We start from the raw sequence: 221,507 nt of genomic DNA, 5'->3' as shown, positions 1-221,507 counted from the left end.
GCCCGGGCGCGGCCCGTACGTCGAAGGCCTGCATGCGCAGCGTGAGTTCGCCGACGTCGCGGTGGCGGAAGGTCTTCACCTCGGCTCGTTTGCCGCGGGCGTCGTTCCGCTGCCAAAGGGCGGCGAACTCCGGACTGCGTTCCAGCATCGAACCGAGCACCTCTCGTACGCGTGGATGGTGCGGGTCCTGCCCATGCAGCAGCCGGAAGCCGGCCACCGTGTTGACCGCGGCGGCCTCCCAGTCCGCGTAGAACGATCGCGCCTCCGGGTCGAGGAACACCTTGACCAGCAGGTTCGCCCCGCCACGGAACCCTTCGAAGAGCGCATACCCGAGCCGGTTGCCGGCCAAGACGTCGTAAGCTCTGCCGAGCACGAGCGCCGGGTTGTCCGGCCAGCCGTCCAGGAGTTGCAGCAGCTCGGGGTCCACCCGCTCAGGGGCGGATAGGGCGGGCCGTGGGGTCAGGCCGGCGAGCCGGAAGAGGTGCGAGCGGGCGTCGTCGTCGAGGCGCAGTGCGCTCCCCAGCGCGTCGAGTACCTGCGGTGACGGATTCCGCTCCCGCCCCTGCTCCAGTCGCACGTAGTAGTCCACGCTGACATCTGCCAGTAGGGCAACCTCTTCACGCCGCAGGCCCGTCACCCGCCGGCGTGGTCCGGCGGCCAGGTCGACGTCTTCGGGGCGCACGCGCGCCCGTCTGCTGCGCAGGAAGTCTCCCAAGGGCCGCTCGGTCATGCTCCCAGGGTAGGCCGGAACGAGCGGCCAAGGGTGGGTGCGGGACTCCTAGGCACACGGCGGCCTGTCGGGACGCAAGCGTACGCCCGAGTCTCGAAACATGACACAGACGCTGGAACGGAAAGTCGTATTGGTGACCGGCGCCAGCAGCGGCATCGGGGCGGCCACTGCCCGCACGCTCGCGACCGCCGGTCACCACGTGATCCTCACCGCCCGCCGCACCGACCGGATCAAGGCGCTCGCCGCGGACCTGACCACGGACGGCCACTCCGCAGAGGCCCGCCCGCTCGACGTCACCGACGCCGGCCAATTCCACGAAGTGGCCGAGGAGGTGGTGAACTCCCACGGGCGGCTGGACGTGCTGGTCGGCAACGCGGGGGTCATGCTCCTGTCCCGGCTGGACGCGCTCCTGGTCGAGGAGTGGGATCGGATGCTGGATGTCAACGTCCGCGGCCTGTTCAACGGAATCGCCGCCACTCTGCCGATCTTCCGCCGCCAAGGCGGCGGCCACTTCGTCACGGTCGCCTCGATCGGCGCCCACCAGGTCGTGGAGACCTCGGCGATCTACTCCGCGACGAAGTACGCCGCCTGGGCTCTCACCGAGGGGCTGCGCCTGGAATCGGAGCCAAGCATCCGGGTCACCACGATTTCACCGGGCGTCGTCGACACCGAGCTGGCCGACCACATCACCGACCCGTTCGCCGCCGAATCCATGCGCGAGTACCGATCCGCCTTGATCCGCCCCGAGGACATCGGGAACGCCATCGCCTACGCCCTCAACCAGCCCGCTGACGTCGACGTCAACGAGATCATCCTCCGCCCGTCCGCCCAACGCTGACGGACTCTGTGAAGGGCGGTAAATGGGCAAGACGTGGTTCATCACCGGCGCGTCCCGCGGCTTCGGACGCGCGTTCACCGCCGCCGCCCTGCTTCGCCCCTCCCGCCTCACCCCCAAGGACTGCCCACGACCGCTTGTACCTGCAAAGAACGTCCTGAGGGGCGGGCGGGCAGCGACCGCCGGTCGGGGCCCGCATGACGGCGACCGGCCGGGCCGCGGGCTGATCCACTACATATTGCTGTCGGGAAGCCGGGCTCAGTTGCCTACGCCGAGGTTGGACATGAACGCGGACGGGTAGCGGTCGCCGCGTGCCGCGCCGGGCGGCACGGCCTTGTCGATGTCGGTGAGGTCGTCCGTGGTGAGGTTCAGGTCCATCGCGGGCAGCGCCTCGGCCAGCCGTTCGCGGGTGCGAGCGCCGATCAGCGGCACGATGTGCTCGTCCTGTGTGGCCACCCAGGCGATGGCCAGCTGGGCGACGGTGCAGCCTTTCGCCTCGGCGACCCGGCGCAGGGCGTCCACGAGGGCGAGGTTGTGTTCCACGTTCTCGCTGGAGAACCGGGGGCTGAAGCCGCGGCTGTCGCCGGGGCCGGCGGTGTGGCCGGCGGTCCAGTGTCCGGAGATGAGGCCGCGGCTGAGGACGCCGTACGCGGTCAGGCCGATGCCGAGCTCCCGCAGTGTGGGCAGAATGTCGGCCTCCACGGCGCGGGAGATGAGCGAGTATTCGATCTGCAGGTCGGTGATCGGGTGCACGGCGTGCGCGCGGCGGATCGTCGCCGCGTCGACCTCCGAGAGCCCGATGTGGCGCACATGTCCAGCGTCGACCATCTCTTTGATCGCGCCCACCGTCTCCTCGATCGGTACCGCGGGGTCCAGCCGGGCGGGACGGTAGATGTCGATGTGGTCGGTGCCCAGCCGGGTCAGTGAGTAGGCCAAGAAGTTCTTCACCGCCTCGGGACGGCCGTCTTGCCCCCCGAACTCGTGGCCCGGCCCCCGCAGCATGCCGAACTTGACGCTCAGCTGGTAGCTGTCGCGGTCCCGGCCGCGCAGTGCCTGGGCGAGCAGCAACTCGTTGTGGCCCATGGCGTAGAAGTCGCCGGTGTCGATCAGTGTGACGCCTGCGTCCAGGGCGGCGTGCACGGTGGCGATGCTCTCCGCGCGGTCGGCCGCGCCGTAAGCGCCCGACATGCCCATGGCACCCAGGCCCAGCGCGGAAACGGCCGGTCCGGTGCGGCCCAGGGTTCGTGTCTGCATCACGTTCTCCCTCGTGATCGATGTCGTTGTCGATGTCCTTGCCGATGTCGCTCCCCCAACTCTTGGCCCGGGCCGGGACGGGCGGAAGCGGAGCGTTCATCATGGGAGAGCCGCTCCCTGGCTCGGCTCGCCGCCGCGATGCAGGATGAAGCCATGGAACGTGAGCAGCTCGCCGACTTTCTGCGCCGCCGCCGGGAGGCGATCCGCCCGGCCGAGGTGGGCCTCGCCGACAGCCCCCGCCGCCGCACCATCGGCCTGCGCCGGGAAGAGGTGGCGATGCTCGCCGGCATGTCGGTGGACTATGTCGTACGCCTTGAGCAGGGCCGCAGCAGTCAGCCCTCGACCCAGCTGCTCGGCGCGCTCGCCCGGGCGTTGCGTCTGTCCGATGACGAGCGCGACCACCTGTTCCACCTGGCCGGGCACCGGCCCCCGCCGGCCGACGGGGTGGCGCGCTTGGCCCGTGCCGGCCTGATGCGCATGCTCGACCTGCTCGGCGACACCCCGGCCTTGGTGCTGTCCGACCTGGGCGAGATCCTTGCCAAGAACCGGATGGCCGTCCTGCTGACGGGCGAGCACACCGGCTTGTCCGGCGACCGGCGCTACATCGTCTACCGCTGGTTCACCGAGCCCGCCGCCCGCGCCGCCTGCCCGCCCGAGGAGCAGGAGCATCAGGCCCGTCAGTTCGTGGCCGACCTGCGCGCGGCCGCCGGCCGCCGGTCCGGCGACCCTACGGTCACCGGGCTCGTCGACCGTTTGCAGGCCGCCAGCGCCGACTTCCGCCGGCTCTGGGCCGAGCACGAGGTGGCGGTCCGGCGCGCCGACCGCAAGACCATCCTGCACCCGCGGGTGGGCCGCCTGCTGATGGACTGCGAGACCCTGGTCACCCCCGATCAGGGTCAGCAGCTGCTCGTGCTCACCCCGGCGGACGCCGAGACCCGCGAGCGGCTGGAGCTGCTGCGGGTGCTCGGCATCGAGGAGTTCCCCACGGGGGGCCATGGGCACGCCCAGGCCACCGTCTGACGCCCCTGGGAAACTCCTCCGCCGACGCCAGTTGACACCCGGCCACTGTCCGAGACCGCGAGACAACGGGTGCTTTTTGGCCAGGAACTGGATAGCGAATGGCCTGGCAACTGGTCAGGCGAAGAGCCGACACTCAGCAGGCTGGTCCTGCGACGGCGAACACCGTGCCGCTGGCGGCGCCGTCTCCGTGCCACTGAGGAAGGCTGATCGATCGTGACTGAACGCGTGCGCGTGGCTGTGCTGGCGGGTGGGCCGTCCGCCGAGCATGAGGTGTCGCTGCAGTCGGCGCAGGCCGTGCTCGATGCTCTGCCGAGGGATCTGTACGAGCCCGTCGCCGTCATCATCGACCGGCAGGGCAGGTGGCCGGTGGAGCTGCGGCGGGATCTGGTGGATGTGGTCTTTCCCGTGCTGCACGGGCCGTTCGGTGAGGACGGCGTGGTTCAGGGTCACCTGCAGACGCTGGGCATCCCGTACGTGGGCTGCGGCGTGCTGGCCTCGGCCGTGGCCATGGACAAGGTCGCGATGCGGCGCACGTTCCTGGCGGAGGACATTCCCGTCACCCCGTATGTGTGGTTCACCGAGCAGGAGTGGCGCGCCACCACCGACCACTGGCATCTGGTGAAGTCGCTCGAGTGGCCGATGTACGTCAAGCCGGCCAACATGGGCTCCTCCATCGGCATCTCGCGTGTCTGCTCCCTGGAGGAGCTGCGCGCGGGCGTGGATCTGGCGCTGGCCTACGACCGGGTGGTCGTCGTGGAGCAGGGCGTGAGGGCGCGCGAGCTCATTTGCGGCGTGCTCGGCGGCTATGACACGCCGGATGCGTCGGTGCCCGGCGAGCTCATCGTGCCCGGCGACTGGCTGGACTATGAGGCCAAGTACCTCAGCCAGGCCGAGATCGCCGCCATCCCTGCCGTGCTGCCGCAACGGGTGGCCGAGGACGTGCGTGAGCTGGCGCTGCGCGCCTTCCGGGCGGTCGGCGGCTACGGCCTGTCCCGGGTCGACTTCCTGTATGAGGAGGACACGGGACGCCTGTATGTGCTGGAGATCAACACGATGCCCGGCTTCACCGCCCGTTCCGTCTATGCCAGGGCCTGGGCCGCAACCGGTGTCGCCTACCCGGATCTGCTGCGCCGCCTCATCGACCTCGCCTTCGCCAGGAGCGGCTCGTGATCCCGATGACGCTGGAGGAGATCGCGCGGGTCGTCGGCGCGAGCCTGCACGACGTGCGCGATGCGCGGGCGCTGGTGACGGCGCCCGCGGCGGTCGATTCGCGTGAGGTGGTGCCTGGCGGGCTGTTCGCCGCGACGGCCGGCGCCCGCGTCGATGGTCACGACTATGCGGCCGCTGCCGTCGCGGGCGGCGCCGTCGCCGTGCTGGCCGCAAGGCCCGTCGGCGTGCCCGCCCTCGTGGTCGGGGACGTTCAGATCGCGCTCGGCCTGCTGGCCAGGCATGTGCTCGGGCACATCAGCCCGGTCGTGATCGGCGTGACCGGCTCGGTGGGCAAGACCACGACCAAGGACCTGCTGGCCCAGGTGCTGGAGCGGCAGGCGGCGACCATCGCCACCGACCGGTCGTTCAACAACGAGCTGGGGCTGCCGCTCACGGTGCTCCGTGCCGATGCCGCCACCCGATATCTGGTGCTGGAGATGGGTGCGGGCCGCAAGGGCGACCTGAGGTATCTGACCGGGCTCGCCCCGCCTCAGGTCGGGCTGGTGCTCAATGTCGGCACCGCGCACGTGGAGCGGATGGGAGGCGGGCTGGCCGACGTGGCCGAGGCCAAGGGCGAGCTGGTCGAGGCGGTTGCGGCGGACGGGTTCGCGCTGCTCAACGCCGACGATCCGTACGTGATGGGCATGGCCGGCCGTACCAGGGCCCGGATCCTGTTGTACGGCAGGTCAGGCAAGGCGGCGGTGCGGGCTGAAGACGTGCGGATGGACGGGCGCGCGCGAGCGGCGTTCGAGCTGGTGACGCCGTCGGGCCGCGCCCCGGTCGAGCTCGACCTCATCGGCGAGCACCAGGTGAGCAACGCCCTGGCCGCTGCCGCTGTGGCCACCGCACTCGGGCTGGGCGTCGCCGAGATCGCCGATGGGCTGAACGCCGCACGGCGGCGCTCCACGGGCCGGCTGGAGATCGTCGAACGTTCTGACGGCATCACCATCGTCAACGACGCCTACAACGCCAACCCCGAATCCATGCGGGCCGGGTTGCGGGCGGCCAAGGCCCTGGCCGGCGCCCGTCGTACCGTCGCCGTGCTCGGCGCGATGGGGCAGCAGGCGGAGGCCTCCCGCGCCCGGCACGCGGAGATCGGCCGGCTCGTCGCCGACCTCCGCTTCGACGTGCTGATCGCGGTCGGAGCAGGGGATCCCCTCGCGATGGCGCAGGCGGCGCAGTCCTCGGACCAGGGCGTGGCCGTCCACACCGTCGAGGACGTGACCGGGGCCATCAGGCTGGCCACAGCGCTTCTCGAACCGGGAGACGTGGTGCTCGTCAAGGCCTCCAGCGAGATCGGGCTCAGTGCCTGCGCCCGTGCACTGGCCGGCGCCTGACCGGCAGAGCGCCGGTTCGGCTGTCTGCACGTGAGGTCCGGCAGGCTGATCAGGGGCCTTGCGCCACAGCGGCGAACGGTGGTCAGCCTGATGCCGTGGGCGGTGGAAGCGGTCCAGGACTACCTCAACCATGTCCGGCCTCGGTACCGCGGCAACCACCAGCACGCGCTCTGGCTGACCGAGCGGGGCAGCCGCATGGGAACCAGGGAGATCGAGGATCGGTTCGCGGTCTACCGGGACGCGCTCGGCCTGGACAAGGCGTTGACGCCGCACTGCATGCGCAGCGCGTACATGGCTCATCTCCTTCAGGACGGCGCCGATCTGGCGTTCGTGCAGGAGCAGGTCGGGCATCGCTTCGCCGCGACGACCGCGACCTGCGTCCGTGCGGCGGAGGGAACGTCGTGACGCGAGGTTCGACTACCGCTGGCATCTGCGCGCCGTGATGGCCAGCCGCGGCATGTACGCCACTACCGACCTGCGACCGCTCCTGGCCGAACGGGGTTTCCAGCTGTCGCAGAGCCAGGTCTACCGGCTGGTCGCCCAGCGGCCGGAACGGCTGCGGGCCGACCCGCGCGCGTCCTGCCCGAATGAGTGGAGCCGCCTCGGCGAGGCCGGCTCGTGAGGTCCGCTGACGATCAGAGCAACTTGTCCTGGGTGAAGGGGACGTCTCGGAGGCGGCGGCCGATGGCGTGGTAGATCGCGTTGCCGATGGCCGCGGGTACTCCGGTTCCGGGTGTCTCGCCGAAGCCGCGGACCCCGAGCAGCTTGCTGTCCGGGTCCGACCGGTCCACGAACAACGCCTCCACCGACGGCGTGTCGGCGCAGACCGGGACCAGGTAGGTGGACAGGTTGGGGTTGACGACCCGCGCCGTGGTCGGGTCCACCATCGTGTGCTCCATCAGTGCGAAGCCGATGCCCCAGGTCACGCCGCCGATGACCTGCCCGCGCGCGGTCCGCTGGTTGAGCACGCGTCCCAGGTCGTGCGCGGTCACGACCCGGGTCACGCGCAGCCTGCCCAGCCTCGGCTGGATCCTGACCTCCACGAACACCGCGCCGAATGAGTGCCCGGGCGCGTTGTCCCCGTGTCCGCGGACCTCGACGGGGCGGCCGTGGCGGGCCATGACGTCGCGGTAGCTGTCCCTGCGGCCGCGGTCGCCGCGGGCGAACAGGCGGCCGTCCTCGGCCATGACGTCCTTGGCGGGCACACCGTGCAGCGGGGAGCGCGGGTCGGCGACGGCGAGCGCGATCACGGCGTCCCGCGCACTCTGCGCCGCCTGGGACACCGGCCCGACCACGCTGGGCATCGTGGACGACCCCGCCGACAGGGACGCGGGCGGGTACGTGGTGTCGCCGAGCAGCGTCGTGACGTGGCCGAGCGGCATGCCGAGCCCGTCCGCGGCGACCTGGGTGAGCACGGTGTAGGTGCCGGTGCCGATCTCCTGGGTGGCGGCCCGCAGGGTCGCCCGCCCGTCCAGCCCGATGGTGAGGCCGGCCTCGGACCGGATCCAGCCGTAGGTGTGGGTCTCGGTGGCCATGCCCCAGCCGACGTACTCGTCGCCGTCCCTGCTCGTCCCCGGTCTGGGGTTGCGACGGGCCCAGCCGAACGCCTCGGCCGCGGCCCGGTAGCACTCCAGCAGGTGCTTGTCGGCGTAGGGGCTGCCGGTCCGCGGGTTGACCGGGTTGTGGTTGCGTATCCGCAGCTCCACCGGGTCGATGCCGAGCTCGTAGCTCAGCTCGTCCATGGCGGTCTCCAGGCCGAAGTGCGCGGTCGTCTCCGGTGAGCGCATGTAGCTCGACGTCGGCAGGTCCAGCCGCACGCCCATCTGCCGTACGTGGACGTTCGGGCAGGCGTACAGGTGGAGCGTGGAGTCGCTGCCGTTGTAGACGTTCTCGTCGATGCGCGTCACCTGTGCCGTCGAGGTGTCGGCGATCGCGGTCAGAACGCCCTGCCGGGTGGCGCCGAGCCGGATGTGGTGACGGTACTCGGCGCGGTGACCGTTGGAGGTGTACATCTGCGCGCGCGACAGCACGAGCTTCACCGGCCGGCCGGCGAGCTGCGCCGCCGCCGCGGTGAGCAGCGTGTGCGGGTAGGTGGGGCCCTTGGCGCCAAAACCACCGCCCAGGTAGGGCGAGATGATCCTGACCTGGTCCGGCCTCATACGGAACGCGTCGGACACGGCTTTACGGGACAAGATCACGCCCTGGGTGCTCTCGTACAGGGTCAGCGTGCCGCCCTCCCAGACGGCGGTGGTGGTGTGCGGTTCGATCGGGTTGTGGTGCTGCATCGGGCTGCTGTAGGTCTGGTCGATGCGCACCTCGGCCTGTTCGAGCGCCGCGGCGGCGTCTCCGCGGGCGGTCTCGTTGAGCCTGTTGCGGAACGCGTCCGGCAGGAACGCCTCGTGGAGCGCGTCCGCCAGCCGCGTGACGGGATCCTCCGCCCGGTAGCGGACCTTCACCAGGTTGGCGGCCTCCTGCGCCTGCTCCAGGGTCTGGGCCAGGACGTACGCGACCGGCTGCCCGTTGTGGTGCACCCGCGTGTCCTGCATGGGAATGAAAGGCCTGTTGTACGGGAAGTCCGGCACCGTCAGCTTCGGCATGTCGGCATGGGTGTACACCGCGACGACCCCGGGATGCGCCAGCGCCGCCCTGGTGTCGATCTCCGTGACCTCGCCGCGGGCGATGGTGCTCATCACCAGGAAGCCGTGCAGCACGCCGGTCACCTCGTTGTCCGCGGCGTAGCGGGCGGCGCCGGTGACCTTCGCCCTGCCTTCCACGCGCGGCACACCCTGCCCGACCAGCCCGGTCATCGTACGCCTCCCAAATCGCTGAGGATGCTCACCAGCGCCCGCTGGACGAGCTCGACCTTGAACCTGTTCTCTTCGCGCGGCTCGGCGTCCCGGACCAGGATGCGACCCGCCTCGGCGATCGCCTGTCCGGTCAGCGGCCGGCCGCGCAACGCCGTCTCGACGCGGGTGTCCCGCCACGGGCGGGTGCCCACGCCGCCGAATGCCAGCCGCACGTCCTGCACCACGCGGCCCCTGGTCCGCAGCGCGGCCGCCACCGACACCACCGCGAACTCGAAGGTGGCCCGGTCGCGCAGCTTCAGGTATCGCGAATGCGCGGCCAGGGATGTGCGCGGCACGTCCACCCAGGTGATCAGCTCGCCTGGGCGCATCGCGGTCTCCTGGTCCGGTGTGGACCCGGGAAGGAGGTAGAAGTCGGCGATGGGGACGGCTCGGTCGCCGCCGGGACCGAGCAGGTGCGCGGTCGCGTCCAAGGCGATCAGCGCCACCGCCAGGTCCGAGGGATGGGTGGCGATGCAGTGGTCGCTGCCGCCCAGGATCGCGTGTCCCCGGTTGTGCCCGGTGATCGCCGGGCAACCGCTGCCAGGGACCCGCTTGTTGCATGCCGAGCCCGAGTCACGGAAATACCCGCACCTGGTGCGCTGCAACAGGTTCCCGCCGATCGAGGCCATGTTGCGGACCTGCGGTGACGCCGAGGCCAGCAACGCCTCCGACAGCACCGGGAACTCCCGCCGCACCCTGAAGTGCTCGGCGACCTGCCGCATTCTGGCCGACGCTCCGACGCGGAGCCTCCTGGAGTCGAAGGCGACACCGTCGATGCCGAGGTGGTTGACGTCAACGAGGTGGTCGTGGGTCTCCGCGCCGTCCCGCATCAGGTTCAGCAGGTCGGTGCCGCCCGCCACGAACGTCGAATCGGGTGTTCCGGCGGCGATCCGTACTGCCTCGGCCGGGCTGCCCGCGACCGTGTAACCGAAGGCCCTCACCGCCGCACCTCCTTCGCGGCGTCGGCGACCGCGGCGACGATGTTCTGGTAGGCCGCGCATCGGCACAGGTTCCCGCTCATCCACTCACGGATCTCCGCCTCCGAACCCGTATGCCCCTCGTCGATACAGGCCACCGCCGACATGATCTGACCGGGAGTGCACGCGCCGCACTGGAACGCGTCGTGCCGGATGAACGCCTCCTGCACCGGGTGCAGCTCCTCGCCCCGCGCCAGCCCCTCCACCGTGGTGACCTCGGCACCCTGCCGCATCACCGCCAGAGTCAGGCAGGACTTGACCCGCTCGCCATCGACCAGCACCGTGCACGCCCCGCACTCACCCCGGTCGCAGCCCTTCTTGGTGCCGGTCAGGCCCAACCGCTCACGCAACGCGTCCAGCAGCGTCACCCTCGGCTCCAGGACGACCTTGCGCGGTTGCCCGTTGACCGACAAGGCGACCTCCACCGACGACCCGGCGGCGACGGCGTACGCCTGAGCGGCGGCGACCTGGGGGGCCGCGGCGGCGGGAGCGGCGGCGATGCCCGTCCCGGCCGCGGCCGTTCCCGCCGCGGTCACCGCAATGGCCTTGAGCACCGTGCGGCGCGTGTGCGCGGCTCTCTCAGGTAGGGGGTCGTGTTCCACCGACGCCTCCAGCAGGCGCTGACGCAATTCGGCGATCTTCACGCCCGTCTCTGGATCTGGGTCGTCGGTCACGTCGAACGACACGGACTCTTCGACCAGGGGCAGTCCGATCTGGTCGGCGCGGCGGCGCGCAGGATGCATCAGATATTCGCGGTAGCCATCCAGATCTTCGATCACGAAGATGGCCCCCCACTCGTACTCGCCGCTGTAGTCACGGCCGACGGCGAAGGATTTCACCGACGGGACGACCCGACCCTGCTCGCGCAGGCTTTCGAGGGCCTCCGTCCGCTGTTCCGGTGTGACCTCGGGCTTGAAGGTGAATCGGCTGCCGTGGTAGATCATCGTGCTCCTTTCTCCGTACGGGCGGTCACGCGACATGCGAGCTCGCATCGAACACCGTCTCCTCCATCGCCCGGCTGCTCGGGGCCGGCCGCGCCACGATCTCCAAGTACGGTCAGCGCTGCTTCACCTCGACGCGGAGGATCCGGTCGTCGCCCGGGCGCGGGTCGGTGCCGCCCCAGGTGGCGCGGTCGGTGTTCGACGTGACGAGCCACAGGGCTCCGTCGGGGGCCACCTCGACCGTGCGGATCCGGCCGTGGTCGCCGACGAGGTGGTCGATCGGGTCGGCCACCGCGGTGCCGCCCTCGACGGGAAGCTGCCAGAGCCTCCGGCCGCCCAGGGCACCGATCCACAGCGACCCCTCGGCGTACGCGACGCCGGAAGGGCTTGCCTCGTCGGGGTGGATCGTGGCGATCGGAGCCTCGCCCGTGGACCCGGCGATCCCCTCGGTCTCCGGCCACCCGTAGTCCGCGCCCGCACGGAGGACGTTGACCTCGTCCCACGTGCGGTGACCGAGCTCCGACGCGTAGGGGGTGCCGTCGGGTCCGAACGCGATGCCCTGGACGTTGCGGTGGCCGCTGGAGTAGATCGGCGATGAACCCGGGTTGTCCTCGGGGACGGAACCGTCGACTGCGATGCGGAGGATCTTGCCGTTGAGCGAGTCGTCGGTGGCAGCGTTCTCGGGCTCGAAGGCGTCACCCGTGCCGATCCACAGGTGCCCGTCCGGCCCGACGACGATGCGGCCGCCGTGGTGTCGGTCAGCGGTTTGGATGCCGTCGAGCAGCACGCGGTCAACGGTGAGGGAGCGGTAGTCGCCGGCGATCGTGAGCGCGACGATGCGGTTCTGGTCCTCCCCGGAGACGGAGGCGAAGACGGTTCGGTCGGTCGCGAACTCGGGGGAGGCGGCGATGCCGAGCAGCCCACCTTCCGAGCTCACGTGCATGTCGGGGACGACGCCGACCGTCCGCGGGTCACCGCCCTCTGCGGGGATGCGCACGATCTCGCCGGAGATCCGCTCGGAGACGAGCGCCGACCCGTCGGGCAGGAAGGTGAGCCCCCAGGGCGCCTCCAGTCCCGTCGTCAGCTCGACCGGCTCACCGAGGGACGCGACCGCGCCGGCCTGTGCGGTGCTCAGAGGCGCGGATCGTGAGGGTGTTGTCGCCGGCTCGTCCGACGGGCCTGAGCACCCGCTCAGCGCGACGGCGATCGATGCCGCGATCACTGCTGCGCGCGATCGTGAGCGCCTGGTCACTGTACGCTTCGTTCGCCGGCCGCTCATCGCTTGAGCTCCAGCGTCTCGGCGATGTCCTCCGGGGTGCCGAGCCGTCCCATCGGGTTCATCGAGGCGATCTGGTCGACCGCCTCCTGGCTCTTGCCCTCCAAGAACGGGGGCGTCGCGGTGGGGCCGGGCGCGACGGCGTTGACCGTGATGTGCCGGCCGCGCGGCCCCCCGGCGCGGGGCACCGCGACACGCTCAGCCTTGTCCAGCATGTCAGCGCCTCCGATAGGATATGAACGAGTCGTTCACATATGACGGTACACGGAAATGGACGGATAGTCCATAAATGAGGTGACGATGTCCGAGAGCATTGCCGACCGACGCGGCCGAGGTCGCCGGCCGGCCGCAGAGGTGCGCGCTGCGGTACTCACGGCGGCCGGGCGCATCCTGCTCCGAGACGGCATGCAAGCGGTCACGTTCGACCGCGTGGCGATGGAAGCGGGATCGAGCAAGACGACCCTCTACAAGTGGTGGCCGTCGCCGGGTGCGCTCGCGGCCGAGGCGTACTTCGCCCACAGCCGACGGGTGCTGGACTTTCCCGATACCGGTGACGTGCGTGCCGATCTGATCACTCAGCTCGGCGCGTTCGTCCGCTGGCTGAAGGACGAAGGCGCGGAGAAGCCCGTGTCCGAGCTCGTCGGCGCGGCCCAGATGGACGAGAGCCTCGCTCACGCTTGGTCGGAAAGTTACGCGCTCCCCCGGCGCGAGCTCGCCCGGCAACGTCTGCGCATCGCTCAGCGGCAGGGTCAGCTGCGCGAGGACGCGGACCTCGACGTCATCGTGGACCAGCTATGGGGCGCCTGCTACCACCGGCTGCTCGTACTCAGGGTGCCCTTCGACGAATCGATCGTCGAGCGCCTGGTCGACCATGCGCTCTACGGGTCGGCACCGCGCGGAGCGGAAGAGCGCTAGCCCAGACGACTGAACAGCTTTTGGTCTCGGAAATGAGCAGGCACTCCGTCTAGCCTGCCCGCACAAGCTGGCGAAACGGAGTTCCATGCGTACTATCGGTCTCATCGGCGGGTTGAGCTGGGAATCGACGGTGATCTACTACCAGATCATCAACCAGCGGGTACGCGAGCGACTCGGCGGCAGCCATTCCGCCGACAGTCTCATCTGGTCGGTCGACTACACGACCGTCGAGGACCTCATCTTCGCCGACCGCTGGGACGAGGTCAGTACGCTGCTGGCCGGTGCGGGCAGGAAACTGGAGGAGCTCGGCGCCGAGGTCCTGCTCATCTGCAGCAACACCTTCAGCCGGGTGAGCGACGACGTGGCCCGGGCCGCCAGCGTGCCCGTGCTGCACATCGCCGACGCCGTGGGCGCCGAGGCCCGCGCCAGGGGAATGCGCAAGGTCGGTCTGCTGGGCACTTGCTTCACCATGGAGCAGGCCTTCTACCGGGATCGGCTGGCCGCCCACGGCTTCGACGTGGTCGTCCCGCGGCCCGAGCAGCGGGAACTGGTCCATCGCGTGATCTTCGACGAGCTGGTGCGCGGGGTGATCCGGGAATCGTCCAGAGACGCGTACGCCCAGATCATCGCCGATCTCGCGGACGACGGCGCCGAAGGCGTCATCCTCGGCTGCACCGAGATCGAGCTCCTGATCAGTGAGAAGGACACCGCCATCCCGGTGCTGCCGAGCGCCCGGCTGCACGCGGAGGCGGCGGCCGGCTTCGCGCTGGCCGACTGACGCACCCTCGGTCGCGGCACGAAGTGGCGGCTCAGGCGGATAGGCAGGCCGGTGCGTTGGTGCCATACAGCTCCCGCAACGGGACCTTCACGCTGTACCGAATCAACACCTCGCTGCTTGAGGATCCCGGTGATGAAGGCGACCTTCGTTGGTGGGAATGGTGTTGTGCATGACAGCGAGCCTGCACCAGTCCGCGGAGCTCATCCAGGCACCAGTCCCATGCTGAGATCGGCGAAGCCGACCGCGAGAGCCCCGTCATCCGGCGGTCGGTCGTTTGTGCATGACGAACCCGGCGTGGTGGAGCACTCCGTCGGTCAGCTCGCCAAAGGCCCAGAACCCGGTGTCGTCGAGGTAGGTGATGCGGTCGTCGTGGACCCAGTATCTGCCCGTGTAGGCATCGGTCCGGCCGTGGCGTGTCTCGGTGTACCGGCCGTCGGGGAGCAGGTGCTGTTCCAACTCCCGCGAGTAGTCGACCCAGACTCCGTGCCATCTCTGGAGCTCCTCACCTGGGGTGGGGGTCCCAGCGGGACGGGTGGGTTCGCCCTGCCATGCCTCGACATGTCCTGACACGACGACGGCGAGCAGGTCGTGCGGCTGGAGGACCAGCATCTGCCTGATCCGTGACTCGCTCACGCGCTCTCGTGTGACGGCGAAGGTGGCCGGGTTGCCGGGGGTCAGGTCGTAGACGCCGCGCTGGCCCTCAGGACGTGCGTGCACCGCGGTGTCCACAAGCAGCGGAACGACGAACGCGCCGTCCGCCTCGATCACCCGGGCCCGGGACGGAGGGGACTCCTTCCCGCGTGGACCGACGTGCGTGATCCTTCCGTCCTCGGCCCACAGGTCTCCGCGTACGGTCTGTGACGGTGTGACGTGGACAGTGGCGTCGATGACCACCACGGCATCGGAGGCATCGCTTCTTGTCATCTGCTGTGCTCCTCGTGAGACCGTGCCGGCTGCGGGCTCGCCGGTCGGGAGCGGGCGTACCGAATGGATCGCGAGGCCGACGGCCAACGCGGCCGGCAGCAGAATCCACCAGCCGCGGCCGGACTTCGATACGGAGGTGAACACGGTGGGCGCGTCTCTCATGCGCCCTACCCTCCGCGAGGGCGGGATGCGGGAGAAGGCTGCGGTCGTCCTGGGAGCGCTGCACCCAGGCTCGCGTCGGCCGGCCCGCACAGCCTTGCCGCGCCCGACAACAGGCACGTCGAAGGCCCGAGGTCAATATCACATTCAGCAGTTGTCTCCGCTGTAGGCAGCCGCCTGAATGCGGAAAAGCTGGGCGTACGGGCCGTTTCGGGCCATCAGTTCCTCGTGGGAGCCCTGCTCGGCGATGGTGCCGTCGGCCACGACGATGATGTGGTCGGCCATGCGCACGGTGGAGAAACGGTGCGAGACCAGGACGGTGATCCCTTCACCGACCGTCCCGGTCGTCGTGGTGAAGCGCTCGTAGAGGTCGTGTTCGGCGGCCGGGTCAAGGGCGGCGGTGGGCTCGTCGAGGATCAGAACCTCGGGCTTGTCCCGCATGAGAGCGCGGGCGAGAGCCAGGCGCTGCCACTGGCCCTGGGACAGGTCCACGCCGTCGAAGAGGGATCCCAGCTGGGTGTCCACGCCGTTGGGCAGCCGCTCCACGAAGTCGGCTCCCGCCGCGTGGATCGCCTCCTCGACGTGATCCATCCGGGGCAGGCTGCCGATGCCGACCGCATGCCGTACCGGAAGCTGGAACTTGACGAAGTCCTGGAACGCGGCGGTGGTGCGCTGCCGCCAGGCGGCCAGGTCCGTCGCGGCCAGGTCCTGGCCATCCACCTTGATCGTGCCTGATGCCGGCTCATACATGCCGGTGAGGAGCTTGACCAGTGTGGTCTTGCCCGCGCCGTTCACGCCGACCAGAGCGACGACACTGCCCCGACGCAGGTGGAAGCTCACGTCGCGGAGGACCGGGGCCTTCGAACCGGGATAGGCGAAGGTCACGTTCTCGAAAGTGATGCCGCCGCTTACGGGCTGCTTGTCGCCTTTCGGGCCATGTGCGGCGGCGTAGTCGTGGAGCCACGTGTAGTGCTCGGTGACCTGCCCGGTGTGGATGACCCGGCCGATCTGCTCGACCACCTCCTGGATCTGCCCGCGCAGCCGTGCGCCCAGGACCAGAACCAGGACCGCGTCACCGAGGGTCGCCAGGCCGCGGGCGGCCAGATCCGCAGTGAGGGCCAGGACCAGGAGATACCCGGCGCTGAAACAGATCCAGCCGAGGGCGTTCCAGCTACTGGCCCGCACCCGCGCCCGGGAGATCAGCGTGGCGTACCGGTCCCAGGCCTTGGCGGCCTCCTCGTCGATCGCCGCGTGCGCACCACTGACGCGCAGTTCCTTCGCGGTGCCCGCGTCGGTGCACATCCGGTGCAGCATCTCTTCCAGGCGGCCGTGCCGGGCTGCCTCCTTCTCCGCGTCACGCAACCCGCGCAGCGTCCGAGAGTTGATCCACAGCGGCAGCAGAGCCAGCGGCGCGAGCAGGGCCAGCCGGGGATCGACCGCGACGAGCAGCCAGACCGACAGTGCGATGCTGATGACCCCGGCCACGGTCGCCGACAGGCCGAACGCCAGCTGGGCCAGGGTCCGGGAGCCGCGGCGGAGCAGGAAGATGCGGTCCAGATGCTCGGGATGTTCGAGGTGCTCGACGCCGGGCAGGCCCGCGACCAGACCGAGGATCTCGTCGTTGACCAGGATGTCGACCCGAAGGACCAGTTCGAGGGCGAGGCTGTGCAGAACCGTCCGGCCCGCGGTGGAGGCGGTGTAGGCCACCGCGCCGAGAGCGGCCGCCGCCAGCAGACCACCGACGGTGCCCAGGCCGGCCGCGTCGACCAGCCAGCGTTGACTCTGCGCGAGGAGGGCAACGGCCACCGATTGGAACGCCACGAGCGCGGCGACCAGCAGGGTGATCCACGGGCTTGCCTGCCACGTGAGCCGGAGGGTGCGCCTGAGAACTTTCATCCGTTCTCCACGAATCGGGACGCCTGGAGCTCGAACATGCGGGCGTAGTGGCCGTTCGCCGCCATCAAGGCATCGTGGTCGCCCTCTTCGAGAATCGAACCGCCACGCATGACGACGATCCGGTCTGCCTGCCGTACCGTCGAGAGCCGGTGCGAAATCAGCACGATGGTGGCGCCCTCCACTCCGGAGACGACATCCCGGTTGAAGTCGGCCTCCGCACGGACGTCCAGGTGCGCGGTGGGCTCGTCCAGGATGATCAGGTTGCGGCCGTGGCCCACGGCGAAGAAGATGCGGGCCAGCGCGAGACGCTGCCACTGGCCGCCGGACAGGTCCACGCCGTCGTGCACCTCGCGGCTGACCACGGTCTCGATCCCGTGCGGCAGGCTGCCGGCGTTCCATCCCGCCCGTTGCAGGGCCCTTTCGATTCCCTCCCGGTCGTCGCGGCGTTCGGGGGCGCCCATGGCGACGTTGTCGGCCACGGTCAGCGGGTATCGGTTGAAGTCCTGAAACATCACGGCCATCCGGCTCGGGTCGGAAATGACGCGGCCCTCGTCCGGCTCGTACAGGCCGGCCATCAGTTTGATCATCGTGGTCTTGCCCGCGCCGTTGTCGCCGACGATGGCCAGGACCTCACCGGGCTCGATCCGCAGATTCAAACCGTCCAGGATCTTGCCGGTGGTCGGGTAGGCGAAGGACACGTTCTCGAGCCGAACTCCCGCACCGGGTTCCGGGGGGACCGGCTGCGGGGGTGTGCGGGCGGCGAGGGAATCCATCGCCCGGACAGCGCCGAGTCCGGTCTCGATCTCGTACTCCTCCATACCGATCGCGGTGATGCCGAGCACGGCGAAGGAGGCCACCAGGCAGGTGACCAGGTCGCCCTGCGTCATGCGACCCTGCTGGACGGCGAGGCCGAGAAGGAGGAAGGCGAGCAGGACCGCGCCGAACGACAGCAGGAACGCCATCCGCTGGTGGATGAGGATCTCACGGCGGGTCTGCCAGATCACCGACGCCAGGTGCCTGGCCTGGGCGGTACGCCGCCTCACCGCCCAGGCCGCGAGGCCGAAGACGCGGACCTCCTTGCCTGCCTCGCCGCCCGCGCTCACCTCCGACCAATAGTCGGTCTGCCGCCAGGGCCGCGCCTGGATGTACACCACCTCATGGAGGCGGAGAAGCTGGCGCCGAACGATGGAGCGAACGGTCAGCGCCGCGGCCAGCAGAGCGACCGCCGTGAGGGGCGAATAGAGGGCCAGCACCCCGGCCGCGAGGACGGCCCCGGTCGTCCTGGACATGAGCACCACCTGGGCCACCGCAGCGGCACCTGCGGAGAGGTGCTGCCATCCGCCCAAGTTCGAGGCACGGGACAGATCGTCCGCATAGGCGGGATCCTCCAGATGCGCGATCCCTCTGGAAGCGGCCGCCGTGGCGCGGAGCCGGCGGCGTATCGCGCCGTCCACTCGCGTGGCGGCCACCTGACGGAAGGCCTCCATCGCCGCGACCGCGATCCCTTCCACGACCAGGAGTGCGGCGAGTGCCCCCAGGGCCGCCCTCGCCTCGCCCGCGGCCATCCGCGTGATCAGCCAGCCGCTGACCACCGCGAGAAGCGTCGGCAGCGCGGCGAGGCAGACGCTGATCGTCCCAAGTACCGCGGCGTGCGAGGCCGACAGTAGCTGGAGCAGCCGTAATCGGTCCTGCACGACTCGGACCAGCATTCCCACATGGGCTCCTTCCGGACCCATGAACGGTAAGCGCTTTCCCTCAAGGCAGGCAAGGTCTTTCCCCGTTCGGTCATCATCTCGGCGGGCCAGTGCGCACACGTGGGCAGCAGCGAACCACGTCCTCGCGAACAGGGTCCCCTGGCTGCCTTGTACCGGCCATCAGCGACCGTTAACGATCCGACCTTGGGGGCAACGTTGGGAACTCGTCCCGGCCCCGCCAGACGCGCCCCATGCCGCCGGCCCCGATCCCCTCGACCAGCCGGTAACGCTCACTCAGCAGCCCCCCGCCCATCTCGGTCACGATCGGCACAATAACGATCACAGATCCCGAAAGCAGCCCATCTCCCAAAGAGCGCTCGCTCAGGACCTTGTGGAGCAGCCACCCCCGGGCCGGTCACCTTGACCTGTGGGATCGGCTCCTTTCTCTTCGACGAGTCAGGCGCGGGCGCCCGTCGAGGCTCCCTCGCGCAGCGGCTTGAGCGCCCGCGACCAGGCGATGACCTCGTCGAGCAACTCCATCAACGTCAACTCCTGGTGCGGCCCCGGAGCGATGACGCCGGGCTCCGTCGGGTCAGTGATCTCGAAGTCGGTGAACGCCGACAGCACGACCTGCGTGCGCACGTTGGCGACCTGCAGTTCGGTCATGGTGAGCCTGAGGTGCTCCACGGCACGGGTGCCGCCGTGCACGCCGTGGCTCACGAAGCCGGCCGCCCTGTTGTTCCACTCGGCGTACAGGAAGTCGATCGCGTTCTTCAGCGCGGCGGGGGCAGAGTGGTTGTACTCCGGGGTGACGAAGACGAATCCGTCGAACGAGCCGACGGTGCCTGCCCATCGGGCGGTGTGCTCGTTGCGGTAGTCGCCGAACAGCGCGGGCGCGGGCTCGTCGAGCATCGGCAGCTCGTAGTCGGCCAGGTCCACGAGCTCGAAGGCGGCCTGGCCGGACGTGGTGGCCGGGTGCCGGGCGGCGACCTCGGCAACCCAGCGGGCGGCGACCTCGGTCCTGCGGCTGGGACGGGTGCTGCCGACGACGATGGCGACCTTGATCATGCGGTTGTCTCCTCTGCTGGGTTCGATGTGCGACAGGAGGTAAAGTACAACGTGCATGGCAATGCGTAAAACGATAACTGCAACATATCTCCAAGGCGTCACCATGGCCTCACGGATTCTCAGGTGATCCCGTACGTGTCAGAGTTGTTCCATGGCAGACGATCTCGACCACACGCGTGGCCTCGGTCCCCCGCATCGCCCGAGGTCACTTCCCGTCTGGATCAACGTGGTCGTGATCGGCTTCGGCCTGATCGTCATCGTCGGCCATACACGCAGGCTGATCGAGGGAAGGCACACCACCGACTTCGAGTGGTTGTTCGGCTGGAACCTGGGCTCGTGGTGGTGGGTGGGGCAACTCGTCGTCATCCTGGGCTGGTGCCTCATCGTCTTCATGCGCGTTCAAGACCTGATGCGCAGGCGCAAGGGAATCCACACCAAGTGAGGGAATGAGATCCTGCGCGTTCAGCGGATCATGATGGTGTGGCGATTGCGGGGGATCAGCTCTCCGATCACAGGGGCGCCCGGGATCTCTCCGGCGATCAGCAGGCCGCCGGAGGTCTGCGCGTCCGCGAGCAGGAGCAGCGTCTCCTCATCCGTCGTCCCGATGTCGGTGTGCGGGGCCACCCACTCCAGGTTGCGGCGGGAGCCTCCCGGCACGTAGCCGTCGCGCACGGCCTCTCGGGCTCCTTCCATCAGGGGTACGACCCTCGCGTCGAGCACCGCGGTGACATCCGAGCTCCGGGCCAGCTTGTACAGGTGACCCAGGAGGCCGAAGCCGGTGACGTCGGTGGCGCACCGCACACCGGCCTCGAGAGCCGCCCGGCCGGCGTCGGCGTTGAGCCGGGTCATGATGTCGATCGCTTGCGGGAACACCTCTCCGGTGGCCTTGTGCCGGTTGTTCAGCACGCCGGAGCCGATGGGCTTGGTCAGCGACAGCGGCAGCCCGGGGCGGCCTGCGTTGTTGCGCATCAGCCGCGCGGGATCGGCCAGGCCGGTGACGGCCATGCCGTACATGGGCTCCGCACCGTTCACACTGTGGCCGCCGGCCAGGTGGCACCCGGCCTGTCGCGCGACGTCCGCACCGCCCCTCAGGACCTCTCTGGCGATCTCGTACGGCAGGTTCTCCCGAGGCCAGCACAGCAAGTTGAGCGCGACGAGAGGCCGGCCTCCCATGGCGTAGACGTCGGAGAGCGCGTTGGCGGCGGCGATCCGGCCCCAGTCGTAGGCATCGTCGACGACCGGTGTGAAGAAGTCGGCAGTGCTCACGATCGCGGTGTCGCCCTCGATACGGACGACTGCCGCGTCGTCACCGGTCTCCGTTCCGACCAGGAGCTCCCCCAGCGGATCCTTGGGCGGCGTCAGGCCGAAGCCGGCGAGCACGTTCTCGAGCTCGCCGGCCGGGATCTTGCAGGCGCAGCCGCCGCCCTGGGCATAGCGCGTCAATCGCAGCACGACTCGTAATGTAGCCCGATTCCGGGCAATCAGGTGATCATCCTGTACGCCCGACAGGGTCAAGGCCAGTCGTCAACGACGCGCGGCGCCGAGTCCGGGCTCTCAAGGTGAGAGGAGGCGCAGTACGAGGCAGCCGATGGCCAGCAGGAGGAACGCGGCTGGAAAAGGCAGGTGCGAATACCAGCGAGCGCGGGCGACCGTGACGACGGCGCCGATGAAGTACAGCACGAGGCCGGCTGCCGCCGCGACCCCGATCGCGGGGACGGCAAGGCCCGCCAGCACACCGAGCGCCCCCACCGCCTTGGCGATGCCCAAGGGGTAGAGCCATGAGTGCGGCACCCCGTTCTTGGACATGTTGCCGAGAATCCATGGGACGCGAACAAAGTCGGCGATCGCCGCCGCGATATTGCTCACGACGGTCGCGACGACCACGACGACATAGGCGGTGAACACCCCGGGTCTTCCTTCCTGCTGGGCTCGTCTCAAGCCTGGCCGGAGGACCGGAGGAGCGTCCAATACCTGCATCTATAACCGGATGGAATGGAAGCGCGGGCCCCTACTCCAAGGGCAGCAGGCCGCGTTGGAAGGCGACGGCGACCGCTGCCGCGCGGTCGTTGACGCCGAGCTTGGCGTAGATGTGCAGCACATGCGTCTTGACCGTGGCCTCGCTGATGAACAGGCGCGCGGCCGCCTCGCGGTTGGTGGTGCCCTGAGCGATCAGGTTGAGGATCTCCAGCTCCCGCGCGCTCAGCGGGTCGACGGGGGTGCGCACCTGGCCGAGCAGACGGGTGGCGACCGACGGGGCGAGCGCGGCCTCACCGCGCGCCGCCGCGGCCACCGCGCGCACGAGTTCGTCGCGGAGGACGTCCTTGAGCAGGTAGCCCGTGGCGCCGGCCTCGATCGCGGGCAGCACGTCGCTGTCGGTGTCGTACGTGGTCAAGACGAGCACGCGTGCCCTGAGGCCCAGCCTGGCCAGCTCCCTGATGGCGCTCACCCCGTCCATCCTCGGCATACGCAGGTCCATGAGGATCACGTCGGGGTCCAGCGCCCGCGCGAGCTCGACTGCTTGGGCGCCGTCGCCGGCCTCGGCCAGCACCTCGAAGCCGGGATCGCCGGCGAACATGCCGCGCAGGCCGTCACGGACAATGGGGTGATCGTCGGCGATCAGCAGCCGGATGGGGGCCTCAGGCACTCGGGGTCTCCTTGAATGTCTCCTTCGAGCGCTCCTCGGAGGGCTCCTTGAGTATGGCGGGGATGGCAGCGGAGATCGCCGTGCCCGCGCCCGGCTCGGATTCGATCTCGAATCGTCCGGCAAGGCGGGTGACCCGCTTACGCATCGACGCCAGGCCGAAGCCGCCGCCGTCCAGAGCCCGCGCCGGATCGAAGCCGGCTCCGTCGTCGCGTACGTCCAGGGTGATCACATCTTCCATGTACGACAGCGTGACCCCGACGCGCGACGCCCCTGCGTGCTTGGCGATGTTGGCGAGGGCCTCCTGCGCGATGCGGAGCAGGCTGGCCTCCACCTCCGGATGGAGGGCGCGGACGGTGCCGGTAGTGGTGACTTCCACACGTACGCCGTTCAACTCCGACCACCCAGTGGCGATCTCCGCGAGCGCGTCGGGCAGCGGGGCGGCCTCCAGCGGCCCGGGTCCCACGGCGTGCACGGACCTGCGGGCCTCGGCGAGGCTCTCGCGGGCCAGTTGCACGGCGTTGTCGATGTGCCGCCGCCAGGCAGAGGGATCGGCCTCGGCTCGCACGGCTGCCTGGAGCTGGGTGATGATGCCGGTCAGGCCCTGGGCGAGAGTGTCGTGGATCTCCCCCGCCATGCGCTGGCGCTCGTCCAGCACGCCTGCCTCGCGGGCCTGGACGAGGAGCTGCGCGTGCAGGCCGGCGTTCTCCCGCATCGCCTCCTCCAGCCGCGCCACCATTTTCTTACGCTCGGTGCTGCGCTCGGCCGTGACCTCGCCGAAGAAGCTGAACAGGCTGACCACGGCCACGATCGCGGCCGTGAACAGCACGTGGGTGAGGATCCCGGCCGGGGTGGGCTCGGGCAGCCCGCCGTTGTAGGTCGTGATGCTGATGGCCGCCGTGGCCGCCACCCCGGCGAACCTCCACTTCCCGTTCAGCAGCTGCCACGAGTGGAGGTAGCCGGTGAAGGAGAAGAAGCCGGCGAACCATATCCCCCGCGTGCACAACACCGCGATCAGGATCACCAGGCCGGCGACGTAGACGGCCGGGTGGCGGGGGATCATCACCCGGATCCAGGCCGCGGCCAGCGCGGCCAGGCCGAGCGTGACCAGATGGTACGTCCACGGGCGGTCGTCGGTGAGCCAGGAGAGCGCCGTGGAGATCGCCAGCAGCAAGTACGGGACAGCGGCCATGAGGCGCTCGAGGAGCGGCTCCCATCGGTCCAGGCGCGTGTCCGCCACCGTCGGCACCCTTCACTCCCAGCGGAAGAACTTGGCTGCGGCGAGGCTGATGAGCACCGCGTACGCGGCCATGACACCCAGCAGCAGGAGGTCAGGCGACACACCCGCCCAGACGTCCTGAAGAGTCCGCCGAAAAGCGCCCAAGGGGGTGAATTCACCGATACGCGCCAGGATAACGGGCATCTGATCGACGGGCTGGATCAAACCGGCCAGGTACGCCATCGGGAAGTACAACATCACGCCCACCCCGTTGGCCGTGCGCCCGTTCGCCGCCAGAGCAGCGATCAACAGGCCGATGGCGAACATCGCGGCCGTGCCCATGAGGAAAACGGCGGCGAACGGCGCCACCTGAGTGGGCACGTGCGCGCTCAGGACGGTGCCAGCGACGGCGAGCAGCAGGGCACAGGCGGTCAACGCGAGGACGAGTTGGAGGATGAGCTGCACCACCAGCATGCTCCCCGGGCGTACCGGAGTGGTGGAGAGGCGACGCAGAATACCCCGTTCCCGGTACGTGGCCAGAGTGGTCGGCAACTGGTAGAGGCCCACGAGGCCCACGGCGATCGCCAGCGTCATCGGCAGGAGCACCGTGTCTCCCGGAGAGATCGAGCTGCCGAAGACGACCAGGATGAACAGCGGGATGAGGATCGTGAAGATCGAGCCGGGCTCGCGTGCCAGCAGCTTGAGCTCGACAGTGGTGAGCTTGGCGATGACGGTCATGCCGGGATCTCCTCAGAGGTGGAACGAGCGGCCGGTCAGGGCGAGGAACGCGTCGTCGAGCGTGCGCTTGTCGATGCGCAGGTCGGCGACCGGGATGAGGTTGCGGGCCAGGGCCGAGGTGACGGCGGTGGCGAAGTCGCCCCGGCCGGTGACGGTCACCTGGTTGCCGTCGCGGGTCACGCTCGACACGCCGGGCAGGTCTCGCAGCAGGGCGGCCGGGTCGCTGGTGTCCCCGGCCATCAGCGTGAACCGCATCCGGTGCTCGGCGTCGATCGCGTCGATCAGCTCCTGCGGGGTGCCGGTCGCCGCGATGCGGCCCCGGTCGAAGACCGCGACGCGGTCGCAGAGCTCCTCCACCTCGTCCATGAAGTGGCTGACCAGGACCACGGTCACGCCGGACGCCCGTACCTTCTTGATCAGCTCCCAGGTGGCACGGCGGGCCTGCGGGTCGAGCCCGGTGGTGAGCTCGTCGAGGAACGCCACCCGCGGGCTGCCCACCAGGGCGAGCGCGATGAACAGCCGCTGCTTCTGGCCGCCCGACAGCTTGCCGAAGCGGGCGTTGCGTTTGTCGGCCAGGCCCCACTCCTCCAGCAGCTCGCGCCAGTCCCGCGGCTTGGCGTAGAACGAGGCGTACAGGTCGAGGGCCTCCCAGACCTTGATGTTCTCGGGCAGCTGGGTGTGCTGGAGCTGCACCCCGATGCGCTCGCGCAGCTGGCGGCCGTCCCTGACCGGGTCGAGGCCGAGCACCCGGATCGAACCGCTGTCGGCGCGCCGCAAGCCCTCCACACATTCCACGGTGGTGGTCTTGCCGGTGCCGTTAGGGCCGAGGAGGCCGAAGATCTCGCCTTCCTCGACGGAGAACGAGATGCCGTTCAGTACGGTGTGGCCCGCGTACCTCTTGGTGAGGTCGGTGACGTCGATGACTGCCATGGATCAATCATGATTTTCCAGCTCACGATGGGGATCGCCCGCTCGGCCGGGATTCGCGGCGGATGTGGTTGATCGGAAAATCCACCGAATGGTGGATGGCAGACCTTTCTGATAGGTGAGCCGCGTGCGGGGCGGCACGCGTCAGCGGGGCAAAGGACAGTGGAAAAGCATCAACTGCCAGTCGCCGTCGGACAGGTCGCCGTGCCGTCCTCCCAGGCGATCACCGGTCGTTCCCGTCATGACCGTCCCGCGGACCTCCGCCCAGACCGCGCCGACCAGCTCGGTCCGCCCGTTGACCACCATCCATGGTCCGCATGCCGTGAATGTCCCAGAGCGCACTCGACGCCGTCCCGGCTCATGACAGAACGGCTATCCCTCGTCGTTGAAAGTTTCAGCCGTCGTCGCAGATCACCGAATCACGCAAGGCACGATGATTGAGTTCGGGCCATCCGCGTGCCTACGGTGCTGACATCCGCACACGGCGATCCGGTCAAGGAGTCCGTCATGCGTGCCCGTGTCGTTCCGGCCCTGATCTTGGCGCTGCTCGCGCTGTTCATCAACGTTCCCGAGGCACGCGCCCAGGTGGTGGGCGGCTTCGACTTCTCCCGGGCGGAGGTCTCGGTCACGGGCCTGCAGATTCCGTGGGGGCTCGCCTTCCTGCCGGACGGCAGCGCGCTGGTCTCCGAGCGGAACACCGGCCGGATCCTCCAGGTACGGCCCGGCCAGACGCCCACCCCGGTCGCCACGATCAACGGGGTGAGCGCCTCCGGTGAGAGCGGCCTGCTCGGCATCGCCGTGTCGCCCTCCTACGCCCAGGACGGCTGGGTGTACGCGTACTTCACCAGCACCAGCGGCGACAACCGCCTGGTCAGGCTCCAGCTGAGCGCCCCGCAGACGCAGACCGTGATCCTCTCCGGGGTCCCGAGCGCCGCCATCCACGACGGCGGCCGCATCGCCTTCGGCCCGGACGGCATGCTGTACGTGGCGACCGGCGACGCCGGCAACACCGCCAACGCCCAAAACCTCAACAGCCCCGCGGGGAAGATCCTGCGCATGACGCCCACCGGCGGGATCCCGTCGGGCAACCCGTTCTCCGGCTCCCGCGTCTGGAGCTACGGCCACCGCAACGTGCAAGGGCTGGCCTGGGACTCCCAAGGCAGGATGTACGCCACCGAGTTCGGCCAGAACACCTGGGACGAGATCAACCAGATCGTCGCCGGCGGCAACTACGGCTGGCCCACGTGCGAGGGCTCCTGCGGCAACTCGTCCTTCCGCAACCCGATCGTCACCTGGACGACGGCCGAGGCGTCGCCGAGCGGGCTGGCGTACGCCAACAACACGCTCTTCGCGGCGGCGCTGCGTGGCCAGCGGCTGTGGACGGTGCCGCTGACCAGCAGCGGCGGGGCGGGCACCCCGCTGGCCGAGCTCCAGTCCGCCTACGGGCGGCTGCGCGCGGTCGCGGTCGGACCGGACGGCTGGCTCTGGGTGGCGACCAGCAACCGCGACGGCCGCGGCACTCCGGTGGCCCAGGACGACCGCATCATCCGCATCCCGCCGGCCACGAGCGGAACCGACACCACCGCGCCGACCATCCCGGGCAACCTCGCCGCGTCCGGGACGACCGCCACCGGCACCACCCTGGCGTGGACCGCCTCGACCGACAACGTCGGCGTGACCGGCTACGACATCCTGCGCGCGACCGGCGCGACCGGCGGCACGTTCGCCCAGACCGGCACGTCGGCGACCACGTCGTTCACCGACACGGGGCTGGCCGCGAACACCACCTACCGCTACCAGGTCCGTGCCCGCGACGCGGCAGGCAACCTCTCCCCCGTCTCCAACACGGTCACGGTCACCACCACGGGCGGCACCACCACCGGCGGATGCACGGCGACGCCGGCCACCCAGTCCCAATGGGGCACGGGCTACGTGATCCAGCCCGTCACGGTCACCAACACCGGGACCTCCACGATCAACGGCTGGACGGTGACGTTCACCCTGCCTGCCGGCCACACCATCACCGGCTCGTGGAACGCCACGTTGTCCGTGAGCGGGCAGACCGTCACGGCCAGGAACGCCGGGCACAACGGCACGATCGCGGCGAGCCAGAGCACCACGTTCGGCTTCCAGGCCACTCGCCCCAACGGGAACACACAGGTGCCCTCCGGCTACCAGTGCACGAGTCCCTGACCGGGTCCCAGGAGTCATCGGGACCCGGGGCCCATGGCCAGGGCGCCGGATTTGTCCAAATATGTGCGGGTGACTCATCAGTGGCGGGTGCCCGCCGCCAGTAGGGCGTCACGCCGCACCGAAGATCAGCTGCTGGCGGCGCCGGTGCCCGCGGCCCAGCAGGGTGAGCAAGAGCGCCAGCGCGGGCCCCGCCGCCCTGCGGAGCTCGGCCAGCTCGTCGGGGCGGGCGTACTGGCCGATCCGCGGCAGGTCGAAGCCGAGGTCGCCGCCCTTGCTTACTTCGTTCTCGACCGTGTTCCAGTCCGGCTCGGACACGTAGGTGGCGATGATCGGGAAGAGCAGCCGTTCCTCCTGCTCGATGTGCTCGTCCAGCAGGTCGGCGAGGGTGCCGAGGGCCACGGCCATACGTTTGGCGGCCACCGGGAGCTTGCCGAGCCGGGTCGCGTACCAGGTGATCTCCTCAAGGAGCGGGTCGAGCTTGGCGTGGTCGTCGCTCAGGTCGCTCAGGTCCACCTCGGCGCCCGCCGAGCGCACGATGACCGGCCACAGCACGTAGTCCTCGGCCTGGTGATGGTGGTGGATGCCGTCGCACAGCTTGGTGGCGAACGCGGCGATCGCATTGAGCCGGGCCGCGTCGGCCCGCTCGTCACCGCCCGCGAGCTGGTCCATCAACCTGGCCAGGCGGCGCGTGTCACCGCGCATGGCGCGATGCGTGAGGCGGAGTCCGAGCAGGTTGGGCGCCATTGTGATGCTCCTCTTCTTCGTCAGGGAACCCAGCGTGCGCCCCCGCACTTGGTCCTCTCTTGGCACCCACTTGGGTTGCGATGGGAGTCGACATATGCCGCCCGCGCCCGGGGCCGGCGCCTGAGCCGCGGAAAACGCGGTGCGGACGCCGCCATCACTGAAGTACCGTCCGGCCTCATGACCATCCCACGCGTACGCCCTCCTCTCGTAGCCGACGAGCGGACCCAGCTCATCGGCTGGCTCGACGTGCAACGCGCCATCATCCAGTGGAAATGCGAAGGCCTGTCGGAGGAGGACGCCCACCGCCCGGTCCTGCCCGACTCGCCGCTCATGACGATGGCGGGCCTGGTCTCCCACATGCGCTGGACCGAGCACTGCTGGTTCGAGGTCCTGTTCCTGGGCCGCGGCCAGTCCGACAACCCGCAGTTCGACGAGACCGTCGAGGACGCCGACATGAAGGTCGAGGGTGTCCCGCTGGCCCGGCTCCTCGACGAGTACGAGCGCCAGTGCACCGTCTCCAACGAGATCGTCGCCACGCACTCGCTGGACGACGTGGGCAAACACCCCGACTTCACCTCGGCGGGCGCCACCCTGCGCTGGATGATCATCCACATGGTCGAGGAGACCGCCAGGCACGCCGGCCACGCCGACATCATCAGGGAGCTGCTGGACGGCGGGAAGGGTTACTACTGAGCAGGCACCACAGAAGAGCTGCTGAAACGCTCACGTGACGCTCCCCTGGGCCGTCTCTGGGCCGTCGGCCCGGGTCTTGGCGATCCAGTTGTCCAGCGACATGGGCGACGCCCGCCGGCCGCATCTCCGCCGACCGGCATTCACCGCGGCGGCTGGGATGTCCTCCTCCCGGACGATCCCCCCTTCGCACAGCTTCTTCTCCCAGTGCTCGTGGGAGACGGGGGAGGCCTTCGTCGCGCCGGGGTCCTAGAACGACACCCCCGCCCGGTAAACCCTCCAGATTCCGGGCGGAGGTCTTGAGCTCACCCGTCAGCTGTCACTCGGCATGAACCTGCGTCCAGTGCGACGGCGTCCCCTCGTACATCACGTCATTGCAGTCGCAATTACCGCAACCGGGAATCATTCGCTGCGTCCTCCTCGCCCAGCGTGATTAGGCCTTCCACTCACAGTGACATGCTCAGACGGTGACTTGCATGTCAGAGTTTCGGATCCCCGCAGCGGATCTACGTCTCGGCGATGAAGTCGAGATGTACGAAGATGACCCCATTAATCCGCTGTACCGAGAACCAGGCGACCCGGGCGTGTGGTGGCAGGTCGCCGAGCTGTTCGACAAGGGCATGCAGCCCTACCTCGACGAGAACGACGAACCGGTCGAGTTCCGGACGGTCGGTGCCGTCCTGGTGCGGAAGCTCACCAAGGAGACTCTGGGCCTCAATGACGTCGCGTGGCGGGCCATGCTGATCCAGATGGGTCTCTCCCTCGACTCCAAGCACCTAACCATGACGAAGCGGGCCTGCTTCTTCGGGCACCACATTGTCAGGGTGCGTCGGCCGGATCCGACGCCAGAGTCCGAGGCGCTCCGCAAGCAACTGGCCGACTGAGCCACACTCGCGTGGCACCCTCGTGGCGCCCGGGCGGGGGTTGGGGGAGGGTGTTACAGGTCAGGAAGCGAGCACACCCGCCGGCGGTTCCCACCGGGTCCTCTTTCGGCGCTGGTGCGGGCCGGCCACGGTGCGGCGCAGGCCGTCGGGGAGCGTGTCGGCGTCGAGCAGGTCGAGCAGTTCGGCGAGCGCTTCGGTGGCCGGGTCGGCGATCGTCTGCCAGTGCTCGGGCTCGGGCTGATGGGCGTGGTCGGCCTCGCACCACGCCCATCTGGCAGTCGGCGGGATGGGCAGGCGGTACGGTGTTGGACATGATTCGTCCTCCAGTTAAGGGCAGAGAGGATGGATCGAGGCCCCGGCCCGGTGGTGGAATCACCGGGCCGGGGCCGTTCTGCTATCGGGATCCGCCCGAGGCGCGGGCGGCCATGGCCTTGTTGATGAGCCCGTAGGCGACCTGCAGGGCTTCCTCCGGGTGCACGGCGGACTCGTGCTCGACGTCCATCGGGTAGCTGTGGGCGTGCTCCTGGCACCACGCCGGGCAGCCCGCGGCCATCGCGGTGAGGGTGGCGGCCGGGGTGGTGGCCGGGCGGGCCAGGGTGCTCATAGGGTTAACCGGGCCGCGCACCTGCTCGCCCTCATCCGGGCCGACATCGAGCAGCACGGCGACGAACAAGACCTGCGCGCGCTCGCCCAGGGGGACGCCGAGCTCGCCGAGCGGCGCTCGCGGAAGGGCGGTCGGCCCCCGAAACCGTCATGATGCCGCGTGGGCCGTCTGTGGGCCGTCGCACGGTCGACCATGGCGAACGTGACCCAACGCCAGTGAGCGCTGTTTTCCCGGGTCAGAGCAACGATAAAGACATCGTTGCAGGTCACAAGAGCATGGGAATGAGAAGGGTTGCTACTGAGCCAGCGCCTTCTGGTAGCAGCGGGTCAGCGGCGCGTCCACATACTTGCCGTACGGCTCGGTGAGCGTGTACGCGCACCGCTCGTACAGCGCGATGGCCTCGGGTTGCCGAACACCGGTGGCCAGGCGCAACCGCCGGTAACCCAGCTCGCAGGCCAGGTCCTCCAACGCCGACAGCAGCGCCTTGGCGATGCCCTGGCCACGGCTGCCGGGGACCACATACATCCGCTTGACCTCCCCGGTGCGGGCGTCCACGGGCTGGACGGCGCCGCACCCGACGGCCCGGCCGTCCACGGACGCCACCAGATACCTGGCGCCGGCCTGCACCTGTGAGCGGCCCTCGCGGCCGTAGCGGACCACCAACTCCTCGAACGCGGCGTCCAGCAACGCGGCAAGCTCGTCGTCCTCGGCGGTGCGCTCCTCGATGACCAGCATGGCGACATGCTAGAGGCCGAGCACCTCGGCAGGGTCGGCGAGGATGCGCTGGATGATCAGCCCGGCCGCCCCCAGCACCGCCGCGTCCGCGCCGGTTCCCGAGACCATCAGGGCGGGCGGCGTGCCGCGCATCTGTCCGAGGCGGGTCTCGAGCCCGTCCGCCACCGGGCCTTCGAGCCAGGGGAAGAGCCGTGCGAAGATCCCGCCGAGCACGATACGGCCCGGGTCCAGCAGGTGCACCGCCGAGGTGAGCGCCACGCCGAGCGCGTGCCCGGCACGCTCGCAGGCCTCCAGCGCCCGCGCGTCGCCCGACTCCAGCCGAGCCACCAGCGCAGCCACCGACTCCAGCGGGCCGAGCAGGGCGTCCTGGCCGGCGTACACCTCCAGGCAGCCCCGCCCGCCGCAGCGGCACGCGGGGCCGTCGGGCACGACGACGACGTGGCCGAGCTCGCCGGCCAGCCCGAACGTGCCGCGGAACACCGTGCCGCCGACGACGACGCCGGCGCCGATGCCGATCTCGCCGGACACGTAGAGGAAGTCCGGGGTGCGGGAGCCGAACCACAACTCGCCCAGCGCCGCCAGGTTGGCCTCGTTGTCGATCGCCAGCGGCAGGTCGATCACGTCCTCCACACGCACGTCCCGCCACCCGAGATGCGGCGCGCTGCGCAACACCCCGCCCTCCACGGTTCCCGGCACGGCCAGGGCGGCGCCGATGGTCCGCAGCCCGGCCGCCTCGGCCTCGGCTGTGGTCTCCTTCACGAGGTCCCGGAGGCGCGAGAGGATGTCGGCCGGGTTGGAGTTGCGGTTGTCGGCCGGCCGGGTGCGGCGCAGCCGTACCGTGCGGGTGAGGTCGACGACGCAGGCGGCCAGATAGTCGATGTTGATCTCCAGCCCCAGCGTGGCCACCCGGTGGCCGCTCAGGCTCACCGCCACGCCGGGCCGGCCGCGCTCGCCGCCGCGGACCGCGCCGCTCTCGGTCACCACCCCCGCCTCCAGCAGGTCGGCGACCAGGCTCGACACGGTGGTCTTGGTCAACCCGGTCAGCTCGGCCAGCGCGGCCCGGGTGTGAGGTCCTGTCCGGTGAATGGCGTCGAGTACTACGGCCAGATTACGGGCACGCATGGAATCATGCCGGACACCTCTTGACGACACCCCGTCCACCTCCTCAGGATTAATACAGATTATGGACTAATATTCAGGAGCGCAGGAAAATGACCGCATTCGCCCCGACCCCCGACGACCGCTTCACGTTCGGCCTGTGGACCGTGGGCTGGCAGGCCCGCGACCCGTTCGGCGACGCCTCCCGCCCCGCCCTCGACCCGGTGGAGACCGTGCACCGCCTGGCCGAGCTGGGCGCCCACGGCGTCAGCTTCCACGACGACGACCTGCTCGCCGTCGAGCCCGACAGGGACAAGGCCATCGCCGCCTTCAGGAAGGCCCTGGACGAGACTGGCATGAAGGTCCCCGCGGCCACCACGAACCTGTTCACCCACCCGGTGTTCAAGGACGGCGCCTTCACCAGCAATGACCGCGACGTGCGCCGCTACGCCCTGCGCAAGGTCATGCGCAACCTCGACCTGGCCGCCTCGCTGGGCGCGAAGACGTACGTGTGCTGGGGCGGGCGCGAGGGCGCCGAGTCCGACGCCGCCAAGGACGTCAAGGCCGCGATGGACCGCTACAAGGAGGCCCTGGACCTCCTGTGCCAGTACGTCATCGACAAGGGCTACGACATCCGCTTCGCCGTCGAGCCCAAGCCGAACGAGCCCCGCGGCGACATCCTCCTGCCCACGATCGGCCACGCCCTGGCCCTGATCAACGAGCTGGAGCACCCCGAGATGGTCGGCGTCAACCCCGAGGTCGGCCACGAGCAGATGGCCGGGCTCAACTTCGTGCACGGCATCGCGCAGGCCCTGTGGCGCGGCAAGCTCTTCCACATCGACCTCAACGGCCAGCACGGCCCGAAGTACGACCAGGACCTGATCTTCGGACACGGCGATCTGAAGAGCGCGTTCTTCCTGGTGGACCTGCTGGAGACCCACGGTTACGACGGCCCGCTCGTCTTCGACTACAAGCCGCTGCGTACCGATGACCCCGAGGACGTGTGGGTCTCGGCCGCGGCGAACATGCGCACCTACCTGATCCTCAAGGACAAGGCCGCCAAGTTCCGCCGGGACCCCGAGGTCCAGGAGGCCATCCGCGCCTCGCGCGTGGACGAGCTGGCCCAGCCGACCTTGGCCGCGGGCGAGACCTGGCAGGACCTGGCCAAGGACGACTTCGACGTCGAGGCGGCGGCCGCGCGCGGCTTCCACTTCACCCGGCTCAACCAGCTCGCGCTCGAGCACCTCATGGGGGTACGCGGATGAGCAAACCCATCAGCGTTCAGCTCTACACGGTCAGGGACGCGATGGCCGCCGACCGCGACGCCGTGTTACGGCGCATCGCGGAGATCGGCTACCGGGCCGTGGAGCCCTACGACCCGATGGCCGACCCCAAGGGCTTCCGTCAGGTGGCCGACGACCTGGGGCTCAGCGTGTCGAGCACGCACGCGTACGCGCTGCTCAGCGAGGAGCCCGCGGCGGTCTTCGACGCGATCGCCACGATCGGCACCGACCTGGTGATCCTCCCCGGCGGCATCGCGGAGGAGGAGTTCACCACGCGCGACGGCCTCCAGCGCACCGCCGACCTGCTGAACGGCCTGGCCGAGCAGGCGGCGGGACACGGGATGCGGATCGGCTACCACAACCACTGGTGGGAGATCGAGCCGCGGGTCGAGGGCCGGCGTGCCATCGAGGTGCTGGCCGATCTGCTCGCCCCCGAGGTCTTCTTGGAGATCGACACCTACTGGGCGGCCGTGGGCGGCGCGGACGTGCCCGCACTGCTCGGCCGCCTCGCCGACCGCACGCTCGCGCTGCACGTCAAGGACGGGCCGGTGGTCAAGGGCGAGCCGCACGTCGCGGTGGGCCAGGGCGTCATGCCCGTGCCCGGCATCCTCGCCGCCGCCCCCGACGCCTGGCGCATCGTCGAGCTCGACGAGTGCGCGACCGACCTCTTCACCGCTCTCGCGGACAGCCACGCCTACCTCACCTCTTTGGAGAGCTCTTGAGTCATGGCCCCGTCGGCGTCGCCCTGGTCGGCGCCGGAAACATCAGTGGCCAGTACCTCCGCAACCTCACTGCCTTCCCCGACGTGCGCGTGCTCGGCGTCGCGGACATCGACGCCGAGCGTGCCGCCGAGGTCGCGCGGGAGTACGACGTCCCCGTGTCGGGCCACCTCGGGACGGTGCTCGCCGTGCCCGAGGTCGAGATCGTCGTCAACCTCACCATCCCGTCCGCGCACGCGGCCGTCGCGCTGGAGTCGCTGGCCGCCGGCAAGCACGTGTACGGCGAGAAGCCCTTCGCCATGAACACCGACGACGGGACGAAGATCACGGCCGAGGCCGCCAACCTCGGCCTGCGGGTCGGCGGCGCCCCCGACACGTTCCTCGGCGCCGGGCTCCAGTCCACCCTGCACGCCCTGCGCTCGGGCCTCATCGGCGAGCCGGTCGCCGTCACGGCGGCCACGCAGAGCCTCGGGCCGGAATCCTGGCATCCCAACCCCGAGTTCTTCTACCAGCCGGGCGGCGGCCCGCTCTTCGACCTCGGCCCCTACTACCTGACCGCCCTGGTGTCCCTGCTCGGCCCCGTCGCCCGGGTGGCGGCGGACAGCCGCAGGGCCCATGACCAGCGGGTCGTGGGCTCCGGGCCGAAGGCCGGGAAGATCTTCCCGGTGGACGTGCCGACCCACGTCAACGCCCTGCTCGACTTCCCGGGCACGGCCACGGCGGCGGCCACGTTCAGCTTCGACTCGGCCGTCAATCGCAGAGTGATCGAGATCATCGGCACCGAGGGCGCGCTGTCGCTCCCCGACCCGAACACCTTCGAAGGTCCGCTGCTGGCCCGCGGCCTGCACGACACGGACTGGCGCGAGCTGCCGTTGTCCGGCACGACGGCGGGGCGCGGCATCGGCGTCCTGGACATGGCCAGGTCGATCCGCGCCGGCACGCCCCATCGTGCGTCCGGCGACCTCGCCTATCACGTGCTGGAGCTCATGGTCGCCATCGCGGACTCCGGCGAGCGCTCGGAGTTCCGGCCGATCAACTCGACGCTGACCACACCGGAGCCGCTCCCGGCCGGATGGGACCCGTACGCGGCCACACTGTCCTGATCCGCGGGTTTCGTTGGCCTGAGCCGCCGGGACCCGCGACAATGGCCCGATGGCTACGAGTGGCGAGAACGATTGGGTGTCCAGGTTCGCGGACCAGGTGATCTCCGAGGCGGAGAAACGCGCGCCTGGCGCCCCCATCGTCTGCGCCTCGGGCCTGAGCCCGTCCGGCCCGATCCATCTCGGCAACCTGCGTGAGATCATGACGCCGCACCTTGTCGCCGACGAGATCAGGCGGCGCGGGGTGGCATGCACGCACCTGCTGTCCTGGGACGACTACGACCGGTTCCGCCGGGTGCCCGCGGGCATCGACCCGTCGTGGGCCGAGCACATCGGCAAGCCGCTGACCTCGGTGCCCGCCCCGCCGGGCAGCACGCACGCCAACTGGGCCGAGCACTTCAAGGCGCCCATGATCGAGGCCATGGCCGAGCTGGGCGTGCGGTGCCGGATGATCAGCCAGACCGAGCAATACACCTCCGGGGTCTACCGGGAGCAGATCCTGCTGGCGGTGCGCGAGCGGGCCGCGATCGACGCCGTGTTGTCGCGGCACCGGTCGAAGCAGGTGGAGGACTACTTCCCGTACAAGCCGTACTGCGACCTGTGCGGGCGCGACCTCACGACCGTCACGGCGTACGACGACGCGACCACCGAGCTGGCCTACACCTGCGAGTGCGGCTTCGGCGAGACCGTGCGGCTGGCCGAGCACGACCGCGGCAAGCTGGTATGGAAGGTCGACTGGCCGATGCGGTGGGCGTACGAGGGCGTGATCTTCGAGCCGTCCGGCGTCGACCATCACTCCCCGGGCTCGGCGTGGACCGTCGGCGGCAAGATCGTGTCCGACGTGTTCGGCGGGCAGCAACCGATCGGCCCCATGTACGCGTTCGTCGGGATCACCGGCATGGCCAAGATGAGCAGTTCCAAGGGCGACGTGCCGACCCCTGCCGACGCCCTGGAGATCATGGAGGCGCCCGTGCTGCGCTGGTTGTACGCCCGCCGCAAGCCGGCCCAGTCCTTCAAGATCGCCTTCGACCAGGAGATCCACCGGCTCTACGACGAGTGGGACGCCCTGGGCCGCAAGGTGGCCGCGGGCCAGGCCCAGCCCGCCGAACTGGCCGCGTACGACCGCGCGGTGCACACGGCCGAGGGCCCGCTGCCCGTCACCCCCCGCCCCGTCCCGTACCGGACGCTGGCCTCCATCGTGGACATCACGACCGGCCACACGGAGCAGACCCTGCGCATCCTGCGCGACCTCGATGGCATCGGCGACCTCGACGCGGCCCGCCCCCGCCTGGACCGGGCACAGCGGTGGGTCGACGCCCACCTGGCCGCCGACCAGCGCACCCGCGTGCGGGAGACGCCGGACGAGGAGCTGCTCGACTCGCTCGGCGCGAGCGAGCGGGAGTCACTGCGGCTGCTGGCCGACGGCCTCGACGACTGGTCGCTCGACGGGCTGACCACGCTCGTGTACGGCGTGCCGAAGCTCCAGGTGGGCCTGCCTGCCGACGCCGAGCCGACCCCCGAGCTCAAGACCGCGCAACGGGCCTTCTTCGCCCTGCTCTACAGGCTGCTGGTCGGCCGCGACACAGGCCCGCGGCTCCCCACGCTCCTGCTCGCCGTGGGGGCCGACCGGGTCAGGAAACTCGTCGGCGCGTGAACGGCGCCGTGCTCATCACCGGGATCTCGGCCGCGGGCAAGTCCACCGTGGCCGAGGCCTTGGCCGAGCGGCTGCCCCGCGCCGCCCACGTGCGCGGCGACACCTTCCGGCGCATGGTCGTCTCCGGCCGCGCCGACATGACGCCCGAGCCCACCGACGAGGCGGTGCGCCAGCTCCAGCTCCGTTACCGGATCGCGGCGACCACTGCGGATCTGTACTTCGAAGCCGGGTTCACGCCGATCGTCCAGGACGTCATTCTTGGGGCGGATTTGGAGCGCTTCACGAAGCTCATCCGAACCCGCCCGTTGCACGTGGTCGTGCTCGCCCCGGACCCGGCGTCGGTGGAGGCTCGGGAGCGGGCCCGGACCAAGGACGGCTACGGCGGCGGCTGGACGGTGACCCTGCTCGACCAGGTGCTTCGCCGCGAAACCCCGCGCATGGGCCTGTGGCTGGACACCTCACGGCAGAGGCCGGAGGAGACCGTGGAGGAGATCCTTTCAAGGATCGGCGAAGCGCGAGTCGACGACGATCTTCAATAGAAAGGACCAATGCAAGACAGTGTCAAGTCGGCTGCATGTGTGCAGGAGCACCTTGGTTCCATGAACAACCAGCTTTCCGCCGCCAGCGTCAGTGTCATCGTTCCCGCGATGAACGAAGCCGAGAACCTTCCCCATGTCTTCGCCACGCTGCCCGACTGGATCGACGAGGTGATCCTGGTCGACGGCAACTCGACCGACGACACCATCGCCGTGGCGCGGAGGCTCCGCCCCGACCTGCGAGTGGTCGTGCAGACCCGGCGCGGCAAGGGCAACGCCCTCATCGAGGGCTTCCAGGCCGCCCGGGGCGACATCATCGTGATGATCGACGCCGACGGCTCGACCGACGGCCGCGAGATCCGCTCCTTCGTCGACACGCTGCTCGCCGGCGCCGACTTCGCCAAGGGCTCCAGGTACGCGCCCGGCGGCGGCTCCGACGACCTCAGCCCGTGGCGCTCGCTCGGCAACAAGGTCCTCACCGGGGTGACCAACCTGCTCTACGGCACCCGCTACACCGACCTCTGCTACGGCTACAACGCCTTCTGGGCGCGCCACCTGGAGACCCTTGACCTCGATTGCGACGGTTTCGAAATCGAGACGCTGATGAACGTCCGCGCCGCCCAGGCCGGGCTCGTCATCTGCGAGGTCCCCAGCCACGAGCGCTCCCGCATCCACGGCGTGAGCAACCTGAACGCCGTGCGCGATGGCTGGCGCGTGCTCAAGACGATCCTGCGGGAACGCGCGCGCGGCACCGCCGTGACGACGCAGACCCAAGTGGCGCTGGCGAAATGAGGGATGCCATCCTCTGACAATGCGCTACATAGTGATCGGAGCAGGAGCCGTTGGCGGAACCATAGGTGCCCGCCTGCACCAAGGCGGGCACGACGTTCTCCTCATCGCGAGAGGCGCGCACTACGAGGCGCTGAAGAGCGACGGCCTGCGCCTGATCACCCCTGAGACCACCGAGACCCTCGACATCCCCGCCGCCGACGGCCCCGTGCCCGCCCGTGACGATGACGTGCTGATCCTGGCCACCAAGTCCCAGGACACGATCGCCGCGCTGGCCGACTGGCCGACCGACCTGCCCGTGGTGTGCGCCCAGAACGGCGTCGACAACGAGCGCATGGTCCTGCGGCGGTTTTCGCGCGTTTACGGCATGTGCGTGTGGCTGCCCGCCCAGCACCTCGAGCCCGGCGTGGTGGCCGCCCACGCCTATCCCTACTCGGGCATGCTGCACGTCGGACACTATCCACACGGTGTGGACGACCTCGCCACGCGGATCGTCACCGACCTCGGCAAGCGAGGCCTCGTGGCCCGCACTGTTCCCGACGTGATGCGCTGGAAGCACGGAAAGCTGCTCGGCAACCTCGCCAACGCCGTGGAGGCCCTCGTCGGCCACCCCGACGGCCCCGTAGATGGTAGGGCTGCGGTCGTGGACCGGGCCCGGGCCGAGGCCATGGATGTGCTGGACAAGGCCGGCATCGCGTACTCCACCCCAGAGGAGGAACGCGAGGTACGCGGCCACCAGGTGGACGTGCGCCCCATCGAGGGTGTCGACCGTGGCGGCGGCTCGTCCTGGCAGAGCCTGGCCAGGGCCAGCGGCTCCATCGAGGCCGACTACCTCAACGGTGAGATCGTCCTGCAGGGCCGCCTGCACGGCGTCCCCACCCCGGTCAACGAAGTGCTGCGGCGCGAGGCGAACCGGCACGCCCGCGAGAAGCTCCCGCCCGCCTCGATGCCGCTGGAGACACTGGTCGGGCTCATCGACGAGCGTTGCGCAGCCGAATCCCGCTGAACTCCAGCGTGCTCTCGGTCACCTCGTGCCAGAACGGCCACAGCTTGGGCAGCACCCGCAACTGGATCCCCGCCTCCTCGTGCAACGCGAACAGGTCGCCGACCCGCTCGGGCGGAGCCAGCGGCTCGACAGGCACCTTCGAGACCATCGCGTGCGGCGGGTCGCCGATGGGCGCGAAGTCGTCGGCAGGCAGGCGGTAGGCGTACAGCTCGACGTCCCTGAGGGCGTCGAGCCAGCCGTATTCGATCGCGTGCACCCGCTCACCGCAGCCCGGCCCGATGATCCGCACCTTGTCCTCCTCGGTGGTGCGCGGCCCCACCCAGGCCATCGCCCGCGGGCAGGCACGCGGAAACCAGTAGTCGGGGCAGCGGTCGTGGCCGACCGCCCACACGTACGGCTCGCTCTGCGTGCTCGTCGGCGCCACGTGCGGCAGGAACCGCTCGATCGTCGGGTCCTCGGAGAAGTGCAGCACTTGGCCGGGCGCGGGTCTCATGAACATCATCATCGCCCAAAAACCCCGTCGCCATCGGGGATCGCGCATACCCCGGCGCCATAGGGGAAGGTGAACCGCGCTCTGACGACAAGGGGTGAGTTGGATGATTCTGCTGGGTCTGCTCCTGGTTCTGCTCGCCGGCGCCGCCGTGGCCCTGGTCCTCACCGAGGAGAGTTCCAGGTACATCCTGTTCGGATACACCTTCGAGCTCAACCACCTGGAGATGTTCCTGGCGGGGGCGGTCACCATGGCCGTGCTGGCGCTGGGCCTCTGGATGCTGGGCACGGGCTCACGCCGGACGGCCAGGCAGCGCCGCCGGCTGCGCAGCGCAAGAGCCGAGGCCACCGACCGGGTGGCCCGGCTGGAGGACGAGAAGCGCGATCTGGAACGGAAGCTGGAGCGCGAGCACACGACCGGCGACCGTCTCGTGGCGCGAAGCCCCGAGAATCCCTGATCACGCTGTCTGGCGCGAGGGCAACAGCTTGCCCTCGCGCCAGAGCGCGAACCCGGTGATCACCGCCCCAAGCCCCTCCCAGAGCCCGACGCCGAAGAAGCCGGACGGCGCCGTCCCGGTCACCACCAGGGTGGTGAAGACGGTGAACGTCACGAGCCTGAACGGCACGGTCCATCGGAAGAACGGCGTGTAGTCCGCCGACGCCGCGAACATGTAGTAGACGCCCATGTTCACCGCCGCCATCGACGCGGCGGCCATGAAGACCGCCGTGTAGTCACCGGCCGGACGCACGTCGAGCACCTCGAAACCCATCATGGCCAGCTGCGTGCCGGGCGAGATCAGCCCCAGCAGGCCGAGGGCGAAGGCGAGGAAGCCGAAGACCGCGATGGTCCAGCCGGAGAAAGAACGCGGAAGACGCACAGAAATCCTTCCAAAGGGGGGTGTAATCTGCGAGGCGATCTCATCATGCACCCGGAGGTCGCATGCCCCCCAAGCGTGGCCGCCCCATTGCTGTGAAGCTCCTCGTCCTGCTGCTCGTCCCGCTGCTGTCCCTCGTCGGGTTGTGGGCGTTCGCGGCAGGTCTGACCGGCGGCGACGGCATCCGCCTGCTCTCGATCAACGATTTGGCCACGAACCTGGCCAAGCCGTCCGAGCAGATCAACATCGCGCTGCAGGACGAGCGGCTGGCCTCGGTGGAGTTCCTGGTCAGCGGGCGGGGCGCGGACGTGCTCGCCAAGCGGCGCGGCCACACCGACCGGACGGTGGCGACGTTCCGCGATCGGGTCAAGAACGTACGCGACCTGTCGCCCGAGATGACCGCGCAGCTCAACGCGCTGAACGGCAAGCTCGACCACCTCACGCAGATCCGCAAGGACGTGGACGGCACGGCCGTCGCGCCGCTCGACGTGATCGACGGCTACAGCCAGGTCGTGGACGCGTCCTTCCGCATGTACGACGCCATGGTGCTGGTGCCCGACATGGCGCTCTACCGGCAGGCGAAGGCCATCACCACGCTGGGCGAAGCCAAAGAGCTGCTGTCCAGGGAACGGGCGATGATCGCCGTGGTCCTGGCCAAAGGCCGGGTGGAGCGCAGGGATCGGGAGGCGTTCACGGGGATGGTCGCGACGAGGCGGCTGCTGTTCTCGCAAGGGCTCTCGTACCTGGACACCGGCCTGCGCGGGCCGTACGAGACGCTGGCCGCCTCGCCCGTCTACCAGGAGTTCCTGAAGGCTGAGGACGCCATCCGAGGCCAGGCGGCCGCGAACGGCCTGCCCGCGACGGCCGCCACCTGGCCCGTGGACGGCGAGAACCTGTGGCGGGAGGTCGAGCGCGACCAGGCGGCGGCCGTGACCGGCATCACGCAGCGCGTCACACCGACGGCCATCGGCATGCTGGTCAAGATCGGCGTGGCGGGCGGCGTGGGTCTCGTCGCCGTCATCGCCTCGATCATGCTCTCGCTGCGCTTCCGCAAGCGCCTGGTGCGTGAGCTGGCCGGGCTCCGCGACGCCGCCACCGAGCTGGCCGAGGTACGGCTGCCCGGACTGGTCAAGCGGCTGCGGACGAACACGGCCGCGCCCACGCCCGCCGAGATCGCGCCGCTGGAGGTCAAAACGCACAGCGCCGAGGTGGACGACATCGTCGAGGCCTTCAACCGCGTGCAGTCCACGGCCGTGGAGGCCGCGGTCGACCAGGCCAGGCTGCGGCACGGCGTCAGCCAGGTCTTCGTCAACCTGGCCAAGCGCAACCAGTCGCTGCTGCACCGGCAGCTGCTCCAGCTCGACAGCATGGAGCGGGCGACTGAGCAGCCGGAGCTGCTGGCGGACCTGTTCAAGCTGGACCACCTCACGACCCGCATGCGCCGGCACGCCGAGAGCCTCATCATCCTGTCCGACCAGGCCCCGGGGCGCGGCTGGCGCAATCCGGTGCCGGTCCACGACGTCCTGCGCGCCGCGGTGGCCGAGGTGGAGGAGTACGAGCGGGTCGAGGTGCTCCAGACGCCGCCGGTCGCGCTCCTGGGTTCGGCGGTCACCGACGTGGCCCACCTGATGGCCGAGCTGATCGAGAACGCCACGCTGTTCTCGCCGCCCCAGACCAAGGTGGACGTGCACAGCACGGGGACCCCGCACGGACTGGTCGTCGAGGTCGAGGACCGGGGGCTCGGCCTGCCGCGCGTCGAGCTCGACGAACTGAACGACCGGCTGACGACGACGCCGGAGTTCGACCTGGCGCAGAGCGACCGGCTCGGCTTGTTCGTCGTCAGCAGGCTGGCGGCCAGACACGGCATCAAGGTCACCCTGACGCCCTCGCCGTACGGTGGCCTGACCGCGATGGTGGCCCTGCCCGCCTCGCTACTGGCCGACCAGCCCGTCCTGAGCGGTCGTTAGGTAGCTCATCCCACCGGACTCCCGGGCGGCCGCCGCGGCCATCAGCCGTTGGTAGGCGTGGCCGGCCAGCAGCCGCTCGGCCTCCTCGACCGTGAAGAACCCGTAGTCGTCCAGTTCCTCGGCCTGCAGCGTGATGGGCGTGTCAGAGGCGATCTCGCCGCAGTCGAACAGGAAGTTGACCAGCGGATACGGGATGTGCGGCAGCTCCCCCCAGTGCACGGTCAGCAGCCTGCCGACCTCCACCTCGAGCCCGACCTCCTCGGCCACTTCCCTGGCGCACGCCTGCGCGGGATGCTCGCCGGCGTCGACGATGCCGCCGGGGAAGTTCCAGTGCTCGCGGTAGTTCGGGTCGACCAGCAGGACCCGCCCTTTCTCGTCGGTGATGTACGCCGCCGCCCCTGCGATCACCCGGTTGACCGTGGCCCAGAAATCGTTCACACCAAGCACTATGGCAGACCTGGACGTGCTCAAAGGCGCAGGAAGGGCTCGCTGAAGTGGGCGGTGGCGAGAATCGCCCGCTCGGCCCTGAGGGCGTCGAGCACCTCGGCGCGGGTACGCGCGGCCGCCTCCTGGTCGTCGTCGTAGAGGTAACGCACGCTGGGATCGTCGAGCTGAACGGGATGGAGGACGAGGTCGCCCGTCATGGCCACGTCCCCGACCCGGGCGATCTGATGGCCTGGCGTGTGCCCGGGCGCAAGATGCACATGAACCCCCGGCATGACCTCGGCCTGGCCCTCGACGACGTGCAGCTGCCCCTTGATCGGGGTGAGCAGCCGGTCGAGCACGGGCCCCGCCGCGGCGTCCAGCTCGGCCTGCTGGACCACGTGGCGCGCGTTCTCGAACGCCGGCCTGCCGTCGTCGGTCACCACGCCGCTGGCGTGGTCGCTGTGCAGGTGGGTGAGGACGACGGTGTCGATGTCAGCGGGCGCGACGCCGGCCGCGGCCAGCTCGCCGGCCAGCGTTCCAGGGACCGGCGCCCAGCTGGAGGCCGGGGAGTTCGCGCCGCCGATGCCGGTGTCGACCAGGGTGAGGCGGCCCGCCGCCGAACGCAGCAGATAGCAGTGGAAGTGCAGGACCCACGGCTCGTCCGGGAGCCCCGAACCGGGGAACATCTCGGCGAGCGGGCGGCGGATCGCCGCCCCCATCGGGCCCACGGCGTCGCAGAGCGGTGTCACTTCGACGCCGGACACGGTTATCGGTTGATGCGGCACGCGCCCAAGACTAGGCGGCGACGGGCTGGCGCGGAACGTACTCGTTCTCGAGGTCGGCGGCGTAGACGGCGCGGCGGCAGTTCGCGCACCGGTACACGATCGGGCCCTCGTCGAGCTCGTGGTGGCACTGCGGGCAGTGGTTGACGGTCTTCATGATGCGCTCCCCCAGGAGTTTCTGTCGTTCCTATGGAACCCTCACCGAGTTGCAGGGGTCCTGCATGTCACTTGACACGATGACGCTGCGCTGATGAGGACTCTGTGCCCTTCGATACACCGGCCGCGGTAATTTTCCTCGCAGTAGGGCGTCGAGAAGAACATTGTCACGCGGCGTGTCCTGCGCTCGTGCCTCAAGACTCGAGAATCGCCCGGGAATAGCCCAAGAGGGCTAGGCGTTCCATGGGTCGGAACGTGTGGTATGTTCCAACCAGCGTTGAGCTTCAGCTCCGCTGATCTTCAATCTCAGCCCCGCCCCGGTTGTCGAGGGGCACGGCTTTCTTTCATCACTCGCCGGCCTTCGCGGTCCGGCGCATTCTCCCCCAAGGGGTTCACCATGTCTGTACACATTCCTGAACAGCGCACCGACGTGCCCATGCGGCAGGTGAGCGGTCTCCTGGACATACGCGACAATTCCGCGTTCATCCGGGCCGAGCACCTGCCTGCGCCGGGTGACGTGCGCGTGCCCCCCGACAAGATCAAGCAGTTCGACCTGCGGCCGGGCGACCACGTCGTCGCCTCGTTCGCCGGCAACAAGCTGGCCCGCGTCGAGTCCGTCAACGGCTCCACCCGGTGGCGCGAACGGCGCACGTTCGCCGACCTGACGCCCGTACACCCGACCGAGCGGCTCACCATCGAGACCGAGTCGCTCAGCACGCGCGTCATCGATTTGTTCGCACCCATCGGCAAGGGACAGCGCGGCCTCATCGTCGCGCCGCCCAAGGCCGGCAAGACCATGGTCCTGCAGGCGCTGGCCGCCGGGATCACCCGCAACCACCCCGAGGTGCACCTCATGGTCGTGCTCGTGGGCGAGCGGCCCGAGGAGGTCACCGAGATGCGGGCCACCATCCCGGGCGAGGTCTACTCCTCGACCTTCGACCACCCCGACCGTGACCACACCGCCGTCGCCGAGCTGGCCATCGAACGCGCCAAGCGGCTCGTCGAGGCCGGACGGGACGTGGTGGTGCTGCTCGACTCGCTGACGCGGCTGGGGCGGGCGTACAACAACCTGGCACCCGCCGGTGGGCGCGTACTCACCGGCGGCATCGACGCCCGTGCGCTCTACCCGCCCAAGCGTTTCTTCGGCGCCGCACGCAACGTCGAGGACGGCGGCTCGCTCACCATCCTCGCCACCGCGCTCGTGGACACGGGGTCGCGGATGGACAACAACCTGTACGAGGAGTTCAAGGGAACGGGGAACATGGAGCTGCACCTCACCCGCGAACTGGCCGAGCGGCGGCTGTTCCCGGCCGTGGACCTGGAGAGCTCGGGGACGCGGCGGGAGGAGATCCTGCTGCACGCGGAGGAGCGGCAGGTGGTGTGGAGATTGCGGCGGATGCTCACCGGGCTCGAGAAGCAGCAAGGACTCCAGGTCCTCGTCGACAAGCTCCGCTCCACATCCTCCAACGCCGCCTTCCTCCTCGAGGCCGCAACCGCCGCCTGACCCGCCTCCCATCCCCCACTACACCGCAACCCGCCTGCCCGCCCTCTCGACGGTCCATGCCGCTCCACACCCCACCCCATCGGACCGCACCCGGCCATCAAGGCCCCGCGCCATGGGGCCCCTGTCCCATCGGGCCCTCCCATCGGGCCCTCCCATCGGTCCCGCGCCACCGCGCCCGGCGCCATCGGGCCCGCGCCCGGCACGATCGGGCGCCACGCCATCGGCCCCGCACGATCATCGGCCACCGCGCCATCTGCGCCATTGCCTTGAGTCCGTATCCCGCGCCGTACGTGCGGACCCGGGTTTCTGTACCTTTAGGGGAGCGGAGCCTGACGTGAAGTTCTCCTGCGCTGTACGGCTATCGCCGCCCCGAGGGCGAGGGCGGCGTACCCGCAGGCCACGGTCAAACCCGCCCATGGCGGGAGCGGGTAATAGCCCCCGAGCAGTGACTGGTCCACGTCCACATGCGCGAACGTGGGGATGCTCTGCGTGATCGCGAACCCGGCGGCAGGAGTGATCATCAGCAGCCATGGCACCAGACCCGCGGTCGCCAGCAGGTGAGGCACGACGACCAGCGCGATGGCCAGCCCGATGGCGACGACGGCCCGCTTGACCAGCGCGGCGAGCCCCAGAGCCAGCACGGCGGCGACCGCGGTCAGCGCCGCGTAGCCGACGATCACCCGGAGCTCGGTTCCCAGGGTGATCGGCTGAATCGGGTTCTGGTTGGCACGCAACATCGCCAGGCCGACAGGGACCACGACTCCCGAGGTCACCAGCCCCGCCACGAACGCGACCGCGCCGACCACCACGGCCTTGGCCGCCAGCAGCCGCGCTGGATGCGGCGCGGCCGGCAGGCCGGTCCTATTCAGCTCGCGCCGGTGTTCCGCCGTGAAGAACGTGACCGCCGCCACGAGCACCGGGATCAGCCCCAGAGCCCCGCCGATCAGCATGAGGTCAGCGCGCAGACCGCCCTCCACCGTGGCGGGCCCGATGTCACCGACCCCGGTCACGATGAACTTGTCGCCGGACTCGACGACCCCGCCCGGGTGATGCGGGGTCTTGCCGTCGGACTCCATGACGACGCCGACGTCGTCGCGGCGCCACGAACCGTTCGCGCCCTGCAGCGTGATCTGGTCGAAGGTTGCGGTGGCCTGGGCGAAGGCTTTCGCCATGTCCCACAAGGCACCTGGCGAGGTGGCGAACAGCCCGATCTCGACCGTCTCCGGCAGCCCGGTCAACTTGACCGTGCCGACCTCGGTCCACGTCTTGCCGTCGTCTGACTCGTAGCCGGTGATGGTGTCGCCCGACCTGGTCAGCCGCAGCCACTGCGGGCCATTGTGAGGACCGCCGGCCACGTCGTGGATGTAGTTGTACTGCATCCGCACGCCGTGAGCTCCGGTGAGCATGACGGCGGCATACGGTGTGCCCTGCGTGAGGCTCTGCCTGACGAGCAGCCCGGCCTTCGCCCACGGCACCACCCCCTCCTTGACGTTGCGCACCCCGGGTACGGCGTCCGGCAGCCGGATCTGCCCGGTCATGTCCGACACGCGCGCGGTGATGCTGCCGTTCCCCTTGAGCGGCTGGTGCACGAAGTAGTACTTGTCGCTCACCGCCGTGCCATCGGGACCCACCAAAGGCGCGGGGCAGGAGCCCTCTCCCTTCCCGGTCACGCAAGCGCTGCGGGCGCCCCCGGCGACCAGCAGTCCGAGCGACACGGTGACCAGCACGGAGGCCGCCATGGCGAGCGCCCAGCCGCGCGCGGTACGGAACTTGGTCCACTCCCCGCGCAGCATCTGGGAGAAGCCGTCCTGCCCGGCCCGCTGGCTGGATCGGTAAGGCGTGAATGAACTCATGCCGACGGTTGTACGCGGCACCCGGTTCCAGCCCGGTCGCAACGGCTGCGACCCGGCTGCGACCGGGGATCTGGCATCGTGGACCCATGGCACCCCGACCCGGCGGCCGGTTCGGCCGCCCCGCCCGCACGACGGCCGGCGCTGAGTGGCGGTGAGGGTCCTCGTCGTCGAGGACTTCGAGGTCCTCGCCCGCTCCATCGGAACCGGGCTGCGCCGCGAGGGCATGGCCGTCGACGTCGTCCTGGATGGAACCGCCGCCCTCGACCGCCTGGCCGCCACCCGCTACGACGTGGTGATCCTCGACCGCGACCTGCCCGGCGTCCACGGGGACGAGATCTGCCGGCGACTCGCCCACGGCCGCTGTGAGACCCGCGTACTGATGCTCACCGCCTCCGGCACGATCGAGGACCGCGTCGACGGGCTCAGCCTCGGCGCCGACGACTACCTGCCCAAGCCGTTCGCGTTCGCCGAACTCATCGCCCGCGTCCGTGCCCTGGCCCGCCGCGCCACCCCGCCGCTGCCGCCCACCCTGGCATGCGGGGACATCACCCTCGATCCGGCCCGCCGTATCGCGTTCCGGGCCGGCCGGCGCCTTGAGCTGAGCCCCAGGGAGTTCGGCCTGCTCGAATGCCTACTCGCCGTACCCGGCCTGGTCATCTCCGCCGAGGACCTGCTGGAGCGCGTCTGGGACGAGGCCGCCGACCCCTTCAGCAGCGCCGTCAAGCACACCATGCACCGGCTACGGGCCAAGCTCGGCGACCCGCCCGTGATCGAGACCATCCGCGAAGGCGGCTACCGCATCGGACCGTCATGACCACCCAGACGCTCACCAGAAGGTCCCTGCAGACGCGACTCGCGCTCGCATACGCCGCGGGCATCTACGCCGCCGGGGTGTTCGTGCTCGTCATGATCGCCGTCCCGCTCGCCAGCTTCCATGCGGCCATCCCCAAGGGCCGGCCCTCATCGAGCACGATCACCGAAACCGGACCCGGGATCAGCCTGCCCCAACTCCTCACCGGATCCGCCGTCGCCCTGGTCATCCTGATCCCCGTCGCCCTGGGTCTCGGCTGGTTCGTCGCCGGCCGGTTCCTGCACCCGCTGCGCGCCATCACCGCCACCGCCAAAATCATCTCCGCCGGAAACCTCCACCAGCGCCTCGACCTCGGCGATCCCACGGACGAGCTGAGCGAACTCGGCCACACCATCGACGACCTGTTCGCCCGCCTTCAAGCCTCCTTCGACGCCCAACGCCACTTCGTCGCCAACGCCTCCCACGAGCTGCGCACCCCGCTCGCCGGCCTGCGCACCCTCCTCGAAGTCGCCCTCGCCGACCCCGACGCCGACGCCGAGGCCCTGCGCTCGGTCTGCCGGGAAGCCCTCGCTCTGGGCGAACACCAGGAGCGACTCGTCCAAGCGCTGCTCGCTCTGGCCACCAGCGAGCGCGGCGTCACCCGCTGGGACACCCTCGACCTCACCAAGATCGTCGCAGGAGTGCTCGCCTCCCGCCGCGATCAAGCCACGGAGACAGGCATTGACCTCGCCGAACACCTCACGCCCGCAGTGACGGCTGGGGACCCGAGACTGATCGAAAGCCTCGTCGCCAACCTCATCGACAACGCCATCCGCCACAACCACCCGGACGGGCACGTAAAGATCGCCACTCAGACCTCCGGCACGGAGGTGGCCCTTACGGTCGCCAACACCGGGCCCGTCATCCCCGACGACCAGATCCAGCGGCTCTTCCAACCCTTCCAGAAACTGGCGCCCAATCGTCACGGCCACCGCGACGGCTACGGCCTCGGCCTCGCCATCGTCAACGCCGTCACCCAAGCCCACCACGCCACCCTCACCACCAGCGCACGCCCGGAAGGCGGCCTGTCCATCACCGTGCGGTTCGCCCACGGAGCTCATCCGAACCATTCCTGACGGAAACCCCTCTCCAGCCGGGAAGCCATGAACGACCCGATCGCAGTCCGGAAGGCCAAGGTGGTTACTGGAAGGCATGCCCTACTTGAAATCGCTACGCGCTGAACCCGATAGGTAACCCGGTGGCGATGTCGCGCGCTCGGGGTGAGCGTTGGTGCAGGTCTGCAGGGCCGGGGCGGTGGACCAGAATGGGGCACATGCTGGCTGACATCGTCGAATATCTCATCTGCCCCGTATGCCGCGCCGGCGTGCGGCTGGAGGAGCAGGCGGTGCGATGTGCGAACGGGCACGCGTTCGACGTGGCCAAGCAGGGATACGTCAGCCTCCTCGTCGGCTCCAGACCGCCGGGCACCGCGGACAACGCGGCAATGGTGGCCGCCCGGGCCGATTTCCTCGACGCCGGCCACTACGCCCCGCTGGCCGCCGCCATCGCCGAGACCGTGCGGGCGCACATATCAGGGCAGAACGTTCCACTAGAACGCGAGTCGTTCACCGAAACGAATGACGGCAGCGAGCCGAGGGCGTACCGTGGGGCGGGAATGGAGGCCGGTTACGGCGTGGGACCAGCAAAAGGGCCTGTGCCTGATCGGGACTACGTCGAGGGTCGCCGCGCGGAGGGCAGGACCGCACCGGTGATCGTCGACGCCGGCGCGGGAACCGGGCACTACCTGGCGACCGCGCTCAATGCCGTGAGCGATGGCATCGGGATGGCGTTCGATGTGTCGAAGCACGCTGTACGCCGGGCAGCGCGGGTTCATCCGAGGGCGGGCGCCTTCGTGGCCGACGTGTGGCGGCCGCTCCCCATTCGGGATGAGGTGGCCGACGTGGTGATCGACGTTTTCGCGCCCAGGAACGGGCCCGAGTTCAGGAGGATCCTGCGGCCGGACGGCGTCGTGGTGGTCGTCACGCCCGCGCGGACGCACCTGAGCCCCCTGGTCGAAGAGCTGGGGCTGCTCTCCGTGGACGAGGAGAAGGAGCGCAGGGTCGCGCGCAGCATGGAGGGCTTCGCGGAGACCGGGCGGCGCTCGATCGAGTTCGACATGGAGCTGGATCCCGGCGACATCGCCCAGGTGGTCCGGATGGGCCCGAGCGCCTGGCACACCGATGCGGCCGACCTTGAGAAGCGCATATCGAGATACGTCTCCCGAAATGTCTCGAAAAGGCCGCCAAAAGCGGTAACGCACGCGGCGTTTCATCTGTCTATCTTCGAGCCTGCACTCCGATCAAGACCTGTTCCTTGACGGACATGTGCGACTGGTGTTACTGATGGGGCATTTAGTCCGAAATTCCCCCACATTCCGTGAGTATTTCCCCGGCGCAAGCGCAATACTGGACGGCATCCCGGGCTGGGAACGCGGGACATCAACGGGAGGGGGCGCGCCGGATGAAGGCTGAGGAACGCTGGCAGGCCAGGTTCCGGGCCTCGCGCATGACGCTGCCCTCCTGGGCGCGTCAGGCTCCGAACCGCTCCATCTACCGCTCCAACGCCACGGGAAAGTGGGAGGTCTACGCCTGGGATCGCGTGGCCGGCACCACCCGTCAGGTCACCGACCGGCCCAAGGGCACCGCGTACTCCGCCATCGACCCCACCGGCCAGTGGATCTACTGGTTCGCCGACACCGACGGTGACGAGTTCGGGATGTGGTGGCGCCAGCCGTTCACCGGCGGCCCGGACGAGCCGGTGGCCCCCGGCCTGCCACCGGGCCAGCCCGGCGGCATCGCGCTGTCCACGACCGGCGTCGCGGCGATCAGCCTCGCCGGCGAGGGCACGTTCCGCATCCATCTGGTACGCGAAGGCGAGCCGTACCGGCTGCTCTACGAGCACACCGAGGCCGCCTGGGTGTGCGACATGTCCCTCGACGGCTCTCTTATCGCAATAAATCATGGTGAGTACGGCGATTTCCGTCACCCTGCGCTGCGCGTCGTCCGCCCCAGCGGCGAGACGATCAGCGAGATCTACGACGGCCCCGGCAAGGGCGTGATCGGGCTCACCTTCGCCCCGGTCCTGGGCGACCGCCGCCTGCTCGCCCTGCACGAGCGCCGGCAGCGCCACGAGCCCCTGGTCTGGGACCCGGTGACCGGCGAGCAGCGCGAGATCTGGCTGAGGGACCCCGGAGAGCTGGACGCCGAATGGTACGACGACGGCCGCGGCCTGCTGATCCTGCGCGAAGACCGAGCCCGCAGCTACCTGCACCGCTACGACCTCGCCGGGGGCGGCCTGACCCCCATCGACACCCCGCACGGCGTGATCGACGCGGCGGCTCCCCGGCCGGGCGGCCACGTCGAGTACTCCTGGTCCAGCGCCTCACACCCGCCGGTCATCCGCTCCAGCAACGGCCAGGTCGTCGTGGTCAACCCCGGCGGCCCCCCCGCGCCGCCGAGCGTGCCCGTCGAGGACCTTGACGTCGAGGGCGAGGGCGGCCGCATCCATGCGCTGGTCTCCAAACCGGAGACCGGCACCGCGCCGTACCCCGCGGTCTTCCTGCTGCACCACGGGCCGGCGGAGCACGACCGCGACGCCTTCTCACCCGAGGTCGCGGCCTGGGTGGACGCGGGCTTCGCCGTGGTGCGGATCAACTACCGCGGCTCCACCGGTTATGGCTCGGCCTGGCGCGACGCGCTGCACGGCGACGTGGGGCGCATCGAGCTCGCGGACGTGGCCGCCGTACGCAGCCACGTGGTCGAGCGCGGCATCGCCGACCCGGGCCGGCTGGTGCTGGCCGGCTCGGCATGGGGCGGCTATCTCACGTTGCTCGGCCTCGGCACCCAGCCCGACCTGTGGGCGGCCGGCATCGCCGCGGTGCCGATCGCCTGCCACCAGACCTCTTACGAGGACGAGGCCGAGAGCCTGCGCGCCTACCACCGCGCACTGCTCGGCGGCTCGCCGGAAGAGCAGCCCGAACGGTACGCGGCCAGCTCCCCGATCACGTACGTCGACCAGGTGAAGGCCCCGCTGCTGATCCTGGCCGGCGAGAACGACACGCGCTGCCCGCTACGCCAGATCGAGAAGTACGTCGCCAAGCTCGCCGAGCTCGGGCGTGAGCACGAGGTCTACACCTACGACGCCATTCGCGGGTCGCTCGTGGTGTCCGAGCGGATCGCGCAGATCGCGGCGCAGCTCGAATTCGCGCGCAAGCACGTGACACACTGACATTGACAGTCTGTAAAGAGTTGCTGACCAGGGGCTCTTGACCGTCGGGCCTGACCGCTGTCACGATCGCGCGCACCGCCGTACACCGGGAGGTCCCCATCGAGCACCACGCCGCCCATGCGTCAGCGGGCGCGCAACACCACGATGGCGAGGTCGTCGGCGCTCGGCTCGGAGGCGAACTCGGCCGCGCCCCTGCGGATGCGCTCGGCCACCGCCCTGGCCGACAGCCCTGCGCATTCGGCGAGCAGCTTGGCCAGGCCCCCGTCGTCGTCGAGCAGGCGCCCGCCGGAGCGCCGCTCGGTCACCCCGTCCGTGACGGCGAGCAGCACGTCACCGTGGTCGAGATGAACGGTGTCGGCCTCGAACACCACCTCGTGGAAGACCCCGAGCAGCGACTGGGGCGTGGTGACGGCCTCGACCTTGCCGCTCGGCTTGAGCCGCAGCGCCTCGGGGTGGCCGGCCGACACCAGCCGGATCTCCAGACCGCTCGCCACGGGCGTGATGTCGCCGTGCAACAACGTGAGGAACCTGGCCCGCTCCCCCTCCTCCAGGATCGCCTGGTTGAGCCGGCCGAGCACGGCGGCCACGCCATATCCCTCCCGCGCCAGCAACCGCAGCGTGTGCCGCGCGAGGCCGGTCACGGCCGCCGCCTCCGGCCCGGTGCCGCAGACGTCGCCGATCGCGAACCGCCACGAGTCGTCCCCCGCCTTGAACAGGTCGTAGAAGTCGCCACCGACCTCATTGGCCTCGCCCGCGGGCTCGTAGATGACGCCGTAGTCGAGCCCGGGCACCTCGGGCTCGTTGGGCGGGAGCAGGCTGCGCTGGAGCGCCCGGTTGGCGGCGGCCTGCTGGGCGTAGAGCCTGGCGTTGTCCATGGCCAGCGCGGCGCGCCTGCCGATGTCGTCGGCGAACTGGATGACCTCGTCGGGGAAGCGGTCGGGCCGGCCCAGGCACATCATGCCGAGGCTGCGGCCGCGCGCCGTCAGCGGCACCGCCAGCACCTGCGAGTCGGCCAGGTGGATGGTGGAGGTCACGCTGGTGTCGGCGGCGGAGACGTCCATGTCCGCCAGTTGCTCACGCAGCCCGTCGATCCTGGCCTCGTCGGCGTGCCAGAGATAGACGAGCCGCAGCGGTCCGGCAGCGCCGTCGGAGGTGTAGACCGCGCACCAGTGGGACAACCTCGGCACCACAATCTGGGCGATGATCGCCGGCACCATGTCGGGGTCGAGAGTGCCTGCGAGCAAGTCGCTCGCGTCCGCCAGGAACCCCAACCAGTGAGGCCCGGTGGACCTCTCCTCCAGCCATTCGGCTGCCACCCTGTCCACGGAGCCAGGTAGCGTGAGCCTAGCCCAGTGGACACGGGAATCGCCCGCGAAGGTGACTCCCCACTCTTCGACGTTAGCGGAAGGAGCTTTTGGATCACTCTGGGAAACGCTTCGCTGTCGGAATTCGACCTGTACGGCATCCCCGAAATGCTTCCAAATGACCTCAAATGGCTCGTCAGCAACTTGCTCGGCCAAGTCTCCCGCGACCTGCTCGGCTGTATGGAGCACGCCACCGGTGGCCCACGCGGTCATCACTTCGCGCGTGAACCTCATCGCAGCCGTCACAGCGGTCTCGCCGGGCGCGAACGTCGCAGCCAGCACCGCATGGGGAGAAGGAGTCATCCCAACGTGCCTACCACACTTCTCACTGACTTGGGGTAAATCCAAGGACAGGACTACGAGCTACTCATCGTGACAGACTTGAATCACTCGCCGAGGCAGGCAGCGAGTGAAGGAGGCCCCATGACCACGGCCAAGGCCGCGCCAAGCCCGGAGGAGAGGACCTACACCGAATCGGATCTCGTCCCCATTCTGGAGACCCTTTTCTCTTGGCGCGACGGCGACTTCCGGCGCCGGGTGCCTCATGCACCCCCCGGCATACTGAGCGAGGTGCGGCTGCTGCTCAACGAGGTGGCCGACCGCCGCGAACATCTGGCTAACGAGCTGGTACGCGTCCGTAAGGAAGTGGTCAAGGAGGGCCGGTTCAGCGAGCGTCTGACACCCGGGCCCGGCGTCGGCGCATGGGCGGAGAGCGTCGAGTCGGTCAACCAGTTGATCGAAGCCCTGGTGAGCCCGGTGAGCGGCGCGGCCGACGTCATCGACGCGGTCGCCAAGGGTGATCTGTCGCGGCGCATCGACCTCGACCGGTCGGCCCGCGGCGAGGTGCGCCGCCTGGGCAAGGCCATCAACGGCATGGTGGACCAGCTGGCGTTGTTCAACTCCGAGGTGACCAGGGTGGCCCGCGAGGCCGGCACCGAGGGGCGGCTGGGCGGCAGCGCCAATCTGCGCGGCATGTCCGGGAGCTGGCGCGACCTCACCGAGGCCGTCAACACCATGTCCTCGCGAGTGGCCGCGCAGGTGCGTGACATCGCGGTCGTGACCACGGCGGTGGCCAAGGGCGACCTGAGCCGCAAGGTGACGGTCGACGCCGTGGGCGAGATGTTCGAGCTGAAGAACACCGTCAACACGATGGTGGACCAGCTGTCCGGCTTCGCCGAGGAGGTCACCCGAGTCGCCCGCGAGGTCGGCACCGAGGGCCAGCTCGGCGGCCAGGCACAGGTCACCGGCGTGTCCGGGGTCTGGAAAGACCTCACCGACAACGTCAACTTCATGGCCAACAACCTGACGTCCCAGGTGCGCAGCATCGCGACCGTGGCGACGGCGGTGGCCCAGGGCAACCTGTCCAAGAAGATCACTGTCGATGCCCAGGGCGAGATCCTCCAGCTCAAGGACACCCTCAACACGATGGTGGACCAGCTGTCCTCCTTCGCCGACGAGGTCACCCGCGTCGCCCGCGAGGTGGGCACGGAGGGCAAGCTGGGCGGCCGTGCCGAGGTGAAGGGCGTGTCGGGCGTCTGGAAGGACCTCACCGACAACGTCAACTCCATGGCCAACAACCTCACCTACCAGGTGCGGAACATCGCCCAGGTGACCACGGCCGTGGCCAACGGCGACCTCACCCGCAAGATCGACGTGGACGCCCAGGGCGAGATCCTGGAGCTCAAGTCGACCATGAACACGATGGTCGAGCAGCTGTCGTCGTTCGCCTCCGAGGTCACCCGGGTCGCCCGCGAGGTGGGCACCGAGGGACAGCTGGGCGGCCAGGCGCAGGTGCGCGGCGTGTCCGGGGTCTGGAAGGACCTGACGGACAACGTCAACTCGATGGCCAACAACCTGACCTCTCAGGTGCGCCAGATCGCGGCCGTCTCGTCCGCTGTGGCGCAGGGCAACCTGTCGAAGAAGATCACCGTCGATGCCCAGGGCGAGATGTTGCAGCTCAAGGACACCCTCAACACGATGGTGGACCAGCTGTCGTCGTTCGCCTCCGAGGTCACCCGAGTCGCCCGCGAGGTGGGCACGGAAGGCCAGCTCGGCGGCCAGGCCCGGGTGCAGGGCGTGTCGGGTGTGTGGAAGGACCTCACCGACAACGTCAACTTCATGGCCAACAACCTGACGTACCAGGTGCGGAACATCGCCGAGGTCACCACAGCGGTCGCCATGGGCGATCTCACCCGCAAGATCGACGTGGACGCCCAGGGCGAGATCCTCGCGCTGAAGACCACCATCAACCGGATGGTGGACCAGCTGTCGTCGTTCGCCTCCGAGGTCACCCGAGTCGCCCGCGAGGTGGGCTCGGAAGGCCAGCTGGGCGGCCAGGCCCGGGTCGAGGGCGTCGAGGGCACGTGGAAGCGGCTCACCGAGAGCGTCAACGAGCTGGCCGGCAACCTCACCACGCAGGTACGCGCCATCGCGACCGTGACCAGCGCGGTGGCGCGCGGCGACCTGACCCGCTCGATCGCCGTCGAGGCCCAGGGCGAGCTGGCGGAGCTGAAGGACAACATCAACTCGATGGTGGCCAACCTCCGCGAGACCACCCAGGCCAACCAGGAGCAGGACTGGCTCAAGTCCAACCTGGCCCGCATCTCCCGGCTCATGCAGGGCCACCGCGATCTCTACGAGGTGGCCAAGCTCACGATGAGCGAGCTGACGCCGCTGGTGTCGGCCCGCTACGGCGCCTTCTACGGCATCGATCCCGAGGGCGACCACGAGCTGGTGCTGATCGGCGGCTACGGCGTACGCCCCGACCGGGCGCCGCGTCAGCGCTTCGCGATCGGTGAGGGCATCGTCGGCCAGGCGGCGGCCGAGGGCCGGCCCATTGTGCTGGACGACGTGCCGCCGCAGTTCATCACCATCGACAGCGGGCTCAGCCAGTCCACGCCCGCGCAGATCGTGGTGCTGCCGATCCTGTTCGAGAACCGCGTGCTCGGCACGCTGGAGCTGGCCTCGTTCACCCCGTTCGGCGAGGTGCATCTGGACTTCCTGCGGCAGCTCGTCGAGACCATCGGTGTCACGATGAACACGATCATCGCCAACTCCCGCACCGAAGACCTGCTGACCGAGTCCCAGCGGCTCACCCGTGAGCTGCAGGAGCGCTCCGACGAGCTGCAGCGCCAGCAGGAGGAGCTGCGCAGGTCCAACGCCGAGCTGGAGGACAAGGCGGCGCTGCTCGCCAAGCAGAACCGCGCCATCGAGATCCAGAACTTCCAGATCGAGCAGGCGCGCCGCACGCTGGAGGAGCGCGCGGAGCAGCTCGCGGTGTCCTCGCGCTACAAGTCCGAGTTCCTCGCGAACATGTCGCACGAGCTCCGCACGCCGCTCAACAGCCTGCTGGTGCTGGCCAAGCTGCTGACGGAGAACGCCGAAGGCAACCTGACCTCGCAGCAGGTCGAGTTCGCCCGGACGATCCACAGCGCCGGCTCGGCGCTGCTGCAGCTGATCAACGACATGCTCGACCTGTCGAAGGTCGAGGCGGGCCGGATGGACATCCACCCGATCCAGGTGTCGCTGCCGAAGATGGTCGATCTGCTGGAGGCCGCGTTCGCGCCGCTCGCCCAGGACAAGGGCCTGGCGTTCAGCGTGGAGGTCGAGTCCGACGTGCCCAGCGAGCTGCGCGCCGACGAGCAGCGGCTGCAGCAGGTGCTGCGTAACCTGCTGTCCAACGCGGTGAAGTTCACGCCGCGGGGCGAGGTGAAGCTGCGTGTCTCGATGGCGCCGCCCGGAGTCGACTTCGACGACGACACGCTGCACGAAGCCAGGGACCTGCTGGCGTTCCAGGTGATCGACACGGGCATCGGCATCGCGCCCGACAAGCGTGACGTGATCTTCGAGGCGTTCCGGCAGGCTGACGGCACCACGAGCAGGAAGTACGGCGGCACGGGCCTGGGCCTGGCGATCTGCCGGGACATCGCCAGGCTGCTGGGCGGCGAGATCCACGTGGACAGCGAGCTCGGCAAGGGGAGCACGTTCACGCTCTATCTGCCGGCGTCGTACATCGGGCCGCTGGCCGCCACCGACGGCGGCACCGGGCGCCGGCAGCTGATGGCCACGCCGGCGGACGAGCCCGCCACCGTCACGGTGCCCGAGCCGCCGGTGCCGCTGGACCTGCCGATGCCGGAGCTGGTCGAGCCGCCGATCGAGACGCCCACGCAGTGGCAGGGGGACGACCCGCTCAACGGCGCCAAGATCCTCATCGTGGACGACGACATCCGCAACGTGTTCGCGCTGACCAGCGTCCTGGAGCGGCACGGCTCCACGGTCGTCTACGCTGAGAACGGCCGGGAGGGGATCGAGCAGCTCGAACGGAACGAGGACGTCGCGCTCGTGCTGATGGACATCATGATGCCGGAGATGGACGGCTGGGCCACGACCTCGGCGATCCGGCGCATGCCGCAGTTCGCCGACCTGCCGATCATCGCGCTGACGGCCAAGGTCATGCGCGGCGATCGGGAGAAGAGCATCGCCTCTGGCGCGTCCGACTACGTGCCCAAGCCGGTCGATGTGGACCGCCTGCTCGAACGCCTGCGTGGCTGGTTGAGCCGCGGCCGGGGAGCCACATCCGACTCATCAGCCGAAGGGTCGTGATCGATGCCGGAGCGAGCGAAGATCCTCCTGGTCGACGACCGAGAGGAAAACCTCATCGCGCTGGAAGCCATCCTCAGCTCACTCGACCTGGTGCCGGTGCGCGCCCGGTCGGGTGAGGAGGCTCTCAAAGCGCTGCTCAACACCGAGTTCGCGCTCATCCTGCTCGACGTGCGGATGCCGGGCATGGACGGGTTCGAGACGGCTGCGCACATCAAGCGACGCGAGCGGACCAGGAACATCCCGATCATCTTCCTGACCGTGGTGGACAGCGCTCCCGACTACGCCTTCCGCGGGTACGCGGCGGGCGCCGTGGACTACCTGACCAAGCCGTTCGACCCGTGGGTGCTGCGGGCCAAGGTGTCGGTGTTCACCGAGCTCTACAACATGAACAAGCGCCTGGCCGAGCAGGCGTCCCTGCTGCGGGAGCGGCTCACCGGCGAGCTGCCGGCGGGGGCCGGCGATCACGCGTCGGTGCTGCCGGAGTTGTCGCGGCGGCTGACGGCGGTGGAGGACGAGCTGGCCCGGATCCGGGAGCTGGCCCGCAAGTCCCAGGACCCGGCCCTGGCCGCGCCGCTGTCGGACCTCACCGACCGGGTGACCCATTTGCGGGCCGGCTTCGACGCCCTGTCCTGACCCGGCACGACCGCACCATCTCGCTGTACACCGGCCCCACCCCGGGGGCCGGTCCCCCAACCCGCCACCCCACAAAACCGGCCCATGGCACGGCCAGGCCTGGCTGTGCCGGCACCGCTGCGCCCCGGTCCCGGGGCCAGCACAGTGCGGCAGCGCTGCGCCCCGGCCCTGAGGCACAGTGCGGCAGCGCAGCGCGTGGCGGCACGTGGGCGGCGCCGGAGCGTCCCTACGAGCCGGGCGGGCGGCTGGAGCCCACAGGTTGCGGAAGAGACGAGAGCGAGGATGTGGCCGGAGAAGGGCGGCCGAGAAGGCAGGGGCCCGGGGAGGTGGTGCCGGGGGAAGTAGAGGGGATGAGTGGGTCAGTGGCGGGCGCGTTCGAGTGCGTCCCAGAAGCCGCGCCGCAACGCGTGCCGCACCTCATCGTGCAGCAGGAAATCGATCGGCAACGACGACCCCTGGAGCAGTCGAGCCTCCAGGTCGGACGGCATGCGGGGCTTTCGGGCCAGCACCGCCTCCAGCCACAACGCCGGCGCGTCCCGCGCGACGGACTCGCCGAAGTCGTGCCCTTCCCGGTGGGCGGCCTTGACGGCGTCGGAGAGCGTGGTGGCGCCCGCGGTAGCGGCGGATGGCGGCGTGACGGGCGCGGGCTGCGGTCCCGTGTACGGCCCGAGCTGCGACGGCTGGTACGTGCCCCCGCTCGACGGCACGGCGAACTGCCCAGTGCTGGGCGACTGCGACTGGGCCGACGACTGGGGCGACGACTGGGCCTGCATGGGCCCGGTCATCGGGGCCGAGGACGACGGCTGCTCCGCCTGCTGGTAACTGGCATAGGTGGGTAGCGCGGGCGGCGAGGACGACGAATGCCCGCGTCCCGACGACGACGCCGGCCCGTTGGAGGACGGCTGGCTGCTCGACGTCGAAGAGGAGGAAGAGCCGGCGGCGTGGCTGCCGGTGGACGACGGCGTGGCCGGGGGCAACGACGGGGGCGGCGAGGCCGGCAGCGAGTGCGTGCCCTGCCCGTTGCTGAGCGGCTGGTGGTGCCCGTTGGAGGCGGCCTCGGTGACGCCGGTCACCAGGGAGACGTACGGCCGCAGGTGGGCGGCGCCCAGCTCGACCAGGTCGTCGCACTCCTGCCGGAGCGAGCGGGAGACGGCCCAGCCGCCGTCGGCCGCGATGTGGATGACGCTCACCCGGATCCCGAGGTCCTGCGCGTCGCACACGACCTGTGCCAGGTCCTCGTCCCCGCTCACGACCACCGCGTCGCAGATGGCGTTGTTGCGGGCGAGCGTCATCAGGTCGCGGTGGACCTGGGCGTCGACGCCTTCGCGCCGGCCCGGCCTGATCCGCGACAACCTCAGCTTGAGGCCCGGTATGTCGGCCAGCGCGTCGTGCTCAGGCGTGCGGCGGCCTTCGACCGTCGCCTCGTACCAGTAGCAACGCAGCAGCGGCAGGCCGGTGCGCTCGCGTGACAGGCTGGTCATCAGCTGGAGCAGCCCGGGATAGTCCCAGGCAACCGCTTCGCGATGACGCGTGCCGTGCACGGCCATCGCTCCGTCGGCCAGCAGATAGCCAGCGTCTACGAACAGCGCACAGCGATCCACTGACACCGCCCCTTTCCTGGTGGTCCGACCTTGCTGGCTCTGCACCGTCAGAGACCGGACTCGGCGGCCCTCTCTCAGGGTAATGAAAGCAGGTGATCGTGCGAGGGTTAATCCCGACGATTCGACGCCCGCCAGCCGATGCGCCAGACCAGATAGGCAGACCGTACCAGTTTGTCCCGTTCCAGGTCACGATCGGGCACGCACGCTCAATGCGGCCACCCCGAACAGGACGACATCTTTTTCCGTGGCGATCGTCAGTCCCGGATCCACTCCGAGCTCGGCGCCGACCGTGTCGACGTCGACGCCGAACGTCATCTCCGCCGCACCGCTCGACGAGCCGTCGAAGACGTTCGCCCGATCGCGGTCGCCGGCCGTGGGGGTGAGGGCACCGGAGCCGAGCGAGACCTTGTCGCCCGTGAGGTCGGCGTCGCCCTCCCACGTCACCAGTTCGAGCCTGGCGGGGGCGGCCGCGGGGGTGAGGCCGCCGAGCGGCACGCGCACCCGCCGGGACCGGCCGCCGATCACGGTGGCCGCGTCCAGCACCACGGCCTGGCTGTACGGCTCCGACGGGTCGGTGACGATCAGCACCAGGCTCCAGCCGGCGTGCCGTGCCGCCCCCTCCTCCAGCGGCGCGTCGGCTGCCCACCACGTGCCGTTCCTGCGTGCCCCGGCGACCAGCTCGCTGACGTCGGCGAACGCTTGGTAGACGGGTCCCGTGGGCAGTTCGCGGACGGCCACGTGGGCAGGCGGGACCGGCACGTACGTCCGCCGCCCGGGCGGGCGGAACTTGATGGGCCCGGCGCGGTCGCCGCTCGCCGACCAGTAGAGCCCGGCCCACACGACCCTGCTGCCCTTCGGCAGGGACAACTCGGCCGCGCTGGAGGCGGCGGTGTCGGCCGCGTCGTCACTGTCGAGCGCGATCATCGGCCACAGGTCGTTGTCGCGCTGGTCGCCCTCGCGTCGCCGGACGGGTACGCAGCCGGCCTGCTCCTCGGGACAGCTCAGCAGCGAGTTGCCGATCGCCCTGACGGTCACCTTGCCCTCGGTGGCGAACCTGGCCGGCGCCCCGGACGTGCGCACGCCCTCCTCGGCCCGCGCGGTCGCCCGCACCGAGCCCGCCTCGACACGCACGGCGGGCCCCGTGCCCGCGGGCGCCGCCTCGGCCACCATCACCCGCAGGAACACCGCCGTGCTCTGCCCGGCCTCGAGCGGCTGCCTCGTGCACCGTGCGCCGCCGGCGGCCGGGCGGCAGGCCCAGCCGTCCACTGTGCCCGCGGGCCCGACGAGGGCGGCAGCCTGGTGACGGCGTGCCGTGGGAATGAGCGTCACGCCCCGCGGCAGGTCCACGAAGGCCGCGAGCTCCTCGCTGGACGCGTCGCCGTGGTTGCGCAGGCGGATGGCGACGATGCCGGGCTGGGCGCGTACGAGCGCGCCGAGCGGGTCGATCGTGGCCCGCAGCCGCGCCTTGCCCGGTGGCTTCTCCGCCCTGGCCGGCGGAGGGACCGGTGCGGGCGCCTCGCTCGGCGAAGGGTGCGCGGGCAACGCCGAGGGCGGGGGCTGGGCGATCGGCGCGGGCATGGGCTGGTCCATCGGCCGCGCCTCCGAGACCAGCAGGAGCGCGGCGGCCGCGGCCATCACGACGGCCATGCTGCCGGCCACCGCGGCCTGCTGGTGCTTGGGGACCTGCCGCAGCCACACTGCCCCCCGCAGCAGCCTGCCCACACCATCGGCGACCGACGACTTGGCGAGGGCGGCCGCGTAGCCGCCGAAGACCGGCCCCGCGATCAGCGGCCCGACAATGACGCGCAGGCCCCGGTTGACGTCGGCCAACTCCAGCAGGACCCCGTGACATTCCTCGCAACCGGTCACGTGCTCGTCGACCGCCTTGGTGTCCCGCCTGGTCAGCCCTCCCCTGACGTAGGCGCTCATCTTTCCGAGCACGGGACGGCACTCGCGCTGCGGCTGCGTGCTCGCATGCAGCTGCAGGTACGCCTGCCGCAGCCCCTCCCTGGCCCGGTACGCCAGCGCCGCCACGCCGTTGGGCGACAACCCGAGCAGCGCCGCCACCTCGCCCGGCTTGATCCGCTCCACCTCGGTGTGCCAGAGCACCGCCCGCCACCGCTCGGGCAACGACAGGTACGCCTTGGCGATCAGCGACTTCTCCAGCCCGACGAGCGCGGGGTCCACGAACGGCAGCCCCGGGTCGTAGTCCTCGATCCCGTCCGTGCTCAACCGGCCGCCCGCGATCCTGGAACGGTCGTGGACCGTACGCCGCACCACGGTCAGCAGATAGGTGCGGAACCCGGACTCGGGACCCCCGCCCCTGCCGACCAGATCGAGGATCTTGGTGAACGCCTCGGCCACGACGTCCTCCACCTCGGAGCCCTTGACGAGCTGCCGGGCCAGCGCGCGGGCCGCGGCGACGTGACGCTCGTAGAGCTGCCCAAGGGCGTCGGCTTTGCCCTCTCTGACGGCCTGAAGGAGCTGTGCGTCGCTATGCGGCGATTCGACACTCATAGTGACCTCACGGTGACGCGGGGTTGCCTGCGCAATCATTCCGCATTCCCCGTCATGACTAAACCGAGATGCCGCCTTTGCCGAGGCGACGGCCGGCCTGGTGCACCAGGGCGCCGACGCCCGTGCTGGTCAGGACCCTAAGCTTGGGGGCATGACAGATCGCGACAACTTGCTGGCCGAGATCAAGAAGAAGGCCGTCGTGCACGGCAAGGTCATCCTCTCCTCCGGCATTGAGGCCGATTACTATCTCGACCTGCGGCGGATCACGCTCGATGGCGTGGCCGCGCCCCTCGTCGGCAAGGTGATGCTCGACCTGACCGAGGACCTGGACTACGACGCGGTGGGCGGGCTCACGCTGGGCGCCGATCCCATTGCGGCCGCGATGCTGCACGCCGCGGCGGCGCGCGGGCGCGTGCTGGACGCGTTCGTGGTGCGCAAGGCGCTGAAGGAGCACGGCCTGCAGCGCAGGATCGAGGGGCCCGAGGTGAAGGGGCGGCGGGTGCTCGCGCTCGAGGACACCTCCACGACCGGCGCGTCGGTGCTGACCGCCGTGGAGGCGTTGCGGGAGGCCGGGGCCGAGGTGGTGGCCGTGGCCACGATCGTGGACCGCGGGGCTCGGGAGCGGATCGCCCGCGAGGGCCTCGAATACCGCACCGCCTACACCCCCGAGGAGCTCGGGCTCTAGGCGGACGCTAGCCGGGGGCGCGGGCGGTGAACGCCTTCTTGGCGCCCAGCTCCCCCTGCTCGCGTTGCTTGCCGTTCTCGGTGACGCGGACCGTGCCGGAGTCACTGAGCACCACGTCCAGCTCGGGCTCGAAGAAGCTGACCTCCTCGCCCTTGCTCATCTCACGATGCTGCAGCACGTCGCCGCCCGGCACGCGCACCGTGACGGTGGGGCAGGTTTCGGCCAGGCACTCGATGTGCAGCGTCGGCACCTTCACGGTGATCTCCTCCGTGGCGGTGCCCGTGGTGGGGAGAGCGGTGGCGCGCTCGCGCTCGCGTTCGGCCTGGGTCGGCGTGCTGAGCGAGGCGAGCAGCGCACGACCGCCTATGAACAGGAGTGTCACCACGACTCCTACCGCCAGGGCGGCGAGCGCCAGGCGGGCGAGGCCCATCGGATCTGACCTGTGGCGTCCCACAGGGGGCAGCGTACCGTGACGTAGGCCACTCTTTCCGGTGGTCGCTTACGCCGTCAGTACGGATCGCCCACGCGGTGGTGCTTGCCGTTGGGCGTGGGGAGCCGCTTGGCCTCCCGGCGCTTCTTGACGACCTCGACGATGATCGGGATCAGCGAGATGAGCACGATGAGGAAGACGCCCGGCAGGATGTACTTGTCGATCTGCTTGGGGTCGACCTGCCCGCCGAGGAAGTGGCCGACCAGGAGCAGGCTCTCGACCCAGAAGACGCCGCCGACGACGTTCCACAGGAAGAAACGTTTGGGCGGCATCTCCAGCACGCCGGCGACGGGATTCATGAACGTGCGGACGATCGGCACGAACCTGGCCAGAATCACCGCCTTGGCCGGGCCGAACTTCTCGAAGAACTCCTCGGCCCTGAGCACGTGCTCCCTCTTGAACAACCGCGAATCCGGCTTCTCAAAGAGTTTGCGGCCGAATCGCGCGCCCAGGAAATGCCCGAGCTGGGCGCCGGCGATCGCGCACAGCGGGGTGCCGATCAGCAGGACGGGCAGCGAGAGCGGCTCGATGCCCATTCCCGCGGCCACCGACGCCGAGCTGAAAATCCCCGCGGCCACCAGCAGCGAGTCGCCGGGCAGGAAGAAGCCCAGCAGCAGACCCGTTTCAGCGAAGATGATGGCCAGGACGCCGACCGTGGCGAAAGCGCCGAGAATCGTGAGCCACCACGTCGGGTCGAGGAGATTCAAAAGCCAGTCCACGCCGAGAGCCTACCCGTAGCGGCCATGTCTGGCGTGACCATCGAGCGCGTGCCTTCAACACCGCGTTGTATCTACCACACGGGGTAGTGAGCCGGGATACTGGGCCCTGGCGCGAAGCCGTAACTTCTCAGGGAGATGAATCATGCCTATTGCGACTCCAGAGGTCTACGCTGAGATGCTCGACCGGGCCAAGGCCGGTGGATTCGCCTACCCGGCGATCAATGTGACCTCGTCTCAGACGTTGAACGCCGCCCTGCGCGGCTTCGCCGAGGCCGAGAGCGATGGCATCGTTCAGGTCTCCACCGGCGGCGCCGAGTTCCTCTCGGGCACGACGGTCAAGGACATGGTCACGGGGGCGACGGCGCTGGCCGAGTACGCCCGGATCGTGGCCGCGAAATACCCGGTCACGGTGGCACTGCACACCGACCACTGCCCCAAGGACAAGCTCGACGGCTACATGCGGCCGCTGATCGACATCTCGCTCGAGCGGGTCTCCAAGGGCCTTGACCCGCTCTTCCAGTCGCACATGTGGGACGGCTCCGCCGTGCCGCTGGAGGAGAACCTGGAGATCGCCAAGGAGCTCCTGGAGAAGTGCGCGCGGGCCCGGATCATCATGGAGATGGAGATCGGCGTCGTCGGCGGCGAGGAGGACGGCGTCGTCGGCGAGATCAACGAGAAGCTCTACACGACCGCCGAGGACGCCCTGGCCACCGCCGAGGCCGTGGGCGTCGGGGAGCAGGGCCGCTACATGCTGGCCGCCACGTTCGGCAACGTGCACGGCGTCTACAAGCCGGGGCACGTCAAGCTGCGGCCGAGCGTGCTGAAGGAGATCCAGGACGCGGTCGGCGCCAAGTACGGCAAGGAGAAGCCGTTCGACCTGGTCTTCCACGGCGGCTCCGGCTCGCTGCTGGAGGAGATCCACGAGGCGATCTCGTACGGCGTCGTCAAGATGAACGTCGACACCGACACTCAGTACGCCTTCACCAGGCCGATCGCGGACCACATGTTCCGTAACTACGACGGCGTGCTCAAGGTGGACGGCGACGTCGGCAACAAGAAGACCTACGACCCGCGTTCGTACGGCAAGGCGGCGGAGGCCGGGATGGCCGCGCGCGTCGTGGAGGCGTGCGAGAGCCTGAAGAGCGCTGGGACGAAGATCTCCTAGCCACTAAGGCGGCCCGGCGGGTATGACTTGTCCTATGGATAACCTTCTCGCCGGGCCTCCCCCGACTCACCTGCCGGACCAGCCCGAGGCCAGAGAGGCGCTGGAGTCCGGTGCCAAGGCCGCCGACGTGGCCGCCCGTTTCCCCGCCCATCCGGCGGCGTGGGCCGCGCTCGCGGAGGAGTATTTCGCCCAGGGACATGCCGTCACGTCCTACGCCTTCGCGCGCACGGGCTACCACCGCGGCCTGGACCAGCTCCGCCGCAGCGGCTGGAAGGGACACGGGCCCATTCCGTGGGAGCATGAGCCCAACCGCGGCTTCCTGCGTTGCCTGTACGCGCTGGCGCGCGCCGCGCAGTCGATCGGCGAGAAGGACGAGGCCGAGCGGTGCCTGCAGTTCCTCAGGGACAGCACGGAAACGGGGTACGACGCGCTGACCAAGGGTTAGCCCTTGGGGTGTTTAGCCAGGTTCGGGTAGTCTCACTACGCAAGAGCCCCTGTCGCGCTTGCGCCAGGGGTTTCGTTTTGTGCTCAGGAGACTGAACCATGCCGGCTGCCGTTCTCGTTGGTGCCCAGTGGGGCGATGAGGGCAAGGGCAAGGCCACCGACCTGCTCGGTGGCGACGTCGACTACGTCGTCCGCTATCAGGGTGGCAACAACGCGGGGCACACGGTCGTCATCGGCGACCAGAAATACGCCCTCCACCTGCTTCCCACCGGAATTCTCTCGCCGGACGTGGTGCCGGTCATCGGCAACGGCGTGGTGATCGACCCCGGCGTACTGCTGAGCGAGATCGACGGTCTTGCCGCGCGGGGCATCTCCGCCGAGCGGCTGTTGATCTCTTCGAACGCGCACCTGATCATGCCGCACCACAAGGCGCTGGACAAGGTCACCGAGCGCTACCTCGGCAAGGCCAAGATCGGCACCACCGGGCGCGGGATCGGGCCCGCGTACGGCGACAAGATCGCCCGCATGGGCGTGCGCGTGCAGGACCTGCTCGACCCCGGCATCCTGGCGAAGAAGATCGAGGTCGCGCTGACCGAGAAGAACCAGGTGCTGACCAAGGTCTACAACCGGCGCGGGATCGACCCCGAGGCGGTGCTGCAGGAATACCTCGACTACGCCGAGCGGCTCAAGCCGCACATCGCCGACACGTCGCTGGTGCTCTCTAAGGCGCTGGACGAGGGCAAGTTCGTGCTGCTGGAGGGCGGGCAGGGGACGCTGCTCGACATCGACCACGGCACGTACCCCTTCGTCACGTCGTCGTCTCCCACGTCGGGCGGCGCGTGCGCCGGGGCCGGGATCCCGCCGAACCGCCTCACCAAGATCATCGGCATCCTGAAGGCGTACACGACCCGTGTCGGCTCCGGACCCTTCCCGACCGAACTGACGGACGAGATGGGCGACTGGCTGCGCCAGACCGGCGGCGAGTACGGCGTCACCACCGGCCGCAACCGCCGCTGCGGCTGGTTCGACGCGGTGATCGCCCGCTACGCGACCCGCATCAACGGGATCACCGACTACTTCCTCACCAAGCTGGACGTGCTGTCCGGGCTGGAGCGGATCCCGGTGTGCGTGGCGTACGACGTCGACGGGGTGCGGCACGACGAGATCCCGATGACGCAGACCGACTTCCACCACGCGAAGCCCATCTACGAGGAGTTCCCGGGGTGGCAGGAGGACATCACGAGCGCGAAGTCGTTCGATGATCTGCCCCCGAACGCGCAGGCTTACGTGCGGGTGCTGGAGGAGATGGCCGGAGCACCGGTCTCCGCCATCGGCGTCGGCCCGGGCCGCGACCAGACCGTGGTGGTCCGCTCGCTGGTCTGACCGGCTCTGGCGTGGCCGGTGCGACGCCGGCCACGCCGCTTCAGGTCAACACCACGGCCGTCATCGGGGTGTGCAGGGTCCAGCCCAGCGTTTCGTACAGGGCCTGGCCGTCCGCCGTGGCCACCAGGATGCCGGTTCGCGCCCCGAGCGACGCCGCCGTCGACGACAGCGTGCGCATGATGACCGTGCCCAGGCCCCGGCGGCGGTGGTTGGCGGCCGTTTCCACCTGGTCGACCACGGCGGCCGAGCCCGCCACGGCGAACTGGCCGCGGGCCGCCACCTCGCCGGCCGCCGTCAGGAGCCGGGCCGCGGTGACGCCGGCCCGGGTGGTGACCGCCAGGGTGTAGCCGGGCGGGGCCTGTGGTGTTCGGGTGCGGGCCAAGGGGACGGTCATCATGAACTCCCGGTCCATGACCGTCCAGGGCGCAGGCAGCAAGGACGCCACGTGATCGGCGGGGGCGCAGAGCTTGAGCCAGGTGCCCGGCGTCGTCAGCGTCGTGGTCAGGTGGTGGAGGATCTCCGGGGTGGGGGCGGGGATGATGTGGCGGGCCACGTGACCGGGGAGTCCGACGTCCACGCGCAAGCCCCAGGGTTCGCGTACGGGCCTGGGCGCGTTACGGGAGATGACCCAGCCGTCAACCCACGCCCGAACTGTTGGGGAATGGGCTTGTTTGAGAACCTCCGTCATAGAGAACAGCCTATTGTCCGGCCAAAAACGCCCGACTGGGCGTACCAGGATAAAAAGGACACGGCGTGGCACCTCCTAGCCGTGACCCCAGGCAGGTAGGGTCCCGGTTGTGCGCGTTGAGATTCATGGTCACCGAGGTGCGCGGGGTCTCTGGCCGGAGAACACCCTGCCGGGTATGAGCCGCACGATGGAGCTCGGCGTTCACGCGCTCGAGCTCGACGTGGCGCTCACCGCCGATCGCCGCCTCGTGCTCACGCACGATCTCACGGTGTCCGCGGTCACCAGCGCCGACACGCGTCCGCTGCGTGCCGGCGATCCGCTCTACCCGTACGTCGGCAAGCCGATCAACGCGCTCACGCTGGCGCAGCTGCGCATGCTCGACGTGGGCGTACGGTGGCCGCGGCATCTCGACGACCCCTTCGCGCTGACGCAGGTCGCCCTGCCGGAGACCAGGATGCCGACGCTGGGCGCGGTGCTGGGGCTGGTGAACGCCTACGAGGCGGAGGGCGTACGGCTGCACGTCGAGCTCAAGTCCGACCCCACCAGGCCGGAGCTGACGGCGGATCCCGAGATGTTCACCGAGCTCGTCGTCGACGAGCTCGAGCGGCACGGCAGGCTGGGCAACGTGGCCATCCTGAGCTTCGACTGGCGGATCCTGCGGCACGCCGCGACGGTCGCGCCGGACACGCGCCGGTTCGCGCTCATCGAGCCGGACACCCTGCACTGGCACGAGGGCGGCCTCGGGGACGACATTCCCGCCGCCGCCCGCGCGGCCGGGGCCACCACGCTCTCGCCCGAGCACGTCATGGTGGACGAGGCGCTCATGGCGCAGGCGGCCGCGGCGGAGCTCGACGTGGCGGTGTGGACGGTCAACGAGGCGGCATTGGCCGAACGCATGCTGGATCTCGGGGTCGCGGGGATCGTGACCGACTACCCCGACCGGATGCGCGAGGTGTGGCGGGAGCGCGGGCTTGAGCTGCCCGCGCCGGTCGGCCCGCTGAAGCCCGTAGGGGTGTGAGCCCCTCGGCGGGCTACAGCCAGCCGTTCCTGCGGAAGCCGCGGTGCAGGAGCACGCAGGCGGTGACCATGAGGGCCAGGACCGCCGGGTAGCCCCAGACCTGCTTGGTCTCCGGCATGAAGTCGAAGTTCATGCCGTAGATGCCGGCGATCATCGTGGGCACGGCCAGGATGGCCACCCACGAGGAGATCTTGCGCATGTCCTCGTTGGCCAGCGCGTTCGAGCGGGCCAGGGCGGCCTGCAGGATCGAGCTGCACAGCTCGTTGGAGGACTCCACCTGCTCGCACACCCGGGACAGGTGATCGCCGACGTCGCGGAAGTATTCACGCATCTCCGACGGGATCACCCGGCGCTGGGGCAGGGCGGACAACGGGGCCTGCAGCGGGGTGACGGCCCGCTTCATCTCCAGCATCTCCCGCTTGAGCTGGTAGATCCGGTTGATGTCGCGGGAGCTGACGTCGGCGAACACGGTCGCCTCGACCTCTTCGAGCTCCAGTTGCATGAGGTCGGCGACCTGGAGGTACTGGTCGACGACGTGGTCGGAGATGGCGTGCAGGACACCGGCCGGGCCCCGGTTCATCAACTTGGGCTTGTCCTCGAGGCGCTCGCGCACCACGGTCAGCGGGCAGTGCTCGCCGTGCCGCACCGTCACCACGAAGTCCACGCCGAGGAACACCATGATCTCGCCGGTGGCGATGATCTCGCTGTTCGCGGTCAGCTCGTCGTGGTCGAGGTAGGAGACGGTCTTCAGCACCATGAACAACGAATCGCCGTACCGCTCGACCTTGGGGCGCTGGTGCGCCTTGACGGCGTCCTCGACGGACAGCGGGTGCAGGCCGAACACCTCCGACAGCCACTCCACCTCGGGGGCTTCCGGCTCGTGCAGTCCCACCCAGACGAACGCCTTCGCGCCGTCATTGGTCTTGTTGTGCTCGCGTACGAGGTCGAGGGCCTCGACGATGCCGTTCGCCGCGACCTTCCTGCCCTGGACGTAGGCGCCGAACTCGACAATGGAGTCGACAGGGGGCACGCAGATCTCACGCACCGGCTTGGTGAGCTGGTGCGTGACGCGCGACGGCACGTGGTGACGGTTGATACGACGGAAAAGAGTGGACGAGCGCATGGCGGTCTCTTTCCGCCCGACATGGCACGCTCCACGCGCGATGAAAAGTCACCTCAATCAACACACATGCGTGGAGGCACGATCAGGCTGCCGGATTGGAGTGGTCGGGGGTACAAGGGGAGTACGTGACGAAGCACGTACTGCTGGGATCACCAGGATTCATCCCGGACCACCTCCAATCACAAGAGACGCCGCAAAGCCGCCCTAACTTACCACAGGCGGGTGAACTTGTCTGACCATACCTGCCCGAGGGCTCGCCGCTCAGGTAGAACTCGACAAAGATTGTCGCCTGATCCGGCATCTGGTGTTCTAGAGGCCCGAGCCCCCGCCCGGCCGCGGGCCTGCGACAATGGAACGTGTGCGCGTTCTAGTCATTGGTTCCGGAGGGCGTGAGCACGCCCTGTGTCGTTCGCTCAAGCTCGATCCCCAGGTCAGCGAGGTCCTTTGCGCCCCGGGCAACCCGGGCATCGAGCGGTACGCGGCCGTCCATCCCGTCGATCCCCTCGATCCCGGGCAGGTGGCCGAGCTGGCCACGCGGCTGCGCGTCGATCTCGTGGTGGTGGGGCCGGAGGCGCCGCTCGTCGCCGGCGTGTCCGACGCCGTGCGCGAGGCGGGCATCGCCTGCTTCGGGCCCTCCCGCGAGGCGGCCATGATCGAGGGGTCCAAGGCGTTCGCCAAGGAGATCATGAGGGCGGCCGACGTGCCGACCGCGCGAGCCAGGGCGTGCACCACCGAAGAGGAGGCCGCGGCCGCCCTCGACGAGTTCGGGGCACCATACGTGGTCAAGGACGACGGCCTGGCGGCCGGCAAGGGCGTGGTGGTCACCCATGACCGCGAGCAGGCGCTGGCGCACGCGCTGACCTGCGACCGGGTGGTGATCGAGGAATACCTGGACGGCCCCGAGGTGTCGCTGTTCGCGCTGTGCGACGGGAGCACGGCCGTGCCGCTGCAGCTCGCGCAGGACTTCAAGCGGCTCCACGACGGTGACGGAGGGCCCAACACGGGCGGCATGGGGGCCTACACGCCGCTCCCGTGGGCGCCGGAAGGGCTCACCGAGCAGGTCATGCGGGAGGTCGTGCATCCGACGATCGCCGAGTTGTCGCGGCGCGGGCTGCCCTACCAGGGGGTGCTCTACGTGGGTCTCGCCCTGACCTCGAAGGGGCCGAAGGTGGTCGAGTTCAACGCCCGCTTCGGGGACCCTGAGACGCAGGTGCTGCTCGACCGGCTGGAGACGCCGCTGGGCGGGCTGCTGATGGCGTGCGCGACGGGCGAGCTCGGGCTGGACCCGGTGTTCAAGAAGGGCTCGGCGGTGGCCGTGGTGATCGCGGCACAGAACTACCCGGTCGCGCCGGTCAAGGGCGACGTGATCACGGGGCCGCCGGAGACCGAGCACGCGTACGTGCTGCATGCCGGGACCAAGTGGGCCGACGACGACGACGTCGTCTCCGACGGCGGCCGGGTGCTGAACGTGGTCGGCAGCGGGCCCGACCAGGAGAGCGCGCGCCAGGCGGCCTATGACCTCGTCGGCCGGATCAAGCTTCGCGGCTCCCAGTACAGGACGGACATCGCCCGATGAAGCTCGTGCACTCCGGCAAGGTCCGCGATCTCTACGAGACCGCGGACGGACTGCTGCTGATGGTCGCCTCCGACCGGTTGTCGGCGTTCGACTACATGCTGGAGCCCGACATCCCCGACAAGGGGGCCATTCTCACGCAGATGTCGTTGTGGTGGTTCGACCAGCTCAAGGACGTCGTGCCCAACCACGTGGTGGCGCCGGGCGACGACGCGCGCAGCGTGTTGTGCCGGCCGCTGCGGATGGTGCCGGTCGAGTGCGTGGCCCGGGGTTACCTGGCGGGCGGCGGGCTCAACGAATACCGCGCCGGCGGCACGGTCTCCGGCGTGCCGCTGCCGGAGGGGCTGGAGGACGGGTCCCGGTTGCCGGATCCGATCTTCACGCCCTCCACGAAAGCGCCGGTGGGGCAGCACGACGAGCCGATCTCGTACGAGCAGGTCGAGGCCGAGGTCGGCGCGGAGACCGCCGCGGAGCTGCGGCGGATCACGCTGGCCGTCTACACCCGCGGCGCGGAGATCGCCCGCGAGCGCGGCATCATCGTGGCCGACACCAAGATCGAGCTGGGCTGGGATGCCGACGGCGTGCTGACGCTGGGCGACGAGGTGCTCACACCCGACTCCTCGCGGTTCTGGCCGGCCGACCAGTGGCAGCCGAGCCGTCCGCAGCTGGCTTTTGACAAGCAATTTGTGCGTGATTGGCTACTATCACCCGAGTCTGGATGGGACAAATCCTCCGGAAACCCCCCACCTCGTCTCCCTGACCACGTGGTGGAACGCACCCGCCGGCGATACCTAGAAGCGTATGAGCGGCTCACGGGGACTCCCTTTAGCGGATGATTCGGCTGGGTCATGTGGTGTTAGCGACTACTGTTGGCCCGATCAAGCCTCACCGTTGATTTCAAGGAGCCGCACGAATGGTCCGATACCGCGTGCGCGGTGGCAACGCACTGCGTGGAACCGCGTTCATCCAGGGCGCGAAGAACGCCGTGCTTCCCATGATCGGTGCGGCTCTGCTCGCCCCGAAGGGCCGCACCGTCCTGCGCAACGTGCCGATCATCGAGGACGTCCGCCGGGCCGTCGAGCTGGCCGAGGCCGTCGGCGCGTACGTCGAGCTGCACGAGTCGGAGCGCACGCTGGTCATCGACGCCTCCAGGGTGGACAGCCCCGTGCTGCCCGCCGAGATCGCCCGGCGCTTCCGCGGCTCGGTGCTGTTCACGCCCGCGCTGCTGCACCGGCTGGGTGAGGCGGTCGTGGAGGGGGTCGGCGGCTGCAATCTCGGCAGCCGCAATCTCGACTTCCACTACCTCGGCTACAAGCGGCTGGGCGCGATCGTGGACGAGGAGGAGACCGTCATCCACGTCAAGGCGTCCGGGCTGACCGGCGCCACCCTCTACCTCGACACCCCGTCGCACACCGGCACCGAAAACCTCATCATGGCCGCCGCCCTGGCCAAGGGCACGACCGTGATCGAGAACGCGGCCCTGGAGCCCGAGGTGCTCGACGTCATCGACATGCTCACCAAGATGGGCGCGCGCATCAGCGGCGGCGGCACCGGGTTCATCACCGTGGAGGGTGTGGACGAGCTGCACGCCGTCGAGCACACGGTGATGCCCGACCGGCTGGACGCGGGCGTGTTCGCGATGGCGGCGGCGATCACCGGCGGCGAGCTGAGCCTGGTCGGCACCGGTCTCGACCTGGGCGTCGTGCGCTACAAGCTGGAGCAGATGGGCGTCGAGTTCGCCCGGCAGGGCGCGGTGCTGCACGTGCGCTCCGAGGGCAAGCTGCGGCCGATCAACATCATCACCGACACTTACCCGGGCTTCGCCACGGACCTGCAGTCGCCGATGATGACGGTCGCGGCGCTCGCCGACGGCACCAGCTACATCCACGAGCGCATCTTCGACGGCAGGTTCGCGCTGGCCGGCGAGCTCAACAAAATGGGGGCGAACGTCGAGGTCGACGGCAGCCGGGCCGTCGTACGCGGCCGCACGCCGCTGACCGGCACGCAGGTGACGGCGCACGACCTCCGCTCGGGCATCGCGCTGGTGCTCGCCGGGCTCGCCGCCGAGGGCGAGACGGTGATCGACTCCGGATACCTCATCGACCGCGGTCACGCACATCTCGCCGCGCGAATGCGTGCGCTCGGCGCGGACATTACACGAGAGATTTCCGAACGCTAAAAAGCGCGCGTAAAACCTCGTTGAGCTGCTAAGACCTCTTGTCGGGCGGTCAACCCCAACGGCTTTCCGGAAAAGTCGGGCGTGACATTTCGGCCCCCGCGAGCGATCGTTCCAAAAGAGAGCACTGCAACGGATGGCAGGATGGGACGAACATTGGTCGAGAGGGCCGAAGAAACTCCCCGAGTGTCACGCCCAGGCGCATTGACACCGGACCTAACCATTGGCGTGGTCGGACCCCACGATCTGGTGGAGCGGGTCATGCTGATGGGTCACGCCGCCGCGCCGTTGCCGTGTCGCCTGGTGGCGGCCGCCTACCGCGATGAGCAGGAGGCGCCGGACAAGGTGACGCGGCTGGGTCCCGGCGTCGACGCATGCCTGTTCGCCAGCCCGGTCCCTTACGACCTGGCCAGGCGTTCCGGCGTGCTGACGATGCCCGCGACGTACGTACAACTCGGCGGAGCAGCACTGGTGGCGGCGTTGGCCAAGGCCGCGCTCGACGCCCGCATGGACCCCCAGCGGGTCAGCATCGACGTGGTGAGCCGGGCCGATGTCGAGGAGGCGTACACCGACCTCGGCATCCCCGCCACGGACGTGCACAGCCGCGAAGAGCCGGGCGCCACCGGCACGATCGCGGCCTACCACGAACGCCTGGCTCGGCAGGGCGCGACCACGGGAGCACTGACGTGCCTGCCCGCGGTGGCCGAGCGCCTGCAGGCGGCCGGCGTGCCGGTCATCAGGATCAGGCCCACCTCGGCGGCGGTGCGTACGGCGCTGCACACGGCGGCGCTGCTCGGCGCGCACCACCGGCTCGAGGAGTCACAGCTGACCGTGGTGCTGGTGGAGGTGCCGACGCTGCGCGAACCCGTGCGCCGCGCCGCGCCCCGCTACTGGCGCGACGAGCTGCGGCTGTCGCTGCACCGGCTGCTGGTCCAGGAGGCGAACCGGATCAACGCCACCGTCTGGCCCATCGACGATCACAGCTACCTGGTCACGGCGACCAGGGGGTCGATCGCGGCGGCGACGGACGGGTTCAGGGTGTTGCCGTTCGCGGCCAGGATCAGGGACGAGCTGGGACTGGCGGTCGAGGTCGGCGTGGGAATGGGGCGTACGACGCACGACGCGGAGTCGCACGCGCGGGCCGCGCTGGCCCGTACACAGGCCGGCAAGCAGGCACAGGGCTTCGCGGTGGACCGCGAGGGGCGGGCGCTCATCCCGGCCCCCCGCATGCCGCCCGCGGGCTCCGCCGCGCTCAAGCCGAAGGGCGTGGAGGTGCTGGCCAGGCTGGCGGCCAAACTGGAGGGCGGTGACACGGTGGTCGACGCGGAAGGTGCCGGGAAGATGCTGGGCGTCACGCCTCGCACGGCTCGGCGGTTGCTGCGCACGTTGGTTGACGAGGGACTCGCGTGGCCGCTACCGCCCAACCGCACCCCACAGCCGGGCCGTCCGCGCCAGCTGTATCGGCTCATCGTGGAGAAGCTTGGTCCGCGGTGAGCGTTTAGCTGGTGTTCTTTCTTTCAGGCCCGCCGTCCCCGCGGCGGGCCTGGCCCCTTTCTCGCCCGCCGTCCCCACGGCGGGCCTGGCCCCTTTCTCGCCCGCCGTCCCCACGGCGGGCCTGGCCCATTTCTCGCCCGCCGTCCCCACGGCGGGCCTTTGGCCCGCTATTACTACCTTTTGTTACGGCAAGCCACCGCGGCGCCACCCGCCGTACGGGGCTGGGCCCTGTCCAGGGAGACGCTTCTGACTCGTTCACCGGCGGGCCGCCGTTACGGCGTCCAGTGGGCCGGTCAAGGGGTGGAATTGACCAGCGTTGTAAGCCTGGGAACTTGCTCATTGACTCTTGTGAACTTGTTGGTTGACCCGCGTCGATGCGGGTATGTTCTCGGACGCCCCCGATCGACAGGATTCGGACGGGGGCACCAAACTTTTCCGGCCTGCCCGCGCCCGCCAGAATGGTGCTGCGCGGGGCTGTAGTGGTGCTCGGCGGGCTCTTGAGCCGGTGTATTGCCCCGCATTAGCAGCCGCACGTGATTCCGCGTACAGGGGCTGTCAGCGCGTCCACCTCGCGGCGCGTGATTCCGGAGGCCGTCTCCACCGGGAAGCCCTCTCTGGCCCAGTACTCGAAGCCGCCGATCATCTCCTTGACCTGGTAGCCGAGCTTGGCGAACTCCAGGGCCGCGCGGGTGGCGCCGTTGCAACCGGGGCCCCAGCAGTACGTCACCACCAGGCTGTTCTTCGGGATCAGCGCGGGAGCTCGGGCGGCGATCTCGGCGGTGGGGAGATGGACGGCGCCTTCGATGTGGCCCTGGTCCCAGCTCTCCCGGCTGCGGGAGTCGACGACGACGAAGTCTGGGGTCGCCGCGGCCACGTCGGCGGCCACGTCGGCGACGTGGGTCTCGAAGGTCAGGCGGGCGGTGAAGTGGGCTACGGCGGCGGACATGTGGCTCCTTTCGGGTCTGAAGAGAGCCTCCCAGGTGGGTGAACGCGCCGACAGTGGCGCGAATGCCGCCTGTCGTTAATATCGCGCCACAGTCCAGAGTCCGATACTCGCGGGCTTTTGTCGGAGGTGCCCGATAGGGTCATGAGCCATGACTGCGAACACCCCTGACAGGCGGGCCGCACTCCTGGTTTGGGGCGCGTTGGCGATCGTCTACGTGGTGTGGGGGTCGACGTACCTCGGCATCAAGATCACCATTGAGAGCATGCCGCCGATGCTCAGCGGCGCGTTGCGGTTCGTCACGGCCGCGCTGTTGCTGGGTGGCTTTCTGCTGATCAGGAAGGGCCGGGAGCCGTTCCGGATGTCGGCGCGCCAGTTCGGGGGCGCCGCGCTGGTCGGGTTGCTGCTGCTCACCGGCGGCAACGGCATGGTGGCGGTGGCCGAGCAGCACATCTCCACCGGACTTGCCGCGTTGCTCGTGGCCTCGGTGCCGCTGTGGCTGGTGGTGTTCAGGTTCGTGGCCAGGGACCGCCCGGCGCTGCTGACGCTGGCGGGGGTGCTGGTCGGGTTCGGCGGGGTCGCGGCGTTGTCGCTCAACGGCGGCGGCGCGGCGTCGAGCACGACCGGGACCGTGGTGATCCTGCTGGCCTCGCTGTCGTGGTCGATCGGGTCGTTCCTGTCGGCGCGCATCCCGATGCCGCGCAACGTGTGGGCGGCCAGCACCGTGGAGATGGTGGTGGGCGGAGCCGGCCTGGTCGTGGCCGGGTTGTCGCTCGGCGAGCGGCTCGACTTCGCGGCGGTGTCGGGGCGTTCGTGGGCCGGGCTGGCGTACCTGGTGCTGGTGGGATCGCTGGTGGGCTTCACCGCCTACACCTGGTTGCTCGGGAACGCGCCCATCTCGCTCGTCTCGACGTACGCCTACGTCAACCCGGTCGTCGCCGTCATCCTGGGCGTGCTCGTGGTGAACGAGCACGTGACGGCACAGATCGTGGCCGGTGGCGCGGTGATCCTGCTCGGCGTCGCCCTGGTGGTGTCCACCGAACGACGCTCGAGAAACAGGACACCCGTCCCTGAGGAGGTCAAGGTCTAACGGGGGAACTCCCCGGCGGCGGCCAGGAACGTGTCGTTGGCCTCCGGGTCTCCGATGGTCACGCGGGCGCCCTCCCCGGCGAACGGGCGCACCGCCACACCCTCCGCGGCGCAGAAGGCGGCGAAGTCCATGGTGCGCTCGCCCAGGCGCAGCCAGACGAAGTTGGCCTCGCTGTGCGGCACGTTCCAGCCCTGCGCGATGAGGGCCTCGCGGACCCGGGTGCGCTCCTTGACCACCCGCTCGACCCGCTCCAGCAGCTCGTCCTCGGCCTTCAGCGAGGCGATGGCGGCCACCTGGGCGAGGTGGTTGATCGCGAACGGCACGATCGTCTTGCGGACGGCCGCGGCCACGGGCTCGTGCGCGATCATGTAGCCCACCCGCAGCCCCGCCAGCCCGTAGGCCTTCGAGAACGTGCGCACCACGCACACGTTGGGCCGGTCGCGGTAGAGCGTGAGGCCGTCGGGGACGTCCTCGTCGCGGACGTACTCCCGGTAGGCCTCGTCCAGGACCACCAGCACGTGCTCGGGCACCCGGTCGAGGAACGCCTCCAGCTCGGCGCGCCGGATCGCGGTGCTCGTCGGGTTGTTCGGGTTGCACACGAAGACCAGGCGGGTGTCGTCGGTGATCGCCGCCGCCATGGCGTCCAGGTCGTGGTCCTCGCCCGCCAGCGGCACCCGCACGGACGTGACCCCGGCCAGGTCACAGAGCAGCGGGTATGCCTCGAACGACCGCCACGCGTACACGATCTCGGCCCCGGGGTCGCCCACCGCCTCCAGGAGCTGCTGCTGCACCGTGACCGAGCCCGGGCCCAGCGCGACGTGGTCGAACGGCACCCCGTGCCGCTCCGCGACGGCCTCGGTCAGCTTGATCGCGCCGGCGTCGGGGTAGCGGTTGATGTGACGAGCACCCTCGGCGATCGCCTCCACCACGGATGGCAGCGGGTCGTAGGGGGACTCGTTGGACGACAGCTTGTACGACCGCCCGTCGGGAGCCGCGACGGCCTTACCCGGCTTGTAGGGGGCCATGGTGTCCAGGATCTGGCGGAAACGAGGCATGGCCCTACCTTAATTCCTGGCGGGGAAGTGCCCTGCCGCTACTCCTTTGAGCGAGCGGAGCATCGGGGGGTGAAGGAGCTCAGCGGGGCCGCGGCGATAGAGCTTGGCGGGGCGGCCGCCGTCGCGCGTCGTGGTGCCGCCGGTCTCCACCAGGAAACCCTCCGCCTTGGTGACCTTCCTGTGGAAGTTTCTCGGGTCCAGGGGGCGGCCCCAGACGATCTCGTAGACGCGGCGCAGGTCCGCGACCGTGAACTCGGGCGGGCAGAACGCCGCCCCCAGCGACGTGTACTCCAGCTTCGCCCGGGCCCGCTCCACGCCGTCCAGCATGATCCGGCGATGGTCGAAGGCCATGACCGTGAGCGCGTCCACGGGCTGCCAGCTCATGTGGGCCTTCTCCGAGGCCGGCAGGTCCGGCGCCAGGCCCAGGTAGGCGACGCTCAGGACCCGCTGGCGGGGGTCACGGTCCGGGTAGCCATAGGTCTGGAGCTGCTCCAGGTGCACCGGCGCCCCCGGGAGGCCCGCCCGTTCCGCCAGGATGCGGCGGGCGGCGTCAGGGAGGTCCTCGTCCAGCTGGATGAAGCCGCCCGACAACGACCAGCGCCGCAGGAACGGCGGGTTGTCGCGGCGCCACACCAGGGCACTCAGCGCGTGGTTACGCACGGTGAGGACGACCAGGTCGACGCTGACCGGGACGCTCGGGACCATGCACGCACGTTACACGCAGTCCGGCGCGATCCGCGAAACGACAGCTAGGTTGCGATGCGTACGTGTAAGGGCTCGGTGCTGACCTTGCCGGATGGGGCTTTGACCGTGACCCTGACCCATTCCCCGGCCGGCACCTGCGTCCAGTCGAACGGCACCCACGCCGTGGACATCCCCTCGGGAAGTTCCTCGATCGGGTTGTCGTCCAGCCAGCCCACCGAGGACACCACCAGGTCCTTGGCGCCGCCTGACCACTGGATGGAGATCGTGCTGTCCTTGAAGTTGTAGCCGCGGACCTCCACGCCGTCCTGGATGTCGCGCGAGCGCCGGATGGCGTCCACCGCGATCGGGCGCTGCCAGTCGGCGGTGATCTCCTCTTCGAGCGACGGCTGTCCGCAGGTCATGAAGTCGCTCCACATGTAGGAGACGACCTTCTGCACGTAGCGGCCGGCCATGGTGACCGCCTGGTCCAGGCGCTGCTTGTCGGTCTTGCCGCGCGTGCCCTGGGGGGCGCAGGGCTGCTCGCCCGACGGCTCGAACGCCTCCACGTTCGCCCACAGCTGCACCTCGTAGCCGGCCTGGATCATCTCCTCGCGGGCCAGCGACATCTCTCGGTAATAGTCGCGCGTGGACCCGTGGTACGCGGTCCCGTACGTGGACTCCCCGACCACCGGCCGCAGCCGCTCGTCCACCTCGGTGTCGCGCTCGTCGGGCCAGAACAGGCCCACCTTGCCCGTGCCCCGGCTGTCCTGCGGGGCGATGATGCCGACCCCGGTCTTGGCCAGCGCCTTGAACGCCTCGGCCACCTGCTTGGGCGTCTGGCCGAAGCCCACCCGGCGGCGCGCGTCCATGTAGGGGCTGATCAGGATGGGTTTGCCGGGAAGCAGCTGCTCGACGATCGTGTGCTGTTCGGCGTACACCTCGAGCGTCGGGTTGGAGGCCAGAGTGGCCGACATCTGGACCTCGAAGGGCTGGTAGACGCCGCCCAGCGAGTCCCGGTCGGCGAAGCGGGCGCCGTAGTCCTGCAGGACGCGCCGCGTCAGCGTGGTCAGTGTGCCGAGGTGGTGCTTGTACGCCCTGATCGGCGTGTTCGGGTCGCGCGGGGCCAGCGGTAACGCGGGGAAGATCCGCATGCCGAACTGGTCGCCCAGCCTGAGCAACTCGGTCAGGCTGTCCTGCTCCGCGCCGGCCACCAGGATCAGGTCATAGGAGGCGCCTTTGCGGGAGAAGTCACAGGTGGCGTCGTCGGAGCCGTCCGGCTGGGTGATGAGGCGGAAGTAGGTGCGCTTTCCGGCCCTGATGCTGTGCTCCATCTGGGGGCAGCGGAACACGTTCTCGCCGAAGGACTCGTCGGTGCGGTAGACGTACGTGCGGCCGATCCTGTTGCCGGGGTTGGCCTGCTTCAGATCCCGCTCGGCGGCGTCGTGGCAGGAAAGGCCGTCCTCCTCGCAGGCCTTGTAGAGCGAGTCCAGCTCGCCATCCCTGGTCAGGATGTCGCCGTCGCCGGAGACGGTGCGGAACTGCAGGCCGTACCCGATCCTGATGATCGTGTCGCCGCCGACGTCGTGGATCTCCTTCAGCTGGGTGCGCCAGGTGCAGGGGTTCGACCTGGGCATGATCCAGTAGCCGGTGACGGCGTACGGGGCCTTCTCCTTGGTCTCGAACGTTCCGCAGGGGTCGGTGAACTCGGTCACCTGCGGGGTGGGCTGGTTCGACGGCGGTTTGGCCGCGCTCGACGTGCCTGCCGTGGGGGCCGGCGCTTCAGAGGACGGCGGCAGCACGATGATCACAGCGGCGACCACGGCCAGGACGGCTGCGCCCACGACGAAGAAGAGCCAGCGCACGTGTGGCAATCCCGTTATCGCTTGACCCCGGCCCAGGACTCCAGCTGAGCCACGAACCGCTTCGCCGAGTTGGGCCAGTGGTGGTTGGCCCGGGCCGCCGCGTAGCCGCGCGCACCCTGCGCCCGCCGCTCGCGTACGTCGTCCCGGAGTGTCAGCACGGCCTGGGCGACGGCCTTGGGGTCCTGCCAGGGCACCACGACGCCGCTGTCGTAACGCTCGATGAGCTCCACGGCACGCGGCGACGGAGTGGTGATGACCGGGATGCCGTGCGCCATGTACTCAACGATCTTGGTGGGCATCGAGTGCCGGTAGTTCGGCTCGTCGTGCAGCAGCGACAGCCCGGCCAGCGCTCCGTCGAGCCGCTTGAGCGCCTCGTCGTTGGGCATGAAGTCGCGCCACTCCAGCAGGCCCTCGGTGACGGCCTGGTTGAGCACGGGGCGGCTCTGCGGGTCGGCATACCCGATCAGCTCCACGGCCACCCGGTACGGCTGCAGCAGCTTGGCCACCTCGACGGCCTCGATCACACCCCTGGCCTTGGACAACCAGCCGAGGTAGACGACCCGGTCGTCGCCGGGCGGCGTCACGGAGTCCGGCACCCACGTCTCGTTGGGCACGATCGGGTGGGCGTGCTTGAACCGGCCCGCGTACGCCGTCTCGGCCAGCATCAGGTGCAGGTGCCGCTCGGCCGTGCCCTCCAGCAGGCGAGCCAGGAACCGTACGGGAGGCCGCAGCGCCGAGGGCAGCCAGGGCTTGAGCGAGAGCGTGGCCGGGGTGTCCTCGTGCACGTCCCACACCACAGGCGGCCGGTTGCGCACGCCCCACACCGCGAACAACAGCTCGGGGTCGTGGACCAGGACGAGGTCGACCTTGTCGCGCATGCGCTTGAACACCCGCCGCGCGGCCCACGTCGCCGAGATCCGGTTGCGCTGGGCCGCTCTCGGCAGGTCCACTCCGGTGACCCAGGGTCGGGGGACGACGCCGAAGGCGGTGAAGGCGGCGGCATACGTGACCTCATGACCGGCATCCACGAGGGCACGGATCTGCCGATGCAAGATCCGCGCATCCTCGGGGTTATGCACCACCGTCATGACGAGCACGTGCACTGCGCGCAGCCCTCCGTCGCTACAGCCGCTCGACGCGCTCACCCTCGGCGAGCACGCCGCGGGTGTCGAGCACGAGCCTGGCCTTCGCCTCGACCATGTCGAGGTCGAACGCGGCGTGCTGCTGCATCAGCAGCGTCACGTCAGCGTTGACCACGGCGTCGGCCAGGTCCTCCTCACGCGGCACCGGGGTGCCGTCTACCGACCACTCCTTGACGTACGGGTCCGCGAACGAGAGCTCGGCGCCCAGTTCCAGCAGCGCACGCGCCACCGGCAGGGCCGGGGTTTCCCGTTCGTCGGCGATATCCGGTTTGTAAGTGACGCCGAGCATAACCACTCTGGCGCCGTTCACGGGCTTCTTATGCCTGTTCAGCAAGCGCTGGACGCGGGCCACCACGTAGGACGGCATCCGCTCGTTGATCTCCTGCGCCAGCTCCACGAACCGGAACGGGTAGCCGAGCTTGCGCACGGTGTACGACAGGTACGACGGGTCGACGGGGATGCAGTGCCCGCCGACGCCCGGCCCGGGCAGGAACTTCTGGAAGCCGAACGGCTTGGTCGCCGCCGCGTCGATGGCCTCCCACAGGTCGATCCCGAGCTCGTCGCAGAAGATCGCCATCTCGTTGACGAGCGCGATGTTGACGTGCCGGTAGGTGTTCTCCAGCAGCTTGGCCATCTCGGCCTCGCGGGTGCCGCTGACCGGCACCACCTGCTCGATGAACTGCCCGTAGAACGCGGTGGCGCGGTCCCGGCAGGTCGCGGTGTAGCCGCCGACGACCTTGGGGGTGTTGCGCAGGCCGAACTTGGGGTTGCCCGGGTCGATCCGCTCGGGCGAGAAGGCCAGGTGGAAGCTCTCGCCGGCGACCAGGCCAGACTGCTCGAGCAGGGGCCTTGCGACCTCGTCGGTGGTGCCCGGCCAGGTGGTGGACTCCAGGACGACGAGCGTGCCCTTGCTCAGGTTGCGGGCGACGGCCTTGGTCGCGCCCTCCACGGCGGACAGGTCCGGGCGGTGGTCCTCGTCCAGCGGCGTGGGCACGCAGATGACGATCGTGTTGCTCCGGGCCAGCACGGTCTCATCGAGTGTGGCGCTGAACCCGTGGGCCAGCATGTGCTCGAGGTCGGCGTCGGTCAGGTCGTCGATGTACGACTTCCCGGCGTTGAGCGCCTCCACCTTGACGGGGTCGACATCCACGCCGACGACGCGGAGACCAGCGCCCACCGCCTCCTTGGCGAGCGGCATGCCGACGTAGCCCAGGCCGATGACAGCCAAGTCTATTTCTGTCACAGCTGTGCCTTTGGGAGCCGGAAACAACACTTCATGGTGGCAAAGGTTATCTCAAGTCCACCTAGCTCACGCCTAATGCGACGGAACCCGTCAGAAGAGACAGCCAACGTGGAGGTCATCATTCGGCCAGGGATCGGTAAAGGGCTTGATAAGTCTCCGCCACGCGGCTCCAGGTGCGCTTCGCGGAGACTTCCGCCCGGCCCGCCTCACCCATCTCGGCGCGCCTGGCCGGGTCCTCCCTGAGCCCTGCGATGGCCTTGGCGAGCGCCTCGGGATCGCCCGGCGGCACCAGCAGCCCGGCGCCGTCGGAGCCCACGAGCTCGGACAGCGCGGGCAGATCGCTGAGCACGACCGGCTTCCCGAGCGCCATCGCCTCGACCGGTTTCAACGGCGTGACAAGTCGGCATACCCGCAGATCCTCGCGCGGGCAGGCGAAGACGTCGATGGCGTCCTGCGCCTGCAGCGCCTCCTCGGGCCCGACCCTGCCGGGCAGGATGGCGTCGCTCAGGCCGAGCTCGCCGACGAGCTCCAGCAGGTTGTCGCGCTCGGTGCCGTCGCCGACGATGAGCACCCGGACCGGCGTGTTCTGGTCACGCAGCAGCGCGGCGGCCCGCAGCAGGGTGGCGAACCCCTCGTAGGCCACGATGCTGGACACCGAGCCGACGACGACCTCGTTCGGCTGGATGCCGTACGCCTCCCTGAACGAGGCGCCGTCGTAGTGCGCCGTCAGCAGCGAGTCGTCCACCGCGTTGGGCGCCAGGTGGATCTTCTCCCTGGGCACCCCACGCTCGACGATCTCGACGGCCATGGTCTCGGCCAACGTGACCACCGCGTCGGCCTCGCGCATGAGGAACGCCTCGCGCTCGCGCTGGAGCACGTGCCGCTCGCTGCCGACCCTGATCGGGTCCCGGGAGGCCCAGGTCTCCTCCAGGAAGCCGCGTACCTCGTAGACGAACGGCGTGCCCGTGCGGTCGCGCACCGCGTGCGCCACCGAGCCGTTGCGGTGGTCGGTGGCGGCGTGCAGGACCTGCGGCCGCAGCTGGGTGACGAGCTTGGTGACCGCGTCGGCGCCTCTGACCATGCGCCCGCGCATCTCGAACGGCACCTCGCCGTGCCCGTCGGGCAGCAGCCGGTAGTAGGGGATGCCGTCGATCTCCTCGTACGGCGGCGCGTCCGCGTGCCCCTGCATCATGGGCCAGCCCCAGCTGGTGACCACGTGCGGGTCGAGCCCGGCGGCCTGCTGCGAGGTCACGATGCGGTGCGTGCGCACGGTGTAGCCGGCCTGCGTGTACGGCAGCGCGTTGGTGACCAGGTGCAGGACCCGGCCCTTGACCCGCTCCAGGATGGCCACCTTGGGCCCCGGCGGGATCGGGTCGGGGCTGATGGCGGCCAGCTCGCCCCGGTAGTAGGCGGCCCTGCGCTTGACGAAGGGGTATTTGGTGTGGGCCTCGAGCACGGCGGCGGCCTGGCTGACCCGGCCGGCGTCCCAGTGCTGCTTGGCCTCGTTCCACGGCCCCTTGATCACGCGCATGCCGAGCTTGCGCACGATGCGCCGGGCCCGCCGGGCGGCCGGCCAGGCCACGCTGCCCACGATGGGGCGCAGCCGGGGCGGGAGCGCGTCGGCGGCGGCCTGGGCCACCCGGACGGGGTCGGATTTGACCTTCGTCACGACGACGCGGGAGACGATGATCGGGTGCTGGACGAAGCCCTTGAGAAGTCCACCGACGCCGGCACGGGCGGACTTCGCGGAAACCTTAGAGGAGTCTTGACGACTGGCGTCGGATGCCACGCGGTGACCGTACCATAGGCAACGTTTTTTCCCTTCCGCTATGAAAGGCGAGGTCAATGAGGGAGAACCCCCTGGTCCTGCACGTTTTGGGTGCTCGTCCCAATTTCGTGAAAGCGGCCCCGGTGGTCCGTGCACTCGGTGAACTCGGCGTGCGGCAGGGCATCATCCACACTGGTCAGCACTACGACGCGCTGATGTCCGACGTCTTCTTCGCCGACCTCGGTCTGCCGGAGCCGGTGGCGAACCTGGGGGTCGGCTCGGGCAGCCACGCCAAGCAGACCGCGGCCCTGCTCGTCGGGCTGGAGGAGGTCGTCCAGGAGCACGATCCCGACCTCGTCGTGGTCTACGGCGACGTGAACTCGACGCTGGCCGCGATCCTCGTCTGCGCCAAGCTGGGCGTGCGGACCGCGCACGTGGAGGCGGGGCTGCGCTCGTTCGACCGGGGCATGCCGGAGGAGGTCAACAGGGTCGTCACAGACGCGCTGGCCGACCTGCTCTTCGCCACCTCCCCCGAGGCCCTGGCCTACCTGTCGGCCGAGGGGGTGCCGGCTTCCAAGGTGCACCTGGTCGGCAACCCCATGATCGACAGCCTGTTCTCGGCGCTGCCGGCGCTGGACCCGGCGCCCGTGGTGGCGCGGCTGGGCATACCGGATCGGTATGCCGTGGCGACGTTGCACCGCCCGGCGAACGTGGACTCGGCCGAGGCCGCCAAGGAGCTGGTCGACGCCGTGCTGGAGGTGTCGCGGCAGATCCCGATCGTGGTGCCGGTGCACCCGCGCGGGAAGGCGCGGCTGGCGGAGGCGGGCTTGGTCGACGGTGAGACGATCAAGGTCATCGAGCCGCTCGGCTATGTGGAGTTTCTCTCACTCGTCCGCGGCGCCGCTCTGGTGGTCACGGACTCCGGCGGCGTGCAGGAGGAGACGACCATGCTCGGCGTGCCGTGCCTGACGCTGCGGCCCAACACCGAGCGGCCGATCACCATCACGCATGGCACGAACCGGCTGGTCACGCCCGCCCTCCTGCCCGCGGCCGCGGAGAAGGCGCTGGCCGACGGCGCCGCCACGCCGGCCGGGGAGCTGCCGGTGCTCTGGGACGGCAAGGCCGGGCCGCGGATCGCCACGGTGATCGCCGCCTGGTTGAAGGGTGACAACCTGGCGCCCGCTTCCCAGGCCAAACGCCCCGAATAGCCTTCGCTTCCGACGTAACATGACATACCTCCTCCGCTGAGCGATAGGCGTACCACCATGGCCGAAACCCCCGAGTACCAGCGACTGGGACCCGTCAACTGGCTACCCGAGGAGCGCAAGCTCGTCGAGCGGCACGAGGCGGAGGTCAGGGAGCTGCGGCGGCGGCTGGAGATCGCCGAGGCCAAGGCCGCGTACGCGCAGTGGAAGCTTGAGGCCACGCAGGCCAAGCGCACGTTCAAGCTGGGCGAGGCCCTGGGCGCGAAGAGCCCAGGGAAGATCGTCGAGGCGGTCCGGTCGAAGGAGAAGGCGCCCAAGCCCCCGATGCCGGTCACCGAGGCCGTCGAGATCGCCAACAACCGGCCGCCGCTGGTCGAGGTGCCGCCGGCGAAGTGGCCCAACGGGCCGGTGAACCGGCCGGACCTGAAGGTCGCGGTGATCCTGGACGACTTCTCCAGGATGGCCTTCCGCTACGAGTGGGACCAGATCGAGTTCGGGCTCAAGGACTGGCCGGAGATCTTCGCGGAGAAGCGGCCTGATCTGCTGTTCTGCGAGTCGGCCTGGCACGGGAACCAGGGGCGCTGGCGCTACCAGATGACCGGCACCAACGCCCCCAAGGAGCCGCTGCGCGACCTGGTGGCCTGGTGCAAGCAGGAGGGCATTCCGACGGTCTTCTGGAACAAGGAGGACCCGCCGAACTTCGACTTCTTCATCGACACGGCCAAGCTGTTCGACTACGTGTTCACCTGCGACGGTGACATGGTCCCGAAATATCGGGAAATCTTGGGGCACGACCGGGTGGACGTGCTGCAGTTCGCCGCCCAGCCGCGTGTGCACAACCCGATCCAGCAGAAGCAGGGCCGGCTGCACGACGTGGTCTTCGCCGGGATGTACTTCCGCGACAAGCACCCCGAGCGCCGCGAGCAGATGGAGACCGTCCTTGACCCGGTCCGGGAGCTCGGCCTGCACATCTTCGCGCGCAACGGCGAGGTGGACGAGAAGTACGCCTGGCCGGAGAAGTACCGGCCGCACATCGTGGGCGAGCTGCCGTACGACCAGATGCTCGCCGCCTACCGGATGTACAAGGTCTTCCTGAACGTCAACTCGGTGCTGGACTCCCCGACCATGTGCGCGCGGCGGGTCTTCGAGCTGTCCGCCTGCGCGACGCCGGTCGTGTCCGGGTGGTCCCGGGCCATCGAGGAGACCTTCGGCGACCTGATCCCCATCGCGCGGGAGCCGATCGAGTCGTACAACCAGGTCCTGCACCTGATCAACAGCCCGGAGCTGCGGGCCAGGATGGGGCACCTGGCGATGCGCGAGGTGTTCGACAAGCACCTCTTCTCACACCGCGTGGACCAGATCCTCCAGGACCTCGGACACCAGGTCACCCCCAGAACTCGGTCGATCTCGGTCGTGCTGCCCACCAACCGCGCCTCCCAGATCGAGCACGCGATCTCGTCGGTGGCCCGGCAGATCCACCGGCCGCTGCAGCTGATCATGGTGCTGCACGGCCTGGACATCGACCCCGTCGTGGTCGCCGACAAGGCGCGCATGGCGGGCATCACGGACGTCGTGGTCCTGCCCGCCGACGCCTCGCTCTCGCTGGGCGCCTGCATGAACCTGGGCATCGCGGCCGCCGAGGGCGACCTGATCGCCAAGATGGACGACGACAACCTGTACGGCGACCACTACCTGTCGGACCTGGTCCGGGCGTTCGACTACTCCGACGCGGAGCTGGTGGGCAAGGGCGCGCACTACGCGTACTTCGAGGGCAGCAACACCACGATGTTGCGGCTGCCCGGTCTGGAGCACCGCTACTCGTTCCTCGTCCAGGGCGGCACGTTCCTCGGCAAGGCGGACATGTTCCGCTCGTACGGGTTCGCGGACATCACCCGAGGCGAGGACACCGAGCTGGTACGGCGGCTGAAGGCGGACTCCGTCAAGATCTACTCGGCGGACCGCTTCAACTTCGTCTACTGGCGCAGCGCCGACGCCTCGATGCACACCTGGCAGGCGGACCACATCAAGCTGACCCGCAACGCCCAGTTCTCGTTCGTCGGCCGCCCGGACGCGCACGTCCTGATCTGAGCCCGTTACCCGGTCACCTTGGCGAGGCTCTTGTCGGCGAGGTCGGCGAGCTCGTACAGGCCGGACGGCTTCACCTGCTTGCCGACCACGAGCATGCTCATGACGAGGGTGCCTCGTCTGATCATGACGGAGCCGATCTGGGCGTTCTTGTCCGCGCCCGAGGCCGTGGTCAGGTATGCCCGCGACTCGTCGCCCTTGGTCGGCATGGACAGGGCCTTCGTCTTGTAGGAGATCTTCGAGCCGCCGACGTCCGCGGTGTACGCCATGCACTGCTCCGGCAGCGGCGCGGGGAAGGACGCCGACGGGAGCCGCACCACGGCCTGCGTGATCGAGCCGCGTTCGGCGGCGAAGGCGATCACCGCGCCCGGCGCCTTGGCGACGTCCGGCTTGGCGGCGTCGAGCTGGGCGGCCCCGGCGCACTCCGGCCGCTCCAGCTTGGCCTGGCGCACCGCGGCAAGCCCCTGTTGGGTGGACTTGAGCGAGCCGAAGGCGCCCAGCTCCGGGCCGTACGAGATGCGCATGCCCGCGGGCGCGGGCAGCAGCGCGGCGCGGAGCTTGGCCGCGTCGGCGGACGACGCGGGCGGCGGCGACGAGGCGGCGGGCGCCGCCGAGCTCTCGTCGGCCGAGCATCCGGCAACCGCCACCATACTCAGACATATGCCGGAAATGGCCTTGCGCATGAGCCCTCCAATTCACTCCAGCGGCATTTTCGAAAACGCTAGAGGAATCGCGGGCCACGCAACCGCGTAACGTCGCTATTCGCGGAATTCAGAGGGTTTATGAATGATTTCCGATTCGCCGTTGTCCAGGTTTCCGTCATTGAGCAAAGCCCTGGCCAGGCCAGGTCCCGCGCCGCCCAGCGCAAGCGCCTTGGCGAGTCCCGGTCCCGCGCCGCCCAGCGCAAGCGCCTTGGCGAGTCCCGGTCCGGTGCCGCCGAGGGTGAGCGCCTTGGCCAGGAGCTCCTCCAGCGCCTTCGCGGCCTCGGTGGTCTCCTGTTCGCGCTGCGCCTGCGCGATGCGGTCTCACTGGTCAGGCGCTCGCGGTTGAGAATGAGGTCCTCGATCGTGAGGTTGCCGATGATGTAGAGCTCAGGGGACCACCCCGTACTCCGCCCGTCAGTGATATTCCGGACGCTACTCCAAACCGGCATTCGCGGTAATAGGTCACGCAAAATGTTTCTCGAGGCGCTGCGCGCCCCTGTGCGGCATTTGGCGTGGGCTGCTGATGATCGCGCCATGAGCTTGAGTCCGCGTGACCTCGGGATGAACCGGCCCATTTCCCGCCGCGACTTCTTCGACGGAATAGCCGTGAGCGCTCTTGCGTCCGCGGGGATAGCCGAGACGACTCAGGAGGCCGCGGCTCCGCCCGCGCCCTACGGAGCTCGCGGAGCCAGCGGAGCCAGCGGAGCTCGCGGATTCCAGGGCGGCGCCGCAGAGGCGCTCAGCGTGCCCCATGCGCTGCGGGACGGCCGCTTCTGGCAGTACGCGGATCCGCCGGAGCCCACCGGAGAAAGCTACGACCTCGTGGTGGTCGGCGGCGGGCTCAGCGGGGTGAGCGCGGCCTACGAGTGGCTGCGGCGGGACCCGGGCGCCGGCGTGCTCGTCCTCGACAACCACGACGAGATCGGCGGGCAGGCGCGGCGCGCGCGCTTCCACCGGCAGAACGGCCCGGCGCCCGCCGACCCCGGCCTGGCCGACGGCGTGATGTGCGACGCGGAGACCTTCGGCGCGGACACGCTGGTCAGGCTCGGCTCCGACTGGGTGGCCAGGCTGCCGATCGACGAGCGGGCCAGGGATGACCTGCGCATGTTGCATCGGGAGCCGCCCGACTGGTTCCCCGGGCTGTCGGCCGAGGGCAAGCAGGAGCGGCTGGCGGAGCTGACGTACTCGGCCTTCCTCCTCGAGGTCTGCGGGGCGCACCCGGACGTGGAGCGCTTCTGCCGCAGCATGCCGTGCCAGGAATGGGGGTACGACACCCGGGCGCTCGGCGCGATCGACGCCTGGGGCACCGGATATCCGGGGTTCGCCGGCCTGGGACTCGACGCGAACAAGCCGTCCCGGTTCAACTCCCCCACGGTGAAGAAGCAGTGGGGAATGGAGAGTCCGGACGTCTACCTCGTTCCTGAGGGCAACCAGGCCCTGGTGCGGACGATGGTGCAGCGGATGCTCGACCGCCCCGGCAACCAGGTGCGGTTCCGGCTGTCCAGCCCCGTGGTGTCGGTACGCGACGGCGCCGCGTCGGCGACCGTGGGTTACTTCGACGGCCACCAGGTCATGACCGTCACAGCCGGGGCGGTGATCCTGGCCTGCTGGAGCGCGGTCATCCCGTACCTGGTGCCGGAGTTGCCCGCCGAACAGCGGCAGGCGTTGAGCGCCGCCGTCCGGGTGCCGCTGCTGCACGCCACAGTGCGGGTGCGTGACTGGGACGCGTGGCGGCGGGCCGGCGTGCGCCGGGTGCGCTGGACCGGCGCGTACTGGTCGCTGACCGAGCTCGACCCGCCCCGCCGGCCGGGCGGAGCGGCCACCGTGCACCTGCTGGCCACGCCCTGCCGCTCGGAGCTGGGTCCGGAGGCGGGTGCGGTGGCCGGCCGGCGCGAGCTGATCAAGACGCCGTACGAGCATCTGGAGCACACGATCAGGGACCAGCTCGCGCGGCTGCTGGGGCCCGCCGGTTTCGACCCGGCCGGGGACATCGAGGCGATCACGGTCAACCGGTGGGGGCACGGGAACGCGCCCGAGTACTGCCGTCCGTGGCACACCTTCTACCCGGACGGGCCGTACCCGGCGGACACGGCGCGCAGGCGCTTCGGCAGGATCGCGATCGCGGGCTCGGACTCGGCGCCCACCGCCCGGGCCGACGCCGCCGTCACGGCCGCCTACCGCGCGGTGGAGGAGCTGGCCCCATGACGCTCTGGCTGCGAATCTTCCTGGTCGGGCTCACGCTCTGGACGGCCACCGTCGTGGTGACCGCCTGGACGGAGAACTCCAACCTCGTCCCCACCGTGGTGCTGTTCGGCAGCTTCCTGGTGCCGGTGACGTTCGTGGTCTGGGCGTACGGACGCGACCGGTCCCCGCGGGTCACGGTCGAGATGATGTTCAAGGCGTTCGTCGTGGGCGGCGTGCTCGGGGTGCTCGGCGCCTCGCTGCTGGAGAGCTGGCTCATCAGGCCGTCGATCGTCATGTACGTGCTGGTCGGCCTGATCGAGGAGGGCGTGAAGCTGGCCGCGCTGATCTTCGTCACCCGGCACGTGAAGACCCGCACGACCATGGACGGCGTCATACTCGGCGCGACCGTCGGCTTCGGCTTCGCCGCCTTCGAGAGCGCCGGATACGCCTTCAACGCCCTCTTCACCGCCAAAGGCCTGTCGCTCTCCCAGCTCGTCGAGACCGAGGTGCTGCGCGGCATCCTGGCGCCCGTCGGGCACGGCCTGTGGACCGCCATCGCCGGCGGCGCGTTGTTCGCCGCCCGCGGCCGGTTCACGGTTCCCGTGGTGCTGACCTACCTCGGCGTCTCGCTGCTGCACGCGCTGTGGGACTCGATGACCGCCATCGCGATCGCGATCACACTGGTGCTGACCGGCCGGCCGTGGCAGTTCGAGCTGCTGCGGATCGGCCGGGTGCCGCGGGTGACCCCGTGGCAGGTGCACGTGTTCACGGTGCTGAACTGGGCGGGCCTCGTCACGATCTCGCTGGTCGCACTGGTCTGGTTGTGGACGACCGTGCGGTCGGGCCGTCGCCAACGCGAGATCGTGTCCCAATAATCACGGTAATGAACGTCTTCCTCCCACTGCGCCGGAACCATAAACGGTGCTAGTCTCCTGTGCGATCTTCCGGAGGTGTATTTACACAAGGTGTGGAAATGCCCCCGACTCGAGGTTGGGACATGGGCTCGCGAAACCGGTCAATTCGGTTCAAGATCTTCTTGTTACTGCTGTTACCCCTCCTGTCTCTGAGCGCGCTCTGGGGTTTCGTCCTCAACCTCACCATGGGCGACGCCCAGTCACTGCTGCGGGCCGGCACGCTGTACCGAACCATCGGCATCGCCTCCACCGACCTGGGCTTACAGCTCCAGGCCGAACGCGTACGCTCGGCTGAGGCGCTCACGACACGTGAGCTCACCGATGCGCTCGGCGGCCAGCGCGCCCGCACCGACCAGTCCGTCGGCGAATTCCGTCAGGCCGTCACGGAGGCCGGCGACGCGACCGACAACCTGCGCCGCCCGCTCGGCACGCTGCTGGGCGCACTCGACCGGCTCGGCCCGATCAGGGCCGACATCGACAGCGGCCTGAGCTCCCGCCTGGCCGGGCTCAACGAGTACAACCGCATCCTCGACTCGATCTTCCTGCTCTACGACCACCTGGTCACGGTCTCCGACCTGGCCATACTCCAGCAGGCCGCCTCGCTGCAGGCCATGGGCATGGCCAGGGAGTACATCGCCAGGGAGCACGCGCTCGCCATCGGGGCCCTGGCCGACGGGCGGCTCACCGAGCCGGAGACCGCGGCGTTCACCGAGTACGCGGCCTCCAGGAGATTCCTGCACGCGCGCGGGCTCGCGGGCCTCGACGTGACGCTGCGCCGGCCGTACGAGCAGGTCTTCGCCTCCGAGCCGTTCCAGACCTTCGTCACCATGGAAGCCAGGGTCGTCAGGACCGGCACCCCGCCGCCCGAGGCCGCCGGCTGGACGGAGACCATCAGCAGGCTGGCCTCCGAGCTGGACAAACACGGCTTGGCCGCGTCCGAGGTGCTGGCCGGCCGTACGTCCGAGGCCGCCACGGGCACCGTTGTCGAGATCGCGATCGCGGGCGGCCTCGGCTTGATCGCGGTGCTCGCGTCGATCATCATCTCTGTACGCTTCGGTCGTCGCCTGGCCGGAGAGCTCGCCGGGCTGCGCGCGGCCGCGGTCGAGCTGTCGGAGCAGCGGCTGCCGGACATCATGGAGCGGCTGCGCAAGGGTGAGGACGTCGACGTGCGGAAGGAGGCCAAGGCGATCAAGGTGAGCGGTTCCGCTGAGATCACCGATGTGGCCAGGGCCTTCGGTTCCGTGCAACGCACCGCCGTGACGGCGGCGGTCGGTCAGGCCGCGCTGCGGCGCGGGGTCGGCCAGGTCTTCCTCAACCTCGCCCGGCGCAAGCAGGGGCTGCTGCACCGCCAGCTCGCGCTGCTCGACGGCATGCAGCGGCGTACGCACGACCCGGACCGGCTGGAGGAGCTCTTCCGGCTGGACCACCTCACCACCCGTATGCGGCGGCACGCCGAGAGCCTGATCGTCCTGTCCGGGTCGGCGCCCGGGCGGGCGTGGCGCAAGCCCGTGCCCGTGATCGACATCGTCCGGGCCGCGGTCGCCGAGGTCGAGGACTACACCCGGGTCAACGTCGAGGTCATGCCGGTCAGCGCGTTCGACGGGGCCGCCGCGGCCGACCTCACGCACCTGCTCGCCGAGCTGGTCGAGAACGCCACCATCTACTCGCCGCCGGACACCCAGGTCCGTGTGGGCGGCGACCAGGTGAGCAACGGCTACGCCATCGAGGTCGAGGACAAGGGTCCGGGCCTGTCGGCCGGCGAGTACGCCGCGTTCAACGCGCTGCTGGCCGACCCGCCCGAGTTCGACCTGGCCGACAGCGGCAGGCTCGGCCTGTTCGTGGTGGCCAGGCTGGCCGCGCGCCACGGGGTCAAGGTGCTGCTGCGGCGCTCGCCCTTCGGCGGCACGACCGCCATCGCGCTCGTGCCACGCGACTTGGTGACCGAGCAGACGGCGCTGACGGTCGGCGACAGCGGGGAGGAAATGGCCGCGCTGCCGAGCCGTACCAGGAAGAAGGCGCTCGCCGTGGTCACCTCGGGCACCCACGCCGGGTTGCCCAGGCGGGTGCGCCAGGCCGGCCTGTCGTCGCGGCTCAAGGACAAGCCGTCCGCGGCGCCCGAGCAGCCCGAGCGGCCGGCCGAACGCTCTCCCGACGAGGTTCGCGACCTGTTCTCCGCGTTCCAGCGGGGAACCCAACGCGCCCGAGAAGAAGCCCAGGATGAGGGGGACAAATGAGTGTGCCGACCACCAACACCGGTGAGCTGAACTGGCTGCTTGACGACCTGACCGCCAGGGTCGCCGCGGTGCGGCAGGCGGTCATCCTGTCGACCGACGGCCTGGCGATCGGCCACTCCAAGGGGTTGATCCGCGAGGACGCCGAGCACCTGTCGGCCGTGGCGGCGGGCTTCCAGAGCCTGGCCCGCGGCACGGGCCGCCATTTCGGGGGCGGCGACGTACGCCAGACCATCGTCGAGATGGAGTCGGCGTTCCTGTTCGTCACGGCGGCGGGACAGGGCACCTGCCTGGCCGTGATCGCCGATGCGAACGTGGACGTCGGCCACATCGCCTACGAGATGGCGATGCTGGTCAAGCGGGTGGGCCAGCACATCACCACCAACCCACGTGCTGGAGCGTCATGAGCGACAGCCCGCAGTGGTTCGATGAGGAGGCCGGGCCCGTCGTCCGGCCCTACGCCCTCATCCGCGGCCGCACGCGTTCCTCCGGGGACACGTTCGACCTCGTCGCGACCGTGCGCGTCATCGGCGACCCGCCAGGCGACCTCGGTCCCGAGCAACAACTGATCCTGCGGGCTGCTCGCAGTCCGATCTCGGTGGCCGACCTGGCCGTCGAGCTCGACCTGCCCATCGGCGTCGTCCGGGTGCTGCTCGGCGACATGCGTGACCACGGCCTCATCTCCGTGTCATCGTCCTCGGCCGGAGGGACGCGGACGAATGAGCGCATTCTCAAGGAAGTGATCAATGGACTCCGTGCTCTCTGAGGACCCCGTCGCGCTGAAGATCCTCATCGCCGGGGGTTTCGGCGTCGGGAAGACCACCCTGGTCGGATCGATCAGCGAGATCAAGCCGCTGCGCACGGAGGAGGTGCTCTCCGACCGCGGGATCGGCGTCGACGACATCGACGGCGTGGAGGCCAAGACCACCACGACCGTCGCGATGGACTTCGGGCGCATCACGATCCGCGAAGGGCTCGTGGTCTACCTGTTCGGCACGCCCGGGCAGGAGCGGTTCTGGTTCATGTGGGACGAGCTGTCCTACGGCGCGCTGGGCGCGGTCGTGATCGCCGACACCCGGCGGCTGACCGACTGCTTCCCGTCCCTCGACTACTTCGAGCAGCGCGGCACGCCGTTCGTGGTGGCCGTCAACTGCTTCGACGGGGCCGCGCAGCACAGCGTGGAGGACGTGCGCATCGCGCTCGACCTGGACGACGACGTGCCGGTGATGCTGTGCGACGTGCGGCGGCGCACCTCGGCCAAGGAAGTCATGATCACCTTGGTCGAGCACTCCCTGCGCACGCTCACCTCGGCGAACTGAGGCGACGCGGGCGCTCCACCGAGCGCCGTCAGAGCGCTCGGAGGCCGTTGATCACCTCGCGGAGCAGGCTCTCCGTCGGTGTGGACGCCCGGTCGCGCTGCGGGCGCACCGAGATCAGGCCGTGCTCCAGCAGGTCGCCCAGCAGCACCCGCACCACGCCGACCGGCAGGCCCACCTCCGAGGCGACCTCGGCGACGGGTCTGCCCTGGCCGGACAGGTAGCCGATCACCCTGCGGTGTTGAGCGCTGAGCTCGGCGTTGGACGGGGCGGGCAACCCGGTCGACACGACGGTCGCCAGCAGGTCGAGGGCGGAGGACGCGGGCCGGGTGCGCCCGCGTGCGACCGCGTACGGCCGCACGACCGGACCCGCCTCCTCGTCGACCCACTCGTGCTCGCGGCTCACGGCTGAGATCCCCCATCCTGGTCGCTGTCCTGCCGCCCGCGCTGCCAGCCGGACTGGAGAGAGGAGAGCAACGCCCTGGCCTCCTCGGGCGAGCGCTCCTCAGCGGCTGAGGGCGGCGGCGCCTGCTGGAGCCGCTGAGGAGCGTTGGTCTGCCGCTGGCGGCGGGGCAGGCTCGTCTGCCGTTCCTCGTGCGGCCGGCCGTTCTGCTCGTCCGGGCGCTCTTGACGGGTGGTGCGATCGCGCTGCGGGAGACCGGTCTGCCGGGCACGCCGCGGCAGGCTCGCCGGTGCGTCGGTCCCCGGCAGGATCGTCGGCCTGTCGCCCCGCGGCCGTCCCGGCTCCGGCTCGGCGAGCTCCGCCGGGCCCGCCTGCTGCGGCAGCGCGGGCCCCGCTCCCCGCATGCTCGTACGGACCCGGCGCGGCAGGTCCCCGGGCCCCGTGGTCTCCGGCCGGACCACCGACACGGAGACGGACTCGAACTCCAGCGGCTGCACCGGCGTCGCCATGGGCTCGACCAGCGATCCCGGCACGAGCACGATCGCGGTCGTGCCGCCGTACGGTGACGGCTTGAGCGTCACCTTGATGCCGTGCCTGGCGGCGAGCATGCCGACCACCGCGAACCCGAGCCGCTCGGTCTGGGCGACGTCGAACTCGGGCGGGCTGGCCAGGCGCTCGTTGATGATCCTGCGGGTGGCCTCGTCCATGCCCAGCCCGCGGTCCTCGATCTCGACGGCGAAGCCCCTGCCGACCATCTCGCCGCGTACCGAGACCTCATTGCTGGGCGAGGAGAAGGAGGCGGCGTTCTCGATCAGCTCGGCGAACAGGTGCATGAGGTCGGCCACCGCCGCGCCGGAGACACCGCATTCGGTCATCGGGTAGACGCGGACCCGCGTGTACTCCTCGACCTGGGCGGCGGCGCCACTGAGCACGTCCTCGATCGGGATGACGCCGCGCCACCTGCGGCCCGCCGAGCCGCCGGAGAGCAGCACCAGGCCCTCCGCGTGGCGGCGCATGCGGGTGGTCAGGTGGTCGAGCTTGAACAGCCGCTCCAGGGCCTCCGGCTCCTCCGTCTGACGCTGCATCTCGTCGAGCAGCTTGAGCTGGCGCTGCAGCAGCGACTGGCTGCGCCGCGCCAGGTTGCGCAGCGCCTCGGACAGTCCTTGGCGCAACTTGGCCTGCTCGACGGCCGCGTCCACGGCCGTGCTCTGCACGCTGTCGAACGCCGCCGCCAGGTCACTGACCTCGCTGGTGGCGTTGCGGCCCACCTTGATGGGCGGCGCCTCGGACGCGATGTCGACGCTCTCGCCCTTGCGTAGCTTCGCCACGACGTCAGGCAGCCTGATCTCGGCCAGGTCCAGAGCGGTACGGCGGAGCGTCGCCAGCTCGCGGGTGATCCTGCGGCCGAACCGGATCGAGATGAAGATCGAGAAGATGACGGCGATCAGCCCGAGGGCGCCCGCGACCGCGGCCTGCACCACGATGGCGATACCGGCGGGCTCCATCCTGGCCAGCAGCTTGTCGCCGGTGCTCCAGATGGCCTCCTGGTATTCCTTCTGCACCTGGTCGGCGACGCCCCGCCAGAGCTGGACGTCCAGCGGCTGCCCGGCGATGTAGCTCTCGACCAGGTTCTCCATGGTGACGTACCTGGCGGAGTAGTAAATCTTCTCGAACGGGGCCCGCAGCTCGGCGTCGAGGTTGGCCAGGGCCTTCGGGAAGAGGTGGGTGCGGGTGCCGTCGATGCCCGCCAGCATGTGGACGTCGCGCATGTTCGGCCGGCCGTTGGCGGCGATGATCAGGGCGTGCTCACGGCTCAGCAGCTCGCGTACCTCGTCGGCGGCGATCAGGCCCTGCGCCTGGAGGGAGAGCTGCACGTCCGTACTCATCGTCAGCCGGGAGTAGAGCAGGTGGATCTCGTCGGAGATCTTCGCGTACTCCGTCACGAGGCCGCCGGGGGTGAGGCTGCGCTCGTCCACCTTGCGCCTGATGTCGGGGATCCGGCCGACGGCCGCGAACACGGCCTGGAGCTGGTTCTTCATGTCCTGCGAGAGCGCGGCCTGCGTGTCCTCGGACAGCGCCTGCTCCGTCAGCGACTTCCTGTTCGCGTCGACCTTGGCCCGGGCCTTGCTCAGCGCGTCCGGGTCCGTGACGGTGCCCGCGATCCGCTCAGCCGAGGCCAGCCGTTCCGTCTGCAGGTTGCCGGTCAGACCGTCGGCGTGGTTGATGACGCCTGTCCAGATCGTCTCGACCTTGAGCAGGTTGAGCGCCTGTCCCGATGTCGTGCTCGCGGCGAAGCCCCAGAGCGCGATCAGGGAGATCAAGGGGATGACGAGCAGCGTCGAGATCTTGAATCGGATGGATCTGCCCGATGCCATGACACCTGCTCCCGGATAGAAGATCGCCGGAGAGAATAGCATCGAAACAGATGGTTTTAAGATCGACTAGCGATAAATCTGTGATATGTCGGGAAATTTAGGGCCTCAACGCGGTTTGCGGGCGTCCGGCGCCGCCAGGTGAGCCGCACCAGCCAGGCCGCCAGCACGGCCAGCAACGCCACCTCCGCGCCCAGCAACAACCTCTCCACGAGCCCGATCATCACGCGCTCCCCCGGCAGGGCCACGTACGTGATCGCCAGCAGCCCGAACCCCCCGGCCAGCGCCACCCACTCCACGGCCCGCGCCACGGGCTTCCAGTCGGCGTTGCCGGCCAGCCTGGGCACCAGCAACGCCCCGGCGGCCGGAAGGCTCACGAAGGCCGCTACGGACGCGTACCGATGGATCTGGGCCGCCAGGTCGAGGTCCGTGCCGATGGGCGTGGTCGGGATGACCGCGGCCACCACGAGCGCTCCCGACCACACCATCAGCAACCGTTCCGGCAGCCCCCGGACAGGCGCCCCCGCCACCCTGAGGCCCGCCAGCAACGCCAGCGACCCGATCCCCAGAACCGCCATCGCGACCTCCGTGACGCCCCCGCGGTCGGACACGGCGTACTCGCTGACGGTCACGTTCATGGGGTCGAGGTAGGGGTCGGGGTCGAACTGCCCGACCACCACCGCGACCACGGCGAACAGGATGGAGCCACAGGCGATCAGCGGTAAGAGCCTCTTTGCTGCCGTCATGCCGCAACTCTCCCGCCACGCCCCCGTCCCCCACATCCGGCCCTGTCCCCGAGCCACCCCTGACCCGACCCTGACCTCGCCCCCGGACAAATCGGTTGTCCATGGCCCCGCCCGGGCCTAGCTTTTACTGATCGACTCGCTGCGGAAAGGACCTCACTTGCTGGAAGCCGACGTGCATGCCTACCTCAGATCGATGGCCGGGCCTACGGCGTGCCGGGTCGGGCCTTTCACGGTCCGGTTCGACGAGCATGACGACGCGCTCCCGTTCAACTACGCCATCCCCGACGACGACAGCGCGCCCATGGCGGACGAGGTCGCCGAACTGGTCGCGGCGTTCCGGGAGCGCGGCAGGACGCCGCGGCTGGAGTACGTGCCTGCGGCCGCGCCGAAGGTGGAGAGCGCGCTGCTCGCGGCGGGGTTCACCGCCGAGGGCCGTTTTCCGCTCCTGGTGTGCTCGCCGGACGAGGTGGTGGACAGCGTGATGGCGGACGACGCGATCCGGGTCGCGCTCGTCAGCGACGATCCGGGGCTCTGGCGGGTCGCGCGGGTCATGAACGAGGCGTTCCAGGCGCCTGAGGCCACGGAGCACGACGTCGCCCGGCTTCGCGGGGTCTTGGACCGGGGCGGTCTCGTGGCCGCCGCCGTGGACACGACGACGGGGGACGTCGTCGGCGGCGGGCAGATCGGGAGTCCGCATCGAGGGGTCGCCGAGGTCGCCGGCATCGCGGTGCTGAGCTCGCAACGGCGGCGGGGCATCGGGGGAGCGATCACGGCGTTCCTGACCCGTGCGGCGGCGAGCGCCGGGATCACGACGCCGTTCCTCACTCCCGCCGATGACCGGGCCGCGCAGATCTACGCCCGCGTCGGCTACCGAAAGCTGGGCGAGGCCCTGTTCCTCTCGCTCCGCTAGCCCTTTCCCCGGCTCTCAAAGGACCTCCACCGAAGTACGGCGGCGCGGAGGGTGGCGCAGGACCGCAGGCAACGGGGCGGGCAGGCTACTGCTGCAGCACCGACAGGACGTTTCCCGCCGGGTCGGTGAACCAGGCGATCGCCGGCCCCTCCTCGCGGAAGATGCCCTTCTCGTCGGCCTTGAGGTGCGGATAGCGCTCGAACCGCACTCCCCGTGCCACAAGCTCGTCCACGGCCTTGTCGATGTCCTCCACCGGGAAGTTGAGGATCGTGAACGTGGCCGGGGTGTGGTCGTCCTTCGGGTAGACCAGGATCTCGGTGCCGCCCGCTATGTGGAGCGTCAGCAGGCCGTGCTCCTCGGAGACCCGCAACCCCAGCGTCTCGCCGTAGAACTTCTTCGCCGCCGCGATGTCGTTCACCGAGAACCCGCTGAACGCCTTCGTCGTTCCGAACATCGTCACATCGCCTTCCTGTGCTCCTCGCTGAGCTGGATGATCTGGACGTAGTTGCCGTCCGGGTCGATCGCGGTGGCGAAGAAGCTGCCGTCGCGGTCCTCCAGCTCCGCCAGCCACGTCACGCCCGCGCGCTCCATCCGGGCCGCCACGGCCTGGGCGTCGTCCACGTCGAAGTTCAGGATCACCCGGCCGGGCTCGGGATTCTTGTCGGCCACGTCGTCACGCGAGTCGATGAACAGGAAGAATTCCCCGAACTTGAGAACCCCATAACCGTTGACGTCGGTGTCGCTCTCGGGTTCGAGGGCGGTGACGTACCAGGCGCGCAGGCGGGCGGGGTCGGTGCTGGCGAGCAGCAGGCTGCCCAGGGTGGACCGCTTCATGGTCGTCTCCTCTGTGCGTTGAAAGCGCGTTCGAGGGACAGACCTGGCGGCGGGCGAAAACTCATCGCGGAAACGGCCGCGCAGCGTGCCCGGGTCTGGTGGGCACGCTGCGCGGGGGTTTCGGTCAGCCGGTTCTGAGCGTGAGTCCGTAAACACTCAAGATCTCATTGACCGGCTGATGGTACGTCGTGCCGCCGGTGGTGCAGTTGCCGGAGCCGCCCGAGGTCACGCCCTGGGCCTGGCTGCCGGAGATGAACGAACCGCCGGAGTCGCCCGGCTGGGCGCAGGCGCTGGTCCTGGTCAGACCGGTGACGGTGCCCTGCGGGTACCTGACGGTGGCGTTGTGCTGCTGGATGATGCCGCAGCGCCAGCCGGTGGTCGAGCCGGAGCGGCAGATGGACGCGCCGACCGAGGCCTGGGTGGAGCCGCGGACGGTCACGAGCGAGCCGCCGGAGCCGCGGACGTACGGCGTCGGGTTGTTGCCGGGAGCGGCGACCCAGGCGTAGTCGTTGCCGGGGAAGGAGGAGCCCTGGAAGGTGCCCGTGGGGTTCCTGGTCGTGGCGCCGGTCCGGCCGCAGTGCCCGGCCGTGACGAAGCCCGGCGTGCTGCCCCTGGTGACGGAGAAGCCGACGCTGCAGCGGCTGGAGCCGATGTAGAACGGCGCGCCGCCGATGATGTCGATGTACGTCCCCGGCCGCTCGGCCGTCGCCGCCACCGTGACCAGGCTCCGGTCGACGCCGGCGGCCGCGACGAGGGCGTCGGCGGCCTGGACCGTGGGCGCCTGGACGGAGACGGCGTTGGTCTTCACGTCGACGTACCAGAGCGAGGCGGCGGCCGTGGCACGCCGCGGGGCCGCGTCCAGCTTCTGCATGACCGCGTTGAGGTCGGCCAGCGTGCGCTTGACGAGGACCGGCTGGGCGCCCTGCGCCTCGATCGCGGGGGCGGCGTTGGGGTCGGTGGTGGCGACCATGAGCTTGGAGGCGTCGTCGTTCAGCCAGGCGCCGCCGAACGACCCGCCGAGCTGGGCGGTCAGCGTGGACTCTGCGGCCGCGGCGCGTTCCTCGTTGGCCAGCCGGGTGACGACTTGGGCTTCGGAGAGGCCGAGGTCGCGTTCGAGCGCGTCGACCATGGCGGGGGGTGCTGGGGAGGCGGTTTGCGGCGCTGGGTCGGCTGCCGCGGGGCTGAGGGGGGTTGCCAGAGAGACGGCTAAGATGACGCCGCCTACCAGCGCACAGCGCTTACTCAACATGTGCACTCCTCGGGTGGGGGTGTTGTCAAGTTAACGGCTGGGTACGAGCGCCGTTCAGATACCAAAGGGTCTCTATTTCGGTGTTATGGCCGGGTTTCGGACATAATCCTGAACCGGACATTTCTGACTTAAAGGGTGGGCGCGGCGATGGGTCGGTAAGGTCCCGTTGCTGGAGGTGTTCTCTGTGCGTAATGGTGTTCGTCATCTGATCGGCGCCGGCGCAGGGCTGCTGGCCACGCCGCTGATCGCAGCAGGTCTGTCGTACGGCGCCGTCGAGCGTTATGTCCGAATGCCGAAGATCACCGTCGACTGGATCGCGATGCCCGTGTTCGTCGGAGCCTTCGTCGTCATCGGTGTTCTGGTCGGGTCGAGGTTGTCGCCGCTCGCCTCTTTGCTGCCCGGCCTGGTCTTCGGCGGGCTCGGCGGGGCGTCGCTGGCGCGCATCGGCCTAGGCGGCGACCACACGTTGTGGTTCGACCTCGTGCCGCGCGAATATCACTTGCTCTATGCGGCCCTGCTGAACAACTGGTCGCTCCCGGTCGGATGCGTGTTGCTGGTCGCTTCGGCCTTCCCGTCCCGATGGCGGGGCAAGGCGGCGGCTCGGCACGAGCCCCCGGCTGCCCCGCCCGAAGAGGAGGCGGCGGCCCCAGAGCCGCCGCCCCTGCCCAAGCGGATCCCCTCTCGCTACTGATCGGGCTTCAGTACGAGTAAGGCGATGAGCACATACGGCGCCGTCAGGAGGGCGAACGTGGCGCCGTGCGTCAGCCCCGCCGAAGCGGCCGCGTAGGCCGTGTATGCCGCCAGCGTGACCAGGTTCTCCCCCAGACCGGCGACCGACGTCACGGTGGCCCGAGCCGGACCCTTGATCCGCTCCTGGAGGCGCGCGTCGGCCACCACCCCGGTCATCTGGAACGCCCCGAACGCCACGGCGATCAACGCGAAACCGGCAGGATGCCCGCTCAGCGCCCCGGCCGCCATGGCGGCGGCCGCCGCCCCGATCGTCAGGGCGTACCCACGGGCGGGCATACGCTGCGCCGCGCCCGCCAGGAGGCCGCCGGCCGTGGCGCCGATCCAGACCACGAAGATCACCAGCTGGATGGCGGTCTTGGACAACCCCGTCTCCGCCCCGAGGAGGGGGATGTACTCCTCCAGGGCTCCCCAGATGGCCGTCACGAAGGAGAGGAGCAGGAGCGCGTTGAGCACCTTCCGGTCCGAGCGGGCCTCCGTGATCCCCGCTCGGAGCACCGCGAAATAGCTCATCTCCGTCGCGGCGGCGGCGGATGTCCGGTGCTCGGGGAGCGTCAGAGCCGTGGCCGCGCACAGGACGCACGCCAGGACGCTGGCCGCCCCCACGGCGACATAGCCGCCGGCCGCGAAGACCGGCATGGCCAGACCCATAGCCGCCGCGACCGCGACGAGACCGACGGATTCGGCCCGGCCCATGACCGTGGCGTACCGGTCCTCCTGGCCGAGGCGCTCCAACTCCTCATAGGAGAGGGCTTCGAAGGCGCCGGAGACGAGGGCGCCCTCGGCGCCCCACAAGACGAAGCCGACGGCGAACGCCCAGTAGGAGGGGACGAGAGTCCACAGGGCGAAGCCGGCGCCGGCCAGGAGCGGGCCGAGGCACAGGAGCAGACGCCGGGACACCGCGTCGGCCCACGCGCCGGACGGGACCTCCAGCACCATGCCCGTCACCGACCAGATGACGAACAACGACGAGATCTCGGCGACGGACAACCCGGTGTCGGTGAACAGCAACGCATACACCGGGTAGAGCAGGATGAATTCGCCTAGGAACGTATAGGCGTACAGCTTCTTGACGAGCATGAGGCCTTCCACGGGGACGAGCAGGGACTCCGAGTGCTCGTCGCCTCGGAGGTCCGCGCGCCCCGCGCCGGCCTCTGGTCAGTCATCAATGTCGCCAGTGCATGGCACGAGTCTAGCGTCGATCCTGACGCGGACCCGCGCTCCTCAGACCTGTCATAAAGTCCAATGGTGGCTGACGTCAGTGTGGTGGTCCGATACCGCAAGGCGGTGACGTACGGTGTGCACGCGCTGCTCGCCGCCCTGGAGACCGCGAAGGTCGAGCACGACCTGCGGCTGGGCACCACCCCCGAGGAGACCGCCGAGCACATCAACGCCAGCGAGGCCGACCGGGTGCTGGTGCTCTGGTCCTTCTACTCGCCGGACGCCGAGGCCATGGCGGCCGAGCTGGCCACGGTCAAGGCGCTGAGCGGCGGCCGGGGACTGCACATCGCGGGCGGCGTGCACGCGACGGCCGAGCCGCAGCAGGTCATCGACGCCGGCTGGGACCTCGCGGGGATCGGCGAAGGCGAGTCGACGATCATCGCGCTGGTCCGGGCGCTGCAGGAGGACCAGCCGCTCACGACGGTCCCCGGGCTGGCGATCAAGGACGCGGACGGGGTGGCGCTGCGTACCCGGCCGGCGCCGCAATTGCCTCTGGACACGTTCCCCTCCTTCCTCGGCAGGAAGGGACCGATCGAGATCACCCGCGGTTGCCGTTACACGTGCCGCTTCTGTCAGACACCGTTCATGTTCGGCGGCCAGTTCCGGCACCGGTCGGTCGCGAGCGTGCGCGAGCACGTGCGCGGCATGGTGGACCGGGGCCTGCGCGACATCCGGTTCATCACACCGACCTCGCTCTCCTACGGCTCCCCCGGCCCCGACCCCGATCTCGGCGCGGTGGAGGAGCTGCTGGCCGGGGTCAAGGAGGAGCTGCCGCCGCACGGGCGGGTGTTCTTCGGGAGCTTCCCGTCGGAGGTCCGCCCCGAGCATGTCACGCCGGAGGCGATGCGGCTGCTCAAACGGTACGTGGCCAACGACAACCTGATCATCGGCGCCCAGTCGGGATCGGACAAGGTGCTGGCGGCCTCGGGGCGCGGGCACGACACCTCACCGGTGCGCGACGCGGTCAGGATCGCGGTCGAGCACGGATTCCGGCCCAATGTCGACTTCATCTTCGGGATGCCCGGCGAGGACGAGGCGGACCAGGCCGCGTCAATCAGGCTGGCCGCCGACCTGGCCGATCTCGGAGCCCGCATCCACACTCACACGTTCATGCCGCTGCCCGGCACGCCGTGGCGGGACGCCGAGCCGGCGTTCATCCCGCTCACGACCATGCGGGAGCTCGACCGGCTGGCGCAGCGCGGTGACGCGTACGGGCATTGGCGCAAGCAGGCCGAGCACTCGGCGCGGCTGGCCGAGACGGCCAAGGCCTACCCCCGGCGGGCGCGGCGGCGGCGTACCGGCTAGTCGTCGTCCTCGTCCATGGCGTGCAGGACACGTTCGAACGCGTCGCTGACGGGCCGCAGCGCCTGGGAGAACGCGTTGACGAGCGGACCGAAGATCTCGGTCATCTCGGTCATGAAGTCGGGACTCTTGTTCTCGGGAGGCGCCCAGCGCATGGCGTCGGCGCTCAGCGTCTCCCACTCGTCGACGACGCCGTCAATGGCGTCGAGCACGTGATCAGGATCGCTTGGCATGACCGCTCTCCGTGGCAGAAGCCGAATATATCCACGGTACTTCAGGCCGGGATGGACACGCCCACGCCGCCCCGCGTCTGGGCGCCGTACCGCTCCTTGTCGGCGCTGAGGTCGAGCGGGCGGATCGTGGCGCGGGCGGCCCGGGTCTCGTCGGTCAGCAGCGCGGCCGGCACCAGCCATGACACCTCGAACTCCAGCCCGTCGGGGTCCTTGGCGTACAGCGCCTTGGTGGTGCTGTGGTCGGACGCGCCGACCAGCGCGCCGAGCTCGGCCAGCTTGGCCGCGACCCGCTCCAGCTCGTCGAGGGTGTCGACCTCCCAGGCCAGGTGGTAGAGACCCACGGAGGTGTGGCCGGCCGGCGACGCCGCGGCGTTCTCGCCGATCTCGAACAGGCCCAGGTCGTGATCGTTCGTCGAGCCGGGAGCCTGCAGGAAGGCGGCGCCCTTCATGCCCATCACGACCTGGAAGCCGAGGGCCTCCTGATAGAAGGCGACGCTGCGCTCCACGTCACGGACGTAAAGCACCGCGTGGTTGAGCCGATGGACCGGCATGGTGATCCCCTTTCCGCAGAATCCACCGTAAGTATATGAGAGTTCAAGTAAATTGAGAGCGTGACGAGATGGCTGGATAAGGACGAGCAACAGACTTGGCGGAGGTTGCTGGCGGCGACGCAGCTGATCAACGAGGCGCTCGATCGCCAGCTCCAGCGGGACGCGAACATGCCGCACGCCTACTACGTGATCCTCGTACGCCTGTCCGAGGCGCCCGGCCGGGCGATGCGGATGAGCGAGCTGGCCGCCAGCGCGCAGAGCTCCCAGAGCCGCCTCTCGCACGCGGTGGCGCGTCTGGAGGAGCGCGGCTGGGTGCGCCGCGAGCGGTCGCCGTCCGACCGCCGCGGCAACGTGGCCGTGCTCACCGACGAGGGGTACGCCGCGCTCGCCGCCGCCGCTCCCGGGCACGTGGAGGAGGTGCGGCGGACCCTGTTCGACGTGCTCAAGCCCGAGCAGGTACGCGAGCTGGACGAGATCTGTTCGGCCATCGTTTCCGCGGCCGACGGGAACGTTTCCGCGGCCGGAGGGAACACGCTGGAGCGATAGCGCGAAAAGTGTCGGGTGAAGGCCGTAGCGTGCTGGCGTACCCGATCGAGGAGATGCCGATGCACGACACCGAAGAGGCACTGTTCAGGGCGGTCCATGGCATTGCGGGCCGCTTCGCCGGCCAGCCCGTGCCCGTGGTGATGGACGCGCTGCTGCGCGACCTGCCCAAGGCTCCCGGCCTCGAGGTGGCGGAAATACGCAAGATCGCCGAGGAGATCAGCGTGGGACGGGATCCTTCGGGCTTGTGAACAACTGATCGCCAGGGGAGCATCGAATCATGTACGAGCCAACCCCTGATGATCGATTCACGTTCGGTCTGTGGACGGTCGGCTGGCAGGCACGCGACCCGTTCGGGGATGCCACCCGGGCGCCTCTCGATCCCGTGGAGAGCGTGCACCGGCTGGCGGAGCTCGGAGCCTATGGCGTCACTTTCCACGACGACGACCTGCTCGCCGTCGAGGCGGATCGCGATCGGGCGATCGCGGCCTTCCGGAAAGCGCTCGCCGAGACCGGGCTGAAAGTGCCCATGGCCACCACCAACCTGTTCACGCACCCCGTCTTCCGTGACGGCGCGTTCACCAGCAACGACCGCGACGTGCGGCGATACGCCCTGCGCAAGGTGATGCGCAACCTCGACCTGGCCGCCTCGCTGGGCGCCCGCACATACGTGTGCTGGGGCGGGCGCGAGGGCGCCGAGTCCGACGCGGCCAAGGACGTGCGGGCCGCGCTCGCCCGCTACAAGGAGGCCCTCGACCTGCTGTGCGGGTACGTGCGCGAGCGCGGCTACGACATCCGCTTCGCCATCGAGCCGAAGCCCAACGAGCCGCGGGGCGACATCCTGCTGCCGACGATCGGGCACGCGCTGGCGTTCATCGGCGAGCTCGAACATCCCGACATGGTGGGGCTCAACCCTGAGGTCGGCCACGAGCAGATGGCCGGGCTCAACTTCGTGCACGGCATAGCGCAGGCGTTGTGGCACGGCAAGCTGTTCCACATCGACCTCAACGGTCAGCACGGGCCGCGCTTCGACCAGGACCTGATCTTCGGGCACGGCGACGTGATGAGCGCCTTCTTCCTGGTGGACCTGCTGGAGCACGGTGGCTACGACGGACCACGCCACTTCGACTACAAGCCGCTGCGTACGGAGGACCCCTCCGACGTGTGGGTGTCGGCGGCGGCCAACATGCGGACCTACCTGATCCTGCGGGAGAAAGCGCGCACCTTCCGGGCCGACCCGGAGGTCCGTGACGCCCTGCGGGCCTCGCGGGTCGAGGAGCTCGCCCTGCCCTCGCTCAACCGCGGTGAGACGCTGGCCGATCTGGCCGGGGACGACTTCGATCCCGACGCAGCCGCTCAGCGCGGATACCATTTCACGCATCTCAACCAGCTGGCGCTGGAGCACTTGTTAGGAGTTCGTGGGTGACGCTGGTCGCTGGAGTCGATTCTTCGACGCAGAGTTGCAAGGTCGTCATTCGTGACGCGGAGACGGGCGCGCTGGTGCGGCAGGGCCGGGCGCCGCATCCGGACGGCACGGAGGTGCACCCGTCGCACTGGTGGGCGGCGTTGCTGCGGGCCATCGAGGAGGCCGGCGGGCTGGACGGCGTGGCGGCCATCAGCGTCGCCGGGCAGCAGCACGGCATGGTCTGCCTGGACGAGTCCGGAAATGTCGTACGCGACGCCCTCCTCTGGAACGACACCCGCTCCGCCCAGGCCGCCCTCGACCTGATCGCGGAGCTGGGCGGTCCACAGGCGTGGGCGGACGCGGTCGGTTCGGTGCCGGTGGCCTCGTTCACGGTCACCAAGCTGCGGTGGCTGGCCGAGCACGAGCCTTCCAGCGCCCGGCGTACGGCGGCGGTGTGCCTGCCGCACGACTGGCTCACGTGGCGGCTCGCGGGCGCGCTCGCCTCTGGTGTGCCCTTCTCCCGGGAAGCCTGGCAGGACGCCCCGGCCCCGCCCCTCTCCCACCTCACCACGGACCGGGGCGACGCCTCGGGCACCGGCTACTGGTCGCCTTTTACCGGTGCGTACCGTACGGACCTGCTGAAGGCCGCCTTCGGAGCGGCGCCACTACTGCCCCGGGTGCTGGGCCCGGCGGACGAGGTCATCGGTGGTGAGGGGATTCTGATCGCCCCCGGGACAGGTGACAACATGGCCGCGGCCCTCGGCGTCGGCGCCAAGTCCGGTGACGTCGTGGTGTCGCTCGGCACCTCCGGCACCGTCTTCGCGGTCGCGGAGACACCCAGCGCCGACCCCACGGGCGCGGTCGCCGGCTTCGCCGACGCGACGGGACGCTTCCTCCCCCTGGTATGCACCCTCAACGCCGCCAGAGTCATGGACGCGGCCGCCCGCATCACCGGCGTCGGCCTCGACGATCTGAGCAACCTGGCCCTCCAGGCACCCCCGGGGGCCGACGGTCTGACGCTGGTTCCCTACCTGGAGGGCGAGCGCACCCCCAACCGCCCCACCGCGACCGGCTCCATCCACGGTCTGACCCTGTCCACCTCAACCCCGGCCCACCTGGCCCGGGCGGCCATCGAGGGCATGCTGTGCGGCCTGGCCGACGCCCTGGACGCGCTGGCCATGCGCCCCGAGCGGGTGCTCCTGATCGGCGGCGCCGCCCGCTCGGATGCCGTCCGCCGCATCGCCCCCACGATCTTCGGCGTCCCCATCACGGTGCCGCCACCGGCCGAATACGTCGCCAACGGCGCCGCGTACCAGGCCGCCACCCTCGTCACCACCCCGGACTGGCAGTCGGAGGACACGGAGACCTACGAAGGCGAGGCCGTCCCGGAAATCCGCCACCGCTACGCCCGCGCCACCGCCCACATCCTCGACTGACGCATTCAGGGTCGGGTACGGGTGTGGGCATGGGTCGCATCCTGGTGGGCACCGCCTCGTGGACCGACAAGACCCTGCTGGCCTCGGGGTGGTACCCCGACGACGTCACCTCCGCCCAGGAGAGACTGAGCTTCTACGCGAGCCGGTTTCCCCTGGTGGAGGTGGACTCGTCCTACTACTCACCACCCGCGGAAAGCACGGTATCGCTCTGGCGTGACCGGACCCCTGCCGGCTTCACCTTCGACATCAAGGCGTTCTCCCTGCTGACCCAGCACCCGACCAAGCCGACAGCGCTGTACAAGGACCTGCGCGAACGGCTGGGAGAAGCCCCGAAGCAGAACCTCTACCTACGCGACCTGGACCCCCAGATGGTCGATCACGTATGGGACCGCTTCCTCGCGGCCCTGGCCCCGCTGCACGAAACGAGCCGGCTGGGCGCGATCCTGTTCCAGTTTCCGCGCTGGTTCCCCATCAGCAAGCGCAACAAGCAGTACATCCTGGAGTGCAAGGCCCGCTGCGATCCGCTGCGCATCTCCGTCGAGTTCCGCAACCACACCTGGATGAGCAAGGAGAACCAGGCCGAGACGCTGGACTTCCTGACCTCCTACGGCCTGCCGTACGTGAGCGTGGACATGCCCCAGGGCTACCCCGACTCCGTGCCGCCCGTCCTCGCCGCCACGGCAGACCTGGCCGTGGTGCGCTTCCATGGCCATTCGGAGAAATGGACCAGCAAGGACGTCCACGAGCGGTTCGGCTACCTCTACCAGGAGAAGGAACTGCAGGAATGGGCGCCCAAACTACGGCGCCTGGCCGAGGACGCCGAGCAGACCCACGTCCTCATGAACAACTGCTACCGCGACTACGCCCAGATCAACGCCGCCCAGCTGGCCCGCCTGATCCCGCTCGAATGACGCCCTGACGTCATCGGACCGAGCGTCCCGCCGCCTACGCGCGGCCCCCGAGCCTCTTACACGAGGCGAATGTCGCACCCGATGCCCACGGGGAGGCCGGCGAGCTTCGCATCGCTGGTCACCAAGGTGCAGCCCTCCATTTCGGCCAGGGCCACGTAGGCGGCGTCATGGGCCTTGATGTTGCCCCGCAGTTGCCAGATACGGGGCAGAAGAGGCCGGATGTCGGCCAATTCGATCTCCGTCTGGGCAAGCGCTTCGAAGGCGCTCCGCCCACGTGCTTGGCTGATCAGTTCTTGCCTGACGAGGCGGGTGATGACGTGGGCGACTTCGCTCGGCATGTGGCCGGGTGCGATCCAGGTGGGATCGGTCATGATCGCCTTACGGGCAGCGCGACCGGCTTCTCCGTCGTCAGTCAGCGCGTTGATCACGACAGACGCATCGATCACGAGCACCGGCAGTCTCCGGTGGACTCAGCTAGTTGCTCCTCACGTTCGGCTCGCGCCTGGCGAACGAGGTCCGCAGTCTGCCCCGGAGCGCTGTGCATGCCGTCGTCACGCCCTTCGAACTGGGCTATGAGGTCGATGTTGCGAGAACGGCGCGCGTCCGCCACCAAAAGTGACAGCATGTACGACTGCGCGGACTGCCCCTTGGCACGAGCGCGGGCCGCGATAGCGTCGCCTCAGCCCGCTTGCCAGGACTGGGACGGCCGGGGTGACCGCTGGTGCGGCAGGCGCCTCACCGGGATAGGCCGCTCAGCGCCTCCAACTCGCCCTGGTACAGCAGCCGGTTGACGAACAGCACGTCCGTCTTGTCGTTCAGCGTCAGGACGGCCCTCAGCACCGTGCGCCCGTCGGCGGGGACCCGGTCGTGGGTGATCTCCGCTGCGTAGTCGCCGTACGCCCCGCCGTTGTGCGTACTCGCCGTGGGGGTGAGCCGAGTCGTCAGCGACTGTTCCACCTCAGTGGCGGCGGACGCGGAGGGCAGGACACAGATGATGTTGACCGCCCGGTCGGCCAGGCCGGCGGGGCGGCGCAGCCCCACGCCGTACAGCGTGACGGAGCCCTGCTCTGACGGGGCCATGATCGTGGCGGCGGCGACATCACCGAGGCAGGCGGCCACCGCAGCGTGATCCGGGCTGTCGGCCAGCGAGGGCCCGCTTCCCATGACGGCCGCCAGCGGCCCGGTGGCCGAGGCCGTCGCCACCATGGTGTCGGTGACTACGACCTTGTTGAGCTGGTTGGTCACCCCAGGAACGATCGTGCGGGACAGATCCATCTCGCCATCGGAAGCCAAGGAGAACCCGTCGCGACCGCCCAGGCGGTCGGGCTTGGCTCCGAGCGCGGCCAGCTTCGTCCGTACCGCGCCTGCGTCGACACCGCCGTCGAACCGGAATGCCTGCTTCGGCGGCACGCCGATCGCGATCGCCCGCTTACCCGCCTCGGGTGTCATGCCTGTGGCCTTCGGCAGTGCCGCCGCGGCATGGGCCAGGCTCCCGAGACCGGAACCGACCGCAGGCAGCCATCGGCGCCCGTCGCCGGAGCCGCCGAAGCGGCGCCACCAGGCCGGTTCCCCGTATTCGAGGTACGCGGCGGCGGGCCCCCCGCCAGAGACGTCGGCCAGCGCACCCAGCAGCCCGCTTCGGGCATCGGACGTTCCTGAGGCAGTCGGCGACGGCGCCCCCTGCGGGCGTTCGCCGGCGGCCTCTCGCGCGCACCCCGTCAGGACCAGCAGCGCCGCCAGCGCCACGCCCACTCTTCGCATGGGCACGAGGCTAGGCGGCCGCGCTTGAATCTCACTGGCGGGCGGCTGCAGTTCTCCAAAGGCGCCAGTTCAGGCCGGCTGGTAGTCGCGCATGTAGCGAGAGACCTTTTCGGTGTATTCGCGCCACCGCTCGGGGATGCCGCCGGCCCGTTTCAGCGGGTCGACGCCGCTGCGGTAGAGGGCGGCGAGCTTGAGCGCGGGCTCGCCGGGCAGATCCTGGACCCGAGGGCCAAGGGTGCACATGAACCGCCCCATGGACACGATCGACGGCTCGGGGCTGAGCGGCGGCGTGGGCTTCGGGCTCTGCAGGCCGCCCTGCTGCCAGTGCCACAGCACCTCGGGCGTCCACCTGGCGATGCCGTACTCGTTATTCTCCGGATCGGACAGGTCGGGGTCGTAGCCCGACTCGGCCTTGAGCATCGCGGCGATCAGGGCGGGGCTCAGGCCGGGCAGCTCGCAGTACGTGCCCGCCTGCACGATCGGCCCACGATACTGGCGGGGGATGTCGGAGTCGTCGCGCAGCCAGGTGCTGGTATCGGTGGTCGCGGGCGGCGGGCTCGCCGTCGCATCGGTACCGCCGGGCGAATCGGGGGTCTGGGCGCTGTTGACGACCACGGCGGTGACGGCCACTGCGGCCACGACGGCTGCCGCCGTGCCGCCGGCGATCGCGATCCGCCGCCCCCGCCTGCGACCCTCGCGCGGCAGCTCATTCTCGGGCGGGACCGCTCCGGGCGGGACCGCTCCGGGCGGGTTCTCCGGCGGGGTGACGGTCGACGACGACAGGGCCACGGCGTAGGCGGTGGCGTCGCTCCAGCGCGCTTCCCTGTCGGGATCCAGGGCACGCATCACCACGGCGTCGATCGCCTCCGGCACCTCGGGCCGCAGCGCGCTCGGTGGCACCCGCTGCTCCGGTTTGGCGGGCACCTGGCCGGTGAGCATGTGGTACGTCAGCGCCCCCAGGCCGTGCACGTCGGCGCGCGCGTCCGGCGCCCCGTCGAAGTAGAGCTGCTCGGGGGCCTGGTAGCCGGGCGAGCCCGCGGGCAGCGTCAGCCCACTCAGGTGGTCGGTGGACCTGGCGATGCCGAGGTCGGCAACCATCACCCGCTCACCGCCCTCCGGCCGCGAGCAGAACAGCACGTTCGACGGTTTCAGGTCGCGGTGCACGACGCCGATGCTGTGCAGCACGGCCACGCCCTGGCAGATGTCGTGCACCAGGCCGAGCGTCTCGTCTATGGCGAACAACCGGCCGGCCAGGCGCTCCTCCAGGGTGCCGCGGTCGGCGTACGTCATCACGAAGTACGGCCTGCCGTCGTCAAGCTCGCCGAGGTCGAAGACCTGCACGAGCAGGTGGGAGTCGGCCCTGCGCAGCAGCCGCGCCTCCTGGAGGAAGCGCTCGCGCACGTCGGTCTGCCGGGCCCAGTTCTCTGCGAGGATCTTGACCGCCACCGGCGAGCGCAACTCGTCGTCGTGGGCCAGATGGACGGTGGCGAAACCCCCGACGCCGATGAGCTGCTCGATCCGGTAACGACCTGCGTGGGAAGGAGCCGTCATTCAGCTCATCTTGGCCGATGGTCAGGGCTTCGTCCACGTGCCCTGGCAGCTACCAGGTTACGGAATCCGCTCTCCGCCCGCAGGATCGACGCAGCGACACCGAAACGGGGAGGGAATCATCATGATCATTCGACAGGCCGCGATCGCCATGTCCTTCGCGCTGGCGAGCCTGGCCGCGGCCGCTCCGTCCGCGCAGGCCGCCGCGGGAGACGCACAGCCGTGCGGCCGGCAGTACCAGCACAACGGCCATACGGTCCAGAACTGCCCCGACTGGTCACCGGGCGGGAGCATCCCGGTCTACGCGTCACCCGCGAAGGGCAGGATCGTCGGCTACATCAATCCGGCAGGCGACGACTGGTACCTGTGCCAGAAGACTGGCGCCGGTTACAAGCTGGGCGGCTACCGCAACTACTGGTGGGCCTCCACCATGGCCGACAACAACAATTGGGGATACGTCAGCGAGGTCTACTTCCGCGGCGGCGGCAACAACGAGCCCGACGCCGGCCTGCGCACATGCCGGCGCCCCGGTGGCAAGCCACTGCCCGAATGACCTGGACACCTTCACCGGCACGCGAGTAGGGTCCCGCCGATGCACAGCACGATCTTGATCCAGATGGCGGCGGCACCGACCGGCGACCGGCCGTACTCGCTGGAGCTCGCGCCTGGAGAGCAGGCGTTCTTCGGGCGCGGGACTCCCGGCTCCCCAGTGGACGTCATGCTGGACGACCCCGCGGTCTCCCGCCAGGCCGGCAAGATCGTCGCAGTGGGCGATTACTGGCTGCTCTCCAACCTCAGCACGTCGAAGACGTACGTCGTGGAGAACCCTGAGGGGGGCGGGGAGTTCGTGAAGGTACCGCCGGGCCGGATGGGTGCGCCGATCCCGTTCGAGTTCTCCCGGGTGTGCCTGCCCGCAGTCGACGGCACGGTCTCGTTCCTGGTGTTCGCACCGCAGCACGTGCATGTGCCGTCATCCCACGCGGACGGCGGGGCGGCCACGCAGGTCGCCTACCCCCTCGACCAGAACGCCAAGTATTTCCGCATCCTTGTGGCGCTGTGTGAGCCGCGCCTGCGCGACCCGTCGACCTCACGCATACCGACGATCCCCGAGATCATCGAAAGACTCCCGGACCTGGGGTTGAGCCGCACCGCCATCGGCTTCCACATCGGTTACCTGGCGGAGAACAAGCTACATGTCAAAGGGCCGCAGGGCGGCGAGGGCAAGGCCGACTGGCAGCGCCACGCTCTGGTCTCCCTCGCCCTGAAGTTCAACCTGGTGACCAGCGACCACCTGGCCCTGCTGCCGATGCTCGGGCCCTGAACCCCCGCCGGACCGGCCGCCTCTCGGCGAATCCGATGCCGCGCGCGGCTACCACGGCCGTCGCCGACTCATCACCGCAGATCTCTTTATGGCGCGGACCGGATCGCCGTGAGGAGGTCCGCCGTCGTCACTCGTCGCCGCGACCGATATCGACGACTTCTACGCCGCCCGCACTCCCAAGCCGCGCGCACCGCTGAGGAACTGCTGATCATCTCGACCGACGGTGAGGGCATCGTGATGCAGTTCGAGGCGTTGCGTCCGTCCACCCCGCAAGGCCGCCGCTCGACACCGCGGCCTGTTTCGCACGCGGCTGACTTCTGGGGAGAATCCGTATCGCAAGCGGATGGCGACCCTGGCGGTGGTCCACGACGCCGTCCCCGCTCCGCGCGGCCCGCACGATGTGATCAGTCTGACCACGCGCGGCGGCCAGCGGCCGGTGCGGGCCGGACCGCACGCCACCGGCAAATGGATCCATGGATCGGTGACAGATCCGGCCCAGCAGGTGATCAGCAGGGCGTTCGACCAGGCCCAGGCCCGCGACACCGCGCACGCCCGAACCTGGGTGGTGCTGGTCGACGGCGCCCCCACACCCGATCCACCAGCTCCAGGCCGAGACCGCCCGCCGCAAGGTGACCATCCACATTGTCTGCGAGCTGATCCACGTCCTGGAGTACTGCTGGCGCGCCGCCCGCTGCCTACACGCTCCCGACGACCCCGCCGCCGAACAACAGATGGCCGCCTGGGTGCTCGGGCTGCTCGCCGGGAACATCGATTCCGGCCCCGAGCTCATCACTTCCTGGCCCGGCTGAGGGGCGGGCGGTGGGCCCAGGTGGCCCAGCGCCAGAGCCACTCGAGCGGGCCCTGACGGAAGCGGCGCAGCCAGAGGATGGAGAACAGCCACTGGGCCGTGAGGATGGCTCCCGCGGTCAGGTACGCCGCCGTCAAGGATTGGCCGATCGGCAGGCCGAGGATGTGACTGGCCGCCAGGACGAGGAGTGTGGCGGTCAGATAATTGGTCAGTGCCATCCGGCCCAGTGGCGCGAAGACGGCCCGCAGCGCCGATCGCAGCGGCGTTCTGAGCAGGACCAGCAGGGCACACACGTACACACCGGTGAGCAGCAGATCGGCCAGGGTGGACGTAAAGGACGGCTGCGTCGTGCCCGCCCCGGTTTGCACGTTGGCCTGTACCCACCGGGCAGAGGCCGCCCCCGCCGCGAAGACCAGGCCCAGCAGGAGCGGCCCTCGGATGGACCGCTCGATCTGCTCGATCACCCCGTATCGGACCAGTGCCGAGCCCAGCAGGAAGAGCCCGGCAATCAGCAGAGCGCCGCCCCCGCCGCCGATCAGCGCCGCCGGGACGAGCGTGGCGGCGAGGCCGGCCACGGCCCACCGCGGCAGCCAGGTCGAGGGCAGCAGCACCAGCATGCCGACGATGGCGTAGGAGGTCAGGATCTCGCCCGGCCACAGCAGCATATGCACGAGGCCGATCGCGAGCAGCGCCAGAAGCCGGCGCAGCAGGACCAGCCGTGGGCGGGGGACGCGGTTCGCGGCGGAGTCCAGCAGAAGTGAGAACCCGATACCGAACAGCAGAGAGAAGGTCGGGAGCCCGAGCCAGGGGTCCCAGTCGCCCATGGGCTGCGTCACAACGGCGGTGCCGTCGTTGGCTATCAGCTGGATGTTGGCGAGCAGGATCTCGCACAGCGTGAACCCGCGCAGCACGTCGAGCGCGATGATGCGGGGCCGACCGGAGGAGAGCGCAGCGGTCGCGGGCTGGCCGGACGCGGGCGAGGCGGTCTGGGGCCGATCGGGCGAGGCGGTCTGGGGCCGATCGGGGGAGGCGGCGGGTCCGTCGTGCGGGAGACGGTGGCCGGGGTGGCCGGCCGGGCCCTCGGAGTGCGGTTCCTGGGGGAGATCTTCGCGTGGCATGGGGCCTCATCCTGCGGAACCTGCCCGGGGACGGCACGGGTCGAAAGCAGGGTTCGCGGCGTCCGGGATCGTACTTTCGACCGGTTCATCGGGCGAGGGCGGGCGCCTGGCCTTAAGCATCACTGAGGCTTCCGGCGGGCGGCTGCGTAGCACGCATTGTGATCACGTCAGCCCGTTTGAGGTGCCACGCGCAGCGCATGTACGCCCTTCGCCTGGACGAGCTGGTCGACCCGGCGGCGCTGTCGCCCGGCAGCCCCTACGCCGTGGTGGTCGGCTCCAACGCCGCGATGGTCGTGCAACTCGCGCCGCCGCGCGGCTACGACGGCCGTCGCGGACTCAGCGTCGCAGATCTCTTCACCGCGCGGACCGAATCGCTGCGAGGAGGTCCGCCGTCGTCACGATGGCGTGTGCGTAGGTCGGCCCGTTCAGCTCATGGGCCGCGTACAGCATCTCGGCGGTGAAGGCCGCGGTCGCGTCCCGGACCAGGGTCACGTGGTATCCGAGCTCCATGGCGTACCTGCCGGTCGACTCGATGCAGGTGTTGGCGAGCACGCCGATGACGATGACATGCGTGATGCCGTGCTGCCGGAGCAGCAGGTCGAGGTCGGTGTTGGCGAACCCGCTCTGAGCCCAGTGCTCCTTGACGACCACGTCACCGTCCTGGGAGACGAGATCCGGGTGCCATTCGCCACCCCAACTGCCCTTCGCGAAGGAATGCCGCTCCTGGATCCCACGCTGGGTGGGATTGGGATGGCTCCAGTCGTCGTAGTCCCCGGGCCGCCACTGCCGATGCGGGACGATGAACACCTGGATCGCCGCATCCCGCGCGGCGGTGACCACCGCGCGTAGATGGTCGAGGAGCCCCACGCGCTGGGCGACCTCCTGCAACCGAGGCCAGATCTTCCCGCCCTCGGACAAGAAGTCGTTGTAGGGATCGACCAGGAGGACACCGGTCCGGCTGATCTCATAGGACGTGTCAGCCATCACGCAGTGGGCTCCGTACAGGAGTTGTCGGCCGCGGCCGGCCGGCTGCGTGCGGCTACTTCCTCGTCCGTTGGCGATTGCCTGCTCACGCCCGTGGTGTACCCAGGTCCCGGGTCAGAACAGGCGATGCGGCCGAGGTCTTGGCAAGGTCTTTGTGGGTGTCCGGCGCAGACCGCGTCAACGCCCTGGCCCTGCGTCGTCATCACCGGGCTTGTCCTGGGTCGATGGCGGGCGGGATGAGCAGGCTTCCACCTCAGCCCCTGTGCCTCACGATCATCCCGGAGCTTGAGGCCCCCGCCGGAGGCACGGTTTCGCAACGCTCAAGTGATCGACTGGAGACCGAGCCCGCTCATCCTGGGCGAAGGCGGTAAGGGGGTGCTCTTTGTGGTGGAAGCCTGTCCGGGTGTTTCTCGGCCTGGGGTACGGCGCACTGCTGTTGGTGATCGCAGTCTTTTCGTGGAACCTACGGCCTTGGTGGCGGCTCAGGGCGTTATGGACTTGCTGATCTGATGAGGCGGCGCGCCGGCGGTCGGCGAGGGGTGTGTTGGTACGGCGGGGCGTTTTACAGCGATGCCCCGCGTGGCGCCCGCGCCGTGACCGGCCAGGCGCAGCGCGGCGCAGGGCGGGGCGTACGGCGGCGCGGGGCGTACGGCGGCGCGGCGTTTCGCCGGCAGATGGTGGAGCTGGTGCGCGCGGAACGGTCGCCGGAGGAACTGGCCCAGGAATTCCAGCCCTCCGCGCCGTCGATCCGTACTTGGGTGCGCCAGGCTGATCTGGATGACGGCCGTCGCCAAGACGGCCTGACCAGCGCCGAGAAGGACGAGCTGGCCCGACTGCGTCGCGAGAACAAGATCCTGCGCGAGGAGAAGGAGATCTTGCGTACCTCTCGCTGCCGTCGTGACCGTTGCCCTGGACCAGGCGATGCGACTCCACGCCAACCATCTGCCGCTGCCGGTGCCCGCCCGCTACGCGTCGAAGTCGAACAGTGGCTTCGCGACATGGACATCTGAGCCCGACCCAGGCCTGTCGCGGGTGGCGGGAGCCGTTCAGTACCCGCCTCAGTGACCTCACGCACCAACTGCTCAGGAATCACCGACCCGATGCGCCGGTAGCGACCGGCAATGGGCGTGGGCCGACGCCCGCCGCGGATCATGGTTCGGTGGTCAGGACGGGCATCCAGTTCGGACGGCTGAGGGTGCCGGTCCAGCCGGTGAGCGGGGTGACCTCCTGCTTGCCCGTCACGTCGACCAGCACCAGGCGGTAGCGCGACTTGCTGCTGTCCGCGGTCGCGCGGTCCTGGGCCCAGGCGATCAGGTGCGTGTCGTCGGCCCAGGCCAGCGACTGCACGATGACGTGATCACCCGGTGGCTCCAGGAGGGTGGTGTCGCCGGAATCGACGTCCACGACAAAGGGGGCCGAGCCGCTCCTGCCGCCCATGGCCAGGCGGCTGCCGTTGGGGGACAGCCCGGCGGGCTGGTCGCTCGAGGACTCCTGGGCGGGGCCGGGGCGAGAGCGCCCGGTGAGGTCGTAGTACTTGCGGGGTTCCTGTCGGGCGCCGGTGTTCTCCCAGATCAGCGAGCCGTCGCGACTCCACAAGAGATCATTGCGCAGGCCGGCGGAGTCCGGGTCGCCGGGCAGGTCGTGGAAGGTGGCCTTGCCGCTGTTCACGTCGACGATGGCGAAGCCGGTCCTGACCTGTCGTGTGTCCGGTTCCCCGGCGGGATCGGCGAGCAGGCCGGGGACGTGGTCGTATGTGGTTACCAGGAGCCGCTTTCCGTCCGGAGACCAGGCGACCCTCCCCGCCACCGCACGGCCGAGGTCGATCCAGCGCCGCAGTCTGGCGGCGGTGGTGTCCACCAGGCCGATCCGGCGGGCGGGCAGTGTCTCTTCCAGCACCGCGGCCGTGCGGCCCGAGGGCGCCACGTCGATCCATCCCCATCGCCCGTGCGTGTAGCCGCCCGTGCCTGCGTGGGTGAGCAGGTACCAGGAGCAACTGTGCTCGCAGGAGGCGTACGCGGTGAGCGTGACGCGCCCGGCGGCGACGCGTTCCACCGGCGTGGACCGGCCGGGATCGGCCGCGGTGTCTCCCCCGATGCGGCTGGTGGCGACCTCGGGATCCTCCCGTGCGACGAGGGAGGGCACCGTGATCACGCCGACGGTGACGGCGGCGACCAAGGCGGCCGCGGTGGTCGCCGCCCGCCTGATCCGCATGCGCGTGCGCTGCCGCCACGCGGCCTGCGCTACGCCGGTCGGCAGCCTGGCCTGGTCGGCCACCGCACCGAGCGCGTCTTTCACCAGCTCCTCAGTGCTCATGTCAGCGTTCCTTCCCGTGGGTGGCCGTGGAGCGGGCGTATAGGTCGTGGAGCTCGGGGCAGAGCCGCAAGAGCCGGGCCAGGGCCCGGTGGGCGGTGCTGCGTACCGTGCCGATGCTGCAGCCGAGTGTGGCGGCCACGGTCGACTCCGACAGGTCTTCGAAGTAGCGGAGCACGAGCACGGCCCGTTGCTTGGAGGTCAACCTGCCGAGCGCGTCCTGCATCATGATCTTGAGCTCGACGTCGTGCGTCGTGTCGGCGGCCGGCCGCTCGGGGAGCTCGGCGACGGCGTACTCCCTCCTTCGCCGCCACCACGAGATCTGCTGGCGATACATCACCTGCCGGAGGTATGCCTCCGGGTCTTCGATCTTGTGCCATTTGAGCGCCGTATTGGCCAGGCTGGTCTGCAGCAGGTCCTCGGCCGCGTGCTGGTCCCCGGCCGTCAGCAGATAGGCCAGGCGGATGAACGCGGGCGAGCGCGCCGCCACGAACTCGTCGAACGCGCGCCGGCCCGCGCAATCCCCGATCACCGGGAGACCTCGCCGCGCAATTGGGTGACCGTTACGAAGTGGTAGCCGCGGGCGGAGAGCGTGCGCAGCACCCGCGGTATGGCCGCCACCGTGGTCGGGTGGATGTCGTGGAACAGGATGATCGCGCCCGGCCTGGCCCCCGACACGGCCGCGCGGGTCACCTGTGCGGCGTCGCGGTGCTTCCAGTCCAGGGTGTCCACGCTCCACAGGACGAGGGGGTGCGGCGTCTGCGCCCGCACGACGTCACTGACGGCCCCGTACGGAGGACGGACGGTGTTCGGCGTCACACCCGCTGCCTTTCTGATGGCCTCGTCGGTACGGCGCAGATCATCGCGCACCTGGGCCGCCGTCAGCCTGGTCAGGTCGCGGTGGGACCAGCTGTGGTTGCCGAGCTCGTGCCCCGCCTCGGCGGTCTGGCGCACCACGTCCGGGCTCATCGCGACGTTCTGCCCGACGACGTAGAACGTGGCGCGGGCACGGAATGCGGCCAGATCGGCCAGCAGCGTCTGAGTGTAGGGCCCAGGGCCGTCGTCGAACGTCAGGGCCACGCATTTCACCCGGTGACAGTCAGCGATCTCCTCCGGGCCTGCCGGGGGACGGGTGGGCGTTGGGGAGACGCGGCCGTCCAGGTCGAGGCGCCGCGTGGGCTCGAAGACCTGCCGCTGCACCCGCCGGCCGAGATCCGACAGCAGCGGCCGTGCGACCGCCGCCGGCAGCACGGCCTGGAGTTGCCCGGCGGGCGCCACTCCTGCCACGCTCTGATCGAAGGTCACCACCAGGTCCCCGCCTGCGGTGAACCCCAGATCGTCCAGGTAGCGGGCTCGGGAGGCGCTGTCGGCCATGGCGGCGCGCAACGCCTGCGCGTCGAAGCCCTCCTTCCTTGACAGGGCCTTGTCCAGGTCGGCGGTGAGCCTTCCGATCGAGCTCGGCTCGACGAGCGCGGTCGCGGGCAGGACCGTACCGGTCTTGGCGTCGTACCAGCGGGTGGTGGTGGACAGGCCGTCGCCGGCGCCGCCGAGCCACCACTCGGTGTAGCGCACCCCGATGACGTCCCCCGAGGCGACCAGGAATGCGAAGTCCAGGTTCAGCTCCGGGTCGGCCTGGTCGCACGCCTGGGCGAGGAAATCGGTGCGTCTGGCCTCCACCATGCGGCGCAGCGCCGCAGTGAACGCTTCGGCGCCCGGCACCTGCGGATAGGCGATCGACCAGGGACAGGTCGGGTCGTTACCGCTGGGACGGACCACCCGCAGGCCGTCGATCCAGGTCGGCGAGACGGTCGCGATCTCATCGGCGTGGTGTGACGCCGCGTGGACCGCTGCGGTACGCCGGATTTCCTGCGTCGGTGTCGAACCGGTGGCCGCACAGCCCGCCGTCACCAGCCCGGTGACCACGAGGAGCATGGTGATCAAGTATGGGGGTTTCACGGCCGCCAGAACTCCGCTCTTCTTGACAATCGATGACAAAACACGCACCGGGTCAGTGATCAGATAGGTGCACGTTCCTCGCGTTTTGTTGTCGTAAGGACGCGCCAGGGTGGGGCAATCTTTGCGACCTGGCGCAGAAGTTTTCGCGCGCGATCACCGCGATCACCGCGATCGGCCCCAACTACGTGAGCCAGCCGGACAAGGCGGGAGGTCCATGCAACGTTGAGGCGACGGTCCTCATATTCCGCAGCTCGCCGTACGGACGGCGTCGCGGGGCGCAGCACGCCAAGTTGGCGCTAGCGGCACCCAGTCTCCAGGTCGTGGATGCGGAGGGCCTCGCCGACGATGGTGTCGGTCGAGCGGGTCGAGAGCCGACCGTCGGAGCGGCGCCTGGCGGACATCGCGGCCAGGACAGCTCGTCCTGCATCCCTCAGTTCTCGGGAGAAACTAACAAAGCACCCGGGCCGCTCCAGCCCCAGTGGGCCAAAGCCATGGCCAACCGGCGACGAAAGACCCTCGTGGTCTGCGCCGCCTGCCACGGCCACATCCACGGGCAACCTGCTCCACCGCTCACGCAGTAGTCACTGGAGAGCCGGATGATCGGCTAACGCTCGGTTGTTCGCAGCGCCTAGCCCGCCGCCACCACCTCGATCTCCACCAACCAACCGCTGGCGAGCGTCTGCGCCACGATCGCCGTCGTGGGCACCCGCCGTCCGCCCAAGGCAGCCACCCTGGCCTTGGCATTCGCCTCGGCGTAGGAGGGATCACGCAGGTAACTCGTAAGCCTCACGATGTTGTCCACGCTCATCCCCGCCTCTGTGAGAATCACCCGAAGATTCGTCCAGATGAGCTCGAGCTGTTCTTCGAGCGTCGTTCCCGGGATGCCATTGCGATCCAAGCCCATGGTTCCCGCGACGAACAGAAACCGAGACGGATTCCGCACCTCAATCGCGTGCACGAAGTCATCGGTGGCGGCGTAGATACCCTCTACCGGGTTGTGAACGATCATCTCCATGATGGCCATGCTGGCCCGTCACAGAACTCGCCCCAAGAGCCAATCTGCCGCAATTGGCTCTCATCGCAACGACAGGCTCAAGGCTGGGGATAAGTGGACCGACCATGATCTGGTCTTCACGACGCCGCTCGGCGGTCCGATCGAGCGTACAGAGGACTGGAAGCAGTGGACGTCCATCCTCAAGCAGGCCGGCGTACGAGACGCCCGAGTCCACGACGTCCGGCACACCGCGGCAACCCTGCTGATCGAGCAAGGCGTCCACATCCGCGTCGTACAGGAGATCCTCGGCCACACCCGCGTGACCACCACAGAGCGCTACACCCACGTGGCCACGCTCCAGATGAAGGACGCCAGCGAGCGCATGGACCAAGCCCTCTGGGGCCGGCCCTGATGGGCAACTGCAACCCTGATGCCCTCAGAGATCAAAAAGGCCCTCTCCCCAACCAAGGGAGAGGGCCTTTCACGTGCGGAGGATCGGGGATTTGAACCCCGGATGGTGTTGCCACCAAACCGCATTAGCAGTGCGGCGCCATAGACCTGACTAGGCGAATCCTCCCGGAAGCCGTTCTGGCTCAGCACAGCGTACCGGCCTTCTGGCGAGGCGGCAAAGCGATTCCGCTCCCCACGTATCCACAGCCTTCACCAAGAGTTATCAACAGGCTGTGGGTAACTGGCTGTGGATGAAGCCCGCCCAGAGCGTGGGCGGGCTTCATGGGCTGTGGATAACCCTAGCCGGAAGCACGCCGGCCTCAGGCGGCCGGGTTGGCCTCGCCCTCGATCTCGATCTTGATCTTCTTGCCCACCAGCACGCCGCCGGTCTCCAGGGCCTGGTTCCAGGTCAGGCCGAACTCCTCGCGGTCGATCTCGGCGCTGATCGAGTAGCCCCACACCTCGGCACCCCACGGGTTCGTGCCCGCGCCGCCGTACTCGACGGTGAGCTCGACCTCCTTCGTGACGTCACGGATGGTGAGGTCGCCGACCACGGTGAACTCGTCGCCGGAGTGGCCGACCACGCGGGTGCTCTTGAAGGTGATCTCCGGGAACTTCTCGACGGCCAGGAAGTCGTCGCTGCGCAGGTGGCCGTCACGGTCGGCGACACCGGTGTTGATGCTGTCCGTCTGGATCGTCAGCTCGGCGCTGGACTCAAGGGGGTTGTCAGCGATCGTGACCGAGCCCTTGAAGGTGCCGAAGGTACCGCGGACCTTGCTGACCATCATGTGCTTGACCGAGAAACCGATGGTGGTGTGCGCCGCGTCCAGGTTGTAGGTGCCGGCGGCGGGGATGGCCAGGGACTCCCAGGTGCGGGTGGTCATTGGGGTTCTCCTTAGGAAGGTTGCTCTGCGGATGTCTGCGGCAACAAATGTCTACACGAGGAATATTCCTCACGTCAACTATCGTCGGCTAAGGTATGAGCGTGAAGAACTTTGACGACCCCAGGCTGACGGCCGTCGGGCTGCTCGCCGAGGTGCATGCCGGTCTCATGGGCAGGTTCCAGCCGGCGCTCGCGGCGGCGAGGTTGTCGGAGATCGACTTCGAGACCGTTCTCCGGCTGGCCCGATCCCCAGGAGAGCGGTTGCGGATGAGCGACCTCGCGGCGCAGACCGGGCTGTCCACCAGCGGCGTGACTCGCGTTGTCGACCGGCTCGAGCGCGAGGGCGTGGTGACGAGGCAGGCGTGTCCCACTGATCGGCGAGCGTCCTACACCGTGCTGACCGATGCCGGGCGCGAGCGGCTGGAGTCCATACTGCCGCAGCACCTGCAGGACATTGACGACACTTATACGAGCCTGCTCGACCCGGAGGAGTTGGAGGCGTTTCTGGCGACTCTGCGGAAGATCCGGGATGTGGTGCGGCCCTGCGCCACCGCCGGAGCGGGAGAGGCCGGAGTGGAAACCTGCGTGGAGGCGCTGAAGGCGGCTCGGCCGGAGGAACGAGCCCGCATCCCCGCCCCAGCCCCCGCCGAGCTCGAGGTCACGGTCGACTCGGCTTCTTCCTCCTCCGTCTGATCGCTCCTGAGCTCGGAGCGGATCAGCCTCCCAGCCCCAAGGCGGTCCGTAGCTTGGCCATCCCCCGCGACACCGTGCTCTTGACCGTGCCGACACTGATCCCGAGCTTCCTGGCGATCTCCGGCTCGGTCATGTCCTCGTAATACCGCAGCACGATCGCCGCCCGCATCCGCTCCGGCAGTTCCTCCAGCGCCTGCTCCAGCCGTTCGTGCACATCCCCCCAGGCCACGGAGTCGGTGACGATCTCCGGCAGGTCATCGGAGGGGTACTCCTCCAGTTTGCGCCGCCGCCACTGCGAGATGTTGATGTTCACCATCGCCCGCCGTACGTACCCGTCCAGCGCCCCTCGGTCCTCGATGCGATCCCACGCCAGGTACGTCTTGGTCAGCGCGTTCTGCAGCAGATCCTCCGCGTCCAGCGGGTGTCCGGTGAGCTGGTGAGCGGCGCGCAGCAGCGCCGGACCGCGGGTCCTGACGTACTCGCGGAACTCTTCTTCCCATCCGGTGGTCTGCATCGTGGCCAGAATCGCAGCCTGATGCCCTATTAGGCCTGAACCCGAATTCAGGTTTCGGTCCACCGACGATAAAGGTCAGTCAAGGTCGGTGGCGGATTCTCCGCCGAGGGATGTCAACTCCTTCTCCCAGGGATGCGTATTTTGCTCTCCTCTGGGCCACCCGGCGTGAGCGGCCTCCGAGTCGTGTGAACCTAGTATCCGAGCGAGGGAGGGGCGGATGGGCCATCCGAGCGTTGAGCGCCGCCGGGCGCTCGCAGCGGCCGCGCTCGGCCGTGATCCGGGCATACCAGGTCCTGACCCAAGCGATGGACAACCCATCAGCGCGGTCGCCGGCGAGATCCTTGACGTCAGCCCGCATCTCCTCATCATCGAGACCCCGGACGGTGCGGAAGAGCGGCTCGTGATCGCGCCGTGGGCCACGGCCTGGCACGGCGGTGACGTCCCTCCCGCCGACCTGCCCGTGGGCTCCATGGTCCTGATGCGGGCCCTGCGCGACGGGCGGGTGGTCGAGCGGATCTGGGCGGACACCACGCGCATCACCGGGACGATCCTGTCGATCAGCGGGCGCAAGGACCTGACGGTGGAGCTCGACTGCGGGCCGCATCGCGGGCACCGCACGATCGTCATCCCCTACCGGGTGTCGGGGCGGCTGCAGGTGCGCCACCCCAAGTTCGAGCCCGGCTACCTGTTCGACGCGATCGGCATCCGACGCGACGGCGCCGGTCTCGCCCTGCTGCCGGCGACCTCGCAACCGCCATACCTGGCGCGCGCCGTGCCGGCCCCGCCGCCCGCGTACGCCGGGCTGCAGCCGCGGATCTCGGGCACGGCGACATGGTCGGACACGTTCGACCAGGAAGAGCGGGGCGCGGCCTATCCCATGCTGGAGCGGACCGACACCGGCTGCCCGGACGTCGGCGCGTCGTGCGCCGGCCTGCCGTACCTCGCCATCGGCTCTCTGCTGCAGGTCAGGAACCACTGCTCCAAGCGCTCCGCCAACGTTCCGGTGGTCGCGTGCGGGTGCGTGGCGGGGCGATTCTGCGACCGCTGTGTCGAGTGTGACACCTCACCGCGCGGCCGGATCGTCGAGTTGTCGCCGTTCTCCTATGTGGAGCTCGGCGGCGATTTGGTGAAAGGCTGCTTCAACGCTCAGATCGGATTGGGGTGACCCGCGTGCTGGAATCGCAGATGCCGATTTTGATCGTGCTGCTCGTCCTCGGCACGGTGGCCAAGGTGAGCACAGTACGATCCGGAGGCGAGCCAGGGGCACTGTCCAGGCTGGGGCCGGCGGTGCTGGTGCCGGGCCGTATGCAGGCGCCCGCGCTGCTGGTCTGCGCGGCCGGTGAGATGGTGCTGGCCGCCGGGCTGCTGCTGAGCACGCATGCGATCTTCCGCTGGGGCACGGTCACGTTCTTCGCGTTGTCCACGTACGTGCTGCTGGAGCTGCGCAGGCGACGGCCCGACGCGGGCTGCGGCTGCTTCGGCGAGGTGAGCTCGGCGCCGGTCGGGCTGCGCTCGATCGGCCGGACGGTGCTGCTGACCGGGATGGCCGTGCTCTCGGTGTGGGCGCCCGTGACCGGCTGGGACGCGGTGACCCGACCGTCGTGGCTCATGATCGCGGGGGTGATCGCCCTGCTCGCGCTCTCGCCGGAGATCGAGGAGCTGATCGACCGGGTACGGTACCGCGCGCCCTGCGAGCAGCGCCGCGCCCCCGCCGAGTCGGTCACGCTGGCCAGGCTCAAGGAGAGCGGCACGTGGCGGGCCCACCGGGACGAGCTGACCGCGGCCGACCCGTACGACAGCTGGCGTGAGCTGTGCTGGCGATTCTTCGTCTTCCGCAACCACGAGCAGGACGATGTCGTGTTCGCGGTCTATCTCAGCGGGCGGCGCCCGGGGGTGCGGATGGCCGTGGTGAGCGCTGAGGACAGCGGCAGTCTGCCGGAATATACGACAGTATCGGCCTGACGCTAGAGAGCCGTAGATTTCCCTCGACGGGCACGGTCATATGGCTCTATTGGGCTGTCTAGCTTCCCCACTAGACAGCCCAATAGAGGTCTAGGGGCGCCACTCAGACCGGTTGAGCGCGCAGGAACTTCCCGAAGTGCGGCACCGTGAACGCGATCAACCCGCGTTCGGCGCTGTAGATGAGCCCTTTCTTGATGAGGCTGTCACGGGCGGGTGAGAGGCTGGACGGCTTGCGCCCGAGGGCGTCGGCCACGTCGGCGGTCGCGACCGGCTCGTCGCCGATCTGCGCCATGGCATGCATGTAGTCGCGCTCGGCCGGGGTCGCCCGCTCGTAGCGGCTGCCGAAGAAGCCGACCGCGAGCTCCTCCTCGGCCTCGGGCGCCGAGACCTTGACGTCTTCGAGCGTGATCGGGCTGCGCGGCGCGAGGTCCCAGGCCACCTTGCCGTACGCCTGCACGAAGTAGGGGTAGCCGTCGGCCGCCTCATACAGCGCGTCCAGGGCGTCCGGGGTGAACTCCACCTCCTCCTCGCGTGCCGGGAGGATCAACGCGAGGTCGGCCGCGTCACGGTCGAGCTTGTCGATGCGCGCGTAGCGGAAGAGCCGCTCGGAATAGCTCTTGCTGGCCGACAACACGCTCGGCAGGTGCGGCAGCCCGGCCCCCACCACAATCAGCGGCCCGCCCGTCTGCGACAGCTCGTGGCAGGCGGCGCAGAGCGCGGAGACGTCGGCGGCCGGCACGTCCTGCATCTCGTCGATGAACAATGCGATGCCGACGGCCAGGTCGGTGGCCACACCGGCGGCGTCGACGAACAGCTCGGTGAGGTCGATCTCCAGGTCGCCCGAGTCGGCGCGCCCGCGGCTGGCCGGCACCTCGATGCCGGGCGACCAGTGCGAGGTGCCCTTGGCCGCCGCGGGATCGCGCATCGCGAACGCCTTGAGCACGCCGAGGAACTCCTCGATGCGCTCGGGCGCGCGGTGCCGCGGGGCGAGCTCCCTGATCGCCATGTGCAGCGCGGCCGCGACCGGCCGCCTGATCGACTGGTCGGGCCGGGCCTCGATCTTGCCCGTGCCCCACAGCCGCTGCATGGCCATGGACTTGAACGTGTTGAGCAGGACGGTCTTGCCGACGCCCCGCAGGCCGGTGACGACCATGCTCCGCTCGGGGCGGCCACGGGCCACACGCTCGAGCACGACCTCGAACTGCTGCAGCTCTCGGTCACGCCCGGCGAGCTCCGGCGGACGCTGTCCGGCTCCGGGGGCGTAGGGGTTTCGCACAGGGTCCACGCTCTCGGACTTTATTGCCGGATATAGCGGCCGTCTTAGATTTGGGAAGAAAGTGCTACGGCGTGTCCGAGCAGGGGCGGGCGCGAGCACCGTCATCGGACACACCCCCTCTCACCAGGCCGAACCCTTGTTCGATTGCGGTACCTAAGACTGTAGCGCGGACTCGAACACCTATGCGATGGTTTCAAGTAAAAGATCTTTGCAACAGTCCGGACCCCCTCGTGCGTCTCGGTGATGTGGAGTTCGAGGATTTCGTCCGCGCGCGGGGCCCGGCCCTGCTGCGGTACGGCTACGTCCTCTCCGGCAACGCCGACGACGCGGCCGATCTGGTGCAGGAGGCGTTGCTCAAGCTGAGCGGCGCCTGGCGCAGGGTCCGCAACAAGGACAACCCGGAGTCCTACGTACGCACGGTGATGGCGCGTCAGCACATCAGCTGGTGGCGCAAGCGACGCAGGGAGCATGTGACGGACGAGGTGCCCGAGGGCTCCTACACCGACGACCACGCCTTCGGCGAGTTATGGAAGGAACTGGCCACACTGCCCCGCAAGCAGCGGGTCGTCCTGGTGCTGCGCTACTACGAGGACCTGTCGGACAAGGAGATTGCCGAGATCCTCGGCATTTCCCGCGGAACCGTAAGAAGCCAGGCATTCCACGCGCTCAACGCACTGCGCGTCAAGCCGTCGGTGCTCGAAAGGGGACGGGCATGAGGACAGAAGAGGAGCTGGCGGGCGCGCTGCGCGCGGCGGCCGAGCGCGCTCCCGACGAAGGCGACCTGCTCGCCGGCGTTGCCACGCTCCGACGCCGCAGGACCAGGCGGCGCGTGCGCGTGCTCGCGGCCGCGACCGCCGTGGTGGTGCTGGGCATGGGGGTCAGGAGCGTCGTCCTGCCTGGCGGGGGCGAGGTCGAGGTGGCCACGACCCCGAGCCCCACCGCGACCCTCGGCATGAATGCCGTGCCGGTGGATCGGCTCTGGCCGACGGCGGTCCTCACGGTCCCCGCCACCAACGCCGACGGCATGCGCTACGAGCCCATCATCGGCATCAGCGCCACTGAGGTGCTGCTCCTTGCGGCGTCCCTGGAGGAGGGAACGAGGATCGAACTGTACGACGCCGCCACCAAGCGAGCCCGTGTGGTGGCCGAGGTCCCCATGAAGCCCACCGCCGTCCCGCCGACCGTGACCGCCGACGGCGAGAACGTCGCCTGGATGTCCTACGGCAGGAAGAACGGCGTGTCGGTGCGAGGGATCTGGACGGCCCCGCTGTCCGGCGGCAAGGCGAGGCTGGTCACCACGATCAGCGGCCCCCGGGCCGACATCGACTCCCTCGCGATCAACGGGGATCGGATCGTCTGGTCGGAGCGCCGCGGCGACGTGTGGGGCGTCCCTCTCTCCGGCGGCGCCTCAGAGCGAATCCCGGCCGGTCGCGGCCTGCGCCTGCTGAGATGGCCGTGGGCCAGTGACGCGCCCGCTGGGCCTGACGACAGCGTCCGCAGCCAGAGCAGGATCGTCGACCTGACGAGCGGGTCCACGATCGAGGTCGTCACGCCGCCCGGGACGCGGGGCCTGCGCTGCGGACCGTTCTGGTGCTTGGGACACGACGAGACGGGCGGTTTCCTGCAACGGATCGACGGCAGCAACATGCGACGCCTCGACGATCGCGGCTCCTGGGGGCGGCGGGCGATGGCGCCGATCCTCAACCGGTTCGCGTTGAGCAACGACGGTATCTACGACATCGCGACCGGCCGGGTGGCCACCCTTGATGGCAGGTGGACGGCTTTGTCCGCCGGGCAGCCCACGATCGTCTACTGGGAGGGCGGGCGGGACACCCTCCGAGTGCTCAACTTGGCAGCCGTACCATCCGCGCAATAGCGTTCGCACCATGCGGACCTTCGCGAATGTTCAGGAGCTCAAGGCGGCCGTCGGTGAGACGTTCGGCCCGACCGAGTGGCGCACCGTCACCCAGGAACAGGTCAACCTCTTCGCCGACGCCACCGACGACCACCAGTGGATCCACGTGGACGTGGAGCGGGCCAAGGAGGGGCCGTTCGGCGGCACGATCGCGCACGGTTATCTGACGCTGTCGTTGCTGCCGTCGTTCATGTTCGAGATGGTCAAGGTCGAGGGCATCGCGATGGGCGTCAACTACGGCCTGAACAAGGTCCGCTTCCCCAGGCCCGTGCCCGTCGGCGCGCGGGTCAGGGCCGTGGGCGAGCTCACCGACGTCAAGGGCACCCCGGCCGGTTACCTGTCGAACCTGAAGATGACGATCGAGATCGAGGGCGAGAGGCGGCCTGCCTGCGTGGCCGAGACCCTCAGCCTGTACGTCCCCGTCACAGAATGATGGCAGCTAGGGCCGCCAGGGCGATCAGAGCCAGGTAGGCCAGCACGAGCCGGGTGTCCCTGAGCAGGCACTTGCTGCGGGCCAGCCCGGCTCGCCGCGCCTTCCAGTAACCGGCGAACCCGAGCGCGGCGAACCCCAGCACCGCCCACGGTCCCAGCAGCCAGGCCAGCAGCGCGACGGTCGCGTACACGCACAACCGGAGCGGATCGTACGGCTGATCCTTGGCCGGAGCCGCGCCGGAGCGGGGGTCGTTCGCCGTCATGACGCCACCGCCGACAGGCGTTGCCGGGAGAGTTGCGGCCAGGCCTGCACGGCGCAGAAGGGCGCGCACTGATCCTGCTCGGCCCGCGTGCCGACGTGCACGCAGCACTGCATGAGGCGCTCCTCGATCATTGTCGAGATGTCCATGAACGGTTTGACCGTGATGCGCACCACCCGCTCCCCCAACATTCTGCGTAGCTTCCTGCGCCGGCCCGGCAGCGCTGAGGAGGCGAGCGTGAGGAGGGTGGAGACGCCGAGGTCGCAGTTCTCGCAGATGTTCCGCCACAGGTCGCCGACCTGCGGGTGGGACAGCGACGACTGCTCCGACAGCAGGCCGAGCAGCGACTCCTGTACGGCCAGGCGCAACTCGCGCGGGATCTCGGAGTCGGCGATGCGGTTGGAGACCAGGCCCAGGTTCTCCTTGAGCCGGTCGTGGCCGATCAGCGCGGTGAGGGAGCGCCACTGGCGGGCGTCGTCGCGGACCAGGTAGCCGACCGAGCAGCAGTGCGGGTGCGAGCAGGGCAGGGCGGTGAGGTCGCGCCAGGTCACCAGGCCGCCGGTCTGCGGGCCGAGGCGTTTGAGCACGCCGGTGTGGGTGAGCCGGTTCGACGGATCGATGGTGCCCGATCTGCCCGATCCGAACTGGGGCTGCAGGGAGACGCCTCCGACGTACGGGGTGTCGAGCGCGAGGCGTACGACGTCGCCGATCTCGCCGTCGTTGACGCCCAGCGCGGCCGTCATGACCAGGGTGGTGAAGATCTCGCGGTCCGACAGGCGTTCGACGGCCGCGGCCTTGAACCGGCGCAGGTCGCCGCCTCGGTGGTGTTGTGAGGCGTGGGCCGATGAGCCGTCGTACTGGAGGTAGACCTCGACGCGCTCGCGGTGCTCGGTGAGGAGGTCGAGGAGGGAGTCGTCCCTGGCGATGAGGACGCCGTTGGTGTTGATCAGGATGCGGGTGATCGGGCGCTGTTCGAGCTCGGACAGGAGGGTTTTGAGCTCGGGGTGGAGGGTGGGCTCGCCACCGCTCAGCATGAGGACGTCGAGCTTGCCGTTCTCCCTTTCGAGGCGTTGGTCGACGTTCGCGAGGATGTCGGGGACGGGGACGATGCCGGCCAGGTCGGGGGAGCTGTCGGCGAAGCAGGTGGGGCAGCGCAGGTTGCACGTTTCGGCGATGTCCTCGAGGAGGATGCAGGTGTGCTGGGTCTGCATCTCGGGGAGGCCGTGGAGGTAGGCGAGGGGGATCGGAGCGAAGTTTCCCGACAGATCCGGTACGTGCTGCTTTGTCGGGGCGGTCCATTCCTCTAGGTATTTGAGGATTTCTGGGTCCTCGTCGTACAAAGTCCGAATCAGGCCGTGTTCGCGGCAGCCGCGCTCCAGCCATACCCGGCCGTCGCGTTCGACCAAGTAGCCGCTCAGGCGCTCGACCTTGTCGAGGTCCCGGCCGTGGCAGTGCGGGCAGAACGCGTTGACGTACCTGAGGATGCGGTCGCCCCGCAGACCCATCCCTGCACTCATGTCATGACCTTCCGCTGGAAAAGGGGATCGTAGTAGCCGCGTCGCCAGCCGTACGCGAGCCTGAGCGCGAGCAGTGGCAACCCGACGAGCAGGAAACACTGGGGCCCGGTCAGGCCGAGCCAGAGCGTCTCGTTGGCCCGGGTGAACTCGACGACGAAGCGGAAGGCGGCGTACCCGGCGAGGTAGAGCGTGAACAGCTCGCCGGGCTGGGTGAGCCGCTTGCGTGCCCACATGAGCACTGCGAATGCGGCGAGCTGGAAGATGATCTCGTAGAGGAACGACGGGTGCATGGCCTGGCCGGCGAGGCAGCCGGGGCACTCGGGGGTCGTCGCCGGGGCGTGCACGCCCCAGGGCAGGTCGGTGGGCCGGCCCGGCGCCTCGGTGAGATGGCAGCCGATCCTGCCCACCGCCATGCCGAGCGCCACGGCCGGGGCGAACAGGTCGCCGGTGCGTTCCTTGTAGCCGATGATCTTCTTGGCGACGAGCACGCCCACGTACGCGCCGGTCAGGCCGCCGAGGATGCTGCGGGAGCCGTACAGCCAGAGGTCCTGGAGGTTCAGCGTCTCGAGCCAGCCCGCCAGGCGCATGCCGATGGCGCCGCCGACCAGGGCGCCGGTGACGGCTATCAGCGACTGTTCGTTGAGGGCGCCGCGTCTTCTGGCCTCCCGTACGAAGACGACGGAGGCCGTGAAGACGCCCAGGCCGACGAATATTTCGTGAAGGGGGACCATGTCAGCCGTACAGGCTCGGGTTGAGGCCGGTGCAGATCCCGGCGGACAGGATGGACCACAGCGCCCACCCGATCATGAGCCCGAGGCCGAGGCCCCGGGTCCAGGATTGGCGGATGAGCACGAGGCCGATGCCGCCGCCCAGGCCGATGAGGGCGAGCACCGCCGCACCCGCCGCCACGTAGGCGGTGTGGGGGCCGCTCGAGTCCATGGCGACGGCGAAGATGAAGAAGCCGACGATGACGTTGAGCACGCTGTAGAGCGCCAGACCGGCGAACGCGAGCGCGACGACCACGCCGCTGGAGGCCCCACTGGACGGAGGCGGCGGTGGTCCGTAGGGAGGCTGCCGAGGGTGGTTGGGGTCCTGCGGGGGCGGTCCGTACGGGGGTTGCCAAGGACCGTTCGGGCCCTGCGGCGGCGGCGTGCTCATCGGCCGGGTCTCCCCCAGTTCGTCATCGGACCGGGGCCAGGCTAGGGACGGGCGATTGCCATGGGATCAAAACGTCCACCTACGCGTACAGCTCGGGGTTGAGGCCCGTGCAGAAGCCGGCCGTGACGATCGACGTGAGCGCCCATCCGATCATGAAGCCCAGGCCGAGCCCGATGGACCATGATCTCCGCAGCAGCACGAAAACCAGCCCCAGGCCGATGCCGAAGAGCGCCAGGAATCCGGCCGCCACCCCGAACGCCACCTCCGACTCGAAGGCCAAGGCGACGAGGCCGGTGATCACGTTGACGACGAGATACCCGAAGAACCCGGCGAACGCCAGCCCGACGACGAGCCCCGTCCGGCGAGGCGGCTCCCCATGCGGCTCCTGATGTGGCCCTTGAGGTGGCCCTTGAGGTGGCTCAGGCGGCGGTGGCATGCTCACGTCGCACACATTACGGCTCTAAGTGCCCCCTGAGTAGTAGATCGCCGCCTGTACCCGGCTCTTCAGCCCCAGCTTGTTGAGCACCCGGCTGACATGCGTCTTCGTCGTGGCCTCCGCCATGTCCAGCTCTTTGGCGATGTCGGCGTTGGACATGCCCCGCCCGATACAGGCCAGCACCTCCCGCTCACGAGGCGTCAGGCTCTCTGGGCCGGCCGCCGGCTCCCTCCGCGACGGCGTCGCCTGCTTGGCGAAGGCCGCGATCAACTTCCGCGTGACGCCCGGCGAGATCAGCCCATCGCCCCGCGCCACCAGGCGGACCGCCTCCACCAGCGACTCGGCGTCCGTGTTCTTCAACAGGAAACCGGCCGCGCCCGCTCGCAGCGCGCCGAAAACGTACTCGTCGACATCGAACGTCGTCAGGATCAGCACATCACTGACGCCAGCCAGCTCCCTGGTGGCCGAGATGCCGTCGAGGCGTGGCATGCGTACGTCCATCAGCACCACATCGGGTCGCAGTTGCTTGGCCATGGTCACGGCCTGCTCCCCATCGGCCGCCTCGCCGATCACCTCGATGTCCGGCACGCCGTCGAGGATCAAGGCGATCCCCGCCCGGACCGCCGCATGGTCGTCGGCGACCAAAACCCTGATCGTCACCGGCTCACCCGCCGTTTCCGCCACCTGTCACGCACCTTCCGGCCGTACGTCGACAACCACCGCCCGCTCGGCCGCCACTGGCCTCGAGCGGTCCCCACCCCCGTGGTAAGTCGTGGACACATGAGCATCAGAGGTAGGCAGCACGGCACGCACCCGCCACCACCCCCGCCGCATGCCGTCCTGTCCCCCAGGCCCGGCATCCAGGGAACCTCCGACCAACGCGGCCCGCTCCCGCATGCCGATCAGCCCGGCCCCAGCCCCCGGCAACCGCGCCACCCCACTCCCTCCGGCGGCTCCGACGGCGTTCTCAACAGTCACCACGACCCGCCCCGCCTCGTACGAGAGCACGACGTCAACCGGCGAGTCGCCGTGCTTGAGCGCGTTGGTCAACGCCTCCTGCAGAATCCGATAACCGGCCAGATCAACGGAGGCAGGCACCTCACGAGGATCCCCGTCGACCCGCAGGCCGGCGTCCAGCCCCGCCCGCCTGACCCGCTGCACCAAGGTCTCCGCATCGGCCAGCCGCGGCCGGGTGGCCTCAGGCTCCTCCCCTTCCTGCCGTAACAGCCCGATCATGGACCGCATCTCGGCCATCCCCTTGACGCTGTTCTCCCGTACGGACTCCATGACCTTCCGAACCGTCCCCGGATCGAGATCCTTACGGGAGAGCGCAGCCGTGGACTGGATGGCGATCGCACTGAAGTGATTGGCGATCATGTCATGCAGCTCGCGAGCCATCCGCGTACGCTCCGCGGCGATGGCCGCCTGCCGATCCAGCTCCGCCAGATGCGCCACCTGCTCGGCCCGCAGCCGCTCTGCCGCCGCCCGATCCCGCTGCTCCCGCAGCACCAGCGCAGTCGTGACCGGCGTGACCAGCACCAGCCCCGCCTGGATCCCCATCACGGCCAGCGCCCGCCAGTCCCCCGCGATGAACCCCGCCACCGCCCCACCCAGCACCGCCAGTGTGGACGTGACCCCGAGCAACACCCGAGCCAACCGGGCCGGCCCGTAGAGCACGGCCGCGTACAGGTTGTCGGTGAACACCAGCACAGTCCCCAAGGACGGCCCCACGAACCCGTCCACGGTGACCGCGACCACCCCAAGCCCCAGGGACAAGAGCGGCGCCCGCTGCCGCACGAGAACCCCCGCACAAGTGATCGCCAAGGGGATGACGAGCACCCACTCAGGCACCCCACGCTCGAGATAGGCGCCACCCGCGATCAGCACCACACCCGCCGCGAAGGCCACCCCGGCCCCGAACACGACCCACTTCATGGCCTCTATCCCATCACCCCGGCCCCCTGCCGCCCTCCTGCGAGGGACCTGCCTGTGGATACACACTTCGATGTATCCACGGGTACGGCAGGACCAGCCGGCGGGAGCAGCATGATTGCGGTAACTGGTTCGAGGCACTCCCCAGAACCCGCTATGCTTGCTTACGCAGCGAGCGGCCGTAGCTCAATGGATAGAGCATCTGACTACGGATCAGAAGGTTAGGGGTTCGAGTCCTCTCGGCCGCGCTCCAGCTCAAAGGCCCTCTGGGATCAACCCAGGGGGCTTTTTTGATCTCCGTACAGCAGCGTTTTACAGCAACGCGGGCCCACACAGCCTGTCTTCTACAGACAGCACGCGAATGACGAACCCTGTAACCCGCCGTCGGCCGAGATCAGTGTGATCTTCCCGTACCACTCATGCAGGTGCTCCAGGGCAGACTCCACAACCGCGTCAGGCATACCCACGATCAGCTTGTTCGTGGACACTCGGCAGACTGCGCGATCATGTGGACATGGTTCCTGCAGCCCCCTCCGAACGCCTTCCCACGGAGCCAGACCTGATCAAGGTGTGGTTCCAGTTCGTGCCCCGGGAAAACTGGCTCCCCTACGACACCGAAGGGCTCTGGGCCACGCGCTTGAGCCAGGACACCGCTCGTGTGGCGAACGTCCCATTCCTACAGGACGGAGTCGCCGAGGGCGACGTCGTGCGCTTCATCACCGACGACGACGGCCTTCACTGGGCCTGTGAACGGGTGGAAGCGTCGGGCAATTGCACCGTCCGGGTCCTGCCGGTGCCCGATGGACCGCTGGGGCGAAGGCACAGGCCATACACGAGCAGTTGGCACCGTTCGGCCTGGGCGGGGAATCCTTCAGCTCGGAGCTTCCCCTGGTCGCCTTCACCGTGCCGGCTGACGCAGACTTTGGGCAGATTAAGGCACTGCTGACGCGAGGCCAAATGGATGGCTGGTGGCACTTCGAGGAGTCTTGCATCACCGACGCCTGGCGAAGCGCCTAACGATCGGTTGTTCACGGGCACGGAAGCCAGCTACCTTGCTCAGGCATCGCCAAGGCCCTCTCGGAGGCGGGACTGTACGGTCTTCGGTGTAACTCCTGATCAAGGAGAACGCACCTGATGAGTACTGTGATCCAGGCATCGACGGAGATCGACCTGGAGGACGCCGCGGTGGCGCGTAAGAAGTCGGAGAGCTCGACGGATCGGGAGCTGGTGGCCAGGCTGGTCGACCAGGCGCGAGCCGAAGGGGTGGAGCTGGTCGGTGAGAACGGGCTGCTGGGCCGGCTGACCAAGCTGGTGCTGGAGTCCGCTCTCGAAGGCGAGATCACCGACCATCTCGGCTACGACAAGCACGAGCGCGCTGGCAGCGAGACAGGCAACTCGCGCAACGGGACCCGGTCCAAGACCGTCATCACCGACGTCGGCCCGGTGGAGATCACCGTCCCGCGGGATCGGGACGGCAGCTTCGAGCCGAAGATCGTGCGTAAGCGGCAGCGGCGCCTGTCCGGCGTCGATGAGATGGTCATCTCGCTGGCCGCCAAGGGCCTGACCACCGGCGAGATCTCCGCGCACCTGGCCGAGGTCTACGGCGCCGAAGTCTCTAAGCAGACCATCTCCACCATCACCGACAAGGTGCTGGACGGCATGGCCGAGTGGCAGAACCGGCCGCTCGACGCCGTCTACCCGGTGATCTTCATCGATGCCATCCATGTGAAGCTGCGGGACGGCCAGGTGGCCAACCGGCCGGTCTACGTGGCGATGGCGGTCACCGTCGATGGCGAGCGCGACATCCTCGGCTTGTGGGCCGGCGACGGCGGCGAGGGCGCCAAGTTCTGGCTGCACGTGCTGACCGAGATTAAGAACCGTGGCGTCGCTGATGCGCTGATGGTGGTCTGCGACGGGCTCAAGGGGCTGCCGCAGGCCATCGAGACCGTCTGGCCGCAGGCCGTCGTCCAAACGTGCGTCGTTCACCTGCTGCGTGCCTCGTTCCGGTATGCCGCCCGCCAGCACTGGGACGCCATCGCCAAGGCGCTCAAGCCGGTCTACACCGCGCCGACCGAGGCGGCGGCGCTCGAGCGGTTCTATGAGTTCGCCGAGGTCTGGGGCGGTAAGTATCCGGCGATCGTGAAGTTGTGGGAGGACGCCTGGGCCGAGTTCGTGCCCTTCCTCAACTTCGACACCGAGATCCGCCGGGTGATCTGCTCGACCAACGCCATCGAGTCGGTCAACGCCCGTATCAGGAGGGCGGTCAAGGCCCGCGGCCACTTCCCGAACGAGCAGGCCGCGCTCAAGTGCGTCTACATGGCGATCATGAGCCTGGACCCGACCGGCAAGGGCCGCAAACGCTGGATCACCCGCTGGAAGGCCGCTCTGAACGCCTTCGCCATCACCTTCGAAGGCCGCCTGACCCCGACCACCCGATAGATCAAGTCAAGATCGAGATACACCGATCACTGGACAGACCCTCGGAGGCGGCGAACCCACTCCGTGGGGAAGACCTGCTCAAGCCGCTCTCTGAACCGCCCCGACTTTGATGGAGACGGTTGATTCCGACGGGTTCGCTGGGCTGGTATTGAGCGTAGTAGATCGCCTCGAACTCCTCGGCCGGGAGGTGCCCGATGGCGGAGTGCAGGCGGGTGGTGTTGAACCAGGCCACCCATTCGGCAGTGGCCAGTTCCACGTCGGCCAGGCTGCGCCACGGGCCTCGGGGCTTGATCAGCTCGGTCTTGTAGAGGCCGATCTGTGATTCCATCAGGGTGTTGTCGAGGGCTTATCCGGCTAATGACGCTGGTTTTGGGCGTTGGCCGGGTAACGCTTTCAGCTGACCCGGGTAGTAAGTCGGCGGAGTTGCTCTTCGTGGCGACGGACGCGTGCAGCGACGGCTTCCAGAGCGGTGTGGAGGTTTCGTATTTCGTCGAGGAGGCCGGTGAGGGTGCCGTTGGTGGCGGCGCGGCGGCGGTTTTCCTCGATGATGGCGCGGAGGGTGGCACTGCGGTAGAGGGTGGTGCGGCCTAGCCCGGTGAGGTTGGCGACGGCGATGAAGGTGACGGGTTGGCCGTCGCGGTGGAGCTGGGCGCATGCCTTCTCGACGCGGTGGAGGGTGTCGCTGCTGGTCATCCGGCGTGGGCCTCGCTGATCAGGTGGTCGAGTCGGGTGATGAGTCGGCGGTGTCGTTCGGCTTCGGCGATCCAGCCTCGATTCTCGGCGTCCTGGGCGAGCGCGTCTGCGTCGACACGCTGGGCGGCGAGGATGGGCAGCGAGCTGGGTTCGGTGTGGAAGCTGGGGCAGTGTTCGCAGATGTTGGCGTAGGTGCAGGCGCCTTGGGCGGGTGCGCGTAGGCAGAAGCCGCCGGCCATTCTGGGTTTGATCAGCGGGGTGTCTTTCCAGTCCTTGCCGCCGGTGATGTCGGCCAGGGGCAGGTGGACCCGGCCGGGGGCTGGGGTGCGGGCTTGTTGTTTGGCCAGGTCGAGGGCTCGTTCGTATTCGGCGCGGACTGTGGTGTCGAACAACCGTCCGTAGCGCAGGCTCATTTCTGCGGAGGCGTGTCCGAGCAACGCCATCAGCGCCTGCAACGAGACTCCGGCGTTCACCAGAGCGGTGGCGTAGGTGTGGCGGAGCTGGTGGGAGGTGATGTGACCGAGTCCGGCTTGCTGAGCGGCGCGATCGAGTTCGGCGCGGACGGCGCCTTGGCCGAGGCGGCGTCCGTGGTGGGTGAACAGGAACTGAGCCGGACGCCGGTAGCGGGGATGTGGCATGGGTCTGCCGTGTGTTCGGAGCTCGATGATGCGGTCGATCAGGTCGAGGATCTCTTCATCGAGGGGGACCATGCGTTCGGTCTCCAGCTTCCCGAGGCCGATCTTCAGCCAGTTGCCGTGGCCGGGAACTTCATGGACGCAGTCGAGCTCCAGGTCCAGGAGTTCCCCGATGCGTAGCCCGCAGGCGCGTTGCAACCTTAGGGCGCAGGCGGCCAGCTGGTTGCCGGGACGGTCGCGGAGCTCTTCGGTCAGGCGGCGATCGGCATCGACGGGCAGGTAGCGGGGCAGCACCTGCGGGAGCTTGGGGTTGTCATCGCGGAACACCAGCTTGCGGGCGGGTGCCTCGGCCCAGCCCCACTCGGTGATGTCGGTGAGGAAGCCGGTCAGCGCGATCACCCGGCGGGAGCGGTCGGCGACGGTGATGGCTTCGCCGTTCTTGGGGTTGACGGCGTCGACCAGGGCGGTGAGGTAGGGCTCGATGTGATGCTGCCGGTCCAGCTTGGCGATCGAGGTGAGTCCGGGATCGATGTGGGTGAGGAAGAGGCCGAAGTGTTTGAGCCGGGTGGCGATCGCGGAGACGGTCTTGGGCTGGCAGGTGGCGCGCTTGCGTTCCAGGTAGGCGATCATCGTGGTGCGGATCGGTTCTGCCACCTCGGCCAGCCGCTGTTCGAAGGGGACCGGCCCGCCCATCCTCGGCAGCGTGTCGATAATGCCCAGGTGGAACAGGACTCGCTGGGCGTTGCTGAGCGCGGACAGGTAGTGGCGGTGGTCCTTGCCGGTGCGGGCGCTGCGGGCGACGCAGGCGGCGGCGAACTCTTCCAGGTCGGCCAGGGTGAGCTGTTCAAGGACGGGTCCGGCCTGGATGAGCAGCCGGGCCGGCACCTGAGAGCCGGTGGCCAGACGCACGCGCAAGGAGAAGCCGAGGTCCTCGGCGGCGGTCATGAAGCGCTGCACTCCCGCAGCGATGGGCGAGTCCTCGATCTCTCGCCAGAACGTGGACAGTTTGCGTTCCAGCAGGTAGTCGTAGCCGGGTCGTAGTCCGCGGTGCAGCATGAGGAAGGTGATGATCGGCCGAGTGTGCGCATCGGCCGACAAGCGGATCTCCAACGGTTCGGCGGCCCAGCGACCGGGGTCGGGCCAACGCTCGAAGAACACTCGCGCGGCCTGCTGATAGGGACGGTTGCCTCGCCCGGTCCGCTGCAGATAGTCGAGGTAGTCGGCGTGCAGGCTATTGCTGGGCGCGGATGCGGCTGCGTGCGGCATCGAACTCGGCTTTCACGTGGGCGGGTGCCAGATGGATATAGCGGGCGGTGGTGTCGACGTGCGCGTGACCGAGCAACGCCTGCATCACCGCCAGGTCGACTCCGGCTTCGGCCAGTGCGGTGCCGAAGGTGTGCCGCAGCGCGTGGGGATGACCTGCGGTGATCCCGCTGACGGCGCGGTGATAGCGGAAGATCGTGCGCAGCCCTGCTGCCGTGAGCGGTCGTCCCCGGTTGGGGCCCTTGGCCACCAGGAACAGCCGCTGCTCGGTCGACTCGGGCCGCTCGGCCAGCAGATATACCTGGATGACCGAGGCGACGTCGGCGTCCAACGGGACGCGCCGCTGTCGATCGCCCTTGCCGAGCACGCTCGCCCAGCGGCCACCGATGTCGGCGTCGGCGACGTTCAAGCCGAGCACCTCGGCCGAGCGCAGCCCGCAATACAGCATCAGGCCCGCGATCGCTCGGTCGCGCCAGGTGTGGAAGCTGGCCAGCAGCTCCGCCGCCTGGGTCTGGGACAGTGCTTTGGGCAGGCGCCGGGGCTCGCGCAGTCGTAGCGAGGAGCGATTCTTCGGGCGGCGGATCGTGTGCGCGAGCATCCCGGACCGCTCGCCGGCCACCCGCCAGCGCGCCTCGCGTCCTTTCGGGACCGGGTTGATCGACTCCGGGTCGCGCATCGTGACGAACGTGAACAGCCCCGAGATGGCCGCAAGCCGCCGGTTGATCGTCGTGGCGGCGTACTGATCAATCCGACGGCCCGACAAGGTGACCACGTTCGGGCCGGCGCGACGCCCGGGAACCTTGGCCTCACGGCAGGCGTGCAAGAACTTCAGCAGCGTCTCGGTCGTCACCTCACCCAGCGACACGTCCTCGGTCGCCAGCCAGCGGCAGAACGCCAGCAGGTCATAGCCGTAGGAGCGGACGGTCTTGGGCGAGTAGTTCCGGTCGGCCAGATACGCCAGATACTCATCGACCAGGACGAACTGCCCGGCGGACGGTCCGGCCAGCATCCAGCTACCCTCATGTGCTTCCAGCCGGAGTCCTTGTTCGATCATGAGAACAGATGTACCCGCAATGACCTCATCCGGCTAGCAGGTAGCAGATCACGGCGAGTCGCTGACCTGGGGAAACATACGTATTAGCCGGTTAAGAGGGAATCGCCGACGGTGCCGATGGAGGCGTCGATCCCGGCCGCCAGCAGATGCGTGGTGAACCGGAAAGACGTGTATTGCTCGGGTTCAAGGGGTCGTCGCAACACTGCTGTTCAGCAGCGAGATTAAATGATCGCTGAAGGCTTCTGCAGGCGTCTTCCATCCGAGGGTCTTTCGCGGCCTGGTGTTGAGCGCGAATGCTACGGCCGCCAACTCCTCGGCATTCCATCGTGACAGGTCGGTGCCCTTGGGGAAGTACTGGCGCAGCCGGGCTGTCGCCCGCTCATGGCCGGGGTCGGCCACGGTGGTGCGCACCTTCTTGCCCCGCCGGGCGCCCTGCAGGCCGAGGGCGCGCATGCGCCGCTCGACGGTGCAGCGAGCGACTCGACGCCCTTCCCGCTGGAGCTGGTGCCAGATCTTGCGGGCGCCGTAGACGCCGTAGTTGTCGGCGTGGATGCGAGTGATGTGCTCATCCAGCTCGGCATCGCGCAGGGCCCGGGCCGAGGGCGGGCGGTTCTTGGCGGCGTAGTAGGTGCTGGTGGAGATGGGACAGCCGTGCTCGGTCAGGACACGGCAGATCAGCTCGACACCGAACACGTCGGCGTGCTGGTCGATGAAGCTCACGAGTGCGTGTGTGGCCGGTCGAGCTCGGCCGCGAAGAAAGCCGACGCGGCCTTCAGGATCTCGTTGGCGCGGCGCAGTTCGGCGTTCTCCCGGCGCAGCCGCTTCAGCTCGGCCGACTCATCTGAGGTGCGGCCGGGCCGGCTCCCCTCGTCGATCTGGGCCTGGCGAACCCAGGTGCGCAGTGTCTCCGCGGTGCCGATGCCGAGCTTGGTCGCGACCGCGTTGATCGTGGCCCACTCGGTCGGATAATCCGGCCGCACCTCGGCGACCATCCGAACCGCTCGACGGCGCAGCTCGGCAGGGTAGGGAGACTTACCTGGCATGGACTCGATCCTCTCAAGAGATCAAGTCTCCACCGAACCGAGTGAGACTGGAGGGGCAGGTTCCTGATGGGCCTGGCTCAATCAAACCCTGACCTTGGCAACGAGTGTCTTTGCCCTGCCGGCTTCATCGGGAGCGTCTGCACGGTGCGCCCCGGGCTGGTGCTCGTGACTTGATAGGAGCCTCGGCAGAAGGTCCCATCACTGGCTTGTCCGCCGGATTTTACGAGATGCCGCAAGAGTTGCGATTAAGCCGGATGATGTATCCGGTCAGAATTATGTGGTACGCGGAGCTACCCTAACGAATTTCGCGGCGCTCTTGTCGCTCAGGCCTCTCCCTTCAAGATCCAGATGGAGCGTATTGCCATCTGGAAGTAGGGGTGCATATCGAGTGATGTTCCACCCGGGCGGAGGCGCACACTCTAGATAGAAATTATAATATCGATCACCTTGGTCCGACTTGGTTGTGTATTCAGCTTCGCCTCTGCATGTGTAAGTCTCAGAACTGATCAATACATCGCCGTCCTGCTCTATGGACATCCTGCGCGGAGAACCGCCATCATCGCGGACCTCCTGCCAGTCCCCAGCAATTCGCTGCATTTCCAAGTCGCCCCCACACGAGGCGAGAATGATGACGGCAAGGAAATCCGCGACAATAGCTCTTGATACACAAGAGAACATGTTTATCCCTTGCCTGTTTGGATTGACGTCACATTTTGAAGGCTTTGTCGCATCAACCGCGCCCTAACGGTGTACCGGAGTCGACGTGGTAGCTACGTTGTAGCCCCGTACCCTCAGGTAAGGCAGCTGCCCGTGCAGCGCGGCCGTCTCGTAGGTCGCGGTGATCCTGGTGGATTCGCCGGGCCAGAGCGAGAGGTAGTTGTCGCTGTAGATGACCGGCAGGACTTCCCTGCCGTTGTCGCCCGCCGTGATTTCGGGCCGTACGAAGAAGGCGAGATTGGTTGGGCTGGCATTGGTGAGCGTGACGGTGACGGTCTCTCGACCGCCGGACAGGGAACGCGTTGCCGCGGCCTCAAGGTGCCGATTGGAAGCCAGCCTGTTGAGGCCGCTCAGGTCCGCGAAACCGTCGATCTCCGTCTGGTAGTGGTTATCGGCGTTGCCGAGCGCGTCAGGACGCGTGGAGTACCAGTAGAGGTTGTCACTGACACTCGAGCCGTTGGCGTCCCGGAGCTGAAGCCGCAGGAAGAACGTCCTCGACAGGCCGGTCAATGGAGGAATTTTCAGCACCCGCACCGAGGCATTGGCCGGGGAGGAGACCTGAGCGGTGGCCGTGTACTTCCGGGTCAGAGACGGGATGTCATAGACACGCGCTGTCGCGGTCAGTGCCGTGCGAGCCGCGAGGGTCGAGTTGACCACGTGCACGTTCCGCGTGAAGTAGTCATAGCTAATATGGATCGGCTCGGTGGCCTTCTTGGCGCCGAAGTATCCGCCGCCTGGCTTGAAGTAGTAGTCATAGAGGTTCCAGTGGAGGGACGGCCACGCGTTGTTCAGCATCCAGAAGATGGTGCCGAACGTCTGGGTGTGCTGACGTGCGCTCCAGGCTTCGAAGAACGATCGAGTGGTCTCGTAGTTCTGCAGCTCGGATTTGCGGGAAAAGTCGTCGGCGTCGTCGGCTTTGCCGTATCTCTTGTCGACTCCGTCGGTGAACGGGGTGATGTGGTCGAAGGGGGTGCCCGGCTTGCCCGCGTGGTAGTTCCAGACCGTGCCGATCGGCCACCGGTCGTCCGGGGGGATGAACCGTTCCAGGCTTTCCAGCGGTGGAGGGGCTTGCGTGCCTTGCTCCGCGGTGGTGCCGAACGCACTGCCTGATCGGCTGGAGTCCCACCACAGCACGGGCGGCTCCCATACGTAGGGCCCGTCCATCTTCATGCCGGCGTTGGGATCTGCCCAGCTGGCGACGCTGTCCAGGGTGGGATTCTGCCAGTGCAGCATGCGGGCGATGCGCTTGTAACCGTCCAGCCGTGCCTCAGTGGGGGGCCGGTCGCTCCCGTAGGTCCACAGGAAGCTGCTGGCGTGATGACGCAGTGCTCTCATCTGGCTGTCCAAGGAGGCGTAGGCCACTCGTTCTTGCTCCGGAGACCAGCTCCTGTCGTTCTCCCAGGCGCTGCAGCAGACGAAGCCGGACATGAGCATGATCCCGGCTCTGTCGGCCAGGTCGTAGAGCTCCTCGTTGCCGAGAGTGCCCTCCAGACGGAGGGTGTTGAGGCCCATGTTCTTGGTGTAATCGATGTGGGCCTGGTTGGTTTTGGTGTCCCAGCGCTGGAGCAGGTCCCAGACGTATCCGCCACCCCGGAACAGGATGGGACGGCCGTTGACCTTGTAGCCGGCGAAGGATGTCCCGTTGACCGTGGTGCGGTGGCCGGTGAACTGCCGGACGCCGAAGTCGATCGACTTGCGGTCGGACGTCGATCCCGAGACCGCGGCGGTCATGGAAAGTCTGTAGAGCTCCGGCCGGCCGAAGTGGTGAGGCCACCACAGAGCGGGATTGGCGACGTGGAGCTGTGGGTGGGCGTTCGTGTCGAAGGTGACGTTCCTGCGTTTGCCAGGGTCGAGCGTCACCTCCTTGCTGAAGGAGATCGTGGGCCGGCCGGTCTTGGAGATGGATCCGCTGATGGTCGCGGTCACCGGGGTGTCTGTCGCGTTGATCGCGTCGACGTACACGGTCAGGTCGGCCGCGTTCGTCGCGGGCAGGGGGAGGGTCGTCTTGACATACGGATCCCTCAGCGCGACAGGGCCGGTCGTGTCGAGAAGCGTCTTGCCCCAGAGACCGGCGTTCATGTCGGGGGCCTCAGGGTTCCAGTCGACGGTGCAGAAGGAGAGGTCCTGGCAGTCACGCGCCGGTGGGGTGACCCGGATGGCCAGCGCATTCGTTGTGTCAGGACGGATGAGCCGGGTGACGTTGTACTCGCGGCTCACCATGGTGCCGACCGCGTCGGGATCGAGTCGCCGTCCATTCAGCCAGATCTGCGCGCGGTAGCTGATCCCCTTGAACCGGAGCCAGTACACCTGTCCCGCTGAGGTGCGGACAGCGGGGAACTCACCTCGGAACCACCACTCTTGCTGGGTGAGGTCGGGGACTTTTCGGAGGTTCGTCCCGAAGAAGATGTTCTGGTGGACGCCGTTTGCTACCAGGCCTGCCAGCACAGTGGAGGGAAGGGCGATCGGATGCCATCCCGCGGTGTCGTAGCCGACCTGGGAGATGGCGGCTCCGGTGTCGGTGACGTCCTGCGCTGATCGGAGTGACCAGCCTCGGGTCAATTCGGAGGAGCTGACGGTGACGACACCGCCGGTGCCCGCGACACCGAAGCCGACGATCAGCGACAGGATCACGATCAAACAGCCGAACGGCGCACGTCGAGGGCGACGGCCGGTCATGTGCCGTAGACCTGCATCTCATAGAGCGAATACCCGAACCTGGTGCCCCGTTCCGTCCCGTACATGCGAACGTATCTGCCCGTGCCGGAAAGGCCAGTCAGATCGTCCTCGTTGCCATCGCCGGCCGTGGTTTCATAGACGGTCGTCCAGACGGCGGCGTCGTTCGACACCTGGATCTGGTAGGTCTTCCCGTACGCCGTCTCCCAGAAAAGTCTCACGCGGGAGATGTTCTTGGGCGATCCGAGATCGATCTGGAGCCACTGGGGATCCGTGAACTCGAGGGATCCCCATCGAGTGGTGAAGTCGCCGTCGAACGCCTTTTCCGGCCCCAGCGCCGCCTTCTCGATCGACGACGACGTGGCGGGACGGGCGAGAGAGAGCAGGCTCTCGGCGGGCCTCTCGGCGGCCTTGGTCTCCGTGGTGAGCTTGAATACGTGGAAGGTGTTGGTCGCTTGTGACTGGAGAATGACTGCCTTCGGCGGTGAAGGTCGATACGTGTAGCACGCATCGATTTCCGAAGAGTAGCGAGGAGCCACGATCAGGGACGGCGAGTATGTGCAGGCATCGCCGGTGATGTGGGTGCGGATGGTGCCGTCGTCGTCGACCAGCCACAGGGAGAGGTCTTCCAGCACGAGATCTCGGAATCTGCCGGTGTTGGCGAGCCGCGTCTTCACCACCGTCCGCCCGCTCTGAGCGCCGCTCGGGAGATCTACCGCGCCGGAGATGTCCAGCGCTCCGCTCACCGTTTCCGTGTCCTCGTCCGGAATGGTGATGGTGGTCCTGGTGGGGGTCTGGGTGGTCACCGCCTGGAGAGTCGGCGCACAGTCAAGGTTGCGCTGGCCGGCAAGGTGGAGTGATGGGAAGCCCTCCAGATCGAGTCTGGTCGGGGTCAGGTCGGTCGGGACCTCGCCTATCGCGTACAACCAGCTTCCTGGCACGCTCTCGGCCGCCAGTTCACACATGGCGATGCCCGGAGGCAACTGCAGGGTGCCGAACGAATCCGGAATGCTCACGGGTTCCACGTCCGGAGCGGGGGCTCCCTGGGCCGGTGCGACCGTCACTCTCGCGTTGTAGGTGACGTCGCCCTCGGCGATGCTCAGGGTGCCGTCCGTCGGGAGGTCGACTTGCCGCATGGTCGATCCATTATTACGCACGCCCAAGCGGATCGTTACCTTGTCCCAGCCGATACGGTTTTCGCTTGGTCCCTGCGCCACGGTGCCCGTAAGGGCGAGATCCGTGTCCACGGCGTCCCCGCTTCCGGGTTCCCCGCTGTTGCCGCCGCAGCCGATACAAAAGGCCAGGAAGAATATCAGCGCGGTGATGACGGAACTCAGTCGCCGGAGCATAATTCCCCCTTCCGGGGCACTCATTTAAATCTACTCCTGCGGCCCGAGAAGCCAACCTAACGGCCCCAAAATTCGCAGGCGCGGAGAAGATCAGGATTGATCAACCTCTTGCCCACGCCTGACCTGGAAGAGCCGAAATTCCACGAGTTGGCCATATCCGCGTCACGCTCGAACAGGCGGTCTTGTCGCGGGATGGGCGGCTGCTTAAGCTGATCACGTGTTCGGTACCGCCCTGTTGTTCTACTGCGCGGGATCGCTGGTGCTCGTCATATGGGCCGGCGTCGCCCTGGTGGGCCAAGTGGCGAGCGAGGTCGGCGACAAAAGGATTTCGGAGTCGAAGGAAGGCGTCCAGCGCGTCCTGAAGAGGTATCTCCCGTGGCTCGTGGGCGGATTTCTCCTTTGGCTTAGCCTTCTCCTTGTTCTCATCCAGCTTCAGATAAGTCTGTCTCCTTATGTTTAGCGGTCGCAAAATATTGCTGACGACTCTCTTCGTTATGGTTGTCGCCGGGTGCGGAGAGCCCTCACAGTCCCCTCCAGCGACGACCACGACGCAGAGAGCTGAGTCCCGGTATCTCGGCGAATTCACCGTTCTGGCGGGTAATCCTGCTTTTGAGATCGCCAATGTGAACGGCCAACCTTATGCCAACAGCGTCGTGGTCTCACTATTCACGAGCCCGAACCAGATCGAATACGACCTGTCGCGTGATTGGCAACGTCTCAAGGCCACGGTGGGGGTGCGAGATGACGCGCCGGCCAATTCCAGAGCGCGTTTCGAGGTCTACGGCGACGGGAACCGGCTCTACCGGAAGGATCTCTCCTTCGGCCAGGCAGAGAAGATCGATGTCGATGTGACCCGCGTGCTCCGGCTGAGAATGGTGAACACCTGGTTGACGGGGGACTCCACGTACTCGGTCGTGTGGGGAGACGCCATCCTGGAGAGATGAGCGGGCTAGTCTCGATCTTTTGTGCGCCCGGCAGAACGGAAGTGAAGCTGTAACATAGCGGCGGATCATCCGTTCGTAAGCTTGTCGTCGCTTGCCGGTGGATGTCGGGTCCGGGGCCTGGAAGCAGCCGCGAAGAACTCGCGGCTTATATGGTGTGGAACGTATCGATAGCGGCGACGGGAACTGGGGGGCCCTCCCCGGAACGACGACCGCGACTCGTAGCCGTGGGTACCGGACACTGTCCTGGCTCAATGCGGACCCCGACGTGGCGGGTAGTTGTCGAGGTATCCACTCTGGCCATACCTGACCCAGCGTGCCTAACGGCGACGCCCGGAGAACCTGCACTACCCGCTCACTTCCGCATGCCCACGCCCAGCACCGCCCCCAACATCCAAGATCAACAGTCTTGCGAGAGCTGGCCCTCGTGATCGTGAAAGCTTGAGGCCGGTCACTACCAACGGCCACGGGATCGGCGCAATCGAGCCATTCACAGCGTCCTCACCGGTCGCACTGGCCACCGACACCCGTCCCCGCTTCAGTAGATCATCCTCAATGCACGCAACCAAAGAGCAAGCACATCTCGACGACTCCAGACCCCATCCCCATATAGCCTCAACGGTGCGTAATATCACCGCCATGGCCGTGCCCAAAGTCTTCCCCTTGCGCCGAGTAGCGGGTTCATTAGTAGTAGTAGTAGTCTAAGGATTCGTGGGAGATGCATTTATAGCAACTAATTCACCAAGCCTCCCCTAGAAGCCGTTACCCGCACAACTCCTTCGCGGTTTTGTGGAGGGCGCGATGAAAAAAGTCCGTAGGTGTTGCAGTATTTCTCTCCGTACTCATTCCCGGCCTCGGAAACCTGTATGTAAAGGATACAGGAGCTGAAATAGGGTTGCTTGTGGCGTTCCTGGTAAGCCTGATATTGGTCTGGGCCATCATTGGGCTCTTTACAACTCCGATCATATGGATTGCCGGGCTCATAATGGCCTATTCGGCGGCAAAGTCTTACAACGCGAAGGCGGAGTAGATTATTGAGCGATGGCTAGCCGCCTATAAATATAACCGCACAAGAGGAACGGATGCAATGCTTCCTCGAATGATTAGACGCCCGGGGCCAATAGTGCTCGCAACCGTCCTCCTTGTTGCTGCTCCAGTTGAAGCGAACACAATCGGGCAGGCGAATGGCAGGGAGATGACAATCTCGGCGGCCGAAGGCAAGTGGGGGGTTGTTAGCCTGCCTTCGCGATCGAATCCGGATGACGAGCAATTTCTCAGAGACATCCATAATGCAGATGCGGAGAGGGCTCAGAGGACAATAATCAACGTACCTGCTACTCAGGCCTGGACCGATACGGGCCTGTACATTCAGCCCGGACAAGTAATACGCATAACTGCATCTGGGGTGGTCGGAATCGCATATAATGACGCTTCGAAGACGCCGGATGGCGCTCCGGGATGCACTGCTCAGGGTGCTTGGGTCGCGCCAGGACTATCGTGCTGGTCACTTATTGGGCGAGTAGGTGATGGCCCGCCACTAGCAGTTGGTCAAGAAGCTTATCTAAATGGGGGAGGCGAGCTATATCTTGGAATAAACGACGAAGTTGCCACTTTTGGTGATAATAGCGGGAGTTGGACGGCAAGCATCGAATTGGTATGGCAATGCCCTTCCTAGCTAACGACTACATGACGGGCTCTCTAGGGCCTCGTCTCCACGATGCTTAGGTAGAGATATTGAGGAAATGGCATGGATGACAAAGGCAGGAGAGTTCTCGGCTTCAGCCTCCTCGGCGGCATTCTTACGGTGGTGCTTCTCGGTGCCATTATAAGTAAGGTTACATCCCCTCCGGAGGGGGTCTATGATGATAATTGGACAGAATATGTGGGAGACTGGACGAGTTCTTCCGAGAGGCCTGGTGAGTTGAACCTCAGCGTCCATTCTGATGGAGAAATTAAATCAGATTTCTCAGTTGGCCCCATGACGGGAGGGCATCGCCTCACGCAGTCTTTCGAGACGAAGACGTTCTATATTAACTGGGGTGGAGGAGCACAAACTCCGCTACGCCTAAGTTCCGACGGGAACTATCTCACTCTTGTTGGACTTGGCGACAATGGTGGCGATTTGGTACTCCAGAGGGTTTTCGCTCCTACGCCCGGTTAACTGGAGCGGTTACCTCAATCGCTGTCCCCAAGAAGTGAGCGGAGCTGAGACGCGCGCAAGGGTCGTCGCCCGACCCTTTGAAGATACATAGGTATCCCAGGAGCACTTCCACTGAGCTCTTTCCATCCTGACGGCCCAGGTCGCGGCGGGTTCGCGTGGAACGGTGGCGGATGAGAGGAGGCTCCCGATAAGACAGCAGTCGACCAAGATCCGATGCCCCAACCGGGGGCCTCGTTGCTGTCTTACCGTGCCTCAATTCCGCTGTCCAACCACACCCTGGCCCGCCTGGCCGAACTCATCCACGCGCGGCGCGCCGGACGCCGCTGCCGGTGGCGGCGGTTAGACCCAGCCCAGCAAGCGCTGCTGGTCCTGGCCCACCTACGCAACGGCGACACCTACGCCCGCCTGGCCGCCGGCTTCGCCATCGGCACCACCACGGCCTGGCGCTACATCCGCGGTTACAGGTCGTCCGCAAGGCGATCGCCGCTCACTACAGAGGATGAAAGTTCGGGGTGTCATGTCGATCTTGGGCGCGGGATCAAGCCGGTGTGTGCAAGGAAGGCGTCCAGGAGGTCGGGGCGGTATTGCATCTGCTTGAGCCGGCTGCGGATGACCGCGGCGAGGTCGTCGAGCGTGCAGGGGGCCAGATTGCCCAAGCCGCGTTTGAGGTGCGACCACAGGTCTCCACCGGGTTGAGCTCGGGTGCGTAGGTCGGCAGGTAGAACACCGTCAGCCACGGGCGCGTGTCGATCAGGCTGCGCATCAGGGTGTCGATGTGGGTGTTGACGTTATCCCAAATCAGCACGATCGGCCCGCCGAGCTGCTGGTGGGCGGCGTCCAGCAGGCGAGCGTAATCGGTCTCGTTGAACCCTTTGCGTTCGTTCTTACGACGCCGGTAGATCATCATGCGGTAGATCAGCCGGGTTCGCTGCCCCGGCTTGAGCCCGGCCAGGTTGACGCGTCCGGAGCCTCTGCCGGAGACGGTGACGGCCGGGGTGCATCCGCGGCGGGACCAGGTGCGGGCCTTGGGCGGCCTCAGCGACTGGCCTGCTTCGTCTTGGAAGCAGATCCACGCCTCCTGGTCCCGCGCCGTTGTTCCACGAGCGGCCAGGTCTCCTTGATCCAGGTGGCGATCGCCTCTTCGTCGCGTTCGGCGACGCGCCGCTGCGGGGCCTGCGGGCTCCAGCCCAGCCGATGCAGCAGATAGGAGATCCCGCGCGGGGTGTAGGAGACGTGGAACAACCTGCCGACCAGCACCGTGACCCGCGCCAGGGTCCACCGCTGATCCTCGGTCCACCCCCAGACGGCCGGACCGGCGTTCAATGCGGCCTCCAAGCGCTCCACCTGCGCATCGCTGAGCCGGCAGCGCTGCCCGCATGGCCCTTTCGACTCCAGCGCCTCTGCCCCTGCCGTGCGCCAGGCCTTGTGCCAGACATAGGCCGACTTGCGGGAGACCCGCAGCTTCCTGGCCACCTGCGGCGGCGACATGCCCGCGGCGAATAACCCGGCAGCCTCCAAGCGAACCTGCTCACGCCTGTCCCGCGCCGCCGGCGTCAGACCACCACCATCCGGATAACGCATCCCACCGGCATACTCCCGAACCATGCCGTAAGCACGTAACCACGCCGCGTTACCTCAGACTTTCAACCTCTGTACCTCGTCCACCACGGCAATCCTGGCGCACCCGCCGATGAGCCTGCATGCCCGGTTCTGAGGGGGCCGGGGCGGCGCAGCAATGCGTTCCGTCTACCCGGCGGATGGCGAGTGAAGGGCTGAAGGAATCGAATGCGCTCCTGCAGGCGTGCATGGTTGACATCAGCATCACACCCCAGGTCCCCGAGCTGAAGGCTTCACGTCTCTCACAAATGTCTATAAAAAGCGATCGACCTTAGCAATTCGTTGGATCCTGTCAGCTGTCTCACGCCGTCACTCATTGCTGATCGTCACGCTCTCTAACATGTCAGGGGATGTGTTACTACGCAGGCACATATTTGATCTACCAAACGATGCCATAGATCCAGGCACACTGAACTTGGTGACCCATCTATCACGCTGGTGCATCCACATCGAAGACGCTTCGCAAGCCGACCGGGGAAGGCCTATGCGGTACGCTCAGCTGCTTAAATTTCCGTTCGATATATCAAGCCGAGCCGACTATGACAAAAATCCTCGCTAAACACCTAACAATAGTGGCGACATCATTGGTCCTGATCAGTGGATGTGGCAGCCCGGGGCAAAGCACTAAAATGCGATCATCCACCATCCCGCCTACACCGACCATGGAATCCGAACCTAAAAAAATAGAACAGTATTATTACAGTCTCCTGGGATGCAAGCCAGAAGCAAGGCCGGGATCAGGGTGTGACATCGGCAATTATTACATATCTGTGGCGGCATTCGAAAAAGAATGGATGGCGGCATTCCGTTTCCAATATCTCATTTCTGAGTCCACCAAAAAACACGGTTGCAGGTATCAAGGTGTAGTCTATTTTTTGGTCGATAATGCAGTAATCTATGCTCATCCGGATTTCGCTTACACACAGAAAAGCATGCCCAAGTCGACCTTGAATGAGTTGTCCAGGAAGCTGCATGCAACAAAACTGCATCAATGCCAAACGACACATGCCAACGATGAAATACAGCCCATTGTGGGAAACTGGCGCGAAGTTCGCGCCGACGATGGCCCACCTCACAAAATGTCCATCCGCAAAGAAGGTGTCAGCATCCATGAGGGAATCCGAGATTGCACTGGACTAGTCTCATACTTGACTAGCTCCTCTGAAGGAGGGGGGATGTACGGCTTCAAGTTGAAATGTAGCGACGGATTTATTTACCGAAACGGAGATTCAAGTCTCGATAACAACACCCTCTATCTTGACCTAGAAGATAGAAGCCCCAGCGATGAAAGCGCGAAGTTCCTAAGGGAATAGCCGTAAAAGACATTAACTCGCACAACCATAGAGGACGACACCGGACTTTGGCACACTGTCGCGAACGTTTACGCGGGTCGCCAACATTGAGAAGGTCAGCCAGAATGTTCCCGGCCACCATATTCTTGGGCGTTGTGGGCTCGCTGCTACTTTTCGCCCAGCCACCTATCCCTTCACAGTCTCCGACTATCGTCGGGAACTGGGTGCTCGACTACGAAGAAACAATATGTTTCGAAGGCCAAGATAGCGACTGCTCTGATGGTCGAGAGACGTTCCCTGAAATTACTCCTACAGAGGTCTTTACAAAGGACGGGTATCATATCCTAATCCATCTGAACAGCGAGAGATGCCTCTCCGATGATTCTCAGTATCGGGTTTATGGTCCCACACTGATCGAGGGCAACGCGTCTGTCCTTGAGATCGACAAGCTGACAAACGATTCCCTCGAGATCAGAGGGCCGAAATGGTCCAACCTTAGCGACGATAGCTGGAAAAGGGTTGGAGAAAGCGTACGCGTGTATCATCGAGCAAGTAGTGACGAAGACGCAGCGATTAAGAGAGCCTTGCTCACATGTCCGTAGCCACCGTGGGGCCGGCCAGCCGAACGGCCCAGAGCCGCGGGTGGGGCGGATCACCACAGGAGGGAAGTGATCCGCCCCCCGTGGTGCTGACCCCGGATGACCCACCGGCAGAAGGCGGAGTGGCTTGCCGAGCTGGCCGATTGGGTGCGCGATGTGCTGTTCGCCTGGCCTGCGGCGGAACACGGATGGTCCCGCGCTGCTGGCCACGGCACTGGGATGTGATCGAAGAGGTGAGCAGCCTCTATTGCGCCTGGCGCACCGCCTAATTGTGGGAAGAGCGCACCGATCACCACGCATGCGACTACCTCGATCGTTGGCTGCCCGGCGCCCTGGAGCACCTGGCCGTGCGCTGCGCCCGTGCGGCCCCTTGGGAGGTTGGGTTGCAGCCCAGTCGCAGTCGCTGCGGTCTCTTGCCTCTTGACGAGCAACGGGAGAGGGGTCTCGAGCCAACATCAGGCCGTAGGTCCAGCCGTGCTGTGCCCCGCCACATGCGGAACATCCGCAGTGATGCCTCTGAGCGCGCTCACAATTCACAGGGTGCGTCATTCGCCCTCCGCTGCGTTCGGCACGAAAGTTGAACTAGCGACTCGCCGGAATCCTCATTCCTTTGAATCACAAAGGACGAAAAGTCAAATGGTCACCGTAGCCAGTCCGACATATCTTCTCGGCTACGAGAAGGGCCCATGCACGCACAAAGGCCCTTTGAGGCGATCCCAAAGGGCCTTTGCGGAACGCAAGATTAGTTACGTCTCGCTTGCGCGGTCGAGGCTCTTATTGAGCCGGTCAAGCGCCCTACGGGTTTCCGGGCTTGGGACCTGGGTGTAAACATCCATGGTCATCGAGATCTGTGAGTGCCGCAGGATGCGCATCGCCACACGCGGGTGGACGTCGAGGGCGGCCAGGAGCGACGCACAGGTGTGCCGGGTGTCGTGCACGCGGATGCGTGGGACGCCCGCACGGCGGCAGTGGCTCTCGAAGGCCCGGTTGAAGTTCCGCGGCTCGATCGGCGTCCCCGTCCGAGTTGTGAACGTCAGGTCCGAGGTCTTCCATTGGTCCCCGGCCACCTTACGGGCCTCCTCCTGGACGCGCCGGCGGTGCCGGAGCGCTGAGACGCAGAGGCCGAACAGCGGCAGTGAGGCGGTCGAGTCCTCGGTCTTGGTCGTCTCCCGGTGGAGGAGCCGACCTCCGACTCGCGTGAGCTGGCGTGAGATCCAGAGCTGTTCACCGGCCAGGTCCACGCAGTCCCATGTGAGCCCGAGAACCTCCCCACGACGAAGGCCCAGGACGAGAATGAGCACGTACGCGCCGTAGAGCGGGTCATCAACCTCCCGAAGGTGTTTGAGGAATCTGCGTGCCTCATCGACGCTCCACACCCCATGCTGGCGCTTCTTCTTGGTCTTGGTAGCGCTCGGGAGTGTGGTCAACGAGGCGACGTTCTTCGTGACCAGTTCTTCCCGCAGGGCGTGGCCGAGCGCCGACCTCAGGACCCTACGGACGCCGGCGATGCTGCTGCGGGAGAGATAGCCCTTGCAGCACTTGCCGATCGAGCAGCACCGCCGCTTGTGCTCCGGTCGTTTGTGATCCTTTCGTTGGGTGCAGCAGGTACAGAGCGTGGGCAAGGTGTTCAGCCAAGCTTGCACGTCCCGGACGGTGAGCTTGTCGAGGCGCTTCTTGCCTAGGCCGGGGATGATGTACAGCCGGACCAGCGGTTCGTACGCCACGTACGTGGTGGGCTCGCGGTTGGGCTCGATGACTTCGGCGAGCCACCGCTTCACGAAGGCGGCCACCGTCTCATGCTTGGTGGCCACAGGTCCCTTGCGAGCCTGCTCATGGAGCTTGAGCCACTTCTCGTAGGTCTCCTCGCGAGTCTTGCCATAGGCCCACTTGCGGGTCTTATTGCCCTCCGGGGTAGTGACCCAGACGTAGCCTGCCCAGCCGTTCTTGTACGGGAAGATCGAGCCCTCGTTGTTGGCGCGGGTGCGGCGACTCTTGTGGGGGCGCTTGGGCTCTTCCGGGGTGGCGATAGCGGTCTTGGTAGGCATCAGGCGGCCTCCTCGCAGAGTCGGGTCACGTAGGCGTCGAGGGCCGAGGCGGGGATGCGCCGGCACCGTTCGCCGACGATGACGGAGCCGAGTTCGCCGGAACGGATGAGGTTGTAGAGGGTCCATCGACTGATCTTGAGGGCCGCCATTGCCTCGGGCACGGTGAGGAGTTCAGCGCTCATACGGTCCTCCCAGTGGAGTGCCGGTGAGGGCGGCGGCGATGACTTGGTCTCCGAGGCTGTAACCCTTGCCTGCGTAGGTCCATTCGCTGATCACGAGGACGGTGTCCTCCTCGAAGAGGAGCAGGCGGCCGGTGCTGACCTCGTGGTCGCGCGCGTGGCGTTTGCGGGCGGCACGGAGTTCGCCGAGGGTGGTGGAGTAGCGGCGGGATCGGGTGGAGAAGTGACCTCGGAAGCCGAGCATGTGGGCCCACTGTGTGAGCCGTAGATCGGCCAGGTCCTGTATAGATCCCAGGCGAAGGCATTCGGCTATGAGGCGGCCGGCGTGGTCGCGCAGGTTGTAGGCGTCGAGGTTGTCGAGTGGGTTGATGCGACGGTCTACGGTGCCGACGCATTCGGCTGCCTTGGTGGCGTACTTGGCCACGTATCCTGCGACGGCTTGCTCATTGAGGTCGCCGTTGAGAGAGATGGGACGGATGTCGAGCTGTTGACCCCACTTGAAGAGGCGAGCCGGTTGATCATCGATGGCGGGGACGAGCGCGCTGACGACGTGTGCGGCGTGATGGACGGCTTGGGTCAGGACGTCTTCGGTGGCCCAGTGCGGTGGTGGCGCGATGGGGCCGCCGGGGCCGTCGAGGCGGATGACGGCGTGGAAGTGGACGACGCCGCGGCGCTGGTATTCGGCGACCTTGGCGAAGGAGACGGTGAGGTGTTCGCGTAGGTCTTTGAGGGTTAGGCCGCCGAGTTTGGCCAGGCGGCGGCGTAGCGAGTCGGCGAAGCGCTTCCATAGGAGCGGTGCCAGGGCGTTGAACAGGACCGAGCCGGTGTAGTCGTAGCAGTCCGGGCACAGCGGTTCGCCCAGGTGGGGATCGTCGGGGCGGTGCTTGGCCGTGCAGGACATGACGCGTCCGTGTGGGCAGGTCTTGGCGTCGCGGCGGGCGTGGCAGGGCTGGACCCTGCCGTCCTTCTCTCGGCGGGCGTGGACCGCGCCGAAGGACGGCGCAGTGAGGGTGACGAACAAGGTCGGGTGGGTGGTCACTGACTCCGGGACGCCCTTGCCGCCGACCAGCCCCGCGCGGATGAGGTGGTACGTGTCGGCGCGGTAGATCTCGGCGCAGGCCGGGCAACGGGATGCGCGGCGGGTCTTGCAGGGCAGGCGCAGGACGCCGTCGGGTTCGTGGCGGGTGGTGTAGCGGTGCAGGAGCCGGCCGGTGGCGCGGTCGTAGTGTTCGACTTTTCCTCGTAGGTGGATGGGCTGGCGGCAGCCGCCGGTGGAGCGGATCTGTGCGGCCCAGCGGTCGAAATCCGGGGCGTCGAGTCGGGCGATCATGCCCGTAAGGGCGTGCGCGTTGGTGGTGCATGCGGGCAAGATGGAGACCTCCTTTCACTCGTTCGGGTGAGGGGATGGCCCCCGACCTGGCAGTCGTCTTGGCGGATGTGCGGCCAGGCCGGGGGCGCTGCGCGTTATGCGCCGTGGTTGTCGATGCCGGCGCCGTCGCAGTCGCGACAGCGGTCGCGGTCGTTGTCCAGACCGGTGCCGTTGCAGGTGCAGCAGCGGTAATGAATCACTGAGAGCTGCTCGTCCGGGACGTTCACCGTTTGTCCCTTGGGTGGGTCGTGACGTACAGACGCCAATGGTGGGGCTTGCTGCGGTCGGGGTAAGCCCGGGAGACGCCGGAGACGGCAAAGTTCAGGCGCAAGCGGAACAGGGCATCGACGAGTTCGGCGCGGGTTCCGTCGAGACGGATACGCATGATCGGGTCCTCCTTAGACGGCGGGTGCCGGGTCGGACTGGATGCAACCCCGGTAGCTGCTTTCGGCGGCGTGGCGGGCGCGGGCGGCCGTCAGGACGGCCACAGCGCGGTACTCCACCGGGCCGAAGCAGACTGAGGTGGCGTAGTGGCCGTACGGGGAGTCCTCGAACTCGATGCGGGAGCCGGTCTGGGCGGCGATCTGGTCGATCTCGGCGCGCATGTCGGCGTCGTTGTCGTGCTCGGGGAAGTGGTGGACGACGACGTGCGAGGAGACGGGTACCTCGGGGTGGGTCTCCAGGAAAGTGGCCAGGTGGAGCAGGCCGTTGATGAGTGCGGTGCGGTCGGTGTGGGTCATCGGGTGGTCTCCTTTCTGGGTCAGGCGGTCCGCAGGGTGCGGAGCAGGTCGGAGGCGAGCTGGTTGGACACGCCCAGGCGGGCGCGGAGAGCGTCGCGGGTGATGGGCTTGCCGTGCTTGGCGCGGTGTTCGTCGGCGACACGGCGGGCGTAGTCGACTAGAGCCGGGGCCGGACCGTCCTGGCAGTCGTCCTGGGTGTCCTCGGCGTCCTGCTCGGCCGGGACGAGGACGGCAGCGCAGGACGACGCCGGGACGGATGCCAAAGCCGTCTCCGGGGCCGGGGCCGGGGACGGTTCGGGACGGGTGCCGGTTGTGCGGCGTTCGAGCATGGAGACGGCGATGAGGAACGCGCCCGCGGGGGTGGCGGCAGTGATCCAGCCCCACCCGGTCGGGTCGGCTTGGGCGAGGTTGGCGGACAGGGACAAGACGATGCCGCCGGCCAGAACGAGGACGGGCCACGAGATCGGGCCACGGCGCTTGCGGCCGGTCTTCTTGTCGCGTTGCCGTTCGCGGGCGGCCATGACGCAGGTCAGGTCGATGCAGACGGCCACCGCCCAGGACATCCAGCCGGTTTGACCATGGTCGCTGGCCGTGTCGCGGATGTGGGTGAACGATCCGGCACCCGCGATGGCGGCCAGGACGAGGACCGGGCCGGTGTCCAGCAGCCAGCAGGCGAAGCGTCGCATCGTTCCTCCCTTCGTGGGTCAGGCGTTGACAGGCTTGGGCAGGTGGGCGGTGATCTCGTCCCAGGCCGGGGCGAGGTGAGCGTGAGCGTGAGCGGCCTGTTCGGCGGTGTGCTCGGTGACATAGAAGGAGCGGGCGCGGTACCACTGGCCGTCCTGACCCGCGACAATCGCCACACCGGGTGTTTCGGCGGCGATGGCGCGGGCCGAGACGAGGGCGGCGGGGTCGAGGTCGCCGAGGGTCATGGTGGCGGTCTCCGGGTCGTTGACGCGGTGGCAGATGCGTCCGGAGCATTGGGCGCGGAGGGCGGTGACGCCGGGGCCGAGGTCGGAGCCGATGCGCTGGCCGCAGCAGAACAGGTAGATGCCGAACGCTCGCCCCAGCTGCGCAACGCGCAGCAGCGCGGTGGATGCTTTAGCGATGTCGTCTTTCTCGCTCTTGTCGGCCATCAGGTACAGCTCGGCCAGCTCATCGATCAGGACCACGACCGGGACAGGGCGGATGGCGGGTGGGAGCTGCCAGATGTTGCGGGCACTGGCCTGACGGCACAGCCCCATTCGGTCGATCATCAATGCGACCAGGTCCTCCAGCAGGGTCAGCGACTCTGTGCGAGAGGTGGCCAGGGCTGAGAGCCGGGGCGCGTACGGGGTGAACTCCACGCCGCCCTTGAGGTCGAAGCCGACCAGCGCCACCGGTTGCGGTGCCAGGCCGACGATCAGGGCGTTGGCGAGGTTGGACTTGCCGGACTGGGTGGCCCCGGCGTTGATCCAGTGCGGCACGGTGCGGAAGTCGATGATCCACGGCTTGCCGGTCTCCAGCCGTCCCACGGTGACCTTGAGCAGTTCCGGCGAGGGCGGCAGCTGATCGACCCTGACGAGCGGGTCGCGCATGGTCGCGGCCAGCACCACCCGACCAGGCCGCGGCGAGGAGACCCGGACAGCATGGACGCCCCAGGAGTGGGCTAGGCGTTCGGCCGCCTCCGCGTAATCGCCGGGCGTCTGTCCTTCCAGGGTGTGGAGGGTAACGCACCAGCCGTGCCGGGTCGGCAGCGGCAGCCACATGAACGGCTTGGTGTCCACGGCGACCCGTTGGAAGCGGCGCTTGACCTTGACGATGCCGGTCGAGGCGACCAGGCCGGGCACGGTGGTGAACCACCAGCGTTGCCGCTTCTTGGTCAGCCCGCACCCCAGCGCCACGCGTCGCCAGGAGGCGCGGACCGAGATGGCGATGATCGGGAAGCCGACGATGTACCAGAAGGATGGATAGTGCCAGTGCCGCCAGGCCCACAGCCCCGCCCCGAGGAGGGCGAGGGCGGTGAGCCCGGCGTACAGGTCAGACATGGGCGCTCTCCCGTGCGGGGAGCAGGGCCGAGGCGCGGTAGGAGATGCCCCACCGGCCGGACATCTCCCACACGTAGCCGACGAGGTCGACGGCGTTGACCTGGTCTCCGGCGGTGATGGGCGGCTCTCCGGTGATGCCGATGCGGACGAGTTCGATGCGGCCGCTGTCGTCTTCGACGGAGACGGTGACCTCGTAGACGGTGTTGCCGTTCTTGTCGGTCTTGATCTCGCCGGTGTCCTTGTTGAGCAGGCGCGGCCGCGGGGCCTTGACGCAGGTGATGGTGAGCTTGCTGGTGTCCACAGGGATCGGGATGGTTCGCATGGCAGGTGACCTCCTTATTCGTCCTAGTCAACATAGTTAACCTAGTTGGCTCAGTTGTCAACATCCTCTCGGTTGGCTTGGTTGCCGTTTCGTGGTGTGATGGACAGCGATGGTCAAGAACACCGGGCGCCCCGGCTATCTCCAGATCGCCGACGATCTCCGAGCGCAGATCCGCGGCGGCTCCCTCGCGCCCGGCACTCCCCTGCCGTCCACCACACAGCTCGCCGAGCAGTACGACGCCTCACTGTCGGTGGTGAAGATGGCCGTCGGCATCCTGCGCAACGAAGGCCTGGTGATCGGCCAGCAGGGCAAGGGCGTCTTCGTCCGCGACATCGACGACACCCCGGCTGCCGGCGACATCGCCGGCGAGGTAGCCAACCTGCGCTCCGCCGTGCAGGACCTCTCGGCGCGGTTGGCGAAGGTCGAAGAGCAGCTCGCTACGTCCACGACACGCCGTTCCGGGCGTAGCAGCCGGTGACCTTCCGCGCCAGCGACGCCGACGCGCCGTTCGGCCGCTGCCGCAGGCTCAGCGCCTTGTCCTCCCGGCGGATGCCGACCAGGACCATGGCGTAGCCAACGAGCAGCGTCACGCCCAGCAGGGCGGCGATGATCAGTGGAAGCCAGCTCATGCCCAGCTCACCCCCGCCACGGCGGCGGTACGGGGGCCGCGCGGCGGACGACGCGTCTCGGCCCGCCGCCGCTCACGCCGGTTCCTGGCCCGCTCCTTGCGCGCCCACCGGTCCCGCGCCAGGCACTTGGAGCAGCGCAGCTGCCCCTCGGCCAGCGCGTTGCCGCACTCGCACGAGGGCGTCTCGTCCAGGAATGTGATCTCGATGGTCATTGGGCATCTCCTCCTTCAGTTCAGGGCCGTTGTGGCGTTGTGCAACCGAGGATGCGACGCAGAGTCAGGACGAGATCACTACACGACGGGACATGTTCAAGACGTCCGGCCTACGATGGCCAGGTCCCCGGACGTCCCACTGGGCAGGTGAGATGGGCAACGAACGGCTACGCGCGGCGCTTCTCCAAAAAGGCGTGTCCGTCGTCGAGCTGGCGGAGGCGATCCAGGTCGATCCCAAGACCGCCGAACGCTGGATCACCCAGGGCCGCCAGCCGTACCGAAGGCACCGTTTTGCCACGGCTTCGTACCTGGGTGTGGACGAGTCGTACCTGTGGCCGGAAGCCCTCACCCGCGAACAGGTCGCCTCAGCGTCCGAGAGCGAGATCGTCCACGTGTACCCGCACCGCTGGGCGGTCCCCCGGGACACCTGGGGACGTCTGTTCGCCGAGGCGTCCCAGGAGATCGGCATCCTCGTCTACAGCGGCCTGTTCCTCGCCGACGACGCGGGCATGGTGCGCCTGCTCGGCGACAAGCCGACGCAGGCGTACGGGTACGGATCCTCCTCGGCGACCCCGACTGCGCCGAGGTAGCCCGGCGAGGAGCCGACGAGGGCATCGACGACGGCATGGGCGCAAAATCCGCAACGTCCTCGTCCTCTACCGCCCCCTACGCGGGCGCGACAACGTCGAGATCCGGCTCCACGACACCGTGCTGTACAACTCGATCTACCGCGCGGATGACCAACTCCTCGTCAACACCCACGTCTACGGCACGCCCGCCGGCAACGCCCCGGTGCTGCACCTGCGCAAGGTCCACGGCGGCGACATCGTGGCCACTTACATCGACAGCTTCGAACGCGTCTGGGCCGGCGCTGCCCCGGTAGAGTCCTGACCCATGGGCCAGCGGATCGACTTCTACGACGACCCCGACGCGCCCGAACCCAACAGCCTGGTGCCGTCCGTCAACGTCATCGTCACTAACCAGGTCGGCGACCTGCTGATGATCCGCCGCACCGACAACGACAACTGGGCTGTCCCCGGCGGAGCCATCGACCTGGGCGAGTCCATCCCAGCGGCAGCCGTCCGCGAAACCCTCGAAGAGACCGGCATCACCTGCGAGATCACCGGTCTCGTCGGCACCTACAGCGACCCCCGCCACGTCATCCTCTACACCAGCAACGGCGAGGCCCGCCAAGAGTTCTCCATCCTCCTCACCGCCCGAGCCGTCCACGGTGAGCCAACCCCCAGCGACGAGTCCCGCGAGGTGCGTTGGATCCCGCGCGACCAGGTGGCAGAGCTTCAGATGGACCGGTCAATGCAGATGCGGATCGAGCACTACCTGACCGGAACCGGCCTGCCGTACATCGGCTGAACGCCAGCCCGGGTCGGGTACTTTGATCGACTGTGACCGCAGCCGGCTTCCTTGAAACGACTCGCAGCGCCTACGACGCGAGGGCGGCGGAGTACAGCGCGCTCTTCCGCGATCCCCTGGCGGACCAGCCGCTGGACCGAGCCCTCATCGACACCTTCGCCGATCTGGTGAAGGCGACGGACGCCGGGCCCATCGCTGATCTCGGGTGCGGGCCAGGACACTACACGGCCTACCTCCACGCGCGGGGACTTCCCGTGTTGGGCATCGACCTGGCGCCGGGGATGGTCGAACAGGCCCGCCAGGAGCATCCCGGCATCCGGTTCGAGGTCGGCTCCATGTTCGCCCTGGAGCTTGCGGACGGCAGTGTCGGTGGCGTCTTCAGCCACTACTCGATCATCCACACCCCGCCTGAGCGGGTGCACGAGTTGTTCGACGAGTTCAGCCGCGTGCTTGCACCGGGCGGGCATGTGTTGCTTTCCTTCTCGGCGACTGACGAGCCGTCGCCCCAGGTGGCCGAGTCGTACGACCACGTCGTTGCGCTGGCCTACCGATGGTCTACCGACATGATTTCCGGCATGCTCCGTGAGCGGAGCATCATCGAGACGGCCCGGCTGGTGTTTTCTGGCGATCAGGATGCAAGGCGCGGTTTTCCGAGGGTGTTCCTGCTGGCCAGCAAGACCGGCTAGATCATTGGGCGTGCCGTCTCTTCGGAAGCCAGCGAGCGAGGTTACCGCTCATACAGCTTGCAGCGAACTCGCAGATCAGGCCTATGTATTCCTTCTGGCCGGCAGGGTCTACGTCCGCCACGGCCGAGCTCTGCCACAGGCCGCCGGGGATGAGGAAGCGAGCTGAGCGCTCTGCCGAGTGCAACTCGTCCAGGTAGAGGAGAGCCCCCATCGCATCGTCCTGGTTGTAGGGCCAGGACGTCTCCGGCAGCCAGCGATCCAGGTACGCCGTGAGGATCTCCGCGTCGCGCTCTTCACCGAAGCGGGCCAGCGCGAAGCAGTACCCCTGGCCGGCGTAGAGGAGTTCGCTCTCCAAGAGCAGTTCGCCGAGCTCCTCGCGGAACTGTGTGCGCCGGTCCATGCCGATCAACCAGGCCGCCGTCAGCCGGGCCCGCCACTCGCTGTCCAGCAGGACCCGCAGATCGTCGTCCGCGATGTTCCGCGCATCCCTGGCCAGCGACCGGGCGAACCAGAGGAACGCCGGCGTCGGCAGTGTGAGGAAGTTTCCGTGCAGCAGCTTGAGGTAGCGGCGGACATTGCCCATGCCGGGGCTGACATAGCGCTTGGCGAGCGCCATCATCTGATCATCCGGCGGAATCGGCAGGCGCATCAGGCCATCATGTCCGAGCGCTCAACGCCGCCTCTACGGCACGGACCGCGGCCAGGATGCACGGCGTCGACGCCGTGATCGACCGCGAGACGAGATGCTCGGGACCGTAGCGTGTGTGGATCTCGGCAAGGCGCTAGGTGACGTCGAGATGGGTGCCATCGGGATCGGTGGTCATGTCGCAGTAGGTCAGCGCCTCCACCAGTTCTGGGCGTTCCTCGTCGAACTCGGCCGTAAGCGCATCGAAGAGCTTGCGTTCCAGCGCCTCGTTCACCGCGCACGAGTGGTGCGCGACCAGGCGGCACAGCGTGTCATCGGCCTTGGCGACATCGCGCAGGTAGCGGGCGCCATCCAGTGGATGGAACCCGGTGTCGACCAGATCAGGGGCATAGCCGACGTCGTGGAGATACGCGGCCGCGATCAGGGTGTCGGTCTCCTCGCCGAGGATCGGAGCCAACGACGCGGCCCTCTGCGCGACGCCCTGTGTGTGCGCCCACCGTCGTGGCAGGGTCTCGGCTAGGAGGTTTTCGGCCAGGTCGCGCGCCCATTCAGCTTGTCCCACATCGCTCACGATAGGCGTGCCGGGCCTGGCCGGATCTAGAGGGCAAGGCGGGACGTCTCAAGACGTCTCACTCGGAACGGCTTACAAACCGGCCCCGCCCATGCTCGGCCACGACCAGGCCGTCACGCTCCAGCACGGCAAGCGCCTGCCGCACCGTGTTACGCGAGGCGGCGTAATGCCGCCGCAGGTCAGCCTCGCTCGGCAGCGCCCCGCCGGGCGGCAACTGCCCGTCCTCGATCCGGGCACGCAGCTCGGCGGCGATCACCTGATAGCGATACGGGGCGGCCTGCCCGCCGGCCACGGTCACGATCCGCCCCTTAGAGGGAACGGTCCTGACCAGCCCTTCGCCTTCCAGGAGCGCCAGGCCACGCCGTACGGTGTTGCGCGCCACTCCGAACTTCTCGCACAGCGCCGCTTCAGACGGCAGCGCCTCGCCCGGCCGGAACGCTCCCGTGGCGATCTGCTCGCGGAGCCGGTCCGCGATCTGGGTGTAGACCCGGCCTCCAGTCAGCCACTTTCCGGCGGCCACCGGATCAGCCGCGGTAGGCATCGACGATCTTGTCCAGGTCGATGCTGAGCTCGCCCTGCTCGCCCTCGTGCCACCCTTCCCGCGCGGCCTGCTCGATCCGGTCCACCGCTATCGGCATCTTCAGGAACGACACCCGCTCGTCGCTCTGGTCGCCCCAGTAGAACCAGCAGAACGGCAGCTGCACGAACACCCGCCGCATCCTGCACCGGCTGTCGGTCACATCGAGAGCCGGCCGCCCGTCCTCGGCCACCACCAGCACCGCCGGGACGTCACGCAGGGCCAGTTCCTCGCGCAGCGCGGTCAGCAACCGCTGCGCGTACGCCCTCTGCTGCTCCTTGACGCTCTGACTCGTCCGCATGCTCACTCTCCTGACTGCGGATACGTCCGGTCTCTGTTCGCGTTCGAGCGTCGCTCCACAGCAGGGGGCCGGAACACCGCAACCCAGGGACGTCTAGGGACGTCTCGTGTTAACGTCCCAGGCAAGGACGGCTTCCGAGAGGAGCAGGCGACCCTCATGAACGACAACCTCCGCCACGCCCTGGCCACCGCCCGCCTCCAGCCAACAGACCTCGCCGCAGCACTCGCCGTCGACCCCAAAACCGTCCACCGCTGGCTCAAAGGCCGCATCCCCTACCCACGCCACCGCTGGGCCGTCGCCGACCTCCTCCACGTCGACGAAGCAGACCTCTGGCCCCAAGTCGCCCCACGACAGCGAGCCCTCTCCACCGAGGTCCAAGCCGTCTACCCACACCGCTGGGCCGTCCCACACCCCGTCTGGCGCGACCTCTTCCAGAGCGCCAACGAGAACATAGGCATCCTGGCTTATAGCGCTCTGTTCATCGCCGAGGACCCCGGACTTCTCCACATCCTCGCCGACCGCGCCAGCGTGGGCGTCAACGTCCGTATCCTCCTTGGCGACCCCACCAGCCCCGAGGTGGCCACCCGAGGAACCGACGAAGGCATCGGCCCCGACGTCATGTCCGCACGAATCCGCAACGCACTCGCCCTCTACCGCCCCCTCATGGCCGACGAAGGCATCGAGATCCGGCTACACCACACCGTGCTCTACAGCTCGATCTACCGAGCCGACGACGACCTCCTCGTCAACACACACGCCTACGCAACCCCAGCAGCCGACGCCCCCGTCATGCACCTCCACCACACCGACGCCCACGGCCCAGCAAGGACATACCTCACCTGCTTCAAACGCGTATGGGACACCAGCCAGCCCTACCGGCATGACGGCTGAACCAGCAACGAACTGTCATCAAGCAAGATCAGAAAGCAACTTCTCTACACATCATCAAGGCGGCCCGCTTCGCGGCCCGCATCGCGCGCTGGTCGGTCCGCCGGCCGGGCTGCGGCTCTTCGGCCGGTCCCGACCGGCGCCGCCCGCGCGCTCCCAGCCGCAGAAGAGGGGGGCTTAGACGGTTGGAAAGCACCGCGGCAAGGACAGCGATCAGGACGAAGCGGTCAAGCTCGCCAAGGCGAGTGCGGATACGACAACCAAGCAGGGGGAAGGTCACCGGAATGCTCGCACGCGAACGCGAATTGATCCAGGCGTCCGGTCCGGCGCGGCTGCTCATGCCACATGAGGAGATGCCGACCATGCCTGGTGCGAATGAAAGGATCTTAAGCCCGCCTGAACCGAGGAGCGGCAAGCAAGGCGGGACCGGCAGGGCCGGGAACAACCCGTCTGTTGTGACTGGCCTGCACTATGCTCCGCAGCGTGATTACGGGCGAGCTACGCAGCAAGATCGACAAGTTGTGGGACGCTTTCTGGTCCGGCGGGATCTCCAACCCCATGGAAGTGATCGAGCAGATCACCTACCTGATGTTCATCAAGCGGTTGGATGGCATCCAGACCAGCAAGGAGCGTAGGGCCAACCTTACCGGTGAGCCGATAGAGAACCCGATCTACACGGCCGATACAAGGGACCTGCGCTGGTCGGTGTTCACCGAGAAGCAGCCGGACCAAATGTACAAGACCGTCGCCGACCGGGTATTTCCATGGTTGCGAGAGCTCGGTGGCAAGGAGTCCACCTACTCCCACCACATGAAGGACGCCCGATTCACCATCCCCACGCCGAACCTGCTCACCAAGGCCGTAGACATACTGGCCGAACTGCCCCTCGATCAGGGGGACGTCAAGGGCGACCTGTACGAATACATGCTCAGTAAGATCGCCACAGCTGGGCAGAACGGCCAGTTCCGTACCCCTCGGCACATCATCCAGCTCATGGTCGAGATGATGAACCCGAGCCCCGGAGATGAGATCTGTGACCCGGCCTGCGGGACCGCAGGGTTCTTGGTGGCCGGGGCCGAGTACGTCCAGCGCGAGCACTCCGAGACCCTGCTGGAGCGCAACCAGCAGCGACACTTCCACAACAGCATGTTCCACGGGTTCGACTTCGATTCCACCATGCTCCGGATCGCCAGCATGAACATGCTGCTGCACGAGGTCGAACAGCCCGACATCCGTTACCGCGACTCTCTGGCCCAGAATGTCGCAGACGAGACCGAGCGGTACTCCTTGATCCTGGCCAACCCACCATTCGCGGGTAGCCTCGACTTCGAAACCACAGCCGAGGACCTGCTCCAGGTTGTCAAGACCAAGAAGACCGAACTGCTGTTTTTGGTCCTGTTCCTGCGGCTGCTCAAGCCCGGCGGTCGGGCTGCCGTCATCGTCCCGGACGGGGTACTGTTCGGCTCCACTAAGGCCCACGTAGGTCTACGCAAGATCCTGGTCGAGGACCACAAACTCGACGCCATTGTCAAGCTGCCGTCGGGTGTGTTCAGGCCATACGCCGGGGTATCTACCGCCATCCTCTGCTTTACCAAGACCAGCGCGGGCGGCACCGATAACGTGTGGTTCTACGACCTCACCGCTGACGGCTACAGTCTCGACGACAAGCGAACGCCGCTACTCCCCGAGGAGAAGCAAGGGCCACGCCCCAAGGTCGCCCTGAACGAGGCCGACCACGAAATGAACAACCTTCCCGACATTCTTGCCCGTTGGGGCCGCCGCGACGGCTCCGAGCAGGAGCGGCCCCGCACCGCGCAGAGTTTCATTGTCCCCAAGGCCGACATCGTTGCCCAGAACTATGACCTCAGCCTCAATCGCTACAAGGAGGTCCTCCACGAGGAGGTCACGCATCGCCCACCTTTGGATATCATCGCCGATATCGAAAACATCGAATCCGAAATTCAGTCCGGCCTCTCCATCCTGAAGGCGGGCCTGAAATGACGAAGTGGCCAGAAGCTCCGATTGGCTCCATTGCTAAATTCGTGGGCGGCGGAACCCCCAAACGCGATAAAGGGGAGTATTATGGCGGGAGCATTCCGTGGGTTACCCCCAAAGATATGAAGTCGTGGCGCATATCGGATTCTCAAGTAAAACTAACGGAATCCGGACTCCAGAACAGCCCTGCTAAGTTGGTTCCTGCAGGTAGCGTCCTAGTAGTAGTGCGCTCCGGGATCCTCAAGCACACCGTTCCGGTCGCAATAGCTAGCGTGCCAGTCGCTCTTAATCAGGACATGAAGGCTCTTATCTGCTCAGAGGATATCCTTCCAGAGTATCTCGCACGCTTTATAAAAGAGCGTTCAGATCAAATCCTGACGTGGGTTCGCGCCACAACTGCCGACAACTTCCCCATCAGCGACCTACAGAAACTGAGCATTCCAATTCCTCCCATCGAGGAACAGCAGCGGATCGTGGAGACGCTGCGTCGGGCGAACGAACTGCAAGTCAAGCGACAACAGACAATCGGACTTCTTGACGATCTAACCCGGTCGATATTCCTAGACATGTTCGGTTCGGACAATGAAAGATCGCGGCACCCCCTTGGGTCCAGACTGAACTTTGTTACAAGTGGCGGCCGAGGCTGGGCCAAATATTATGCGCCGTCCGGGTCGCGATTTATCCGATCGCTAGATGTTCGCATGAACGAAATATCAGACCGGGATGCGGTGTATGTAAAAGCTCCCGACAATGCTGAAGCTCGGCGCACAAGGGTTGCTGCCGGAGACATTCTTCTCACCATAACGGGATCTCTCATAGGCAGAGTGGCAGCCGTTGGGAAACAGCATGATGGAAGCTATATCAGTCAGCATGTTGCAATCCTTCGCGCCAGCCTGGATGAGCTCGATCCACATTTCCTCGCCTTCTATCTAAGCCTCCCTTTCGGAGGGCAGCGCCAGATTAGACAAATGCAGTACGGGCAAACAAAGCCTGGCCTCAACTTCGATCAGATTAGGGAGTTCAGCATTCCGGACATCCCCATTGGGGAACAGCGAAAATTTGTTGCCATCCTGCAAAATATTCAAGAGCGATCGCTGCAGGCGCAACGGCAACTTATCCGCATTGCCGAACTTGGTGCCTCCTTGGAGACTTACGCATTTCACGGGAGGCTGTGAGAGACTTGCGAGGTCTGTCCGTACTGATGGGTCAGGGCGGTTGTCGTGAGCAACTTTGGGTTCCTGCAGGCGGAGTGGCCGGAGCTGTACCGCGAGGCCATCCGAGCGGAGCGGTTAGCGATTGCCGACCCCCGGACGTCGTGCTTCTATGCGCGGCGAACGATCGAGCTGGCGCTGAACTGGCTGTACAAGGCCGATGAGACGCTGCGGGAGCCCTACCACCGCGACCTTAGCGCGATGATCAACGAGCCGACGTTGGTCAGCTTGGCGGGTCCGAGCCTGCGGACGAAGATGGACGTCATTCGCAGGCAGGGAAACCTGGCGGTGCACTCGGCTAGACAGGTGCACAGCAGAGACGCAACGCGAACCACGGCGGAGCTGTTTCATGTCCTGTATTGGCTGGCCCGCAACTACGCGCAGCATGAGGCGGACGTTCCGCCGTCCGGGCTCGACTTCGACGTATCGCTAATACCGGTGCCCGAGCCCGCCTCGGTACGACAGAAGAAGCAGGCCGAGTTGCAGGCTATGGCTGCCCGTTTCGCCGAGCAGCAGGAGGAGCTGGCCAAGGAGCGGCGACGCAGCCAGGACCTGGACGCCGAAGTGCAACGGCTACGGGAGCAGATCAAGGCCGCCAAGCTCCTCAACGCCCAGCGGCGCGACACTCACGACTACAACGAGGCCGAGACTCGGGTCCACATCATCGATTTGCTGCTCCAGGAGGCTGGCTGGCAGCTGGGCAAGGCGGAAGACCGGGAGTACCCGGTGGACGGCCTGCCGTCGACCCCGTCAGGCAAGGGCAAGGTGGACTACGTCCTGTGGGACGACGACGGCAGGCCGCTGGGACTGGTGGAGGCCAAGGCCACCACTCACTCGCCATTAGAAGGACAGGAGCAGGCCAGGCAGTACGCCGACGCGCTGGAACGCAGGTTCGGTAGGCGTCCGGTCATCTTCTATACCAATGGTTACAAGACCTGGATCTGGGACGACGGCAACAAGTACCCGCCCCGGCCGATCCAGGGCTTCTATACCAAGGACGAATTGCATTCGCTGCTTGCTCGGCGCGCATCCCGGCAGGCGCTTAGCAGCACGCCGATCAACGAGGAGATCGTCGAGCGCTACTACCAGAACCGCGCCATCCGTCGCGTTGGGGAGCGCTTCGACCGAAACAACCAGCGCCAGGCCCTCCTCGTCATGGCGACCGGCTCCGGCAAGACCCGGACCGCTATCGCGCTCGTCGACCTGCTGCAGAAGGCCGGCTGGATCAAGCGGGTGCTGTTCCTGGCCGACCGCAAGGAATTGGTGACGCAGGCGACCAATGCCTTCAAGCAACACCTGCCAGGCACACCTGTGATCAACCTCCTGACGGAGAAGAACGACAGCGCCCGGGTGTACGTCTCGACGTACCCAACCATGCTCAACTTGATTAACAACGTGTCCGACAGCGGCGAACGCAAGTTCGGGCCGGGCTACTTCGATCTGGTGATCGTAGACGAGGCACACCGGTCGATCTTCAACAAGTACCGGGCGATCTTCGACTACTTCGACGCGCTGTTGGTCGGGCTGACCGCCACCCCCAAGAACGAGATCGACCGCAACACCTACCGGGTCTTCAACCTGGAGGAGGGCAACCCGACCGACGTCTACGACCTGGAGCAGGCCAAGGAGGACGGATTCCTGGTCGGCCCGTTCACCATCAACGTGCCGCTGAAGTTCCCGCAGCGCGGCGTTCGTTACGACGACCTGTCGGAGGAAGAGAAAGCGCGCTGGGACGAACTCGACTGGAACGAGGAGGGCGGAGCCCCGACAGAGGTCAGCGCCGACGAGGTCAACCGGTTTCTGTTCAACGAGGACACCATCGACAAGATGCTCCAGACCGTCATGACGTATGGCTACCGCGTCGACGGCGGCGAACGGCTCGGCAAGACGATCGTGTTCGCGCGCAATCAGCGGCACGCCGAGTTCATCGTCGAGCGGTTCAACATGCTCTATCCCGAGCACGGAGGCGAGCTCGCCCGGGTGATCAGTCACCAGACGCGCGGCGCGGAGCAACTGATCGACCAGTTCCGGCGCAAGGACTCGGCGTTGCGCATGGCGGTCTCGGTTGACATGCTCGATACCGGCATTGACATCCCCGAGGTCGTGAACCTGGTCGTAGCCAAAGCTGTGCGCTCCAAGACCAAGTTCTGGCAGATGATCGGCCGGGGTACGCGTCTGTGTAAGGACCTGTTCGGCCCCGGGCAGAACAAGGAGCAGTTCCTCGTCTTCGACCTGGCCCGCAACGTGGAGTACTTCAACGCCGATATCCCCGAGACCCAGGGGCGTGCGCAGAAGTCGCTGACCGAGCGGTTGTTCGCCCAGCGCGCCGACCTGCTGTACGTCCTGGACCAGGAGCAGCCTTCGACCGAGGGTGATGTCGCCGTACGCGACGACGTGGCCACTCGCTTGCAAGGCGAAGTTGCTGGGATGAACCGGAACAACATCGAGGTACGGCAGCACCTGCGCGAGGTGGATACGTTCCTCGACACCGAGTCGTGGAGGCAGATCACGGCCGAGAAGCGTGACGATCTCAAGGAGAAGCTGGCCGGCCTGCCCTCGACCTACAAGGACGACGACACCAGCGAGGAGGCCAAACGGTTCGACCTGCTAGCGCTGCGGCTGCAACTTGGACTACTCCTCGGCGATCCGGGATATGACGCGCTGAGGCTCCAAGTTCAGCGGATCGCCGAGGACCTGCTCGACCCCACCACGCTCAACAACCCTGTCGTCGCCCGGCACGCCGAGTTCCTCAACGACGTCGCAGGCGACGACTGGTGGCAGGACGTCACCCTGTCAATGCTTGAAACCATGCGCCGTACGATCCGCGGCCTGGTTCGGCTCATCCCGACCAAGCACCGCGCCGTCGTCTACACGGACTTCGAAGACGAGCTCGGCGAGCTCACCCACTCCGAGCTCAAAGGCCTGGAAATCGGCACCGACCGTACCAAGTTCGAACGGAAAGTTCGCACCTATCTACGCAGCCACCACGACAACCTCGTCGTCCAAAAGCTCCTGCGCGGCCGCCAGATCACCAGCTCCGAACTCGACGAGCTCAAGAGCGTCTTCCTCGACCTGGGCTTCGGCACCGAGGCCGACATCGAGCAGATCGCCGAGGAGCATGAAGGATTCGGCCTCTTCCTGCGCTCCATCACCGGCCTGAGCCGCGAAGCCGCCATTCGCGCCTTCGGCGACTTCCAGCAGGGCCGCAACCTCTCTCCGAACGAGTACAGCTTCATCGAGCTCATCATCGACTCCCTAACCAAAAACGGCTATCTGGACGTCGGCGATCTGTATGAACCACCCTTCAAGCGCCTCGGGGATCCCGACGTCGTCTTTTGCAATATCGCTGATGTCCACGTCATCGCGGACGTCCTCAAGCACGTAAAAGAGACCGCGGTCCCGAGGGATGCCGAGGCAAGTTGACAGCAGCGCTAACATCAACGTCCCCACATGCCGCATGGCCACGCTCTCGATCCTCAGTGGGACCAGGCAAAGGCTTACCCCTTTTATATTGCACGCCTATGCCTATTCCCGCGTTTATCATATTCCCCTAGCGCGACAAGAACTGGAAATGCTGCACGAAGAGAAAATTCTAGTCGACCGCGGTCCTTTGTTGCCATACCCAATGGTTGTCGGCACATGCAGGATATGCAATAGGCGTCGAATGTACAATACGGCTATTGTTGGTCCTCCGGCTCGCTGCTACTGCGAGCACAAAAAGATGACATTCCAGAAGAAAGAGATGCTCTTGATCGACAAGATCGAGCCGATCCTTCTGGAGATGGATTATATAAATCCAGTTATGCAGGCGGCTCGCGGTGCACCTAGCCTTCCTTACACCGCCGCGGGAATCGACCCCGATAGCGGTAAGTGGGTGTTTATTGACTTCGGGAAACTGCCGCTCGGTAACGACTCCCCCACCTTCCTTTATCTGATCGCCTTCCCCGATTGGCATGGCGAGCAATTCGTGAAGGTCGGTATTGGTATTTTCGATCGCGTACGAGCTCACGAACTTCGGGGTGGCGAGGTATTACAGAAGATCGAAGTGCCGAGATGGCAGGCACTTATCGCGGAAAAGATGATTTTGAACGATTGGCCCCGCTATCGTCCGAGAGTACCCTTGCCTCAGCATGGCGATACTGAATGTCTGCCTTGGGAGGTAGCAAACAACTTGGCGATCACCGATTACATAAGGTTCGTCCAGACCGAGATCCGATTGGAGAATCGATAGGAATCACTCACCGTGCCAATGCTTCTTGAGCCTTGACGGTTGCTCACCCGAACTCTTCATTTGATGACCTGGAGGTTCGCTCTTCGCTAGACTCTTCAGTTGCTAGGCAGTCATAACAGGCTGATCGGTTCGCCTAAAGGCCTAAGGTCATGCTTTATTGGTTGGCCACTTGGCATGGGCCTTGCTCGCCATGGATTCGGAACACTTCCTGGCTCCATCTCCGACGAAATCTCGCGGATCCGATGTGCCGGGGCGGGTAGCCACTGCGTGTTTGACGACCATAAGCCACTTTGCCGCGGACCGTGGGGTGTTGAATCGACCCTGCTAACACAGCTGCTAACAACGATCTTGGGACGCCTGCGGAAGGGACTGGAGAACTTGCCCGGCGAGGTCCTACCCGAGCAGGCGTTTCGGCTCGGGACGGCCAGTGGTGGACGTCTCTCCCCCTGCTACGGATAGAAGGCGGCACGGTGGCTGAGGCCGTGACGATCGCGGACTTCGGTGTCCGCCATACGGGCTGGGGCGATCGCCAGCAAGGCCCTCCTCCGTCAGGCCTTGCCACCGGGTGACCATAGCTGAGGTGACAGCGGCGCTGACAGGAACGTCCCCACACACCGACGCATCCGCGCCACCGTACACACGCGCCTGACCACGGTTTCAATCAGCCGAGCAGGGTGATTGCTCCGCCTGAGAGCTGGATGGTCGCAACCCACGGTCTTGATGCCACCGGTCGTTCTGGCTTCTCGGAAGCCGGTCAGCGCGCCGGCGAAGGCGCCCTTCCTCGAGGTCTTCGCCCTACCAGGCTGTGCGCTCCCAATAGCCTGCGCGTTCCAGAGCCTCCCCCCATCGTATCCAGACAGGTGCGGTCCATTCTTTGTCAACGTCATAGGAGAATGCGAGGAGACCACGCATACGCTCGACGAAGCCCACTACCGACGAGTAGTGGCGATGCGCTACGTGATCGGTCAGCCCGAACCGCTCGACTCCTCGAATGTTCTCGGTAATGCGACGGCGAGCATCGGGTGGAAGACGCACGCGGTCCCCATCAACTTGCAGGCCGAGCACGATCTTCTTCGCACCTGGGGGAACCACTCGGGTTTTCGCACGATGGACGATGAACTCATGCGTGCGCAAGAGATCAGTTACCCGATGAATCAAGCCAATGGCTATCTTTCGATCGAATCGATCGGCGGAAGAGAAAACGAGATCGTCCGCATAGCGGGTATACACGAACCCGAAGGGGTGGCTAAGCGCGGCGATGTGCTCGTCCAATGACTTCATGACAAGGTTCGCCAGTGCGCCGCTGGTGGGCGAACCCTGAGGGAGAAAGCCCAGAGCACGACTCAAATACGCGGGGATCCTTTGGTACCTGTCCACTCTTGATGCGGATGGGAAGTGGCGCTTGTGGCTGGCGCCGACGCCTTGCCGGGTGCAGATTCTCGCGAGCTCAAGGGAAGGTAGTGCCTGGTAACCTAACCCGTGAAATATAGCGTACACGGCTACTTCGTCAATGCTGGAGAAGAAGTCATGAAGGTCGACTTTTATTAACCATTTGCAACCCAGATGCCGACGCGCACACATGGTAATCGACTTGTTGTGCTCGTACGCGAAACTGAACGGGCCTGCCGGAACTCGACCGAGGATATTCCGCAGAATCCATCTCTGGACCTCCATGAGAGGCTGCCTAGGCGCCGAAATCGTTCGGGCACGGGTACTGCTTGTCTTCTGAAACTCTGTGTACGGATCCAGTCGCCTCTCGACGATGTCACGCAGATAGTTACGAGTAGCGCCAGTTCTGCGGGCCAGGTGGTTCAGGGACAGGACCGCTTCCAGGCCCCTTGCTTCGACCTGATGTGCCTGGGCAATTGCGTTCTCGATGAGGGCGGTGGAGTGATCCGCTAAGAGCCCTCGAACGCGGTAGAGATGAGGAGAGTCAGTGATCATCTACCTTTGATGTCCCTTGTCCGCTGGCTAGCGCGGGGAACTCGACCCCAGGCTCACGTAGGATCAGGGCGAGTTTCCCGGGCAGGCGGTCAGGAGCTTGTCCGCAGCGCACGACTACGCCGTGCGCCCAGGCGGCTGCAAAATAGCCGCCCATCTCGCCGATACCCTCTCGGCACCGGACAACTCTAGATCTCACGGGCTCTCCTCAGTCGTTGAGGGTAATAGACGCTATCGTCGCCGATCAACTCGAATGAAGGCATCTCGTCCGTGTACGACAGTCGAAGGGCGTTCCTACCTGCGTCGGTGAGTCGAAAACCATCATCGACCAGCGTCCAAGTCCGCATCTGGTCGAGCAGCCGGTCCACGCCGGGCAGGGGCATGGCGACGCGGCTAGCCAGTTGCTCCCTGCTGCGGACACCCAGCCGGATGGCCTGGAGCATGAGCACGATCTGGCGACTGACGGGACTGATAGCGGATGCGTCTGGAGTGGTGTGCAGCGCCACCTTAGCCGTTTGCTGTGGTGAGGGCTTCTGGCTGAAGTATCGCTGGAGTGTTCCCGGCAGAGTCCGATCAGGGAACAGCGGAAACCATTCGGTGGTGGCCCTGCGAGAGTTTCCTCGCGTTTGCCAGAGCACCGCGGGGAGGTTGTTCGGGACGGTATGTTCCATTACGAGAAGACCGCCGCTCTGTTGCCAGCCGAGGGCTTCCCGTTTGTACTTGCCGGCTGCGTAGGTACGGCAAACTCGTTCAATCTCAGCACGCTGTTCCTGCGTCCACCCCACGCTGCCGAAATCGTCCGCCACGGTCATGACAGACAAACGGTCGATGCTCGGTTGGCGCTCCAGGGCACGGCTCCCTGTGGGTGAAGCCGCGTACAGCAGAACGTGGATCCGCAGCCAGCGGAATGATCTCCAACTACGAAGCGATGCGTTCCTGGTGAGTAGGGCGGATGCACTTGCGGCCTGCCTGCCACTCCCAGCGTAGTCGCTCAGCAAGACGATGGATCGGCATCTTCTCTGACGTAGCTCGTCGATGCTGGCATCAGGCCGAAGAAGTTCATACTCGGCATCATTTGCGCGGACGAACTCTCGGATGACGTTAGCGCAGAATGCTTCGCTGCCTGGCGCGATCGGCAGTTGTGCTCCTGGGAAGGCGTTGACGAACGCCACGGCATCTCGCTCTCTAGCCACCCCGAGTTCCCGCCCTGATCTCAGGGGAAGGATCAGTGCAGGGCTTTGGACTACGCCTTCACGGAAGCCTGTGTCCAGCAGCTCCATCAGGCCTGCTCGAATTGTGGAGGCAGGAACATAGCGGATACTGTTGATCAACAAGGCAGCCGCTGGTTGGTCTTGTGGATGGAAGTTGCCAACCCACTTGAGGCCTTCGGAAGTCTCACTCAACTGCATCGGTGAATCCGATCGAATTGCCACGTCGACATGGTCAGCGATGGTGACGGCAGAGACTTCACCTTACGCTGGATAGCGGGCCGTGTGATCGGACTGATGAGCGGGGCTTGCACGGCCTGCGGCAGTGTTAGGGGCCCGGAGAGAAACTCGAGGTCGTCCCGACGGGACGATCATGCCACGACGCCTCATCGCCGGGTTGGCGATCGCCAGTCGGCGGCAGGACGCGGAAGCTCGGATCGGGCCCCTACGTAGGCCCTGGCCAGTGGAGGAATCGCCGGTTGTGTCCACGGGAGTGGTGTACAGCAGTTGCGTACAGCAACACCGTCTCACACGATCACACGCCACCGGACCGTATCCACTACCTGAGCAGGGCAAGACGCCGTCGACGAGGCATCTGCCCTTCCCTACGGATCAGAAGGTTAGGGGTTCGAGTCCTCTCGGCCGCGCATATGCGAAAGGCCCGCTACCAGGGAGAATCTGGGAGCGGGCCTTAGTGTTTGTCAGGACAATCTCGAGATCTTGCTAACACCCTTGCTAGCACGGGGACGCTCAGCAGACTGCGCGATCATGTGGGCATGGTCTTTGCAGCCCCCTCGGAACGCCTCACTCCAGAGCCAGGCCTGATCAAGGTCTGTTTCCAGTTCACGCCTCGGGAAGGCTGTCTTCCCTACGACACCGAAGGGCTCTGGGCCGAGCGCTGTCCGTGGCCATGTAAAAGTCCCCGCAGGTGGCCAGTTCGAGGTCACCACTGGCGGCCGGTTTAGGTCCCCACTTCTCCTTCGTGCTGTTCGCGTGTCGCGAGGAGGGGTGTGCCCTGAGCGGTGATCGTGACGGTGTCAGCCAGTCACGAGATCACCGCTCAGGGGGTCTGCCCGGCCATGAAGTCTGCGGGGGAAGTCATGGACATCATCGCCGCCTACCGGGAGGTAGGCACCTATCGCGGAGCCGCCGAGATGTGCGGCACCACGCACAAGACCGTCAAACGCATCATCAACAAGGCGCTGGCCGGGGACAAGGCGCCGAGCCGTAAGCGGCGCGAGCACAACTTCGACGAGGTCACCGATCTGGTCGTCGAGAAGGTGAAGGCCACCGCGGGGAAGATCTCGGCCAAGCGGCTGCTGCCACTGGCGCAAGCCGCGGGATATGCCGGGTCGGCGCGCAACTTCCGCCGCCTGGTGGCCGAGGTGAAGAAGAACTGGCGGCGCGAGCACCCGCGCGGCCGGCGGCCGGCAGTCTGGACACCGGGCGAGATGCTGGTCATCGATTGGGGAGATGCCGGGCGCGGGCTGCACGTGTTCTGCGCGGTGCTGGCCTGGTCACGGGTGCGGTTCGTCCGCTTCGCCGACAACGAGCGCGCCGAGACCACGCTCGCCTTCCTGGCCGAGTGCTTTGAGGAACTCCGTGGCGTGCCCAAGGTGGTGCTCGCCGATCGGATGGGCTGCCTGAAAGGCGGCGTGGTGGCCAACAAGGTCATCCCGACCGCCGACTACGTGCGCTTCGCCACGCACTACGCCTTCCGGCCGGACTGGTGCGAGGCCGCCGACCCGGAATCGAAGGGCATCGTGGAGAACCTGGTCGGCTATGCCAAGCGGGACCTGGTCGTGCCGCAGGCGCCGTTCGATGACCTGACGATGGCCAACCTCGCGGCCCGCCGATGGTGCGCCGAGGTCAACTCCGTGGTGCATTCGGAGATCTGCGCGGTTCCGGCCGAACGGCTGGTCAGCGAGCGGCAGGTGTTGACCGCGCTGCCCTCACTGCGTCCGACGATCGGCAAGCCGCCGGCGACGCGCAAGGTCGACCGGCTGTCGTGCGTGCGGTTCGGCTCGGCCCGCTACTCGGTGCCCACCCGGCTGATCGGCACGCGGGTCGCCGTGGTGGAGACGGCCGGACGGCTGCTGATCACGGACCTGGCCACCGGACAGATCGTCGCCGATCACGCCCCGGTCCCGCCCGGCGAGGCGTCGGTCATCGATGAGCATTACGGCGGCCCTCGGCCCACGCCGCGCCGGGCCGCCCGCGCCCGCACCGAGACCGAGAAGGCGTTCCTGGCACTCGGCCCGATCGCCGAGACGTTCTTGACCGGCTCAGCCGCCTCCGGCAACACCCGCCTGGCCGCTGATCTGGTCGAGCTGGCCGCGCTGCAAGCGGCTCACGGCCAGGCGGCGCTGCTGACCGCGCTGGAGCGGGCTATCGCCTTTCGCCGCTGGCGCGCCGATGACGTGCGCGCCATCCTGGCCGCCGGAGCCGGCACGGCGCAGGTCCGCCCGCCTGGAGACGCCCTGGTCCTGGAGTTGCCGCACGTCCCGACCCGCTCCCTGGCGGACTACACCCTGGACAAGCTCGACCGGATCGGAGACGCCTCATGACCGCCGCGAGCGTCCCCGCTCTGGCCGCCGATCTCGATAGCGGGCTGCGCCGGTTGAAGCTGTCCACGATCCGCAGGCTGGCGCCCGAGCTGCTGGTCACCGCCCGCACCCAGCGCTGGAATCCCGAAGAGTTCCTGCGCACCCTCATCGATGCCGAGCTGGCCGCCCGTGATGAGTCCAACGCCCGGGCGCGGATGAAGGCCGCCGCCTTCCCGGTGATCAAAACGATCGAGGAGTTCGACATCGCCGCTTCCTCGATCCCTCAGGCGAGTTTCGACTACCTGGCCAGCTTGGAGTGGATCCGCGCGGCGGAAAACTACTGCGCGGTCGGCCCGGCCGGCACCGGCAAGTCCCATAGCCTCATCGCCTTCGGCGTTGCCGCCATTCAGGCCGGGCATAAGGTCCGCTACTTCACCGCCGCCGAACTCGTCGAGACCCTCTATCGAGGGCTGGCCGACAACTCCGTCGGCCGCGTGATCGAGAACCTGCTGCGCGCCGACCTGGTCATCATCGACGAAGTGGGGTTCGCCCCACTCGATGACACCGGCACCCAGCTGCTGTTCCGGTTCGTCGCGGCCGCCTACGAGCGGCGCGCCTTGGGGATCGGCTCGCACTGGCCCTTCGACCAGTGGGGCCGCTTCCTGCCCGAACACACCACTGCTGTCAGCCTGCTTGATCGGCTGCTGCACCACAGCATCGTCGTGGTCACCGAGGGTGAGTCGTTTCGCATGCGGCAGGCCCGCAGCCGGGGCCCAGAACGCCTCCCCAAGAAGTAGTCAACTCCGCGACCCTGGGGACATTTACGTGGCCACCAGCGGCGACACGCACTTGGCCGTTGACAAGCGCTTGAGCCGGGACACAGCCCGTGTGGCGAACGTCCCATTTCTGCAGGACGGGGTCGCCGAGGGCGACGTGGTGCGCTTCATCACCGACGAAGACGGTCTTCACTGGGCCTGTGAGCGGGCGGAAGCGTCGGGCAACTGCACGGTCCGGGTCCTCCCGGTGCCCGATGGACCGCTGGGGCGAAGCGCACAGGCCGTACACGAGCAGTTGGCACCGTTCGGCCTGGGCGGGGGAATCCTTCAGCTCGGAGCTCCCCCTGGTCGCCTTCACCGTGCCAGCTGACGCAGACCTCGGGCAGATAAGGGCGCTACTGACGCGAGGCCAAATGGATGGCTGGTGGCACTTCGAGGAGTCTTGCATCACCGACGCCTGGCGAAGCGCCTAACGATCGGTTGTTCACGGGCACGGAAGCCAGCCACCTTGCTCAGGCATCGCCAAGGCCCTCTCGGAGGCGGCGAACCCACTCCGTGGGGAGGGCCTGCTCAAGCCGCTCTCTGCTGATCACCAACAGCCCCTCCCTCGCCAAGGGAAGAAAAGGGCGTCGCTTGCCAGGGAGAAGGGACCACCTGGTTGCCACGAGGAAGGGACCACCTGGTCGTGTAGTCGATCATAGTGATCTCCCTTGGTTCGTTCCCCGTCGACACCCCGGTGACCGGCGCGTGGGTTTCCGGGCTGGGGATCTGGGTGTAGACATCCATGGTCATCGAGATCTGCGAGTGCCGCAGGATGCGCATAGCCACACGCGGGTGAACGTCGAGGGCCGCCAGGAGCGAGGCACAGGTGTGCCGGGTGTCGTGCACGCGGATGCGTGGGACGCCCGCGCGCCGGTAGTGGCTCTCAAAAGCCCGGTTGAAGTTCCGCGGCTCGATCGGCGTACCCGTCCGAGTTGTGAACGTCACGTCCGAGGTCTTCCATTGGTCCCCGGCCACCTTACGGGCCTCCTGGACGCGCTGGCGGTGCCGGAGCGCTGAGACACAGAGGCCGAAGAGCGGCAGTGAGGCGGTTGAGTCCTCTGTCCTGGTCGTCTCCCGGTGGAGCAGCTGACCTCCGACTCGCGTGAGCTGGCGTGAGATCCAGAGCTGTTCACACCCGCATCTACCGCTTGACCAGGGATGTGGGTGCCGACGGCCATGGAAGACTCCTGGTGGGCGGCCAGTTGAGTCCCGGCTGATGGCCACGAGAATTCCCGGTGGATGGCCTCGGGTGTCCTGATCTTCGCCTGTCCCCTTGGAGACCTCTCCAGTCCGGTTTGCTGATGTTTGCCGCATTTCGCAAGCCGACCGAAGAGGTCCCGTGACAAAGTCTGACAGAGAGATCATGAAGATCTTTGAGGCGTACGACCTGACCAAGACCGTCCACTCCGCCGCGCAACTGTCCGGCGCGGACCCCAAGACCGTCAAACGCTACGTCGAACTGCGCCAGCTGGGCCTCAACCCGTATGAGCGGGCGGCCCGGCCGAAGCTGATCGACCCGTTCCTGGAGAAGATCGAAGAATGGGTGGAGGCGTCGAAGGCGAAGATCCGCGCTGATGTCGCCCACGACAAGCTGGTCGCGATGGGATATCGGGGCAGCCCCCGCTCCACCCGGCGGGCGGTCAACGCCGCCAAGGCTGCGTGGCGGGCCGGGCGGCGGCGCACCTACCGGCCGTGGATCCCCGAGCCGGGCATGTGGCTGCAGTTCGACTGGGGCGAAGGCCCGCGGGTCGGCGGGAGACGCACCTGGCTGTGGTGCGCTTGGCTGGCCTGGTCGAAGTTTCGGGTAGTGATCCCGGTCTGGGACTGCACGCTCGGCACGTTGGTGTCGTGCCTTGATTCGACGCTGCGGCGGATCGGCGGCGCCCCCACCTACGTCCTCACCGACAACGCCAAGACGGTGACCAGCGACCACGTCGCCGGGATCGCGGTGCGGCATCCGCAGATCGTCGCCGCGGGCCGGTATTACGGCTGCACGGTGGAGACCTGCGTGCCTTACGATCCTGAATCCAAGGGCGGGGTGGAGGCCACCGTCCGCCTGGCCAAGGCGGATCTGGTACCCACCGAGGCCAACCTCCGCAGCGAGTACGGCAGTTTCGCCGAGCTGGCCGAACAATGCCGGACCTGGTGCGAGAAGATCAACGCCCGCCGGCATCGCGGCAGCGGCCAGGTCCCCGCCGAGCAGCTGTTGATCGAGCAGCAGGCGTTGCACGTGCTGCCGGCCGAGCCGTTCGCGCTGGCGCTGGGCGAGCAGCGGATCGTCTATGACGACCAGACCATCAGCTTCGCCTCGGTGCGCTACTCCACCCCACCCGGACACATCGACACCAAGGTCTGGGTGCGTGTGGTCGGCGAGGAACTCGTCATCACCGCCCGGGCCGTCGGCGGGGAGCTGGCCGAGATCGCCCGCCATCGAGTGTCTGTCCCGGGTAACCCGCAGATCCTCACCCAGCACTACCCGCACCATCCCAATGGGCGCAGTGTCCACCAGCCGAAACCGCGGCCGCGCAGCGAGGCGGAGGTCGCGTTCCTGGGCATCGGGCCGGGCGCCAAGCGGTGGCTGACCGAGGCCGGACCAGCCGGAGCCGTGCGCATCCGCGCCAAGATGGCACGCGCCGTCGAACTGGCCGCGGTGCTCGGCGCTGAGCGTGTCGATGAGGCACTCGGCCTGGCCGCGATCGCCGGCCGCTTCGCCGACGACGACCTGCCCGCCATCGTCGACCATCTGAGCGACCACCGGGCCGTTGGCGAACTCGTGCGCGCCGATGAGACGCATTCGGCTCAGCCCGGCACCGCCTCCTGGCAGGCCCTGGGCCAGTGACCACCCCACCACCCGCCCGGCCTGCGCGGCCGGGCGGGCGCCCACGATGAGGAGAACCCCACCCCATGACCTCGCCCACCCCACCGGCTCTGCCCGACGAACTGGACCGGCTGCTACGCCGGATGCGCCTGCCCTACCTGCGCAAAGCCGCCCCCGACGTGCTGGCCACCGCCCGCGCGCAACGCTGGGACCCCGCCGAAGTCCTGCGGATTCTCATCCACGAGGAGGTCACCGGCCGCGACGCGGCCACCCGGCGGCTGCGCCGCACCTCGGCCAACTTCCCCACCGGCAAGACCCTCGCGTCCTGGCGACCGGAGGAGTCCTCCATCCCCGAACCCACCCAGAACGCCCTGGCCACGCTGGAATGGATCGGCCGGGCCGAAAACCTCGTGATCGCCGGCCCGTCGGGCACCGGCAAATCGCACTTCACCGAGGGCCTGGCCCACGCGGCCATCGAGAAGGACCTACGCGTGGCCTGGTTCACCCTGGAAACCCTCACCACCACGATCGGCAAGGCCAAAGTCGACGGCTCCATCGCGCGCACCGTCGCCCGCATCTGCCGCGCCGACCTCATCGTCATCGACGACATCGGCCTGCTCCCGGCCGGAACCGACGCCGCCGAGGCGTTCTACCGGATCATCGATGCCGCCTACGAACGCCGCTCGATCGCGATCACCAGCAACATCCACCCGAGCGGGTTCGACACCATCATGCCCAAGACCCTGGCCACCGCCTCGGTCGACCGGCTCCTCCACCACGCCCACCTGGTCCTGACCAAGGGCGATTCCCACCGACTCGCCGAGGCTCTGGCGGGCAAGGGCGTCACCCCGTTGACCTGACCACCCATCAGGACCACCCCGGCCATCAGCATGGATTTCTGGTGGCCACCAGCCGAGAGAACCCAAGTCCACCTACCTGGGGATCTTCATGACCGTTGACAATGTGGGGTCTCCGCGAGGTGACTGGCTCCCGTTTGCAGGCAGGCAGTCGCTTGCCGGCTGTTTGTATGGCACGCAGGTATGGCGTGCAGGCCGTGACGATCGCCGACTTCGGTGCTCGCCATACGGGGCTGGGGCGATCGGCTGCCGCAGCCGTCCTGCGTCAGGCCTTGGCACCGAATGATCACAGTGAGGTGGTGTGAGGTCTGACGCCAGCAGTGATGACAACGTCAGCTACCGCGAGCGCAATAGAAGACGGTTAGGGGAAGCTGTGGTCAGGGTGGTTCGTCACCGCGTCGCTGCTTTGACAACCGATTACTGGCTGGCTATCCGGTGACAAAGCTGGGGACGCCGACCTCGATCCCGCGTTTGATGAGCACTACCGCGCCACGCAATCGGCTCGCCGACGTTCAAGCCCCTCAGGGGCGATGCCGAACACCGCGGACGGCAAGGCCGATCAGCCGACGCCGGATGGGCCGCCGGGGGAGATCAGTCCGGTTTCGTAGGCCAGCACGACGGCCTGAACACGGTCGCGGAGTCCGAGTTTGGACAGGATGCGGGCGACGTGGGTCTTCACCGTCGTCGCGCTGAGAGTCAGGCGATCGGCCAGTTCGGCGTTGCTCAGACCGGTGGCGAGCAGGCGTAGCACCTCCAGTTCTCGTGGCGTCAGTTCGGTCAGATCGCGGTGGAGGTTGGCCTTCGCCTCGTCACGGGGCGCGAAACGCTCGATGAGGCGGCGGGTGATGGTCGGCGCGAGCAGGGCGTCGCCGGAGCGCACCAGACGTACCGCGGCCACCAGGTGCTCGGGGGTGACGTCTTTGAGTAGGAAGCCGCTAGCGCCGGCGGTGAGAGCGGCGTAGACATAGTGGTCGAGATCGTAAGTGGTCAGGATGATGACGCGGGTCTCGTTCGCTCCACCGCTCATGATCTGGCGGGTGGCTTCGATGCCGTCCATCCGCGGCATCCGGATGTCCATGAGCACGACGTCTGGCCTGGTGCTCCGCACGGCGGCGACCGCTTCGGCTCCGTCGGCCGCCTCTGCCGTCACCTTGATGCCGTCGGTGGCGAGGATCATCCGAAACCCTGTGCGGACCAGCGCCTGGTCGTCGGCGATGACCGCGCGCAGCGGCCCGCTCATGCGGCGGTCCGGGGAATGCGGGCCGTGATCCGATACCCGCCTCCGGCGATGGGCCCGGCGACCAGGGTTCCGCCGTAGACGGCCAGCCGCTCACGTAGCCCGATCAGCCCGCGGCCGTTGCCCGCCCGCGACTGGGGGCCCGGCGCGCCGCCGGTATCGGTGACCTCGATCTCCAGCCAGTCGCCGCTGTGGCCGATCGCGACGGACGCCGCCGCGCCGGACGCGTGCTTCATCGTGTTGGTCAGGGCCTCCTGCACGACGCGGTAGACCGTGAGGCCGACCCCGTCGGGCAGGGAGTTCGGCGGCGAGAGCGCGACGTCCACCGACACTCCCGCGGCGCGTACCCGCTCGACGAGGCCACCGAGTTGGTCGAGTCCGGGTTGCGGTTCGAGCCCGTCGCCTCGGCTGTCCGCGCGCCCGCCTTCCGGCCCGGCAAGCAGGCCCATGACGTTGCGCAGTTCGGCCATGGCGGCTCGGCCGCTGCTTTCGATCGCGAGCAGTGCCTGCTTGGACAGTTCTGGCTCGACGTCCATCACTTTGCGCGCCGCGCCCGCCTGGATCACCATCACGCTCACATTGTGGGTCACCACATCGTGGAGTTCGGCGGCGATCCAGGATCGTTCGGTCTCCACCGCCTTCCGCATGGCGTCCTCCTGGGCTTGCTGAAGTTCGGTGAGCCGATCCCGGCTCCGCCGCAAGAACCGGATGATGCTCGCGCAGACCCCGGCGCTCAGCAGGACGACGTAGGGCCCCAGCCAACTGGGGAGACTGGGGAGGCCAGACGCGACATCTCGGTCCACGGCACCGGCAAGCACGGCCGCGAGCAGGAGCCCGGCCACCGCCGGCACTCGGTTGCGGCTGTGGGCGATGGCACTGTAGCCGGCGATGGCACAGGTCAGCACGGTGATCCACGTCTCACCACCGTTCGTGACCAGCACCGCGAACACCACCACCCAGAAGGTGGCGAGCGGATACCTGCGCCGGGCCGCCAGCGGCAAGGCGGTCAGCACCACCAGGAGCACGGGCGGTTCGTGCTCCTCGGAACCGACGTCCGGCGGCGGCTGGATCCACTCCGTGACGGACGGCCGGACGCCGATGCTCGCGTCCGATAACGCCGGGGGAGCTGGAACCGCTGGAGGGGACGGGATCACCGGGGGCGCTGGAGCCACCGGAGAGGGCCGTAGTTGCAGCAAGTCGATCAGAGGGCGCGACTGCACGTCGACGCGATGGGCCGGGCCGGGGAGTCCCTCCGCTGCCATCAGCGCGGCGACGGTCAGGAAGATCGCAAGTAGCGCGTCGGCGGCGAGAGCTTTGTGAGACGGACGGGCGGTTCGCGGTTCCGGCCGCAATATGTCCTGCACGTACTGCCGCCAAAGCCGTCGTTCGTCTGCTGCCACCGGCACATTGTCGCGTTCGCGTGACCCGCCGCACATCGTCTTCAGTGACCACGGCAGTGTCCGTTGGGAGTACATCGCAGGGATGACGCCGCGGGCGGGTCCTTCCCCGGAAGTATCCGATATAGGCACGACGGCCGACGCGCGTGGACATCGGCCACCTCTAGCCTCAGCCCTGCTACCAGGCCGCCGCGGGACTTCCCGCCAAGGTGGCCGTTGCGATCGGGAGGACGGACACGTTCATGGGTCATGTGACAGAGCCGGTGGAAACGGACAGCCAGTACGGCGGCGCCGGTGCGCCGGTGCACATTGGCAAGGGAATCACCGGGGAAGGGACATCCCCCGAGCGGGGCGCCGGCTGGAGCAGGAGGCCTGCGCCGCAGGGCCGAATCCTGCGCGGCGGAGCGGTCGCCGTCGGGCTGCTCACCATCATGGCGACCACGTCGGTCGCATCCGCGCAGTCCGCGCCCGCCTCATCCGTGCCTGCGTCAAGCAGCACGACCTACCTGCCCAAACCGACCGGTTCGCATCCGGTCGGCACCACGTCCCTGTACCTGAAGGACACCTCCCGCCCCGACCCCTGGGTCCCTTCGGTGAAAGCCCGGGAGCTCATGGTCTCGCTGTGGTACCCGGCTAAATCGCCGGGCCGTAAGCGGGCCCCGTACATGACACCCAAGGAGTCCGAGCTCCTTCTGAAGAGCGGGGAGATCACCAGCGTGCCGGCCGACACGCTGAGCAAAACGCGGACCAACGCCTTCACCGACGCCAACCCGGCAGGTCGCAAGCACGGTCTACCCCTCATCGTGCTCTCCCCCGGCCACACCAAGCCCCGGACCGAACTCACGGCGCTGGCCGAGGATCTGGCGAGCCGAGGCTACGTGGTGGCCGCGATCGACCACACCTACGAGAATGTCGCCACCGCCTTCCCCGACGGACGGGTCACCACCTGCGTCACATGCGAGATCAATAAGAATCCGGCGTGGTGGGAGAAGCTGGCGAAGGGCCGGGCGGCCGACGTCTCCTTCGTGCTCGACCAGCTGACCGGGTCGCACTCGAAATGGAAGGGCACCCGGCTGATCGACCCGTCTCGTATAGCGATGGCCGGCCACTCCGCCGGAGGAGCGAGCACCATCGCGGCCATGCTCAAGGACTCCCGGATACGCGCCGGCATAGACATAGACGGCACCACGGAGGTCAGGATTCCGGGCAGCGGGCTGGTGCGGCCGTTCCTGTTCCTGGGCAAACAGTCCACTTACACTCCTGGACAGGGAGATGCGGCCGCCACTTGGGAACGCGACTGGAAGCAGCTGAAGGGGTGGAAGCGCTGGCTCCTGGTGACCGGGGCGGAGCACATGTCCTTCACCGACCTCGGCGTGCTGGTCGACCAGATCGGCATCGACGACGGCGCCGACATATCCGGCGCCCGCGCCATGGAGATCACCCGCAGGCACGTCGCGGCCTTCTTCGACCTGCACCTGCACAAGAAGCCCCAACCCCTGCTGGACAGGCCCTCGACCCGCTACCCAGAGGTCAAGCACTGCTCGGTCGAGACGAAAACCTGCCAGTAGGACGCTGCCCGGTGCGGGCCCGGGCCGAAGAGACGGCGGATCGTCCTCCGCGTCGCACCTGGCTTAATCCGGTTTGACGGACATCGAAGATCTTGAGTTGACCGGTTTGATGGACACCTGATGTCCGCTCTTCCCTTCGGCGTTGACAAGCGGCCCAGCCAAAAGTACGTGTCGCGGAAGCGGGCCGTCGAGTTCTGGCAGCAGCACAAGAACTCTGGCGACTCCGCCGACACCTACACCCACCCCCGCCTGGCTCCTGGAGGGGATCACCGGGCGGGGGTGTCATACGCCGTTCCCGGAGGGACCCGCACGGCCGGTTCTGAGGGGACCCCGGCGCGGCAACGCGCCGGGGTTACCCGACGAGATCTTCTTCTCCATCGTGCAGCGCAAAGTGGTCACACCCAACGACTTCACCGGTCTTGACCAGGTCGAAGACCGATTGATCGCCTTCGAGCGTCGTTACAACGAGACCGCCCGGCCCTTCAGATGGAAGTTCACCCCAGCTGACCTCGAGGACCTGATGGCCGGATCGAGCGACACGAACAGAAAGAGCACCACTTCCAGCAGCCCGCCGGCTGCGGCAACCAGCCTGCCGCACTACCAGCAACCACGGAAACCTTGACTAACTTACGAATGGGACCGCTTAGCCCTCCCCCTCCCGCCGGCACTCTCCCGAGCTGGCGATCGTTGTCATTGTGCCGGAGAGCGGAACGGGGTGGATGAATGGGGTTAACGGAGCGTCCACTGATGCGGACGCACGTCGTGTCCATCGGAGGATTCCTGCTCGGCATGTCCGTGGCCATCGTTGTCCTCGGCGTCTTGACGCTGGACGTGTCGGCGCAGCAGGCGCGCGCGACGGCGCGTACCAGCGCGACGGTGGTCTACCTGTACTACGACGACGCGGGCGGCCACGTGGCGGCCGACCTCGAGTGGTTCGACGCGGGCGGCGTGCGCCACGTCACGCTGGTCCAGGTCGGCAACGATCGCGAGGTGGTCCCGGGGGCGGGCCTGGCCATCCGCTACGCCCCGGACAACCCGGATGGACTGGTCTTCCCCGGCGCGGACGACGAGTTCCCGCCGCCGGGAGACTGGGTGTTACGCACCGTGCTCGGCCTGCTGGTGGCCCTCCCCGCCCTGCTGCTGCTTCTGGGCGCGCGGCTGCTGCTCAACCTCCGCGCCGCGAGGGCGCCCGCGGCCGCCTGGCGGGCCGCGCCGCTGCTGCTGACGCACCGCAACAGCAACGCCACCTGGTACGCCGGCTACCTGCGGCTCACCGAGGTACCCGCTGGCGGCGGGCCGGCGCGACGATACCTTCAGCGCGTCTACTGGGACCCAGCGCTGGACCGGATGCGCCCCCGCAAGCAGCGCCAGTATGGCGAGCAAGTGCAGGCCCACGTCGGCGGGTGGCCGTTCCGCCGGGCGGTGGTGGTCCTGGACGACGGCACCCGCGTGTGGCCTGCCGGGAGACTACGGCGCCGGCGCCCGTGGAGATGGAACGAGGAGCCCCGGCCGTCGTACGGCAGGCGACGCCCTCGGCCCGGCGGAGGGCTCATCGCGGCGATGGCGGCGACGGTGGGCATCGGCTCCTTCGCGCTGTACGGGCCCGCCGTCGGGATCGCCGCGGCGGGGGTCGGCGTCGCGATACTGCATTACATATGGGGTTGGTACGGCGGTGAGGTCATCTGCGGCCACGACTAAGTGGTCCCATTCGTAAGTTATTCAAGGGTTCACGTGGTTGCTGGTAGTACGGCAGGTTGGTTGCCGCAGCCGGCGGGCTGCTGGATGTGGTGGTCTTTCTGTTCGTGTCGCTCGATCCTCGCCTGAGCGTACTCACACGCTGAACTTGTCAACCGCCATAAGCCGACGAGGAGCTTCACCTCGGCTTGTTCTGGGTCGAGGGCGGGCAAGGTGATCAGGCAGGCGGCGTGCGCGCGTCGCGCCGGACAAGACCACGTCGAGGTACGGCCTCTGGGAGCCATCTTGGGAGCCACCCGAGCGAACGGTCAAGGACTCGTGTGAACGGAGATGAACGGCGAGAATCTAAGCATGCGAGGTCGCGAACGCCGGCGAATCTCGATGAAGATCGTTTGGGGCCTACGGATCAGAAGGTTAGGGGTTCGAGTCCTCTCGGCCGCGCACATGCGAAAGGCCCGCTACCAGGGAGAACCTGGGAGTGGGCCTTAGTGTTTGTCAGGGCAATGCCGAGATCTTGCTAACACCCTTGCTAACACGGTCTCTTCTGCTCGCCGATCACCTGGGCGAAGGTGTCAGCTGCGGAGGCTTCTGCGGCGCGGATCACATGGGCGTAGTCCGGAGCGTTATGGAAGGGTCGGCGTGGCCGAGGCCAGCTGCTACGACGTGCACCGGAACGCCAGCCGGCAGCAGGGTCGTGGCGTGGATATGGTGCAGGTCATGGAGGCGTTCGTGCGGTAGTGGCGTGCGTGGGTCGCTTGGTTGAATCGCTTGATCAGGATCGGGGAAGAGCGAGCTGACGGTGTCGGGGTGGATGGGCTCGCCCCATCCGGTGGTGAACACGTAGTCGCCCGTACCGCGTCCACTCAGGGTGGTCACTGCGGTGGATACCCGTTCTCGCCCTACTCATGTCAGTTAAGGAACTTTAGTCCCATATGTCTCACCTGAGCTTGGCACAGAGGGCGTCGGGCGTTCCGCAGTTCCTGACGTGGCAGTGGGGCCACCCGCGAAGGACGGCCCCACTTGATCTGTCTCCACAAGCACGCGCTCTTGAGCGGGGGTCACGTATTTGTAGCTGCCCACGCGCACTCGAGAGCCAGAAACTAGTCGTTGATCTCCAGCAACTCGGCACCTGTTAAACGATCAATGATCGCCACGGCTGGCTCATCGGGGCTAGCGGTATCGTTTGGTGCATTGATAGGCGATCCAGCGGCCGCCGCCCGCGTTGGCTATGGCGTTCCTTTTCGCTCTGGCGGGTGTACTCCCTCTGCCACCCCAGTAGACGTTTCTCCTGGAGTTGTAGGCGACAGCGCCACAACCGTTGACGAAGGTGGTGAGGACTTTGCAGCTGGAGCGGCCGCATTCCCTCAGTGCCCGCTGTCTGGCGGCAGCCGCTGTTCTGTAGTCCCAGGACCTGCCGACACGGCCGTCCCGCGACACGGCGATCGCGCCGTAATAGTAGCGTGCTGCACTTTCCCCCGCCGTAGCGGCAGTAGCTGCTGCGGGGGACGCTGTGGCCAGCACGCCGCTCGCCATGAAGGCGCAAGCGGCGATGGCAGTGAGCTTCTTGCCTAACTGCATGGTGTTTCCCCTTCGTGCCATCCAAGCGGACGGCAGCGTTGTACTGATGAGGAGAGCCTGCGGTGTGCCACTTGCAGATCACTTAAACCGATAAATGATCAAGGGAGGGATGTGAGGGTTTTCAGCGGAATGGGTGGCCAGGTGGGCCGATTGCGCGCCTCGTAGCCGACCTCGTTGGCTGCATGGGACAGCTCGAAGCCACGCAGGAGGATCTCATCCAGTGAGCCGCCGCCCTTGACGTAGCCCTCCAGGAAGGACTCCTTGTTGCACTCGTCCCATTCGGACAGGCGCACAGCAGAAGTGTTTGGGCGCGTAGTCGAACGAGCGCAGCATGCCCGCCACGTCACGCAGGAGGGTTGCGTCCACGGGAGTGGTGTACAGCAGTGTCCCTTCCGAACAGCGTTTCTGCGCCCGTAGACGCTAGTGGACAGCTCGAACTGGCTACGGGTCAGAAGGTTAGAGGTTCGAGTCCTCTCGGCCGCGCTCCAGCTCACAGGCCCTCTGGGAAGATCCCGGAGGGCCTCTTTCGTGGCCGTACAGCAGCGTTGTACAGCAACGCGACCCCACACACAGACGCACTCCTACGGACACCGGCAGCCTGGTGCCCTGGCATGCACCGACGCCGACGACCTCACTCAGGCACCGCCGAGGCCCTTCCGGAGGCGATGAGCCCAACCGCGGGGAAGACCTGCTCAAGCCGCTCTCTGCTGATCTTCAGCAACCCCTCCTTCGCCGAGGGAAGAAGAGCGCCGTCCCGGACGGCTTTGTGATCCTCGGGTGCCGGACAGATCAGGACGGCGAGGACGGTCATCGGCGCACCCGATAGCGCAGGTGGAGTACCCGGTTGCCCTGGATCACCACGTCAGGATCCTCCAACAGGTGCTGTGCGTCGACCGACCCGAAGTAGCGCTTGCCGGACCCGAACACCACGGGCGCGACGTCCATGGCGACCTCGTCGACGAGCCCTGCGGCCAGCACCTGGCCGCCGACGTCGCCGGCGGCGACCTCGACCATGCGGTCACCCGCAAGCTCCTGCGCCTTGGCCACGGCTGCCTCGACGCCGTCGACGAAGTGAAACGGCGCCTCGGGGTCCCAGCCCTCGGGCATCGGCCGGTGCGACACGACGACCACGTGGTCGATCCCGCCCGGCGGCTTGCCGCCCCAGCCGTCCGTCAGGTCGAAGACGTGGCGGCCGACGATCGTGACTCCGATCTGGTCCCAGTACGCCCGGGTGTAGTCGTAGGACGTCTGCGACACCTTCAGCTCGCCGCTCTCGTCCAACGGGACGTCACCGCTGGACAACCAGTCGAACAGCGGTCCTGGCTGGTCATTCTCGTCCGCGACGAAGCCGTCCACCGACACCGAGCTGTACATGACCACCTTGCCCACGGGGCTCTCCTCTGCTTTGGGGTGCCCCAAATTAGCGTGTCGTGAGCTGTCGCTCTTGTAAGAAATCAATCGGCCGGCAGCGGCCAGCCGTCCAGCGCGTGGCCGGGATGTTCGCGCAGGAACCGCCGCCGGACTTCGACGTACCGGGTCGGCGTGAGCCCGGTGAACGCCCGGAACTCGTGGCCGAAGTGGGCCTGGTCGAAGTAGCCTGCGCCACCGGCGAGGTCGCCCCAGTCGATCGGTCCGGCGGGGTTGATCGCGAACACGGTGGCGGCGAAGCGGTAGGTGCGGGCCAGCCGCTTCGGCGTGACGCCGATGAGCTCCTTGAACCGCTGTGCCAGATGAGTGCTGCTGACACCGGCTGCCACGCTCAGGTCGCCGATCGCCACCGCCCCGCTGGTCGCCGCGATGACGCTGCTCGTATGGCGGACCAGCCCCAGGCCGGCGGTCTCGCACAGCCGTCGCATCAGCTCCTCCTCGAGCAGCGTCAGCATCTCGTGCGGTCCGTCCGCCGTGGCCAGCCGGTCTCGCAGCTCAGCGATGGTGGGGCGACCCCAGACCTGCTCCACCGTCACCGGCCGGTCGCACAGCTCGGCCGCAGGCATCGGCAGGAACGGCGCCAGCCCCCACGGCTTGAAGTGCACGCCGACTGACCGGGTCCCCGGCGGGTAGCCGAACTCGAAGGCGCGGGTGGGGGTGGTGACCACGCAGCCGTCGGCGTACTCGGCCGTCTCGATGTCGGTGCCGGCGCGGATGCGGAACGGCGCCCCGAGGTTGACGATGAGCAACGCCGACGGCATCGGCGGCAGCGTCAGCCGGGCGTACGGCGGCGCACCCTCCAGGTAGTAAAGGTCGTCGATCAGCCCGGCCAGCGGCGGTCGCGGCACTCTGGACACGTACTCCACGCGTCACAGCATCGCCGATGCACGGGCGGGCCGCCAGGTCGTCGTACGCGTCAGTCGCGGAACTGCGGCGGGTGCTTCTCCTTGCGCCTGGCCACGGCCTCCTCCAAGTTGCCGGTCAGCAGCTGGCCACGCGCGGGCGACCGGATTGGATCTCCAGCGCGGCCCTGGGCAGGTTCGCTGCATTGGGCTGTCACAAACGGGGAGGCCGTCTTGTCCTTACTGTGGACAGCCCCTGTTTGGATGGAGGAATACATGAGCGCCGAGCACGCCCACCTGCCCCCAGGCGTTGAGGTGATCACGACCCTGCCGGAGGCGGCGGCCAGGATCCCGGCCGGCGCCGAGGCCCGGACCATCCGGGTCACCCTGCCGCCCGGCGACCCCGGCGCGCCGCCGCACCGGCACCCCGGGCCGATCTTCGGCTACGTGACCCAGGGCGAGATCCTCTTCGAACTGGAGGGGCAGCCGCCGCGGGTGCTCAAGGCCGGTGACGCCCTGTTCGAGCCCGGGGGCGACGTGATCCACCTCCAGGGCGCCAACAACCTTCCGGACGTGCAGTCGCAGCTGGTGGTGACCATGTTCGCGCCGCCGGGTACCCCGATTCTCACCGTGGTCAGCGCGGAGGAACTGGCCGAACGACGACACCGACGGGTTACCAGCCATGATGCGACGTGTCGTTGTGAATGTCGGCTTCAGGTGAGCGCTCCAGGTGAGCCCTTCGGCTGGCTCGGCGGCGGGTACGCTCTCCTCGGGATGGACTCGAGGCTGCTCAGCCGATACCGACGGTCTGTCGCTCGGGCTCGATCAGGACCACGATGCGCTCCTGCCCTCGGGGATAGGGCTCACCGGTGTACTTCGTGGCCAGCTGGTCGATGATCTCCCACGCCGCGTCGCCCTCGAGCCATTCGACGGCCTTCCCGCGGACGACAACGGGCTCGAAGGGGTTGTCGACGGGCGCGATGGACAGCGCCAGCCGGGGGTCGCGGCGCAGGTTGCGTGCTTTGCGCATGCTCGGACCGGTGAAGAAGACGATTCGGTCGCCCAGGGCGCCGACGTAGACGGGAGTGGTGTGGGGCGAGCCGTCCGGCAGGACGGTGGCGAGGTGCGCGATCGAAGTGCCATCGAGTACGCGGCGCACGTCGGGGTCAAGCATGGGTGTACTCCTTCAGCGGGGGTTTTCGGCGCGCCACGCGACGTAGTCGGCGACCGCCTTGGCGATGTCGAAGGCCGGCGCGAAGCCGGTGTCGTGGGTGAGCCTGGTGATGTCGAGGTAGGGGTTGTCGCCGGGGCCGGTCTGCCGTCCGGGCAGGAGGTCGAGCCGCAGGCCGGGGGTGATCGCCTTCAGGGCCTCCGCGAGCGCGCGATTGGTGAACGGTCGGCCGCTGGAGACGTTGTAGGTGTTGTGCCGCAGGGTTTCCGCGGTCGTCAGCAGGGCGATCGCGCGCCCGGCGTCGGGTGCGTAGCAGCTGTCGCCGCCGTCGTCGGCGTACAGCGGCTGCGGCTCCTCACCGCGGAGTGCAGCGCTGATGTACGGCGGGATGTGGTTGAACGGTGATTCCGGGTCCATCAGCGGTCCCCAGATGCTCCCGATCCGGAGTACGACCGGCTGGACCCCGCTGCCCTGGAGGCTGTGCGTGGTCAGTGGCTCGACCGCCTTCTTGAAGGCGATGATCAGGTGCGGCAGGTCCGCGGCGGGCAGCGCGAGCTCCTCGTGCCAGCGGCTCTCGGTCCGGCCGATGTACACGCCGAGACTGCTGGCGACGGCGAACCTGCGGACGCCCCAGGTGCGGGCGGCGTCCAGTGCGTTGAGCAGGCCGGTCGTGTCCGTACGGAAGAAGCCGAGCGGGTCATCGCCGGGGATGCTGCCGGCGAGATGGACGATGTCACTGATGTCGTGGCGACCGGCGAGCGCGAGGAAGGCGTCCCGGTCTGTGACGTCGAGGGGTTCCACGGTGACCCGGCCGGCGAGGAACGACGGAACCTCGGTCCGGCGGTGCGTCGTGACGACGACCTCGTGTCCGAGGTCCACGAGCGCGCGGGCGGTGTGGGCACCGATCATGCCCAACCCTCCGGTGACCAGGATCATCGGGCCACCTCGTAGTGGAGGTGGGTCACGCCGGCGGCCGGGACGGCCTCCAGCAGACGGAGGTGTACGTGCTTCGGGAGCTCCTGGAAGAAACTGCGACCGGCGCCCAGCAGGACGGGCACCTGGTGGAGAATCACCTCATCGACGAGGTCCGCTTCCAGCGCGGCGGCCAGCACGCCGCCGCCCATGAGGCCGACGTCCTTGCCATCGGCGGCCTGGCGAGCCGCCGCGACCGCGTCCTCGATGCCGGTGGTGACCAGGGTCTGCCGCTCGGTCATCTCCGGCGCCGCCCGATGGCTGAGGACGAACAGCCGGGCCGCCGGGTGCGGGCTGCCGCCTCCGAAATGGTCGGAGTCCTCATAGGTGTTGCGCCCCGCCACGACCGCACCCACGCGGCCGGCGAGGGCGTCGAAGACCCGGGCGCTGGGCTCGCTCAGCCGGAACCCGTCGAACACCTGGCTGGGTGTGTCGCCATTGAAGTACCAGTCGAACAGCATCGTTCCATCGCCCAGCCCGCGCCCGGCGCCCGGACCGCGCCCGGTGATGTAACCGTCGACCGACACCGCGTGGGCGCTGATGACCTTGCTCATCTTGGCGACTCCTTCTTGAGTTCCTTTAAGAGACTCCACGACCGTACCACCCGGAGTTTCTTTAGGGAACCCCAATTGCTAGACTGATCCCATGCAACGCACGAAATTCGGGGAGATGGCCTGCTCCATCGCGCGCACCCTGGACGTGATCGGGGAGCCATGGTCGCCGCTGATCCTGCGCGACGTATGGGTTGGCATGAGCCGCTTCGACCAGCTCCAGGCCGACCTCGGGATCTCCCGCAAGGTGCTGACCGAGCGGCTCAACCACCTCGTCGACCACGGCGTGCTCGAGCGCCGCCCCTACGACAATCGACCGCGCTACGAGTACCACCTGACGGCCAAGGGAGCCGAGCTGGTTGACCTGCTCATGGTCATGACCGGCTGGGGGGACAGGTGGCTCGCCGGCGAAGCCGGGCCGCCAGTGCTCTACCGCCACCACGCGTGTGGCGAGATCAGCCACGTCGACCTGCGCTGCGCCCACTGCGGCGAGCCGATGCACGCCGCCGACGTCGACCCGCTGGCAGGCCCAGGCGCGGCCCTCTGACCCAGACCGATCTCACCCGAACTTCATGCGCTCCGGTCGATCGAGGTCGCCCGCAACCCCCGAGGCCGCCAACACGGGTGGAGGGCCTCCACGCCGTTCGCGCTGCCGGAAGGGATCGGTGTACGGCCGGTCAATGCCGGAGGGGTGCCGGTCCTGGCGGTGGTCGAGGTGGCGGGCCGCCCGCCGCCCCTGCTGCACCTGCACGGCGGCGCGTACGTGGCCGGGTCGGCCTTCGAGTTCCGCCCGCTGGCCGGTGCGCTCGCGGTCTGCAGGTGACTCCGCCGGCGGCCGGCTGGTCCTCGCCATGCTGACGGCGCTCAAGGAGCAGCAGCAGCTGCCCGCTCGCCGCGGACCTGTCCGGCCTGCCGCCGATGCCCCTGCGGACCGGCACCGGTGACCCGCTGGCCGGCGAGGCCCGCCTTCTTGGCGAGCGATACCGCGCGTGTTGCCCTCGTCGTGGTCGCCGGCCTGCAGGGGATCGGGACTCTGGTGGGGCACGCTCAGTCCCGGCGGTCGCCTTGGAGGGTCTCGACGAGGTCGTCCGTCATCTGGTCCCTCGCTGAGATCTAGGCACGAGCGCCGGTGTTCAAGGCAACGAACAGCCCCCGTGCGCGGGTGCCATCCGGTACGTGCCAGGAGCCGGCGACGTGGCCAATCGCGTCCGGTGGAAGGAGAGGCGCGTTGTCCGGGGCGGGACGCAGGACCCGGTGCAAGCGAAGGGTCGTCCCCTGCGGTCCAGGCAGCTCAGTGCCCTCCTGGTCGTCGGTGGCAGTGGCGGTGAAGTCCGTGAGGGCGAGGCCGTCACCGATGTAGGAGCGGGTGACCTCCCGGTCGGGGGTGTCGCTGGTGTTTTGGTCCTGGGCCTGGACCCGGCCCTCGATCAGGGCCAGCAACTGGGCGACCAGCACCGGGTCGTGGCAGCCGTCGTAGGCCCAGCGCCGCCCCAGCACCCCGTGCTCCATGGTGCCCACGAGGGCGTGCTCCGCCCCGTCGAGCGGGGCACCGCGATAGGTGAGCGGCACCAGGTAGCTGGTCGGGTGAGTGCCGGAGGTGTCGGTGACCACCATGAACTCGATCCCGACCTCACCCTCCGGGTCGTCCAGCCGGAAGCCGCCGGCCTTGGCCAATTCTGGTTCGCCCGCGCCGCCGACGTACCACGGCCGGGAGGGGAGCCAGGAGGTGAGCAGTTCCAGCTTGGTCGGATTGAGGGCGGTGTGGTGGATGACGGCCATGCCGAGGATTCTCTTCCGTTGAGCGGGTACGACCTTTCACCGCGCATCTTCCCATCGGCCGGCAGAGCGGTTCCTCTGCCACGACAGGGCCTCAGGATTGGCCGCAGGTCGCAGGGCAGATCTTGGCCTCGGGGTAGCGCGATGACGGTTTGTCCAGGAGGGGCTGGGGCTGGGACTTCAGGTGCTGGTCGAGGAAGGCTGCCACATAGGTGCGGGTGAGCTCGGCGGAGCGCGCCGCGGGCAGGACGCCGTAGGCGGGCTTGATGCCGAGGGCGTCCGCCATGAGCGGGCCGTCGGTGAAGGACTGGTGTTCCGCGCCCGGCAGCACGATCCAGCGTTTCCAGCCGGTCAGCAGTTTCCAGTCGCGGTCCCAGGAGGTGTCGCGGCCGCCGGGGACGTGCTGCGCCGAGCCCAGGAACATGAACGGCCGGGAGAACCCGGTCTTGGGGATGCGGGCGTAGGTGGTGCCGTCCATGTCGATCCCGGCGCGCACTCGGGAGTCCTTCACCATGGCCGCCATGGCGCTGGCTCCGCCGATCGACTGGCCGGCCATCGCGATCCTGGAGCGGTCGATCCGGTCGGAACCGTCCCACTTCGATGGCAGCTGGTCGAGCACGAAGGAGACGTCGGCCGCCCGGCCGGCGACCACCCCCGTGCCGAAGCCCGGGTCGGCGTCGCTGTCGCAGGCCAGGCATTCGGCGACCCGCCCGTCGGCCAAGGTCGTGGCGTAGCTTTCGTAGGTGTGGTCGATCCCGGCGTACCCGCGGCTGGCCAGGTCTTCGGCCAGGGACGTGAGCGTGCTTGCCACCCCGATCCGGTCGATCACCTCGCGATTGGGCCCGAGGTGGTGCCTGGTGGGGAAGCCCAGCGTGGTGTTGTTGCTGAGCAGGTACGACTGCGACGGGCCGGAGATGACGCCGGCGGTTCTGGTGCCGACCAACTGGCCGAGACGCAGGTCCTTGATCGCGGAGCTGACGTGCTCGCAGGCTGAGGCGCAGCTGCGGTCGATAAGCACCGTCAGCGGCAGGTCGATCAGTTCGACGGTGTCGTCGGTGCGCAAGGTCTCGCACTTGCCGTCCACGGTGCACAGGTAGGCGGTGACCTTGCCGTGGGCGAACGCGCTGACCAGCCGGGTCGCCTCCGTGACTCTGCCGCCGCCGTTGCCGCGCAGGTCCAGCACGACGCTGTCACTGCGGAGAGGGGTCATCGCTGCTGTTCTGGCCGCCCGGCCGCCGCCACCGCGGCCGCCCCGCCGCACTCCGCCGGCATGCCCGACCGCTACGCGACCGCGGAATCGTCCGCAGCCTCATCACCGCCCGCCGTTCCGACGGCCGCCTGTCGCTTCGCTCGATCAACAGGTCTGCTTGGACACCTCGGCGCCGTAGACCTCGGCCGGGTGCGCGGAGATCTCGCCGGTGGTCAGCCCTTTGGCCGACAGGGAGATGACCATCTCATCCACGCCTGACATCGGCGATGACGGTCTTGGCGCGGGTGCAGGTGCGTGGAGCCGTGCGGCGTCACGACCGGTTTGACCACGTCACGCGAGCCGCGACGAAACTCTGTCCCGTTGGCAGCCCGCCCACCAAGTCCACCAGGTGCGAAACCTGCAGGTGCCATGCGGGTGGGTTGAGCGATGCGAAGCGACCCTGCGCCAGGTACCACTCGTCGTACTCCTTGGCGCGCTGCTCGTAATAGGCGGCGGTCGCAGCATCGCGAGCGAACGCGGGGTCCCGATCCGACACGGCCCCAGTGTGACGCATCGACACCTACCAAAGGCAGGGCGGGCCGAAGATCGCTCACCTCAGGCGGTGGGGCGTCCGACAACGAAACTGCTTGGCGGATCCACTGCCTAACGTTGTACGCTGATCAAGATGAATACCTCCTTCAGAAGATTGGGGGTCCTGTTCGCACAAGGTGAGTGCTGATGCACCACTCGACTGCGAATGCGGATTCCCGCCTTTCCTTCTGGCTGCGCGTGCGCGAGTTCGCCGTGCCGCCCTCCATGATCGAGGCTGCGACCGCCCGCCGTACCACCGGAGATTGGGCGGGAGCGTGTGCCGCGGCACACGTCGACGTCGATCTGAATCTGCGCCAAGCGGCACACGCCCACGGCCAGGAGTTCGCCGCCCACCTCCGGACCGATCTCCGCCATCTGGCTCCTGACCTGCTGCGCTGGCACATGCCGAGGATCGCGCCGGACGGGCTGTTGCGTCCGGGCCTGACCGTCTCGCTAGCCCAGTACGACCCGGCGGGGCATGGCGGCGGCGGCACGGTGCACCTCGTGGCCCGGACGCCGCCGGCTTGGGCGGCTGCCGGTCAGCGGATCAGCCTGGCTCTGTGGGATGGGTCCCGATTCGGGGCCGGTCCGCATCCGCATCCCCGTCCTCACCGGCGCTTCCGCCTCGATCTGCACCGCCACCTGTGGGATGTCCGCAGGGTCGATGAGCTCCGGACCCGTTCGGGAGCGGACCGGCCGCCCGACAATGCACGTCCCGCTCCGAACCTGGAGGTGCCGCTGGAGCGCGGCTGCGCCGTGGACCGGTGGGCGGACGAGGCGTGGATGCTGCTCCGCGAGGAAGGGCGGGCCGGTGGTGCGGTCGCCGTGCGGCTCGGGGGGCGGCGTCAGCTGGTACTGGAGCCGGCCGCGGACGGGGCTGCCTCCGGACCGCTGGCGCTGCAGATGACGACGGCCCTTGCGAGGGATGGCGGGTCCGCACTGCCGGTGCTGCCCGACGCGGCCACGTGGGTGCTGCCCGACCTGGCGTTGCTTCGCGCCGGGCTGATCGAGGCGGACCGGCTGCACCCGCTCGTCGCGTCGGCGCTCATACCAGGCCATGCCCCGGCCGTGGCTCCACGGCTCCCTGACGATGGAGCCCGTCCACGCTTGGTCGAGTGCCGTGGCGCCCAGCACCGAATCGATCTCGTGAACGGTGTGCTCGTCCCGCTGGACCACGACCCGGCCGAGGTCCGCCGCGAGAAGTTGCTGGCCGCGCTGACCGGCACCCCGCTCCCCTGCCTGCAGGTGATCGACCAGGCACACCGCAACCCGGCGTGTCTCATAGACGTCCGCGCACGCCTGGACCACGGCGACACCGCCGGCGCTCTGGCCGCCGTCGAAGGTCTCCTCGGACCCGATGCGGCCCTGCCCGAGGGCGCCCTGCGCGACGCGTTGGAGACGGAAGCGCAACGGCGCATCGACCACGGACTGTTCCGGGCCGGCCTGGCCGGGCTCGGGCAGGGCCCGGCCGCCCGGCCAGGCCGGCGCTCCCGCGGCGACCGGGCACGCCCGCGCCACGCGACATCCCGCTGACGCCGCGGGCCTCATCTTCCTTGCGTTGTCCCACCGCTCGACTGTTCCCGGCCAACCAGACTTCAGAGGTGATCCAGCATGCCCACATCTTCATCTGTCACCACCGGCGCGTCCTCCGGTCCGGCTCACGCCTCCCGGCTGGACGTCGCCGCCGATCTGCTCGCCCTGCTCCACGACACGGCCACAGAGCCGCGCATCGATACGCAGTTGGAGGCGCTGACCCTGGCCGTGGCGGCCGACCTGCCGGTGCTGCTGTGGGGAGAGCCGGGGATCGGCAAGACCGCGGCTCTGCAGCAGCTCGCCGCAGCCCTTGACCTGCCGCTGACAACGGTGATCGCCAGCGTGCACGAGCCGTCCGACTTCTCCGGCCTGCCCGTGGTCGGTGACGACCCCGCGGTGCAGGGAGTCCCGATGGCTCCGCCGGACTGGGCCGTGCGCCTGGCCCAGTCGGGCCGGGGGCTGCTCTTCCTGGACGAGTTGTCCACGGCGCCGCCGGCCGTCCAGGCCGCATTACTCCGCCTCGTGCTGGAGCGGCGGGTCGGCGCGCTGCGGCTACCGGCCGGTGTCCGGATCGTGGCGGCCGCCAATCCGCGGTCCTCCGCGGCCGACGGCTGGGAGCTGAGTGCGCCCCTGGCGAACCGGTTCGTTCATCTGCAGTGGGTGCATGACCACGAGGTCGTGGTACGCGGCCTCGGCGGGACCTGGCCGCGGGCGTCGCTGCCGCGGCTCGACCCGGAGCGGTTGTCAGAGGCCGTGACGTTCGCCCGACGCGCGGTGTGCGGGCTCCTCGCCGCCCGCCCCGCCCTCGTGCATCGGCTGCCGAGCAACGAAGCCCGCCGGGGCGGTCCATGGCCCTCACCCCGCAGCTGGGAGATGGCACTGCGTCTGGTCGCCTTCGCGACCGCGGCCAACACGTCCAGGGACGTGCTGTCCCTGCTGGTCCGGGGCACGGTTGGGGACGGCCCGGGGCTGGAGCTGCTGGCCGCCATGGACCGGATGGACCTCCCGGACCCTGAGGCGCTGCTGGCCGACCCGGCGGCGGCCGACCTGCCCGAGCGGGGCGACCTGCGCCAGGCCGTGCTCGACGGCGTGGTCGAGGCGGTCCGGAGGCGGCCGGAGAAGTCCCGCTGGGACGCGGCGTGGGCACTGCTGGTACGGGCGTTGGAGACCGGGGCCCCGGATCTGGTGGTCGTACCCGCGTCCACGCTTGCCGCGCTGCGCCGCGCGGACTGGGACGTACCGGCGTCGATCGAGCAGCTCGCCGGGGCCGTGTCCTTGAGCAGGCGGGCGGACGAGGCCGCGGTGCGAGTCGCGGCCGTCGCGGGGACAGGCCGATGACGCCCGGCGTAGCGGGGACACTGGACCTCGAGAAGCTCTTCGCCGCCCGGCTGCACGCCGCCCGGGTCCGGCCCTATCTGGCTACGGCGCTGTTCGCGCTGCACACGGTGGAGTCGCGGCTCGTGCCGACGATGGCCGTGGACCGGCACTGGCGGTGCTACGTCTCGCCGGCCTTCGTCGCCCGGACCCCTGTGGAGGAGCTGGCAGGGGTGTGGGTGCACGAGGTTTCTCACCTGCTGCGCGACCATCACGGCCGGAGCGACCGGGTCGCGTCGGAGCGGGGACTGACCGGACCGGGAGACCGGCTGCGGATGAACATCGCCGCGGACTTCGAGATCAACGACGACGTGTTCGGGGACGGGCTGACCCCGCCCGAGGGCGCCGCCGAACCGGGGATGCTGGGGCTGCCCGAGGGGGAGCTCATGGAGGACTACCTGCGTCAGTTCCGGCTCGGGCCGTACACGCAGGGGCTGGCCTGGCTGGACTGCGGCAGCGGCGCCGACGGACTGGAGCGGGAGTGGGACCTCGGGCCGGAAGGCGCGAACGGGCTCACCGCGCAGGAACGAGACGCGGTCCGGTTCCGGGTGGCGCAGGGCATCACCGCCCGCCCGGGTGACGTACCGCAGGGGTGGCGGCGGTGGGCCGAGGAGGCGTTCCACCCGCCACAGCCGTGGCGGGAACTGCTCGGCGCGGCGGTTCGCCCGGCGGCGTCCGGCCCGGGTGCGGGTGAGGACTACACCTACGGCCGGCCGTCGCGGCGCTCCGCCGGCCTGCCCGGTGTCATCCTGCCGAGCCTGAGGCGCAGGCCGCCCCGGGTCTCCGTGGTCATCGACACGTCGGGGTCGGTCGGCGACGCCGAACTGGGGAGCGCGCTTCTCGAGGTCGCCGCGATCGTCCGCGCCGTAGGGGGCCGGCGCGACCTGGTCAGCGTGCTGTCGTGCGATGCGGCGGCCCAGGCCGTGCAACCGCTGTGCCGTGCCGAGGGGATCACGCTGGTGGGCGGTGGCGGGACGGACCTGCGTACGGGCTTCGCCACGGCGCTGCGGGCAAGCCCGCGGCCAGACGTCATCGTGATCCTGACCGACGGGCAGACCCCCTGGCCGGAGGCGCGGCCACCGTGCCGGACGGTGGTGGGGCTGTTCTCGCGGAGGAGAGCGGCCCGGTCGTGGGACGAGGACGATCCTGAGTACGTGCCGGACGTGCCGCCCGAATGGGCTCGGGTGGTCGACATCGGCTGATCAGACTGGCGGAAACGCCTTACTGTGCTGTCGGAGTTCGCTTGGAGCATGTGTGCCGCGGGGCCGGTCTTGCTTACACAGGTGCCAATTCAGGGTTGGGAGTCGGGTGGCAAGGCGAAGGGGTCCTCGGGGAGGAAGCAGCCGTAATCCTGCAACGGCATCGGGTCATGGAGCACGATCTGCTGGAGTTCGCCCGCTGGGGAGAGGCCGTCTGGACGGTCCAGAACACGTTCGCCCGGTCGTGGTCCACCGCGGCCGATCAACGTCTCTGGCGCGTCGGCCACGAGCCGACCGAACCGGTCCAGCAGAATGTGTACGGCGTCGTAGACGTCGCGGATATTTTCACCTGCGCTTTCCTCGCTGGCCCCTGGATGGAGATCACAGTACGCCGCGCGAGCTGACGCCAGAAACCGCTCTGGATCCACAATCACGACGTCCCGGCGGGTGCGGACACTGATCGTCATACCAGCCGTCGGAGTTGTCTGCTCATCCACCGTCTGAAGGTAGCCCGCCGGCGCAAGGACCGACACGGCCCCGCAGTCGGCCTTTCTCGTTGCTGGGTGACCACGTGCTGGCGGCGACCCGAGCCTGAATCTCGATCGACTCCATTACCGCTGGCGGAGTAGCGCCGAGGCCCCAGCCACTCGACGAAAGCAGGGGGCGAGCCGTGGGGCGCCGTAGGAGCCCCGGCGTACGACGTGGTGCCTCGGCCACGACGTCGCTGATCTCGCGGCACCCGCCTGGTTGACCGACCTCAGGCCATCGCTTTCACGTACGGGCAAGAGCGGGCTTGCCGGCCCCGCCAGGAATCACGCTCAGTGGTGGAACAGCCGGAGGCCGGTGCGGGCAAGCGTGATCCCGTCGGAAAATACTGTCGTCAATCAGAGATCGAACCCAGCCTGCTGGCGGGGTGTTTCATCCGCCGATGTCCGCTTCTCGGGGTCTGGCGGCCCCCTGTCGGGACACCGTCTAATCCCGACACCTCTGTGAGGCCTCACGGCGCATCAAGACCCACCTTGGGGCTGGAGCAATTAGGGAGCGGAGGGGCCGACTCCGATGTTCTGAGAGGCGCGTTTGCAACCGTCATAACCTGCTGGAACGGTCTCCTTTGCCCCGGGTGACACGGACCCGAGCGCCGGGCCTGGCCGTACGGATCACCCCCCACAGGGCCCCGTCCCGCAGATCCGGAGACGCGGCCCGCCATACGGGCCAGGAAGGGATCGGGTTCAGCGCTGACGCCTGAGCTGCCTGACTGCCGCGATCACAGGGGCTGCCGCAGCGGTGACCGCCGCACCCAACGGAGTGTCGGTGGCCAGAATCCAGCGGACAGTCCGCATAGCCAAAATGAGAATCTCGCTGCCACGCACCCGCATGCCCGCCTCGAACTGGCTGACGGCCACGGGGAGGGTGCAGGAGCCGTCGGTGACCTCACGCAGGTGCGTCAGCAGGCTGGCGGCATCGCGGATGGCAGCGCCCGCTCCCATGCCGGCGGTCGGCGGGGTGGCATGCACGGCATCACCCAAAGCGGTGATGCGACCGGCGGGCCAGGGAGCGAGGTCCCTCACGCGTGAGGAGGCGGCGTTGAAGCGGAACGCGGCGATGCTGCCGGGATCGGCCTTGACGATGACCTCGAGCGGGCGTTCTCCCCATCCTTGACGGCGGAACCTGGCCAGGAGCGCATCACGCAACTCCTCCCCGCGAAGTCCGCGTATAGAGTCGGTCTCGGCGGACTCGGGAAACATGGCGCCCCAGATGTAGGTGGGGCCGCTCGTGATCGCGGCACGTTGGTCAGGGGCATCGAGTACGGCATTGCCCACGGGGTCGAGGAAGCCGACGTAGAGTGCCGCGCCCCGAGGAGCGATGACCATTCCCGATCGCGTTCCGAGTCGCTGCTGCTCCAGCGGGCTCAGGTTCTCGGCCGCCGTCCTGCCGGAAAAGCCGACGATCCCGGCGGGTGCGCTCGTCGGGCCGCCGGCGAGGTGCCGGGCGACCAGCGAGTGGGTACCGTCCGCCCCCACCAGCAGGTCACACTCACGGATCGACCCGTCGGCGAGAACGACCTGCGGTGTGCCGTCGTCGGCGTACCCGAGGCCGGTGACCGTCTGCCCTAGGTGGAGATCCTCGCCGACCGCGTCGGCAAGGAGGGTCCGCAACGTGATGCGGTCGATGTCCACGCTCGGGCTGTCGGCCAGCTGCGGCCCGTAGCCCAGGAGACGGCCGTGCCGGTCCCAGAACGCGTCCGGGTCGCGTAGCCGGAGCGCCGATGAGGAGGCCAGCAGCTGTTCGACGAGCTTCGGCGGGACGAGCTGGCGCAGGGCTTCTTGGGCCCGCCCGTCGAGGGTGATGTGGTAGCCCCCGGTTGCCGTGACATCGGTGTCACGCTCGAGGACCGCCACGTTGAACCCATGCCGGCGCAGCCCCGCGGCCAGCGCCAAACCGCCGATTCCGCCCCCGACGACGACGATACGCATCCTGAGCACGACTCCCTTAGCTCGCTGACAAGGCCTTACTGGACACAGTGCCACCGGTAGTGGACACGGGATGGCCACCATCAGATGCATGATGGGCAGGTGGCCGACACTTCACGACGCGCACTGCGCTTGCTGTCGTTGCTCGCGACCCCCCGATGCTGGTCGCTGAGCGAGCTCGCCTTGCGGCTGGAAGTCAGCGAGCGCACCGTCCGCCGTGATATCGAGACCCTGCGGGCCCTCGACTACCCCGTCGTCACCATCCACGGCCCAGCCGGCGGGTACCGGCTGGGCGCCGGGCGCACCCTGCCACCCCTGCTGTTCGACGACGAGCAGGCGCTCGCGATCACGGTGGCTCTGCAGACCGCGCCCAGCAGCATCTTCGGACTCGGCGAGGACGCGAGACGCGCTCTGAACACCATCGAACGGGTCATGCCGGCCAGGCTTCGGACGGCCATGGAGTCGCTGCACGTGACCAGCCTGCAGAACTACTGGGAGTTCCCGGCGCCCCCCATCGGTTCCGAAAGACTCAAAGCCGCCGGAAGCGCGGTGCGCCACCGCCACCTCCTGATCGTCGACACGGTGAGGGCCGACGGCACCCGCCCGGCTCCGGGCGATGACGACTTCGCCCCCGCTCGCCGGATCGAACCTCATCACCTGGTGATCTGGGCTGGACGGTGGTACCTCGTCTCCTGGGACGTCGCCGACGGCAACTGGCGGGTACGCCGCCTCGACCGCCTCCACCTGCACCCGCCCACCGGCCTCCCCTTCACGCCCAGAGACCTGCCCGGCGGTGACGTCGCACGCTTCGTCATGACCAGCCACGACCGCGGCGATACCCCCGCCACCTGGCAGTGCACCGGTACGGCACGCCTGAATCTGCCCGCTGAAACCGTCGCACGCTGGGCACCCGGCGGATCGGTTGTTGAGCACCTCGGTCCCGATCACTGCCGCCTCACGATCGGGGCGTGGTCCTGGGCAGGTGTCGCCGGGCTTCTCGCCACCTTCGACGCCGATCTGGATCACGTGACGCCCGTCGAGCTGAGACGAGCCTGCCGCCGGCTCGTGCGCAGGTGGCGAGCAGTAGCGACTGGCCCCCTCGAGAACGCATGACGGCCTGACGGCCTGGAACTCCTACGGGTACGGCAAAGCGTCATCCGGCTGTCGCACCGAATGATCCATGCCATGTGATCAAAGCCGGGCAAATGTCGACTCGCCAACACCGTCGGCCGTTCAGTTGTTGACCAAGGGGCAACCCCTACCTGGCAGCTGCGGACAGCTTCGGGAGCAGAGGGCCGATACCGCATTCGACGCAGTGGTCCGGGGAACCGCGATCGCGCCGCGCGGGGCCGACGAAAGGACCGGTCAGGCGTGACGACGACGGCTGAAAACTGGGTCTGGCCCACTTTCCGTGATCGGCCGCACTTCTGAGATCACGATCATATTTGAGCCGGATGCGGACCGGTGCCGATGTCGGGACGCTGCTCTGTGTCGATCATGGAGCTGTAGGCGGTCGTGTTCCCGCATCTTGCCGCCGTTCGTGTCGAGCGGGTGCATCGGATGGGGGCGACCGTGCGGGTGAAGGCTGCGACGACGGAGCCGAAGGGCGAATGTCCCGCCTGCGGATACGAGTCGATGCGGGTTCATAGCCGCTATGAGCGGTGCCTGTCGGATCTGTCGGTGGCCGGGCAGGAGGTGCTGCTCCAGGTGCGGGTGCGCGCTTCTTCTGCGACAACACCGCCTGTGACAAGCGGACCCTCGCCGAGCAGGTGTCCGGCCTTACCAGCAGGCACGGCCGGTGCGCGGCGGGGCTGCCGGCGGTGCTGCGGAGGTGGCGCTGGCTCTGGGCGGGCGTCCCGGTGCCCGTCATACCGCGCGCCCGGCCTGTGCGGTGGGCCGCTCGACGCTGCTGCGGCTGTTGCGGAGCTTGCCGGATCCGCAGATGGCGACCCCGAGGGGTGCTGGGGTCGATGAGTTCGCCTGGCGCATGCGGTCGGTTGTCGACAAGTGGGAGCACCAGCAGCGCCGGCGGCGCGGCCGCTGATTCTTTCGGCAAAAAGCACCACAGCTCCGGTGCCGGGGATGGAGGCGTCACGGCTCCTGACCGGAGGGCTGGCGTCACGCCCCTTTCGAGACCGTCGAGTTCTGTCGGCGGTAATTGCCGGGAGCGGTGCCGAAGTGCCGTTTGAAGGCGGCCGCGAACGCATACTCCGAGCCATAGCCGACCTTCCGTGCCACCGTCTCCAGCGGCTCGTCGGACTCGCGGAGCGTCTGAGCCGCCGCGTTCATCCGCACCCAGGTGAGATAGCCGAGCGGCGGCCGGCCGACGAGCGTGGTGAAGCGGCGGGCGAAGGCGGATCGCGACAGCCCCGCTTCCGCGCCGAGGCCGTGGACCGTCCATGGCTGGCCGGGGTCGTTGTTGATGCGGCACAGCACGTGGCTGATCGCCCGATCGTTCAAGGCCGGTCCCCAGCCGACCCAGGCCCCATGTGACCCGTACCAGGCGCGTAGGGCGAACAGCAGCAGGGCGTCGAGCAGCGAGCCGATCGCCGACTCCGTGCCGATGCCTGGCTTGTCCAGCTCCCCGCCCAGAAGGTCGATCACGTTGCGCAATGGTGGCTCGTGGCCCAGTTGGGCCGGAAGGTGAATGATGTCGGGCAGGTCGTTGATGATCGGATGGCAGCGCTTGTCGTCAACGGGGAACATTCCGCTCAGCACCATGGCGGAGACCGGCCGGCCGGAGGATCCCAGCGAGATCGTCTGCGGTTCGAGCCGGAATTCGTCCCCCCGCATGAGAGGGACGTCTTCCAGCTCCGCGCCGGCACTTTCGGCCACCCCGTGGCCGTGGCCGTTGGGAAGCAGCACGACGTCGCCCACACCCAGCGCGACGGGATCGCCTGCGCTGGGAATCAGCGTGCAGGCCCCGCGCAGCATCACATGGAACGCCACGCCTGCGACGGGCTGGAGCCGGCCTCCCCACACACCATGCCCTGCGATGCGGGCGAACCGCGGTCGACCCGAGCGCATGGAATCGATCACTTGACTCAGCACGTCCACCAGCGCAGGCTACCGGAGTCCTTCGCCAGGCGATCAATGAGGACGATGACGTATCCATGAAGGATTCTCACACATGGATCATCTCGGTGACTCTCCATACGCTGGCTGCCGCCGGCGTCAGCCAGCCGGTCACACACATTGAACGAAGGGCGATCTCATGATCAAGGTTGGCATCATCGTCGCGAGCACCCGACCCGGCCGCGTCGGCGATTCGGTGGGCCGCTGGGTCCTGGACCGCGCGACGAGGCAAGGCAGTGCGCAGTTCGAGCTGGTGGACCTCAAGGACTACGACCTGCCGCAGCTCGACGAGCCGGTACCCGCGCTGATGACAGCAGGTTACAGCCGACCGCATACCCACCGCTGGGCCGAGAAGGTCGCCTCGCTGGACGCCTTCGTCTTCGTCACCCCCGAGTACAACCACAGCTTCCCCGGTGTTCTGAAGAACGCGCTCGACTTCATCTATCACGAGTGGGGCAACAAGGCGGCGGGCTTCGTCGGATACGGCATGGAAGGCGCGGGCCGGGCCATTCAACACCTGCGCAGCACCATGGCCGCGCTCGGAATCGCCGACGTCCGCCACCACGTGGCGTTGCTGATGCACCACGACTTCATCGACTTCACCGAGCTCAAGCCACAAGCCCACCAGGACGACGCGGTAAGCGCCATGCTGGAAGACGTCATCGCCTGGGGCCGCGCTCTTAAGCCCCTGCGCGACAACTGACCACCGACAGCCGACCACCGACGAACGTTTGGTTCCCTTGATGAGGCTCGTAGTCGTCCGGCAGACAGTGGCCGGGACTGGCCAGCTGCTGGTGGCGGCTCTTGGCCTGGAGTCCGGGCGCGGTACGGCCGGCTTGAGCGAAATGCTGCGGCGCGCTATGGCGAAGCTGGTGCAGCGTCCACCCCCGCCGGTGCTGGTCGAGCTTGGCCAGCTCCGCCTCCACGTCCACGTTGATGACCGAAGAAGTTGATGTTGTCGCTGTGGCCGGACGAGATGTGCGGCAGGATCTCGTCGCTCACCTCACGGCTCTGGGAACGTAGCTTCAGCACCGCTCCAGAATAATATTCGGTCGTCCAGACGGCCACCAGGTCCTCGTCCCACCGCGCGCCCAGCAGCGGCCCGGCGTCCGGATAGCGTTTGGCGATGGAGTTCGCGTCCGTAGGGAACTGGGCGCGACGAAGGCGGACGCGATGCGGGGGCGGCCTGCGGTGCCGACTTGAGGCGGTGAGGGGCTCGCGCCGCCCCGGGGGATCCCCGGGGCGACGGGGCGGGTTCGTCGTGTCACGGCTGGAGGGGCGGGGCGACCGCGATGGCGTCGATCTCGAAGAGCATGCCGGGGAGGGCGAGCGCGGCCACGCCGGTGAGGGTCTGCGCGGGCGGATGGGAGCCCCAGATGCGGCCGATGTGCTCCACGAGCACGGCCAGCTTGTCCGCGTCGTGGTCGACAATGTGGGTGCGGATCTGGACGACGTCGGCGAAACCGAGGTCTATGGCGGCCAGGGCGGTGCCCAGGTTGGCCAGGGACCGTTCGACCTGCTCGCCGAAGTCGGGGGAGGTGAGGTGCCCCTGCTCGTCGGAGGCGTACTGGCCGGCGATGAACACCAGGCCTCCCGGTGCGCGGACGACGTGGCTGTAGCCGAAGGCGACCGGGTCGTGCAGTCCGGCGGGGTTGACGATGCGGTGCGTCATGGTGATACCTCTCTCGTCGGGTGATCAGAGGGACTTGCGGGACGTGGCGACGGTCGCGGCGGCGACCAGCGCGAGGGAACCGGCGACCCACAGGACGCCGGTGGCGGCGAGTCCGTCGACCGTGGCGCCGCCGACGAGGGCGCCCAGGGCGATGGACAGGTTGAAAGCGGCGACCAACAGGGACGAGGCGGCTTCGCCCGCGCCAGGGGCGGCCTTCAGCATCCAGGTCTGCAGACTCACCGACACCCCGCCGTAGACCAGCCCCCAGGCCACCAGCAGCGCGGACGCGGTCACGGGATCGGTGCCGAGCAGGGCGAACAGCGCCGTCACGGCCGCGAGGCCGGCGCAGATCGCCAGGAGGGTGCCGCGCAGGTGCGCCGCCACCCGCGAGCCGGCCGCGAAGTTGCCCGCGATGCCCGCGATGCCGTACGCCATCAGCAGGCCGCCGATGAGGGCGTGGTCCACCCCGGCCGCCTCGCGCAGCACCGGACGGACGAAGGTGTACGCGGCGAAGTGCCCGGCGATCAGCAGGAACGTGACGAGCACACCGATCCGCACGCCGGTGTTGCGCCGCAGCAGCCCCGGCAGTTCCCGGAAGGAGAGCGTGCCCTGGGACGGCAGCGGCGGCGACCAGGCCGGGCACGGTCAGCATCAGCCCCGCCATCCCGTCGGAGACTGCGAGGTCGGAACCGATCGGTGTGAGCAGGCCGACGGGCAGCAGTTCGGACGTCATCAGCGCGAAGATGCCGAGCGCCACCGCCAGGACCGCCGGCCACGTTGCGTCGAGCGACCGCGGCCTATGCTTAACCTGACTAGGAAACATCCAGAATTTCTTCCGTGAAAAGCCCTCTCCCGGGAGAGGGCGGTCTTCAGGTGCGCGTGTTGGTCAGCCCGTGGCGAGTCTGCCCGGGAACGGCGGGGAAGCGTTCCTCCACCGTCGATTTGAGATCGGCGAGGGTCCGCCCGGCCAGCTCCCGCCGCCAGTTCAGCTCCGCCTGGCGCATGGTCTGGGAGATCACGCAGATCTTCCGGTAATCGACCCCGGGTACGCCGCCGGGGCCTTGCCGGAGGATCTCGGCGCACTCGAACGCCTCCTGCGGGCCTTCGATCGCCGCCACCACGTCCAGCACCGTGATCTTTCCGGGGTCGCGCGCCAGCCGAAAGCCGCCCCGCGGCCCGGACGTGGAGGCGAGGATCCCCGCTCGCACCAGCGCCTGCAACTGCTTGTTGAGGTAGGCGGGCGGCAGTTCGTAGAAGGCGGCCAGCGTCGAGGTGGGCACCGAGCGATCCTCCTCCACCCATGCCAGGTTCAGGCACGTGTGCAGCGCCCACTCCACACCCTCACTCATCCGCATATCCTGGATCATACATGTCCAGAATTCGCGTCCTGCACCCGCGACCATGCGCCTCTTCCCTTCGGCGCCTTGGCGGCCCTGGTCGGCTTCAACACCGGCCGTCGGCGAGGCCGTCGCCCTGCTCCTCCGCCTGTTCACCGGCCGCGACTCGGACCGCAGCGGCGCGACAGCGGCAGGTCGTCAGGCGGCCAGGTCGGGGACTGTACGGATAGTGGCTCTGGCACGCGTTCGGTGGTGACGGTACGTGGCCAATTCAGTCAGGAGAGCAGAATGCGCTGCCGGAGTAGGGCGAGGCCGGCGCGACGTACATCTGACGTTTCAGCAGCTTGACCTTGGTATTTGTGCCCTCCATCGGGCCGTTGCCGTAGGGCAGGGTCAGCCCGGCGACGACGGTCTGTCTATCCTTCTCCAGGCCCAGGGCAAAGCTGTGCAGGGCGAGCAGGCCATCGGCGCGAACGGAGCGACGCTGCAAGATCAGCCTGGGCCGACGGCGTAGGCTCGGATGATCGTCTGGGTAAGGGCGCTGCCGGAGGCAAGGTCATCGTGAGCCTCTCGGGCGCGGGGAAGATCGTCTGGCCTGTTGTTGCCCGCAGGCCCTGGACGGGTTCACGCACCGGGCTCGGGATCGTCGAGAACTCGATTCGTCCCATCGGGAAACAGCAGGCATGACACGAACCACACCGGAGGAGATGGTCGAGGCGGACGACGCCGAGCTCATCCGCCGGTCAATCGACGATCCGGAGCAGTTCGCCGGAGTGTTCGACCGCTATGTCGAGCAGATCCACCGCTATGTCGCGCGGCGGCTGGGTGTGCAGGCCGCCGACGACATCGTGGCGGAGACGTTCCTGACCGCCTTCCGCTGCCGCGCTTCCTACGATCACGCGCAGCCGCTGGCCAGGCCGTGGCTGTACGGCATCGCGACCAACCTCATCGCCAGGCAGCGGCGCGATGAGGAGCGGTTCCTGCGGGCGCTGGCGCGTACCGGTGCGGAGCCGCCGCCGGAGCCGATGGCCGACGTGGTGATCGGGCGCGTGGCCGCGCAGGCCGAGGATCGCCGGCTGGCAGGGGCGCTGACGGGTTTGGCCAGCGGTGATCGCGACGTGCTGCTGCTGGTGGCGGTGGGAGAACTGGCCTACGAGGAGGTGGCGCAGGCGCTCGACATTCCGATCGGGACCGTGCGCTCGCGCCTGCACCGGGCCCGCAAACAGGCGCGGGCCGCCCTCGGCACCGGCTATCAGACGAGAAAGGATGCATGATGGATGAGTTCGGACGGTTCCTCGAGGCCACCCCGGCGATCACCCGCGAGGCGAAGGAGGCGGCCCGCACCCGGTTGCTGCAGGCCGTCCGCGAGCCGGTCCCCATGCCGTCGGTGCCCGCGCCGAGTCGGCGCAGGCCGCGCCTGGCCTGGCGGCTGGCGCTCGCCGCGTCAGTCGCGCTGGCCGTCGGCGCGGGCGTCCTCGCGGTACGCGGCGATGAACAACCTGTCACCACCCCGGTCGCCAGCGTGCAGGAGCTCGGCGACAAGGCGGCGAGGAGCGCCGAGATCGACCCGTACAAGATCACGCCGTCGCCGGGCCGCTGGCTGTACGTGAAGCAGACGATCGCTCCGCTCCGCAAGGAGCCGGAGTCCGAGGTGGATCGCGACAAGCGCATGACTCTTGAGACGTGGCACAGCTTGGATGGCAAGCAGACCGCGTTGGACGACGGACGGGGCAAGCTCGTCATCCACGAGGTCGGCCCCGGCATGACGGGCGCGGACCTAGCCAGGGCACCGGTCACCCCCGAGGAAATGATCGCCAGGATCGGGGCGAGCGTCGATGCGACCCCAGCCACGGAGTTCGACGACGCCGGCGCGACCAGGCAGGAGCGGATCTTCCGGACGATCTCCCAGTTGCTGAGCGACCAGCCGCTGGTCGCCGACGTGCGGGCCGCCTTGTTCCGGGCGCTGCCCATGATCCAGGGGGTTTCGGTCAAGCAGGACGCGATCGACGCGGCAGGCCGCCACGGGGACGCATTCGTCTACACGGGAGCCTTGGGGCGCTACGAGATCATTGTGAGCCCGCAGGACTACCGGTTCCTGGGGACGTATGGCGAGAGCGTCGCCGAGCGCACCTTCGACCTCCCTGGTGGCGCGACACGCACGGTCAAGGCGGGCACCCCTCTGGTGTGGACCGCACGTATGACCGCCAAGGTCGTCGACAAGCCCGGCGACCAACTGTAGGGGAAGCAGCCACATCGTAGAACGATGCGGTCCATCGCTCGACGCGTCCGATCCGGGCGTCGCCCGCGCGGTCGTCGGCTCGGCGGTCGTGCTCGCCGGTTCGGGCGTGCTCGGTGTCGCGCTCGGCGGGCTCCTGCGCTCCACCCCCGCGGCGATCACCACAATGTTCGGTGTCATGTTCCTGCTCAGCGGGTTCGCCTCGCTGCTGCTGCCGGCGAGCTGGGCCGACGTCATCCAGTATCTGCCTGCCGACGCCGCCGGCACGTTCACGGCGGTCGCAACCGGCGACGGAGCGCTCGGGCCGTGGGGCGGGCTCGCCGTGTTCGCCTCCTACATCGTGGCGACCGTCATCGCCGCCGCCTGGCGGCTGAAGCGCGCCGACGCCTGAACGGGTGCACGGTCCGACGTCGTCGGCACGACCTGGTCATGGAGAGGTGGGTACGATGCGCGTGTATGTGAGCTCGAAGTCGACGTCCCAGGTCACGCCGTCCTTCGACATCTCCCAGCGCGCCTCCACGGTGTCGCCGTCCGGGCTCAGCGTGCCGATGAAACGCTGGTTGAAGCCGGGGGCGTCACGCCAGATCCGCCACTCGCCGTCGGCGAACGTCATCTGGTACACCCGGTGCACGCCACGGGCGTCGGCGTACAACATCGTGAACTGCTCGGTGGAGTCGTCCAGCCCGATCAGGGCGGTGGTCGGGAATGGGGCGTTCTCGCGCCACGCCTGCGGGGCCGTGTCCGGCATCGCGTCGATGTCGGACACCTGGTGCAGATAGGCGCCCTCGTCCTGCCAGGTGAACTCCGTCCATGCGGTGCCCACGCCGGGGACCTTGGGTTGGACGGTCCAGCGGCCGACCAGCGCGTCGAGCCGGGCGAGTGCGGGGTGCCTGCGCTCCATGATCATGTCCCTTCTCTCCGGTGATCATGTGGTGACAGTGGCATACTCCCCCGCGTGCCATCCTGTGTCCCCCGTGAGGATGCCCGTTATTTCGGCGGTGCGCTACCGACGCTGGTCGTCTGTTCGGCCGAACCGATCGTGCAGCTTCCCAGGTTCCGGCTCGTTTCGGGCAGGCCGGCCACCTGCCCGGGGTGGGAGTTCATCCCCGGTGTGACCTTCTCGATGATCGAAGGACCGGGGCGGTTTCGGCTCATGGTGGAAGGGATCACTCATGAGGACGAAGCCGATGCACGTTTCTCGTGGCTGGGCGCCGTGGAGCGGGCCGGTGGGGCGGTGGTGGCGGTGGTCGGCTCGCACAGCGAGACGTACAGCTGGGCGAGCCTGGCCGGGAGCGGGCAGGCCCGGGGTGGGTACGTGCCGGTCATCCGGCGCTCCGGCTGACGCCCGCCGGCCGCGTGATCGGCCCCCAGAACGACCAGCCGCCTAGAGTCCGTACGCCCGGGCCAGCAGCTCTGCCGAGCGCAGCCACACCTTCCTGTCGGGCGCGGAGAAGACGACGATGAGCTCGTCGGCCTGGGCGTGCTCGGCGAACCGGTCGACGTAGTCCTTCACCTCGCCGGGGTCCCCGACCGCGGAGTACTTCGCCATCTGCAGGAGCTGCTGCCCGGCCGGCGACTCGAGGATCAGGTCGGCCTCCTCCGGAGTGAACGTGCGCCCCCGCCCGAGGAACCTGCTCACCCGCAGCCGCTTGGCCGCCAGGAACTGCTCCTGCGCCTCCTCGGCCGTGTCCGCCGCGATCACGTTGAGCGCCGCCATCACGTACGGCTGCGCCAGCTGCGCGGACGGCTTGAACTCCCGCCGGTACAACGCCACGGCCTCCTCCAGCGCGGTCGGGGCGAAATGCGAGGCGAACGCGTACGGCAGCCCGAGCATGGCGGCCAGTTGGGCGCCGAACAGTGAAGATCCGAGGATGTACAGCGGCACGTCGGTGCCCTTGCCGGGGGTCGCGTCGACGCCGGGAATGCGTGACTGGCCGGTCAGGTACCCCTGCAGCTCCAGCACGTCCTCGGGGAACGTGTCCGCGGCGGCCGGACTGCGGCGCAGGGCCCGCATCGTCTGCTGGTCACTGCCGGGCGCCCGGCCGAGCCCGAGGTCGATGCGGCCGGGATGCAGGGTTTCGAGCGTGCCGAACTGCTCGGCGATCGTCAGCGGGGAGTGGTTCGGGAGCATGACCCCGCCCGCTCCAAGGCGGATCGTCCGGGTGTGCGCGGCCACGTGGGCGATGAGCACGCTGGTCGCCGAGGAGGCGATGCTGTCCATGTTGTGGTGCTCGGCGTACCAGATCCGCTGGTATCCGAGCTCCTCCGCACGCTGGGCCAGGGCCACGCTCGCGGTGAAGCTGTCGCTCGCCGTCTCGCCCTCACCGATGTGCGCCAGATCAAGGATGGACAGCGGCAAAGCCATGGGTACGCGCCTTTCGCAGAGCCGGCATAGGGGACCTGGCTCGTTGCAACAGCAATGAAGGCGCGGATATTTCGCCGGGCCCCCGCTGTCGGGGACCCGGCGAAGGCGTCACGACGCGGTGCAGGTCACCGGGGACGGGGTGCCGTTCTGGCCGCTCCAGTTGCCGGTGAAGCCGAACGTGGTGGACGCGCCCGCGGCCAGGGCGCCGTTCCAGTTCAGGTTCGTGACCGAGACCGTGCCGCTGCCGGAGAGGTTGCCGTTCCAGAGCTGCGTGATCGTCTGCCCGTTCGGGAAGGACCAGCCGACCTTCCATCCGGAGATGACGGACGAGCCGGCCTTCACGGTGACCTCACCCTGGAAGCCGCCCTGCCACTGGCTCGTGACCTTGTAGGTGGCGGTGCAGCCGCCGGGGCCGGTGGTCGGCGTCACGGTGGGCGTGACCGTGGGGGTCACGGTCGGGGTGGCGGTGGGTGACGGGGCGGCGATGGCCAGGTCGTACGCGCGCTGCGGCACGAACTGCCCGGCACCCGCGATGCACCCGTCGGCCTCACCCGGGGGCTTGACCCAGAGGAAGGCGTCGATGGCCGCGTCGCCGGTGTTCGTGGTGCTCCAGGTGCCGGTCGCGCGGCCGGGCGGGTCGCACCACTCGCTGCCGGACGGGCCGTTGCCGTTGCGGCTGGTGTCGATGACGGCCTTCAGCCTGGACACGCCGGTCGCCGCGATCACGCTCTTCGCGTACGAGACCAGCCCGGGCGTGGCCCGGTAGTTGGAGGTGTTGACCGCGATGCCGTCGGCGCTGTTGGCCACGTCAGCACCGGTCAGCCGGGAGGCGGCCTCCGAGGCGCCCAACCAGGCGTCGTGGCCGATGTCGAAGTACACCTTGGCCTGGCCTCTGAGCTTCTTGCCCGCGTACGCCATGGAGGCCTTGACCGCAGCCTGCTCGGAGGCGTTCATGCAGTTGGACATGATCGCCAGGGCGTCGGGCTCCAGGATGATCGTGGCGGGGCGGCCGGCCAGCCCGGCCGCGATCTGGTCGATCCAGGCGCGGTAGGACGCGTGGTCGGGGGCGCCGCCGGCGCTGGGGCCGCCGCAGTCACGGTTCGGCATGGCGTACACGACCATGATCGGGTTCTTGCCGGCCGCTGCGGCGGCGCCGACGTAGGAATCGACCTGGCCGCGCACGGTCGACGGGTTGTACGTGGCGAACCACCGGCCCTGCGGCACGGCGGCGATCCTGTCCCTGATCACGGGGGTACGGCTGTCGTTGGGGTTCGCGGCCACCCACTTGGCCGCGTTGGTCTGGGGATCCACATAGAAAGCGGAGTCGGCGGCCTGGGCGGTGGACGACGCGAACACGACCGCCCCTGCCGCGGCCATGGCGGCCGCCGTCAGGAGCACCGCCAACATGGGCCTTCTGCGAGACATGAAATCACTCCGTCGGTCATGTGGGAGCGCTCCCACTGGCACCTCGGATGGTAGGGAGGCGTTGCGGGCCGCTCAAAGACATCGGATCGCTGCTCACCGCATCTCCCCTGGCCAGGAGGCGCCTAGGGGATGAAAGTTTCACTTGGCCAGGCACGCCTGGAAGATCGCGGTCAGCCGGTCCACGTCGGCCGGCGTCGGCGTCTCCGGTCCGACCCGGCGACGCAGGGCGCCGATGCCCAGGAAGACCGCCGCCACCATGCGGGCCCTGGCCAGAGCGTCCGGGCCGCCCCCGAGCTGGGCTTGCAACGGATTCAGCACGGCGGCGATCAGACGCTCGCGGGCCACCTCCTCGACCTCGGGATGGCGGGCGGAGCGTTCGAGCGCGCGCAGGATCGGGCTGTCCGGCGGGTGCTGCATGCGCTCG

General features: G+C 68.2%; 228 protein-coding genes, 2 tRNA genes and 7 pseudogenes (2 of these 237 only partly in view). 108 read left to right on the top strand and 129 right to left on the bottom strand.

From position 1 onward, the window contains the following. Positions 1 to 730: the 5' portion of a helix-turn-helix transcriptional regulator gene (locus tag EDD27_RS45475; RefSeq protein WP_127938544.1), read on the bottom strand. It extends 92 nt beyond the left edge of the window; only the first 730 of its 822 coding nucleotides appear in the window; the start codon lies at positions 728 to 730; the stop codon falls past the left edge of the window. 100 nt (positions 731 to 830) lie between these two features. On the opposite strand from EDD27_RS45475, the gene EDD27_RS45470 reads away from it, so the two are divergent. Continuing rightward, entirely contained in the window at positions 831 to 1,568 is a 738-nt protein-coding gene (locus EDD27_RS45470; protein WP_127938541.1) for an SDR family oxidoreductase, read from the top strand. Positions 1,569 to 1,823: 255 nt separating this feature from the next. On the opposite strand, the gene EDD27_RS45460 is transcribed toward EDD27_RS45470, so the two are convergent. Continuing rightward, complete coding sequence (locus EDD27_RS45460) at positions 1,824 to 2,819, bottom strand: aldo/keto reductase (RefSeq protein WP_127938535.1); 996 nt, start codon at positions 2,817 to 2,819, stop codon at positions 1,824 to 1,826. 153 nt (positions 2,820 to 2,972) lie between these two features. Here EDD27_RS45460 and EDD27_RS45455 point away from each other — a divergent pair, with 153 nt between their 5' ends. The 5 genes from EDD27_RS45455 (at position 2,973) to EDD27_RS45435 (ending at position 7,007) form a co-directional block, all read left to right on the top strand. Continuing rightward, positions 2,973 to 3,839 (top strand): helix-turn-helix transcriptional regulator, encoded by an 867-nt coding sequence (locus EDD27_RS45455; RefSeq protein WP_127938532.1) that lies wholly within the window; start codon positions 2,973 to 2,975, stop codon positions 3,837 to 3,839. Positions 3,840 to 4,052: 213 nt separating this feature from the next. Next, positions 4,053 to 5,009, top strand: coding sequence for a D-alanine--D-alanine ligase family protein (locus EDD27_RS45450; RefSeq protein ID WP_127938530.1), 957 nt, complete (start codon positions 4,053 to 4,055; stop codon positions 5,007 to 5,009). Next, complete coding sequence (locus EDD27_RS45445; RefSeq protein ID WP_127938527.1) at positions 5,006 to 6,385, top strand: UDP-N-acetylmuramoyl-tripeptide--D-alanyl-D-alanine ligase; 1,380 nt, start codon at positions 5,006 to 5,008, stop codon at positions 6,383 to 6,385. The genes EDD27_RS45450 and EDD27_RS45445 overlap by 4 nt, the downstream gene beginning before the upstream one ends. 30 nt (positions 6,386 to 6,415) lie before the next feature. Beyond that, positions 6,416 to 6,790: a tyrosine-type recombinase/integrase gene (locus EDD27_RS45440; protein ID WP_338324699.1), complete on the top strand. Its 375-nt coding sequence runs from the start codon at positions 6,416 to 6,418 to the stop codon at positions 6,788 to 6,790. After that, positions 6,768 to 7,007, top strand: a complete 240-nt coding sequence (locus EDD27_RS45435; RefSeq protein ID WP_241564603.1) for a helix-turn-helix domain-containing protein — start codon at positions 6,768 to 6,770, stop codon at positions 7,005 to 7,007. Before EDD27_RS45440 ends, EDD27_RS45435 begins: the two co-directional genes overlap by 23 nt. 13 nt (positions 7,008 to 7,020) lie before the next feature. Here EDD27_RS45435 and EDD27_RS45430 read toward each other — a convergent pair whose 3' ends face one another. The 6 genes and pseudogenes from EDD27_RS45430 to EDD27_RS45410 all read right to left on the bottom strand — a co-directional run bounded on the left by EDD27_RS45430 (position 7,021) and on the right by EDD27_RS45410 (position 12,640). Beyond that, positions 7,021 to 9,192 carry a xanthine dehydrogenase family protein molybdopterin-binding subunit gene (locus tag EDD27_RS45430; RefSeq protein WP_127938525.1) on the bottom strand — a complete coding sequence of 724 codons (2,172 nt, stop codon included), beginning with the start codon at positions 9,190 to 9,192 and terminating at the stop codon, positions 7,021 to 7,023. After that, positions 9,189 to 10,172, bottom strand: a complete 984-nt coding sequence (locus tag EDD27_RS45425; protein ID WP_127938522.1) for an FAD binding domain-containing protein — start codon at positions 10,170 to 10,172, stop codon at positions 9,189 to 9,191. The genes EDD27_RS45430 and EDD27_RS45425 overlap by 4 nt, the downstream gene beginning before the upstream one ends. Then, on the bottom strand, positions 10,169 to 10,633 hold the full coding sequence (locus tag EDD27_RS45420; RefSeq protein ID WP_241564922.1) for a (2Fe-2S)-binding protein: 465 nt from the start codon (positions 10,631 to 10,633) through the stop codon (positions 10,169 to 10,171). The genes EDD27_RS45425 and EDD27_RS45420 overlap by 4 nt, the downstream gene beginning before the upstream one ends. A gap of 255 nt (positions 10,634 to 10,888) precedes the next feature. Next, positions 10,889 to 11,152: pseudogene (locus tag EDD27_RS56080) on the bottom strand (Dabb family protein); the annotation flags it as partial. A 112-nt stretch (positions 11,153 to 11,264) separates the two neighbouring features. After that, complete coding sequence (locus EDD27_RS45415; protein WP_241564602.1) at positions 11,265 to 12,371, bottom strand: PQQ-dependent sugar dehydrogenase; 1,107 nt, start codon at positions 12,369 to 12,371, stop codon at positions 11,265 to 11,267. A gap of 53 nt (positions 12,372 to 12,424) precedes the next feature. After that, positions 12,425 to 12,640, bottom strand: a complete 216-nt coding sequence (locus EDD27_RS45410; protein WP_127938514.1) for an SDR family oxidoreductase — start codon at positions 12,638 to 12,640, stop codon at positions 12,425 to 12,427. 85 nt (positions 12,641 to 12,725) lie between these two features. Here EDD27_RS45410 and EDD27_RS45405 point away from each other — a divergent pair, with 85 nt between their 5' ends. Beyond that, positions 12,726 to 13,340, top strand: coding sequence for a TetR/AcrR family transcriptional regulator (locus EDD27_RS45405; protein WP_127938512.1), 615 nt, complete (start codon positions 12,726 to 12,728; stop codon positions 13,338 to 13,340). Positions 13,341 to 13,425: 85 nt separating this feature from the next. Continuing rightward, positions 13,426 to 14,118 carry an aspartate/glutamate racemase family protein gene (locus tag EDD27_RS45400; protein WP_127938510.1) on the top strand — a complete coding sequence of 231 codons (693 nt, stop codon included), beginning with the start codon at positions 13,426 to 13,428 and terminating at the stop codon, positions 14,116 to 14,118. A 255-nt stretch (positions 14,119 to 14,373) separates the two neighbouring features. On the opposite strand, the gene EDD27_RS57425 is transcribed toward EDD27_RS45400, so the two are convergent. The 4 genes from EDD27_RS57425 to EDD27_RS45380 all read right to left on the bottom strand — a co-directional run bounded on the left by EDD27_RS57425 (position 14,374) and on the right by EDD27_RS45380 (position 19,859). Next, the gene (locus EDD27_RS57425; RefSeq protein ID WP_127938508.1) at positions 14,374 to 15,042 is read right to left on the bottom strand and encodes an Atu4866 domain-containing protein; all 669 of its coding nucleotides are present in this window, start codon (positions 15,040 to 15,042) and stop codon (positions 14,374 to 14,376) included. 306 nt (positions 15,043 to 15,348) lie between these two features. Then, on the bottom strand, positions 15,349 to 17,097 hold the full coding sequence (locus EDD27_RS45390; protein ID WP_127938506.1) for an ABC transporter ATP-binding protein: 1,749 nt from the start codon (positions 17,095 to 17,097) through the stop codon (positions 15,349 to 15,351). Further along, entirely contained in the window at positions 17,094 to 18,806 is a 1,713-nt protein-coding gene (locus EDD27_RS45385) for an ATP-binding cassette domain-containing protein (protein ID WP_164904077.1), read from the bottom strand. The genes EDD27_RS45390 and EDD27_RS45385 overlap by 4 nt, the downstream gene beginning before the upstream one ends. Before the next feature lie 441 nt (positions 18,807 to 19,247). Beyond that, a complete protein-coding gene (locus EDD27_RS45380) occupies positions 19,248 to 19,859 on the bottom strand; it encodes an NADPH-dependent FMN reductase (RefSeq protein WP_127938501.1) in 612 nt (203 codons plus the stop codon). 151 nt (positions 19,860 to 20,010) lie between these two features. Between EDD27_RS45380 and EDD27_RS45375 the strand changes: the two genes are divergently transcribed. Next, a complete protein-coding gene (locus EDD27_RS45375; RefSeq protein WP_127938498.1) occupies positions 20,011 to 20,301 on the top strand; it encodes a hypothetical protein in 291 nt (96 codons plus the stop codon). A 20-nt stretch (positions 20,302 to 20,321) separates the two neighbouring features. Here the strand turns inward: EDD27_RS45375 and selD are convergent, their stop codons facing one another. The 7 genes from selD to EDD27_RS55005 form a co-directional block, all read right to left on the bottom strand. Continuing rightward, the gene (gene selD / locus EDD27_RS45370) at positions 20,322 to 21,311 is read right to left on the bottom strand and encodes a selenide, water dikinase SelD (RefSeq protein ID WP_206641949.1); all 990 of its coding nucleotides are present in this window, start codon (positions 21,309 to 21,311) and stop codon (positions 20,322 to 20,324) included. Between the two features lie 102 nt (positions 21,312 to 21,413). After that, a complete protein-coding gene (locus tag EDD27_RS45365) occupies positions 21,414 to 21,764 on the bottom strand; it encodes a DoxX family protein (protein WP_127938495.1) in 351 nt (116 codons plus the stop codon). A gap of 103 nt (positions 21,765 to 21,867) precedes the next feature. After that, positions 21,868 to 22,503 carry a response regulator gene (locus EDD27_RS45360; RefSeq protein ID WP_127938493.1) on the bottom strand — a complete coding sequence of 212 codons (636 nt, stop codon included), beginning with the start codon at positions 22,501 to 22,503 and terminating at the stop codon, positions 21,868 to 21,870. After that, positions 22,496 to 23,740 carry a sensor histidine kinase gene (locus EDD27_RS45355; protein ID WP_241564601.1) on the bottom strand — a complete coding sequence of 415 codons (1,245 nt, stop codon included), beginning with the start codon at positions 23,738 to 23,740 and terminating at the stop codon, positions 22,496 to 22,498. Before EDD27_RS45355 ends, EDD27_RS45360 begins: the two co-directional genes overlap by 8 nt. Positions 23,741 to 23,752: 12 nt before the next feature. Continuing rightward, positions 23,753 to 24,457: an ABC transporter permease gene (locus EDD27_RS45350; RefSeq protein WP_206641947.1), complete on the bottom strand. Its 705-nt coding sequence runs from the start codon at positions 24,455 to 24,457 to the stop codon at positions 23,753 to 23,755. A 12-nt stretch (positions 24,458 to 24,469) separates the two neighbouring features. Beyond that, positions 24,470 to 25,387 (bottom strand): ABC transporter ATP-binding protein, encoded by a 918-nt coding sequence (locus EDD27_RS45345; protein ID WP_127938491.1) that lies wholly within the window; start codon positions 25,385 to 25,387, stop codon positions 24,470 to 24,472. Positions 25,388 to 25,528: 141 nt separating this feature from the next. After that, positions 25,529 to 25,690, bottom strand: a complete 162-nt coding sequence (locus tag EDD27_RS55005; protein ID WP_164904076.1) for a hypothetical protein — start codon at positions 25,688 to 25,690, stop codon at positions 25,529 to 25,531. Between the two features lie 201 nt (positions 25,691 to 25,891). Here EDD27_RS55005 and EDD27_RS56070 point away from each other — a divergent pair, with 201 nt between their 5' ends. Continuing rightward, positions 25,892 to 27,577 (top strand): PQQ-dependent sugar dehydrogenase, encoded by a 1,686-nt coding sequence (locus tag EDD27_RS56070; protein WP_206641946.1) that lies wholly within the window; start codon positions 25,892 to 25,894, stop codon positions 27,575 to 27,577. Between the two features lie 108 nt (positions 27,578 to 27,685). Here the strand turns inward: EDD27_RS56070 and EDD27_RS45330 are convergent, their stop codons facing one another. Further along, positions 27,686 to 28,321 (bottom strand): hemerythrin domain-containing protein, encoded by a 636-nt coding sequence (locus EDD27_RS45330; RefSeq protein WP_127938489.1) that lies wholly within the window; start codon positions 28,319 to 28,321, stop codon positions 27,686 to 27,688. A 177-nt stretch (positions 28,322 to 28,498) separates the two neighbouring features. On the opposite strand from EDD27_RS45330, the gene EDD27_RS45325 reads away from it, so the two are divergent. Further along, on the top strand, positions 28,499 to 29,014 hold the full coding sequence (locus tag EDD27_RS45325; RefSeq protein ID WP_127938486.1) for a DinB family protein: 516 nt from the start codon (positions 28,499 to 28,501) through the stop codon (positions 29,012 to 29,014). Positions 29,015 to 29,487: 473 nt separating this feature from the next. Next, on the top strand, positions 29,488 to 29,895 hold the full coding sequence (locus EDD27_RS45320; RefSeq protein ID WP_127938483.1) for a hypothetical protein: 408 nt from the start codon (positions 29,488 to 29,490) through the stop codon (positions 29,893 to 29,895). A 394-nt stretch (positions 29,896 to 30,289) separates the two neighbouring features. On the opposite strand, the gene EDD27_RS45315 is transcribed toward EDD27_RS45320, so the two are convergent. The 3 genes from EDD27_RS45315 to EDD27_RS45305 all read right to left on the bottom strand — a co-directional run bounded on the left by EDD27_RS45315 (position 30,290) and on the right by EDD27_RS45305 (position 32,356). Beyond that, positions 30,290 to 30,556, bottom strand: a complete 267-nt coding sequence (locus EDD27_RS45315) for a hypothetical protein (protein ID WP_127938481.1) — start codon at positions 30,554 to 30,556, stop codon at positions 30,290 to 30,292. Positions 30,557 to 30,793: 237 nt separating this feature from the next. Beyond that, complete coding sequence (locus tag EDD27_RS45310; protein WP_127938479.1) at positions 30,794 to 31,234, bottom strand: GNAT family N-acetyltransferase; 441 nt, start codon at positions 31,232 to 31,234, stop codon at positions 30,794 to 30,796. Between the two features lie 9 nt (positions 31,235 to 31,243). Then, positions 31,244 to 32,356, bottom strand: coding sequence for an ROK family transcriptional regulator (locus EDD27_RS45305; protein ID WP_127938477.1), 1,113 nt, complete (start codon positions 32,354 to 32,356; stop codon positions 31,244 to 31,246). An 89-nt stretch (positions 32,357 to 32,445) separates the two neighbouring features. On the opposite strand from EDD27_RS45305, the gene xylA (EDD27_RS45300) reads away from it, so the two are divergent. Genes xylA (EDD27_RS45300) through EDD27_RS45270 form a run of 7 tightly spaced genes read left to right on the top strand, consistent with a single transcriptional unit; the run spans position 32,446 to position 39,419 of the window. After that, the gene (xylA, locus tag EDD27_RS45300; protein ID WP_127938475.1) at positions 32,446 to 33,597 is read left to right on the top strand and encodes a xylose isomerase; all 1,152 of its coding nucleotides are present in this window, start codon (positions 32,446 to 32,448) and stop codon (positions 33,595 to 33,597) included. After that, complete coding sequence (locus EDD27_RS45295) at positions 33,594 to 34,337, top strand: sugar phosphate isomerase/epimerase family protein (RefSeq protein ID WP_127938473.1); 744 nt, start codon at positions 33,594 to 33,596, stop codon at positions 34,335 to 34,337. The genes xylA (EDD27_RS45300) and EDD27_RS45295 overlap by 4 nt, the downstream gene beginning before the upstream one ends. Then, the gene (locus tag EDD27_RS45290) at positions 34,334 to 35,437 is read left to right on the top strand and encodes a Gfo/Idh/MocA family protein (RefSeq protein ID WP_127938470.1); all 1,104 of its coding nucleotides are present in this window, start codon (positions 34,334 to 34,336) and stop codon (positions 35,435 to 35,437) included. Before EDD27_RS45295 ends, EDD27_RS45290 begins: the two co-directional genes overlap by 4 nt. A 49-nt stretch (positions 35,438 to 35,486) precedes the next feature. Continuing rightward, complete coding sequence (lysS, locus tag EDD27_RS45285) at positions 35,487 to 37,088, top strand: lysine--tRNA ligase (RefSeq protein WP_127938467.1); 1,602 nt, start codon at positions 35,487 to 35,489, stop codon at positions 37,086 to 37,088. Next, positions 37,085 to 37,627 carry an AAA family ATPase gene (locus tag EDD27_RS45280; RefSeq protein ID WP_127938464.1) on the top strand — a complete coding sequence of 181 codons (543 nt, stop codon included), beginning with the start codon at positions 37,085 to 37,087 and terminating at the stop codon, positions 37,625 to 37,627. Before lysS ends, EDD27_RS45280 begins: the two co-directional genes overlap by 4 nt. 60 nt (positions 37,628 to 37,687) lie before the next feature. Then, positions 37,688 to 38,416, top strand: coding sequence for a glycosyltransferase family 2 protein (locus EDD27_RS45275; protein WP_127938461.1), 729 nt, complete (start codon positions 37,688 to 37,690; stop codon positions 38,414 to 38,416). Between the two features lie 19 nt (positions 38,417 to 38,435). Next, the gene (locus EDD27_RS45270) at positions 38,436 to 39,419 is read left to right on the top strand and encodes a ketopantoate reductase family protein (RefSeq protein WP_127938458.1); all 984 of its coding nucleotides are present in this window, start codon (positions 38,436 to 38,438) and stop codon (positions 39,417 to 39,419) included. On the opposite strand, the gene EDD27_RS45265 is transcribed toward EDD27_RS45270, so the two are convergent. Then, entirely contained in the window at positions 39,385 to 39,912 is a 528-nt protein-coding gene (locus EDD27_RS45265) for a DUF6886 family protein (protein WP_127938456.1), read from the bottom strand. The genes EDD27_RS45270 and EDD27_RS45265 overlap by 35 nt on opposite strands. Before the next feature lie 103 nt (positions 39,913 to 40,015). Between EDD27_RS45265 and EDD27_RS45260 the strand changes: the two genes are divergently transcribed. Continuing rightward, positions 40,016 to 40,366 (top strand): hypothetical protein, encoded by a 351-nt coding sequence (locus EDD27_RS45260; protein ID WP_127938453.1) that lies wholly within the window; start codon positions 40,016 to 40,018, stop codon positions 40,364 to 40,366. Here the strand turns inward: EDD27_RS45260 and EDD27_RS45255 are convergent, their stop codons facing one another. Further along, positions 40,367 to 40,786: a hypothetical protein gene (locus tag EDD27_RS45255; RefSeq protein ID WP_241564600.1), complete on the bottom strand. Its 420-nt coding sequence runs from the start codon at positions 40,784 to 40,786 to the stop codon at positions 40,367 to 40,369. Positions 40,787 to 40,848: 62 nt separating this feature from the next. Here EDD27_RS45255 and EDD27_RS45250 point away from each other — a divergent pair, with 62 nt between their 5' ends. Beyond that, positions 40,849 to 42,750: a sensor histidine kinase gene (locus tag EDD27_RS45250; RefSeq protein WP_127938452.1), complete on the top strand. Its 1,902-nt coding sequence runs from the start codon at positions 40,849 to 40,851 to the stop codon at positions 42,748 to 42,750. On the opposite strand, the gene EDD27_RS45245 is transcribed toward EDD27_RS45250, so the two are convergent. From EDD27_RS45245 to EDD27_RS55000, 3 genes are read right to left on the bottom strand one after another with little or no spacing between them, the layout of a single operon-like run. Further along, the gene (locus EDD27_RS45245; protein WP_241564599.1) at positions 42,715 to 43,188 is read right to left on the bottom strand and encodes an NUDIX domain-containing protein; all 474 of its coding nucleotides are present in this window, start codon (positions 43,186 to 43,188) and stop codon (positions 42,715 to 42,717) included. The two genes, EDD27_RS45250 and EDD27_RS45245, sit on opposite strands and share 36 nt — an antisense overlap. Before the next feature lie 29 nt (positions 43,189 to 43,217). Then, a complete protein-coding gene (locus EDD27_RS45240) occupies positions 43,218 to 43,961 on the bottom strand; it encodes an MBL fold metallo-hydrolase (protein WP_241564598.1) in 744 nt (247 codons plus the stop codon). 10 nt (positions 43,962 to 43,971) lie between these two features. Further along, complete coding sequence (locus EDD27_RS55000) at positions 43,972 to 44,115, bottom strand: hypothetical protein (RefSeq protein ID WP_164904075.1); 144 nt, start codon at positions 44,113 to 44,115, stop codon at positions 43,972 to 43,974. Positions 44,116 to 44,511: 396 nt separating this feature from the next. Here EDD27_RS55000 and rho point away from each other — a divergent pair, with 396 nt between their 5' ends. Beyond that, a complete protein-coding gene (gene rho / locus EDD27_RS45235) occupies positions 44,512 to 45,618 on the top strand; it encodes a transcription termination factor Rho (protein WP_127938450.1) in 1,107 nt (368 codons plus the stop codon). Positions 45,619 to 45,932: 314 nt separating this feature from the next. On the opposite strand, the gene EDD27_RS45230 is transcribed toward rho, so the two are convergent. Next, the gene (locus EDD27_RS45230) at positions 45,933 to 47,471 is read right to left on the bottom strand and encodes a DUF1349 domain-containing protein (RefSeq protein ID WP_127938448.1); all 1,539 of its coding nucleotides are present in this window, start codon (positions 47,469 to 47,471) and stop codon (positions 45,933 to 45,935) included. Positions 47,472 to 47,622: 151 nt separating this feature from the next. Here EDD27_RS45230 and EDD27_RS45225 point away from each other — a divergent pair, with 151 nt between their 5' ends. From EDD27_RS45225 to EDD27_RS45210, 4 genes are all read left to right on the top strand, one after another. Further along, a complete protein-coding gene (locus EDD27_RS45225; RefSeq protein WP_127938446.1) occupies positions 47,623 to 48,285 on the top strand; it encodes a response regulator transcription factor in 663 nt (220 codons plus the stop codon). Then, on the top strand, positions 48,282 to 49,397 hold the full coding sequence (locus EDD27_RS45220) for a sensor histidine kinase (RefSeq protein ID WP_127938444.1): 1,116 nt from the start codon (positions 48,282 to 48,284) through the stop codon (positions 49,395 to 49,397). The genes EDD27_RS45225 and EDD27_RS45220 overlap by 4 nt, the downstream gene beginning before the upstream one ends. Before the next feature lie 197 nt (positions 49,398 to 49,594). Further along, positions 49,595 to 50,638: a putative RNA methyltransferase gene (locus tag EDD27_RS45215; protein ID WP_127938442.1), complete on the top strand. Its 1,044-nt coding sequence runs from the start codon at positions 49,595 to 49,597 to the stop codon at positions 50,636 to 50,638. Positions 50,639 to 50,781: 143 nt separating this feature from the next. Beyond that, the gene (locus EDD27_RS45210; protein ID WP_127938439.1) at positions 50,782 to 52,548 is read left to right on the top strand and encodes a S9 family peptidase; all 1,767 of its coding nucleotides are present in this window, start codon (positions 50,782 to 50,784) and stop codon (positions 52,546 to 52,548) included. Between the two features lie 122 nt (positions 52,549 to 52,670). On the opposite strand, the gene EDD27_RS45205 is transcribed toward EDD27_RS45210, so the two are convergent. Further along, positions 52,671 to 53,873, bottom strand: a complete 1,203-nt coding sequence (locus EDD27_RS45205) for a PP2C family protein-serine/threonine phosphatase (RefSeq protein ID WP_241564597.1) — start codon at positions 53,871 to 53,873, stop codon at positions 52,671 to 52,673. 27 nt (positions 53,874 to 53,900) lie between these two features. Here EDD27_RS45205 and EDD27_RS45200 point away from each other — a divergent pair, with 27 nt between their 5' ends. From EDD27_RS45200 to EDD27_RS45190, 3 genes are all read left to right on the top strand, one after another. Further along, positions 53,901 to 54,254 carry a hypothetical protein gene (locus tag EDD27_RS45200; RefSeq protein ID WP_127938437.1) on the top strand — a complete coding sequence of 118 codons (354 nt, stop codon included), beginning with the start codon at positions 53,901 to 53,903 and terminating at the stop codon, positions 54,252 to 54,254. A gap of 81 nt (positions 54,255 to 54,335) precedes the next feature. Then, positions 54,336 to 58,514 (top strand): HAMP domain-containing protein, encoded by a 4,179-nt coding sequence (locus EDD27_RS45195; RefSeq protein WP_127938434.1) that lies wholly within the window; start codon positions 54,336 to 54,338, stop codon positions 58,512 to 58,514. 3 nt (positions 58,515 to 58,517) lie between these two features. Further along, positions 58,518 to 59,147 (top strand): response regulator, encoded by a 630-nt coding sequence (locus EDD27_RS45190; protein ID WP_127938432.1) that lies wholly within the window; start codon positions 58,518 to 58,520, stop codon positions 59,145 to 59,147. Positions 59,148 to 59,506: 359 nt separating this feature from the next. On the opposite strand, the gene EDD27_RS45185 is transcribed toward EDD27_RS45190, so the two are convergent. Continuing rightward, positions 59,507 to 60,748 carry an NYN domain-containing protein gene (locus tag EDD27_RS45185; protein WP_127941387.1) on the bottom strand — a complete coding sequence of 414 codons (1,242 nt, stop codon included), beginning with the start codon at positions 60,746 to 60,748 and terminating at the stop codon, positions 59,507 to 59,509. A gap of 186 nt (positions 60,749 to 60,934) precedes the next feature. Continuing rightward, positions 60,935 to 63,265 carry a sigma-70 family RNA polymerase sigma factor gene (locus EDD27_RS45180; RefSeq protein WP_164904074.1) on the bottom strand — a complete coding sequence of 777 codons (2,331 nt, stop codon included), beginning with the start codon at positions 63,263 to 63,265 and terminating at the stop codon, positions 60,935 to 60,937. A 151-nt stretch (positions 63,266 to 63,416) separates the two neighbouring features. Here EDD27_RS45180 and pyrE point away from each other — a divergent pair, with 151 nt between their 5' ends. Continuing rightward, positions 63,417 to 63,950 carry an orotate phosphoribosyltransferase gene (gene pyrE / locus EDD27_RS45175; protein WP_127938428.1) on the top strand — a complete coding sequence of 178 codons (534 nt, stop codon included), beginning with the start codon at positions 63,417 to 63,419 and terminating at the stop codon, positions 63,948 to 63,950. Between the two features lie 7 nt (positions 63,951 to 63,957). Here pyrE and EDD27_RS45170 read toward each other — a convergent pair whose 3' ends face one another. Together EDD27_RS45170 and EDD27_RS45165 are read right to left on the bottom strand one after the other, a co-directional pair. Further along, positions 63,958 to 64,404 carry a hypothetical protein gene (locus EDD27_RS45170; protein WP_127938426.1) on the bottom strand — a complete coding sequence of 149 codons (447 nt, stop codon included), beginning with the start codon at positions 64,402 to 64,404 and terminating at the stop codon, positions 63,958 to 63,960. 53 nt (positions 64,405 to 64,457) lie between these two features. Continuing rightward, positions 64,458 to 65,159, bottom strand: a complete 702-nt coding sequence (locus EDD27_RS45165; RefSeq protein WP_241564596.1) for a DedA family protein — start codon at positions 65,157 to 65,159, stop codon at positions 64,458 to 64,460. Between the two features lie 142 nt (positions 65,160 to 65,301). Here EDD27_RS45165 and fbaA point away from each other — a divergent pair, with 142 nt between their 5' ends. The 3 genes from fbaA (at position 65,302) to EDD27_RS45150 (ending at position 68,151) form a co-directional block, all read left to right on the top strand. Continuing rightward, positions 65,302 to 66,324, top strand: coding sequence for a class II fructose-bisphosphate aldolase (gene fbaA / locus EDD27_RS45160; protein ID WP_127938424.1), 1,023 nt, complete (start codon positions 65,302 to 65,304; stop codon positions 66,322 to 66,324). A gap of 34 nt (positions 66,325 to 66,358) precedes the next feature. Continuing rightward, complete coding sequence (locus EDD27_RS45155) at positions 66,359 to 66,769, top strand: DUF3151 domain-containing protein (protein WP_206641945.1); 411 nt, start codon at positions 66,359 to 66,361, stop codon at positions 66,767 to 66,769. Positions 66,770 to 66,867: 98 nt separating this feature from the next. Then, positions 66,868 to 68,151 carry an adenylosuccinate synthase gene (locus tag EDD27_RS45150; protein WP_127938420.1) on the top strand — a complete coding sequence of 428 codons (1,284 nt, stop codon included), beginning with the start codon at positions 66,868 to 66,870 and terminating at the stop codon, positions 68,149 to 68,151. A 40-nt stretch (positions 68,152 to 68,191) separates the two neighbouring features. On the opposite strand, the gene EDD27_RS45145 is transcribed toward EDD27_RS45150, so the two are convergent. Next, on the bottom strand, positions 68,192 to 68,728 hold the full coding sequence (locus EDD27_RS45145; protein ID WP_127938418.1) for a GNAT family N-acetyltransferase: 537 nt from the start codon (positions 68,726 to 68,728) through the stop codon (positions 68,192 to 68,194). A gap of 220 nt (positions 68,729 to 68,948) precedes the next feature. Here EDD27_RS45145 and EDD27_RS45140 point away from each other — a divergent pair, with 220 nt between their 5' ends. Then, positions 68,949 to 69,857 carry a glycerophosphodiester phosphodiesterase family protein gene (locus tag EDD27_RS45140; RefSeq protein ID WP_127938416.1) on the top strand — a complete coding sequence of 303 codons (909 nt, stop codon included), beginning with the start codon at positions 68,949 to 68,951 and terminating at the stop codon, positions 69,855 to 69,857. 13 nt (positions 69,858 to 69,870) lie between these two features. Here EDD27_RS45140 and corA read toward each other — a convergent pair whose 3' ends face one another. Then, positions 69,871 to 70,980, bottom strand: coding sequence for a magnesium/cobalt transporter CorA (gene corA / locus EDD27_RS45135; protein ID WP_127938414.1), 1,110 nt, complete (start codon positions 70,978 to 70,980; stop codon positions 69,871 to 69,873). 358 nt (positions 70,981 to 71,338) lie between these two features. Between corA and purD the strand changes: the two genes are divergently transcribed. The 4 genes from purD (at position 71,339) to EDD27_RS45115 (ending at position 76,223) form a co-directional block, all read left to right on the top strand. Next, on the top strand, positions 71,339 to 72,556 hold the full coding sequence (purD, locus tag EDD27_RS45130) for a phosphoribosylamine--glycine ligase (protein ID WP_127938412.1): 1,218 nt from the start codon (positions 71,339 to 71,341) through the stop codon (positions 72,554 to 72,556). Further along, positions 72,553 to 73,389, top strand: a complete 837-nt coding sequence (locus tag EDD27_RS45125) for a phosphoribosylaminoimidazolesuccinocarboxamide synthase (protein ID WP_127938410.1) — start codon at positions 72,553 to 72,555, stop codon at positions 73,387 to 73,389. The genes purD and EDD27_RS45125 overlap by 4 nt, the downstream gene beginning before the upstream one ends. Positions 73,390 to 73,466: 77 nt before the next feature. Beyond that, positions 73,467 to 74,732, top strand: coding sequence for a UDP-N-acetylglucosamine 1-carboxyvinyltransferase (murA, locus tag EDD27_RS45120; protein ID WP_127938408.1), 1,266 nt, complete (start codon positions 73,467 to 73,469; stop codon positions 74,730 to 74,732). Between the two features lie 258 nt (positions 74,733 to 74,990). Continuing rightward, on the top strand, positions 74,991 to 76,223 hold the full coding sequence (locus EDD27_RS45115; RefSeq protein ID WP_127938406.1) for a GTP cyclohydrolase IIa: 1,233 nt from the start codon (positions 74,991 to 74,993) through the stop codon (positions 76,221 to 76,223). Positions 76,224 to 76,743: 520 nt separating this feature from the next. On the opposite strand, the gene EDD27_RS45110 is transcribed toward EDD27_RS45115, so the two are convergent. Continuing rightward, positions 76,744 to 77,169, bottom strand: a complete 426-nt coding sequence (locus tag EDD27_RS45110) for a rhodanese-like domain-containing protein (RefSeq protein WP_127938404.1) — start codon at positions 77,167 to 77,169, stop codon at positions 76,744 to 76,746. Positions 77,170 to 77,317: 148 nt separating this feature from the next. On the opposite strand from EDD27_RS45110, the gene EDD27_RS45105 reads away from it, so the two are divergent. Then, positions 77,318 to 78,256: an EamA family transporter gene (locus tag EDD27_RS45105; protein ID WP_164904073.1), complete on the top strand. Its 939-nt coding sequence runs from the start codon at positions 77,318 to 77,320 to the stop codon at positions 78,254 to 78,256. Here the strand turns inward: EDD27_RS45105 and hisC are convergent. The 6 genes from hisC to EDD27_RS45075 form a co-directional block, all read right to left on the bottom strand. Further along, positions 78,253 to 79,311 carry a histidinol-phosphate transaminase gene (hisC, locus tag EDD27_RS45100; RefSeq protein ID WP_127938403.1) on the bottom strand — a complete coding sequence of 353 codons (1,059 nt, stop codon included), beginning with the start codon at positions 79,309 to 79,311 and terminating at the stop codon, positions 78,253 to 78,255. The genes EDD27_RS45105 and hisC overlap by 4 nt on opposite strands. A gap of 9 nt (positions 79,312 to 79,320) precedes the next feature. Further along, positions 79,321 to 80,016, bottom strand: a complete 696-nt coding sequence (locus EDD27_RS45095; RefSeq protein WP_127938401.1) for an NUDIX hydrolase — start codon at positions 80,014 to 80,016, stop codon at positions 79,321 to 79,323. A gap of 44 nt (positions 80,017 to 80,060) precedes the next feature. Next, entirely contained in the window at positions 80,061 to 81,857 is a 1,797-nt protein-coding gene (locus tag EDD27_RS45090; RefSeq protein WP_127938399.1) for a DUF4434 domain-containing protein, read from the bottom strand. 14 nt (positions 81,858 to 81,871) lie between these two features. Continuing rightward, the gene (locus tag EDD27_RS45085) at positions 81,872 to 82,960 is read right to left on the bottom strand and encodes a glycosyltransferase (RefSeq protein ID WP_127938397.1); all 1,089 of its coding nucleotides are present in this window, start codon (positions 82,958 to 82,960) and stop codon (positions 81,872 to 81,874) included. A gap of 19 nt (positions 82,961 to 82,979) precedes the next feature. Beyond that, the gene (locus EDD27_RS45080) at positions 82,980 to 84,227 is read right to left on the bottom strand and encodes a nucleotide sugar dehydrogenase (protein WP_277750802.1); all 1,248 of its coding nucleotides are present in this window, start codon (positions 84,225 to 84,227) and stop codon (positions 82,980 to 82,982) included. A gap of 133 nt (positions 84,228 to 84,360) precedes the next feature. Next, positions 84,361 to 86,031 carry a glycosyltransferase family 4 protein gene (locus EDD27_RS45075; protein ID WP_127938394.1) on the bottom strand — a complete coding sequence of 557 codons (1,671 nt, stop codon included), beginning with the start codon at positions 86,029 to 86,031 and terminating at the stop codon, positions 84,361 to 84,363. A gap of 56 nt (positions 86,032 to 86,087) precedes the next feature. Between EDD27_RS45075 and wecB the strand changes: the two genes are divergently transcribed. Both wecB and EDD27_RS45065 read left to right on the top strand, forming a co-directional pair. After that, positions 86,088 to 87,218 carry a non-hydrolyzing UDP-N-acetylglucosamine 2-epimerase gene (gene wecB / locus EDD27_RS45070; protein WP_127938392.1) on the top strand — a complete coding sequence of 377 codons (1,131 nt, stop codon included), beginning with the start codon at positions 86,088 to 86,090 and terminating at the stop codon, positions 87,216 to 87,218. 57 nt (positions 87,219 to 87,275) lie between these two features. Then, the gene (locus EDD27_RS45065) at positions 87,276 to 89,303 is read left to right on the top strand and encodes a glycosyltransferase family protein (RefSeq protein WP_127938390.1); all 2,028 of its coding nucleotides are present in this window, start codon (positions 87,276 to 87,278) and stop codon (positions 89,301 to 89,303) included. A 5-nt stretch (positions 89,304 to 89,308) separates the two neighbouring features. On the opposite strand, the gene EDD27_RS45060 is transcribed toward EDD27_RS45065, so the two are convergent. Further along, positions 89,309 to 89,983: a hypothetical protein gene (locus tag EDD27_RS45060; protein WP_127938388.1), complete on the bottom strand. Its 675-nt coding sequence runs from the start codon at positions 89,981 to 89,983 to the stop codon at positions 89,309 to 89,311. Between the two features lie 555 nt (positions 89,984 to 90,538). On the opposite strand from EDD27_RS45060, the gene EDD27_RS45050 reads away from it, so the two are divergent. From EDD27_RS45050 to EDD27_RS45025, 6 genes are all read left to right on the top strand, one after another. After that, complete coding sequence (locus tag EDD27_RS45050) at positions 90,539 to 92,209, top strand: FAD-dependent oxidoreductase (protein WP_241564593.1); 1,671 nt, start codon at positions 90,539 to 90,541, stop codon at positions 92,207 to 92,209. After that, entirely contained in the window at positions 92,206 to 93,063 is an 858-nt protein-coding gene (locus EDD27_RS45045) for a PrsW family intramembrane metalloprotease (protein WP_127938384.1), read from the top strand. The genes EDD27_RS45050 and EDD27_RS45045 overlap by 4 nt, the downstream gene beginning before the upstream one ends. Before the next feature lie 161 nt (positions 93,064 to 93,224). Continuing rightward, positions 93,225 to 95,336 (top strand): sensor histidine kinase, encoded by a 2,112-nt coding sequence (locus tag EDD27_RS45040; RefSeq protein ID WP_164904071.1) that lies wholly within the window; start codon positions 93,225 to 93,227, stop codon positions 95,334 to 95,336. After that, positions 95,333 to 95,740: a roadblock/LC7 domain-containing protein gene (locus EDD27_RS45035; RefSeq protein WP_127938380.1), complete on the top strand. Its 408-nt coding sequence runs from the start codon at positions 95,333 to 95,335 to the stop codon at positions 95,738 to 95,740. Before EDD27_RS45040 ends, EDD27_RS45035 begins: the two co-directional genes overlap by 4 nt. Beyond that, entirely contained in the window at positions 95,737 to 96,099 is a 363-nt protein-coding gene (locus EDD27_RS45030; protein ID WP_127938378.1) for a DUF742 domain-containing protein, read from the top strand. The genes EDD27_RS45035 and EDD27_RS45030 overlap by 4 nt, the downstream gene beginning before the upstream one ends. Next, the gene (locus EDD27_RS45025) at positions 96,080 to 96,652 is read left to right on the top strand and encodes a GTP-binding protein (RefSeq protein ID WP_127938376.1); all 573 of its coding nucleotides are present in this window, start codon (positions 96,080 to 96,082) and stop codon (positions 96,650 to 96,652) included. Before EDD27_RS45030 ends, EDD27_RS45025 begins: the two co-directional genes overlap by 20 nt. Before the next feature lie 28 nt (positions 96,653 to 96,680). Here EDD27_RS45025 and EDD27_RS45020 read toward each other — a convergent pair whose 3' ends face one another. The 3 genes from EDD27_RS45020 to EDD27_RS45010 are packed head-to-tail and all read right to left on the bottom strand — an operon-like array spanning position 96,681 to position 100,170. Further along, positions 96,681 to 97,055 (bottom strand): DUF742 domain-containing protein, encoded by a 375-nt coding sequence (locus EDD27_RS45020; RefSeq protein ID WP_127938374.1) that lies wholly within the window; start codon positions 97,053 to 97,055, stop codon positions 96,681 to 96,683. Next, positions 97,052 to 99,427, bottom strand: a complete 2,376-nt coding sequence (locus tag EDD27_RS45015) for a sensor histidine kinase (protein WP_164904070.1) — start codon at positions 99,425 to 99,427, stop codon at positions 97,052 to 97,054. Before EDD27_RS45015 ends, EDD27_RS45020 begins: the two co-directional genes overlap by 4 nt. 56 nt (positions 99,428 to 99,483) lie before the next feature. Beyond that, positions 99,484 to 100,170, bottom strand: a complete 687-nt coding sequence (locus EDD27_RS45010; protein WP_127938370.1) for a DUF998 domain-containing protein — start codon at positions 100,168 to 100,170, stop codon at positions 99,484 to 99,486. 157 nt (positions 100,171 to 100,327) lie between these two features. Between EDD27_RS45010 and EDD27_RS45005 the strand changes: the two genes are divergently transcribed. After that, the gene (locus EDD27_RS45005; protein ID WP_127938367.1) at positions 100,328 to 101,080 is read left to right on the top strand and encodes a GNAT family N-acetyltransferase; all 753 of its coding nucleotides are present in this window, start codon (positions 100,328 to 100,330) and stop codon (positions 101,078 to 101,080) included. A gap of 85 nt (positions 101,081 to 101,165) precedes the next feature. On the opposite strand, the gene EDD27_RS45000 is transcribed toward EDD27_RS45005, so the two are convergent. The 3 genes from EDD27_RS45000 to EDD27_RS44990 form a co-directional block, all read right to left on the bottom strand. Further along, on the bottom strand, positions 101,166 to 101,534 hold the full coding sequence (locus EDD27_RS45000) for a VOC family protein (protein ID WP_127941383.1): 369 nt from the start codon (positions 101,532 to 101,534) through the stop codon (positions 101,166 to 101,168). A gap of 2 nt (positions 101,535 to 101,536) precedes the next feature. Then, positions 101,537 to 101,914, bottom strand: a complete 378-nt coding sequence (locus EDD27_RS44995) for a VOC family protein (RefSeq protein WP_127938365.1) — start codon at positions 101,912 to 101,914, stop codon at positions 101,537 to 101,539. Positions 101,915 to 102,038: 124 nt separating this feature from the next. Further along, positions 102,039 to 103,043, bottom strand: a complete 1,005-nt coding sequence (locus EDD27_RS44990; RefSeq protein WP_241564592.1) for a S1 family peptidase — start codon at positions 103,041 to 103,043, stop codon at positions 102,039 to 102,041. 304 nt (positions 103,044 to 103,347) lie between these two features. Here EDD27_RS44990 and EDD27_RS44985 point away from each other — a divergent pair, with 304 nt between their 5' ends. Next, positions 103,348 to 103,854 (top strand): hypothetical protein, encoded by a 507-nt coding sequence (locus tag EDD27_RS44985; protein ID WP_127938361.1) that lies wholly within the window; start codon positions 103,348 to 103,350, stop codon positions 103,852 to 103,854. Here EDD27_RS44985 and EDD27_RS44980 read toward each other — a convergent pair. Next, on the bottom strand, positions 103,848 to 104,990 hold the full coding sequence (locus EDD27_RS44980) for an MFS transporter (RefSeq protein ID WP_127938359.1): 1,143 nt from the start codon (positions 104,988 to 104,990) through the stop codon (positions 103,848 to 103,850). The genes EDD27_RS44985 and EDD27_RS44980 overlap by 7 nt on opposite strands. A 168-nt stretch (positions 104,991 to 105,158) precedes the next feature. Between EDD27_RS44980 and EDD27_RS44975 the strand changes: the two genes are divergently transcribed. Continuing rightward, positions 105,159 to 106,436, top strand: coding sequence for a TIGR04013 family B12-binding domain/radical SAM domain-containing protein (locus tag EDD27_RS44975; RefSeq protein WP_421916771.1), 1,278 nt, complete (start codon positions 105,159 to 105,161; stop codon positions 106,434 to 106,436). Here EDD27_RS44975 and EDD27_RS44970 read toward each other — a convergent pair. Beyond that, a complete protein-coding gene (locus EDD27_RS44970; RefSeq protein ID WP_127938355.1) occupies positions 106,433 to 106,666 on the bottom strand; it encodes a hypothetical protein in 234 nt (77 codons plus the stop codon). The genes EDD27_RS44975 and EDD27_RS44970 overlap by 4 nt on opposite strands. Before the next feature lie 41 nt (positions 106,667 to 106,707). Continuing rightward, positions 106,708 to 107,217 (bottom strand): VOC family protein, encoded by a 510-nt coding sequence (locus tag EDD27_RS44965; protein WP_127938353.1) that lies wholly within the window; start codon positions 107,215 to 107,217, stop codon positions 106,708 to 106,710. Between the two features lie 60 nt (positions 107,218 to 107,277). On the opposite strand from EDD27_RS44965, the gene EDD27_RS44960 reads away from it, so the two are divergent. From EDD27_RS44960 to EDD27_RS44940, 5 genes are read left to right on the top strand one after another with little or no spacing between them, the layout of a single operon-like run. Then, positions 107,278 to 107,763, top strand: a complete 486-nt coding sequence (locus tag EDD27_RS44960) for a MarR family winged helix-turn-helix transcriptional regulator (RefSeq protein WP_206641944.1) — start codon at positions 107,278 to 107,280, stop codon at positions 107,761 to 107,763. 59 nt (positions 107,764 to 107,822) lie between these two features. Then, on the top strand, positions 107,823 to 108,011 hold the full coding sequence (locus EDD27_RS44955) for a hypothetical protein (protein ID WP_127938349.1): 189 nt from the start codon (positions 107,823 to 107,825) through the stop codon (positions 108,009 to 108,011). Positions 108,012 to 108,040: 29 nt separating this feature from the next. Next, positions 108,041 to 109,186 (top strand): xylose isomerase, encoded by a 1,146-nt coding sequence (xylA, locus tag EDD27_RS44950; RefSeq protein WP_127938347.1) that lies wholly within the window; start codon positions 108,041 to 108,043, stop codon positions 109,184 to 109,186. Next, positions 109,183 to 110,601, top strand: a complete 1,419-nt coding sequence (locus EDD27_RS44945) for a xylulokinase (protein WP_127938345.1) — start codon at positions 109,183 to 109,185, stop codon at positions 110,599 to 110,601. The genes xylA (EDD27_RS44950) and EDD27_RS44945 overlap by 4 nt, the downstream gene beginning before the upstream one ends. Positions 110,602 to 110,630: 29 nt before the next feature. Further along, entirely contained in the window at positions 110,631 to 111,512 is an 882-nt protein-coding gene (locus EDD27_RS44940) for a DUF72 domain-containing protein (RefSeq protein WP_127938343.1), read from the top strand. 56 nt (positions 111,513 to 111,568) lie between these two features. Here the strand turns inward: EDD27_RS44940 and EDD27_RS44935 are convergent, their stop codons facing one another. The 3 genes from EDD27_RS44935 to EDD27_RS44925 form a co-directional block, all read right to left on the bottom strand. After that, positions 111,569 to 111,964: a type II toxin-antitoxin system VapC family toxin gene (locus EDD27_RS44935; protein ID WP_164904069.1), complete on the bottom strand. Its 396-nt coding sequence runs from the start codon at positions 111,962 to 111,964 to the stop codon at positions 111,569 to 111,571. 283 nt (positions 111,965 to 112,247) lie between these two features. Next, positions 112,248 to 113,273: a hypothetical protein gene (locus EDD27_RS44930; RefSeq protein WP_127938339.1), complete on the bottom strand. Its 1,026-nt coding sequence runs from the start codon at positions 113,271 to 113,273 to the stop codon at positions 112,248 to 112,250. Between the two features lie 69 nt (positions 113,274 to 113,342). Continuing rightward, the gene (locus EDD27_RS44925) at positions 113,343 to 114,824 is read right to left on the bottom strand and encodes a serine/threonine-protein kinase (protein WP_127938337.1); all 1,482 of its coding nucleotides are present in this window, start codon (positions 114,822 to 114,824) and stop codon (positions 113,343 to 113,345) included. Positions 114,825 to 114,945: 121 nt separating this feature from the next. On the opposite strand from EDD27_RS44925, the gene EDD27_RS44920 reads away from it, so the two are divergent. The 3 genes from EDD27_RS44920 to EDD27_RS44910 all read left to right on the top strand — a co-directional run bounded on the left by EDD27_RS44920 (position 114,946) and on the right by EDD27_RS44910 (position 116,951). Next, positions 114,946 to 115,374 carry a hypothetical protein gene (locus EDD27_RS44920; RefSeq protein ID WP_127938335.1) on the top strand — a complete coding sequence of 143 codons (429 nt, stop codon included), beginning with the start codon at positions 114,946 to 114,948 and terminating at the stop codon, positions 115,372 to 115,374. 39 nt (positions 115,375 to 115,413) lie between these two features. After that, positions 115,414 to 116,142: an FHA domain-containing protein gene (locus tag EDD27_RS44915; protein ID WP_206641942.1), complete on the top strand. Its 729-nt coding sequence runs from the start codon at positions 115,414 to 115,416 to the stop codon at positions 116,140 to 116,142. A 629-nt stretch (positions 116,143 to 116,771) separates the two neighbouring features. Next, positions 116,772 to 116,951 (top strand): hypothetical protein, encoded by a 180-nt coding sequence (locus EDD27_RS44910; RefSeq protein WP_127938333.1) that lies wholly within the window; start codon positions 116,772 to 116,774, stop codon positions 116,949 to 116,951. Here the strand turns inward: EDD27_RS44910 and EDD27_RS44905 are convergent. Next, complete coding sequence (locus EDD27_RS44905; protein ID WP_127938331.1) at positions 116,932 to 118,068, bottom strand: DUF418 domain-containing protein; 1,137 nt, start codon at positions 118,066 to 118,068, stop codon at positions 116,932 to 116,934. The genes EDD27_RS44910 and EDD27_RS44905 overlap by 20 nt on opposite strands. A gap of 158 nt (positions 118,069 to 118,226) precedes the next feature. Between EDD27_RS44905 and EDD27_RS59105 the strand changes: the two genes are divergently transcribed. After that, the gene (locus EDD27_RS59105; protein ID WP_421916766.1) at positions 118,227 to 118,529 is read left to right on the top strand and encodes a sensory rhodopsin transducer; all 303 of its coding nucleotides are present in this window, start codon (positions 118,227 to 118,229) and stop codon (positions 118,527 to 118,529) included. On the opposite strand, the gene EDD27_RS44895 is transcribed toward EDD27_RS59105, so the two are convergent. Continuing rightward, complete coding sequence (locus EDD27_RS44895) at positions 118,423 to 119,052, bottom strand: cysteine hydrolase family protein (RefSeq protein ID WP_127938327.1); 630 nt, start codon at positions 119,050 to 119,052, stop codon at positions 118,423 to 118,425. The genes EDD27_RS59105 and EDD27_RS44895 overlap by 107 nt on opposite strands. Before the next feature lie 593 nt (positions 119,053 to 119,645). Between EDD27_RS44895 and EDD27_RS44890 the strand changes: the two genes are divergently transcribed. After that, positions 119,646 to 120,062 carry a hypothetical protein gene (locus EDD27_RS44890; RefSeq protein ID WP_127938325.1) on the top strand — a complete coding sequence of 139 codons (417 nt, stop codon included), beginning with the start codon at positions 119,646 to 119,648 and terminating at the stop codon, positions 120,060 to 120,062. A gap of 139 nt (positions 120,063 to 120,201) precedes the next feature. Here EDD27_RS44890 and EDD27_RS44885 read toward each other — a convergent pair whose 3' ends face one another. From EDD27_RS44885 to EDD27_RS57420, 3 genes are read right to left on the bottom strand one after another with little or no spacing between them, the layout of a single operon-like run. After that, positions 120,202 to 121,365 (bottom strand): WD40 repeat domain-containing protein, encoded by a 1,164-nt coding sequence (locus EDD27_RS44885; protein WP_127938323.1) that lies wholly within the window; start codon positions 121,363 to 121,365, stop codon positions 120,202 to 120,204. Position 121,366: 1 nt separating this feature from the next. After that, positions 121,367 to 121,894 (bottom strand): SigE family RNA polymerase sigma factor, encoded by a 528-nt coding sequence (locus EDD27_RS44880; protein ID WP_241564591.1) that lies wholly within the window; start codon positions 121,892 to 121,894, stop codon positions 121,367 to 121,369. Continuing rightward, entirely contained in the window at positions 121,891 to 123,294 is a 1,404-nt protein-coding gene (locus EDD27_RS57420) for a polysaccharide deacetylase family protein (protein ID WP_241564590.1), read from the bottom strand. Before EDD27_RS57420 ends, EDD27_RS44880 begins: the two co-directional genes overlap by 4 nt. Before the next feature lie 449 nt (positions 123,295 to 123,743). On the opposite strand from EDD27_RS57420, the gene EDD27_RS59100 reads away from it, so the two are divergent. Next, a complete protein-coding gene (locus EDD27_RS59100) occupies positions 123,744 to 123,899 on the top strand; it encodes an HNH endonuclease (protein WP_421917370.1) in 156 nt (51 codons plus the stop codon). Between the two features lie 47 nt (positions 123,900 to 123,946). Here EDD27_RS59100 and EDD27_RS44865 read toward each other — a convergent pair whose 3' ends face one another. Beyond that, positions 123,947 to 124,333, bottom strand: coding sequence for a RidA family protein (locus EDD27_RS44865; protein ID WP_127938319.1), 387 nt, complete (start codon positions 124,331 to 124,333; stop codon positions 123,947 to 123,949). Here EDD27_RS44865 and EDD27_RS44860 point away from each other — a divergent pair. Then, on the top strand, positions 124,332 to 124,724 hold the full coding sequence (locus EDD27_RS44860) for a tyrosine-type recombinase/integrase (protein WP_127938317.1): 393 nt from the start codon (positions 124,332 to 124,334) through the stop codon (positions 124,722 to 124,724). The genes EDD27_RS44865 and EDD27_RS44860 overlap by 2 nt on opposite strands. Before the next feature lie 76 nt (positions 124,725 to 124,800). Here the strand turns inward: EDD27_RS44860 and EDD27_RS44855 are convergent. Both EDD27_RS44855 and EDD27_RS44850 read right to left on the bottom strand, forming a co-directional pair. Then, positions 124,801 to 124,889: transfer RNA gene (locus tag EDD27_RS44855), tRNA-Ser, on the bottom strand. 193 nt (positions 124,890 to 125,082) lie between these two features. After that, on the bottom strand, positions 125,083 to 125,646 hold the full coding sequence (locus EDD27_RS44850; protein WP_127938315.1) for a YceI family protein: 564 nt from the start codon (positions 125,644 to 125,646) through the stop codon (positions 125,083 to 125,085). A gap of 95 nt (positions 125,647 to 125,741) precedes the next feature. Between EDD27_RS44850 and EDD27_RS44845 the strand changes: the two genes are divergently transcribed. Beyond that, a complete protein-coding gene (locus tag EDD27_RS44845) occupies positions 125,742 to 126,338 on the top strand; it encodes a MarR family winged helix-turn-helix transcriptional regulator (protein WP_127938313.1) in 597 nt (198 codons plus the stop codon). Between the two features lie 22 nt (positions 126,339 to 126,360). Here the strand turns inward: EDD27_RS44845 and EDD27_RS44840 are convergent, their stop codons facing one another. Then, positions 126,361 to 126,852, bottom strand: a complete 492-nt coding sequence (locus EDD27_RS44840; protein WP_127938311.1) for a SigE family RNA polymerase sigma factor — start codon at positions 126,850 to 126,852, stop codon at positions 126,361 to 126,363. A gap of 217 nt (positions 126,853 to 127,069) precedes the next feature. Here EDD27_RS44840 and EDD27_RS44835 point away from each other — a divergent pair, with 217 nt between their 5' ends. Then, the gene (locus EDD27_RS44835; RefSeq protein ID WP_127938309.1) at positions 127,070 to 128,017 is read left to right on the top strand and encodes a hypothetical protein; all 948 of its coding nucleotides are present in this window, start codon (positions 127,070 to 127,072) and stop codon (positions 128,015 to 128,017) included. Positions 128,018 to 128,037: 20 nt separating this feature from the next. Further along, positions 128,038 to 128,814 carry a MauE/DoxX family redox-associated membrane protein gene (locus EDD27_RS44830; protein ID WP_241564589.1) on the top strand — a complete coding sequence of 259 codons (777 nt, stop codon included), beginning with the start codon at positions 128,038 to 128,040 and terminating at the stop codon, positions 128,812 to 128,814. A gap of 103 nt (positions 128,815 to 128,917) precedes the next feature. On the opposite strand, the gene EDD27_RS44825 is transcribed toward EDD27_RS44830, so the two are convergent. Next, positions 128,918 to 130,099: an ATP-binding protein gene (locus tag EDD27_RS44825; RefSeq protein ID WP_127938305.1), complete on the bottom strand. Its 1,182-nt coding sequence runs from the start codon at positions 130,097 to 130,099 to the stop codon at positions 128,918 to 128,920. 221 nt (positions 130,100 to 130,320) lie between these two features. Here EDD27_RS44825 and EDD27_RS44820 point away from each other — a divergent pair, with 221 nt between their 5' ends. Genes EDD27_RS44820 through EDD27_RS44810 form a run of 3 tightly spaced genes read left to right on the top strand, consistent with a single transcriptional unit; the run spans position 130,321 to position 132,438 of the window. After that, positions 130,321 to 130,806 (top strand): SigE family RNA polymerase sigma factor, encoded by a 486-nt coding sequence (locus tag EDD27_RS44820; protein ID WP_241564588.1) that lies wholly within the window; start codon positions 130,321 to 130,323, stop codon positions 130,804 to 130,806. After that, positions 130,803 to 131,966 (top strand): TolB family protein, encoded by a 1,164-nt coding sequence (locus EDD27_RS44815; protein ID WP_127938301.1) that lies wholly within the window; start codon positions 130,803 to 130,805, stop codon positions 131,964 to 131,966. Before EDD27_RS44820 ends, EDD27_RS44815 begins: the two co-directional genes overlap by 4 nt. Before the next feature lie 10 nt (positions 131,967 to 131,976). Then, complete coding sequence (locus EDD27_RS44810) at positions 131,977 to 132,438, top strand: MaoC family dehydratase (RefSeq protein WP_127938299.1); 462 nt, start codon at positions 131,977 to 131,979, stop codon at positions 132,436 to 132,438. On the opposite strand, the gene EDD27_RS44805 is transcribed toward EDD27_RS44810, so the two are convergent. From EDD27_RS44805 to EDD27_RS44775, 7 genes are all read right to left on the bottom strand, one after another. Next, positions 132,428 to 132,700, bottom strand: coding sequence for a hypothetical protein (locus EDD27_RS44805; protein WP_127938297.1), 273 nt, complete (start codon positions 132,698 to 132,700; stop codon positions 132,428 to 132,430). The two genes, EDD27_RS44810 and EDD27_RS44805, sit on opposite strands and share 11 nt — an antisense overlap. Beyond that, positions 132,697 to 134,214: a radical SAM protein gene (locus tag EDD27_RS44800; RefSeq protein WP_127938295.1), complete on the bottom strand. Its 1,518-nt coding sequence runs from the start codon at positions 134,212 to 134,214 to the stop codon at positions 132,697 to 132,699. The genes EDD27_RS44805 and EDD27_RS44800 overlap by 4 nt, the downstream gene beginning before the upstream one ends. Continuing rightward, complete coding sequence (locus EDD27_RS44795; protein ID WP_127938293.1) at positions 134,211 to 134,945, bottom strand: prolipoprotein diacylglyceryl transferase; 735 nt, start codon at positions 134,943 to 134,945, stop codon at positions 134,211 to 134,213. Before EDD27_RS44795 ends, EDD27_RS44800 begins: the two co-directional genes overlap by 4 nt. A 1-nt stretch (position 134,946) precedes the next feature. Further along, complete coding sequence (locus EDD27_RS44790; protein WP_206641940.1) at positions 134,947 to 135,237, bottom strand: hypothetical protein; 291 nt, start codon at positions 135,235 to 135,237, stop codon at positions 134,947 to 134,949. Positions 135,238 to 135,451: 214 nt separating this feature from the next. Next, positions 135,452 to 135,814: a hypothetical protein gene (locus EDD27_RS44785; protein ID WP_127938291.1), complete on the bottom strand. Its 363-nt coding sequence runs from the start codon at positions 135,812 to 135,814 to the stop codon at positions 135,452 to 135,454. An 18-nt stretch (positions 135,815 to 135,832) separates the two neighbouring features. Continuing rightward, the gene (locus tag EDD27_RS44780) at positions 135,833 to 136,492 is read right to left on the bottom strand and encodes a response regulator (RefSeq protein WP_241564587.1); all 660 of its coding nucleotides are present in this window, start codon (positions 136,490 to 136,492) and stop codon (positions 135,833 to 135,835) included. A gap of 3 nt (positions 136,493 to 136,495) precedes the next feature. Continuing rightward, a complete protein-coding gene (locus EDD27_RS44775) occupies positions 136,496 to 137,743 on the bottom strand; it encodes a sensor histidine kinase (protein WP_127938289.1) in 1,248 nt (415 codons plus the stop codon). A 172-nt stretch (positions 137,744 to 137,915) separates the two neighbouring features. Here EDD27_RS44775 and EDD27_RS44770 point away from each other — a divergent pair. The 4 genes and pseudogenes from EDD27_RS44770 (at position 137,916) to EDD27_RS44760 (ending at position 140,179) form a co-directional block, all read left to right on the top strand. Continuing rightward, positions 137,916 to 137,988: transfer RNA gene (locus EDD27_RS44770), tRNA-Arg, on the top strand. A 266-nt stretch (positions 137,989 to 138,254) separates the two neighbouring features. Further along, positions 138,255 to 138,494, top strand: a pseudogene (locus EDD27_RS57415) (DUF4265 domain-containing protein); the annotation flags it as partial. 17 nt (positions 138,495 to 138,511) lie between these two features. After that, the gene (locus EDD27_RS57410; RefSeq protein WP_338324698.1) at positions 138,512 to 138,757 is read left to right on the top strand and encodes a DUF4265 domain-containing protein; all 246 of its coding nucleotides are present in this window, start codon (positions 138,512 to 138,514) and stop codon (positions 138,755 to 138,757) included. Positions 138,758 to 138,874: 117 nt separating this feature from the next. Continuing rightward, positions 138,875 to 140,179, top strand: coding sequence for an IS256 family transposase (locus EDD27_RS44760; protein ID WP_127932211.1), 1,305 nt, complete (start codon positions 138,875 to 138,877; stop codon positions 140,177 to 140,179). 148 nt (positions 140,180 to 140,327) lie between these two features. Here the strand turns inward: EDD27_RS44760 and EDD27_RS59095 are convergent. The 9 genes and pseudogenes from EDD27_RS59095 to EDD27_RS58130 form a co-directional block, all read right to left on the bottom strand. After that, positions 140,328 to 140,519 (bottom strand): annotated as a pseudogene (locus EDD27_RS59095) (integrase core domain-containing protein); the annotation flags it as partial. 53 nt (positions 140,520 to 140,572) lie between these two features. Further along, positions 140,573 to 140,872 carry a hypothetical protein gene (locus tag EDD27_RS44750; protein ID WP_127934058.1) on the bottom strand — a complete coding sequence of 100 codons (300 nt, stop codon included), beginning with the start codon at positions 140,870 to 140,872 and terminating at the stop codon, positions 140,573 to 140,575. Next, the gene (locus tag EDD27_RS44745; protein WP_127938284.1) at positions 140,869 to 142,773 is read right to left on the bottom strand and encodes a tyrosine-type recombinase/integrase; all 1,905 of its coding nucleotides are present in this window, start codon (positions 142,771 to 142,773) and stop codon (positions 140,869 to 140,871) included. The genes EDD27_RS44750 and EDD27_RS44745 overlap by 4 nt, the downstream gene beginning before the upstream one ends. Then, complete coding sequence (locus EDD27_RS44740) at positions 142,739 to 143,824, bottom strand: tyrosine-type recombinase/integrase (RefSeq protein WP_127938282.1); 1,086 nt, start codon at positions 143,822 to 143,824, stop codon at positions 142,739 to 142,741. Before EDD27_RS44740 ends, EDD27_RS44745 begins: the two co-directional genes overlap by 35 nt. 183 nt (positions 143,825 to 144,007) lie before the next feature. Further along, a pseudogene (locus EDD27_RS59090) lies at positions 144,008 to 144,190 on the bottom strand (IS30 family transposase); the annotation flags it as partial. Between the two features lie 57 nt (positions 144,191 to 144,247). After that, positions 144,248 to 144,517: pseudogene (locus EDD27_RS59085) on the bottom strand (IS3 family transposase); the annotation flags it as partial. 23 nt (positions 144,518 to 144,540) lie between these two features. Beyond that, a complete protein-coding gene (locus EDD27_RS44730) occupies positions 144,541 to 144,867 on the bottom strand; it encodes a transposase (protein WP_127938278.1) in 327 nt (108 codons plus the stop codon). Between the two features lie 741 nt (positions 144,868 to 145,608). Then, positions 145,609 to 148,215 (bottom strand): glycoside hydrolase family 2 protein, encoded by a 2,607-nt coding sequence (locus EDD27_RS44725; protein ID WP_164904068.1) that lies wholly within the window; start codon positions 148,213 to 148,215, stop codon positions 145,609 to 145,611. Positions 148,216 to 148,256: 41 nt separating this feature from the next. Beyond that, complete coding sequence (locus tag EDD27_RS58130) at positions 148,257 to 149,630, bottom strand: discoidin domain-containing protein (protein WP_277750801.1); 1,374 nt, start codon at positions 149,628 to 149,630, stop codon at positions 148,257 to 148,259. A 193-nt stretch (positions 149,631 to 149,823) separates the two neighbouring features. Here EDD27_RS58130 and EDD27_RS44715 point away from each other — a divergent pair, with 193 nt between their 5' ends. The 4 genes and pseudogenes from EDD27_RS44715 to EDD27_RS44700 form a co-directional block, all read left to right on the top strand. Next, positions 149,824 to 150,066, top strand: a complete 243-nt coding sequence (locus EDD27_RS44715; RefSeq protein WP_127938274.1) for a hypothetical protein — start codon at positions 149,824 to 149,826, stop codon at positions 150,064 to 150,066. 34 nt (positions 150,067 to 150,100) lie between these two features. Then, entirely contained in the window at positions 150,101 to 150,550 is a 450-nt protein-coding gene (locus EDD27_RS44710) for an NPCBM/NEW2 domain-containing protein (RefSeq protein WP_164904067.1), read from the top strand. Between the two features lie 1,744 nt (positions 150,551 to 152,294). Next, a complete protein-coding gene (locus EDD27_RS44705) occupies positions 152,295 to 152,708 on the top strand; it encodes a hypothetical protein (RefSeq protein WP_127938270.1) in 414 nt (137 codons plus the stop codon). A gap of 234 nt (positions 152,709 to 152,942) precedes the next feature. After that, positions 152,943 to 153,164, top strand: a pseudogene (locus EDD27_RS44700) (helix-turn-helix domain-containing protein); the annotation flags it as partial. An 82-nt stretch (positions 153,165 to 153,246) separates the two neighbouring features. Here EDD27_RS44700 and EDD27_RS44695 read toward each other — a convergent pair. The 12 genes from EDD27_RS44695 to EDD27_RS44650 form a co-directional block, all read right to left on the bottom strand. Continuing rightward, positions 153,247 to 153,747 carry a transposase gene (locus EDD27_RS44695; RefSeq protein WP_241564919.1) on the bottom strand — a complete coding sequence of 167 codons (501 nt, stop codon included), beginning with the start codon at positions 153,745 to 153,747 and terminating at the stop codon, positions 153,247 to 153,249. Beyond that, positions 153,744 to 154,226, bottom strand: a complete 483-nt coding sequence (locus EDD27_RS44690) for a winged helix-turn-helix domain-containing protein (protein ID WP_241564585.1) — start codon at positions 154,224 to 154,226, stop codon at positions 153,744 to 153,746. The genes EDD27_RS44695 and EDD27_RS44690 overlap by 4 nt, the downstream gene beginning before the upstream one ends. Positions 154,227 to 155,062: 836 nt before the next feature. Beyond that, the gene (locus tag EDD27_RS44685; protein ID WP_127938266.1) at positions 155,063 to 155,437 is read right to left on the bottom strand and encodes a hypothetical protein; all 375 of its coding nucleotides are present in this window, start codon (positions 155,435 to 155,437) and stop codon (positions 155,063 to 155,065) included. Positions 155,438 to 156,962: 1,525 nt separating this feature from the next. Then, entirely contained in the window at positions 156,963 to 158,261 is a 1,299-nt protein-coding gene (locus EDD27_RS44680) for a tyrosine-type recombinase/integrase (RefSeq protein WP_127938264.1), read from the bottom strand. After that, the gene (locus EDD27_RS44675; RefSeq protein ID WP_127938262.1) at positions 158,261 to 158,443 is read right to left on the bottom strand and encodes a helix-turn-helix domain-containing protein; all 183 of its coding nucleotides are present in this window, start codon (positions 158,441 to 158,443) and stop codon (positions 158,261 to 158,263) included. The genes EDD27_RS44680 and EDD27_RS44675 overlap by 1 nt, the downstream gene beginning before the upstream one ends. Continuing rightward, the gene (locus tag EDD27_RS44670) at positions 158,433 to 159,770 is read right to left on the bottom strand and encodes a replication initiator (RefSeq protein ID WP_127941376.1); all 1,338 of its coding nucleotides are present in this window, start codon (positions 159,768 to 159,770) and stop codon (positions 158,433 to 158,435) included. The genes EDD27_RS44675 and EDD27_RS44670 overlap by 11 nt, the downstream gene beginning before the upstream one ends. A gap of 134 nt (positions 159,771 to 159,904) precedes the next feature. Then, entirely contained in the window at positions 159,905 to 160,036 is a 132-nt protein-coding gene (locus EDD27_RS58125; protein ID WP_277750800.1) for a hypothetical protein, read from the bottom strand. Further along, positions 160,033 to 160,194, bottom strand: coding sequence for a hypothetical protein (locus EDD27_RS54995; RefSeq protein WP_164904066.1), 162 nt, complete (start codon positions 160,192 to 160,194; stop codon positions 160,033 to 160,035). Before EDD27_RS54995 ends, EDD27_RS58125 begins: the two co-directional genes overlap by 4 nt. A gap of 13 nt (positions 160,195 to 160,207) precedes the next feature. Next, positions 160,208 to 160,549 carry a hypothetical protein gene (locus EDD27_RS44665; protein ID WP_127938260.1) on the bottom strand — a complete coding sequence of 114 codons (342 nt, stop codon included), beginning with the start codon at positions 160,547 to 160,549 and terminating at the stop codon, positions 160,208 to 160,210. A 20-nt stretch (positions 160,550 to 160,569) separates the two neighbouring features. Further along, the gene (locus tag EDD27_RS44660) at positions 160,570 to 161,235 is read right to left on the bottom strand and encodes a DUF2637 domain-containing protein (protein WP_127938258.1); all 666 of its coding nucleotides are present in this window, start codon (positions 161,233 to 161,235) and stop codon (positions 160,570 to 160,572) included. Between the two features lie 18 nt (positions 161,236 to 161,253). After that, positions 161,254 to 162,573, bottom strand: coding sequence for an FtsK/SpoIIIE domain-containing protein (locus EDD27_RS44655; protein ID WP_127938256.1), 1,320 nt, complete (start codon positions 162,571 to 162,573; stop codon positions 161,254 to 161,256). Further along, positions 162,566 to 162,895: an SCO3933 family regulatory protein gene (locus EDD27_RS44650; protein WP_164904065.1), complete on the bottom strand. Its 330-nt coding sequence runs from the start codon at positions 162,893 to 162,895 to the stop codon at positions 162,566 to 162,568. Before EDD27_RS44650 ends, EDD27_RS44655 begins: the two co-directional genes overlap by 8 nt. 109 nt (positions 162,896 to 163,004) lie before the next feature. On the opposite strand from EDD27_RS44650, the gene EDD27_RS44645 reads away from it, so the two are divergent. Further along, complete coding sequence (locus EDD27_RS44645; RefSeq protein WP_127938255.1) at positions 163,005 to 163,373, top strand: GntR family transcriptional regulator; 369 nt, start codon at positions 163,005 to 163,007, stop codon at positions 163,371 to 163,373. On the opposite strand, the gene EDD27_RS44640 is transcribed toward EDD27_RS44645, so the two are convergent. Beyond that, entirely contained in the window at positions 163,333 to 163,524 is a 192-nt protein-coding gene (locus EDD27_RS44640; RefSeq protein ID WP_127938253.1) for a hypothetical protein, read from the bottom strand. The genes EDD27_RS44645 and EDD27_RS44640 overlap by 41 nt on opposite strands. Beyond that, complete coding sequence (locus tag EDD27_RS44635) at positions 163,521 to 163,736, bottom strand: hypothetical protein (RefSeq protein ID WP_127938251.1); 216 nt, start codon at positions 163,734 to 163,736, stop codon at positions 163,521 to 163,523. The genes EDD27_RS44640 and EDD27_RS44635 overlap by 4 nt, the downstream gene beginning before the upstream one ends. Before the next feature lie 152 nt (positions 163,737 to 163,888). On the opposite strand from EDD27_RS44635, the gene EDD27_RS58480 reads away from it, so the two are divergent. The 4 genes from EDD27_RS58480 (at position 163,889) to EDD27_RS44620 (ending at position 165,793) form a co-directional block, all read left to right on the top strand. Next, the gene (locus tag EDD27_RS58480) at positions 163,889 to 164,326 is read left to right on the top strand and encodes a helix-turn-helix domain-containing protein (protein WP_338324696.1); all 438 of its coding nucleotides are present in this window, start codon (positions 163,889 to 163,891) and stop codon (positions 164,324 to 164,326) included. Between the two features lie 118 nt (positions 164,327 to 164,444). Then, positions 164,445 to 164,627 carry a hypothetical protein gene (locus tag EDD27_RS58475; protein ID WP_338324695.1) on the top strand — a complete coding sequence of 61 codons (183 nt, stop codon included), beginning with the start codon at positions 164,445 to 164,447 and terminating at the stop codon, positions 164,625 to 164,627. Between the two features lie 3 nt (positions 164,628 to 164,630). Then, the gene (locus EDD27_RS44625; RefSeq protein ID WP_127938249.1) at positions 164,631 to 165,107 is read left to right on the top strand and encodes an NUDIX hydrolase; all 477 of its coding nucleotides are present in this window, start codon (positions 164,631 to 164,633) and stop codon (positions 165,105 to 165,107) included. Positions 165,108 to 165,139: 32 nt separating this feature from the next. Continuing rightward, positions 165,140 to 165,793: a class I SAM-dependent methyltransferase gene (locus tag EDD27_RS44620; protein WP_127938247.1), complete on the top strand. Its 654-nt coding sequence runs from the start codon at positions 165,140 to 165,142 to the stop codon at positions 165,791 to 165,793. A gap of 1 nt (position 165,794) precedes the next feature. Here the strand turns inward: EDD27_RS44620 and EDD27_RS44615 are convergent, their stop codons facing one another. The 4 genes from EDD27_RS44615 to EDD27_RS44600 form a co-directional block, all read right to left on the bottom strand. Next, positions 165,795 to 166,442: a DUF6000 family protein gene (locus EDD27_RS44615; protein ID WP_127938245.1), complete on the bottom strand. Its 648-nt coding sequence runs from the start codon at positions 166,440 to 166,442 to the stop codon at positions 165,795 to 165,797. A 133-nt stretch (positions 166,443 to 166,575) separates the two neighbouring features. After that, complete coding sequence (locus tag EDD27_RS44610; protein WP_241564583.1) at positions 166,576 to 167,010, bottom strand: HD domain-containing protein; 435 nt, start codon at positions 167,008 to 167,010, stop codon at positions 166,576 to 166,578. Between the two features lie 58 nt (positions 167,011 to 167,068). Next, entirely contained in the window at positions 167,069 to 167,551 is a 483-nt protein-coding gene (locus EDD27_RS44605; RefSeq protein ID WP_127938241.1) for a GntR family transcriptional regulator, read from the bottom strand. Next, positions 167,535 to 167,888, bottom strand: a complete 354-nt coding sequence (locus tag EDD27_RS44600) for a hypothetical protein (protein WP_127938239.1) — start codon at positions 167,886 to 167,888, stop codon at positions 167,535 to 167,537. Before EDD27_RS44600 ends, EDD27_RS44605 begins: the two co-directional genes overlap by 17 nt. A gap of 156 nt (positions 167,889 to 168,044) precedes the next feature. Here EDD27_RS44600 and EDD27_RS44595 point away from each other — a divergent pair, with 156 nt between their 5' ends. After that, positions 168,045 to 168,779: a helix-turn-helix domain-containing protein gene (locus EDD27_RS44595; RefSeq protein ID WP_206641939.1), complete on the top strand. Its 735-nt coding sequence runs from the start codon at positions 168,045 to 168,047 to the stop codon at positions 168,777 to 168,779. Between the two features lie 28 nt (positions 168,780 to 168,807). On the opposite strand, the gene EDD27_RS44590 is transcribed toward EDD27_RS44595, so the two are convergent. Then, positions 168,808 to 169,116, bottom strand: a complete 309-nt coding sequence (locus tag EDD27_RS44590) for a hypothetical protein (protein ID WP_127938237.1) — start codon at positions 169,114 to 169,116, stop codon at positions 168,808 to 168,810. Between the two features lie 143 nt (positions 169,117 to 169,259). Between EDD27_RS44590 and EDD27_RS44585 the strand changes: the two genes are divergently transcribed. From EDD27_RS44585 to EDD27_RS44570, 4 genes are all read left to right on the top strand, one after another. After that, positions 169,260 to 170,777 carry a type I restriction-modification system subunit M gene (locus EDD27_RS44585; RefSeq protein WP_127938235.1) on the top strand — a complete coding sequence of 506 codons (1,518 nt, stop codon included), beginning with the start codon at positions 169,260 to 169,262 and terminating at the stop codon, positions 170,775 to 170,777. Continuing rightward, positions 170,774 to 171,946, top strand: coding sequence for a restriction endonuclease subunit S (locus EDD27_RS44580; protein WP_127938233.1), 1,173 nt, complete (start codon positions 170,774 to 170,776; stop codon positions 171,944 to 171,946). Before EDD27_RS44585 ends, EDD27_RS44580 begins: the two co-directional genes overlap by 4 nt. A gap of 45 nt (positions 171,947 to 171,991) precedes the next feature. After that, positions 171,992 to 175,405, top strand: coding sequence for a DEAD/DEAH box helicase family protein (locus EDD27_RS44575; RefSeq protein WP_127938231.1), 3,414 nt, complete (start codon positions 171,992 to 171,994; stop codon positions 175,403 to 175,405). A 325-nt stretch (positions 175,406 to 175,730) separates the two neighbouring features. Next, positions 175,731 to 176,213 carry a hypothetical protein gene (locus EDD27_RS44570; protein ID WP_127938229.1) on the top strand — a complete coding sequence of 161 codons (483 nt, stop codon included), beginning with the start codon at positions 175,731 to 175,733 and terminating at the stop codon, positions 176,211 to 176,213. Between the two features lie 795 nt (positions 176,214 to 177,008). Here the strand turns inward: EDD27_RS44570 and EDD27_RS59080 are convergent. Continuing rightward, positions 177,009 to 177,887, bottom strand: a complete 879-nt coding sequence (locus EDD27_RS59080; RefSeq protein ID WP_421917368.1) for a reverse transcriptase family protein — start codon at positions 177,885 to 177,887, stop codon at positions 177,009 to 177,011. A gap of 455 nt (positions 177,888 to 178,342) precedes the next feature. Next, entirely contained in the window at positions 178,343 to 179,587 is a 1,245-nt protein-coding gene (locus EDD27_RS44560) for a phosphoribosyltransferase-like protein (protein WP_127938225.1), read from the bottom strand. Between the two features lie 854 nt (positions 179,588 to 180,441). On the opposite strand from EDD27_RS44560, the gene istA (EDD27_RS44550) reads away from it, so the two are divergent. Genes istA (EDD27_RS44550) through EDD27_RS44540 form a run of 3 tightly spaced genes read left to right on the top strand, consistent with a single transcriptional unit; the run spans position 180,442 to position 183,054 of the window. After that, positions 180,442 to 181,929, top strand: a complete 1,488-nt coding sequence (gene istA / locus EDD27_RS44550) for an IS21 family transposase (protein WP_127930603.1) — start codon at positions 180,442 to 180,444, stop codon at positions 181,927 to 181,929. After that, complete coding sequence (gene istB / locus EDD27_RS44545; protein WP_127930604.1) at positions 181,926 to 182,705, top strand: IS21-like element helper ATPase IstB; 780 nt, start codon at positions 181,926 to 181,928, stop codon at positions 182,703 to 182,705. Before istA (EDD27_RS44550) ends, istB (EDD27_RS44545) begins: the two co-directional genes overlap by 4 nt. Then, on the top strand, positions 182,644 to 183,054 hold the full coding sequence (locus tag EDD27_RS44540; protein ID WP_241564581.1) for a DUF4265 domain-containing protein: 411 nt from the start codon (positions 182,644 to 182,646) through the stop codon (positions 183,052 to 183,054). The genes istB (EDD27_RS44545) and EDD27_RS44540 overlap by 62 nt, the downstream gene beginning before the upstream one ends. A gap of 200 nt (positions 183,055 to 183,254) precedes the next feature. Here EDD27_RS44540 and EDD27_RS59075 read toward each other — a convergent pair whose 3' ends face one another. Next, positions 183,255 to 184,040, bottom strand: a complete 786-nt coding sequence (locus EDD27_RS59075; RefSeq protein WP_421916748.1) for a tyrosine-type recombinase/integrase — start codon at positions 184,038 to 184,040, stop codon at positions 183,255 to 183,257. Between the two features lie 49 nt (positions 184,041 to 184,089). Here EDD27_RS59075 and istA (EDD27_RS44530) point away from each other — a divergent pair, with 49 nt between their 5' ends. After that, positions 184,090 to 185,565 carry an IS21 family transposase gene (istA, locus tag EDD27_RS44530; RefSeq protein WP_127934029.1) on the top strand — a complete coding sequence of 492 codons (1,476 nt, stop codon included), beginning with the start codon at positions 184,090 to 184,092 and terminating at the stop codon, positions 185,563 to 185,565. A gap of 65 nt (positions 185,566 to 185,630) precedes the next feature. Next, positions 185,631 to 186,404 carry an IS21-like element helper ATPase IstB gene (gene istB, locus EDD27_RS44525; RefSeq protein ID WP_127934030.1) on the top strand — a complete coding sequence of 258 codons (774 nt, stop codon included), beginning with the start codon at positions 185,631 to 185,633 and terminating at the stop codon, positions 186,402 to 186,404. A 556-nt stretch (positions 186,405 to 186,960) separates the two neighbouring features. Here the strand turns inward: istB (EDD27_RS44525) and EDD27_RS44520 are convergent. Continuing rightward, a complete protein-coding gene (locus EDD27_RS44520; protein WP_127938219.1) occupies positions 186,961 to 187,641 on the bottom strand; it encodes a response regulator in 681 nt (226 codons plus the stop codon). Further along, entirely contained in the window at positions 187,638 to 188,663 is a 1,026-nt protein-coding gene (locus EDD27_RS44515) for a sensor histidine kinase (protein ID WP_241564580.1), read from the bottom strand. Before EDD27_RS44515 ends, EDD27_RS44520 begins: the two co-directional genes overlap by 4 nt. Before the next feature lie 614 nt (positions 188,664 to 189,277). On the opposite strand from EDD27_RS44515, the gene EDD27_RS44510 reads away from it, so the two are divergent. The 3 genes from EDD27_RS44510 (at position 189,278) to EDD27_RS44500 (ending at position 192,301) form a co-directional block, all read left to right on the top strand. Then, positions 189,278 to 190,603 carry an alpha/beta hydrolase family protein gene (locus tag EDD27_RS44510; RefSeq protein ID WP_241564579.1) on the top strand — a complete coding sequence of 442 codons (1,326 nt, stop codon included), beginning with the start codon at positions 189,278 to 189,280 and terminating at the stop codon, positions 190,601 to 190,603. Positions 190,604 to 190,982: 379 nt separating this feature from the next. After that, a complete protein-coding gene (locus tag EDD27_RS56060; RefSeq protein ID WP_206641933.1) occupies positions 190,983 to 191,225 on the top strand; it encodes a hypothetical protein in 243 nt (80 codons plus the stop codon). A 125-nt stretch (positions 191,226 to 191,350) separates the two neighbouring features. After that, on the top strand, positions 191,351 to 192,301 hold the full coding sequence (locus tag EDD27_RS44500) for a hypothetical protein (protein ID WP_127938218.1): 951 nt from the start codon (positions 191,351 to 191,353) through the stop codon (positions 192,299 to 192,301). A gap of 597 nt (positions 192,302 to 192,898) precedes the next feature. On the opposite strand, the gene EDD27_RS44495 is transcribed toward EDD27_RS44500, so the two are convergent. The 6 genes from EDD27_RS44495 to EDD27_RS44470 all read right to left on the bottom strand — a co-directional run bounded on the left by EDD27_RS44495 (position 192,899) and on the right by EDD27_RS44470 (position 196,170). Beyond that, positions 192,899 to 193,138, bottom strand: a complete 240-nt coding sequence (locus EDD27_RS44495) for a site-specific integrase (protein ID WP_206641932.1) — start codon at positions 193,136 to 193,138, stop codon at positions 192,899 to 192,901. Positions 193,139 to 193,468: 330 nt separating this feature from the next. Beyond that, positions 193,469 to 193,831 carry a DUF4189 domain-containing protein gene (locus EDD27_RS59070; protein ID WP_127941371.1) on the bottom strand — a complete coding sequence of 121 codons (363 nt, stop codon included), beginning with the start codon at positions 193,829 to 193,831 and terminating at the stop codon, positions 193,469 to 193,471. A gap of 143 nt (positions 193,832 to 193,974) precedes the next feature. After that, the gene (locus EDD27_RS44485; protein ID WP_127938216.1) at positions 193,975 to 194,169 is read right to left on the bottom strand and encodes a hypothetical protein; all 195 of its coding nucleotides are present in this window, start codon (positions 194,167 to 194,169) and stop codon (positions 193,975 to 193,977) included. A 338-nt stretch (positions 194,170 to 194,507) separates the two neighbouring features. Further along, a complete protein-coding gene (locus tag EDD27_RS44480; protein WP_127938214.1) occupies positions 194,508 to 194,687 on the bottom strand; it encodes a hypothetical protein in 180 nt (59 codons plus the stop codon). Beyond that, positions 194,684 to 195,265 (bottom strand): dihydrofolate reductase family protein, encoded by a 582-nt coding sequence (locus EDD27_RS44475; protein ID WP_127938212.1) that lies wholly within the window; start codon positions 195,263 to 195,265, stop codon positions 194,684 to 194,686. Before EDD27_RS44475 ends, EDD27_RS44480 begins: the two co-directional genes overlap by 4 nt. Before the next feature lie 65 nt (positions 195,266 to 195,330). Beyond that, positions 195,331 to 196,170, bottom strand: coding sequence for a helix-turn-helix domain-containing protein (locus tag EDD27_RS44470; RefSeq protein ID WP_206641930.1), 840 nt, complete (start codon positions 196,168 to 196,170; stop codon positions 195,331 to 195,333). Between the two features lie 240 nt (positions 196,171 to 196,410). Here EDD27_RS44470 and EDD27_RS56055 point away from each other — a divergent pair, with 240 nt between their 5' ends. Next, positions 196,411 to 197,043 (top strand): cupin domain-containing protein, encoded by a 633-nt coding sequence (locus tag EDD27_RS56055; protein ID WP_206641929.1) that lies wholly within the window; start codon positions 196,411 to 196,413, stop codon positions 197,041 to 197,043. On the opposite strand, the gene EDD27_RS44460 is transcribed toward EDD27_RS56055, so the two are convergent. Genes EDD27_RS44460 through EDD27_RS44450 form a run of 3 tightly spaced genes read right to left on the bottom strand, consistent with a single transcriptional unit; the run spans position 196,937 to position 198,843 of the window. After that, positions 196,937 to 197,320 (bottom strand): PPOX class F420-dependent oxidoreductase, encoded by a 384-nt coding sequence (locus EDD27_RS44460; protein ID WP_127938210.1) that lies wholly within the window; start codon positions 197,318 to 197,320, stop codon positions 196,937 to 196,939. The genes EDD27_RS56055 and EDD27_RS44460 overlap by 107 nt on opposite strands. 12 nt (positions 197,321 to 197,332) lie before the next feature. Further along, positions 197,333 to 198,253, bottom strand: a complete 921-nt coding sequence (locus EDD27_RS44455) for an NAD-dependent epimerase/dehydratase family protein (RefSeq protein WP_127938208.1) — start codon at positions 198,251 to 198,253, stop codon at positions 197,333 to 197,335. Beyond that, positions 198,250 to 198,843: a dihydrofolate reductase family protein gene (locus tag EDD27_RS44450; protein WP_127938206.1), complete on the bottom strand. Its 594-nt coding sequence runs from the start codon at positions 198,841 to 198,843 to the stop codon at positions 198,250 to 198,252. The genes EDD27_RS44455 and EDD27_RS44450 overlap by 4 nt, the downstream gene beginning before the upstream one ends. Positions 198,844 to 198,934: 91 nt before the next feature. On the opposite strand from EDD27_RS44450, the gene EDD27_RS44445 reads away from it, so the two are divergent. Further along, positions 198,935 to 199,387: a winged helix-turn-helix transcriptional regulator gene (locus EDD27_RS44445; protein WP_127938204.1), complete on the top strand. Its 453-nt coding sequence runs from the start codon at positions 198,935 to 198,937 to the stop codon at positions 199,385 to 199,387. 144 nt (positions 199,388 to 199,531) lie between these two features. Beyond that, positions 199,532 to 199,663 carry a hypothetical protein gene (locus tag EDD27_RS58120; protein ID WP_277750799.1) on the top strand — a complete coding sequence of 44 codons (132 nt, stop codon included), beginning with the start codon at positions 199,532 to 199,534 and terminating at the stop codon, positions 199,661 to 199,663. Positions 199,664 to 199,953: 290 nt separating this feature from the next. Here the strand turns inward: EDD27_RS58120 and EDD27_RS44440 are convergent, their stop codons facing one another. From EDD27_RS44440 to EDD27_RS44430, 4 genes and pseudogenes are all read right to left on the bottom strand, one after another. Continuing rightward, the gene (locus tag EDD27_RS44440; RefSeq protein ID WP_127938202.1) at positions 199,954 to 200,619 is read right to left on the bottom strand and encodes a maltokinase N-terminal cap-like domain-containing protein; all 666 of its coding nucleotides are present in this window, start codon (positions 200,617 to 200,619) and stop codon (positions 199,954 to 199,956) included. Between the two features lie 91 nt (positions 200,620 to 200,710). Further along, the gene (locus EDD27_RS57395; RefSeq protein WP_127938200.1) at positions 200,711 to 201,826 is read right to left on the bottom strand and encodes a S41 family peptidase; all 1,116 of its coding nucleotides are present in this window, start codon (positions 201,824 to 201,826) and stop codon (positions 200,711 to 200,713) included. 150 nt (positions 201,827 to 201,976) lie between these two features. After that, positions 201,977 to 202,084, bottom strand: a pseudogene (locus EDD27_RS59065) (transposase); the annotation flags it as partial. Between the two features lie 52 nt (positions 202,085 to 202,136). After that, positions 202,137 to 202,361, bottom strand: a complete 225-nt coding sequence (locus tag EDD27_RS44430; protein WP_127938198.1) for a hypothetical protein — start codon at positions 202,359 to 202,361, stop codon at positions 202,137 to 202,139. Between the two features lie 182 nt (positions 202,362 to 202,543). On the opposite strand from EDD27_RS44430, the gene EDD27_RS44425 reads away from it, so the two are divergent. The 4 genes from EDD27_RS44425 to EDD27_RS44410 all read left to right on the top strand — a co-directional run bounded on the left by EDD27_RS44425 (position 202,544) and on the right by EDD27_RS44410 (position 206,906). After that, a complete protein-coding gene (locus EDD27_RS44425; protein ID WP_127938196.1) occupies positions 202,544 to 203,929 on the top strand; it encodes a hypothetical protein in 1,386 nt (461 codons plus the stop codon). A 78-nt stretch (positions 203,930 to 204,007) separates the two neighbouring features. Beyond that, entirely contained in the window at positions 204,008 to 205,267 is a 1,260-nt protein-coding gene (locus EDD27_RS44420) for an AAA family ATPase (RefSeq protein ID WP_127938194.1), read from the top strand. Continuing rightward, a complete protein-coding gene (locus EDD27_RS44415) occupies positions 205,264 to 206,505 on the top strand; it encodes a vWA domain-containing protein (RefSeq protein ID WP_127938192.1) in 1,242 nt (413 codons plus the stop codon). The genes EDD27_RS44420 and EDD27_RS44415 overlap by 4 nt, the downstream gene beginning before the upstream one ends. Positions 206,506 to 206,672: 167 nt before the next feature. Next, entirely contained in the window at positions 206,673 to 206,906 is a 234-nt protein-coding gene (locus EDD27_RS44410; protein ID WP_127938190.1) for a hypothetical protein, read from the top strand. Positions 206,907 to 207,731: 825 nt separating this feature from the next. On the opposite strand, the gene EDD27_RS44405 is transcribed toward EDD27_RS44410, so the two are convergent. After that, entirely contained in the window at positions 207,732 to 208,976 is a 1,245-nt protein-coding gene (locus EDD27_RS44405; RefSeq protein ID WP_127938188.1) for an FAD-dependent oxidoreductase, read from the bottom strand. A gap of 99 nt (positions 208,977 to 209,075) precedes the next feature. On the opposite strand from EDD27_RS44405, the gene EDD27_RS44400 reads away from it, so the two are divergent. After that, positions 209,076 to 210,086, top strand: a complete 1,011-nt coding sequence (locus EDD27_RS44400) for a helix-turn-helix transcriptional regulator (RefSeq protein WP_127938186.1) — start codon at positions 209,076 to 209,078, stop codon at positions 210,084 to 210,086. A gap of 447 nt (positions 210,087 to 210,533) precedes the next feature. Then, positions 210,534 to 210,947: a transposase family protein gene (locus EDD27_RS59060; RefSeq protein WP_421917366.1), complete on the top strand. Its 414-nt coding sequence runs from the start codon at positions 210,534 to 210,536 to the stop codon at positions 210,945 to 210,947. A gap of 144 nt (positions 210,948 to 211,091) precedes the next feature. Here EDD27_RS59060 and EDD27_RS44390 read toward each other — a convergent pair whose 3' ends face one another. Then, positions 211,092 to 212,024, bottom strand: a complete 933-nt coding sequence (locus EDD27_RS44390; protein WP_277750856.1) for an AraC family transcriptional regulator — start codon at positions 212,022 to 212,024, stop codon at positions 211,092 to 211,094. A gap of 163 nt (positions 212,025 to 212,187) precedes the next feature. On the opposite strand from EDD27_RS44390, the gene EDD27_RS44385 reads away from it, so the two are divergent. Continuing rightward, positions 212,188 to 212,751, top strand: a complete 564-nt coding sequence (locus EDD27_RS44385) for an NADPH-dependent FMN reductase (RefSeq protein ID WP_127938180.1) — start codon at positions 212,188 to 212,190, stop codon at positions 212,749 to 212,751. A 561-nt stretch (positions 212,752 to 213,312) separates the two neighbouring features. On the opposite strand, the gene EDD27_RS44380 is transcribed toward EDD27_RS44385, so the two are convergent. The 4 genes from EDD27_RS44380 to EDD27_RS44365 form a co-directional block, all read right to left on the bottom strand. Beyond that, positions 213,313 to 213,720 (bottom strand): RidA family protein, encoded by a 408-nt coding sequence (locus EDD27_RS44380; protein ID WP_127938178.1) that lies wholly within the window; start codon positions 213,718 to 213,720, stop codon positions 213,313 to 213,315. A 24-nt stretch (positions 213,721 to 213,744) separates the two neighbouring features. Further along, positions 213,745 to 214,278: an MFS transporter gene (locus EDD27_RS44375; protein WP_241564577.1), complete on the bottom strand. Its 534-nt coding sequence runs from the start codon at positions 214,276 to 214,278 to the stop codon at positions 213,745 to 213,747. A gap of 311 nt (positions 214,279 to 214,589) precedes the next feature. Continuing rightward, entirely contained in the window at positions 214,590 to 215,075 is a 486-nt protein-coding gene (locus EDD27_RS44370) for an RrF2 family transcriptional regulator (protein WP_206641926.1), read from the bottom strand. A gap of 253 nt (positions 215,076 to 215,328) precedes the next feature. Beyond that, complete coding sequence (locus EDD27_RS44365; RefSeq protein WP_164904063.1) at positions 215,329 to 215,547, bottom strand: transposase; 219 nt, start codon at positions 215,545 to 215,547, stop codon at positions 215,329 to 215,331. A gap of 193 nt (positions 215,548 to 215,740) precedes the next feature. Here EDD27_RS44365 and EDD27_RS44360 point away from each other — a divergent pair, with 193 nt between their 5' ends. The 3 genes from EDD27_RS44360 to EDD27_RS44350 all read left to right on the top strand — a co-directional run bounded on the left by EDD27_RS44360 (position 215,741) and on the right by EDD27_RS44350 (position 217,684). Further along, positions 215,741 to 216,331, top strand: coding sequence for an RNA polymerase sigma factor (locus EDD27_RS44360; RefSeq protein WP_127938174.1), 591 nt, complete (start codon positions 215,741 to 215,743; stop codon positions 216,329 to 216,331). Next, positions 216,328 to 217,296, top strand: a complete 969-nt coding sequence (locus EDD27_RS44355) for a CU044_5270 family protein (protein ID WP_127938172.1) — start codon at positions 216,328 to 216,330, stop codon at positions 217,294 to 217,296. Before EDD27_RS44360 ends, EDD27_RS44355 begins: the two co-directional genes overlap by 4 nt. Before the next feature lie 88 nt (positions 217,297 to 217,384). Beyond that, positions 217,385 to 217,684, top strand: a complete 300-nt coding sequence (locus tag EDD27_RS44350; RefSeq protein ID WP_127938170.1) for a hypothetical protein — start codon at positions 217,385 to 217,387, stop codon at positions 217,682 to 217,684. A gap of 36 nt (positions 217,685 to 217,720) precedes the next feature. Here the strand turns inward: EDD27_RS44350 and EDD27_RS44345 are convergent, their stop codons facing one another. Further along, positions 217,721 to 218,194 (bottom strand): hypothetical protein, encoded by a 474-nt coding sequence (locus tag EDD27_RS44345; RefSeq protein WP_127938168.1) that lies wholly within the window; start codon positions 218,192 to 218,194, stop codon positions 217,721 to 217,723. A 54-nt stretch (positions 218,195 to 218,248) separates the two neighbouring features. On the opposite strand from EDD27_RS44345, the gene EDD27_RS44340 reads away from it, so the two are divergent. Continuing rightward, positions 218,249 to 218,635, top strand: coding sequence for a hypothetical protein (locus EDD27_RS44340; protein ID WP_127938166.1), 387 nt, complete (start codon positions 218,249 to 218,251; stop codon positions 218,633 to 218,635). Between the two features lie 42 nt (positions 218,636 to 218,677). Here EDD27_RS44340 and EDD27_RS44335 read toward each other — a convergent pair whose 3' ends face one another. The 3 genes from EDD27_RS44335 to EDD27_RS44325 form a co-directional block, all read right to left on the bottom strand. Beyond that, positions 218,678 to 219,658, bottom strand: coding sequence for an LLM class flavin-dependent oxidoreductase (locus EDD27_RS44335; RefSeq protein ID WP_127938164.1), 981 nt, complete (start codon positions 219,656 to 219,658; stop codon positions 218,678 to 218,680). A 108-nt stretch (positions 219,659 to 219,766) separates the two neighbouring features. Then, a complete protein-coding gene (locus EDD27_RS44330; RefSeq protein ID WP_127938162.1) occupies positions 219,767 to 221,065 on the bottom strand; it encodes a glycoside hydrolase family 6 protein in 1,299 nt (432 codons plus the stop codon). A gap of 156 nt (positions 221,066 to 221,221) precedes the next feature. After that, a protein-coding gene (locus tag EDD27_RS44325; RefSeq protein WP_127938160.1) for a TetR/AcrR family transcriptional regulator crosses the window boundary here: on the bottom strand, positions 221,222 to 221,507 show its 3' portion. 272 nt of this gene lie beyond the right edge of the window; only the last 286 of its 558 coding nucleotides appear in the window; its start codon lies off the right edge, out of view — the gene reads right to left on this strand; the stop codon is at positions 221,222 to 221,224.

It is taken from the genome of Nonomuraea polychroma, from assembly GCF_004011505.1.
Classification (GTDB): domain Bacteria; phylum Actinomycetota; class Actinomycetes; order Streptosporangiales; family Streptosporangiaceae; genus Nonomuraea; species Nonomuraea polychroma.
Note: the sequence above shows the minus strand (reverse complement) of the source record. Positions and strands in the feature narration are given on the sequence as shown.

What these genes read in the sequence shown, in the direction of transcription:
- EDD27_RS45275 (WP_127938461.1), top strand. Translation starts at nt 37,688, where the DNA reads ATGAACAACCAGCTTTCCGCCGCCAGCGTCAGTGTCATCGTTCCCGCG.
- EDD27_RS44920 (WP_127938335.1), top strand. Translation starts at nt 114,946, where the DNA reads ATGATCATTCGACAGGCCGCGATCGCCATGTCCTTCGCGCTGGCGAGC.
- EDD27_RS44420 (WP_127938194.1), top strand. Translation starts at nt 204,008, where the DNA reads ATGCCCACATCTTCATCTGTCACCACCGGCGCGTCCTCCGGTCCGGCT.
- EDD27_RS44970 (WP_127938355.1), bottom strand. Translation starts at nt 106,666, where the DNA reads ATGCCAAGCGATCCTGATCACGTGCTCGACGCCATTGACGGCGTCGTC.
- lysS (WP_127938467.1), top strand. Translation starts at nt 35,487, where the DNA reads ATGGCTACGAGTGGCGAGAACGATTGGGTGTCCAGGTTCGCGGACCAG.
- EDD27_RS44990 (WP_241564592.1), bottom strand. Translation starts at nt 103,043, where the DNA reads ATGGTCGACGCGCTCGAACGCGACCTCGGCCTCTCCGAAGCCCAAGTC.
- EDD27_RS45095 (WP_127938401.1), bottom strand. Translation starts at nt 80,016, where the DNA reads ATGGTCCCGAGCGTCCCGGTCAGCGTCGACCTGGTCGTCCTCACCGTG.
- EDD27_RS44930 (WP_127938339.1), bottom strand. Translation starts at nt 113,273, where the DNA reads ATGCGAAGAGTGGGCGTGGCGCTGGCGGCGCTGCTGGTCCTGACGGGG.
- EDD27_RS45350 (WP_206641947.1), bottom strand. Translation starts at nt 24,457, where the DNA reads ATGACCGTCATCGCCAAGCTCACCACTGTCGAGCTCAAGCTGCTGGCA.
- EDD27_RS44750 (WP_127934058.1), bottom strand. Translation starts at nt 140,872, where the DNA reads ATGACCAGCAGCGACACCCTCCACCGCGTCGAGAAGGCATGCGCCCAG.
- EDD27_RS44335 (WP_127938164.1), bottom strand. Translation starts at nt 219,658, where the DNA reads ATGGCTTTGCCGCTGTCCATCCTTGATCTGGCGCACATCGGTGAGGGC.
- rho (WP_127938450.1), top strand. Translation starts at nt 44,512, where the DNA reads ATGTCTGTACACATTCCTGAACAGCGCACCGACGTGCCCATGCGGCAG.
- EDD27_RS44760 (WP_127932211.1), top strand. Translation starts at nt 138,875, where the DNA reads ATGAGTACTGTGATCCAGGCATCGACGGAGATCGACCTGGAGGACGCC.
- EDD27_RS45105 (WP_164904073.1), top strand. Translation starts at nt 77,318, where the DNA reads ATGACTGCGAACACCCCTGACAGGCGGGCCGCACTCCTGGTTTGGGGC.
- wecB (WP_127938392.1), top strand. Translation starts at nt 86,088, where the DNA reads ATGAGGGAGAACCCCCTGGTCCTGCACGTTTTGGGTGCTCGTCCCAAT.
- EDD27_RS44580 (WP_127938233.1), top strand. Translation starts at nt 170,774, where the DNA reads ATGACGAAGTGGCCAGAAGCTCCGATTGGCTCCATTGCTAAATTCGTG.
- EDD27_RS44730 (WP_127938278.1), bottom strand. Translation starts at nt 144,867, where the DNA reads ATGCCAGGTAAGTCTCCCTACCCTGCCGAGCTGCGCCGTCGAGCGGTT.
- EDD27_RS45430 (WP_127938525.1), bottom strand. Translation starts at nt 9,192, where the DNA reads ATGACCGGGCTGGTCGGGCAGGGTGTGCCGCGCGTGGAAGGCAGGGCG.
- EDD27_RS45125 (WP_127938410.1), top strand. Translation starts at nt 72,553, where the DNA reads ATGAAGCTCGTGCACTCCGGCAAGGTCCGCGATCTCTACGAGACCGCG.
- EDD27_RS44740 (WP_127938282.1), bottom strand. Translation starts at nt 143,824, where the DNA reads ATGATCGAACAAGGACTCCGGCTGGAAGCACATGAGGGTAGCTGGATG.
- EDD27_RS45410 (WP_127938514.1), bottom strand. Translation starts at nt 12,640, where the DNA reads ATGCTGGACAAGGCTGAGCGTGTCGCGGTGCCCCGCGCCGGGGGGCCG.
- EDD27_RS44840 (WP_127938311.1), bottom strand. Translation starts at nt 126,852, where the DNA reads ATGCAGACCACCGGATGGGAAGAAGAGTTCCGCGAGTACGTCAGGACC.
- EDD27_RS44380 (WP_127938178.1), bottom strand. Translation starts at nt 213,720, where the DNA reads ATGACGCACCGCATCGTCAACCCCGCCGGACTGCACGACCCGGTCGCC.
- istB (WP_127934030.1), top strand. Translation starts at nt 185,631, where the DNA reads ATGACCTCGCCCACCCCACCGGCTCTGCCCGACGAACTGGACCGGCTG.
- EDD27_RS44815 (WP_127938301.1), top strand. Translation starts at nt 130,803, where the DNA reads ATGAGGACAGAAGAGGAGCTGGCGGGCGCGCTGCGCGCGGCGGCCGAG.
- EDD27_RS56070 (WP_206641946.1), top strand. Translation starts at nt 25,892, where the DNA reads ATGCGTGCCCGTGTCGTTCCGGCCCTGATCTTGGCGCTGCTCGCGCTG.
- EDD27_RS44915 (WP_206641942.1), top strand. Translation starts at nt 115,414, where the DNA reads ATGCACAGCACGATCTTGATCCAGATGGCGGCGGCACCGACCGGCGAC.
- EDD27_RS45460 (WP_127938535.1), bottom strand. Translation starts at nt 2,819, where the DNA reads ATGCAGACACGAACCCTGGGCCGCACCGGACCGGCCGTTTCCGCGCTG.
- EDD27_RS45230 (WP_127938448.1), bottom strand. Translation starts at nt 47,471, where the DNA reads ATGAGTTCATTCACGCCTTACCGATCCAGCCAGCGGGCCGGGCAGGAC.
- EDD27_RS45220 (WP_127938444.1), top strand. Translation starts at nt 48,282, where the DNA reads ATGACCACCCAGACGCTCACCAGAAGGTCCCTGCAGACGCGACTCGCG.
- EDD27_RS57420 (WP_241564590.1), bottom strand. Translation starts at nt 123,294, where the DNA reads ATGCTCCTCGTGGTCACCGGGCTGGTGACGGCGGGCTGTGCGGCCACC.
- EDD27_RS45065 (WP_127938390.1), top strand. Translation starts at nt 87,276, where the DNA reads ATGGCCGAAACCCCCGAGTACCAGCGACTGGGACCCGTCAACTGGCTA.
- EDD27_RS44775 (WP_127938289.1), bottom strand. Translation starts at nt 137,743, where the DNA reads ATGAAGTGGGTCGTGTTCGGGGCCGGGGTGGCCTTCGCGGCGGGTGTG.
- EDD27_RS45390 (WP_127938506.1), bottom strand. Translation starts at nt 17,097, where the DNA reads ATGAAAGTTCTCAGGCGCACCCTCCGGCTCACGTGGCAGGCAAGCCCG.
- EDD27_RS44645 (WP_127938255.1), top strand. Translation starts at nt 163,005, where the DNA reads ATGGTCAAGAACACCGGGCGCCCCGGCTATCTCCAGATCGCCGACGAT.
- EDD27_RS45325 (WP_127938486.1), top strand. Translation starts at nt 28,499, where the DNA reads ATGACCATCCCACGCGTACGCCCTCCTCTCGTAGCCGACGAGCGGACC.
- EDD27_RS45030 (WP_127938378.1), top strand. Translation starts at nt 95,737, where the DNA reads ATGAGCGACAGCCCGCAGTGGTTCGATGAGGAGGCCGGGCCCGTCGTC.
- EDD27_RS44675 (WP_127938262.1), bottom strand. Translation starts at nt 158,443, where the DNA reads ATGAGCGCTGAACTCCTCACCGTGCCCGAGGCAATGGCGGCCCTCAAG.
- EDD27_RS45470 (WP_127938541.1), top strand. Translation starts at nt 831, where the DNA reads ATGACACAGACGCTGGAACGGAAAGTCGTATTGGTGACCGGCGCCAGC.
- EDD27_RS44385 (WP_127938180.1), top strand. Translation starts at nt 212,188, where the DNA reads ATGATCAAGGTTGGCATCATCGTCGCGAGCACCCGACCCGGCCGCGTC.
- EDD27_RS45250 (WP_127938452.1), top strand. Translation starts at nt 40,849, where the DNA reads ATGCCCCCCAAGCGTGGCCGCCCCATTGCTGTGAAGCTCCTCGTCCTG.
- EDD27_RS44965 (WP_127938353.1), bottom strand. Translation starts at nt 107,217, where the DNA reads ATGCCGGTCCATCGGCTCAACCACGCGGTGCTTTACGTCCGTGACGTG.
- EDD27_RS44710 (WP_164904067.1), top strand. Translation starts at nt 150,101, where the DNA reads ATGGTTGTCGCCGGGTGCGGAGAGCCCTCACAGTCCCCTCCAGCGACG.
- EDD27_RS44330 (WP_127938162.1), bottom strand. Translation starts at nt 221,065, where the DNA reads ATGTTGGCGGTGCTCCTGACGGCGGCCGCCATGGCCGCGGCAGGGGCG.
- EDD27_RS45010 (WP_127938370.1), bottom strand. Translation starts at nt 100,170, where the DNA reads ATGACGGCAGCAAAGAGGCTCTTACCGCTGATCGCCTGTGGCTCCATC.
- EDD27_RS57425 (WP_127938508.1), bottom strand. Translation starts at nt 15,042, where the DNA reads ATGACAAGAAGCGATGCCTCCGATGCCGTGGTGGTCATCGACGCCACT.
- EDD27_RS44440 (WP_127938202.1), bottom strand. Translation starts at nt 200,619, where the DNA reads ATGGCCGTCATCCACCACACCGCCCTCAATCCGACCAAGCTGGAACTG.
- EDD27_RS45110 (WP_127938404.1), bottom strand. Translation starts at nt 77,169, where the DNA reads ATGTCCGCCGCCGTAGCCCACTTCACCGCCCGCCTGACCTTCGAGACC.
- istA (WP_127934029.1), top strand. Translation starts at nt 184,090, where the DNA reads ATGAAGATCTTTGAGGCGTACGACCTGACCAAGACCGTCCACTCCGCC.
- EDD27_RS44520 (WP_127938219.1), bottom strand. Translation starts at nt 187,641, where the DNA reads ATGAGCGGGCCGCTGCGCGCGGTCATCGCCGACGACCAGGCGCTGGTC.
- EDD27_RS45210 (WP_127938439.1), top strand. Translation starts at nt 50,782, where the DNA reads ATGAAGGCTGAGGAACGCTGGCAGGCCAGGTTCCGGGCCTCGCGCATG.
- EDD27_RS58130 (WP_277750801.1), bottom strand. Translation starts at nt 149,630, where the DNA reads ATGAGTGCCCCGGAAGGGGGAATTATGCTCCGGCGACTGAGTTCCGTC.
- EDD27_RS44455 (WP_127938208.1), bottom strand. Translation starts at nt 198,253, where the DNA reads ATGATCCTGGTCACCGGAGGGTTGGGCATGATCGGTGCCCACACCGCC.
- EDD27_RS44410 (WP_127938190.1), top strand. Translation starts at nt 206,673, where the DNA reads ATGGAGCACGATCTGCTGGAGTTCGCCCGCTGGGGAGAGGCCGTCTGG.
- EDD27_RS45380 (WP_127938501.1), bottom strand. Translation starts at nt 19,859, where the DNA reads ATGATCAAGGTCGCCATCGTCGTCGGCAGCACCCGTCCCAGCCGCAGG.
- EDD27_RS44360 (WP_127938174.1), top strand. Translation starts at nt 215,741, where the DNA reads ATGACACGAACCACACCGGAGGAGATGGTCGAGGCGGACGACGCCGAG.
- EDD27_RS45455 (WP_127938532.1), top strand. Translation starts at nt 2,973, where the DNA reads ATGGAACGTGAGCAGCTCGCCGACTTTCTGCGCCGCCGCCGGGAGGCG.
- fbaA (WP_127938424.1), top strand. Translation starts at nt 65,302, where the DNA reads ATGCCTATTGCGACTCCAGAGGTCTACGCTGAGATGCTCGACCGGGCC.
- EDD27_RS45115 (WP_127938406.1), top strand. Translation starts at nt 74,991, where the DNA reads ATGCTGATGGGTCACGCCGCCGCGCCGTTGCCGTGTCGCCTGGTGGCG.
- EDD27_RS44660 (WP_127938258.1), bottom strand. Translation starts at nt 161,235, where the DNA reads ATGCGACGCTTCGCCTGCTGGCTGCTGGACACCGGCCCGGTCCTCGTC.
- xylA (WP_127938347.1), top strand. Translation starts at nt 108,041, where the DNA reads ATGTACGAGCCAACCCCTGATGATCGATTCACGTTCGGTCTGTGGACG.
- EDD27_RS57395 (WP_127938200.1), bottom strand. Translation starts at nt 201,826, where the DNA reads ATGACCCCTCTCCGCAGTGACAGCGTCGTGCTGGACCTGCGCGGCAAC.
- EDD27_RS45330 (WP_127938489.1), bottom strand. Translation starts at nt 28,321, where the DNA reads ATGGCGCCCAACCTGCTCGGACTCCGCCTCACGCATCGCGCCATGCGC.
- EDD27_RS44810 (WP_127938299.1), top strand. Translation starts at nt 131,977, where the DNA reads ATGCGGACCTTCGCGAATGTTCAGGAGCTCAAGGCGGCCGTCGGTGAG.
- EDD27_RS44450 (WP_127938206.1), bottom strand. Translation starts at nt 198,843, where the DNA reads ATGAGCAAGGTCATCAGCGCCCACGCGGTGTCGGTCGACGGTTACATC.
- EDD27_RS59070 (WP_127941371.1), bottom strand. Translation starts at nt 193,831, where the DNA reads ATGGCGAGCGGCGTGCTGGCCACAGCGTCCCCCGCAGCAGCTACTGCC.
- xylA (WP_127938475.1), top strand. Translation starts at nt 32,446, where the DNA reads ATGACCGCATTCGCCCCGACCCCCGACGACCGCTTCACGTTCGGCCTG.
- EDD27_RS44680 (WP_127938264.1), bottom strand. Translation starts at nt 158,261, where the DNA reads ATGCCTACCAAGACCGCTATCGCCACCCCGGAAGAGCCCAAGCGCCCC.
- EDD27_RS44355 (WP_127938172.1), top strand. Translation starts at nt 216,328, where the DNA reads ATGATGGATGAGTTCGGACGGTTCCTCGAGGCCACCCCGGCGATCACC.
- EDD27_RS59075 (WP_421916748.1), bottom strand. Translation starts at nt 184,040, where the DNA reads ATGCGGCAAACATCAGCAAACCGGACTGGAGAGGTCTCCAAGGGGACA.
- EDD27_RS44650 (WP_164904065.1), bottom strand. Translation starts at nt 162,895, where the DNA reads ATGCGAACCATCCCGATCCCTGTGGACACCAGCAAGCTCACCATCACC.
- EDD27_RS55005 (WP_164904076.1), bottom strand. Translation starts at nt 25,690, where the DNA reads ATGGTGGTCAACGGGCGGACCGAGCTGGTCGGCGCGGTCTGGGCGGAG.
- EDD27_RS44445 (WP_127938204.1), top strand. Translation starts at nt 198,935, where the DNA reads ATGCAACGCACGAAATTCGGGGAGATGGCCTGCTCCATCGCGCGCACC.
- EDD27_RS45050 (WP_241564593.1), top strand. Translation starts at nt 90,539, where the DNA reads ATGAGCTTGAGTCCGCGTGACCTCGGGATGAACCGGCCCATTTCCCGC.
- EDD27_RS45305 (WP_127938477.1), bottom strand. Translation starts at nt 32,356, where the DNA reads ATGCGTGCCCGTAATCTGGCCGTAGTACTCGACGCCATTCACCGGACA.
- EDD27_RS45045 (WP_127938384.1), top strand. Translation starts at nt 92,206, where the DNA reads ATGACGCTCTGGCTGCGAATCTTCCTGGTCGGGCTCACGCTCTGGACG.
- EDD27_RS44625 (WP_127938249.1), top strand. Translation starts at nt 164,631, where the DNA reads ATGGGCCAGCGGATCGACTTCTACGACGACCCCGACGCGCCCGAACCC.
- EDD27_RS44805 (WP_127938297.1), bottom strand. Translation starts at nt 132,700, where the DNA reads ATGACGGCGAACGACCCCCGCTCCGGCGCGGCTCCGGCCAAGGATCAG.
- EDD27_RS44670 (WP_127941376.1), bottom strand. Translation starts at nt 159,770, where the DNA reads ATGATCGCCCGACTCGACGCCCCGGATTTCGACCGCTGGGCCGCACAG.
- EDD27_RS44795 (WP_127938293.1), bottom strand. Translation starts at nt 134,945, where the DNA reads ATGGTCCCCCTTCACGAAATATTCGTCGGCCTGGGCGTCTTCACGGCC.
- EDD27_RS45260 (WP_127938453.1), top strand. Translation starts at nt 40,016, where the DNA reads ATGATTCTGCTGGGTCTGCTCCTGGTTCTGCTCGCCGGCGCCGCCGTG.
- EDD27_RS44685 (WP_127938266.1), bottom strand. Translation starts at nt 155,437, where the DNA reads ATGGATGCTGACACCTTCTTTGCGGATGGACATTTTGTGAGGTGGGCC.
- EDD27_RS44705 (WP_127938270.1), top strand. Translation starts at nt 152,295, where the DNA reads ATGGATGACAAAGGCAGGAGAGTTCTCGGCTTCAGCCTCCTCGGCGGC.
- EDD27_RS45000 (WP_127941383.1), bottom strand. Translation starts at nt 101,534, where the DNA reads ATGTTCGGAACGACGAAGGCGTTCAGCGGGTTCTCGGTGAACGACATC.
- EDD27_RS45320 (WP_127938483.1), top strand. Translation starts at nt 29,488, where the DNA reads ATGTCAGAGTTTCGGATCCCCGCAGCGGATCTACGTCTCGGCGATGAA.
- EDD27_RS44955 (WP_127938349.1), top strand. Translation starts at nt 107,823, where the DNA reads ATGCACGACACCGAAGAGGCACTGTTCAGGGCGGTCCATGGCATTGCG.
- EDD27_RS44480 (WP_127938214.1), bottom strand. Translation starts at nt 194,687, where the DNA reads ATGACCGTCCTCGCCGTCCTGATCTGTCCGGCACCCGAGGATCACAAA.
- corA (WP_127938414.1), bottom strand. Translation starts at nt 70,980, where the DNA reads ATGCGCTCGTCCACTCTTTTCCGTCGTATCAACCGTCACCACGTGCCG.
- EDD27_RS45180 (WP_164904074.1), bottom strand. Translation starts at nt 63,265, where the DNA reads ATGAGTGTCGAATCGCCGCATAGCGACGCACAGCTCCTTCAGGCCGTC.
- EDD27_RS44415 (WP_127938192.1), top strand. Translation starts at nt 205,264, where the DNA reads ATGACGCCCGGCGTAGCGGGGACACTGGACCTCGAGAAGCTCTTCGCC.
- EDD27_RS44655 (WP_127938256.1), bottom strand. Translation starts at nt 162,573, where the DNA reads ATGTCTGACCTGTACGCCGGGCTCACCGCCCTCGCCCTCCTCGGGGCG.
- EDD27_RS45025 (WP_127938376.1), top strand. Translation starts at nt 96,080, where the DNA reads ATGGACTCCGTGCTCTCTGAGGACCCCGTCGCGCTGAAGATCCTCATC.
- EDD27_RS45060 (WP_127938388.1), bottom strand. Translation starts at nt 89,983, where the DNA reads ATGCGCAAGGCCATTTCCGGCATATGTCTGAGTATGGTGGCGGTTGCC.
- EDD27_RS44865 (WP_127938319.1), bottom strand. Translation starts at nt 124,333, where the DNA reads ATGGAGATGATCGTTCACAACCCGGTAGAGGGTATCTACGCCGCCACC.
- EDD27_RS44995 (WP_127938365.1), bottom strand. Translation starts at nt 101,914, where the DNA reads ATGAAGCGGTCCACCCTGGGCAGCCTGCTGCTCGCCAGCACCGACCCC.
- EDD27_RS45375 (WP_127938498.1), top strand. Translation starts at nt 20,011, where the DNA reads ATGGCAGACGATCTCGACCACACGCGTGGCCTCGGTCCCCCGCATCGC.
- EDD27_RS44405 (WP_127938188.1), bottom strand. Translation starts at nt 208,976, where the DNA reads ATGCGTATCGTCGTCGTCGGGGGCGGAATCGGCGGTTTGGCGCTGGCC.
- EDD27_RS45385 (WP_164904077.1), bottom strand. Translation starts at nt 18,806, where the DNA reads ATGCTGGTCCGAGTCGTGCAGGACCGATTACGGCTGCTCCAGCTACTG.
- EDD27_RS44640 (WP_127938253.1), bottom strand. Translation starts at nt 163,524, where the DNA reads ATGAGCTGGCTTCCACTGATCATCGCCGCCCTGCTGGGCGTGACGCTG.
- EDD27_RS44845 (WP_127938313.1), top strand. Translation starts at nt 125,742, where the DNA reads ATGAGCGTGAAGAACTTTGACGACCCCAGGCTGACGGCCGTCGGGCTG.
- EDD27_RS45035 (WP_127938380.1), top strand. Translation starts at nt 95,333, where the DNA reads ATGAGTGTGCCGACCACCAACACCGGTGAGCTGAACTGGCTGCTTGAC.
- EDD27_RS44605 (WP_127938241.1), bottom strand. Translation starts at nt 167,551, where the DNA reads ATGCCTACCGCGGCTGATCCGGTGGCCGCCGGAAAGTGGCTGACTGGA.
- EDD27_RS44615 (WP_127938245.1), bottom strand. Translation starts at nt 166,442, where the DNA reads ATGCGCCTGCCGATTCCGCCGGATGATCAGATGATGGCGCTCGCCAAG.
- EDD27_RS44885 (WP_127938323.1), bottom strand. Translation starts at nt 121,365, where the DNA reads ATGAGCACTGAGGAGCTGGTGAAAGACGCGCTCGGTGCGGTGGCCGAC.
- EDD27_RS44895 (WP_127938327.1), bottom strand. Translation starts at nt 119,052, where the DNA reads ATGGCTGACACGTCCTATGAGATCAGCCGGACCGGTGTCCTCCTGGTC.
- EDD27_RS44590 (WP_127938237.1), bottom strand. Translation starts at nt 169,116, where the DNA reads ATGAGCAGCCGCGCCGGACCGGACGCCTGGATCAATTCGCGTTCGCGT.
- EDD27_RS45215 (WP_127938442.1), top strand. Translation starts at nt 49,595, where the DNA reads ATGCTGGCTGACATCGTCGAATATCTCATCTGCCCCGTATGCCGCGCC.
- EDD27_RS44510 (WP_241564579.1), top strand. Translation starts at nt 189,278, where the DNA reads ATGGGTCATGTGACAGAGCCGGTGGAAACGGACAGCCAGTACGGCGGC.
- EDD27_RS44460 (WP_127938210.1), bottom strand. Translation starts at nt 197,320, where the DNA reads ATGCTTGACCCCGACGTGCGCCGCGTACTCGATGGCACTTCGATCGCG.
- EDD27_RS44940 (WP_127938343.1), top strand. Translation starts at nt 110,631, where the DNA reads ATGGGTCGCATCCTGGTGGGCACCGCCTCGTGGACCGACAAGACCCTG.
- EDD27_RS44635 (WP_127938251.1), bottom strand. Translation starts at nt 163,736, where the DNA reads ATGACCATCGAGATCACATTCCTGGACGAGACGCCCTCGTGCGAGTGC.
- EDD27_RS44500 (WP_127938218.1), top strand. Translation starts at nt 191,351, where the DNA reads ATGCGGACGCACGTCGTGTCCATCGGAGGATTCCTGCTCGGCATGTCC.
- EDD27_RS44830 (WP_241564589.1), top strand. Translation starts at nt 128,038, where the DNA reads ATGCCGATTTTGATCGTGCTGCTCGTCCTCGGCACGGTGGCCAAGGTG.
- EDD27_RS45345 (WP_127938491.1), bottom strand. Translation starts at nt 25,387, where the DNA reads ATGGCAGTCATCGACGTCACCGACCTCACCAAGAGGTACGCGGGCCAC.
- EDD27_RS45265 (WP_127938456.1), bottom strand. Translation starts at nt 39,912, where the DNA reads ATGAGACCCGCGCCCGGCCAAGTGCTGCACTTCTCCGAGGACCCGACG.
- EDD27_RS54995 (WP_164904066.1), bottom strand. Translation starts at nt 160,194, where the DNA reads ATGCGTATCCGTCTCGACGGAACCCGCGCCGAACTCGTCGATGCCCTG.
- istA (WP_127930603.1), top strand. Translation starts at nt 180,442, where the DNA reads ATGAAGTCTGCGGGGGAAGTCATGGACATCATCGCCGCCTACCGGGAG.
- hisC (WP_127938403.1), bottom strand. Translation starts at nt 79,311, where the DNA reads ATGCCTCGTTTCCGCCAGATCCTGGACACCATGGCCCCCTACAAGCCG.
- pyrE (WP_127938428.1), top strand. Translation starts at nt 63,417, where the DNA reads ATGACAGATCGCGACAACTTGCTGGCCGAGATCAAGAAGAAGGCCGTC.
- EDD27_RS45405 (WP_127938512.1), top strand. Translation starts at nt 12,726, where the DNA reads ATGTCCGAGAGCATTGCCGACCGACGCGGCCGAGGTCGCCGGCCGGCC.
- EDD27_RS44600 (WP_127938239.1), bottom strand. Translation starts at nt 167,888, where the DNA reads ATGCGGACGAGTCAGAGCGTCAAGGAGCAGCAGAGGGCGTACGCGCAG.
- EDD27_RS45015 (WP_164904070.1), bottom strand. Translation starts at nt 99,427, where the DNA reads ATGGCATCGGGCAGATCCATCCGATTCAAGATCTCGACGCTGCTCGTC.
- murA (WP_127938408.1), top strand. Translation starts at nt 73,467, where the DNA reads ATGGTCCGATACCGCGTGCGCGGTGGCAACGCACTGCGTGGAACCGCG.
- istB (WP_127930604.1), top strand. Translation starts at nt 181,926, where the DNA reads ATGACCGCCGCGAGCGTCCCCGCTCTGGCCGCCGATCTCGATAGCGGG.
- EDD27_RS44595 (WP_206641939.1), top strand. Translation starts at nt 168,045, where the DNA reads ATGAACGACAACCTCCGCCACGCCCTGGCCACCGCCCGCCTCCAGCCA.
- EDD27_RS44980 (WP_127938359.1), bottom strand. Translation starts at nt 104,990, where the DNA reads ATGCTCGTCAAGAAGCTGTACGCCTATACGTTCCTAGGCGAATTCATC.
- EDD27_RS44370 (WP_206641926.1), bottom strand. Translation starts at nt 215,075, where the DNA reads ATGCGGATGAGTGAGGGTGTGGAGTGGGCGCTGCACACGTGCCTGAAC.
- EDD27_RS44345 (WP_127938168.1), bottom strand. Translation starts at nt 218,194, where the DNA reads ATGGAGCGCAGGCACCCCGCACTCGCCCGGCTCGACGCGCTGGTCGGC.
- EDD27_RS45155 (WP_206641945.1), top strand. Translation starts at nt 66,359, where the DNA reads ATGGATAACCTTCTCGCCGGGCCTCCCCCGACTCACCTGCCGGACCAG.
- EDD27_RS55000 (WP_164904075.1), bottom strand. Translation starts at nt 44,115, where the DNA reads ATGAAGACCGTCAACCACTGCCCGCAGTGCCACCACGAGCTCGACGAG.
- EDD27_RS45195 (WP_127938434.1), top strand. Translation starts at nt 54,336, where the DNA reads ATGACCACGGCCAAGGCCGCGCCAAGCCCGGAGGAGAGGACCTACACC.
- EDD27_RS45150 (WP_127938420.1), top strand. Translation starts at nt 66,868, where the DNA reads ATGCCGGCTGCCGTTCTCGTTGGTGCCCAGTGGGGCGATGAGGGCAAG.
- EDD27_RS56055 (WP_206641929.1), top strand. Translation starts at nt 196,411, where the DNA reads ATGGAGGAATACATGAGCGCCGAGCACGCCCACCTGCCCCCAGGCGTT.
- EDD27_RS44800 (WP_127938295.1), bottom strand. Translation starts at nt 134,214, where the DNA reads ATGAGTGCAGGGATGGGTCTGCGGGGCGACCGCATCCTCAGGTACGTC.
- EDD27_RS45295 (WP_127938473.1), top strand. Translation starts at nt 33,594, where the DNA reads ATGAGCAAACCCATCAGCGTTCAGCTCTACACGGTCAGGGACGCGATG.
- EDD27_RS44425 (WP_127938196.1), top strand. Translation starts at nt 202,544, where the DNA reads ATGCACCACTCGACTGCGAATGCGGATTCCCGCCTTTCCTTCTGGCTG.
- EDD27_RS59080 (WP_421917368.1), bottom strand. Translation starts at nt 177,887, where the DNA reads ATGGAGGTCCAGAGATGGATTCTGCGGAATATCCTCGGTCGAGTTCCG.
- EDD27_RS44905 (WP_127938331.1), bottom strand. Translation starts at nt 118,068, where the DNA reads ATGCCACGCGAAGATCTCCCCCAGGAACCGCACTCCGAGGGCCCGGCC.
- EDD27_RS44850 (WP_127938315.1), bottom strand. Translation starts at nt 125,646, where the DNA reads ATGACCACCCGCACCTGGGAGTCCCTGGCCATCCCCGCCGCCGGCACC.
- EDD27_RS59060 (WP_421917366.1), top strand. Translation starts at nt 210,534, where the DNA reads ATGGGGGCGACCGTGCGGGTGAAGGCTGCGACGACGGAGCCGAAGGGC.
- EDD27_RS45190 (WP_127938432.1), top strand. Translation starts at nt 58,518, where the DNA reads ATGCCGGAGCGAGCGAAGATCCTCCTGGTCGACGACCGAGAGGAAAAC.
- EDD27_RS45310 (WP_127938479.1), bottom strand. Translation starts at nt 31,234, where the DNA reads ATGCTGGTCATCGAGGAGCGCACCGCCGAGGACGACGAGCTTGCCGCG.
- EDD27_RS58480 (WP_338324696.1), top strand. Translation starts at nt 163,889, where the DNA reads ATGGGCAACGAACGGCTACGCGCGGCGCTTCTCCAAAAAGGCGTGTCC.
- EDD27_RS44665 (WP_127938260.1), bottom strand. Translation starts at nt 160,549, where the DNA reads ATGACCCACACCGACCGCACCGCACTCATCAACGGCCTGCTCCACCTG.
- EDD27_RS45270 (WP_127938458.1), top strand. Translation starts at nt 38,436, where the DNA reads ATGCGCTACATAGTGATCGGAGCAGGAGCCGTTGGCGGAACCATAGGT.
- EDD27_RS44835 (WP_127938309.1), top strand. Translation starts at nt 127,070, where the DNA reads ATGGGCCATCCGAGCGTTGAGCGCCGCCGGGCGCTCGCAGCGGCCGCG.
- EDD27_RS44860 (WP_127938317.1), top strand. Translation starts at nt 124,332, where the DNA reads ATGATGGCCATGCTGGCCCGTCACAGAACTCGCCCCAAGAGCCAATCT.
- EDD27_RS44745 (WP_127938284.1), bottom strand. Translation starts at nt 142,773, where the DNA reads ATGCCGCACGCAGCCGCATCCGCGCCCAGCAATAGCCTGCACGCCGAC.
- EDD27_RS44925 (WP_127938337.1), bottom strand. Translation starts at nt 114,824, where the DNA reads ATGACGGCTCCTTCCCACGCAGGTCGTTACCGGATCGAGCAGCTCATC.
- EDD27_RS45400 (WP_127938510.1), top strand. Translation starts at nt 13,426, where the DNA reads ATGCGTACTATCGGTCTCATCGGCGGGTTGAGCTGGGAATCGACGGTG.